The organism is Mycolicibacillus trivialis (assembly GCF_002102395.1).
GTDB lineage: Bacteria > Actinomycetota > Actinomycetes > Mycobacteriales > Mycobacteriaceae > Mycobacterium > Mycobacterium triviale.
The window spans coordinates 110,380-334,039 of record NZ_LQPZ01000008.1 but is presented as its reverse complement, the minus strand read 5'-3'; the positions used below and the strand labels follow the sequence as shown (position 1 = coordinate 334,039).

Below are 223,660 nucleotides of genomic sequence, written 5' to 3'. Positions count from 1 at the left end.
CGGCCAAAGGCATGGCAAAAAACAACAACAAACAAAAACCACCAAACACACTATTGAGTTCTCAAACAACACACCCGTTCCGGCCGCGCCACCGACCCGCGGTGATTAACCGCGGTTCGCGTAGTACGGACGGTGAGGAACCCACCGTAGTGGAGTCTCCTCTGGGACGCCGTCGCGTGAGGCGGGAAGTCCCGCGTCGCAACGACGCTTCATAAGTTACGTCAGAGACGGCTGGGAGTCAAATAGCCTGTTAAACGGCCTGTTTCGCGCGCTCAGACCCGCTCGACACCGGCGATGTTCCGCTTGCCGCGCCGCAGCACCAGCCACCGCCCGTGCAGGAAGTCAGCCGGTCGCGGACTCCAGTCCTCCCGGTCGACGCGCACGTTGTTCACCGAAACCCCGCCCTCGCCGATCGTGCGCCGCGCCGCGCCCTTGCTGGCCGACAATCCGGTGGACACCAGCAGGTCGACGATGCCGTCGGGGGCGCCGGCCCCCAGCTCGGCCACGGTGGTCTCGCGCAGCGCCGCGGTCAGGGTGGCCTCGTCGAGCCGGTCCAGCTCGCCGCGGCCGAACAGCGCCCGACTGGCGTCCTCGACCGCCCCGGTCGCCGCCGCACCGTGCACCAGGGTGGTCAGCTCGCGGGCCAGGGCCCGCTGGGCGGCCCGCTCGTGCGGACGCGCGGCGGTGGCCTCCTCGAGTTCGGCGAGCTCGCCGGCGGACAGGAAGGTGAACCAGCGCAGGTAGCGCAGCACGTCGGCGTCGGCGGTGTTGACGAAGTACTGGTACCAGGCGTACGGGGTCGTCATCTGCGGATCCAGCCACAGATTGCCGCCGCCGGTCGACTTACCGAACTTGGTCCCGTCGGCGGCGGTGACCAGCGGCACCGTCAGCGCGTGCACGGTCGCGCCGAGCTTCTGGCGCACCAGGCGCACCCCGGCGACGATGTTGCCCCACTGGTCGGAGCCGCCGACCTGCAGGGCGCACCCGTGCCTGCGGTGCAACTCCACATAATCGTTGGCCTGCAGCAGCATGTAGCTGAACTCGGTGTAGGAGATGCCGTCGCCGTCGAGGCGGCGCCGGATGGTGTCCCGGTCGAGCATCGTGTTGACCGAGAAGTGTTTACCGAGGTCGCGCAGGAAGTCCACCGCGCTCATCGACGCGGTCCAGTCCAGGTTGTTCTCGATGATGGCCGCGGTGGGACCGTCGCCGAAGTCGACGAACCGCTCCAACTGCCCGCCGATCCGCCCGGCCCATTCGGCGATGGTCTCCCCGGCGTGCATGCTGCGCTCCCCCGACTCGCGCGGGTCGCCGATCATCCCGGTCGCGCCGCCGGCCAGCACGATCGGCCGGTGCCCCGCCTGCTGGAAGCGGCGCAGCGTCAGCAGCGGCACCAGATGGCCGGCGTGCAGGCTCGGCGCGGTCGGGTCGAAACCGGCGTAGACCGTCATCGGGCCGGCGGCGGTCGCCGCGGCCAATGCGTCGAGGTCGGTGGACTGCGCGATCAGCCCGCGCCAGCCCAGTTCGTCAAGGATCCCGGAAGCCTCGCCCATGGGTCGAGTTTCGCAGAGCCGGGTTCAGTCGCTGTCCCCCGGTGCCGGCGCCCGGGCGCTGCGCTTATAGGCCGACACGGCCGGGTGGCCGGCCAGCCACAGTCGCCAGGGCCGGTCGGCGGCGCCGCTGACCCCCACCCGGGGCCCGGACTCGACGGCCGTGGCGGCCACCGGCTCGCGCAGCGTCAGGGTCACCGGCCCGGCGGGGTCGAACAGGTCCAGCCCGTTGTCGGCCAAGGTGATCCCCAGCGCCGAGCACAGATTGCCCGGGCCGCGGGCCAGCGCCGCGTCGGCGTGTTGGGCGCCGCGCCGCGCGCGCGCCGCCTCCAGCCCGTCCTCGACCGCGGCGGCGCGCAACAATACCGCCGAGGCGGTCCCGGCCGGGCCGGAGGCGACGTTGGCGCAGACGTGGATGCCGTAGCTGCGGTAGGTGTAGAGATGTCCGGGCGGACCGAACATCACCCGGTTACGGCCGGTCGGCCCCCGGTAGGAGTGCGCCGCCGCGTCCGGCCACGGACCGTCGGGGACCCCGCCGTAGGCCTCCACCTCGACGATCATGGCGCGCACCCCGGGTCCGGACAGGGTGGCGCCGAGCACTCGGTGCGCGGCGCTCAGCGGGTCGGTCTGCAGGTGGTCAGGGCCCATCGGTCCGATTCTGCCCAACCACCCCCGCGCGCCGACGCTATTGACACGACGGCGCCCGTACGGAATATTCACCACATGATGAATTCATCCTTCGGTGAATTGAGTGCGGTCGACGTGGCCGGGCTGCGGGTGGTGCGCGGGTCGCGCACCGTGCTGCACGACGTGTCGCTGCGCGTGCCGCAGGGGGCGATCACCGGCCTGCTCGGTCCGTCCGGTTGCGGTAAGACGACCTTGATGCGCTGCATCGTCGGGACTCAGATCGTCGCCGACGGGACGGTCACGGTGCTTGGTGAACCGGCCGGCTCGGCCCGGCTGCGCCGGCGCGTCGGCTACGTCACCCAGGAGCCCACCATCTATCCCGACCTGCGGGTGATCGACAACGTCCGGTACTTCGCCGCGCTCTACGGTGTGTCAACGGCCGCCGCCGAGGATGCCGTCGGCGCGGTGGGGCTGGACCGGGAGCGCACCGATTACGCGGCCAACCTCTCCGGCGGCCAGCGCATCCGGGTCTCCCTGGCGTGCGCCCTGGTGTGCGCCCCGGAGGTGCTGGTCCTCGACGAACCCACCGTCGGCCTGGATCCGGTGTTGCGAGCCGAACTGTGGGAGCGGTTCACGGCACTGGCCCGCGCCGGCACCACCCTGGTGGTCTCCAGTCACGTGATGGACGAGGCCGACCACTGTGACGGCTTGCTGCTGCTGCGCGACGGTCGACTGCTGGCCCACACGTCACCCACCCGACTGCGAAAGGAGACCGGATGCGCCTCGCTGGAGGAAGCCTTCCTCTTCGTGATCCGGCACGGCACCGCCGCCGCGGCCGGCTGAGCCCGGGACCGTACCTGGCCAGCACGACGCGGATCCTGCGTCAACTGGGCACCGACCGGCGCACGGTGGCGATGATCGTGGTGGTCCCCGCCGCCATCATCACGCTGATGTACTTCATGTTCGACAACGTCCCGCACCCCCCGGGCGGGCCGGCGCCGTTCAACACCGCCTGCCTGATCCTGCTGGGGCTCTTCCCGCTGTTCTTGATGTTCATCATCACCTCCATCACCATGCAGCGGGAACGGGCCTCGGGCACCCTGGAGCGGATTCTCACCACACCGCTGCGCCGGTTCGACCTGCTCGCCGCATACGGCACCGCGTTCTCGCTGGCCGCCGCGGCCCAGGCCAGCCTGGCCTGCCTGGTGTCGTTCTGGTTCCTCGGCTTCGACACCGCGGGCAGCCCGGCCTGGGTGTTCGTCATCGCGATCGTCAACGCGGTGCTCGGCGTCGGATTGGGGCTGCTGTGCAGCGCGTTCGCCCGCACCGAGTTCCAGGCGGTGCAGTTCATCCCGGTGGTGATGGTCCCGCAGTTGCTGCTGGCCGGCATCATCGTGCCCCGCGGGCTGATGGCCGAGTGGCTGCAATGGGTCAGTGACCTGATGCCCGCCAGCTACGCGTTGGAGGCCCTGCAGGAGGTCGGGGCACATCCCGGGCTGACGGCGACCGCCGCCCGCGACATCGTCGTGGTGTTCGGTTTCGCGGTCGCGTCGATGGCGCTGGCCGCGGCCACCCTGCGGCGGCGGACACCGTAGCGGTGAGCACCGACCGCAAGCGACCCGGCCGGCCATCGAGGCCCAGCGACAGCCGGGAGCGCATCCTGTCGTGCGCCCGGGACCTGTTCGCCCGTAACGGCTTCGCCGCCACCTCGGTCCGGTCCATCGCCGCCGCCGCCGGGGTCGACTCCGCGCTGGTGCACCATTACTTCGGCACCAAGCAACAACTCTTCGCTGCGGCCATCGAGGTCCCAGTCGATCCGATGGCGATCCTCGGTCCGCTGCGTGCGGCCCCGGTGGCCGAACTCGGCCGGCTGTTACCGACGCTGCTGCTGCCGCTGTGGGATTCGGTACCCGGCGCCGGGCTGGTGGCCCGGCTGCGGACCATGCTCAGCGGCGGTGCGGGTGAGGTCGATCTCGCGCGGGTCTTCTTCGCCGACATCGTGGTATCCGAGTTGGCCGCCCGTGCCGACGATCCGCCGGGCAGTGGGGCGGTGCGGGCGAACTTCGTGGTCAGCCAACTGATGGGGGTGGTGATGGCGCGCTACCTGGTCAAACTGGAGCCGCTGGCCTCCCTGGAGGCCGGGGCCGTCACCGACGTCATCGCCCCGACCCTGCAGCGCTACCTCACCGGGGATCTGCCGCCGCGATGAGACGGTCGTGCTCGGCGTCGCCGACGTCGCGGGCCTCGTTGACCAGCAGCACCGGAATCCCGTCGTCGATGCGGTAGGCGCGGTGCAATCGCGGGTTGTAGAGCAACTCGTCCCCGACCAACAGCAGCGGGCCCCGATCGGCGGGACACACCAGTAACGGCAGCAACTCCGGCAGCGACAGGGGCGGTGCGGGGTGGGGCGAAGACACGATCGCAGCCTAACTGCCGATCAGTCCGCACCGACCAGCGCCGACCGCACCGCCGCGGTGAGCCGCTTGTACTGGCCGGTCTCGGCGTCGTAGCACCAGGCGTTGCGCCCCGGCTTGGGGATGCCGCGGTCGCGCAGTGCCGCGTCGGCCACCGGTCGGTAGGTCGCGCTCAGCGCGAACTCGGGCACCACGTGCACGATGTCGGGTCCGACACCCACCGGCAGCCGGCGCATCATCTCGGACAGGCCCGCCGGGGTGACGGTGGCCCCCGGTTGCACGGTGATCGCCGCGACCGCCAGCGTCGCCTCGCCCTCCCCGACCGCGTAGGTCACCGCCATGTCGACGCCGTTGACCAGGCCGAGCGCGTCGGTGATCGGCACCGGGTAGGCGATGCCCCGGGCGGTGTGGATCAGCGACCCGCGGCCACCGACCAGCCAGTAGTCGCCGTCGCCGTCCCGGCGGAACAGGTATTCGGTGGACACCCAGGTGTCGGCCGGGGCGAACACGCCGCGCTTGACCGCGGCCGACGGGTCGATCGGGCCGCGGGGCCGCGCCAGCAGCACCCCGACCTCGTCGGTCTCGGCGACCTGCACGAAGCCCTCGGCGGTCTCCAGGATCAGGTCCTGGTCGGGGTCGTAGGCGGCCAGCGCGACCTGCCCGGCACCGGGTAGCGGGCGGCCCTTGCTGCCGACTTTGGTGCTCGCCACGTTGGCCAGCACCGCCTGCCCGTCGGTGGTGGCGAAGAACTCCACGACGTGCGCCGGATCGAAGGCCTCGGTCACCCGCCGCCACAACCCGGTCGGCATGCCGGAGCCGATGAACAGCCGCACCGGGTGATTGCCGTGCAGCGCGAAGTCGGGGTCGTCGATGACGTCGCGCAGCATCGCCCAGGTGTAGGAAACGACCGTGACGCCGTAACGGCGCACCTCCTCGACGAAGGTGTCCGGCTGCAGGCCACGCGACAGCGCGATCCGGGTACCGCCGACCACTGCGCCGCCCAGGCTGACCAGCAGACCCGACTCGTGGTGTAGCGGGGTGAGGCAGTACACCGTGTCGCGCTGGTTCAGTGCGGCCGCCGAGGCGGTGCCGAACGCCGACAACGCCCAGCGGAAGTTGGTGATCTGCTTGGCGACCAGCTCGCCGCCGACCCGGCTGAACGCGATGAACGCCAGGTCGCGGGCGAAGCCTGGGTTGGGCCGGTACCAGCCGGGCAGGGCCACCGCGTCGGGGTCGATCTTCTCCATGTCGATGACGTCGGCGTCCTCGGGCAGGTCCAGATCGCGGGTCTCCCCGCCACCGAGCACCAGCACCTGACAGCTCAGGTCGCGGGCCGCCGCGAGGTTGGTCGGGTCGGTGATGACCTCGGCGACCCCACCGATCTGGGCGGCGGCGGCCAGATCGCCGCCGGGGGGCATCAGCACCGACACCGCGCCGAGTCGGGACAGCGCGGCGATGGCGACCAGGGCACTCGGCCGGGTCTCCATCAGCACCCCGACGTGGTCGCCCTGCCGGATCCCGACCTCGATCAGGCCGCGGACGACGTTGTCGATGCGGCGGTTGACCGCCTCGTAGGTGTGCACCCGGCCGTCGAACAGCAGGAATTCCCCGCGGGGGGCTTCGTCGGCCTGCTCGCTGATGATGCGGCCCAACGAGATCCGGGTGTGGTCGTTGATCTGGCCAAGCCGGGCCAGCCTCGGCAGGGTGCGGACCGTCTCGACGGCCATGGTGCGAACCGACTTCTGCGCGGCCGCGACGGCGTCGGCGGCACCGCGCGCGAGCGTCAGGGCGACCTCGGAGGCCTCCCCCAGGCCGTGCGCGAGCCGGGAGGTGATCGGCACACCGCCGTCGGCGCGCGGTTCGGCGGGCTGGTCGGCCATCGGCACGATCCCGGCCGGCTCGGGCCCCTGCTCGGTGACCCACAGCACCCAGTCGGCGACCGTCGGCCAGGTCAGTTCGGTGGCCTTGGAGCCGACGACCAGCCCGAAATGCCCGGCCCGAAGCAGGTATTCGTAGACCTCGGCGTTCGGTGCGGCCCGACGGATTCCGCGTACCGCGGGCGGCTGGCCGAGGTCGTCGACCTCGCCGACGAACGCCAGGATCGGGCAGGAGATGTCGGTCAACGTCACCAGTTGACCGTGGATCGCGAAACCGCCGGTCATCATCCTGTTGTGCGCGATGAACTGCTTGAGCAGTTCCGAGATCGCCGGTCCGGACCAGGCGATCCACCCCTCCGAGTCGAGGAACCGGCGCTGCTGTTCACGCGGCAGCAGCGCGTCACGGTCGTGAAGCTGACGGACGAAGTCCAGCCGCGCTTTCGCGGTCTTGAGCGGGTCCATCATCTGGAAGCCGGTACGCGCCAACCAACTCGGAATGTCCAGGCGGGTGAACACGTGATCGGCCATGAAATTGGCTGTGGTGCTGGCCAGATCGTTGGGGATGCCCATCGGCAGGGTGGCCAACGAGTCCACCGGGGAACCGAACGCCACGATGCTGGCGACCGATTTGGAGCGCCGGTAGGCGACGGCCTGGTAGCAGAACATGCCGCCCTGCGAGTACCCGGCAAGGTGGACGTCCTGCCCGGTGGCCTCGCGGACGGTGTCGATGGCCTCGCTCAGCGCCACGATGTGGTCGGCGAGGTCGCGGCGCATGCCGCCCTCCACCTGGTCGGGGGAACCGAAGTCGATCACCCAGGTGTCCAGCCCGGCGGCGTGCAGAATGCCCACGGCACCCTCTTCGCGGGTGACGTCCCACATGTCCGCCGCCATCATCATCGGGTGCACCATCAGCACCGGCGGCCCGGTCTTCTCGCCGTCGGAGTCCGGGGGAAAGTAGCGCCGCAGGTTGTACATCGGCACGCTCTCGACGATCTGGAACGGCGACGGCGTGCTGCCGGTCTCCAGACCGCCCAGCCGCAACACCTCGAGACCGTTCTGGGCGGTGGCCATCAACCTGTTGATGGGACGGGTGACCGCCGACAGGTTCAACTCCAACGCTTGCTCCTCCCACGGGCGATACCGGTGATCGCCGCTGCATTCATCTCCGGCGGTACGCAAAGCATAAGGTGTCCCGGCGCTCGACCGGCCGGGGTTGACCGGACCACCCGGAAGCGGCCTGCCGACCAAGCGGTCGATAGGGTGGGACGGCGATGACCGCAACCGAGGACGCCGATGCCGTGAATACCGGTGCCGGCCGGCACAGCTGGGTGGCCGAGTTGCTGCGCTTCGACCGGGACGGCGACACCTTCACCGTCACCAACGCCGAACGCGGCCCGGCGCCGCGGCTGTTCGGCGGCCTGGTCGCCGCCCAGGCGCTCTACGCCGCCGGGTGCACCGTCGACGCCGGCAAGCTGCCGCAATCGCTGCACCTGTACTTCGTCCGCGGCGGACGCTACGACGTGGAAACCGAACTGTGCGTGCAGCGCATCCGCACCGGCCGGTCCTTCGACACCCGCCAGGTCAGCGTGCGACAGGACGGCGAGGTCATCCTGGAACTGATCGCCTCCTTCCACCGACCCGAGCCGGGCGCGGACTGGCACCCCCCCGCCCCCGCGTCGCTGGAACTCGATGACGCCGTGCCCAAACACCCCGCACTGGGGTTCGCCGACCGCTTCGACATCCGCGCGGCCCCCGCCGACGCCAGCGCGTTCGCGGTTCCGCCGTACTGGATCCGCACCCGGGAGCCGATCGAAGACGACCCGCTGCTGCGGGCCTGCACCCTGACCTTCATCTCCGACATAGGCCCGCTCCCGGTCATCCGTCCGCCCGGCACCCGACTGGCCTTCGACGTCGGTTTCGCCACCAGCCTGGACCACTCGATCTGGTTCCACCGCCCGTTTCACCCGAGGCGGTGGCACCGCTACGAGGTCAGCTCGGTCAACAACAGCGATGCCCGCGGCCTGGCCCGCGGTGCGCTCTACGACGCCTCGGGCGCCCTGATCGCCAGCACCGCCCAGGAAGGGCTGTGGCGGCTGTGACACCCCAGCGGAGGCGGTAACCCGGTGGCCCACCTGCTCGGCGCCGAGGCACTGCACCTGCAATACCCCACCGGCGTGGTCCTCGACGGGGTCAGCCTCGGGGTCGATGACGGCGACCGCATCGGCATCGTCGGCCGCAACGGCGACGGAAAATCCAGCCTGCTGGGCCTGCTCACCGGGCGCATCGACCCGGACCGCGGACGGGTCACCCGACGCAGCGGGCTGCGGGTCGGCGCGCTGGCGCAGGCCGACACCCTCATCGCCGAGCAGACCGTCGGCCACACCCTGGTCGGCGACGCCGCCGACCACGAATGGGCCTCCGACCCGCGGATCCGCGACGTGGTCGACGGCCTGGTGGCCGACCTGGACTGGAAAGCGGCCATCGGCACCCTCTCCGGCGGACAACGCCGGCGGGTGCAACTGGCGGCGCTGCTGATCGGCGACTGGGACGTCATCGCCCTCGATGAGCCCACCAACAACCTGGATCTGCAGGGCATCACCTGGCTGGCGGACCACCTCACCACCCGGTGGGCCCGCAACACCGGCGGCCTGCTGGTGATCACCCACGACCGCTGGTTCCTCGACGAGGTCGCCGCCACCACCTGGGAGGTGCACGACCGCACCGTCGAACCGTTCGACGGCGGCTACGCCGCCTACGTGCTGGCCCGGGTGGAACGCGACCGGCAGGCGGCGGTGGCCGAGGCCAAGCGGCAAAACCTGCTCCGCAAGGAACTGGCCTGGCTGCGCCGCGGCGCCCCGGCCCGCACTGCCAAACCGAAGTTCCGGATCGAGGCGGCCAACGCGCTGATCGCCGACGTGCCGCCGCTGCGCAACAGCGTGGAGTTGGCCAAGCTCGCCACCGCCCGGCTGGGCAAGACCGTCGTCGACTTGCTCGACGTGTCGGTCTCCTACGACGGGCGACCGGTGCTGAGCAACGTCGAATGGCGGATCGGCCCCGGCGAACGCACCGGGATCGTCGGCGCGAACGGTGCGGGCAAATCCACCCTGCTGGGCCTGATCGCGGGCACCGTCGCCCCCGACACCGGGCGGGTCAAGCGCGGCAAAACCGTCCAGTTGGGCGTCCTCGACCAGCAGTCCGGTGAACTGGCCGGCCTGGCCGGTGACCGGGTGGCCGACGTGCTCGCCGGGTTGCGCAACGACTACCGGGTGGGCGGACGCGAACTCACCCCGGCCCAGCTGCTGGAGCGGCTCGGCTTCGACCGGGCGCAGCTGTCGGCCCGGGTCGGCGACCTCTCCGGGGGCCAGCGGCGCCGGCTGCAGTTCCTGCTGGTCCTGCTCGCCGAACCGAACGTGCTCATCCTCGACGAGCCGACCAACGACGTCGACACCGAAATGCTCACCGCGATCGAGGACCTGCTGGACTCCTGGCCGAGCACGCTGATCGTGGTCTCCCACGACCGTTACCTGCTGGAACGGGTCACCGACCAGCAGTACGGCATCCTGGCCGGCCGGCTGCGGCACCTACCCGGCGGCGTCGAGGAATATCTGCGGCTGGCCGCCTCGACCGCCACCCCGCCACCGGCGCCCGCGACGCCCGCCGCCAAACCGGGCGCGGCGGCGCACGCCGCCCGCAAGGAGATGGCCGCCGTGGAGCGCCGGCTGACCAAGCTGGCCGACCAGATCGAGGGCAAGCACCGTGAACTCGCCGCCCACGACCAGGCCGACCACGTCGGCATCACCGCGCTGACCCGCGAGCTCGACGCCCTCCGCCAGCAGGTCGCCGAGCTGGAGGACCGCTGGCTGACGCTGTCCGACGATCTCGAGTGAACCGGCCGGTCACCGCACCGGCGTCAGCTGGCACACCTTCCAACCGTCCTCACGCACCAGATCCAGCTCGATCGTTCGCCGGCCCAGCAACTCGTTGCGTGCGTCCAGGGTGGCGGTGGCCGCGTCGCCGCGCACGTCGACCGCGGTGACCGTGGTGTCGGTGAGCCCCTGGGCCGCGCGCGTCTCCTTCAGCCGCTCCATGGCCGCGCCGGTCAGCAGCTCGCGGGCGGCGGCGCACGTCAGATCCAGATAGCGGTCCCAGTCCTCGGTGTTGTAGGCGTTCTGATACGCCGTCAGGGTCTGGCGGACCAGGTCGTCCTCCGACGCCGGTGCCGCACTGCTGGACGTCGCGGGACTCGGCGCGGCGGTGGCCGGCGCCGGATCCGGCGGCGCAGCGGTCTTCGACCCGCAGGCCGCCGCAGGCACTGCCACGAGCGCCGCGGCGGCCGCGGCCACCAGCATCCTTCGCGCGGTCGACACGATCAGGCCTCCTCGGGGCACGCGTCATCACTGACGGGGAACTTTCGCCGCGGTGGCGTTGACCAGCGCGCCGACGTCGACGGTGCCGGGCGGCCCGCAGCGACGGATGTCGATCATGACATTGCCCTGGATCTGAATCCCGTGCCGGCACACCGCCGCACCGCCGTCCAGGGTCGCCTCCAGCGTGTAGACACCCGCGGTGTTGACCGGCCGCCCGAACCGCCAGGTCTGCGCGGGGTTGCCGGGCAGGGTGATCACGACCGTGCGGTCCGCGCAGCCCTCCCACGCGGAGCGCTGGAGTTGGAGGGAGAGGCCGGCGTCGCCGGCCGAGGGGAACGCCGCCACCGACTGGATCAGGCTGTTCTGCCACGGCTGCCGGTAGAGGGCACGCAGTTCCTGCACGACCACACCGACCGGCGTCACCGTCTTGTACGCCCCCCGTTGCGCCGGGGCCCACGCCCCGGCGCACGACGGGTTGTCGAGGTCCGCCGAGTCGTCGGAGAGCTCGGCCCGCTGGTGTTCGAGCACCACCGCGTCCTCGCCGTCGTTGCCCGGAATTTCGGTGCCGGTCAACAGGATCGATTCCAGCGCCGATGCCGGGACGTCGGTGGCCGGCGGCCCCTGCGCGACCGCAGGCGGAGCCGTACCCGTCGGCGACCCGTCCGCCGCCGCCGGATCGCCGTGCGACCGCAACGCCACCGCCGACACCACCGCCGCGACGAGCACCGCAACGCCGGTGATCGCCCCGACAAGCACCGCCGGCCGACGGCGGCGCGGCGGCGCGGTGGCCGACATGGTGGGAGCCGACGGCGCCAGCCCCGGGTACCTGCTGACCTGCGCTGTCGGCACCGGCGCCAGTCCCGGGTACCTGCTGACCTGCGCTGTCGGCACCGGCGCCAGCAGCGTCCGGTCCCGGCCGCCCGGGTCGCGCAGCGCCGCGGCCGCCGCCTCCGCCAGATCGCTCGCCGAACGGAACCGTCGCGCCGGGTCCTTGGCCATCGCGACGGCGATCACGTCGTCCAGCGCGGCGGGCAGTGACGGGACCGCGTCGGTGACCCGGGGCGGTGCGGCCTGCAGATGCGCCATCATCTGTGCTGCCGGGCCGTTGGTGGTGGCGAACGGCGGTTTACCGGTCAGCAGCCGGAACAGCGTGCACCCCAGTGAGTAGATGTCGGCCCGGCCGTCGATCGGGGAACCGGCCAGCACCTCCGGCGCCGCGTAGGCGATCGTCGCCATCACCGACCCGGTCGCGGTGAGGCCGACGTCGTCGAGGGCGCGGGCGATCCCGAAATCGCCGAGCAGGACCCGCTCCTGGTCGCCAGCCGGCCCGGACAGCAGGAAGTTCGCCGGTTTGATGTCGCGGTGGATCACGTTGTTGGCGTGCGCGAAGTCGAGCCCCTTGGCCACCTCACGCACGATGTGCACCGCCCGTAGCGGGGTCATGGTGCCGGCCCGCAGTGCGGCGTCGGCGTCGGTGCCGTCGACGAACTGCATCGCGATCCACAGCTGGCCGTCGTCGGTCTGGCCGCGGTTGTGCACCGCCACGATCTGCGGGTGGCTCAGTGCAGCGGCCACATCGGCCTCGCGGATGAACCGGGCCCGGAAGTCGGCGTCGCGGGACAGTTCGGCGGAGAGCACCTTCAGCGCGTCGTAGCGCGGCAGTGTCGGGTGGGCCGCCAGATACACCGACCCCATTCCGCCCGAGCCCAGGATGCGTTCGATCCGGTATCCGGCGACTACCGTCCCCGGCGTCAACACGCCGGGATTATTTCACATCGGCGTGGCCGGACCCGGCGATCGCGGATCGCGCGGCCGTGTCCATCTCAGCCGCGCAGCCAGCGCCGCTGCCGGTCGACCTGGCCGTAGACCAGGTTGAGCTGCTCGGCGACCCGGGCCGGTGCGGTGCCGCCGCGGGCGTCGCGGGAGGACACCGAACCCTCGACGGTGAGCACGCTGCGCACCTGCGGGGTGAGCTGCGGGCTGATCGCGGCCAGCTCGTCGTCGGTGAGCTCGTCGAGCCCGACACCGCGGGCCTCGGCGGCGCGCACCGCCGCGCCGGCGGCCTCGTGCGCCACTCGAAACGGAACCCCTTGGCGCACCAACCATTCGGCGATATCGGTGGCGAGGGTGTAGCCGGCCGGCGCCAACGCCGCCATCCGGTCGAGGTCGAACCGCAACGTGGTCACCAGGCCGGCCATCGCAGGCAAAAGCAGCTCCAGCTGCGCCACCGAGTCGAAGACCGGTTCCTTGTCCTCCTGCAGATCGCGGTTGTAGGCCAGCGGCTGGGCCTTCAACGTGGCCAGCAGCCCGGTGAGGTTGCCGATCAGCCGGCCCGATTTGCCGCGCGCCAGCTCGGCGATGTCCGGGTTCTTCTTCTGCGGCATGATCGAGCTGCCGGTGGACCACGCGTCGTGCAACGTCACGTAGCCGAATTCGGTGGAGCTCCACACGATGATGTCCTCGGCCAGCCGGGACAGGTCGACCGCGATCATCGCCAGCACGAACGCCGCCTCCGCCGCGAAGTCGCGGGCCGCGGTCGCATCGATGGAGTTGTCGGCCGCGGTGGCGAAACCCAGCTCCGCGGCGATCGCGTCCGGGTTCAGCCCCAGCGACGATCCGGCTAGCGCGCCGGATCCGTACGGCGACACCGCGGTACGCGCATCGAAGTCGGCGATCCGGTCGACGTCGCGCAGCAGCGGATGGGCGTGGGCCAGCAGATGGTGGGCCAGCAGCACCGGCTGCGCCGACTGCAGATGGGTCTTGCCCGGCATCACCGCGCCGGGATGCGCGGCGGCCTGACCGGCCAGCGCGTCGACCACCTCGAGCACCCCGGCCGCCACCCGGCGCACCGCGTCGCGCAGCCACATCCGGAACAACGTCGCCACCTGGTCGTTGCGGGACCGCCCGGCCCGCAGCCGCCCGCCCAGCTCCGGGCCGACCCGCTCGATCAGACCCCGCTCCAGTGCCCCGTGCACGTCCTCGTCACCGGGTGCCGGCGCGAAGCTGCCGTCTTCGACCGCCGCGGCCAGCTCGTCGAGGCCGGCCAGCAGCCCGTCGCGCTGCTCGGCGGTGAGCAGGCCCGCGGCGAACAGCACCGCGGCGTGCGCCTTGGAGGCGACGACGTCATAGGGCGCCAGCGCCCAGTCGAAGTGGGTCGATTTGCTCAGCGCCGCAAGCGCATCGGCGGGCCCGTCGGCGAACCGGCCGCCCCACAGGGCCCCCTGGTTGGTGCTCACCCGGTGGCCTCGCGGTCGCGGCGGGCGGCGATCTGGGCGGACAGCCCGTGCAGGTGCACGAAGCCCTTGGCCGCCGACTGGTCGAAGTTGTCGCCGGCGTCGTAGGTGGCCAGGTTGAAGTCGTACAGCGAGCTCTCGCTGCGCCGGCCGTTGACCGCGATGTGCCCGCCGTGCAGCACCAGCCGCACCTCCCCGGAGACGTGCTGCTGGGTGTGGGCGACGAAGGCGTCCAGCGCCGACTTCAGCGGGGAGAACCACAGCCCGTCGTAGACCAGTTCGGTCCAGCGCTGGTCGGTGCGCCGCTTGTAGCGGCCCAACTCGCGCTCCAGGGTGACGTGCTCGAGTTCGGTGTGCGCGGTGATCAGCACCATCGCCCCGGGCGCCTCGTAGATCTCCCGGCTCTTGATGCCGACCAGCCGGTCCTCGACCACGTCGAGGCGGCCCACACCCTGCGCACCGCCGCGCCGGTTGAGTTCCTCGATGGCCTCCAGCACGCTCACCGCGCGCCCGTCGATCGAGACCGGCACGCCCGCCTCGAACCCGACGATCACCTCGTCGGGGGTCGACCAGTGCACGGTCGGGTCCTCGGTGTAGTCGTAGACGTCCTTGGTCGGCGCGTTCCACAGGTGTTCCAGGAACCCGGTCTCCACCGCCCGGCCCCACACGTTCTGGTCGATGGAGAACGGGGAGCGTTTGGTGACGTTGATCGGGATGTCGTTCTTCTCGGCGAACGCGATCGCCTTCTCCCGGGTCCAGGCGTAGTCGCGGACCGGTGCCAGCACCTGCAGATCCGGTGCCAGCGCGGCGAACCCGACCTCGAACCGGACCTGGTCGTTGCCCTTGCCGGTGCACCCGTGCGCGACGGTTCCGCCGCCATGCTCGCGGGCGGCGGCGACCAGGTGCTTGACGATCAGCGGGCGGCTGATCGCCGACACCAGCGGGTAGCGGTCCATGTACAGGGCGTTGGACTGGATGGTGGGCAGGCAGTACTGCTCGGCGAACTCGTCGCGGGCGTCGACCACCACCGACTCGACCGCGCCGCAGTCCAGGGCCCGCTGCCGCACGACCTCCATGTCCTCGCCGCCCTGGCCGAGGTCGATGGCCACCGCGACGACCTCGCGGCCGGTCTCCTTGCCGATCCAGCTGATCGCCACCGAGGTGTCCAGACCACCGGAGTAGGCCAGGATGACACGGTCGGACATAACAACTCTCCTTATCTGAGGTTCACCAGCGTCGTAGCGAGCTCGGCGCCGGTCATCGGCTCGCGGGCCAACACGAAGATGGTGTCATCCCCGGCGATGGTGCCCACCACGTAGGGCAGGGCGGCCCGGTCGATCGCGCTGGCCAGGTAGTCCGCGGCGCCCGGCGGGGTGCGCAGCACCGCGGTGTTGGCGCTGGCGTCGGCGCCGACCAGCAGCTCGCCGAGCAGCCGGCACAGCCGCTCGGTGCCGCCGGTGACCCCGCGCACCGGGCTGCCGTCCTCGGGCACCACGTAGCGGCCCACCCCGCCGTCGGCGCCGCGCAACTTCACCGCACCCAGCTCCTCGAGGTCACGCGACAGGGTCGCCTGGGTGACCTCGATGCCGTCGGCGGCCAGCAGCGCGGCCAGCTCCCCCTGACTGTGCACCGGCCCGGCCGCCAGCAGCGCCACGATCCGGGCCTGCCTGCCGGCGCGGGTCGGGGTGGCCGGGGTGGGCGCGGCGTTCACCGGGAGCGCTCCAGCAGCCAGACCAGCAGCGCCTTCTGGGCGTGCAGCCGGTTCTCCGCCTCGTCCCAGACGGCGCTGGCCGGCCCGTCGATCACCGCGTCGGTGATCTCCTCACCGCGGTGCGCGGGCAGGCAGTGCAGCACCACGGCCGCCGGGGCGGCCAGCCCGAGCAGGGCGTCGTTGATCTGATACGGCCGGAACGGGCCCACCCGGTCGCGGCCGTCGCCCTCCTGGCCCATCGAGGTCCAGGTGTCGGTGACCAGGACGTCGGCGCCGGTGGCCGCGGCCGTCGGGTCGGTGGTCACGGTCACCGAGCCGCCGGTGTCGGCGGCCCGGCGCCGCGCGGCGGTCACGAACTGCTCGGCCGGGGTGAACCCGTCCGGTGCGGCGACGGTGACGTGCAGCCCGGCGGTGGCCCCGCCGAGCATCAGCGAGTGGGCCATGTTGTTGGCGCCGTCGCCGAGGTAGGTCAGCTTCAGCCCGGCGAGCCGTCCGGTGCGTTCGGCGATCGTCTGCAGGTCGGCCAGCACCTGGCACGGGTGGAAGTCGTCGGAGAGCGCGTTGACCACCGGCACCGTCGCGGTGGCCGCCATCGCGGTCAACCGGTCCTGCCCGAACGTGCGCCACACGATCGCGTCCACGTAGCGCGACAGCACCCGCCCGGTGTCCTCGAGGGTCTCGTCGCGGCCGAGCTGGGTGGCGCGGCCGTCGACGACCACGGCGTGCCCGCCGAGCTGGGTCACCCCGAGCTCGAAGGAGAACCGGGTGCGGGTGGAGTTCTTGTCGAAGATCACCGCCACCCCGCGCGGCCCGTCCAGCGGTCTGCGCCCGAACGGGTTGCGCTTGAGCTCGGCGGCCAGCGCCAGCACCTCGGCCTGCTCGGCGGGGCTCAGGTCGTCGTCGCGCAGGAAGTGCCGGATCATGACCGGTCCCCCGCGGCGTCGAGGATCGCCGGCAGCGCGGCCACGAACCCGTCGAGCTGGTCCTCGGTGACGATCAGCGGCGGGGCCAGCCGCACCACGTCGGGGGCGGCGGCGTTGACCAGGAAGCCGGCCGTTCGGGCGGCGGTCTCCACCGCCTTGGCGTGCGCGGCGGTCAGCACGACGCCGAGCAGCAGCCCGCGCCCCCGCACCCCGGCGACCAGGGGGTGGCCCAGCGCCTCGATCCGCTCGGCCAGCCACGGCCCCAGCCGGGCGGCGCGCTCCACGAGCCGCTCCTCGGCGAGCACGTCGAGCACCGCCAGCGCGGCGGCCGCGCAGACCGGGTTCCCGCCGAAGGTGCTGCCGTGCATGCCGGGGGCGAACAGCTTCGCGGCCGGCCCGACCGCCAGGCAGGCGCCGATCGGCAGGCCGCCGCCGAGCCCCTTGGCCAGCGTCACCACGTCGGGGACGATGCCGTCGTGCTGGTGGGCGTAGAACGTGCCGGTGCGCCCGACCCCGGTCTGCACCTCGTCGAGGATCAGCAGCGCACCGTGTTCGGCGGTGATCCGGCGGGCCTCGGCCAGATAGTCCGGCGGCGGCAAGACGACGCCGCTCTCCCCCATGATCGGCTCCAGGACCACCGCGGCGGTGTCGGGGCCGACGGCGGCCGCCAGTGCCGCGGCGTCCCCGAACGGCACGTGCTCCACCGGGCCGGGCAGCGGCGCGAACGGCGCCTGCTTGGCCGGCTGGCCGGTGAGGGCCAGCGATCCCATCGTGCGGCCGTGGAACGCCTCGCGGGCGGCGACGATCGTGCCGCGACCGGTCAGCCGGGTCAGCTTGAGCGCGGCCTCGTTGGCCTCGGCGCCGGAGTTGCAGAAGAACACCCGGGCCTCCGGCCCGACGTCCCAGCGGGCGACCAGCCGCTCGGCCAGCGCCACCCCCGGCTCGGTGGCGTAGAGGTTGGAGGTGTGACCCAGCGTGCCCAGCTGCGCGGTCACCGCCGCGACCACCGCCGGGTGGGCGTGGCCGAGCAGGTTGACCGCGATCCCGCCGAGCAGGTCGAGGTAGGAGCGGCCGTCGACGTCGGTGACGATCGCGCCGGCGCCGCGGGCCAGCGCCAGCGGCGGGGTGCCGTAGTTGTCCATCATCACCGCCGACCAGCGCTGCTGCAGCGCCTCGGTCCGGGTCATGGCGGTCTCGGTCATGGGCTCACCACCTTGGTTCCGGTGCCGGCATCGGTGAACAGTTCCACCAGCACACAGTGTTCGACGCGGCCGTCGATGATGTGGGCGCTGGGCACCCCGCCGGCGACCGCCCGCAGGCAGGCCTCGACCTTGGGCACCATCCCCGACTCCAGGCCCGGCAGCAGCTCGGCCAGCGCCACCGAGTCGATCTCACTGACCAGCGAGTCGCGGTCCGGCCAGCGGGCGTACAGCCCGTCGACGTCGGTGAGCATCAGCAGTTTCTCCGCGCCCAGAGCGGCGGCCAGCGCGGCGGCGGCGGTGTCGGCGTTGACGTTGTGCACCACCCCGTCGACGTCGGGCGCCAGCGTCGAGACCACCGGGATGCGCCCGGCGGTGATCAGGTCGCGGATCGCGTCGGTGTCGACCCGGTCGACGTCGCCGACCAGCCCGATGTCGGTGGCGACCCCGTCGACGGTGACGTTGCGGCGCACGGCGGTGAACAGCGCGGCGTCCTCGCCGGTGATGCCGACCGCATACGGGCCGTGGGCGTTGATCAGGTTCACCAGCTCCCGGCCGACCTGGCCGAACAGCACCATCCGGGCCACTTCGAGCACCTCGGGGGTGGTGACCCGGAACCCGCCCTTGAAGTCACCGGCGATGCCCAGCCGCTGCAGCATCGCCGAGATCTGCGGACCGCCGCCGTGCACCACGACCGGGTGGATGCCGCAGTTGCGCAGGAAGGCCATGTCGGCGGCGAACGCGTGTTTGAGGGTGTCGTCGGTCATCGCGTTGCCGCCGTATTTGACCACGATGATCCGGCCGTGCAGCTGTTTGAGCCAGGGCAGCGCCTCGGCCAGCACCCGCGCCTTGACCGCGGTGGTCGGTTCGTCCGCGGTCATGAGCTGTACGCCGAGTTCTCGTCGACGTAGCCGTGCGACAGGTCGGTGGTGCGGATCGCCGCGGTGCCGGTGCCCCGGGCGAGGTCGACGCGGACCTCGACGTCGGCGCCGGACAGGTCCACGCTGCGGGCGCCGGGATCCGGCAGGCCGGCGGCGAACACGGTGGATCCGTTGAACGACACCGTGACCCGGTCCGGGTCGATCGGGAACGGGGCCATGCCGACCGCGGCGAGCACCCGGCCCCAGTTCGGGTCGGAGCCGAACAGCGCGGTCTTGACCAGGTTGTCACGGGCGATCAGCCGGGCGGTGAACAGCGCCTCGGCGTCGGAATCGGCGCCGGTCACCGCGACCGTCACCCGCTTGGTCACGCCCTCGGCGTCGGCCTGCAGCTGGGCGCAGAGGTCGTCGCAGACCGCCAGCACCGCCGCGTCGAGCTCGTCCTGGTCGGGCGCGATCTCGCTGGCCCCGGAGGCCAGCAGCAGCACGGTGTCGTTGGTCGAGCAGCAGCCGTCGACGTCGAGCCGGTCGAAGGTCGCCGCGGCGGCGGCGGTCAGGGCCCGGTGCAGCGCGGCGGCGTCGGCCACCGCATCGGTGGTGATCACGCAGAGCATGGTGGCCAGCGACGGCGCCAGCATGCCCGCGCCCTTGGCCATCGCGCCGACCGTCCAATTCCGTCCGGATTCCGGACTGTGGTGCAGCGCAACCTGTTTGGGCACGGTGTCGGTGGTCATGATGGCGCGGGCGGCATCCTCGCCGCCGACCAGCCCGCCGGCCATCTCCTGCACCAGGTGGGTCACCCCGGCCAGCACCTGCGGCATCGGCAGCCGGTCGCCGATCAGGCCGGTGGAGCACACCGCGACCTCCACCGCACCGGTCTCGGTGCCCCACTGCGAGAGCGCGTCGGCCACCGCCTCGGCGGTGGCGTGGGCGTCGGCGAAGCCGGGCGGCCCGGTGCAGGCGTTGGCGCCGCCGGAGTTGAGGACCACCGCACGCAGCCGCCCGGTGGTGAGCACCTGCTGGGTCCACAGCACCGGCGCGGCCTTGACCTGGTTGCGGGTGACCACACCGGCCGCGGTCAGGTCGGGGCCCTCGTTGAACACCAGCGCCATGTCCGCCGCACCGGAGGCCTTGATGCCCGCGGCCACGCCGACGGCGCGGAACCCGCCCGGTGCGGTCACCCCCTGGTCGCGCACCAGCCGTGCTCCGCTCACGGCGCGACCCCGACCAGCGGCAGACCCTCGATCTCCGGCCAACCCAGAACCAGGTTCATCGACTGCACCGCCGCCCCGCCGGTGCCCTTGACCAGGTTGTCGATCGCGGTGATCACCACGAACGTCTCGGCGTCGGCGTCGACGGCCAGCGAGATCTGGGCCATGTTGCTGCCGATGACCGATCCGGTGCGCGGCAGCTGCCCGTCGTCGAGCAGGTGGACGAACGGTTCGTCGGCGTATGCGGCCCGGTAGGCCGCCTGCAACTCGGCCAGCGGGGCGCGGGTCGGCGCGGTACAGGTGGCCAGGATGCCGCGGGCGGCCGGGATGAGCACCGGGGTGAACGACACCCGCACGTCGCGGCCGCTGGCCGTGCGCAACTCCTGGGCGATCTCCGGGTTGTGCCGGTGCGCACCGGCGATGTTGTAGGCCCGCGCCGAGCCGAGCACCTCCGAGCCGAGCAGATCGGTGCGGGCGGCCCGGCCGGCGCCGGAGGTGCCGCTGACCGCGACGACGGTCACGGTCGGGTCGATGAGGTCGGCGCTGATCGCAGGCAGCAGCGCCAGCAGCGCCGCGGTCGGGTAGCAGCCGGGCACCGCGATCCGGCGGGCCCCGCGCAGCCGGTCCCGGGCGCCGGGCAGCTCGGGCAGCCCGTAGGGCCAGTTGCCGGCGTGCGGCGACCCGTAGAACCGCTCCCAGATCGCCGGGTCGGTGAGCCGGAAGTCGGCGCCGCAGTCGATGATCAGCGTGTCCGGGCCCAGTTCCTCGGCCAGCCGGGCCGAATGGCCGTGCGGCAGCGCCAGGAACACCACGTCGTGGCCGGCCAGCACATCGAGTTCGGTGGGCTCGAGCACCCGGTCGGCCAGCGGCATCAGATGTGGCGCGTGCTCGGCGAGGCGGTCACCGGCGCTCGACGCCGCGGTGAGCGCCCCGATGGTGAGCCGTCCGTCTGCGTAAGCGGGGTGTCCCAGCAGCAGCCGCAGGATCTCGCCCCCGGCATAGCCGCTGGCACCGGCCACCGCCACCCGAATCGTCCCGGTCATGTCCGCCATTCTGCATGAATATGCATACGTATGCAAATTAATTCGATACTGGTTCAGCCCCGCAGCACCGCGCCGACCCGCTCGCCGGCCCGGTCCACCGCGCCCTGCCGCGCCGCGCTGGCCTCGTCCTCGGTGAGCGTGCGGTCGGGGGCGCGGAACCGCAGCGCGAACGCCAGCGACTTGTAGCCCTCGCCGACCTGCGGACCGGTGTAGACGTCGAACAGCGTGACGTCCTCGAGCAACTCCCCCGCCCCGGCGCGCACCGCGTCGGCCACCGCCTGCGCCGGGGTGTCGGCGGGCACCACCAGCGCGACGTCCTGGAACACCGCCGGGAACGGCGACACCCGCGGCGCAGGCAACGACTCCGCCACCGGGATCGCGTCCAGGCTCAGCTCGACCGCACAGGTGCCCGCGGGCAACCCGGCCCGCTCGATCACCGCCGGGTGCAGCTGACCGGCGTGGCCGACCACCCGGCCGTCGACCAGCACCTCGGCGCAGCGGCCGGGATGCCACGGCAGCAACTCACCGGAGCGCAGCTCCACTGCCACGCCGCAGGTCCGGGCGATGACGCGGACCGCGTCGAAGGCGTCGCCGGCCGCCACCGGGCGGCCGGGCCCCCACGGCCCGCGCGGCTCGCGCAGTCCGCACAACACCGCGCCGACGTGCAGCGGCTGGCGGGGCAGCGACTCGTCCAGCGCGGCCAGCTGGTCGGCGGTCGGCCGCCGGTCCACCGGCAGCGGGTCGATGCCGCGGGTGCGGTCGGTGGGTTGCACCACCTGCGCCAGCGCGTACAGCGCGACGTCGGTGACACCGCGGGCGACGTTGCGCGCCAGCGGCTCCAGCAGCCCGGGCAGCAGGGTGGTGGCCAGCTGCGGCCGGTCGGCCTCCAGCGGGTTGAGCACCGCGGTGGTGTGGCGCCGGGGATCGTCGGTGGCCAGCCCCCAGGTGTCGAAGACCCCGGCGGGCAGGAACGGGGTCGGCAGCACCTCGACGTAGCCGGACAGCGCCAGCGCCTTGCCGACCGCGCGCCGGCGCCGCTGCACCGGGCTCAGACCGCGCCCGGCCGGCGCGGTCGGCAACCGCGACGGGATCCGGTCGTAGCCCTCCAGGCGTAGGACCTCCTCGACCAGGTCCATCGGCTGGCCCAGGTCCGGTCGCCAGCTCGGCGGCGTCACGGTCAGCCCGCCGTCCGATGCGCTGACCGCGGCGCCGATCTGTTCCAGCCGCCGCCGGGTGGTGCCGGGGGCGTAGTCCAGTCCGGCGGTGCGGTCTGGCAGGTCGGCCGCGATCGTGATCGGCGGCTGCGACCAGTCGGTGCGCGGTGGGTCCCCGGTCCAGTCGGTGAGCGCCGGATCGACGGCGCCGCCGGCGATGTCGGCCAGCAGCCCGGCGGCCCGGTCGAGGGCGGCCACCGAGATCGCCGGGTCGACGCCGCGCTCGTAGCGACGGCTCGCCTCGCTGGTCAGATGCAGCCGCCGCTGGGTGCGGGAGACGGCCGCCGGATCCCACACCGCCGCCTCCAGCAGCACCTCGGTCGAATCCTCGGTCATCTCGGTCGCGCCCGCGCCCATCACCCCGCCGATGGCGGCGGTGGCGGCCTCGTCGACGATCAGCACATCGGCGGGGTCGAGGCGACGCTCGACGTCGTCGAGGGTCGTGACGGTCTCGCCGGGCCGGGCGAACCGGACCGCCAGCGGGCCGTCGACCCGGGCCCGGTCGTGGGCGTGCATCGGGTGGCCCAGCTCGAGCATCACGTAGTTGGTGATGTCCACCGCCGGGGACAGCGCGCGGATCCCGCACAGCAACAGCCGGCGCTGCAGCCACCACGGCGACACCGCGTCCGGGTCGATGCCGGTCACCGAGCGCAGCGCGAACCGGCGCACCCCGGTGCCGGGCTGCACACTCAGCGGCCAGCCGCTGCCGTCGGCGGGTAGTGGTTCGACCGCGGCCGGGTCGGCGAACTCCAGGTCGAAGGCGCAGGCGATCTCGCGGGCCAGGCCGCGCACCGACAGGCCGTAGCCGCGGTCCGGGGTGATCGCCAGGTCGAACACCACGTCGTCGAGGCCGAGCACCTCGGCGGCGTCGGCGCCCGGCTCGGCGGTTCCGGCCGGCAGCACCAGGATGCCGCCCGCGTCGGCGCCCAGGCCGAGCTCGGCGGTGGAGCAGATCATCCCGTCGGAGACCCGCCCGTAGGTCTTGCGGCTGGCGATGGTGAACCCGCCGGGCAGCGTGGTGCCGGGCAGGGCCGCGACCACCAGGTCGCCGACCGCGAAGTTCGTTGCGCCGCAGATGATGTCGCGGGGCTCGGGTTCGCCGACGTCGACGCGGCAGGCCCGGATCGGTTTCTTGAACTCGGTGAGCTCCTCGACCGCGGTGACCCGCCCGATCGTCAGCGGGCCGGTCACCGGACCGAGCCGGATCACGTCCTCGACCTCGTGGCCGATCCGGATGAGCGCGGCCTCCAGGTCGGCGGCGCCGACGTCCCAGCCCGGCGCGCCCGCCGCGACCGCCTCCCGCAGCCAGCTGTAGGGGACCCGCATCAGAGCCCCACCCCGAACGGCAGCGAGAACCGGACGTCGCCCTCGACCATGTCGCGCATGTCGGCGATCCCGTTGCGGAACTGCAGGGTGCGCTCCAGGCCCATCCCGAACGCGAAACCGGTGTACTCGCCGGGATCGATGCCCGCGGCGCGCAGCACGTTGGGGTGCACCATGCCGCAGCCGCCCCACTCGACCCAGCCCGCGCCGCCCTTGCGGTTGGCGAACCAGATGTCGACCTCGCCGGACGGCTCGGTGAACGGGAAGAAGTGCGGCCGGAACCGGGTGCGGGCGTCCGGGCCGAACTCGGCGCGCGCCAGCGCGTCGAGGGTGCCGCGCAGATGCGCCATCGTCAGCCCGCGGTCCACGGCCAGCCCCTCCACCTGGTGGAAGACCGGGGTGTGGGTGGCGTCGAGTTCGTCGGTGCGGAACGCCCGCCCCAGCGACAGCACATAGACCGGCAGGTCGCGGCCGAGCAGGGCCCGCATCTGCACCGGCGAGGTGTGGGTGCGCAGCACCTGCCGGGAGTTCTCCGGGGCGATGTGGAAGGTGTCCTGCATGCTGCGGGCCGGATGGTCGGTGAGGAAGTTCAGCGCGTCGAAGTTGAAGTGCTCGGCCTCGACCTCCGGGCCGTCGGCCAGTTCCCAGCCCATCGCGATGAAGGTGTCGGCGATGCGCTCGGACAGGATCGTGATCGGGTGCCGCGCCCCCACCGGCTGGCGGGTCGACGGCAGCGTGACATCGATGCGCTCGGCCACCAGCACCGCCGCGTCCCGTTCGGCGCGCAGCGCCGCCAGCCGCTCGTCGTAGTCCCGCTGCGCGGCGCCGCGGGCCTCGTTGACCCGACGGCCGGCGTCGGCGCGGTCGGCCTTGGGCAGCCCGGCCAGGGCGCGCCGGGCCAGCGCCAGCGGGGCTTGGTCGCCGAGGTGGCCGGTCTTGGCCCGGGCCAGCGCCTCCAGGTCGGTCGCCGCGGCGAAGGCGCGCCGCGCCGCCTCGACCGCTTCGGTCAGCGACCCGGGCGTCAGCAGCGCCGGATCGGCGGATTGGTCACCCACGCGGTCGGATTCTCCTTGCAGCAGCGGCCGGTACGCCGCACCTCGGCACGGTGTGACGCAAGTGCCGATCATAAGTGATCGGGTTTCGGCCGGGTCAGCCGCGCAGCGGCGGGCTCGCGGCGCGCGGGCGGCCGACCCGGCTGCCCAGCATCGCGCCGACCGTGCCCAGGCCCGCCGCGGCGGCCACCGTCGTCGCGGAGTGGGCCAGCACGACGAACGCGAACACCGCCGCCACCGCCAGCAGTGCCAGCCGGGTCGTCGTCCACCGGTCCGGGCGGGGCAGCCGGATGCCCATCAGCATCCCCAGGATCACCGCGGTGGCGTGCCCGACGTCGGTGAACTCACCGCCCAGCAGCGCGGCCACCGCCACCACCGGCAGCCACCAGCCGAGCCAGGCCGGCCGCCAGCGTGGCGCGACGGCGGGGGCGAGCGCCCCGAACACCGCCATCGCCCCGTAGCTCATCCCGACGTCGCTGGCCCGGGTCACCGACATCGGCAGCCAGCCGCGGTGGACCGCCACCGCCAGCCCGGCCGCCACGAGCAACGTCGCGACGACGTGCCCGGTGATGAAGGTGAGGATCAGCCGGCCGCCGTGCCAGCACAGTTCGGCCAGCGCCAGCAGGCAGACCAGCCCGGGCAGCCACACCGCGATCGGGGCGGCGTCGGTGATGAACGCGCTGTCGAACAAGGTGCCCAGCCGGCCGGCGCCCAGGTTGTGCAGGTTGGTGCTCGCGTCGTGGACGATGCGGTGACGGGTGTGCGGATCCAGGGCGACCAGGGCGGCCGCCACCGTGACCAGCGCCGCGGTGTAGCCCAGCGTGACCCGGATCCGGGACAGCCGGGACAGCAGCGCGGCGAACATCAGGTCCCACTATCCCCCGGCTCGGCGGCCTCCTCGCGGTCGTCGGCTGACGGTTTCCTGCGAGTCTGCAGCCGGTACATCGCCAGGTCGGGGGGCACGCCGGCGGTTTTGGCGCCGAACACCTGCCGACGCGCCCGCTTCGCGGTCACCCCGAGCCGCTCCAGTTCGACGGTCTCGATCTGGTCCAGGGTGGTGCCGGAGACGATGACGCCCCCGCGGGTGGCGCGTTCCATCACCCGGGCCGCGATGTTGACGTCGACGCCGAGCCAGTCGGAGGCCAGCCGCTGGGGCCGGCCGGTGTGGATGCCCACCCGCATGCGCGGGGTGTAGCCGTCGACGTCCACCGCGGTCAGCGCGGTCTGCGCGGCGAGCACCGCACGCACCGCCACCAGCGGCTGGCGGAACACCGCCATGGTGCCGTCGCCCATCCGTTTGACGATCCGGCCGCCGGCGTCGAGCAGCGGCGGCTCGATGGCCCGGGCCACCCGGCGCAGCAGGGTCAGGGTGGCGTCGTCGCCGGCCTCCAGCGACCAGGACGAGAAACCGACGAGGTCGGTGAAGACCAGGGTGACCTCGGCGTCGCGGGGGCGCCGGGACACCATCTCGGTGACCGCCTGCCAGACCTGCAGCGCTCCGAGTCCGACCTCGCGGGTCGCCGCGTCGCGGTCCCGCAGCAGTCGGTCGGCGGCACGGGCGGCCGCGCGCGGACCGCCGTCGCCGGCCGTGGACAGCGGATCGCCGAACTCCGGATCACCGGGCAGCGCGCGGCGGGCCCGGCGGATCAGCGCGATCACCTCGGGGCGGTGGTTGGTTCGGCGCAGCCAGCCCCCGGATCCGGACACCGGCGGCCGGTCCGCCGATTCAGCGGCCTCGAGTTCGCCGGACCCCTGGTCTGAGCGCTCGTGGTCCACCTGAGTCAGCGTAGGCGGGGCCGTCGGCGGCCGCCAAGGACCACAGCCGACGCCGGGAGTGGTGTCGGACACGCCGCCCCAACAATAGACAACGCGCATTGTCAGAAGTTACGGTGACAACGACCACAGCGTGTGAGGAGTCAGCGATGAACGCACCCATGACCACCACCAGCACCGGCGCCGGCGTGCAGCCCCTCGGCCCGGACTCCCTGACCTGGAAATACTTCGGTGACGTGCGCAGCGGCCTGATGGGCATGTGGATCGGCACCATCGAGAACATGTACCCGGGCCTGGGCGCCGGGGTCGAAGACCACTCCAGCCTGTGGCGCGAGCCGCTGCAGCGGGTGTTCCGCTCGGTGTACCCGATCATGGGCGTGGTCTACGACGGCGAACGGTCCCGGCAGACCGGCGAGGCGATCAAGAACTGGCACCGCGACATCAAGGGCGTCGACGGGCAGGGCCGGCGCTACCACGCGCTGGACCCCGAGACCTTTTACTGGGCGCACGCCACCTTCTTCATGATGGTGATCAAGCTCGCCGAGTACTTCGAGGGCGGGCTCACCGAGGCCGAGAAGCACCAGCTCTTCGACGAGCACGTGCAGTGGTACCGGATGTACGGGATGAGCATGCGGCCGGTGCCGGAGTCCTGGGAGGATTTCTGCCGCTACTGGGACCGGATCTGCCGGGAGGAACTGGAGCTGACCCCGGCGGCGGCCGGCATCCTGGACATGCGGATCCCCAAGCCGCGGTTCGTGTTGCTGCCCGACGCGGTCTGGGACCAGCTGTTCAAGCCGATGCTGGCCGGTCAGCGCTGGCTGACCGCGGGCCTCTTCGAACCCGAGGTGCGCGAGAAGGCCGGACTGCGCTGGAACGCCGGCGACGAGATCCTGCTGCGGTTGATCGGCAAGTTCCTGCAGATCTCGTTCCTGTTCGTCCCCGACGAGATCCGCCTGCACCCGCGGGCGCTGGCCGGCTACCGCCGCGCGCAGGGGCGCATCCCGGCCGACGCGCCCCTGGTCGAGGCGCCGTGGTTCACCGCTCCCCCGGCCGATCGCCGCGACACCGGCATGCACTACCTGCCGTCGCGCCGGCCCTGGCCGGCCCGGGTACTTATGGACAAGGCCGGATCGCTGGTGCACCACACGTTTTCGCTGGCCGGTGGGCTGGCCGGGACGCTCACCAGCGGTCCGGTTACGGAGCCTGCCCGGCCCGCGGTGGCCTGACCCGCGCGGCCCGCGCGCTGGCGTACAGGCAGATCGCCGCCGCGGCGGCGACGTTGAGGCTCTCCGCGTCACCCGCCATCGGGATCCGGACGCGGTGATCGGCCGCGGCGGCCACCTCCGGCGGCAGCCCGTGCGCCTCCGGACCGAACAGCCAGCCGGTCGGCCCGTCGAGCAGCGCCCCGGCGTCATCGAGGGAGGTCTCCCCGTCCAGCGTGGTGGCCAGCAGCCGCATCCCCCGCGCGCGCAGCGCCGACAGCGCCGCGGCGGTGTCCGGCTCGCTGATCACCGGCACCGCGAAGATGCTGCCCGCGGAGGCGCGCAGGCACTTCCCGTTGTAGGGGTCCACGGCGTGGCCGGCCAGGATCACCGCGTCGGCGCCCATCGCGTCGGCGAGCCGGATCAGGGTGCCGGCGTTGCCGGGTTCCGCCACGCCGACCGCGACCACCGCCAGCGCGGGCGCCGGGGGCAGGGCGGGCTGCGGCATCGCGCAGACCGCGACCAGTCCGGCCGGGGTCACCGTGTCCGACAGGCTCGCGGCCGCGCGGTCGGTGACCGGCTGGACCGCGACCCGCTGGTCCGTCAGCAGGTCGGCGTGCCGTTCGGCGGCCGCTGCGGTGGCGTACAGCTCACGGATCAGTCCGCGCCGTCCGGCCGCCTCGATGAGGTTGGGTCCTTCGGCGAGGAACCGGCCGCTGCGGGCCCGGGCGGCCGCGCGGTGCAGCTTGGCCGCCGCGACCACCCGGGTCGCGCGGTGACCGAGCAGCTGGCTCAGGCGGCCTCGCCGGACGGCGCGTTGACGTCGGCGGGCAGCGCGGCCCGGGCGACGTCGACCAGCGCGGTGAACGCCTGCGGGTCGCTGACCGCGATCTCCGCCAGGTTCTTCCGGTCGACCTCGACCCCGGCGGCCTTGAGGCCCTGGATGAGCCGGTTGTAGGTGATGTCGTTGGCCCGGGCGGCGGCGTTGATCCGGGAGATCCACAGCTTGCGGAATTCGCCCTTGCGGGCGCGCCGGTCACGGAAGGCGTAGTTCAGCGAGTGCAGCTGCTGTTCCTTGGCCTTGCGGTACAGCCGGGACCGCTGGCCGCGGTAGCCCTTCGAGGCCTTGAGGACGCTGCGGCGCTTCTTGTGGGCGTTGACCGCCCGCTTCACGCGTGCCATGAGTGTGTTCCTGTTCGTGTCGGTACGGGGTGGTGTCGGCGTGGACCGGTGGTCAGCCGTTCAGCATCTTGTTGACGCGGGCGGTGTCGGCGTCCGACACCGTGGTGCGGCCGTCGAGCCGGCGGGTGCGCTTGGAGGGTTTGTGCTCCAGCAGGTGGCGCCGGTTGGCCTTCTGGCGCACGATCTTGCCGGTTCCGGTGCGGCGGAAGCGCTTCGATGCGCCGCTGTGGGATTTCGCCTTGGGCATGGTTCCTCAGTTCTGCGGTCGGTTGGTCGGTGCGGTCATGACGGGGTGTCGTCGTCGGCGGGCGGACGCGCGGGTGCGCCGGCCTGCTCCGCGGCCCGGGCGCGGGTCTTCGCGCCGCGGTGCGGTGCCAGCACCATCGTCATGTTGCGGCCGTCCTGCTTCGCGGCCGTCTCGACGAAGCCGAAGTCGGCGACGTCGGCGCCGAGCCGCTGCAACAGGCGGTAGCCCAGTTCCGGGCGGGACTGCTCGCGCCCACGGAACATGATGGTCACCTTGACCTTCGACCCGGCCTCGAGGAAGCGGACCACGTGACCCTTCTTGGTCTCGTAGTCGTGCGGGTCGATCTTGGGGCGCAGCTTCTGCTCTTTGACGACGGTCTGCTGCTGGTTCTTGCGAGACTCGCGAGCCTTCTGCGCCGTCTCGTATTTGAACTTGCCGTAGTCCATGATCTTGCAGACCGGGGGTCTGGCGTTGGGGGCAACCTCAACGAGATCGAGATCGGCTTCCGCGGCGACACGCAGGGCGTCTTCGATGCGCACGATGCCCACCTGCTCCCCGCCGGGTCCGATCAGTCGGACTTCAGGAACGCGGATGCGCTCGTTGACGCGAGTCTCAGTGCTAATGGGCCCTCCCTTGGTAGTTGTCGGCTGGCGACCCAGCCGGCGAAATACCATCCCATCAGCAGAAAAGCCCTGCACGAAGCAGGGCCCAAAGCCGACCGATCGCGGCCCGAGGCCGCCTGCGCGCGCTGCGCAGCACCGGAACGATTGCCGGTGACCGGACCGTTGTGCCGCATGCGGCCAACGGTGGGAGTGGGACTCCACTTGCTGTCCCCGGCGTTCGCCGGGACGGTCGCACGTGTCAGTCTAGCAGGCATGGACGATGCCTTGCCCGACGCGAGCGGACCGGTCCGCGAACTCGCCGAGATCCCCGCGATCGAAGTGATCACCCGGGCGGCGGTGATGCTGATGAGCGCCGCCGCGGAGAAACTCGGCCTCGCGGCCGAGGATCCCGACGAAGCCCCGCAGCGCGACCTCGACGAGGCGCGCCGGCTGATCACCGCGCTGGCCGGGCTGGTCACCTCCAGCGCCGAATACCTCGGCGTGCACGCCGGGCCGCTGCGCGAGGGACTGCGCAGCCTGCAGCACGCGTTCCGGGAGGCCAGCGCCTACCCCGACGACCCGGGCCGCGGCCCCGGCGAGAACTACACCGGCTCGGTCGGCTGATCCGGTCGCGTCGGTGAGGATTCTGCCAGCTTGAGCGCCTATCCTGACCGGCTATGACGGTCACCGCGCCGCGCCGGCTGCACCAACCCGCCGGCCGTTTCGCGCGGGTCCCGACGGTGGCCGGTTGGGTCATCGGCGTCATCGCGACGCTGTCGCTGCTGGCCAGCGTCTCCCCGCTGGTGCGTTGGGTCATCGAGGTTCCCCGCGCCTTCGTCAACGACTTCCTGTTCAACTTCCCCGACACCAGCTTCGCCTGGTCGTTCGTGCTGGCGTTGCTGGCCGGCGCGCTGGCCGCCCGGAAACGCATCGCCTGGTGGGTGCTGACGCTGTACCTGGTCTGCGCGACCGTCTGGAACGTCCACGATCTGATCTGGCGCGACACCACCTGGCCCCGCTATCTCGGCGACGGGCTGGGCGTGGCCGTCCACCTGGCGGCGCTCGCGGTGCTGGTGGCGGCCTACGGCCAGTTCTGGGCCAAGGTCCGGCGCGGCGCCCTGCTCAAGGCCGCCGCGGTGGTGGTGGCGGGCCTGGCCATCGGCACCGCGGTGACCTGGGGGTTGCTGGAGCTGTACCCGGACACGCTGGTCCCCGAACACCGGCTGCTCTACGCGCTCAACCGGGTCAGCGGATTCTCGGTGGCGCCGGCCCACGTCTTCACCGGGCATCCGCACGTGGTGCTCAACGCCGCCGCCGGCCTCTTCGGCGCGCTGGCGTTGATCGCCGCCGCGATCGTGCTGTTCCAGTCCCAGCGCGCCGGCAACGCGCTCACCGCCGACGACGAGACCGCCATCCGCGGGCTGCTGGAGCGGTACGGCAAGAACGACTCGCTGGGCTACTTCGCCACCCGCCGGGACAAGGCGGTGGTGTTCGCCCCGAGCGGGCGCGCCGCGATCACCTACCGGGTGGAGGTCGGGGTCTGCCTGGCCAGTGGCGACCCGGTCGGCGATCCGCGGGCCTGGCCGCAGGCGATCGCGGCCTGGCTGCAGCTGTGCCGCGCCTACGGGTGGGCGCCGGGGGTGATGGGCGCGGGAGCCGCGGGCGCCCACGCCTACCGCGACGCCGGGCTCAGCGCCCTGGAACTCGGCGACGAAGCGATCCTGCACACCGCGGACTTCCGGCTCTCCGGCGCCGACATGCGCGGGGTGCGCCAGGCGGTCACCCGGGCCCGCCGCGGCGGACTCAGCGTGCGCATCCGCCGTCACCACGAACTGGCCCCCGCGGAGATGGCCGATGTGATCGCCCGGGCGGACCGGTGGCGCGACACCGACACCGAACGCGGCTTCTCGATGGCGCTGGGCCGGCTTGGCGACCCCGCCGACGGTGACTGCCTGCTGGTGGAGGCCGTCAACCGGGACGGCACGGTGGCCGCGCTGCTGTCGCTGGTGCCGTGGGGCACCACCGGGGTCTCCCTGGATGTGATGCGGCGGTCGCCGCACTCCCCCAACGGCACCATCGAGCTGATGGTCAGCGAGCTCGCGTTGCGCGGCGGCGAGATCGGCGTCGCCCGGATCTCGCTGAACTTCGCCATGTTCCGCGCCGCGTTCGAGCAGGGCGCCCAGCTCGGCGCCGGACCGGTCGCGCGGCTGTGGCGCGGCCTGCTGCGGTTCTTCTCTCGGTGGTGGCAGCTGGAGACGCTGTACCGCTCCAACATGAAATACCTGCCGCAGTGGGTGCCGCGCTACGCCTGCTATGCCGACGCCCGGATGATCCCGCGGGTCGGGGTGGCCTCGGTGATCGCCGAAGGCTTTCTCGTCCTGCCGTTCTCCCGGCGCAACCGGCACACCGGTCAGCACACCTCGGCGCCGGCGCAGACCGTGGCCGCCGGCCGGGACGAGCCGCCCGGCGGCGACGAACAGATCGACGCCCCGAACCGGCTGCCCGAGCAGGTGCGGGTGCGGCTGGCCAAGCTCGCCGCGCTGCGAACCGCGCAGATCGACCCGTACCCGGTGGGTAGCCCGCCGAGCACCACCGTCGCCGCCGCCCTGGCCGACGACGACGGCCGAACCGTCACGGTCTCCGGGCGGGTGCTGCGGATGCGCGACCACGGCGGCGTGCTCTTCGCACAGCTGCGGGACTGGTCCGGGGAGATCCAGCTGCTGCTGGCGGCCGACCGGCTCTCCCGCGACCGGATCGCCGAGTTCTCCACCACCGTCGACCTCGGCGACCTCATCGAGGTCAGCGGCGCACCGGGGTTCAGCCGCAACGGCACCCGCTCGCTGCTGACCACCGGCTGGCGGCTGCTCGGTAAATGCCTGCACCCGCTGCCGGACAAATGGCAGGGACTGACCGACCCGGAGGCCCGGGTGCGGCAGCGCTACCTCGACCTGGCGACCAACACCGACTCCCGGGCGCTGATCACCGCCCGCAGCCAGGTGCTGCGCGCGATCCGCGACACCCTGTACGCCAAGGGATTCCTCGAGGTGGAGACCCCGATCCTGCAGCAGGTGCACGGCGGCGCCAACGCCCGCCCCTTCGTCACCCACATCAACGCCTACAACCTGGATCTCTACCTGCGCATCGCCCCGGAGCTCTACCTCAAACGGCTCTGCGTCGGCGGGGTGGAGCGGGTGTTCGAGCTGGGCCGCGCCTTCCGCAACGAGGGGGTCGACTTCAGCCACAATCCGGAGTTCACTCTGTTGGAGGCCTACCAGGCGCACGCCGACTACCGAACCTGGATCGACGGTGCCCGCGAGCTCATCCAGAACGCCGCGCGCGCCACCCACGGCGAGTGTGTGGTGCTGCGGGCCGGGCCGGGCGGGCCGGAACCGGTCGACATCGGCGGGGACTGGCCGGTGCGCACCGTGCACGACGCGGTGTCGGCGGCGCTCGGCGAGGCGATCGACCCGGAGACGCCGCTGGCCGTCCTGCGCCGGCTCTGCGACGCGGCCGGGATCGGCTACCAGCGGCACTGGGACGCCGGCGCGGTGGTGCTCGAACTCTACGAGCACCTGGTCGAGGCCCGCACCGAGGCGCCCACCTTCTACACCGACTTCCCCACCTCGGTCTCGCCGCTGACCCGCCCGCACCGGTCCCGCCCCGGCGTCGCCGAGCGCTGGGACCTGGTCGCCTGGGGAGTGGAGCTGGGCACCGCCTACAGCGAGCTGACCGACCCGGTCGAACAGCGGCGCCGGCTGCAGCGGCAGTCGCTGCTGGCCGCCGGCGGTGACCCGGAGGCGATGGAACTCGACGAGGACTTCCTGCAGGCGATGGAGTACGCGATGCCGCCCACCGGCGGGCTGGGTATGGGCGTCGACCGGGTCGTCATGCTGATCACCGGCCGCAGCATCCGCGAGACGCTGCCGTTCCCGCTGGCCAAGCCGCGTTGATCGGCAGCGGGCACACCTCGCTGATGCACGGCTGGCTGCCGCTGACCGTGCAGGCGGTCGCAGCGACCGCGCTGCTGGCCGGGACCGGGTGGCGGACCCGGCGCTGGCGGTGGCGCCGGCTGCCGGCGGCCGCGCTGGCCGGTGCGCTCGCCGCCGCCGGGGTCTGGGGCTACCTGAGGGTGGCCGGGCTGGCCGAGGACCCGGCGCCGGCCGGGCTGTGGGTCTGGATCGCGCTGACCGTCGTGGCCGCCACCGTGGCGGTGGCCGGCTGGCCCGCTACCGCCTGGTGGCGGCGCGCGGCGGCGTTGCTCGCGATCCCGCTGTGCCTGCTCGCCGCGTTGCTGGCGCTGAACCGGTGGGTGGGCTACTTCCCCACCGTGCAGACGGCCTGGAACCAGTTGACCGCGGGGCCGCTGCCCGGCCAGACCGACCGGGCCACCGCGGAGGCGATGGCCGCCGCGGGCACCGTCCCGGCCGCCGGGGTGGTGGTGCCGGTGACGATCCCGGCCGACGCCTCGGGCTTCAAGCACCGCGGCGAACTGGTCTACCTGCCGCCGGCCTGGTTCAGCGCGCCGCGGCCCGCGCTGCCGGTGGTGATGATGATCGGCGGCGAGTTCAACACCCCGGCCGACTGGCTGCGCGCCGGCGACGCGATCGCCACCGTCGACGCGTTCGCCGCCGGGCACGACGGCAACGCCCCGGTGCTGGTGTTCGTCGACTCCGGCGGCTCGTTCAACACCGACACCGAGTGCGTCAACGGCCCGCGCGGCAACGCCGCCGACCACCTCACCGACGACGTGGTCCCGTTCCTGATCGACGAGTTCGCGGTGAGCGCCGACCGGGCGAACTGGGGCGTGGCCGGCTGGTCGATGGGCGGGACCTGCGCGCTGAACCTCACCGTGATGCACCCCGACCGGTTCCGCGCCTTCGTCGACATCGCCGGGGACCGCGGCCCCAACACCGGCACCCGCGAGCAGACCATCGACCGGCTGTTCGGCGGTGATGCCGAGGCGTGGGCGGCGTTCGACCCGGCCACCGTGATCACCCGGCACGGCCGCTACCGCGACGTGGCCGGCTGGTTCACCGTGCCCGGCGGCACCGCCGAGCAGACCCGGGCCGCCGAACAACTGTGCACCCTCGGCCGCGACCACGGCATCGACTGTGCGGTGGTGGTCCAACCCGGCCACCACGACTGGCCCTACGCGGCGCAGGCGTTCCGCACCGCGCTGCCCTGGTTGGCCGGAGTACTGGGCACCCCGGCCGTGCCCCGGATACCGTTGCCCGCATGGCCGCCGCGATGAACCGGATCGCCGTGCTGCGCCGGGCGGTGTTCGCCCGGCACGCCAACCCGTGGAGCGCCTGGAGCAGGTGGGCCACCACGCCGTTGATCGCGCTGCCGGTCTGGACCCGCAGCCGCCGTCACGCCGCGGCGGTCGCGGTGTGGTTCGCCGTCAACCCGGTGCTCTTCCCGCCGCCCGCCGACACCCGCGCCTGGTCGACGCGGGCGATGCTCGGTGAGGAGCGGTGGATCACCGAGCGGCCGCGCGACGGTGCGCTGCTCGTGTCGATGGCCGCCAGCGCGGCCACCGTGCTGGGGCTGGTCGCCGCACGGCGTCGCCGGCCGGTGGCGACCGCGGCCGCGCTGGCCGTGGCGATGGGGCTGACCATGGGCTACTGGCAGCTGATGGTGCGCTACCGGGACCGCGCGCTCAGGCGCTGACCTTGCGCCGCCGGGCCGGCCGCTTGGCCGCCGGCGCCGGCAGCACCTCGGTGAGGAAGCTCCCGGTGTAGCTCTGCGGGACCGCCGCGACCTGTTCCGGGGTGCCCTCGGCGACCACGGTGCCGCCCCCGGCACCGCCCTCCGGACCCATGTCGATGATCCAGTCCGCGGTCTTGATCACGTCCATGTTGTGTTCGATGACGATCACCGTGTTGCCCTTGTCGACCAGGCCGTTGATCACGCTCAGCAGTTTGCGGATGTCGTCGAAGTGCAGCCCGGTGGTGGGCTCGTCGAGGATGTACACGGTGCGCCCGGTGGACCGCTTCTGCAACTCGCTGGCCAGCTTCACCCGCTGCGCCTCCCCGCCGGACAGGGTCGGCGCGGGCTGGCCGAGGCGGACGTAGCCCAACCCCACCTCCACCAGCGTCTTCAGGTAGCGGTGGATGCTGGCGATCGGTTCGAAGAACCCGGCGGCCTCCTCGATCGACATGTCGAGCACCTCGGCGATCGTCTTGCCCTTGTAGTGCACCTCCAGGGTCTCCCGGTTGTAGCGGGCGCCCTGGCAGACCTCGCACGGCACGTACACGTCGGGCAGGAAGTTCATCTCGATCTTGAGGGTGCCGTCGCCGGTGCAGGCCTCGCAGCGCCCACCCTTGACGTTGAACGAGAACCGGCCCGGCTGGTAGCCGCGCACCTTGGCCTCGGTGGTGGCGGCGAACAGGGTGCGGATCTTGTCGAACACCCCGGTATAGGTGGCCGGGTTGGATCGCGGGGTCCGCCCGATCGGCGACTGGTCGACCCGCACCAGCTTGTCGACCTGGTCCAGGCCGGTGACCCGGGTGTGCCGGCCCGGCACCTGGCGGGCGGCGTTGAGCCGGTTGGCCAGCACCGCCGCCAGGATGTCGTTGACCAGCGTGGACTTGCCGGAGCCGGAGACCCCGGTGACCGCGGTGAGCACCCCGAGCGGGAACGCGACGTCGATGCCGCGCAGGTTGTGCTCCCGGGCGCCGACCACGGTGAGCCGGCGCCGCGGGTCGGTGGGCCGCCGCGTGGCGGGCACCTCGATGCGCTGAGCGCCGCTGAGGTAAGCGCCGGTGATCGAGGCGGTGTTGGCCAGCAGGTCCGGGTAGGTGCCGGAGTGCACGATCCGCCCGCCGTGCTCCCCGGCCGCCGGCCCGATGTCGACGATCCAGTCCGCCTGCGCGATCGTGTCCAGGTCGTGTTCGACGACGATCAGGGTGTTGCCCAGGTCGCGCAGCCGCACCAGGGTGTCGATGAGGCGGCGGTTGTCGCGCTGGTGCAACCCGATCGACGGCTCGTCGAGCACGTAGAGCACCCCGACCAGCCCGGAGCCGATCTGGGTGGCCAACCGGATGCGTTGCGCCTCGCCGCCGGACAGCGTCGCCGCCGCCCGCGACAGCGACAGGTACTCCAACCCGACGTCGAGCAGGAACCCCAGCCGGAACTGCACCTCGCGCAGCACCTGCCCGGCGATGGCCTGCTCGCGGCTGCCCAGCGTCAACGCGTTCAGGAACTCCGAGCAGTCGGCGATGGACAGCTCGGAGACCTCGGCGATGGACTTGGCGCCCAACTCCCCCGCGGTCAGCGTGACCGCCAGGATCTCGGGCTTGAGGCGGCTGCCGTCGCAGACCGGGCACGGGACGTCCCGCATGAAGCCCTCGTAGCGCTCCTTCATCAGCTCCGACTCGGTCTGGTCGATCTTGCGCTGCAGGAACGCCAGCACCCCCTCGAAGTCGGTGTAGTAGGAGCGGGTCCGCCCGTAGCGGTTGCGGTAGCGCACGTGGACCTGCTCGTCGCAGCCCTCCAGGATCGCCTTGCGTGCCTTGGCGGGCAGTTTGCGCCACGGGGTGTCCACGTCGAAGCCCATCGCCTCGCCCAGGCTGGCCATCATCCGGGTGAAGTACTTCGCGGTGTGCCCCATGGACCACGGGGCCACCGCCCCCTCGGCCAGCGTGCGGTCCGGGTCGGGCACCACGAGTTCGGGGTCCACCTCCTTGCGGATCCCCAGCCCGGCGCAGTCCGGACAGGCGCCGTAGGGCGAGTTGAACGAGAACGACCGGGGCTCGAGGTCGTCGACGGCCAGCGGGTGCCCGTTCGGGCAGGCCAGCTTCTCGGAGAACCGCTCCTCGCGGTGCGGGTCGTCCTCGTCGCGGTCGACGAAGTCGAGCACCACGATCCCGTCGGCCAGACCCAGCGCGGTCTCCACCGACTCGGTGAGCCGCTGCTTGGAGCTGGCCTTCACCGTGAGCCGGTCCACGACCACCTCGATGTCGTGTTTCTCCTGCTTCTTCAGCGTCGGCGGATCGGTCAGCGGGTGTACCACCCCGTCCACCCGGACCCGGCTGTAACCCTGGGTGTTGAGCTTCTCGAACAGGTCGACGAACTCGCCCTTGCGGGTGCGCACCACCGGCGCCAGCACCTGGAACCGCGCGCCCTCGGGCATGGCCAGCACCTGGTCGACGATCTGCTGGGGCGTCTGCCGGGCGATCCGCTCACCGCAGGTCGGGCAGTGCGGGGTGCCGGCGCGGGCGTAGAGCAGCCGCAGGTAGTCGTAGACCTCGGTGATCGTGCCCACCGTGGAGCGCGGGTTGCGGTTGGTGGACTTCTGATCGATGGACACCGCCGGGGACAGCCCCTCGATGAAGTCCACGTCCGGCTTGTCCATCTGGCCGAGGAACTGGCGCGCGTACGCCGACAGCGACTCCACGTAGCGGCGCTGCCCCTCGGCGAAGATGGTGTCGAACGCCAGCGACGATTTCCCGGACCCGGACAGGCCGGTGAACACGATCAACGCATCCCGCGGTAAGTCCAGGTCGACGCCGCGCAGGTTGTGCTCGCGGGCGCCCTTGATGATCAGCCGATCAGCCATTGGACCCATGTTATGCGGCATCTCCGACATCGCTGTTCGCGGCCAGTACGGTGGCAGACATGACTGCCTTGACCGACACCTACACCGGCCATGTCGAGCCCGGCACCGCCGCGCGCCGCACCCTGCCCGGCGCCACGATCATCAAGGCCTCGGTCGGGCCGATGGACAACAACGCCTACCTGGTGACCTGCACGGCCACCGGCAAGACCCTGCTCATCGACGCGGCCAACGACGCGGACCTGCTCACCGCCGTGGTCGGTGCGCACGCCCCGGACGTGGTGCTGATCGTCACCACCCACCAGCACTTCGACCACTGGCAGGCGCTGGAGGCGGTGGCCGCGGCGACCGGCGCCCCCACCGCCGCGCACCAGATCGACGCCGAGCCGCTGCCGCTGCGCCCGGACCGGTTCCTGGCCGACGGTGACACCATCACCATCGGTGAGCTGGTGTTCGACGTCATCCACCTGCGCGGCCACACGCCCGGATCGGTCGCGCTGGCGCTGAGCGGCGACCCGGTCGGCGGGGTGACCCAGCTGTTCACCGGGGACTGCCTGTTCCCCGGCGGGGTCGGCAAGACCTGGGAGCCGGGCGCCTTCGAGCAGCTGCTCGGCGACGTGCAGACCCACCTGTTCGACGTCTACCCGGACTCCACCGTGGTCTACCCCGGCCACGGCGACGACACCACGCTGGGCGCCGAGCGTCCGCACCTGGCGGAGTGGCGCGAACGCGGCTGGTGACTCAGCTGGTGGTGTGCACGATGAGTACGTCGAGCTTGGCCCGCCGCGCCACGTTGGCGGGCACCGAGCCCAGCAGCCGGCCCGCGATCGTGCTCAGGCCCACGTCACCGACCACCAGCAGGTCGGCTTTGACCTCGGCGGCCAGATCGACCAGCGCGTCCACCGGGGCGCCCTCCACCGAGCGTTGCTCGATGTTGGTGGCGCCGGCGTTGCGGGCCCGGGTCTCGGCTTCCCGCAGGATGTCGTAGACCGGGGCGTTGCCGGAGACCTTGTAGCCCTCCTCGCCGAGCACGTCGGCGGCCCGGGCGTCACCGGATGTCGGGAAGTAGGCGGTCGCCACGATCAGCCGCGACTCCGGGCCGGACGCGAGCATCCCGGCGCGCTCGACCGCACGCAGCGACGAATCGGAGCCGTCGGTGCCGACCACCACGGTCTTGTAACCGCTCATCCATACCCTCCAGTTGTCCAAAGCAGGTCAGAAGCAAGCCACCGCGACATTAGCGCCTCCGGGCGGCCGCGGGGGTGCGATTGGCGACACAGCTACCGCCGTGCCGCCCGGCCCGGCCCCTCCCAGCGGCGCAAATACCGCGACGTGAGGTTGCCGACAGTGATCGCCGCCACGGCGGTCAGCGCGCGGCCCTAGCCGCCCGCACCGACGCCAGTCCGCCGGCCGCCGCCAGCGCGGCGAACATCGCGAACAGCCAGCGCGCCGCCGCGGCGTCGCCGCCCGCATTGTTGACCACCACCCCGGCCAGCCCGGCCCCGAACGCCCCGGCGATCAGCTGCACGGTGTTGATCGCCGCGGCCGCGGTGCTGCCTTCGGCGGGGTCGTCGACGCAGCTCATCGCCCACGCCGACAGGTGCGGCCAGGCCGCGCCGATCCCGGTCCCGGCGACCAGCAGCGCCGCCGCCCACACCGTCACCAGTCGAGCCGGGCCGCCCTCGACCCGGGTGAACGCAGCGACCGCCAGCGCGACGCCCACCACCGGCGGTGCCGCCGCCACCACCGCCGCCACGACCCGGCCGCTGCGCAACGACGCGCTGACCACCTCGCTGACCGTCCACCCGATCGCCAGCGACGCACCCAGGAAGCCGGCGGCCACCGGGGTCAGCTGCCCCAGTCGCTGCCCGAACAGCGGCACGTACATCTCGACCATCACCGCGCTCATCAGCACCGCCATGGTCAGGTACACCCAGCGCAGCGGACCGGTCCCGAACGTGCTCGGCGGCAGCACCGCGGCGGGCAGCCGCCGGTCGACCAGCACGAAGAGCCCGATCAGGGCGGCGCCGGCGACCAGCAGCGCGGCGGTGACCGCGCCGTGGCGCGGGAGTTCGGCCACGCTGATCACCAGGGCCGCCACTCCGAGCAGCAGCAGTGACCACACCGGGATCCGGGCCGGCGCGGCCGCGGTGGCCGCCCGCCCGGCGGGCAGCACCAGCGGGACCAGCACCGCCATCGCCGCGGTCGCGGCCACCATCGTCACGAACGCCCACCGCCACAGCCCGAACTGGGCGAACAGTCCGCCGGCGGCCGGGCCGGCCACGGTCGCGACCCCCCACATCGCCGACACCAACGCCGACGCCCGGGTCCACAGCGTGCGCGGCAGCGCCACGCTGATCAGTGCATAACCCAGCCCGGCCAGCAGGCCGCCGGCCGCGCCCTGCACCGTGCGGCCGGCCAGCAGCACCGGCATGGTCGGCGCCACCGCGCACACCAGGCTGCCCGCGCCGAACACCGCCAGCCCGGACAGGAAGGCCGACCGGGCCCCGAACCGGCGCAGCAGCGCCGACACCGTCGTCGCCGCCGCCACCGACCCGACCAGGTACAGCGTGGTCACCCAGGCGTAGAGCCGGTGCCCGCCGATCTCGGCGATCGTGCTCGGCAGCAGGCTGATCGTGAGGAACTCGTTGGTGGCGCACAGCGCCACCCCGCCGGCCAGCAGAACGGCGGTGCCCAGGTGGCGGGGGCCCAGCAGCGCACGCCAGCTGCCGGTCTTGAGGTCGGTCCGGGTCACTTCAGGCCGGCGGCGTCCATTCCGCGCAGCTCTTTCTTCAGGTCGGCGATCTCGTCGCGGAACCGGGCGGCCAGCTCGAACTGCAGGTCGCGGGCGGCGGTCATCATCTGCTCGGTGAGGTCCTTGATCAGGTCGGCCAGCTCGGCGCGCGGCATGCTGGCGGTGTCGCGGCCCTCGATCACCCCGGCGCTGACCGCCCGGCCCGGCTCGCCCTGCGCCCGCCGCCCCCGGGACGCGTTGCGGCCCGACCCGCCGACCTCGACGGTCTCGGCGGCTTCGGTGTCGTCGGCCTCCCGGTAGACCTGGTCGAGGATGTCGGCGATCTTCTTGCGCAGCGGCTGCGGGTCGATGCCGCGCTCGGTGTTGTAGGCGATCTGCTTGGCCCGGCGCCGCTCGGTCTCGTCGATGGCCTCCCGCATCGAATCGGTGATGGTGTCGGCGTACATGTGCACCTCGCCGGAGACGTTGCGGGCGGCGCGGCCGATGGTCTGGATGAGGCTGCGCGACGACCGCAGGAACCCCTCCTTGTCGGCGTCGAGGATCGCCACCAGCGACACCTCGGGCAGGTCCAGCCCCTCCCGCAGCAGGTTGATGCCGATCAGCACGTCGTACTCGCCGAGCCGCAACTGCCGCAGCAACTCCACCCGGCGCAGCGTGTCGACCTCGGAGTGCAGGTAGCGCACCCGGATGCCCAGTTCGAGCAGGTAGTCGGTGAGGTCCTCGGCCATCTTCTTGGTCAGCGTGGTCACCAGCACCCGCTCGTCGGCGTCCGCGCGCTGCCGGATCTCGCCGATCAGGTCGTCGATCTGCCCGGTGGTCGGTTTGACCACCACCTTCGGGTCGACCAGCCCGGTCGGGCGGATCACCTGCTCGACGAACTCGCCGCCGGTCTGGGCCAGCTCGTAGGGCCCCGGGGTGGCCGACAGGTACACCGTCTGCCCCACCCGTGTGGAGAACTCCTCCCAGGTCAGCGGCCGGTTGTCGCAGGCCGACGGCAGCCGGAAGCCGTGCTCGACGAGGTTGCGCTTGCGTGACATGTCGCCCTCGTACATGCCGCCGATCTGCGGCACCGTCACGTGCGACTCGTCGATGACCAGCAGGAAGTCCTCGGGGAAGTAATCCAGCAGGGTCGCCGGCGGGCTGCCGGGGCCGCGGCCGTCGATGTGCCGCGAGTAGTTCTCGATGCCGGAGCAGAAGCCGACCTGGCGCATCATCTCCAGGTCGTAGCCGGTGCGCATCCGCAGCCGCTGCGCCTCCAGCAGCTGCCCGCGGTTCTCCAGGTCGGCCAGCCGCCCGGCCAGCTCCGCCTCGATCCCGCCGATGGCCTGCGCCATCCGCTCCGGGCCGGCCACGTAGTGGGTGGCCGGGAAGATGCGCAACGCGTCGACCTTGCGGATCACGTCCCCGGTGAGCGGGTGCAGGTAGTAGAGCTCCTCGATCTCGTCGCCGAAGTACTCGATGCGGACCGCGAGCTCCTCGTAGGACGGGATGATCTCGACGGTGTCGCCGCGCACCCGGAAGGTGCCGCGGGTGAACGCCACGTCGTTGCGGGTGTACTGCACGTCGACCAGCAGCCGCAGCAGGGCGTCGCGGGGCACCTCGGTGCCCACCTCCAGGCCCACCGACCGGTCCAGGTAGGACTGCGGGGTGCCCAGACCGTAGATGCACGACACCGACGCGACCACCACCACGTCGCGGCGGGACAGCAGGCTCGAGGTGGCCGAGTGGCGCAGCCGCTCGACGTCGTCGTTGATCGAGCTGTCCTTCTCGATGTAGGTGTCGGTGGCCGCGATGTAGGCCTCCGGCTGGTAGTAGTCGTAGTACGAGACGAAGTACTCGACTGCGTTGTGCGGCAACATCTCCCGCAGTTCGTTGGCCAGCTGGGCGGCGAGGGTCTTGTTCGGTGCCATCACCAGGGTGGGCCGCTGCAGCCGCTCGATCAGCCACGCCGTGGTCGCCGACTTCCCGGTGCCGGTGGCGCCGAGCAGCACCACCTCCTTCTCCCCCGCCCGGACCCGTCGCTCCAGTTCATCGATCGCGGCCGGCTGGTCCCCGGCCGGCTGGTAGGGGCTGACCACCTCGAAGCGGCCACCGGTACGCACCAGGGCGGCGACGTCCTCGGCCGCCGGGCGGTACTCCGAGTGCGCCACCACCGGGTGCTCGGTTGCGAAAGCCATGGCCACCAGGGTAAACGTCGGCGCCGACAGGCCCGGTTTCCCCAGGTCGCCGCGGGCCGCGGGATAGGCTGCCCACATCCACCCGCCGAAACGCGAGACCTTCGACCTGACCGCACACACCAACACCGACCCCAAGGGTGTCGTGCGGGCGGTCGACGTCTACACGCTGCGCCCGTGGGGGCTCTACCTGGCGCGCCCCACCCCCGGCCGCGCCGAGTTCCACTACCTGCAGTCCTGGCTGCTGCCGGAGCTGGGACTGCGGGCCACGGTCTTCCACTTCAACCCCGGCCACCACCGGGACCAGGACTTCTACCTCGACATCGGCGAGTACCTGCCCGGCCCGGCGGTGTGGCGCTCGGTCGACCACTACCTCGACCTGGTGGTGCGCACCGGCCGGGATGTGCGGCTCACCGACGCCGACGAGCTGATGGCCGCCGTGCGGGACGGGCTGCTGGGCCCCGAGGACGCCGACCGGGCGGTGCGCCGCGCCGTCACCGCGGTCGACGGACTGGCGGCCAACGGCTACGACCTGCACCGTTGGCTGTCCGGATGCGGAATGGAGCTGGACTGGCCGGGCTTGTAGGGTCGGCTCTGTGAACGCCACCACCCGTATCGGGCTGGGCTGTGCGGCCGGGCTGCTCGCCGTGGTGACCGCGCCGGCCGCCCTCGCCGACCCGACCGAAACCGAGACGCCGGCCGAGACCGAGTTGCACAACGTCACCTACACCGCCCGCATCGACGGGGTGGCCCCCGGTGGGATGGCCACCTTCCGCACCGCCGACGGGCAGACCAACGAAGCCCCGTTGAGCGCGCTGCCGGGCCGGGAGTTCGAGGCGCAGACCGTGCTGGCCGACCCGGCCGACGCCGCGCTGCAGGTCCGGTTGCAGTGGCCGTACTCGGCGAACGTGTTCTGCCAGATCACCGTCGACGACGTGGTCGCGGTGCAGCGCACCGAGTTCGTCACCACCCAAGCCGGCGCCGACGACCCGGACGCCGGGACGCTGTCCTGCGGCGCCGCGCCCCAGCAGCCCGACGCTCAGCAGTCCCAGCCGGACCCGTCGGCCCAGGACCACGCCCGCCGGTAGGTCTGCGGGTCGCCGTCGAGGTCCGCCCCGTCCCGCTCGTCGGGGACGGCGGTCAGCCAGTCCACCGCCAGCAGCGCGAACTGCTGGTTGGGCCAGCCGTCCACCCGCAGATGCACCCGGGCGGGCCGTCCCGGGTCGGCCGAAGCGTGTAACCGCTTGCGCCACAGCGCACTGTCCTTGCCGGTGTCGCCGGCCCGGTCGAGCGCGGCGACCGTGCTGCGCGCGCCGGGCAGAGCCGGGTCGCTGTCCACCTCCGCCACCGCCGGATAGCCGGCGGCCAGCAGGGCGCCGGCGAGTTCGTCGGCCACGTCCAGCGACCGCACCGTCACCTGCACGTCGATGACGTCGGGAGCGGCGCGGCCGACGGCGGTCGGACCGACGTGATCGATCCGCACGGCGTGGTGGCCGCACGCGGTGTTCAGCCGGGCCACGATCCGGTTCGCCTGGTCGGCCCAGGTCGGGTCGGCGGCGACCGGCGTGTCCGGCTCCGGCGGCGTCGTGCCCGCGGCCAGGTGGTGCGCGAACGGCAGGATCCGGTCGTGCCACAGTCCGCGGGCCCGTTCGGCCAGCTCCCGCGGCGTGCCGGAGTTGTCCAGCCACACGTCGGCGACCGCGCGCCGCTGCTCGTCGTCGGCCTGTGCGGCGATCCGGGCCCGGGCGTCCTGCTCGGACATCTCCCGGTGTTCGGCCAGCCGGGCCACCCTGGTCTCGACGTCGGTGTGCACCACGATCACCAGCGGGAACAGCGGCGCCATGCCGGATTCCACCAGCAGCGGGATGTCCTCGATGATCACCGCGTCGGCGTCGGCGGCCTCGATCAGCTCGGCCCGCCGCCGGGCGACCAGCGGGTGGACGATCTGGTTGAGCCGGGCCCGTTTGGCGTCGTCGGCGAACGCGACCTTCGCCAGCGCGGGCCGGTTCAGGGCGCCGCCGGGCAGCAGGATCTGCTCCCCGAACTCCTCGACGAGTGCCGCCAGGCCCTCGGTGCCCGGCTCGACCACCTCGCGGGCCAGGACGTCACCGTCGACGATGATGCCGCCGCAGTCCCGGAAGGTGTTCGACACCGTGGATTTCCCGGCGCCGATGCCGCCGGTCAGGCCGATGCGCAACATGCCGGGCTAGGCGTTGCCGGCCAGCTTCTCCCGCAGCGCAGCGAGTTGCTCGTCGCTGGCCAGCGACCCGCCCGCCGACTCACCGCTGGAGGCGGAGGCGTGGTGCTCGGTGTCGAGGTGCTCGGCGTTGGCGAACTTCTCCATCTGCTCGGCGTGCATCTTGTGGCGACGCTCGGCCTCGGCGTAGCGGGCCTCCCACTCGGCGCGCTGGGTGTCGAAGCCTTCCATCCACTCGTTGGTCTCCGGGTCGAAGCCCTCCGGGAAGATGTAGTTGCCCTGCTCGTCGTAGCTGTCGGCCATGCCGTACTTCGAGGGGTCGAACTCCTCGGTGTAGTCCTCGTTGGCCTGCTTGAGGCTCAGCGAGATCCGGCGCCGGTCCAGGTCGATGTCGATGACCTTCACCATGGCGTCGTCGCCGACCGAGACCACCTGGTCGGGCACCTCGACGTGCTGCTCGGAGAGCTCGGAGATGTGCACCAGGCCCTCGATGCCCTCCTCGACGCGGACGAACGCGCCGAACGGCACCAGCTTGGTGACCTTGCCGGGCACGATCTGGCCGATCGCGTGGGTGCGGGCGAAGTGCCGCCACGGGTCTTCCTGGGTGGCCTTGAGCGACAACGAGACCCGCTCGCGGTCCATGTCCACGTCGAGCACCTCGACGGTGACCTCGTCGCCGACGGTCACGACCTCCGACGGGTGGTCGATGTGCTTCCAGGACAGCTCGGAGACGTGCACCAAGCCGTCCACCCCGCCCAGGTCGACGAACGCGCCGAAGTTGACGATCGAGGACACCACACCCTTGCGGATGGCGCCCTTCTGCAGGTGGTTGAGGAACTCGCTGCGCACCTCGGACTGGGTCTGCTCCAGCCAGGCGCGGCGCGAGAGCACCACGTTGTTGCGGTTCTTGTCCAGCTCGATGATCTTGGCCTCGAGCTCCCGGCCGATGTAGGGCTGCAGGTCGCGCACCCGGCGCATCTCCACCAGCGAGGCGGGCAGGAAGCCGCGCAGGCCGATGTCGAGGATCAGGCCGCCCTTGACCACCTCGATGACGGTGCCCTTGACGGCCTCGTCCTTCTCCTTGAGCTCCTCGATCGTGCCCCAGGCGCGCTCGTACTGGGCGCGCTTCTTGGACAGGATCAGCCGGCCTTCCTTGTCCTCCTTGGTGAGGACCAAGGCTTCGACCTCGTCGCCGACGGACACCACCTCGTGGGGGTCGACGTCGTGCTTGATCGACAGTTCGCGGGACGGGATGACACCTTCGGTCTTGTAACCGATGTCGAGCAGGACTTCGTCGCGGTCAACCTTGACGATGGTCCCTTCCACGATGTCGCCATCGTTGAAGTACTTGATCGTTTTGTCGATGGCGGCAAGAAAATCCTCGGCCGAGCCGATGTCGTTGACGGCTACTTGCGGCGAGGTGACGGAGGGACTTGGCATGTGTTGGGTTGCTCCGGACAGGTCGAATCGTAGGGACGGGTGGGTGATGCAGCCCGCGAACCAGCGCACACGGGCATCTGTTGAGGCTACTTGACCGGCGGGACGCCGGACAAACCGGCCGTCAGTGCGCCGCGGCGTCCCAGCTGCGGCCGTAGCCCACCGACACCTCCAGCGGTACGTCGAGCGGGTAGGCGCCGCCCATCTGCTCGCGTACCAGCGCCTCCACCTGCTCGCGTTCGCCGTCGGCGACCTCGAACACCAACTCGTCGTGCACCTGCAGCAGCATCCGCGACGACAGCCCGGCCTCGGCGAGTGCGGCGTCGACGTTGATCATCGCCACCTTGATGATGTCGGCCGCGCTGCCCTGGATCGGGGCGTTGAGCGCGGCCCGCTCGGCGGCCTCCCGGACCTGCCGGTTGGAGCTGTCCAGCTCGGGCAGGTAGCGGCGCCGACCCAGCACGGTGGAGGTGAAGCCGTCCTTGCGGGCCTGCTCGACGACGGCGTACAGGTAGTCGCGCACCCCGCCGAACCGGGTGAAGTAGCTCTCCATCTGGGCCCTGGCGTCCTCGGTGGAGATCTTGAGCTGCTGGGACAGCCCGTAGGCGCTCAGCCCGTAGGCCAACCCGTAGGACATCGCCTTGACCCGCCGGCGCAGGTCGGCGGTGACGTCGTCGGGGTCCACGTCGAAGGCCCGGGCGGCCACGAAGGTGTGCAGGTCCTCCCCGGAGTTGAACGCCTCGATCAGCCCGGCGTCGCCGGACAGGTGCGCCATGATCCGCATCTCGATCTGGCTGTAGTCGGCGGTCATCAGCTCGGCGTAGCCGTCCCCGACCACGAACGCGTCCCGGATGGTGCGGCCGTGCTCGGTGCGGATCGGGATGTTCTGCAGGTTGGGTTCGGTCGACGACAGCCGGCCGGTCGCGGCGATCGTCTGGTTGAACGTGGTGTGGATGCGGCCGTCGGCGGCGACCGCCTTGAGCAGCCCGTCGACGGTGACCTTCAGCTTGGTGACGTCGCGGTGGCGCAGCAGGTGCTCGAGGAACGGGTGGCCGGTCTTCTCGAACAGCGACGCCAGCGCGTCGGCGTCGGTGGTGTAGCCGGTCTTGGTGCGTTTGGTCTTGGGCATCTCCAACTCGTCGAAGAGCACCACCTGCAGCTGCTTGGGCGAGCCCAAGTTGATCTGCTTGCCGATCACCGCGTAGGCGGCCTCGGCGGCGTCGCGGATCTGGTCGCCGAACCGGCTCTGCAGCGCGCTGAGCTGCTCGGTGTCCACGGCGATGCCGACGGTCTCCATCCCGGCGAGCACCCGCTGGACCGGCAGCTCCATGTCGGCGAGCAGGTCGGCCACCTCGATGCGGGCCAGTTCGGCGTCCAGCGCGTCGGCGAGGTCGGTGACCGCCCGGGCCCGCAGGATCAGGGTCTGCACCGCCTGCTGGTCGGCGCCGTCGGGGTCGTCGAGCAACGAGAGCTGCTGGTCCTCGGCGGTCTCGGCGCGCAGTTCGCGCTGCAGGTAGCGCACCGACAGGTCGTCGAGGGTGAAGCTGCGCTGGCCGGGCCGCACCAGATAGGCGGCGAGCGCGGTGTCGCAGGCCACCCCGGCCAGCGTCCAGCCCCGCCCGGCCAGGTTGTGCATGGCCAGCTTGGCCTCGTGCAGCGCCTTGGGTTTGGCCGGGTCGGCGAGCCAGCCCGCCAGCGCGGCCTCGTCGTCCGGGGTGAGCGTGGCGGTGTCCAGGTAGGCGCCCTCCCCGTCGGCGGTGGCGACCGCCAGCGCGGTGGCGTCCCCGTCGTAGGTGCGGTCGGTGCCGACCACCGCCAGCCCGCAGCGCCGGCCGTCGCCGGCGTGTTCGGCAAGCCAACCGGCCACGTCGCCGGCCGCCAGCGCCTGCCCGCGGACCTCGAAGCCCTCATCGACTTCGGGGGCCGGGGTGGCCAGCGTCTCGAACAGCCGGTCGCGCAGCACCCGGAACTCCAGGTCGTCGAAGAGTCGGTGGATCTGGTCGCGGTCCCAGGGGCGCAGTTCCAGGGTGTCGGGGGTGTGCGCCAGCGGCACGTCGCGCACCAGGTCGGTCAGTTCGCGGTTGAGCACCACCGTGGACAGGTTGGCGCGCAGCGCGTCGCCGACCTTGCCGCGCACCTCGTCGGCGTGGTCGACCAGGCTTTGCAGTGAGCCGTACTGGGCGATCCACTTCGACGCGGTCTTCTCCCCCACCCCCGGGATGCCGGGCAGGTTGTCGCTGGGGTCGCCGCGCAGCGCCGCGTAGTCGGGGTACTGGGTCGGGGTCAGGCCGTACTTGTCGACGACGGCGTCGGGGGTGAAGCGGGTCAGTTCGCTGACACCCTTGCGCGGGTAGAGCACCGTGATGTCGTCGTTGACCAGTTGCAGCGCGTCGCGGTCGCCGGTGACCACCAGCACCCGGTAGCCCTCCCGCTCGGCGTGGGTGGCCAGGGTGGCGATCAGGTCGTCGGCTTCGTAGCCGGCCTCGGCGAGCACGGTGATGCCCAGTGCCCCGAGCACCTCCTTGGTGATGTCGATCTGGCCGCGGAACTCGTCGGGGGTGCTCGACCGGTTGGCCTTGTACTCCGGGTAGCGCTCGGAGCGGAACGTCTGGCGCGACACGTCGAACGCGGCCGCCAGGTGGCTCGGGTTCTCGTCGCGCAGCAGGTTGATCAACATCGCGGTGAAGCCGTACACCGCGTTGGTGGTCAGTCCGCCGTGGGTTTTGAAGTTCTCCGCCGGCAGCGCGTAGAAGGCCCGGTAGGCAAGCGAATTACCGTCGAGCAGCATCAGGGTCGGTTTGTCTGACACGGGACTCACCGTCCTTACTCTAGGCATAGCCACCGACACCGCGGCAGAACTGGAACGCGTTTCAATTCCGGACGCCTTGTCGGTACGCTGAGCGGGTGTCAGCAGCAGCCACGCAACCAGCGATCGACGGGTGGTTCGCCACCGATGACTCCGGCGCCGCCCATCTGATCGGCGCCAAGTGCCCGCAGTGCGGAACCTATGTCTTCCCGCCCCGTGCCAACAACTGCCCGAACCCGGCCTGCACCAGCGACGTGCTGGAACCGGTCGAGCTGTCCCGGCGCGGCACGGTGTGGAGCTACACCGAGAACCGCTACCCCCCGCCGGCCCCGTACCCGGCGCCGGACCCGTTCGAGCCGTTCGCGATCGCTGCGGTCGAACTGGCCGCCGAGGGCCTGATCGTGCTTGCGAAGGTGGCCGAGGGCACGCTGGCCGCGGACCTGAAGGTCGGGATGGAACTGGAGCTCGCCCTGGAACCGCTCTACACCGACGACGACGGTGTGCAGCGGCTGACCTATGTCTGGAAGAAGGTGACCGCATGAGCCCCGAACCGCTCTACATCCTGGGTGCCGGGATGCACCCGTGGGGCAAGTGGGGCCGCGACTTCACCGAGTACGGCGTAGTCGCCGCGCGCGCCGCGTTGGCCGAAGCCGACCTGGACTCCCGGCAGATCCAGTTCATCGCCGGCGCCGACACCATCCGCAACGGCTACCCGGGCTTCATCGCCGGGTCCACGTTCGCCCAGAAGCTGGGCTGGAACGGGGTGCCGGTGTCGTCGTCCTATGCCGCCTGCGCCTCCGGTTCGCAGGCCCTGCAGAGCGCCCGCGCCCAGATCCTGGCCGGCTTCTGTGACGTGGCGCTGGTGATCGGCGCCGACACCACCCCCAAGGGTGCCTTCGCTCCGGTCGGCGGGGAACGCAAGAACGACCCGGACTGGCAGCGGTTCCACCTGATCGGCGCGATGAACCCGGTGTACTTCGCGCTGCTGGCGCGCCGCCGGATGGACCTCTACGGCGCCACCGTCGAGGACTTCGCGCAGGTCAAGGTCAAGAACTCGCGGCACGGTCTGCACAACCCGTACGCGCGCTACCGCAAGGAGTCCGCGGTCGACGACGTGCTGGCCAGCCCGGTGGTCGCCGACCCGCTGCATCAGCTCGACATCTGCGCCACCTCGGACGGCGCGGCGGCCCTGATCGTGGCCAGCGCGGAGTTCGCGAAAAAGCACCTGGGGTCGTTGGAGGGTGTGCCGTCGGTGCGTGCGGTGTCCACCGTCACCCCGCGCTACCCGCAGCACCTGCCCGAGTTGCCGGACATCGCAACGGATTCCACCGCCGTGGTGCCCGGTCCGGAGCGGGTGTTCAAAGACCAGATCCTCGACGCCGCGTACGCCGAGGCGGGGATCGGCCCGGAGGACGTCAGCCTGGCCGAGGTCTACGACTTGTCGACCGCGCTGGAGATCGACTGGTACGAGCACCTGGGGCTGTGCGCGAAGGGTGAGGGTGAGCAGCTGCTGCGCAGCGGCGCGACCGCGCTGGGCGGCAAGGTGCCGGTGAACCCGTCCGGCGGGCTGGCCTGCTTCGGCGAGGCCATCCCGGCCCAGGCGATCGCGCAGGTCTGCGAGCTCAACTGGCAGCTGCGCGGGCAGGCCGAGGGCCGTCAGGTGGAGGGCGCCACCGTCGGCGTCACCGCCAACCAGGGCCTGTTCGGGCACGGCTCGTCGGTGATCGTCGCGCGCTGAGCCGCGCCGCCCGGCCTCAAGGTCCCAGCCTCTGCCGCGAGAATGAAACTACGCAGACAAAAGTCGAGAGCAGCCCTGCATGGCTTCAATCTCGCGGCGGGAGCGGCGGGAGCGGCGGGAGCGGCCCGGACGGGCGGCGGGTCGGGGGCGCGGTGAGCGAGATCGTCGTGGTGCGGGTCAAGCCCGGCAGCCGAAAGGGTCCGCTGGTGGAAACCGGCGCCGACGGCGGGCTCACCGTGTACGTGCGGGAGCCGGCGGTCGACGGCAAGGCCAACCGTGCCGTACAGACTCTGCTCGCAACGCATTTCGGGGTGCCGCGCAGTCATGTGGAGCTGGTGTCCGGCCCCACCGCCCGGCTGAAACGGTTCCGGATCACCCCGCGGACCGGTCGCTGAGCGACTCCACCACCACCTCGGCGACCCGCTTCATGGTGGTGCGCTGGTCCATCGCCGCCCGCTGGATCCAGGAAAAGGCCTCCGGCTCGCTCATCTGATGGGCGGCCTGTAGCAGCCCCTTGGCCCGCTCGACGAGTTTGCGGGTCTCCAGCCGCTCCGAGAGCGACGCCACGTCCCGCTCCAGGGCGGCGATCTCGCTGAACCGGCTCACCGCCAGCTCGATGGCCGGGATCAAGTCGGTGGCGGTGAACGGTTTGACCAGGTAGGCCATCGCGCCGGCGTCGCGCGCCCGCTCGACCAGGTCGCGCTGGCTGAACGCGGTGAGCATGACGATCGGGGCGATGCGGTTGCGGGCGATCTCCGAGGCGGCGTCGATCCCGTCCCGCCGCGGCATCTTGATGTCCATGATCACCAGGTCGGGCCGGAGCTTCTCGGCCAGCTCCACCGCGACCTGGCCGTCGCCGGCCTCGCCGACGACGTCGTAGCCCTCTTCGCGCAGCATCTCGGTCAGGTCCAGCCGGATCAGCGGTTCGTCCTCGGCGATCAGGACCCGGTGCGGAGCCGGGTGCGCAGACGGCTGGGGTGGGGTGGGCTCACTCATCCCCTCATTGTCTCGCGACGGTGCCGCCCGCCGGAAGCGCACCCGCATGTGATGTTCGACCGTCCGTGCCGATCCACTATTCTGGGATGCTGCGGCGAACCCGCGACGACGGCCCTCGTATCCCAACTGGCAGAGGAAACGGATTCAAAACCCGTACAGTGTGAGTTCGAATCTCACCGAGGGCACCACAAACCGCAGGTCAATCCGGGTCGATCAAGGTCCGCAGCGCGGGACCGATCACCCGCAGGATCTCGTCGGTGTCGATGTCGCTCAGGTCGGGCATGCGCAGCAGGTAGCGCTGGCTGGCCACCCCCATCAGCATCGCGCCGAGCAGCGCGGCCCGGAGCCGCGCGTCGGGGGCGTCGATCAGCCCGGCCAGCGCGGTGGTGACCTCCTCGGTGATGTGTGAGCGCAGCCGGTCGGCGGCGTCCTCGCTGGTCATGCTGGCGCGCAGCAGCACCGTCATCGGCGAGTTCGGGTCGGCCGCCCACGCCGCGAACATGCCGCGGGCCAGCTTCTCCGTGGTCTCCTCCGCGCTGTCGGACAGCACCTCGTCGAGCGGGATGGTCCAGTGCACCGCTTCGCGGAACAACTCCTGTTTGCTGCCGAAATACTGGATGACCGAGGACTTGTCCACGTCGGCCGCCTCCGCGATCCCGCGGATCGTGGCACGCTCGTAGCCGACATCGGCGAAGACGCCGCGTGCCGCCGCGAGGATGCGGCGACGGGTCCGCTGGCCCTTGCTCTCGCCGGCCTCACCGGATGTCACGGCCCTCCTGTCGGGTTGTTCGGACGCGCCCTGATCATACGAATACCAGGAAATATAGACAATCGTTGAGATACGTGGATAATCGGTGCTGGTGTTGCCCGCCCGAGGCAGGAGAGCCCATGGCCGAACCTCAGCAACCGCGCTTCTCCGGTAAACGGATCCTGGTGACCGGCGGCGGTCGCGGCATCGGCGCGGCGATCGCCCGCCGCCTGACCGCCGAGACCACCGACCCGATGCGGGTGCTCCCGTTGATGTATCAGCTGCCGATGATGGCCGGAAAGGGCCGGCTGCAGAACCCGGAGAACCATCGCTACCCCGACATCCCGCGGCAATCCCTCACCGCGGTGCTGAAGCAACAGGAAGGCTGAAACCATGGAGAAGGACCGGGTCCTGGCGTTCAACGAACGCAACATCGCCGAATTCCGGAGTCGCGGCGGGAAACTCGGCAGCCCGTTCGAGGGCGCGCCGGTGCTGCTGCTGACCACCACCGGCGCCAAGTCCGGCCGGCAGCGCACCAGCCCGATGATGTACCTGCCGGACGGCGACCGCATCATCGTCTTCGCCTCCAACGAGGGCAAGGACACCCACCCGTCCTGGTATCACAACCTGCGGGCCCACCCGTCCGCGGTCGTGGAGGTAGGCACCGAGACCTACCCGGTCGATGCCACCGAGATCACCGGTGCCGAGCACGACCGGCTCTACGCCATTCAAGCCGAACGCTATCCGGGCTTCGCCGCCTACCGGGAGCGGACCGACCGGGTCATCCCGGTCATCGCGCTGACCCGCGCCGAAGGTTAGGGCTACCGGGGTGGCCGAAGCGCCCGCATCACCAACCGCATGACCGGCTCGGGAACCCGATCCTGGGCCGCCAGAGCCGCCTCCGCGACCCGGCCGCGCAACGGCGCGCCCCGGCCGAACAGCCGGTTCAGCGGACCACCGCTGGGCTCGATCTCCACATGCAGCGGCGGCGTGCCTTCGGCAGCACCCAGTGCCTGCGAGACGACGATCCGCTGGATCTCGCTGGTGCCCTCGAAGATGGTGTACAGCTTGGCATCCCGGTACCACTTCTCCACCGGATGATCGGTGATGTAGCCCCAGCCGCCGAGGGTCTGGATCGCTCGCTCGGTGGCCCGCACGGCGACTTCGCTGGCCGCCATCTTCGACATCGACCCCTCCCCGCGGGTGAACGCGATGCCGTTGGCCGCCATCCAGGAGGCGCGCCACGTCAACAGCCTTGCCGCGTCGATCTGGGTGGCCAACTCCGCGAGCGGGAACGCGATACCCTGGTTGTCGATGATCGGCCCGCCGAAAGCCTCACGGCTGGTGGCGTATTCGGTGGCATACTCCAGCGCCGCACGCGCGATGCCGATCGCCTGGGCGGCGACCATCGGCCGGGTCTGCTCGAAGGTGCCCAGCGTCGCCGAACCGGACCGCTTGCCCAACGCCAGCCGCTCCCGGGCCCGCGCCAGTTTGTGGTCGAGCTTGTCCTGACCGCCGAGCAGGTTCTCCGCAGGCACCCGAACCCGATCGAACCGCAGCTCGGCGGTGTGCGAGGCGCGACAGCCCAGCTTGTCCAGCTTGCGGACCAGCTCCAGGCCGGGTGTGCCGCCCGGGACGACGAACAGCGCCTGCCCGCGGTGGCCCAGTTCCTCGTCGACGACGGCGTTGACGACGTGCACATCGGCGATGCCGCCGTTCCCGATCCACATCTTGTGGCCGTCGATCACCCAGTCCTCGCCGTCGCGCCGCGCCGTGGTGCGCAGATTGCGCACATCGCTGCCGCCCTCGGGCTCGGAGATGGCCAGCGCGGCAAGCTTGAGATCGCCGGGGGTGCCGAAGCATTCCGGCGCCCACCGCAGCATCTGTTCAGGTGTGGCCGCCTGACCGATGGCGGACAGCGCCAGCGCCGGCATCACGATCGCCAGGCCGATTCCCGCACAGCCCCAGAACAGTTCCTCCATGAACATCGGCAACGAGACCCCACTGGAGTCCCCGATCAGGTCCCGATAGAACAGCGGACTGTAGAACCCGCGCTCGGCCGCCTCCTCCAGAACCGGCCACGGAAACTCTTGGCGCTGGTCGTATTCCAGCGCCACTGGACGGATCACCGACTCGGACAACTCGTGGGTGCGCCGGGCCAGGTCGTGCTGCGCTGCGGTCGGCGTGAGGTCGAAGGCCATGAGCACGGGTTACCGTTATCGACCATGACCAAACGTGGTGCGATCCGGGCCATGGCCACCGCCGAGCGCCTGGAGTTCGCCGCGCTGCTGGAGAGCCTCTCCCCCGCCCAGTGGGCGGGGACAGCCTGTGCGCGGGCTGGACGGTGCGCGACGTGGCCGCTCACACCCTGGCCTACCTCGATCAGAGCCTCCCACGCCTGACCGTCGCGATGCTGCGGGCCCGCGGCGACGTCGACGGGCTCAACCGCACGGCGCTCGAGGCCGGTGCCCGCCTGGCGCCGGCGGAGTTGGCCACCCGGATGCGACACGGCAGCCGCCCGGCGGGTGCAGGCGCCCTCTACGGCGGTCGGGTGGCGCTCATCGAATGCCTCGTCCACCAGCAGGACATCCGCCGGCCACTGGGGCTGCGGCGGCAGATCCCCGAGCCGCGGTTGGTCGCGGCGATGAACTATGCGCGCGCCAGCCCGGTGATCGGCGCGGCCCGGCGCACCCGGGGCGTGCGGCTGATCGCCACCGACATCGACTGGTCGGCGGGCTCCGGTGAGCCGGTGCACGGGCGTGCCGAGGCGCTGCTGCTGGCGATGACCGGCCGGGTCAGCGCCGTCGCCCCCGAACTGGCCGGTGCAGGCGTTACGCTGCTGCCGTGGTGAGCAGGTGAAAGCTCGCGGCCGCCGGTCACGCGGTCGCGATGCATCGCCGCGTTCAGTGCTCCTCGGCCGCGGGGCAACGCTCCGTCGAACGCGCTTCCCAGCAACTACGGGTGCTGATCCTCACGGCGCGCATCGGTGCGGTCATCACCGGCGGCTTCGGTGTCCTGCAGCTGCTCGTGGGAGCCACCCAGTCCTGGACCGGGCTGATCAACGTGGGCAGTGCGGCCGTTTTCCTCATCACACCCAAACTCGCCCGGTTCGGGAAACTGGTTGCGCCCCTGGCGTTCGTCGCCGCCGCTTACCTCTCGCTCTCCCTGCTCATCTGGGCTGTGGGCACCGGCTCGGGACTGCAGTTCTATTTCCTGGCGGCGGCGGCCATCGCGGTGCTGATCCTCGGTGTCGAGCATGTGGTGCTCGCCGCGGTGGTGGCTGCCGTGGGAGCCGGTCTGGTGATCGGGCTGGAGTTCCTGGTTCCCGAGGACGCGGGCATCCAGCCGCATTGGCTGACGACCGTCGGGTTCATCACGACGGTGATCTCGGTGGCCTTCATCAGTGTCGCGGCGGTCTGGGTTGCGCTACGGGAGATGGCCCGCGCGGAGGCGGCGTTGGAGGCCGAATTCCAACGATCCGAGGCGCTGCTGACCAACATCCTGCCGGTCGAGGTCGCCGACCGGCTCAAACAGCCCGACCACGACGTCATCGCCGACCGCTACGATGACGCCTCGGTGCTCTTCGCCGATATCGTCGGCTTCACCGCATTCACCGCTGGCACCAGCCCCGACGGGTTGGTCCGGTATCTGGACCGGCTCTACACCGCCTTCGATGAGTTGGTGGACAAATACGGCCTGGAGAAGATCAAGACCACCGGCGACTCCTACATGGTGGTCAGCGGCGTGCCCGAGCCGCGGGCCGACCACCTGGCGGCTCTGGCCGACTTCGCACTGGACATGGCCGAGGCCGTGACACGCACCGACACCCCGTCCGGGCGCCCGCTGCGTATCCGGATCGGGCTTGCCGACGGGCCCGTCGTCGCCGGCGTGATCGGCTCCCGCCGCTTCTTCTACAACGTGTGGGGCGACGCGGTGAACGTGGCGGCCCGGATGGAGTCCACCGGCGCCGCCGGGCGGATCCAGGTGCCGCACAACGTCTACGACCGGTTGCGCGACGAGTTCATCTTCGAGCCGCGCGGTGAGGTCGAGGTCAAGGGCAAGGGCCCGATGCGGACCTGGTACCTACAGGGCCGGTCAGCTCCGGATGCGGTCCTGGCGGGTCAGGCTGCGGGCGTAACCGGCGCCCATCCCCAGCAGGACCAGCCCGGCGACCAGGAACACCGCGACCCGGAACATGCCGTCGAGGGTGCCGAGGTCGAACAGGAACAGCTTGGCCATGGCCGTGCCGGTCAGCGCTAATCCCGCCCCGACCGCGGTGTCGCGGGCCTGACGGTCGGGCGCCCGCAGCGCGTAACCGAACAGGCCCGCCGCGATCGCGACCCAGCACAGGGTGGCGGCCACGTGCCCGCCTAGGAACCCGCCGCCGGTGCCGAACGCGAGCACGCCCGCGGTGACGGTGAACACGGTGACGGCGTAGATGGCCAGCGCCCCGGCGCAGACCCCCGCGGCGCGCGCACCGTCGCCGGCCGGCCGGGCGGCCCACCGGAACGCCCAGCCCAACGCCGCTGTCCACCCGATCAGCAGCACGCTGGAGACCAGCACCGAGACCGCCTCGGCGACCGGCAGGCGGGTCGGGACGGTGACCACCGACGGCGGCGCCAGGGCCAGCAGCCCCAGCGTCCCGGCGACCCCGAATCCGGCAGCCGCCCACCGCGCCGACACGTCCCGGTGACCGCCGAGCGCCACCACCACACCGAGCCCGAGCAGGACCGGCACCGCGACCGGGCCGTCGAACCCGACGGTGACCGCGATCAGGGCGGCCACCGCCGACAGCGCGGCGAAGACCTGCCGGGCCACCGCGGGCAACTGCGCGCCGAGCAACACCACCGCGAGCATCGCTGCAGCCAGCCCCGCCGCCATCAGCGCGGCCGCCACCGGCCCGACCGCGACCCCGGCCGCCAGCACCGGCACGGTGCCCGCCACGCTCAGCGCCGCCAGCACAGCGGGCTTGGCGGAACCGGGCAGCAGCACCAGCCCGCTGCCGATCGCCAGCACCGCGGCGAGGCCGCAGCACGCCGCGAGCGGCCAGGTGGCCGGGCCGGCACCGGAGCCGGCGAGCAACGCGAACAGCAGCGGCACGGTGGCCGCCGCGATCCGGGCGGCGTGCATGCCGACCCAGTCCCGGTCCAGCTGCACCGGCAGCACCGCGGCGGACAGGGTCAGCATGAACCCGACCAGCAACAGGTCGATCCCGTCGGTGAGGACCGGGGCCAGGCCGATCAGCGGCACCACGACCAGCAGCGCGAGTTGCTCGGAGTCCCACCGCCGGGCCAGCACCAGGCCACCGGCGGCGACCACGGCGGCCAACACCAGCCCGACGGCCGCGGGCGCCCACTCGTAGACGGCGGTCACCGCCAGCACATCCAGATAGCCGGCCGCGATACCGGTGGCGGCCAGGGCGATCGCGCCGATGCGTCCGCCGGGGCGGGACTGCCACCAGATCGCCGCGCCCACCAGAGCGGAAGCCAACGCCGCGCCACCGAGCACCCGGATCTCCGGGCGCAGCAGCCCGGCCTGGGCGGCCAGCACCAGCAGCAGCACGACACCAATCAGGGTGACGGCCACCCCGGCGACGGCCAGCAGTTTGCCGATCCAGCTCGAATCCCGTGGCGCGCGAGGCCGCGGCGCCGGTGGGACCGGCGGGGCCGGGAGTGCCGGCGCCGTAGGGGCCGGGGATGCCGCCGGCGGAGCAGGCGTCGGTGCCGCGACGGACGGTTCCGGCCCCTGTTCGAGTTCGGCGAGCTGCCCCCGGATCTGCGACAACCGATAGGTCATCACGTCGAGTTCGGCGACGACTCCGGCGAGCACACGGCGAGACGATGCGGTCATGGGCATCACTCTGGCACGCCCGACGGCACCCGATTCTAGGTAAATCTACCCGGCTCGATCAGCGATCCAGGCCGTGCTCGATCGCGTAGCGGGTCAATTCGACGCGGTTGGCCACCTGCAGTTTCCGGAACGTCGCCTGCACATGGTTTTCCACGGTGCGGTGGCTGAGCGTGAGCTTCGCGGCGATCTGTTTGGCGGACAGGCCCTTCGCGACGTACCGCAGTACCTCGGTCTCACGCTCGGTCAGCCGGGGGCCGGCCGGATCACCATCGGGGCGCCGCGCGATGCGCCGGTACTCCCCCAGGACCAGCCCGGCAAGGCTCGGCGTGAACACCGCCCGGCCCGCCGCCGTCGCCCGAACCGCCTCCGCCAGTTCGGCTCTCGAAGCGCTCTTGACCAGATAGCCACTGGCGCCGGCCTTGACCGCCTCCAATACGTCGTCGCGTTCGTCGGAGGCCGACAACACCAGGATCCGCGAGGACGGCGACACCGCCAGCACCTCGGCGCTGGCCTGCGCACCGTCACCGTCGGTCAGCCGCATGTCCATCAGCACCACGTCGGGTTTGACGACCCCGGCACGCCGTTTCGCCGACGCCACCCCGTCGGCGGTGGCCACCACCGAGAAGCCCTCGTCGGCCAGATCGCGGGCCACCGCGTCCCGCCAGATCGGGTGGTCGTCGACGACCATCACGGTCGGGGTCTCCGGTGCACTCATCTCGGCTCCTCGTCGCGCGGCACGGTCAGTTCCCACTCGGTGCCCTCGCCGGCCCCGGTGTGCAGCTCAGCGGTGCCGCCCAGGGCGGCCAGTCGGCCCACGATGGACTTCGACACCCCCACCCGGCCCTGGGCGACCGCTTCCGCCAGGCGTCCGGGGGCGATCCCGACACCGTCGTCGCGAACGCTGACCGCGACCTCCTCGCCGAGGTCCTCGGCCAGCACGAACGCCCGCGCGCCCGGCCCGGCGTGCAGACCCACATTGTCCAGGGCGTTGCCGACCGCGGCGTCCAATTCGGCGGCCACCCGCGCGGGCAACGGCACCGCGGTGCCCGGCACGCTCACCACCACCCGGTCGCTCTCCCGCCGGGCCAGCAGGCCGCGCAGGTCGACGGTGCCGCCGTGGTCGACGCCGGTGTCGCTGGCCGTGACCAGCCGCCGCAACGCCCGCTCCTGCTCGCTGGCCAGAGCGGCCAGATCGGCGGTGGGCCCGCCGATCTCACGACCGCGTTTGGCCACCAGGGCCAGCACCTGGATCACCCCGTCGTGCACGTGCCGGGACAGCCGCTCCCGTTCCTCGAGTGCGGCCGACAACCTCGCGGCCCGCTGCAACTCGGTGTGGGCGCGCCGGGCGGTCTGGGCGGCCATCCCCACCGCGAGGCCGACCGACAACTCGATCACGATGGTGGCGTTGCGGCCCAGGTTGACGTCGACGCCACCCTTGAGCGCCGCCCCGGCCGCGATCACCGCCACCCCGGTGACCATGCCGGCCACCGGCCCCCGCAGGATCGCCGCGGAGATCGTCGCGTTGGTGGCCCACAGCGTGGTCGGCCAGGACTGGTTGTCCAGCAGCCACTGCGGGCCCGCCACCAGCGCGGTGGACAGCACCAGCGCGACCGCCACCGCGATCTCGGCGAGCACCCAGCCGAGCCGGCGGGCGAATCCCTGCAGGTAGCCGGCGGCCAACAGCGCACTCCAGCCCACCAGCACCGCGAACAGCAGCCACGCCAGCGTCGGCCGGGTCAGGTCGTGGTTTACCGCGATCTGGAAGCCCAGTGCATAGCCGCAGCTGAGCAGCCGGAACACCTGAGCCGCCCGCCACAGTGGTGCGGCCGGATCCGGTGCCGACGCCGTTGCCACTGCGCAAGCATAGGTTTCCGCGCCCGCCGGGGATGGTTTAGTAGACGGCTATGAAGCAGATTGTCGCCGTGCTCGGGTCGTTGGCCGGGCTGGCCACCACCGTGAATGGATACCGCCCGTGGAGCAGACGTGGGTATGTCTCCCTGTTCGCGTTCGCCTACGGCGTGTTCGCCACCGAGTTACCGCGGACGCTGATCGCCGGGCATGCGACGCTGCTGGCGGCGGTGTCGGCGTGGCTGTCGCCGCGAGTACGACGATTCGCCTGGCTGGTGTCGGTGCTGTCCTGGCTGGGTCTGCTGGGGCTGGACCGGATCGGCCGGCGCGCCGACGAACCGCTGACCGCGGCGCTGGACGCCGAACTGGGCACCGATCGGCGCACCTCGGGGGCCGACGTCTGGACCCGGCCGGCTTCCGCCCCGGCGTTGGGCAAAGCCCCCAATGCGTGGCGCATGCTGCAGATCTACCGTCAGTACGCCCGTGACGCCGACATCCCCTACAGCGAGTTCGGCATCCGCAACCAGCTCGACATCTGGCGGCGGCCCGATCTCGACCCCGCCGGCCGGGCCCCGGTGCTGCTGCAGGTACACGGCGGCGCGTGGATGGTGGGCAGCAAGCGGGGGCAGGCGCACCCGCTGATGAGCCACCTGGTCGAGCGGGGCTGGGTCTGCGTGTCGATCAACTACCGGCTCAGTCCGCGCTCGACCTGGCCGGATCACATCATCGACGTCAAGCGCGCGATCGCCTGGACCAAGGAGCACATCGCCGAGTACGGCGGCGACCCGCAGTGGATGGCGATCACCGGCGGTTCGGCCGGCGGTCACCTCTCGGCGCTGGCAGCGGTGACCCCCAACCTGCCCGAGTTCCAGCCCGGGTTCGAAGACGCCGACACCCGGGTTCAGGCCGCGGTGCCGTTCTACGGCGTCTACGACATGGGCCGCACCGACAGCGCCATGCACCCACTGCTGGTGCCCGCCCTGCAGTCCTACGTGTTCAAGCAGAGCCGCAGGCAGTTCCCCGACGTGTACCGCTCGAGTTCGCCGATCAGCTATGTCTCCGAGGACGCGCCGCCATTCTTCCTACTGCACGGCACCAACGACACCCTGGTCCCGGTGCAACAGGGCCGCGACTTCGCCGCCCGGCTGCGGGAGGTGAGCCGCAACCCGGTGGTCTATGCGGAATTGCCGTTCGCCCAGCACGCATTCGAGATCTTCTCCTCGCCGCGGGCGACGCACACCGCGGTAGCCGTCGAGCAGTTCCTCGCCGAGGTGTACGCCCCGCTGGGTGTCGCACGCGAATCCACCTCCGCGGCAGCGGGTTAGCGCAACCGGGACAGGAACGCCCGGGTGCGGTCGTGCGCCGGGTGGTCCAATACGTCGGCAGGCGGGCCGGATTCCACGATCACCCCGTCGGCCATGAACGCCACGGTGTCGGCGACCTCACGGGCGAAGGCCATCTCGTGGGTCACCACCACCATGGTCATGCCGTCCTCGGCCAGGTTTCTCATGACCGCGAGCACCTCCCCGACCAGTTCGGGGTCGAGCGCCGATGTCGGCTCGTCGAACAGCATCAGGGTGGGCTCCATCGCCAACGCCCGCGCGATCGCGACCCGCTGCTGCTGCCCACCGGACAGCTGCGCAGGATAGGCGTCGGCCTTCTGCGCCAGTCCGACCCGGTCCAGCAACTCTCGGCCGCGTTCGCGGGCCAGCGCGGGCCGGACCCGATTGACGTGGATCGGCGCCTCGACGACGTTCTCCAGCGCGGTGCGGTGCGGGAACAGGTTGAACTGCTGGAACACCATCCCGATCCCGCGCCGTTGCCGCGCGACCTCGCGCGGCCGCAGTTCGTAGAGCCTGCCGTGCGCCTGCCGGTAGCCGATCAGCTCACCGTCGACATACAGCCGGCCTGCGCCGATCGACTCCAGATGGTTGATGCACCGTAGGAACGTCGACTTGCCCGACCCGGACGGCCCGACCAGGCACAGCACCTCGCCGCGTTGCACCTCCAGCGACACCCCGCGCAGCACCGCCGCGCCGCCGTACTCCTTGCGAACCTGCTCGGCACGCACCATCGGAGTCACCGGGTCACCCCTTTGGCGAAGCGTCGTTCCAGGTAGTGCTGGCCGACCATGAGCACGCTGGTGATCGCCAGATACCAGGTGGCCGCCACCAGCAGCAGCGGGATCGGTTCGAAGATCACCCCGGCGATGTCGCGGGACCGCCCGTACAGCTCGAGGCTGTAGGGCACCGCGGTCACCAGGGAGGTGGTCTTGAGCATGCTGATCACCTCGTTGCCGCTGGGCGGGATGATCACCCGCATCGCCTGTGGCAGCACGGTGCGTCGCATCGTCAGCGACCAGGACATGCCCAGCGCGGTCGACGCCTCCACCTGCCCGGCGGGCACCGACGCGATCCCGGCCCGGATGATCTCGGCCATGTAGGCGGCCTCGTTGAGGCCCAAACCGATCACCGCCAGCAGGAAACCGAGGGACAGCTCGGTCAGGTTCAACTGCAGCAGCGACGGCCCGAACGGCACGCCGAGCCGGATCGTGCCGTAGAGGGTGGGCAGCAGACCCCAGAAGATCAACTGCACGTAGACCGGGGTGCCACGGAACACCCACAGGTAGAGCCAGGCCACCACCCGCAGCACCGGGTTGGGTGATCCGCGCATGACCGCGAGCAGCACCCCGAGGATCAGCGCCAGCAGCATCGCAAGAACGGTCAACTGCACGGTCGTCCACGCCGCTCGCGATATCCGTTGGTCGAACAGGTATTTCGCGTACACCGACCAGCCGTAGGCCGGGTTGGTCGCGGCGCCGTAGACGAACAGTGCCGCCAGCACGACCAGGACGCCTGCGGCCAGCCAGCGCCACGGGTGGCGCAGGGGGACGGCGTCGAGTTCAGCCATCAGGTGAGCGCACCGTTGATCACCGGGACGCGGATCATCCCGGACTCGAGGTTCCATGCCTCGGCGATCGTCCGGTAGTCACCGGTGGCGATCAGATGGGTCAGCGCCAGCCGCAACGACTCCGCCAGTGCCGAACCCTTGGCCACCGGCCAGCCGTAGGGGGTGAGTCCGGCCGACTCCCCCGCCGCCACCAGCCTGCCGTCGGTCTGGTCGATGGCCCAGCGGGCAACCGGATGGTCGGCGGACATGGCGTCCACCCGGCCCAGCAGCAGCGCGTTCGTGGCGACGTCCTGGCGTTCGAACTTCACCTTCTCGATGGGCGGGCGGTCGTCGAGCACACAGGCGGCGCTCTTGGCCGGGATCTCGTGGGTGTCGGCCATGGTCGCGGTCTGCACGGCGACCCGCAGGCCGCAGGCGTCGTCCGGGTCGATCGGCGGGCCGGGCCGCTGGGTCCACAGCGTGCCCGTGGCGAAATAGGTCACGAAGTCCACCACCCGCTCCCGTTCGGCGGTGTCGGTGAACGACGCGATGCCGAGGTCGTAGCTGCCGCCGCGCACCGCCGGGATGATCTTCTCGAAGTCGGCCTGCTGGTAACTGGTGGTCAGGCCGAGCACCGTTGCGACGGCGTCCATCAAGTCGATGTCAAACCCGACGATACGTCCCCGCGCATCGTGAAACTGGTTGGGCGGCTGAGGCAGATTGACACCGATGACCAGCCGGCCGGCGGTGGCGATCGGCGCGGGGACGGTCGCCGCGATCGCGTCGACCCGGGTCGCGGTGACGGTCACCGTGGGCAACCCGTCGGTCTCGTCGGCGTTCTGGACGCAGCCGGGTGCCACGGCGCACACCGTCACCGCTGCGGCGAGTGCGCGCCGCCACCGTGTATGTGCCGGGCTCACCGTCACATCTTCCTCCGGGCGGGCGCTGCACCCGGTGCGGACACGCCGCACAAGCCCACGGCCGCAGCAAATGTGAGAGACTCCAGCCATGCAGACGAACTCGGTTCCCAGCCTGTTGCCGCACCTGTGGAAGTCCACGCTGGTCTCCGGCCTGCTCGCGCTGGTCCTCGGTGTGCTGGTGCTGGTGCTGCCCGGTGAGAGCATTGTGGCGGCAGCGATCCTGTTCGGCGCCTACCTGCTGGTCACCGGTATCGCGCAGGTGATCTTCGCGTTCAGTCTGCCGATCACCGCGGGTGGACGGGTGCTGTCGTTCATCAGCGGTGCCGCATCGGTGATCCTGGCGGTCCTGGCCTTCCGCCACTTCGGCGACGACCCCAGTGTCGCGATCTGGCTGCTGGCCATCTGGGTCGGGATCGGGTTCATCCTGCGGGGCACCGCGGCCACCGTCTCGGCGATCAGCGACCCGGAACTGCCCGGCCGCGGCTGGACGATCTTCCTCGGGGTGGTCAGCCTGCTGGCCGGTGTGGTCATGCTGGCGTCGCCGTTCGCCTCGCTGGTCATCCTGACCCTGGTCACCGGCAGCTGGCTGATCGTGATCGGCATCTTCGAGATCATCTCCGCGGTCAGCATGCGCGGCGCCGCCAAGCGCGTCGACCGGGTGCTCGCCCCGCGCTGAAAATTTTGAGCTGCGCGACCCCTCGTATCGGCGGCCCATGTCTACTACACTCTGTAGGACTAGATAGGGGTTAGCGGCGAGAGGTGGGCCGATGGACGCACTCGAACTTTCTCGGTGGCAGTTCGGAATCACCACGGTCTACCACTTCATCTTCGTGCCGCTGACGATCGGCTTGGCCCCGATCATCGCGGTCATGCAGACCCTGTGGGTGGTCACCGACAACGTCGCCTGGTACCGGCTGACCCGGTTCTTCGGCAAGCTGTTCCTGATCAACTTCGCGATCGGGGTGGCCACCGGCATCGTGCAGGAGTTCCAGTTCGGGATGAACTGGAGCGAGTACTCCCGCTTCGTCGGCGACGTCTTCGGCGCGCCACTCGCCCTCGAGGGGCTGGCCGCCTTCTTCGTCGAGTCCACCTTCATCGGGCTGTGGATCTTCGGCTGGAGCCGGCTGCCCAAGCTGGTGCACCTGGCCTGCATCTGGATGGTGGCGATCGCGGTGAACCTCTCGGCGTTCTTCATCATCGCGGCGAACTCGTTCATGCAGCACCCGGTCGGCGCGCACTACAACCCGGAGACCGGCCGCGCCGAACTGCACAGCATCATGGCGCTGTTCACCAACAACACCGCGCAGGCCGCGGTATCGCACACCGTTGCCGGTGCCTTCTTGACCGCGGGCACGTTCGTCGCGGCGGTCTGCGCGTGGTGGATGGTCAAGGACCCGGCCGCCGACGACGCCCGCCGCATGTACCGGCCGGCCACCATCCTGGGGTGCTGGGTGGCGCTGGCCTCGGCGCTCGGCCTGTTCGCCACCGGCGACATCCAGGGCAAGCTGATGTTCGAGCAGCAGCCGATGAAGATGGCGTCGGCGGAGTCGCTGTGTGACACCCAGACCGACCCGGACTTCTCCATTCTGACCGTGGGCAGGCAGAACAACTGCGACCACCTCACCCGGGTGATCGAGGTGCCCTACGTGCTGCCGTTCCTGGCCGAGGGCAAGGTCTCCGGCGTGACGCTGCAGGGCATCCGCGACCTGCAGGCCGACTACGAGCAGCGATTCGGCCCCAACGACTACCGGCCCAACCTGTTCGTCACCTACTGGTCGTTCCGGGCGATGATCGGCCTGCTGGCCGTCCCGGGGTTGTTCGCGCTCGCCGCGCTGTGGCTGACCCGTCGAGGCCGGGTGCCCGACCGGCGCTGGTTCGCCCGCTTCGCGGTGTGGACCATTCCGGCGCCGTTCCTGGCCAACAGCGCCGGCTGGATCTTCACCGAAATGGGCCGTCAGCCGTGGGTGGTGGTGCCCAACCCGACCGGCGACCAGATGGTGCGGCTGACCGTCGCCGACGGCGTGTCGGGGCACTCGCCCGCCATGGTGGCGACCTCGCTGGTGTCGTTCACGCTGATCTATGCGGTGTTGGCGGTCATCTGGTTCTGGCTGCTCAAACGTTATGTGGTCGAGGGCCCGCTGGAACACGACGCCGAGCCGGCTCCCCCGTCGGCACCCGACGACCACGACGTCGCTCCGCTGTCGTTCGCGTACTGAGCGGGGCGGGCACCGGAGAGTGAGGAGATGCGGTGGGACTCCAAGAATTGTGGTTCGTGCTGGTGGCGGCGCTGTTTCTCGGGTTTTTCATCCTGGAGGGGTTCGACTTCGGGGTGGGCATGTTGATGGCGCCGTTCGGGCGGGCCGCGGCCGGCGGCGACACCGACGCTGAGGCGCACCGCCGCGCCGCGCTGAACACCATCGGCCCGGTCTGGGATGGCAACGAGGTGTGGTTGATCACCGCCGGGGGCGCCATGTTCGCCGCGTTCCCCGGCTGGTACGCCACGGTGTTCTCCGGGCTGTATCTGCCGCTGCTGGCGATCCTGCTGGGCATGATCGTGCGGGTGGTGGCCATCGAATGGCGCGGCAAGGTCGACGACCCGCGGTGGCGGTCCTGGGCCGACGTCGGGATCGCGGCCGGCTCGTGGCTGCCTGCGGTGCTGTGGGGGGCGGCGTTCGCGATGCTGGTGCGCGGCCTGCCGGTCGACGCCGACCACCAGGTGCACCTGTCGCTCGGTGACGTGTTCAACGCCTACACGCTGCTCGGCGGGGCGACCACCGGGGCGCTGTTCCTGTTCTACGGCGCGGTGTTCGTGTCGCTGAAGACGGCCGGCGCCATCCGCGACGACGCGCACCGCTTCGCCGCCGCCCTGGCGTTGCCGGTGACGGTGCTGGTCGCCGCATTCGGGCTGTGGACCCAGCTGGCCCACGGCAAGGACTGGACCTGGCCGGTGCTGGGGGTGGCCGTGGCCGCCCAGCTGGCGGCGGTGCTGCTGGTGTGGCGGCGCCGCTCCGATGGCTGGGCGTTCTTCGCGACCCTGGTGGTGGTCGCGGCCGCGGTCGTGCTGCTGTTCGGGTCGCTGTACCCGAACGTGGTGCCCTCCACGCTGGACCCGGACTGGAGCATGACGATCTACAACGCCTCCTCGACCCCCTACACGCTGAAGATCATGTCGTGGGCGGCGTTGATCTTCACCCCGCTGGTGATGGTCTATCAGGGTTGGACCTATTGGGTGTTCCGCCAACGGATCTCCGCCGAGCGGATCCCCGCTTCCGTCGGCCTGTCGAGGCGTCCATCCTGACCTCCGACCGTGCGCCGCTGGACCCGCGGCTGTGGCGCGCCTCCCCGGCGGTGCGCCGCTATCTGATCGGCACCGTCGGCTGCGGTGTGGTGATCGCCGGTTGCGCCGTCGGGTCGGCGATCCTGTTGGCGCGCATCGTCGCCGGGGTGATCACCGACCCCACCACCGGCGGCCTGGCTCGGTGGGCGCCGATGCTGGCGGCGCTGGCGGCGGTGTGGGCGATGCGCAGTGTGGCGCGCTGGTGGCAGGCCCGGCTGGGGCAACACGGCGCCAGCGCGGTGATCGCCGATCTGGCCGGTCAGGTGTTGACCGCGGTGACCGCACGCTCCCCGCGGCGGGTCGCCGAGCAGCGTGACGACGCCACCGCCGTCGTCACCCGCGGGCTCGACGGGTTGCGCCCATATTTCACCGGCTATCTGCCGGCGCTACTGCTCGCGGCGATCCTCACCCCGGCCACCGTCGCGGTAATCACGTGCTACGACATGCGCTCCGCGGCGATCGTGGCGATCACCCTGCCGCTGATCCCGCTGTTCATGGTGCTGATCGGGCTGGTGACCGCGGACCGCTCGGCGGCGGCGCTGGCGGCGATGACCACCCTGCAGGCCCGGTTGCTCGATCTGGTCGCCGGGTTGCCCACCTTGCGCGCGCTGGGCCGGGCCGCCGGCCCCGAACACCGGATCGCCGAACTGACCGCCGCGCACCGCCGCTCCACGATGGCCACCCTGCGCATCGCCTTCCTCTCCGCACTGGTGCTGGAGTTGCTGGCCATGCTGTGCGTGGCGCTCATCGCGGTCAGCATCGGTCTGCGCCTGGTCTTCGGCGAGATCACGTTGACCTCCGGGTTGACCGTGCTGCTGCTGGCCCCCGACGTATACCTTCCACTGCGCCGGATCGGGGTGGAGTTCCACGCCGCCCAGGACGGGAAGGCGGCTGTGAACAAAGCCTTTGAGCTGATCCGCGCCGACGGTGCGCCGACGCCGGGCCGGCGCCCGGTGGACGCCCGTGACGCGCTGATCCGGGTGGCCGAGCTCAGCGTGGCCGGCCGGGACGGGTTCGCGCCGCACCGGCTCACCGCGCTGATCGAACCGGCTCAGGTCACCGTGTTGACCGGCGATAACGGCGCTGGCAAAAGCACCGCATTGCAGGTCATCGCCGGGCTGGCCACACCGGATGCCGGGCGGGTCACCGTCGACGGCGTCGACGTCATCGACCTGGAGGCGGCGTGCTGGTGGCGGCAGCTGTCGTGGCTGCCGCAACGTCCGGTTCTGGTGCCGGGCACCGTCGCCGCGAACCTGACCTTGTTCGGCGAGCTCGCCGATCTCGACGCGGCATGCGCGGCGGCCGGTTTCGACGCGGTGCTCGCCGAGCTACCCGATGGTCTGCACACGGTGCTGGGGCGCAGCGGTGTCGGGCTGTCCCTGGGCCAGCGCCAGCGTCTCGGTCTGGCGCGTGCGCTCGGCTCCCCCGCCCCGGTGCTGTTGCTCGACGAGCCGACGGCCCACCTCGACGCCGCCACCGAGCAGCGGGTGCTGGACGCCATCGTCGACCGTGCCCGGACCGGCACCACCGTGGTCGTCGTCGGCCACCGGGAACCGGTGGTCGCGATCGGCGACCGGGTGATCACCGTTGGAGCGCAACGTCATGCCCACACCTGATCCACTGCGCGGCGCGTTCGCACTCTTGCGCCCCCGTCTACCCCGACTGGTGCTGGCGGGCGTGCTGGGCGTGCTGTCGCTGGGCAGCGCCCTGGCGTTGGCCGGCGTCTCGGCCTGGCTGATCACCCGTGCCTGGCAGATGCCGCCGATCCTGGATCTGGCGGTGGCGGTCGTCGCGGTGCGCGCGTTCGCGATCGCTCGTGGCGTGTTGCACTACTGCGAGCGGCTGGCCGGCCACGACACCGCGCTGCGGGCCGCGGGCACCGCCCGCGAACAGATCTACCGCCGGTTGGCGCACGGTCCGGCCGACACCGCCACCCTGCTGCACAGCGGCGAGTTGGTGTCGGGGCTGGGCGCCGATGTCGACGAGGTCGCTGACGTACTGGTGCGGGCGATCCTGCCGGTCAGCGTGGCCGCGGTGTTGGCGGTGGCCGCGACCGGCGTCATCGCGGTCATCTCGATACCCGCCGCGGTCGTACTGGCGGTCAGCCTGCTGGTCGCCGGTGTCGCGGCCCCCGCTCTCGCGGCCCGCGGTGCCGTCGCCGCCGAACACGTGGCCCGCCGCCACCACGGCGACCGCGACGTGGCCGCGGTGACGGCCTTGGAGCACGCAGCCGAGCTGCGCCTGGCCGGCCGGCTGCCGGACGTCGTCGCCGAGGCGCAACGCCGGCAGCGCGATTGGGGTGCCGCCGCCGATGCGGCCGCGGTTCCCGCAGCCTGGGCGCAGGCCATACCGACCGCTGCCACCGCGGTCAGCGTGCTGGGCGCGGTGGTCGCCGGTATGGCGATCGCCCCGGTGGTCGCACCCACCACCCTGGCGGTGCTGATGTTGTTGCCGCTGTCGGCGTTCGAGGCGACCACGGCGCTGCCGGATGCGGCCGTCCAGCTGACCCGGTCCCGCATCGCCGCGCGACGGCTGCTGGCATTGGCGCCCGCCGAACCCGAACCGCCGCCGGTGCCGTCGGCCGAGCCAGGCCGCGGACAGACCGGGCGGCTTCGGGCCACGGATGTCCGTACCGGCCACCGGCGCGACGTCTCGACCCGGGTGCGGGTGGAACTGGCACCCGGAACCCGGTTGGCGGTGACCGGACCCAGCGGCGCGGGTAAGACGACCCTGTTGATGACCCTGGCCGGATTGATCCCCCCGCTGGCGGGCCGGGTCGATCTGGACGGAACCCCGCTGGATCGGATCGCCGAACCGGCGGTACGGGCTGCCGTCGCGTTTTTCGCCGAGGACGCCCACATCTTCGCCACCACCGTGCGTGACAACCTGTTGGTGGCCCGCGGTGACAGCACCGACGACCGGTTGGTCGCCGTCGTCGATCGGGTCGGGCTGAGCGGTTGGCTCGCCGGGCTGCCTGACGGCTTGGCGACCGTGTTGACCGGTGGCGCCCAGTCTCTTTCGGCGGGGCAGCGCCGACGGCTGCTGTTGGCGCGGGCCGTCTTGTCCCCGGCGCGGATCGTGCTACTCGACGAACCCACCGAACATCTCGATGCCGCCGACTCCGACCGAATGCTGCACGGGTTGCTCGACCCCGACGGCGGGCTGTTCGGTGCCGACCGGGCCGTGGTGGTGGCCACCCATCATCTGCCCGACACGCTGGTGTGCGAGCGGCTCAGCGTCGGCCCGGTCGACCCCGTCCGCGTCGGGTAGTCGGGACCGCTACCGGGTTCGACTGGGGAAATAGCGCACGACGCCCTCCTGGACCACGGTGGCCACCAGTTGGCCGGCGCGGTCGAAGAAGTGCCCGGTGCCCAGCCCGCGCAGGTCGGTGGCGACCGGCGAGGTGGTGGAGTACAGCAGCCAGTCGCCGAAGTCGACCGGCCGGTGGAACCAGATCGAGTGGTTGGCGCTGGCGGCGAAGATCCGGTCGAAGCCCCAGGACAGGCCGTGGGTGGTGATGATCGAGTCCAGCACCGTGGTGTCCGAGGAATACACCATCGCGGCGGCGTGCAGCACCGGGTCGTCGGGAAGAGTGCCGCCGGCTTTGACCCAGACCCGGTTGTAGGTGAGCCGTTCGCCCTTGTCGCGCATCACCCAGGACGGGTCGTTGGTGTAGCGCCACTCGATCGGCTGCAGCGCGTCGACGAACAGCGGCACCGTCTTCTCGTAGCCCTGCAGCAACTCGGTGATCGTCGGCAGCGCATCGGGGCCCGGCACGTCGGGCGGGGCGATGCCGTGCTCCAGGCCCTCGCCGCCGGCCAGGTAGCAGACCATCGTCGAGGCCAGCAGGGTGCCGTCCTGGAAGGCGTCGACGCGCCGGTTGGCGAATCGGCGCTCGTCGCGCAGCCGGACGACGCGGTACTCGATGTCCTTGTCGATGTCGCCGCCGTTGATGAAATGCACGGTCAACGCGCTGGGCGGCAGATCCCGTTCGAGCGTGCGGCTGGCCGCGACGAATGACTGCGCCATCAGCTGGCCGCCGAAGGTTCGGGGCGGGTTCTTGCTCGGGTGGGTCCCGGTGAACGTGTCCTGACCGGCCGGTCGCAGGTCAAGAAGGGTCAGCAGCTCCTGGAAGTCCTTGCTGCGCACTAGACATCGTCCTCACCGATTCGGTGCACGTGAATCATGTTGGTCGAGCCCACGGTTCCGGGCGGCGCGCCGGCGACGATGACGATGAGATCGCCGCGGCTGTATCGGCTCAGCTCCAGCATCGACTTGTCGACCTCGCGGATCATGTCATCGGTGGACTGCTGGAAGGGAACGATGAATGTCTCGGTGCCCCAGGTCATCGCCAGCTGGCTGCGGATCTGCGGCAGTGTGGTGAACGCCAGCAGCGGCAGCTTGCTGTGCAGCCGTGCGAGGCGGCGCACGGTGTCGCCGGACTGGGTGAAGGCGACCAATGCCTTGGCGCCCAGTCGTTCCCCGATGTCGCGGGCGGCGTAGGAGATGACGCCGCGTTTGGTGCGTGGGATGTGGCTCAGCGGCGGGGCGCTGATGGAGTCCTCGGCGACGGCCGCGAGGATGCTGCTCATCGTGCGCACCGCGGCCAACGGGTGCTTCCCGACGGCCGTCTCACCGGAGAGCATGACCGCGTCGGTGCCGTCGATCACCGCGTTGGCGACGTCGGAGGCCTCGGCGCGGGTCGGGCGGACGTTCTCGATCATCGACTCCAGCATCTGAGTCGCGACGATCACCGGCCGCGCGTTCTCGCGGGCCACCTGAATCGCCCGCTTCTGCACCATCGGGACCACTTCGAGCGGCATCTCGACGCCGAGGTCGCCGCGGGCCACCATCACCGCGTCGAAGGCCAGGACGATGGCCTCCAGGTTGGCGATCGCCTCCGGCTTCTCCAGTTTGGCGATCACCGGTACCCGCCGGCCGACCCGGTCCATCACCTCATGGACCAGCTCGACGTCGTTGGGTGAGCGGACGAACGACAACGCCACCATGTCGACGCCGAGTTTGAGGGCGAATTCGAGGTCATCGACGTCCTTATCGGACAGGGCGGGCGCGGAGACGTTCACGCCGGGCAACGAGATGCCCTTGTTGTCGCTGACCGGGCCGCCGACGGTGACCGTGCAGACCACGTCGTCGCCGTCGATCCGGTCCACGACCAGCGCCACGTTGCCGTCGTCGACGAGGAGGCGGTCACCGGGGACGGCGTCCTCGGCCAGTTGCTTGTAGGTGGTCGAGACCCGGTCGTGGTCGCCGGGGCAGTCGCCGACGGTGATCCGGATGCACTCGCCGTCGGCCCAGTGCACCGGCCCGTCGGCGAACCGGCCCAGCCGGATCTTGGGTCCCTGCAGGTCGGCGAGGACGCCGACCGCTCGGCCGGTGGCGTCGGAGGCGTTGCGCACCCGGCGGTAGGCCGCCTTGTGGTCGGCGTGTTCGCCGTGGCTGAAGTTCAACCGTGCGACGTCCATCCCGGCCTCGACCAGTGCCGTCACCATCTCGTCGCTGTTGGTGGCTGGACCGAGCGTGCAAACAATCTTTCCGCGTCGCGTCACGGCCTCAGCATAGTCGCGGGGTGCCGGCTTTGCTGACCGGCAACAGCCCGGGCGTTGCGGATTACGGGGTGGGCGCGATGCCCGCTGCCCGGCGGGTCACTCCCTGCCCGGTTTGGGGTCCCGAAAATCGGTCAGGCGCTTGAGATCCGTACAGCTCCAAGACGTTTACGAAGTAAGCTTGGGCTGCTCAGGGCGAGCCCTCGGCCTGCTGTGGGCGGGCCGAAGCGTGAGGTCAGGACCGTTTGCCGCCCCGACCCCATCGGCGCCGCTTCTCCGGCTTGCCGGTCGGGGCCGATTCGGCGGCCTCATCCTCGGCCGTGGGCTCGGCGTCGGGAGCGTCTTCGGTGTCGCTCCCGTCAGGTTCCGCGTCGGTGGGTTCGGCGTCGTCGGCATCGTCGGGTTCGGTTTCGGCTGCGGCCGGTTCATCCGCGGCGTCCGCGCCGGTGTCTTCGGGCTCCTCGTCGGTGGCCTCAACTTCGACCGTTGCCTCGTCGACGGCGGTGTCTCCGGCGTCGCTACCCTCAGGTTCCGCGTCGGTGGGTTCGGCTTCCTCGGCTTCACCGGGTTCGGGGTCGGCGACGTCTGGTTCATCCGGGGTGTCAGTGAGCTCGTCGGCGGGAACGTCCGGCCCGCTCGATTCGTCCACTTCTTCTACAGGCTCGCTTTCGGCCACGGCCGGGTCATCAGCGGCATCCGCGTCGTCGGTGTCTTCGCCGTCCTCATCGGTGACCTCAGCTTCGGCCGCTGCCTCGTCGACGGGGGCGTTCGAGTCGGCGGGTTCGTCCTCGTCGGCAGCCTTGGCCTCATCGCCGTCGTCGGCCTCGCTTTCGGCTGCGGCCGGCTCGCCGGGTCCGCTCTCCTCGGTGTCGCCGGCGTGTGTTTCGGCCGCCACCGGTTCATCCGCTGCGTCCGCGTCGGTGTCTTCACCGTCCTCGTCCGCAGCCTCGTCTTCAGCCGCGGGCGCGGTGTCGGCCGGCTCGATCTCGGCAGCGGCCTCGCTCTCGGCCTCATCGACGTCGGCGAGTTCCGCTGCCACGGCGACGGTTTCCGGAGCGCCGTCCTCATCGCCCGCCGGCTCGGACCAGGCGTCGTCGGTGGCCGGCTCACTCGGCTCCGCCACCGGTTCCGTGCCCTGTGCACCCGCCTCGGGCTCGCCGGTGCCCAGCAACGCCGGATTCTCGCGCCCCTTCGGGGCGAGGATCATGTAGACCACCGCGCCGATGAACACCAGCGCGGAGGTGAACGAGTTCACCCGGATGTCGGCGATCGGCATCGACGCGGGGTCCGAACGCATCAACTCGATCGCGAACCGGCCGACGCAGTACCCGGCGACGTACAACGCGAACAACCGGCCGTGACCCATCCGGAAGCGACGGTCGACGTAGAGCAACAGCGCGAAAACCAGCAGGTTCCACACCAACTCGTAGAGGAAGGTGGGGTGCACGATGGCACAGACCTCGCCGGTGGACACCCCGTCGAACGGCTGCGCACCCAGGCAACCATTGGGTCCGCGGTTGAAGATCTCCAGCCCCCACGGTTGCGTGGTCTCGCGACCGTAGAGTTCCTGGTTGAAGTAGTTGCCCAGCCGCCCGATCGCCTGGGCCAGGATGATCCCCGGGGCGATCGCGTCGCCGAATGCGGGCAGTGGGATGCCGCGGCGCCGGCACCCGATCCACGCGCCGACGGCACCGAGGGCAACCGCGCCCCAGATTCCGAGACCACCGTCCCAGATTCGCCACGCTCCGGCGGGTCCGACCTCGCCGCCGGGCATGTACTTCTGCCAGTCGGTGATCAGGTGGTAGACGCGGCCGCCGACCAATCCGAACGGCACGGCCCACAGCGCGATGTCGTAAACCACCCCACGGTCACCGCCCCGTGCCACCCAGCGACGGTCCCCGAGCCACAGCGCGGCGAGGATGCCCGCCACGATGCACAGCGCGTAAGCCCGGATCGGGATGGGCCCCAGATACCAGACACCACGCGGCGGGCTGGGTAGATAGGTCAGAAGTTCGGTCATCATGTTTGGCGAGTCCTCAGGATCGGGCAGTCTCCTGCCGTACACCGGCAACCAGCTCTGTCGTCAAATCCCCCAGCGCGGACAGGGAATCGCTGAGGGCCGAGACCAGCGCGGACCCGACGATCACCCCGTCGGCGTAGCTGCCGATCTCGGCGGCCTGCTCCCGCGACCGCACACCCAGGCCGACGCCGACCGGGATATCGGAGACCGCCCGGACACGTCGCACCAACTCCGGCGCGGCGTCCGACACCGCGTCGCGGGCGCCGGTCACCCCCATCGTGGAGGCGGCGTAGACGAAACCGCGGGTGGCTTTGACGGTTTCGGCCAACCGCTGCGCGGTCGACGACGGAGCCACCAGGAAGATCCGGTCGAGGCCGTGGGCGTCGGAGGCGGCCAGCCACTCATCGGCCTCGTCGACGATGAGATCCGGGGTGATCAGACCGTCGGCCCCGGCGGCGGCGAGATCCCGCGCGAAGGCGTCGACGCCGTAGCGCAATACGGGATTCCAGTACGTCATGACCACGGCGCGACCACCGGCGTCACTGATCGCCTCGACGGCCGTCAACGTGTCGCGGACCCGCACCCCGCCCTGAAGCGCCGTCGCGGCTGCCGCCGCGATCGTCGGCCCGTCCATCCCCGGATCGGAGTAGGGCACCCCGACTTCGACGATGTCGCAACCGTTTTCCACCAGGGTTGTCATTGCCGCGATGGAGGTCGGCACGTCGGGGTACCCGGTAGGCAGATATCCGATGAGAGACGAACGGTTTTCGGCGCGGCAGGTCTGGAACAGCCCGTGCAGCCGGCTCTCCTGGCCCGCCGTCATTGCTGGTCCCGCTTCTCGTCGAGCAGGCCGAACCATTTCGCGGCGGTCTCAACATCCTTGTCGCCGCGGCCGGAGAGGTTCACCACGATGATCGCGCCGGAACCCAGTTCGGTACCCAGCTTGAGGGCCCCGGCGACAGCGTGCGCCGACTCGATCGCCGGGATGATGCCCTCGCTGCGGCACAGTAGCGCGAAGGCGTCCATCGCCTCGTGGTCGGTGATCGGCCGGTACTCCGCGCGCCCGGTGTCGCGCAGCCAGGCGTGTTCCGGGCCGACGCCCGGGTAGTCCAGACCCGCGGAGATCGAGTGCGATTCGATGGTCTGGCCGTCGTCGTCCTGCAGCAGATAGGAGAACGATCCGTGGAAGGCGCCCGGCGATCCGCCGGTGAAGGTCGCGGCGTGCCTGCCGGTGTCGACGCCGTCGCCCGCGGCCTCAAAGCCGACCAGGCGAACAGCCGGGTCATCGATGAAGGCGTGGAAGATGCCGATGGCGTTGGAGCCGCCCCCGATGCAGGCGGTCACCGCGTCGGGCAACCGCCCGGCCTGGGCCTGGATCTGAGCTCGGGTCTCCATGCCGATGATGCGCTGGAAGTCGCGCACCATGGCCGGGAACGGGTGCGGGCCCGCGGCCGTCCCGAAGCAGTAGTAGGTGGTGTCGGCGTTGGTCACCCAGTCGCGGAACGCCTCGTTGATGGCGTCCTTGAGGGTGCGCGACCCGGCTTCGACCGAGACCACCCGTGCGCCGAGCAACTCCATCCGCGCCACGTTCAGCGCCTGGCGGGCGGTGTCCACCGCGCCCATGTAGACGACGCAGTCCAGTCCCAGCAGCGCGCAGGCGGTGGCCGTGGCGACGCCGTGTTGACCGGCGCCGGTTTCGGCGATCACCCGGGATTTACCCATGTGTTTGGCCAGCAGTGCCTGGCCCAGCACGTTGTTGATCTTGTGCGAGCCGGTGTGGTTGAGGTCCTCGCGCTTGAGGAACAGTCGCGCTCCCCCGGCGTGCTCACTGAGGCGGGTCGCCTCGTACAGCGGCGAGGGCCGGCCAGTGTAGTGGGTCTGCAACCGGTCGAGGGTGTCGAGGAACTCCTGGTCGGCGCGGACCTTGTCGTAGGCGGCGGTGACCTCTTCGATGACGGCCATCAGGGCCTCGGCGACGAACCTGCCACCGTAGACACCGAAGTGCCCGCGCGAATCGGGTTCGTGCGCCGTGGGTTCGGCGACCGCTGCGCTGGGGCGGGGCAGGTCCGGACCCGACAAACCGGCCATCAAACGGGTTAGCGGGTCGGCTTCGGGCAGGACGGGTGGGTGCCGGCGGTGACCAGGTCGGCGACGGCCACGCGCGGGTCGCCGCTGGTGACCAGCCCTTCGCCGACCAGGACCGCGTCGGCGCCGGCGCCGGCGTAAGCCAGTAGATCGGCGGGGCCGCGCACTCCGGACTCCGCAACGCGAATGATGTTGCTGGGCAGACCGGGAGCGATCCGCGCGAAGCAGTCGCGGTCCACCTCAAGCGTTTTCAGGTTGCGGGCATTCACACCGATGACCTTGGCCTCGGCTTGCAGCGCCCGGTCGGCTTCCTCTTCGGTGTGCACCTCGACCAGCGCCGTCATGCCCAGCGATTCGGTGCGTTCCAGCAGCGACACCAGCGCCGGTTGCTCCAGGGCCGCGACGATGAGCAGCAGCATGTCCGCGCCGTGGGCGCGCGCCTCGTGGATCTGGTACGGGCGGACGATGAAGTCTTTGCGAAGCACCGGGATGGACACCGCGGCGCGGACCGCGTCCAGGTCGTCGAGGGAGCCGCCGAACCGGCGTTCCTCGGTGAGGACGCTGACCACCCGGGCGCCGCCGGCCTCGTAGGCACGTGCCAGTTCGGCCGGATCCGGGATGTCGGAGAGTTGACCCTTCGACGGGCTGGAGCGCTTCACCTCCGCGATCACCCCGATGCCGGGTTCGCGCAGCGCGGCCATCACGTCGAGCGGAGCGGGAACCGATTCGGCGGTGGCCTTGATCTCAGCGAGGCTGATCCGCGCCTCGCGAGCGGCAACGTCGGCGCGGACTCCCTCGATGATGGAGTCGAGCACTGTCGCCGAACTCATGGCTCTCGGTTCCTTCCCACGCGTTGATGCACCTCGAAGGGTAGCCGTCGGCGCCGCATCGTCGCTCACCGCCCCTCGGTGTCCGTCGGGTCGCGACCCTCGTCCAGCGCGTCCCAGATCAGCCGCTCCGACATCGGTCCCGATTCGGTGTCGTCGTCCCGGGCGCTCTCCCGGCGAACGGCCGGGGTGCTGTACTTCGCGGCGCCTTCGCGACCGGTCGCCGCCCGCAGCAGCAACACCGCGGCGACCAGCGCACATGCCGCGGCTGCCATCGTGATCCCGGCGCCGAGCAGGTGCCGTTCGGTGCCCGCGGTCAGCGACTGGACCGGGATCTGGGCCAGGTGTGCGGCGCGCGCCGCGACGTCGCTGGCCGCCCACTGCCCGATCGCGAGATACCCCATCGCCAGACTCAGCGCCGCGACCAGCAGCGCCAGCACCCGTAGCGGCCACCCGCGCACCGCGAGGGCGGCAACCACCGCGGCCAGCAACACCAACGCGGCAGGCAACAACACCGTCGACCACTCCGCGCCGGAGAGGGTCGTCGTCGTGGGCGGGCTCAGTTCGTCGAACGACCGGATGCTCACCCACGGCAGCCGCGACGCGATCCACAGCGCGGCGGCGGCGGCGACCAGCAGGACCTGGGCGGTCACCAGCGTGCGACGCGAACCCGGCTCAGCCATCGCGGTCTCCGGCCGGCGCGGCGAGGGTCTGGGCGGCGGCGATGGCGGCCAGCACCGCGCGTGCCTTGTTGCGGGCCTCGGTGTACTCGTAGGGGCCGTTGGAGTCGGCCACCACGCCGCCGCCGGCCTGCACGTAGGCGGTGCCGTCGCGCATCAGGGCGGTCCGGATCGCGATGGCGAAGTCGGCGTTGCCGGCGAAGTCGAGGTAGCCCACAACGCCGCCGTAGAGCCCGCGCCGGGTCTTCTCCACCTGCTCGATCAGCTCCATCGCGCGCACCTTGGGCGCCCCGGAGAGGGTGCCGGCCGGGAAGCAGGCCGTCACCGCGTCCAGCGCGGAACGGCCCTCGGCCAGCAGTCCGGTCACCGTCGACACCAGGTGCATGACGTGGCTGTAGCGCTCGATGTGGCTGTAGTCCTCGACCCGCACCGTGCCCGGCAGGCAGACCCTTCCCAGGTCGTTGCGGCCCAGGTCGACCAGCATCAGGTGTTCGGCGCGCTCCTTCTCATCGGCCAGCAGGTCCTTCTCCAGCAGCTGGTCCTCCTCCTCGGTCGCGCCGCGCCAGCGGGTGCCCGCGATCGGGTGGGTGGTCGCCCGGCCGTCCTGCACCGTCACCAGCGCCTCCGGGCTGGATCCGACGATGGAGAACGCCAGGGACCCGTCCTCGGCGGGGACGTGCATCAGGTACATGTACGGGCTCGGGTTGGAGACCCGCAGCATGCGGTAGACGTCGATCGGGGCGACCGGCGTGTCCATCTCGAAGCGCTGCGAGGGGACCACTTGGAAGGCTTCGCCGGCTTCGATCTCGCCGACCAGCCGGTCCACGATCGCCCCGTACTCCGCTTCGGTGCGCTGCGATCGATACTGCGGTTCGGGCCGGGTGAAGGTGGCCACCGTCGATTGCAGGGGCTGTTCGAGGGCGGCGGCCATGACGTCGAGACGGGCGACGGCGTCATCGTAGGCCTCGTCGACCCGCTCGGCGGTGCCGTCCCAGTTCACCGCGTTGGCGATCAGGGTGATGGTGCCCTCGTGGTGGTCGAGGGCCGCGATGTCGGTGGCCAGCAGCATCAGCATGTCCGGCAGTTCCAGGTCGTCGACCGCCAACTCCGGCAACCGCTCCAGCCGGCGCACCAGGTCGTAGCTGAAGAACCCGACCAGGCCGCTGGACAGCGGCGGCAGCCCCGGCGGGGTGGCGGTCGCCAGCAGCCGCAGGGTGGCGTCGAGCACCTCCAGCGGATCGCCGCCGGTCGGGGCGCCCTGCGGTGGCGTGCCCAGCCAGGAGGCTGCGCCGTCGCGCACGGTGAGCGCGGTGGGCGCGCCCGCACCGATGAACGACCACCGCGACCAGGACCGGCCGTTCTCGGCCGACTCCAGCAGGAAGGTGCCCGGCCGGTCGGCGCCGAGCTTGCGGTACGCCGACAGCGGTGTCTCGGCGTCCGCGAGGACCTTGCGGGTCACCGCGACGACGCGATGGTCGGCGGCCAGCGCGCGGAAATCCTCCCGGGACAGCGTGGCGGCGTTGTCGGTCTGCACGGGACTCATCCTCCCAGACCGGCAGTTGCGGCCCGGCGTAGCGTGGCGGGCATGAAACCTGGTGACACGGTGGCCGACTTCGAACTGCCCGACCAGACCGGAACGCCGCGCCGCCTCAGCGCCCTGCTGGCCGACGGCCCGGTGGTGCTGTTCTTCTACCCGGCGGCGCTGACCCCCGGTTGCACCAAGGAGGCCTGCCACTTCCGCGACCTCACCGCGGAGTTCGCGGCGGCCGGTGCGACCCGGGTCGGGATCAGCGCCGACCCGGTGGCCAAGCAGGCGAAGTTCGCCGAGAAGTACAGCTTCGACTACCCGCTGCTGTCCGATCCGGACGGCACGGTCGCGACCCAGTTCGGGGTGAAGCGCGGGCTGCTGGGCCGGTTGCTGCCGGTGAAACGGACGACGTTCGTCATCGGCACCGACCGTCGGGTGCTCGAGGTGATCGCCAGTGAATTCAGCATGGAGACCCATGCCGACAAAGCGTTGGAGACGTTGCGGGCGGGCGGCGCCGCCTAGAACGGCGGCGGATGGAACTTGTCGAGCAGCTCCTGTTTGCGTCGCCGCCGATGGGCGATACGGCGCTCGCGGGCCAGCCGTTCTTCGTTGATGCGGCGCTCGGCGGCGAACCGGCGTTCCCGATCCTGGGCCCGGGTGCAGCGCCGGCGCGGCATCATCAGGCCGCGAACGCTGTCCGGCAGCCGGTCCCCGGTCTTGATCGTGAGTTCGCCGGTGGGCGAGCCGAGTACCGGGAAGAAGACCGCGCCGTCGGGGTGCGTGGTGTAGACCTGACCGCTCGGTGACGTCCAGATCACCGTTCCGTCGGCCAACTGTCGGTCGGACCATCCCCGCGCCCCGGTGTAGAACGTTTTCAGAAGGTGATGCTAGTGATTGTCGGAACGACACTCACAGATGGGAGCCCACCATGTCCACCACCACCCAGCCCGTTGACTCCACATTTCACTACGGGGACAAACGTCTCATCGAGGGTGAATGGACCACCATCGGCGTCGAGGCGAGCGTGGAGCGGCATCCGAGCGGCAAGCAAACCCCATTCGTAACCCTGAGCCAGCGCGGCGAGCTGGGGTTCACCGACATCGGACCGCTGTCGTGCGGTGAGGCGCTGGAGTTGGCCCGCGTGCTGGTCGCCGCCGTGGATGAGGCACAGCGGCAGGCCGAGGAGGGCCAGCGATGAGCGGGAATCCGTGGCGGATGCGGCACCGCCTGGATCAGTTGATGGGCGTGATTAAGCCGGCCGACCTGGACACCGACGAACTGGCCGCCCTGGTGGCGGTCTTCGAGGACGTGGCGCAGCGGATTGAGTCGGCCAAGGTGACCCGGCTGCGGCTGGTCTGATCACGCGGCATGGGAGCGGCCCCCGGCATTGCGTCGGGGGCCGCTGTCGTGTGCGGTCACTATGACCGTGCGCTGAGTTGCGGTCACTATGACCGTAACTGCCACAGTCACCTTCGCGGCCCTGCCCCGAGGTGACCTTCAACATGAAGGCCAGTCGCAACTGCCGTCATGGTGACGGTGGTCGCCCATTCGGCCTTCCAGTCGCAACGGTCGCCGTTGTAGCTGCCCCCGCAGTGACGCCACCACCCCGGCGCGTTCCTCGCATGGTGGCCGCGGACGGCCCAGAATGGCAGGCATGGACGATTGCTCGGAGTGCGGCGCCCCGGCCGTTCCGCTCGATGCTCGGCTGGTGACGATTGCCCACCGGGCCGACTGCGCGGCCTACTGCGACGTGGTGCGGCGACGTTGGGCGGACCCTGGCGACCGGCTCCCCGAGACGCCGGCACCGCAGCCGTTCCACGCCCGGCGGGCGACCCACGCCGAGCAGCGCATCCACCGAACTGCTGCGCGGATGCGACGACGCGGACAGCACGTGCCGAGCTGGTGACCGCAGGCGGCATCGCCAGGCGGGCAAGCTAGGCCAGCGTTATCCGGTCATCCGGCCAGACGGTCACGGCGTCCCCGCCGGGATGATGCGCCCACCGAGGCAGCAACCAGGCCGGGATGGTGACGGGCTGGTCGGCCTGTAGAGCGGCCAGCAGATGCCGCGGATACCGGTAGACCGCGCCGTCAATCTCACGGTCCAACCGGGCAGCCTTGCCCTGCTCCCGGTCCAGCAGCCAGGCGTAGACGCCGGCGTTGCGGTCACGGTCAGCAGCAGGACGGCGGGCCATCAGTTCGCCCTATCCCAACGGCGGCGGGCGGCCCGAACGTGGCGCGCAGACTTGGCCGGCCCCACCCCAATGGACAGCCGAGCCAACAAATCGGTGACCAGACGGTCCAACAGACGCATCTCCGCCGACAAGCGCACCAGGTGCCCCGACCGTGCCTTACCGGCCTGCTCGGCGGCGAACACCGCCCGCAGCTCCTCCACGCGGTCAGCGGTCGCAGCGGCCCGACCGATGGCGTCCAGCTCGCGTTCGTCCCATTCGAGGGTGGTGCCAATCTCCTTGCCGGCCGCAGCCAGGGCGGCATCGAGGTCACGGCGCAGCCGGTTCCCAGCGGTCAATTTCGGGGTCATTTCGGAACCTCCAAATTCCGGTTACAGCAGGTAGACGGGCTGTCGAGGGCCAAAACTGAAGTTTGCGGTTGCATTGCACGCACCCCTAGCGGCAAGGCCATCCGCGTGACGAGGGCGATGGGGAGGGGACCGGCGGGTCGGTCGGCTCGGGCGTGTGGTCATCGTGCGAGCCCTGGGTGTGGTTCGGGTTGGCGCTTCCAGCGGCTTCGGGCAGCTTGGGCTTCGCGCTGCGTCTTGACCTTGTGGCATGGGGCGCAGAGCCCTTGGATGTTGTCGATGTCGTTAGCCTTGCCGCGCGGGACGCCGAGCGTCTTGACGTTGATGATGTGGTCGAACTCGTCGATGTCCCCGGTGCAGACGGCGAAGCTGATGGTGGCGCACTGGTTGCCCTGTCGGGTGCGGATGCGGCGTTTGGTCGCTGTAGGGATTCGGTTGGTCGGCGCGTTGTTCGTCCATGCCATTGGTTGTCGCCCCTGTCTGCCGGGTTGCGGGGTGGGCTGTTGGGGGTGCGGGACCGGCCCGACCCGAGGAGGTTGGTCGGACCGGTCCCGCGTGCGGTGGCGCGACGGAGAAAGGTGACGCCGCTGCCTGCCGCACCGTGCGCTGACCTGTTGGGCCATCCAAGTAAGACCCAGGGCCGGCGCGGTCTCGTGGGTTAGCTGCCGCTGCTCACACCGGCGACGGTGAAGGTGCCGAGCCGGTCGGGGCGCACGACGGCCTGCCCGATGCGCCATTGGGCGACGAGGCCGACATCGCGGTACTCGAAATACCGATGTTCGGAGGTCTCAACTTCGACCGGACCGACTGCGCTGACGACGGCGCGTGAGTCGAGCACCAGGCCCTGCCCGGCGGGCATCGCGGGGGTGACGACCAGCGGGATACCGAGGAGCATCGGCACGGCGTCGTTGGTTCCGGCGCCGACCAAGCTGACGTTGCTGTCGCTGGCGGTCTTGAACTGGCGCAGTGCAGCCCATCCGAGCGGGTCGAGCACGATGTGGCTCGGCTGGGCACCGTTGGCCTGCACCTCGGCGACGATGTCGATGAGCTCATCGAGGTCACCGGAGACGGTGCCACCACCAACGAGGTTGCTGGCGTTGAGGACGCCGGCTGCCGGGTTGGTCGCAGGGCTGACCGGTGCGGCCTGGGCCAGGAACGCCTTATCGGCTTTCTTCACCAGGGCGCGACCGACCGACTGCGCCAGCTGTTCAGCGGTCCCCGCCTGGTAGTACTGCGACCGCGACACCCGGATGAGCTGGGACACGGCGCCGGTGAACACCTGCACCTCGTTGAGGCTCGGCTCGGCCTCGGGGATCTCGGAGCCTTCGGCGACGAACACGGCTTCGTCGTCGTCGATGTAGGCCACGCGCAGGCTGGGGGCATCCCCGTCGATGACACCGGAGACCGTGGAGCACTGCAGAATCAGCGCTTCGGGGATGATGTCGGCGGCGTGGAACGTCGAAACGTCAGGGCGCCACGGGAAGGCACTGTTGGTGGTTTTGGCGGTGAAAGCCATGAGGGTTGCTCAATTCTGCGGCACAGCAGGCCGCGACGAAACGGGTGGGGAATGTTTCGCGGCGGGCCGTACAGCCGGTGCCGAGATGCCCTCTACGGGGCGGACGGTGCCCGGTGGCCGCGCCCTACAGCGGGTCAACCGAGCACCGTCCATTCTACCGTTGTCAGCCGACAACACCGTGCCTCTTCGGGGCGAACGCCTTAGCGAACTGCTCGGCGGCGTTGGATGGCGCGACGGTCGGGCGTACACCGGCGCCGGGGACGGGTGCACCGCCGCGTCCGACCGGGGTCACCCCGAGCTCGTCGCGGGCCCGCTCGATGGCCGCGGTAACCGCCTCGGCGTCCACGGTGCCCTCGTCGGTGACCAGCTCGGCCAGCTCCACTCCGGTGGCCCAGACGGCGGTCGGTTTGATGCCCGCCGCGGTCACCTGGGCGTCAATCTGCTGGCGCTGTAGCGCTTCCACCTGCTCGCGCAGGGCGTCGCGTTCGGCCTCGGCGGCCTGGGCGCGTTTCCGCAGTTTCGCGGCCTGCCGGTCATCGCCGGAGCCGTCGTTGTGGCTGTCCGGTTCGTCCTGGGCGGCCCGTTCATCCGGTTCAGCAGGTGTTGTGTCCTCGGCGGGCTCGGTGCCGTCCTGGGCGGTTTGGGGTGTGTCGGTGGTGGTCATTTCGTGGTTCCTCCCATGTTGTCGATGAGTTCCTGTACTTGCCGCTCGGACAGGAGCATCAGGGCGGCCAGGTCGTGGTGCAGCGCCGTGGTCTGTTCGCGGCCCAGCAGCACCCGCAGGTTGCCGATGACACCGGGCAGGGTCATCTGCAGGCCGATGGCGAGCTGGGTGCCGTCATCGCTGGGACTGAGGGTCACCGCAAGGTGTTCGGCGGTAGTGGTCACCATGTCGTCGGGTGCTGGGGTTTGTTCGACGTTGGCGCGGTAGGTGGTCACGGGTGTTCTCCTGTCACTTCGGGGTGGGTGAGTTGTCTGACTGCTGTGATGTGCGGGCAGGCCGGGGTGCCGCAGTCGCACGTCCAGCCGTTGCGGGGCCGCCACCGCACGACGTTGTGGCCGGCGTGTGCGACGACGAACGGATGACGGGCGTGGACGCTGGCGACACGCAGGAACTGGACTCTCATCGCGTCTCCCGATTGCGGCGCTCCCAATACCGGCGGCGTGCACGGATGCGATTGCAGGCGCGGCACTGGCGGTGCTGGCCACCGTCGCGGTCGACCCATCGAAATGTGTTCAGCTCATCGAATGGGTGCCCGCGCAGGCAGCGGACGGCGCGTGCGTGATGCCATGCGATTCCGCGGGGCTTACCGCGGGTCACCGGATGCCGCCTCGGGTGCGTTCGATGCGGGCAGCGATACATGCGGGACACCGCCAGGTGTGCGACGCGCCGAGGGGTTGCCGGCAGTCACGGCAGCGCCGTGGGGTCGCGGTCGCGGGGGTCACTGGTCCACCGCCTGCCCGGTCAGCAACGCCACCAGGTCGGCCAGTGTCATTGACACCCACTGCTGCATGGGGTCACCGACTCCACGGCGCTTATGGACGACCACGCCGACGAGCGCGTCATCGTTCCCGGCCTCTAGTTGCGCTTCTCGCGTCCATTCAGGCAGTCGCAGGGTTGCGGTGTCCTTGCACTCGATGACGACGCGCTGGCCGTGAACACGGACGCCGCTGATGTCGCCCCTGTCCTTGCTGCCGTTGCGGGCTCGGCGCTCGATGCGGTCATCGTCAAGGGCCAGGCGTAGGGCGGCGGCGATGAGTCCCTCGAAGCGGGTGCCGGCGGTTTTCGCGCTGCGTCTGTTGCGGGTCACCGGGGTGTCTCCTGGTCGTCGGTTTGGTCTTTGTTCTCTCCACCGGTTCCCACCGGTTCCCATCGGTTCCCGCCCGATTCCGGAACCGGTTCCCGGTTCCCGGTTCCCTTAAGAGGGGGAACCGGGGAACCGGTACCGGATGGACCGGAGTCGGTTCCCGGCGTGGGAACCGCAACCAAGTACGTAATTCGGCCTTCTCGAATTTGATCCCCATTCAAGGCCAAACACCGCGCCCGTGACCGTGTCCCCCCTATAAGGGGGGGGACACGGGGACACGGACACGCTTTGAGAGTGTTTTCGTGTCCTGGGACACGGGGGACACGCTTAGGGACACGCAGGTCAGAGGGGACACGGCTAGGGACACGGCACCCTGAGTAGGCGTGTCCCAAACGCGGGGACACGGTCACTTCTCGCCACCCCTCTCGGAGAAGGGCTTTAAGAGCTGATGCGGCGTCTTGCTTGTGACATATCCCCCGGCAATCAGATGGGACAAGGCGAGCCGAATAGTGACCGCTTTCCCCTTCACAACATCGCAGAGAACACGCTGGGATAGGCCGGCTGAGTGCCTCCCTAATTCATCAGCGACTCGACGCATCATGTGCGTCGGTGGCGCTTCGGTGCCTGAATGTTCCTCTGGCGCGCGAACTAGCGCCTCGGTGTGTCCCTCGGCCATCGTCGCGTCGAGGACGAGGTCGGCAAACCAGAACATCCCGCCTCCCCCCGGAAGGGCATGGCGACGCAGCTGCCCGGGGCGGTCCTTGGCGATCCGCACCGTCGATACGCCTTCGACACCAATCCCGAACGGACGCCGATTGTCGAGCACATATGCCGCGCCGTCGAGCCCGTTCAGTTTGTGAACCGCGCCGATGGAGTAGCGGCCCCGCGACTCGGTCGACTTGGTTACATGGTCGAGGCTGACTGTCGCCGCACCGGATTGTGCGAGGCGTCGAGGGACCATGCGCCCGAACGTTGCGGCGTCGGCGTTGTCGGACGGGTTCAGCCCGTGCAACACCATTGCCTCGGTAACCCCGTCTAGAACGGCCAGGGACGGCCCGTAGCGGGCCAGGGTGGCATCGAGGTCGATGGTGTTGGCCGGGGTGTTGAGTGGCGATTCTGGCCGGACATAGTGGAAGTACTCGCGGATGCGGTCCGGGTTGGTCCCCAAGGCGAGTAGCCGCCCCACTACGGGGCCGCGGTCGTCTTCGAAGTCGAGGTAGACGACGTGTCGGTCCCGGCTGAGTTCGTCGCGCGCGGCGGTCAGCACGAACCAGGTTTTGCCGGCTTCTGATTCGCTCGCAACGGTGTGTTGTTTGCCTGGGTAGAACAGTCCGACCCCGTCATCGCGCCGGCCAACGGTGGGCTCGGCGGGTTTCCAGGTGCCGTCGAGAACGTCGGTCAGATCAGCAGGAAGCCAGGTGCGAAACTGCGTCACGCCGTGACACAGTTGGTCTTCCGGCTCGGGAAGCGGCGCGTCCGCCCATTGAGCCTCGAAGTCTTCCAAGGAGGTCATTTCGCAACCCCCTGCCGCTCGATGCGCGCACCGCTTCTTCGGGCGTCGGTGCGCTGCCGAATCTCTCGGGCAACCTGCGACCAGTCCACCGAGGCGCTAACGGCGTGACTCGCCTCGGCGCGGGCCTCCTGCGCGGTCTCAACCCGCAGAATGTGGTGCTGGGCGGCGTCAAGCACCGCGGCCCACTTCGCAGGGTCGGTGTCCGCAAGTAGCTGCCATGCGACGGTGCCGGCCATTGGGAACTCGCGGCCGGCTATCCACCGCTCGGCCCATTCGTGGACGGCCCAGAAACTCACCTGACGCGATTCGAGGGCGCTCATGCGTTCACCCCCGCCCGCCGGCGGCACGTCGGGCCGCGGTGGTGAGCAACCGACACCGGATCCGCCAGCCAGCGTTTGCAGTCCAGGCACCGGCACGCGAGGCGGTACCCGCGGTCAGCAGCCAGGGCCAGCAGCTCGGCGTCGGCGCGGTCCGCGGCGGTCGGGGCGGTGTGACCGTCCTGACGGCGACCTCGGCTAGACTGGGTAATAGGGTGAGCGGCGGTCCCGGTGGCGACATCGGGGCCGCCGACTTTTTTCGGGGGGCCTCCCCGCGGCGGTGCGGTCATCAGGCACCACCCCGCATCACGCGATTGACAGCAGTCTCACCGGTCGGGTCGGCATAAGCGATGACCCGGGCGAGCTCCGGGTGACCAACGACCGACCGACGCTGCGCCGGAGTCAGATTCGCCTCGTTCGTCAGGAACTCATGGAATGTCATCCCGTGCTGGTCCGCAGCCCTGCCGAACCGGCGAACGATACGAGCGACCTTCGACGGTCCGATTTCCACGTCGGCGTCGGCCAACGCTTTATGCGCCGCCGTGACCATCAGGTTGAGATTCTGGCCGGTGAGGTTCGTTCCACCGGCGGAGCGGGTTGCGACTAACTGCACGGCGCACCACCTCGCACCGGGCGCAGCAGCTCGGCAAGGCGGGTCCGCTGCTCATCGGTCAGCGGGGGACGCTGGGCCAGCACCCGCTCGATGTAGTCGGCGGTCTTCGCTTCGAGCAAGCCGCGGCGGGCTTCGACGGTTTGGGGTGCGTCGGGTCCGTGAGTGCGGGATTGGACAGCGACATTGGAGCGGGCTTTGGCGACCTGGGGGGCCGGTCTCGCGGCCATTGGTACCTCCGGAAGGGCAGCAGAATATGCCCCTCCCTTAGGAGGTTCGAGTCAGTGACTCAGTACGCAGAGTACCAACTATGAACGACAAGTGGTAGGTGCAACGGGCCGCCGCATGTCAGCGCAGACGGTTTGCCCACTGCCGCAACACGACCTGACCCCATCCGACCGCATGGGCTTGGTCTAGCGTCCGCTCGATGTCATCCCAGCGGCGCGGAAGATTGAACCCGCACTGCTCACAGGTGAACGTGTCGTTTGCGCGGCGAGCGTCAGCATCGAACGGGGGCGCCGGATTATCGTCGGCATCGAGCCAGTCCCGGCGTGCGTGCCGCGGCCCGTTCTCGCCCGCAGCACTGTAGATGGGTGCCCATGTGCGGGTGCCGTCCACGTCGACGAGTCGCCGATAGTTCTGAATCACTTGCGGCCGGTGCCGGGTGGCCGCACCGTCGTCTCCGGTGCCGTCGCAGTAGACACCGACGATTACCCAACCGGTCGCATCTTTGTCAATCATCGCCACTCCACCTTCACCCGCTCGGGCTTGAACTCTTTGCCGCCCTTGCCTACCGGGCTCACGACGACGTGCATCAGCACGTCCATGACAGCGCGCAGCCGGTCGGGTGAGAGCTCATTCACGGCGGCAGCAACATCAGGTGTCCCCAACGGCAGGCCATCGAACACACGCAGCCGCTCGGCGTCGTGCTGGCGGCGCTCGATAGCGGCAAGTTTGTCCGTGATGCGGTCGGTGGCGCGTCGGGCCTGGGCGCCGGTCAGCAGGCCATCGGCGCGCTCATCGGCAATCTCATCGAGGCGGGCCAGCAGTGTCGATTTCTCGATACGCAGTGCCTCGGCCTCGGCGGTATCGTGCTGCTCGGCGCGCAGCAGGTCGGCGGCGTCGGGGGCCTCCAGGGTGCCGGCAATCAGCCGGTAGACCATCGGCTCGATGTGTTTGGCGCGCACCGAATTGCCGCGACAGCCTTTGCACGCATAGGTGATTTCGTGGGAGACCTGCCCCGGGTGTGACTCTTTCGCCTGTCCAGCTTTCGGGCGTCCAGGCTTGCCGCCGGTCGGTTGCATCACCCACTGCCCGGAAAGGTGATGCCCGCATTTGCCGCAGGTCAACATGCCGGTGAGCAGGTGCTTGCGGACGGACTTCTTTCCCGGCTTGCGCCCCGGCGCGGTCAGCACGGCTTGCGCTGCCCGCCAGGTGTCCTCGTCGACCAGCGGGGGCCAGGTGCCGGCGCCGATGATTTCCCCGCCGTAGGTCCGCAACGCGGCGTTGCGGGGAGCCCGCAGAAACAGGCTCACCGTCGAGGCGGTCCACGGTTTCCCGGTCAGCCCGTAGGCGCCGGCGTCATTGAACAGCCGTGCGACCTCGTTCAGCGATGAGCCAGCCAGAATGGCCGCATATGCCTGCTTCACCAACGGCGCCGTAACCGGGTCGGGCTGATGGGTGTCACTGAAGTACCCGAACGCCCGCTTCCACTCCGGCAGGCCACGCTCGGCGCGCTGCCGGCCAGCGGCAACCATCCGCACCCTCATCTGCTCGATTTCATGCGCCGCCACGTTGCCCTTCAACCGGGCTATCAGCCGGCCTTGCGGGTTGGACAGGTCAACATCTCCGGACACCGTTGCCAGGGCCAGGCGGTGCTCATCGGCCAGGGCCATGAACTTCTCTAGCTCGATGGGGCGGCGGTGCAGGCGGTCCAGATCCCATGCCACCACCGCGCCGATACTGCCGTCGCGGATGGCGGCCAGCATCTTCTCGTAGGCCGGTCGCGGCTTGCCGCTGGCGGCGCTCACGTCGTTGTCGCAGAACTCGACCGGGGTCCAGCCTTTCTCGGCGCACAACTTCTCGCAGTCGGCGCGCTGGCGGGCCACGCCGAGCTTCTGGCCTGCGCGGTCGGCAGAAATTCGGAGATACATGGCCGCGGTCACCATCATGGGTGTAGTGTACGTCAGACAATCGCTAATGGGAAACGCAGAGCAGCTTCAGGTTTGACGGATGCGTCGGGCCGAGCGGCCAGGGCACGGTGTGGTCGATCTGGCATACCGCCGCCGGCTGGTCGCAATCCGGGAACCGGCAGGTGAGGTCGCGGCACCGGATGAACTCAGCCAGCGCTGTCGACGGCCGATAACCGCGTTCGGGGCACGCCGGCGGCAGCAGCAAGGGTTTGGTCTTGGCGGTCTGGGCCAGTTGGCGCAGCATCGCCGGTGGCACCGGGCCGAACCCGGGAAGATAGCCCGGCGCATCCGCCTCGCCGCTGACGGCGGCCTGTTCCGCCAGCACATGGATGACGATCTCGGTGCCGTGACTACGGCGGGCTGCAGCACAGTCCGGTGAGCCGCAGAGGCAGCGCATCGCGTCGAGGCCTGCGACCAGCGCCCCCAACGCGTCGGCGCGGCGCTGCTTTTTGGTACGCGGGTCGTCGGGACAGACGGTGCCGGCCAGCGCGTCCAGGCGGCTGTCGAGGGCGACCCCGTCGGCCCCGTGCAGCTGCGCCCAGACACCGGCCAGGCCGGAGCCGATCGGCTCGATGGACACGTAGCGGTCCTCGTTCCGCTCGCCCGGCACGCGGGTGCCGGCCGGGTCGAACCGGGCCACCCACATGTCGATGCGTTCGGCCAGCTTGGGCGCGGAGAGGCGCATCCACCGGCCGGCGTGCGCCGCGATCGCCTTGTCCAATTTGGCGACCACGGCCGGGTCGTAGACCAGCTCGGTGCGGTTCACCACGGCGGCCATCACCCGAAAATCGACATCCCCGCGGGCGAAAACCTCGGCGAAACGCGGCAGCCGCTCCCGCAGGGCGATCGCATACTGCAGCCGCCGGTGGGCGCGACCCCGGCTGATCCGCAGCGCAGCGGAGAGTTCCGCGACCAGTTCCGCGTGACCGTCGAGAGCCCACAGCTCCTTGTCGGTCTGGCTCTCGGGGGCGCGGCGGGCGTACAGCTCGCCCATGGCGGCCATCTCCCGGGCGCACATGACGTTCTGCTGGCGTGCCGCCGCGCTCATGATGTCGACCACCGCGGCGTCATCGCGACCGGTGAAACCGGCCGTGGTCTGCGACGACGCTGATGTATCGAACATGTGTTCGATTATAGCGCGCTCCACCGACACGGGGTGGGCCCGATCGCCCTGTTTACAGCGGGCCGCCCAGCGGGTTGAGTGGATCGTAGCTGCGTCGCACGCGATGCCGGGCAGTGCGAAGTCGGCGCCACCGGCGTCTGAGCGTTGAAGGGTCCGCGCCGATGGACATCGCCACACTGGAGACACACCGCCGCCGCGCTGCGACCGATTCCGGAACGATCAGCTATCTGGATGTGGGCCAGGGCCGACCAGCGGTGTTCATCCACGGGATCCTCACCAACAGCCTGCTGTGGCGACACGTGCTGAGCGGAACCGCCGGCGACCGGCGGCGCTGCATCGCGTTAGACCTCCCCGGCCATGGGCACTCGCCTGCCGCTGCCCCGGATTCGGACGTGTCCCTGACCGGGCTGGCCCGCCGCGTCGTCGAACTCTGCGACCATCTTGGCCTGGATCGATTCGATCTCGTGGCCAACGACACCGGTGGCGCCGTCGCGCAGATCGTCGCCGCCACCGCCAGCGAAAGGTTGTCAACCTTCACGTTGACCAATGGCGACACCGAGGGCAACACCCCACCATTGCTGTTCACACCGGTCGCGCTCGCCGCCCGACTGGGTTTGCTAACAAGGCTGGGGCCGCGCATCACCGATAGTCGCCGGCTCATGCTGGCCGGTCTGACGGCGGGTTACCCGCACCCGGGCCGGCTACCCAAAGAGGTGGTCGACGCCTACTATTGCCCGGTTTTCGGGACGACGGAAGCCGCGCGGTCTTTTTCGCGCCTGGTGTCGGCCCTCTCCAACGACGACCTCGTGGCGGTGCGACCGCAGTTGGCCCGCCTGACCGTGCCCACCCTGCTCGTCTGGGGCACCGGCGACATCTTCTTCCCGGTCAAGTGGGCCCGACGCCTGCAGCGCCTGATCCCCGGTGTCACGGGAGTCGCCACGCTGGACGGTGCGCGGATGCACTTCCCGGACTACCGTGCCGATGAGTTTCTGCCGCTGCTCCTTCGCCACTGGACCGAACACACCGAGTGAGGGGCGCCGGCCGGTTGCGGCGCCTCGCCCGTCGCCCTCCCCTACTCCGGGCCCAGCAACTCATCCGCGTCGAAGCAGCTGTGATCCCCGGTGTGGCACGCCCCGCCCACCTGGTCGACCACCAGCAACACCGCGTCGCCGTCGCAGTCCAGCCGCACCGAGTGCACGTGCTGGGTGTGTCCGGAGGTGGCGCCCTTGACCCACTGCTCGCCACGCGAGCGGGAGAAATAGGTCGCCTCCCGGGTCGCCAGCGTGCGGGCCAGCGCGGCATCGTCCATCCAGGCCACCATCAGCACGTCGCCGGTGCCGCGCTCGGTCACCACCGCGGTGAACAGCCCGTCGGCGTTGCGTTTGAGCCGGGCGGCGATACCCGGATCCAGCTCGGTCATCGCACCAGGATCCCGTCGGCGGCCATCGCGGCCTTCACCTGCGGGATGGTCAGCTCCCCGAAGTGGAAGACACTGGCGGCCAGCACCGCGTCCGCACCGGCGCGCACCGCGGGAGCGAAGTGCTCCACGGCGCCCGCGCCGCCGCTGGCGATCACCGGAACCCGCACCGACGCGCGGACCGCGGCCAGCATCGGCAGGTCGAAGCCCGCCTTGGTGCCGTCGGCGTCCATCGAGTTCAGCAGGATCTCCCCCACCCCGAGTTCCGCACCGCGCACCGCCCACTCGATCGCGTCGATGCCGGTGCCGCGCCGCCCGCCGTGGGTGGTGACCTCCCAGCCCGACGCGGTCGGCTCGCCGCCCTCGGGCACGGTGCGCGCATCGACCGACAACATGATGCACTGCGACCCGAACTGCCGGGACAGTTCCGCCAGCAGTTCGGGGCGGGCGATGGCAGCGGTGTTCACCGAGACCTTGTCCGCCCCGGCCCGCAGCAGCGCGTCCACGTCGGCGACGCTGCGCACCCCGCCGCCGACGGTCAGCGGGATGAACACCTGCTCGGCGGTGTGGCGGACCACGTCGAGCATGGTGGCCCGCCCGGAGGACGACGCGGTGACGTCCAGGAAGGTCAGCTCGTCGGCGCCCTCCGCGTCGTAACGCGCGGCGAGTTCGACCGGGTCGCCGGCGTCGCGCAGGTTGGCGAAGTTGACGCCCTTGACCACCCGGCCGTCGTCGACGTCCAGGCACGGGATCACCCGAACGGCGACGTCGTTGGCGGTACTCATCTCAGTAGTCCTCCGGTGTTCCGGTGCGGTGCAGGATGTCCAGGATCTGTTCGTGCACACCGGGTGCGGCGGCCAGCGCCGAGCGCGACGTGGCGGTCCACGACGCTCCGGCCAGGTCGGTGACGACGCCGCCGGCGGCGCGCACCAGCGCGACCCCGGCCGCGTGGTCCCAGATGTGATCGCCGAAACTGATCGCCCCGCCGAGGATCCCGTCGGCCACGTAGGCGAGGTCGATACCGGTGGCGCCGTGCATGCGGGGCCGAGAGGTGACCCGGCTGAGGTTCTCCAGGATGGCCAGCCGGTAGCGGCCCGGGAACCGGCCGCGCCAGTCGACGTTGAAGGTGCCGATCCCGACGATCGCGTCGGACAGTGCGCCGTTGGTCAGCGCCGGACGTTCAACGCCGTTGTCGCGCAGCGGCCCACCGGTCACCGCGGTGTAGCGCTGACCGGTGAACGGCAGCCAGGTCAGTCCGGCCACCGGTTCACCGTCGTGCAGCAGCCCGAGCAGGATGCCCGCCATCGGCGAGCCCGCGGCGTAGTTGAAGGTCCCGTCGATCGGGTCGAGCACCCACACCAGCGGCGCATCGATGGGCGTGCCGCCGAATTCCTCGCCGTGCACCCCGATTCCGGTCGCCGCGGTGAGCGCGTCGGTCACCTGGCGTTCGATGGCCAGGTCCACCTCGGTGGCGAAGTCGTTGCCGTTCTTGCGGATCGCGGAGTCCGCGCGGTGCCCGGCCAGGAACGGTTCGCTCGCGTCGTCGAGGATGCGCGACGCCTCGGTCACCAGGGCGTTGAGTTGGGCGGTGTCGGGCGCCACCGGGGTCTACTCCCGCACCGCTAACAGGGCTTGCGGCAGGGTGAACCGGCCCGCGTAGAGCGCCTTGCCGACGATCGCGCCCTCCACCCCGGATTCCGTGAGTTCGGCGATCGCCCGCAGGTCGTCGAGGCTGGACACCCCGCCGGAGGCGATCACCGGCGCGTCGGTGCATTCGGCGACGTTGCGCAGCAGATCCAGGTTCGGTCCCTCCAGGGTGCCGTCCTTGGTGACGTCGGTGACCACGAAACGCGAACAGCCCTCGCTGTCCAGGCGTTCGAGCACCGGCCACAGCTCCCCGCCGTCGCTCTCCCAGCCGCGGCCGCGCAGCCGGTGCTCACCGTCCGGATTGCCGCGGTCGATCTGCACGTCGAGCCCGACCGCGATCCGGTCGCCGTGCTCGGCCAGCACCCGCGAGCACCACTGCGGGTTCTCCAGCGCGGCGGTTCCCAGATTGATCCGGGCACAGCCGGTGGCCAGCGCCGCGGCCAGCGAGTCGTCGTCGCGGATGCCGCCGGAGAGCTCGACCTTGACGTCGAGGCGGCCGACGACCTCGGCCAGCAGCTCGCGGTTGGAGCCGCGCCCGAACGCGGCGTCCAGGTCGACCAGGTGGATCCACTCGGCGCCATCGCGTTGCCAGCCCAGCGCGGCCTCCAGCGCCGAACCGTATTCGGTCTCGCTGCCGGCCTTGCCCTGCACCAGCCGCACGGCACGGCCGTCGACCACATCGACCGCGGGAAGAAGAATGAGCGCCACGGGAACCGACCCTAACTCACAGCCCGCCGACCCAGTTGCGCAGCAGCCGCGCACCGGCGTCGCCGCTCTTCTCCGGGTGGAACTGGGTGGCGGCCAACGGCCCGTCCTCCACCGCGGCCACGAACCGGGTGTGGTGGGTGGTCCAGCTCACCCGTGCGTCGGGCGCGCCGGTCCAGGTCTGGGCGGCGTAGGAGTGCACGAAGTAGAACCGGGTGCCCGCCGCGATGCCGTGCAGCAGTGTGCTGCCGGCGGCGGCGTCGACGGTGTTCCAGCCCATGTGCGGGATGACCGGTGCGTCCAGCCGAGTCACCGAGCCGGGCCAGCGGCCGCAGCCGGCGGTCTCGACGCCGAACTCCACCCCGCGGGCGAACAGGATCTGCATGCCCACACAGACGCCCAGCACCGGGCGCCCGGCCGCGAGCCGGTCGGCGATGATCCGGTCCCCGCCGATGTCCAGCAGCCCGGCCATGCAGGCCGCGAACGCCCCGACGCCGGGCACCACCAGCCCGTCGGCGGCGCCGGCCGCCGCGGCGTCGGCGGTGACGCTGACCCGGGCACCGGCCCGTTCCAGGGCGCGTTGCGCCGAACGCAGGTTGCCCGACCCGTAGTCGAGCACCACCACCGACGGTCCGGTCGGACCGGTCACAGGGCGCCTTTGGTGGACGGCACGCCGCTGACCCGCGGGTCGGGCTCCACCGCCTGGCGCAGCGCCCGCGCCACCGCCTTGTACTGCGCCTCGGTGATGTGGTGCGGGTCGCGGCCGTAGAGCACCCGCACGTGCAGCGCGATGCGGGCGTTGTTGGCCAGCGTCTCGAACACGTGCCGGTTGATCACGGTGTGGTACGGCACCGCGCTGCCCGCGATCGTGGTGTGCAGCAGGTGTTCCGGCTCCCCGGTGTGCACGCAGTAGGGCCGGCCGGAGACGTCGACGACGGCGTGCGCCAGCGTCTCGTCCATCGGGATGAACGCGTCGCCGAACCGGCGGATCCCCCGCTTGTCCCCCAGCGCTTGTCCCAGCGCCTGGCCGAGCACGATCGCGGTGTCCTCGACGGTGTGGTGCGCCTCGATGTCGACGTCGCCGGTGGCGCGCACGGTCAGGTCGAAGCTGGCGTGGCTGCCCAGCGCGGTGAGCATGTGGTCGAAGAACGGGACCCCGGTGTCGACGTGCACGTCGCCGGTGCCGTCGAGGTCCAGTTCCACGGCGATCTCGGATTCGCGGGTGGCGCGTTCCACCCGGGCCCGACGGCGGTCGGTCGCGGCTGACTCGGTCACGAGGGCTCCTTCACGGTTGCGGCTGAGGTCAGGTCGGTGGCGGCCAGCTGACCGCTGGCGTCGAGCAGGGCGTCGTTCTCGGCGGCCAGCCCGATGGTGGCCCGCAGGTAGCCCGGAATCCCGACGTCGCGGATGAGGATGCCGGCGTCGAGGTAGCGCTGCCAGCTGGCCGGGGCGTCGCCGAAGGCGCCGAACAGCACGAAGTTGGCGTCGCTGGGGATCACCCGGAACCCCAACGCGGTCAGCGCGGCGCTCACCCGCTCCCGTTCGGCGATCAGGGTGGCCACGCTGCCCAGGGTGTCGTCGGCGTGCCGCAGCGCCGCGCGGGCGGCGGCCTGGGTCAGCGCCGAGAGGTGATAGGGCAGCCGCACCAGCAGCATCGCGTCGATCACGGCCGGGTCGGCCACCAGGTAGCCCAACCGCCCGCCGGCGAAGGCGAACGCCTTGCTCATGGTGCGGGTCACGATGAGCTTGGCCGGGTGGCGCTCGATGAGCGCGACCGCGCTGGGTGCGGCGGAGAACTCGCCGTAGGCCTCGTCGACGATGACGACCCCCGGTGCGGCGTCGAGCAGCCGGCCCAGCTCGGCGGCGGTCAGGCTCTGCCCGGACGGGTTGTTCGGGCTGGCGAGGAAGACCACGTCGGGGCGGCGTTGCTCGATCGCGGCGACGGCGACGTCGATGTCGATGCCGAAGTCGTCGGCCCGGCGCGCCTCCAGCCACTCGGTCTGGGTCGCGTCGGCGATGATCGGGTGCATCGAATACGACGGCACGAAACCGATCGCGCTGCGGCCCGGCCCGCCGAACGCCTGCAGCAACTGCTGCAGGATCTCGTTGGAGCCGTTGGCCGCCCAGATGTTCGCCGCCGTCAGTGCGACGCCGGTCTGCCCGGCCAGATACGCCGCCAGGTCGGTGCGCAGCGCCACCGCGTCGCGGTCCGGGTAGCGGTGCAGGTCGGCGGCCGCGGAGCGTACCGAGGCGGCGACGTCGTCGACCAGTGCCCGGCTCGGCGGGTGCGGGTTCTCGTTGGTGTTCAGCCGCACCGGAACGTCGAGTTGCGGTGCGCCGTACGGGGTTTTGCCCCGCAGGTCGTCGCGCAGCGGCAGATCGTCGAGCCCGACGCGCTGGCCGGTCATGGCTGGAACCTCCGTCGCACCGCCTCGCCGTGGGCGGGCAGGTCCTCGGCGGCGGCGAGGGCCAGCACCGCGCCACTGACCTCTTTGAGGGCGGCCTCGTCGTAGTCCACCACGTGGATGCCGCGCAGAAAGGTCTGTACCGACAGGCCGCTGGCGTAGCGGGCCGAACCGGCGGTGGGCAGCACATGGTTGGAGCCCGCGCAGTAGTCGCCCAACGAGACCGGGGCGTAGGGGCCGACGAAAATCGCTCCGGCCGAACGGATCCGGGCCGCGACGGCCGCGGCGTCGGCGGTCTGGATCTCCAGGTGCTCGGCGGCGTAGGCGTTGACCACCTCGACGCCTGCGTCCAGGTCGTCGACCAGCACGATCGCGGACTGGGGCCCGGTCAGCGCGGCGCTGACCCGCGCCGCGTGCACGGTCGTGCGCAGCTGCGCGTACATCTCGGCGTCCACCGCGTCGGCCAGCGCGGTGCTCGCGGTGACCAGCACCCCGGCGGCCATCTCGTCGTGCTCGCCCTGGCTGATCAGGTCGGCGGCCAGCAGCGCCGGGTCGGCGGTGGCGTCGGCCAGGATCGCGATCTCGGTGGGTCCGGCCTCGGCGTCGATGCCGACCCGCGAGCGGCACAGCCGCTTGGCGGCGGTGACGTAGATGTTGCCCGGGCCGGTGATCATGTCGACCGGCGCGAGTTCGGTGTCGTCGGTGTCGGTGCCGCCGTAGGCCAGCAGCGCCACCGCCTGCGCGCCGCCGACCGCCCACACCTCGGTCACCCCGAGCAGGGCGGCCGCGGCCAGCACCGTCGGGTGTGGCAGGCCGTCGAAGTCGGCCTGCGGCGGGCTGGCCACCACCAGGGATTCGACGCCGGCGAGCTGGGCGGGCACCACGTTCATCAGCACGCTGGACGGGTAGACCGCGGTCCCGCCGGGCACGTACAGGCCCACCCGCTGCACCGGCACCCAGCGTTCGGTGACGGTGGCGCCCGGCCCGAGCGTGGTGGTGACGTCGGGGCGGCGCTGGTCGGCGTGCACGGCGCGGGCCCGCTCGATCGCCAGCTCCAGCGCCGCGCGCACCGGCGGGTCGAGCCGGTCGAGCGCCTCGGTCAGAGCGGCGGCGGGCACCCGCACCGCAGCCGGGCGCACGCCGTCGAAGTCCGCCCCGAAGTCCAAGGCGGCGGCGGCCCCACGCTCGGCGACCGCCTCGACGATGGGCCGCACCCGGGGCAGCACCGCGTCGACGTCGACGCCGCCGCGGGGCAGCACGCCGCGCAGCCGGGCCTGCGACAGGCGCTGCCCGCGCAGGTCGACGCGGGCCATCTGGACGGGCGGCGGCGGGGATTCGGTCACGTCGACCATTGTCCCAGAGCAGCTCAATCGAGTTTTCGGCGCGGGGCGTGCGACCGGGCCCGGGGGTAGGGTGGGGCCACCGCCCGATCGTGAACGGAGTCGCCGTGGCCGCGAAGAACCTCCCGCAGAGCACCCCCGGAGTGCCGGTGCTGTTCCCGCCCTGGCTGGACCGGCTGCAGATGAAGTACATGAACCCGCTGGTGCGGCCGGTGGCGCGCTACCTGCCCGGCACCGCGGTCATCAAGCATCGTGGCCGCAAGTCCGGCAAGCCCTACGAGACGGTGGTCACCACCTACCGCAAGGGCGACCTGATGGCGATCGTCCTGGGCCATGGCAAGGCCGACTGGGTCAAGAACGTGCTGGCCGCCGGTGAGGCCGACGTCCAGCTGTTCCGCCGGGAACTGCACCTGACCAGCCCGCGGATCATCCCGGCCGGCGCCGCCGGTGAAGGGCTGCCGTGGGCGGTGCGGCTGCAGGGCCGCCGCGCGGCGGTGCTGGTCGCCGACATCGCCGGCTGAGCGGGCCCGTCCGCTTCACATGTCCAGGCCGATGTCGAGCACCCGCACCGAGTGGGTGAGCGCCCCCACGGCCAGGTAGTCGACGCCGGTCGCCGCGTATTCGGCGGCGGTGTCCAGCTCCAGCCCGCCGGAGGACTCCAGCAGCACCCCCGGTGCCCTGGTGTCGCGGCGCTGCACCGCGACCTGGGTCTGCCAGACCGGGAAATTGTCCAGCAGCACCAACTCGACCTCCTCGGCGAGCACCTCGTCGAGTTGTTCGAGGGAGTCCACCTCCACCTCGCAGGGCACGGTGGGGGCGGTCTCGCGGACGGCGCGCAGCGCGGCCACCACCGAACCGGCGGCCGCGACGTGGTTGTCCTTGATCAGCGCGGCGTCGCCGAGCCCCATCCGGTGGTTGACGCCGCCGCCGACCCGCACCGCGTACTTCTGCAGGGCGCGCAGCCCGGGCAGGGTCTTGCGGGTGTCGCGGATGCGGGCCTTGGTGCCGCTCACCGCGTCCACCCAGGCGGCGGTGGCGGTGGCCACCCCGGACAGGTGGCACACCAGGTTCAGCAGGGTGCGTTCGGCGGTGAGCAGCCCCAGGGTCAGCGCCTCCACGGTCAGCAGCGGCGCCCCGGCGTCCACCCGGGCGCCGTCCTCGATCCGGTCGACGATGCGGAAGCCCTCCGGGCCGAGCACCTCGTGCAGCACCACCAGCGCCAGATCCACCCCGGCGATCACCCCGGGGGCGCGGGTGACCAGCGAGGCCGTGGCCATCGCCCCCTCCTCCACGGTGGCCAGCGTGGTGATGTCCGGGCCGTAGCGCAGGTCCTCGTCGAGGGCGCGGCCGATGACGGCGCGGGCCTCGGCGAACTCGAGTTCGGTCAGCGCCATCACGCCACCGCCACCGTCGCCGCGGCGCCGACGGCCAGGCCGTGGGCCCGGATGTCGATGCTCACCGCCTGTGCGGGGTCCGGGTCGGGGTGGTCGCGGCGGTGGTGGCAGCCGCGGCTCTCGGTGCGCGCGGACGCCGCGGCCAGCACCGCGCGGGCGGCCAGGGTCAGCGCACTGTCCTCGACGTCGGCGCGGCTGCGCACCGGCCGGGTCTCGGCGGCGCCCAGCACGGCGGCGAGCCGGTCCAGGCCGGCGGCGTCGCGCACCACCGAGGCGTCCCGGGCCATCGCCTGCTGCAGTTCGGCGCGGGGCAGCACCGCGCGGTGCGGCGGCTCCAGCCAGACCGCGTGCGCCCCACCGGCGCCCCGGGCGTGCGCGGCGGCGGCGCGGCCGGCGCGCTCCCCGACCACCAGGCCCTCGAGCAGGCTGTTGGAGGCCAGCCGGTTGGCGCCGTGCATCCCGGTGCGGGCCACCTCGCCGGCGGCGAACAGGCCCGGCAGCGCCGTGCGCCCGGCCACGTCGGTGCGCACCCCGCCGCAGCTGTAGTGCGCCCCGGGCACCACCGGGATCGGCTGGCGGGCCGGGTCGACGCCGATGGCGCGGCAGGCGGCGGTCACGGTCGGGAACCGCTCGGCCACAGCGGGCAGGTGGCGGGCGTCGAGGTAGACGCACGGGGCGCCGGTGGCCGCCATCCGGGCGTCGATCGCGGCGGCCACCACGTCGCGCGGGGCCAGATCGCCCATCGGGTGCACGCCCGCGGTGACCGGGTCGCCGTGCGCGTCGACCAGCCGGGCGCCCTCGCCGCGGATCGCCTCGGTGACCAGCGGCCGGCGCGCACCGCCCGGCCCGCCGAACAGCATGGTGGGGTGGAACTGGATGAACTCCACATCGGAGACCGGCACCCCGGCGGTCAGCGCCAGGGCCAGGCCGTCGGCGGTGGCCACCGCCGGGTTGGTGGTGGCCCGGTAGAGCTGGCCGAGCCCGCCGGTGGCCAGGATGACCGACGGCGCCTCGATCACCCCGACGCCGTCGGCGGTGAGCACCTGCACGCCGGTGACGGCGGCGTCGTGCAGCACCTCCACCACCAGGTGCCCGGTGCGGATCTCCAGCCCGGCCGCCGCGGAATCCAGGGCGCGCTGCACCTCGGCGCCGGTGGCGTCACCGCCGGCGTGCACGATGCGGCGCCGGGAGTGCCCGCCCTCCCGGGTGAGCGACCAGCGGCCGGTGCCCGCGGTGTCGAAGCGGGCGCCGTCGGCGACCAGCGCGGCCACCGCGCGGTAGCCGTCGGCGACGATGGACCCCACCGCGTCGGGGTCGCACAGCCCGCCGCCGGCGGCCAGCGTGTCGGCGACGTGCGCGGCCACCGAGTCGTCGGTGTCGGGCACCACCACCGCGATGCCCCCCTGCGCGTAGCGGGTCGCGGTGGCCTCCCGGCCGGTGCCGGCCTTGGTCAGCACCACCACCCGGGCGCCGGCCCGGTGCGCGGCCAGTCCGGCCGCGAGCCCGGCCACCCCGGTGCCGACGACCGCGACGTCGACCCGCTGGCGCCAGGCCGGGCGCAGCGTCATTCGCCGCCGCCGGGCCGGCCGATCGCCACCATGCGCTGCACCGAGCCCAGGGCGGCCTCCCGGGTGACCGGGTCGACGTCGACCTCGTCGGCGCCCTCGAGCAGGCAGCGCAGCAGCGCCGCCGGGGTGATCATCTTCATGAACTTGCAGGACGCCTTCTCGTTGACCGCCCGGAAGTCCACGTCGGGGGCGGCGTTGCGCAGCTGGTAGAGCATGCCGACCTCGGTGGCCACCAGGACCTGTTTGGCGCCGGTGGACCGGGCGGCGTCCAGCATGCCGCCGGTGGACAGGATCTTCACCCGCTCCTCGGGCACCGCGCCCTCCCCGGCCAGGTACAGCGCCGAGGTGGCGCAGCCGCACTCGGGGTGCACGAACAGCTCGGCGTCGGGGTTGTTGCGGGTCTGCTCGGTCAGCTCGTCACCGTTGATGCCGGCGTGCACGTGGCATTCGCCGGCCCACACGTGCATGTTCTCCCGGTTGGTGAGCCGGCGCACGTGCGCGCCGAGGAACTGGTCGGGGCAGAACAGCACCTCGCGGTCGGGGTCGATGGAGTTGACCACCTCCACCGCGTTGGACGAGGTGCAGCAGTAGTCGGTGAGGGCTTTGACCGCCGCGGTGGTGTTGACGTAGGAGACCACCACCGCCCCGGGGTGTTCGGCCTTCCATTCGGCCAGGTCCTCGGCGGTGATGGAGTCGGCCAGCGAGCAGCCCGCCCGCTGGTCGGGGATGAGCACGGTCTTGTCCGGGCTGAGGATCTTGGCGGTCTCGGCCATGAAGTGCACCCCGCAGAACACGATGGTGTCCTCGTCGGCGGCCGCCGCCGCGCGGGCCAGGGCCAGCGAGTCCCCCACGTGGTCGGCGATGTCCTGGATGGCCGGCAGCTGGTAGTTGTGCGCCAGGATCGTGGCGTTGCGGGCCTTCGCCAGCGCGCGGATCGCCTCGGCCCACTGTTGGTCGGGTTCGACGCCGCCGTAGCCGGTCGGGGTGTCGACGATCTGGGCCGCGAGGCGCTCGGCCGCGGTGACCGTCTCGGTGCGATTGAGGATCGTCATCGCCGTTCCTTCCGCTGGAGCGGTTTTCGACTTACAATCGAAAACATGGTTTATGGTAACACTCGCCACGAGGTGCTCGCCGTCGTGTTCCAGGTTCGCGACCTGGAGACGACGAATCCCCAGCTCAGCGTGCTGCTGTGGCAGCGAGCCCGCGAACCGGCCCGCGGCGCGTGGTCGCTGCCCGGCGGGCGGCTGCGCGACGACGAGGACCTGACCAGCTCGGTCTCACGCCAACTGGCCGAGAAGGTCGACCTGCAACAATTGGCCCACCTGGAGCAACTCGCGGTGTTCTCCGACCCGGCCCGGATGCCCGGGCCGCGCACCGTGGCCGCCACCTTCCTGGGGCTGGTCCCCTCCCCCGCCACGCCCGAGCTGCCGTCGGACACCCGCTGGCACCCGGTGGCCGACCTGCCGCGGATGGCCTTCGACCACGGGCCGATGGTCGCCCACGCTCGCGCCCGACTGGTCGCCAAGATGTCCTACACCAACATCGCGTTCGCTTTGGCGCCAACGGAATTCGCGGTCTCCACGCTGCGTGACGTCTACGAGGCGGCGCTGGGCTACCAGGTCGACGCGACCAACCTGCAGCGGGTGCTGAGCCGGCGCAAGGTGATCAGCCGCACCGGCACCACCGCCCAGTCCGGGCGGTCCGGCGGGCGCCCGGCCGCGCTGTACCGGTTCAGCGACGCCGAGCTGCGCATCACCGACGAGTTCGCCGCGTTCCGCCCGCCCGGCGAGGCCCGACTGGATTCTTAACGTCCTCTTAAGTCAGAATGTCTGCGGGCCGACACCGGCCCGCGAAGGGAGACAGCTGATGGAGTTGGGCAGCGCCGCGACGGCCGGGAAACCGGAATGGATCGGCCAACCGCCGCACGAGGAGCTGCCCAGCCCGCGCAGCAAGGACGCACCGCCGCTGCCCACCGACGACCCGTTCTATCTGCCGCCGGCCGGCTACGAGCACTCCCGGCCCGGCACGGTGTTGCGCAGCCGCGACGTCCAACCGGCCTTCCTGGGACGAATCCCGGTGCGCGCCACCGCGATCCAGCTGCTCTACCGGACCCAGGACATGAACGGTGAGCCGGAGGCCTCGGTCACCACCGTGCTGGTGCCCGCCGACCGGGCGCCCGGGGCGACCCACCCGCTGCTGTCCTACCAGTGCGCGATCGACGCGCTCACCTCCCGCTGCTTCCCGTCCTACGCGCTGCGCCGCGGCGCCAAGGCGCTCGGCTCGCTGGCCCAGTTGGAGTTCCTGCTCATCGGTGCCGCGCTCGCCGAGGGCTGGACCGTGTCGGTCCCCGACCACGAGGGCCTCAGCGGCTTGTGGGGCTCACCCTACGAACCCGGCTACCGGGTACTCGACGGGCTGCGCGCCGCGCTCTCGTGTGAGCGTCTCGCGCTGCCCGCCGACGCCCCGATCGGGCTGTGGGGCTACTCCGGCGGCGGGCTGGCCAGCGCCTGGGCCGCCGAACTGTGCGGTCAGTACGCCCCCGAACTCGAGATCGCCGGGGCGGTGCTCGGCTCCCCGGTCGGCGACCTCGGCCACACCTTCCGCCGGCTCAACGGCACCCTGTTCGCCGCGCTGCCCGCGCTGGTGATCGCCGCGCTGAGCCACCGCTACCCCGGCCTGCGCGAGGTGATCGACGAGCACGCCACCGAGGACGGTCACCGGCTGCTGCGCTCGCTGGAGTCGATGACCACGATCGGGGCGCTGCTGCGGCTGCACGGCACCGACATGGACGACTACATCGACTGGCCGCTGGAGCAGGTGCTGAGCCTGCCCGCGGTGCAGCACGTGTTCCACCACACCCGCCTCGGCGTGCAGACCCCGGCCCCGCCGGTGCTGCTGGTGCAGGCGGTGCACGACCCGATCATCGGCGTCGACGACATCGACACCCTCGCCGACACCTACCGGGCCGGCGGCGCGCACGTCACCTACCACCGCGACGCGTTCTGCGAGCACCTGCTGCTGCATCCACTGTCGGCGCCGATGTCGCTGCGCTGGCTGACCGACCGGTTCGCCGGCCGGCCGCACGACGAACGCCGGGAGCGCACCCGGTGGCCGGCGCTGTTCAACCCGGCCACCTACCAGGGCATGGCCCGGCTGGCGGTGGTCAGCGCGCAGCTGCTGACCGGGCGGGCGGTCCGCCGGCGCCCGCTGTGAGCGGCTCGGGCGGGTAGGCGCCCAGGTCGTCGCGCACCGCGGCGACCACCCCGACCGCGTACGCCAGCGCCCCGGCCGCCGCGGGCAGCACCACGGTGGTCGCCAGCTGCAGCGGCAGCGGCCCGAAGAAGGCGCCCGGCGCCTGGGTGAAGTACCAGATCCGGTCATCGGGGGTGACCGGGGCGGCGGCGACGTCGACGGTGCCGTAGCGCGCCGCGACCAGCAGCTCACCGACGACGGTGGCCAGCACCCCGGCGCCGACCGTGCCCGCCGAGAACGCCACCACCATGGCCGGGCCGCGGTGCGCGCGCCACTGCCACACCGCGGCGGCCGCCACCACCGCGACCGCCACCAGCATGCCCAGCATCAGGAACGCGGCGTCGAAGAAGTGGTCGTGCTCGTTGCCCAGGTAGGCGTGGATGCGCTCGCCGCTGCGGGCCAGCGCCACCACCCCGTGCACCGGCGGGGCCAGCCAGGCCCACAGGCCGCCGACCGCGACCCCCGCCGCCGCCAACCCGCCGATCACGATGCTCAGCGCGCGGGCGCGCGGGACGCGCGGCGGCGCGGTCACCGGCGCGGGTCCAGCTCGGCGGAGTCGACCTCGCCGTGCCGGGCGCAGCGGGCCCGCCAGCCGTCCGGACGCACCTGCACGACCATCCGCCTGCCGCACCCGGCGCAGTACCGCGGCGGTTCGAGACCGAGCTGGGCGGCGGTGGGCAGGCTGGACCCCGCCGGCCCGCCGGTGTAGACGTTGTAGACCCCGGCGCCCACCGGGGCGGGCAGCTCAGCGAGCATCACGGTGCATCACAGGCTGGCGTTGAACGCCTTGAGCGGCATCTGCAGCTCGTCGAGCATTTCCAGGTCGTCGTCGATGGAGCGGCCCAGCGTGGTCAGGTAGTTGCCGACGATCACCGCGTTGATGCCGCCGAGCAGGCCGCGCTTGGCGCCCAGGTCGCCCAGGGTGATCTCCCGCCCGCCGCTGAACCGCAGCATGGTGCGCGGCAGCGCCAGCCGGAACGCGGCGATGGCGGTCAGCGCCTCGGCCACCGGCACCAGCTCGGCGTCGGCCAGCGGGGTGCCCGGGCGCGGGTTGAGGAAGTTCAGCGGCACCTCGTCGGGGTTCAGCTCGGCGAGCTCGACGGCGAACTCGGCGCGCTGCTCGAGGGTCTCGCCCATGCCGAGGATCCCGCCGCAGCACATCTCGATGCCGGCGTCGCGCACCATCGTCAGGGTCTCCCAGCGCTCCTCCCAGGTGTGGGTGGTGACCACGTTGGGGAAGTGCGAGCGGGCGGTCTCCAGGTTGTGGTTGTAGCGGTGCACGCCCATCTCGGCCAGCCGGTTCACCTGGTCCTGGGTGAGCATGCCCAGCGACGCGGCGATCTGGATGTCGACCTCGCTGCGGATGGCCTCGATGCCCGCGGCCAGCTGGGACATCAGCCGCTCGTCGGGCCCGCGGACCGCGGCCACGATGCAGAACTCGGTGGCGCCGCTCTTGGCGGTCTGCTTGGCCGACTCCACCAGGTTGTCGATGTCGAGCCAGGCGCTGCGCACCGGCGAGGCGAACAGCCCGGACTGCGAGCAGAAGTGGCAGTCCTCGGGGCAGCCGCCGGTCTTGAGGCTGATGATGCCCTCGACGTCGACCTCCGGGCCGTTCCAGCGCATCCGCACCTCGTGGGCCAGTTCCAGCAGCTCGTCGAGCCGGTCCTCGGGCAGTTCCAGCACCGCGAGCACCTGGTCCTTGTTCAGGCCCTCGCCGCGTTCGAGGACCTGTTCGCGGGCCACCGCCAGGATGTCGGAGTTGTCGATTGCCGCCTGCGTCACCCGTGCTCCCTTGATCGTGCTCGACTTGAACGGTGTTCAGGTTAGGGTAGCGGTGTGCAGGTGCACAAACGTGACCCCCGGTCCGAGATCGTCGCCGCGGCCGCCGGGCTGCTGGACCGCTACGGCATCGCCGACCTGACCATGCGCCGGCTGGCCCGCGATCTCGCGCTGACCCCCGGCGCCCTGTACTGGCATTTCGCCAGCAAGCAGCAGCTGCTCGGCGCGGTCGCCGACCGGCTGCTGGCCCCGGTTGCCGACACCGCCGACCCGGCCGGGTGGCGGGACCGGATCGAGGTGCTGTGCCTGCGGCTGCGTGACGCGCTGCTGTCGCACACCGACGGCGCCGAACTGGTGGCCGCCAGCCACGCCGCCGGGCAGTCCGTCGCGGTCACCGAGCTGGTGGACCGGCTGGCCGTCGCGGCCGCCGACGCCGGCTTCTCCCCCGCCCACGCCGAACTGGCCGCCCGCACCGTCCTGTACTACGTGCTCGGCTTCACCGTCGACGAACAGTCCCGCCGCCAGTGGGACGCCGCCGGCTCGGCGCTGCCGCCGCAGGCCGCCCCGGCCGCCGACCCCGACCGGCAGTTCGCGTTCGGGCTCAACCTGGTGATCGACGGGCTGGCCGCCCACCGCCGGGTGCCGGTCAGCTAGGCACCGGGAACTCGACGCGGCGGTCGCCGTCCCAGCGGCGCAGCCCGGTGAAGGTCGCGGCCAGCTCCGCGGGCCGGGCGGCGATCGGCAGCGCCGCGGCCAGCCGGTCGGGCCGGACCCGGCGGGCCAGCGTGGTGTGCGCCGTCCAGCGCCCCGGCACCGCGGTGGGCATCGGGGCCGGGCGCAGGTACGGCCGGGCCAGCCGGTCGGTGGCCGCGTGCACCTCGAGCAGTTCGGCGGTCGGGACGATCAGCCGCACCAGCACCAGCCGGGACCGGCCGAACAGCAGCGGCGCCCCGATCCGGGCGGGCAGTGGCAGCCGCGCCGCCACCTCGCCGAGCGCCGCGTCGACGCCCGGGTCGAGGTGCTCGGCGACGGTGAGCGTGACGTGCGGGCGCGCCGTCTGCGGCGGGGCGGCCAGCCCGGCCTCGGTCAGCGCCGCCCACAGTTCCCGGATCCGCGCCTCGGTCGCCGGGTCGAAGAGCAACTCCACCGAGTGCGCCATCGGGTCAGCCTGCCAGCCCGCCCACCCAGCCGGGCGCGAACGCGTCGGCGCTGAGCGCGGCGAACGCGGCCGGCGCCAGCAGGCCGGCTCCGGCGGGCAGCACCGCGCGCAGCGGCGCGTAGCCGGCCAGCACCTCCCGGTTGGACATCGCGGCGGGGCCCGGGTCGGCCGGCCAGCTGCCCAGCACCAACCCGGCGCAGGAGACGCGTTGTGCGGCAAGGGCTTCCAGGGTGAGCGCGGTGTGGTTGAGGGTGCCCAGTTCGGCGCCGGTCACCACCAGCACCGGCGCGCCGAGGTCGGCAGCGAGATCGCGCACGGTGGCGCCGTCGGCGGTGAGTTCGACCAGCAGCCCGCCGGCACCCTCGACCAGGGTCAGCCGGCCCGGCCGGTCGAGCCCGGCGAGGAATCCGCGCAGCCCGGCCCGGCTCGGCAGCTCGTCGCCGGCCAGCGCGGCCGCGGCGGCCGGGGCCAGCGGCCGCGGGTAGCGGGCCAACCCGGCCAGCGCGGTGACCCCGGCCAGCCGGGCGACCTCGGCCAAGTCGTCGTCGCCGGCGTCGGTGCCGGTCTGCACCGGTTTGGCCACCGCCACGTCCAGCCCGGCCAGCCGGGCGTGGCAGGCCAGCGCCGCGGTCGCCACCGTCTTGCCCACGCCGGTGTTGGTGCCGGTGACGAACAGCAGGCTCACCGGCGGGCCCCGGCCAGCACGCCGCGCAGGACCCGGCGGGCCACCTCCAGGTCGGTCTCGTCGAGCGAGGCGCGGGCGGTCAGCCGCAGCCGGGAGGTGCCGGCCGGCACGGTGGGCGGCCGGAAGCAGCCCACCCGCACCCCGGCGTCGTGGCAGGCCGCCGCGGCGGCCACCGCCACCTCCGGCTCACCGAGGATCACCGAGACCACTGCTGAGTCCGGCGGGTCGGGCACCCCGCAGTAGCCGGCCAGCAGCCCGGCGTTGCGCAGCACCGCGGCGGGCAGCTCGGGCCGGGCGATCAGCTGCGCCAGTGCCGCGTCGGCGGCGCCGACCGCGGCCGGGGCCAGCGCGGTGTCGAAGATGAAGCTGCGAGCGGCGTCGATGAGGTGCTCGCGCACCGCGACCGGGCCCAGCACGGCCCCGCCCTGGCTGCCCAGCGCCTTGGACAGGGTGGCGGTCATCACCACGTCGGGGGCGTCGGCCAGGCCCACCTCGGCGAGCAGGCCGCGCCCGCCCGGGCCGCGCACCCCGAGCCCGTGGGCCTCGTCGACCAGCAGCAGCGCGCCGTACCGGCGGCACACCGCGTGCAGGTCGCGCAGCGGGGCCAGCGCCCCGTCGGCGGAGAACACCGACTCGGTGATCACCACCGCGCGGTCCTCGGTGCGGCCGGCCAGCGCGGCGGCCACCGCGTCGACGTCGCGGTGGGCGGTCACCGTCACCCGGGCCCGGGACAGCCGGCAGGCGTCCACCAGCGAGGCGTGGCTGGCGGCGTCGGAGACCAGCAGCGCGCCCGGGCCGGTCAGGGCCACCACCGCGCCCAGGTTGGCGGCGTAGCCGGAGGAGAACACCAAAGCGGCGGGGGCGCCGACGAATTCGGCGAGCCGGCGTTCGAAATCCTCGTGCAGTTCGGTGGTGCCGGTGACCAGCCGCGAGCCGCCCGCCCCGGCCCCCCAGGTCCGCAGCGCGGCCACCCCGGCGTCGATGACCGCCGGGTGGGTGGCCAGGCCCAGGTAGTCGTTGGAGGCCAGGTCCAGCTCGGCGGTGACCGGCGGGCGGGCGCGCAGGGTGCGGCGCAGCCCGGCGGCGCGGCGCTGCTGGGCCACGTCGGCCAGCCAGGCCAGCGGGGACACCCCCGTACTCCTCACCCGATGCTCCTCCGCCGGTGCCGCTTGAACACCGTTCAGGCTAGTGCACCGGCGGCGGCGACCATGGCCGCACCGATCGCGGCGATCTCGTCGCGGCTGCAGATGTAGGGCGGCATCGCGTAGATCAGGTTGCGGAACGGGCGCAGCCAGACCCCGGCGTCGAGGGCCGCGGCGGTGGCGGTGGGCAGGTCCACCGGCTCGCGGGTCTCGATCACCCCGATGCCGCCGAGCACCCGCACGTCGGTGACGGCGGGCAGCGCCGAGGCCGGGGCCAGCGCGGCGCGCAGCCCGGTGCCGATGGCGGCCACCTCGGCGCGCCAGTCGCGTTCGAGCAGCAGTTCCACACTGGCCACCGACACCGCGCAGGCCAGCGGGTTGGCCATGAACGTCGGCCCGTGCATCAGCGCGCCTGCCTCCCCGGCGCTGATCGTGGCCGCGATCTCGGCGCTGCACAGGGTGGCGGCCATGCTCAGGTAGCCGCCGGTCAGGGCCTTGCCCACGCACATGATGTCCGGGCTGACCCCGGCGTGGTCGGCGGCGAACAGTTCCCCGGTGCGGCCGAACCCGGTGGCGATCTCGTCGAAGACCAGCAGCACGCCGTGCCGGTCGCAGATCGCGCGCAGGTCGGCCAGGTAGCGCGGGTCGTGGAAGCGCATGCCGCCGGCACCCTGCACCACCGGTTCGACGACCACCGCGGCCAGTTCGTCGGCGTGGCCGGCGAGCTGGGCCTCGAACGCGGCGCTGTAGTCCGGGTCGTAGCCGGCCGGCACCGCGGGGGCGAAGAGCTGGCGGGCCAGGATGTCGGTCCACAGCGAGTGCATGCCGCCGTCGGGGTCGCAGATGCTCATCGGGGTGAAGGTGTCGCCGTGGTAGCCGCCGCGCCAGGTCATCAGCCGGTGTTTGGCCGGCCGGCCACGGGCCCGCTGGTACTGCAGCGCCATCTTCACCGCGACCTCCACCGACACCGAGCCGGAGTCGGAGAAGAACACGGTGTCCAGCCCGGCCGGGGTGATCTCGACCAGCAGCTGCGCCAGCCGGGCGGCGGGCTCGTGGGTGAGCCCGCCGAACATGACGTGGTTCATCACCCCGAGCTGGCGGGTGAGGGCGGCGTCGAGCACCGGGTGGCCGTGGCCGTGCACCGCGGTCCACCACGAGCTCATGCCGTCGAGCACGCGCACCGGTTCGTCGTCGCGGATCAGGGTCAGCCAGGGACCGCGGGCCGCCACCGCCACCAGCGGGGCGGCCGACCCTGCGACGCCGATGGTGCTGTAGGGGTGCCACAGGTGCGCCGCGTCCAGGGCGCTGATCTGTGCCGGGCTGAGGGAGGAAGGCGGCGCGGGCACGAGCACCGAGGGTAGTGCAGGCCGTCCGGGCCCGGGCGGGTCACCGTCGGGTCACGGTACGACGAATTCTGCTGCACAAAGCGTCCGCGCACTGGCAGACTCCCCCGCCCGTGTTGTAGAAGTGACGGTAGTGACCTGTGTTATTTGAGAGAACGGATCGACCGATGAAACGCCTCACCGCCCTCCTGATCGGCCTGATGCTGGCGGTGGCCACGCCCGGAGTGGCCTCGGCGCTGCCGGGGGCCACCGCGCCGGGCAACGGCTCGATGATCGACTACGTCATCGCCCGCGGGCTGTCCCAGCGCGGCGTGCCGTTCTCCTACGGCGGCGGCGGTGTCGGCGGGCCCACCCACGGCACCGGCCGCTACCTCCACGTGGTCGGCTTCGACGCCTCCGGGCTGACCCAGTACGCGTTCGCCGGCGCCGGCATCAAGCTGCCCCGCTCCTCGGCCACCCAGTACCAGGTGGGCCGCAAGGTGCTGCCCGCCCAGGCCCAGCGCGGCGACCTCATCTTCTACGGACCCAACGGCACCCAGAGCGTCGCGCTCTACCTGGGCAACCAGCAGATGCTGGAGGTCTCCTCGGCGGTCACCGTCGCCCCGGTGCGCTCCGCGGAGATGGCGCCGTATCTGGTGCGCATCCTGGATTCCTGACCGCCGGGGGCGCCCGGCGCGCCGCCCGCGTGCGCGCGATGCGGCAGGTTCGCCATGATTCGGTAGATTGTCTGATCGATCATGTTGACCCTGTCCCGGCCGATCCCCGCTGCCTCGCCCCCGATCACCGCTGCTCGCGGTGCCGCGCGCGCACCGGAGATGGGCAGCCGCACCTCCGGGTTCTACCGGCACGACCTCGACGGGCTGCGCGGCATCGCGATCGCGCTGGTGGCGATGTTCCACGTCTGGTTCGGCCGGGTCTCCGGCGGCGTCGACGTGTTCCTGGCGCTGTCCGGCTTCTTCTTCGGCGGGAAACTGCTGCGCGCCGCGCTCAACCCGGCCGCCCCGCTGGCGCTGTGGCCACAGATCACCCGGCTGGTGCGCCGGCTGCTTCCGGCGCTGGTGGTGGTGCTCGCCGCGGGTGCGGTGCTGACCATCCTGGTCCAGCCGCAGACCCGCTGGGAGGCGTTCGCCAACCAGAGCCTGGCCAGCCTGGGCTACTACCAGAACTGGGAGCTGGCCAACACCGCCGCGGACTACCTGCGCGCCGGTGAGGCTGTCAGCCCGCTGCAGCACATCTGGTCGATGTCGGTGCAGGGCCAGTTCTACCTGTCGTTTCTGCTGCTGATCTTCGGGCTGGCCTTCCTGGGGCGCCGCCGGCTCGGGCCGGCGCTGCGGCCGGTGTTCGTGGTGCTGCTGACCGGGCTGACCATCGCCTCGTTCGTCTACGCGATCATCGTCCACCAGGACAACCCGGCGCTGGCCTACTACAACAGCTTCGCGCGCGGCTGGGAACTGCTGATCGGGGCGCTGGCCGGCGCCCTGGTCGGCTACATCCGCTGGCCGATGTGGCTGCGCACGCTGGTGGCCACCGCCGCGCTGGCGGCGATCCTGTCCTGCGGCGCGCTCATCGACGGGGTCAACGAGTTCCCCGGTCCGTGGGCGCTGGTCCCGGTCGGGGCGACGGTGCTGTTCATCCTGGCCGGCGCGAACCTGTCGGCCACCCCCAGCGGCCGGATGCCGTGGCCGAACCGGATGCTGTCGATCAAACCGCTGTTCACCCTGGGCTCGATGGCCTACTCGCTGTACCTGTGGCACTGGCCGCTGCTGATCTTCTGGCTGGCCTACACCGGCCACCGGCACGCCACCTTCCTGGAGGGCACCGCGGTGCTGCTGGTCTCCGGGGTGCTGGCCTACCTGACCATGCGCTTCGTCGAGGAGCCGCTGCGGGTGCGCAAGAACGCGCCCGCCCCGGCGGTGCACACCGTGCCGTGGCGCACCCGGATGCGCAGGCCGACGATCGTGCTGGGCTCGGCGGTCGCGCTGCTGGGGGTCACCCTCACCGCGACCTCGTTCACCTGGCGCGAGCACGTCACCGTGCAGCGCTCCAGCGGCAAGGAGCTGGCCGGGCTGAGCGCGCGGGACTACCCCGGCGCCCGCGCCCTGCTCAACCACGTCCGGGTGCCCAAGCTGCGGATGCGCCCCACCGTGCTGGAGGCCAAGAAGGACCTGCCCGCCTCGACCGTCGACGGCTGCATCAGCAACTTCAAGAACCCGGCCATCATCAACTGCAGCTACGGCGACCAGGACGCCGAGCGCACGATCGCGCTGGCCGGCGGCTCACACGCCGAGCACTGGCTGACCGCGCTGGACATCCTCGGCCGCCAGCACGGGTTCAAGGTGGTCACCTACCTGAAGATGGGCTGCCCGCTGTCCACCGAGCGGATGCCGCGCATCATGGGCTCCAACGCCACCTACCCGGAGTGCCACGACTGGGTGCAGCGCACCATGGCCAAACTCGTCGCCGACCGGCCCGACTACGTGTTCACCACCTCCACCCGGCCGTGGAACATCAAACCCGGCGACGTGATGCCGGGCACCTACGTCGGCATCTGGCAGACCTTCCAGGACAACGACATCCCGGTGCTGGCCATGCGCGACACCCCGTGGCTGGTGTCCGACGGCAAAGCGGTGGTGCCCGCCGACTGCCTGGCCAAGGGCGGCACCGCGGTCTCCTGCGGCGGGGACCGTTCCGAACTGCTCGCCGACACCAACCCCACGCTGGAGTTCGTGGACCGCTTCCCGGTCCTCAAACCGCTGGACATGACCAACGCGGTCTGCCGGGCCGACACCTGCCGCGCGGTGGAGGGCAACGTGATGGTCTACCACGACTCCCACCACCTGTCCGCCACCTACATGCGCACCATGGCCGGTGAGCTGGGCCGACAACTCGCCGCCGCCACCGGCTGGTGGTGAGCGGCGGCGCGATCGGCGCCGGCACCGATAGGCTCGATTGATGACCGCAGCCGCACCGCCGCATCAGACCGCCGTGTGGCCGGGGGCCCGCTACCCGCTCGGGGCCACCTACGACGGCGCGGGCACCAACTTCGCGCTGTTCTCCGAGATCGCCGAGCGGGTGGAGCTGTGCCTGATCGCCCGCGACGGCACCGAGACCCGGATCAACCTCGACGAGGTCGACGGCTACGTCTGGCACGCCTACCTGCCGACGGTCGGCCCCGGCCAGCGCTACGGCTACCGGGTGCACGGCGAGTTCGACCCGGCCGCAGGCCACCGCTGCGACCCCAGCAAGCTGCTGCTGGACCCCTACGGCAAGGCCTTCCACGGCGACTTCACCTTCGGGCCCGCGCTGTTCTCCTACGACATGGCGGCCGCCGCCGACGACCCCGGCGACGCCGGCACGCCGCCGATGATCGACTCACTGGGCCACACCATGACCAGCGTGGTGATCAACCCGTTCTTCGACTGGGCCGCCGACCGCGCCCCGCGCACCCCCTACCACGAGACCGTCATCTACGAGGCCCACGTCAAGGGCATGACCCAGACCCATCCGGGCATCCCGGAGGAGCTGCGCGGCACCTACGCCGGGCTGGCCCACCCGGCGATCATCGAGCACCTGCAGGAGCTGAGCGTCACCGCGATCGAACTGATGCCGGTGCACCAGTTCATGCACGACAGCCGGCTGCTGGACATGGGACTGCGGAACTACTGGGGCTACAACACATTCGGGTTCTTCGCCCCGCACCAGGGCTACGCCGCCAACACCAGCGCGGGCGGCGCGGTCGCGGAGTTCAAGGCGATGGTCCGCGCCTTCCACGAGGCCGGGATCGAGGTGATCCTCGACGTGGTCTACAACCACACCGCCGAAGGCAACCACCTGGGCCCGACGATCAACTTCCGCGGCATCGACAACGCCGCCTACTACCGCCTCGACGAGGACCCGCGCTACTACACCGACTACACCGGAACCGGCAACAGCCTCAACGCCCGCAACCCGCACACCCTGCAACTGATCATGGACTCGCTGCGCTACTGGGTGACCGAGATGCACGTCGACGGCTTCCGCTTCGATCTGGCCTCCACCCTGGCCCGGGAACTGCACGACGTGGACCGACTGTCCGCCTTCTTCGACCTGGTGCAGCAGGACCCGGTGGTCAGCCAGGTCAAGCTGATCGCCGAGCCGTGGGACGTCGGCGAGGGCGGCTACCAGGTCGGCAACTTCCCCGGCCTGTGGACGGAATGGAACGGCAAGTACCGCGACACCGTGCGCGACTACTGGCGCGGCGAACCGGAGACCCTCGGCGAGTTCGCCTCCCGGCTCACCGGCTCCTCGGACCTGTACGAGGCGACCGGCCGGCGGCCCAGCGCCAGCATCAACTTCGTCACCTGCCACGACGGGTTCACCCTGACCGACCTGGTGTCCTACAACGACAAGCACAACGACGCCAACGGCGAGGACAACCAGGACGGCGAGAGCTACAACCGGTCCTGGAACTGCGGGGTGGAGGGCCCCACCGATGACCCGGAGATCGTCGAACTGCGCGGCAGGCAGCGCCGCAACATCCTGGCCACCCTGATGGTCTCCCAGGGCACCCCGATGATCGCCCACGGCGACGAGATCGGCCGCACCCAGTCGGGCAACAACAACGTCTACTGCCAGGACAACGAGCTGTCCTGGATGGACTGGACCCTGGTCGAACGCAACGCCGACCTGCTGGCGTTCACCCGCCGGGTCACCGCGCTGCGCCGCGACCACCCGGTGCTGCGGCGGCGGCGCTTCTTCCAGGGCCGGCCCATCCGCAGCGGCGCCCAGACCCGCGACATCGCCTGGCTGACCCCGGCCGGCCAGGAGATGACCCAGCAGGACTGGGACACCGACTTCGGCAAGTGCGTGATGGTCTTCCTCAACGGCGAGGCGATCCCCGAGCCGGACGCCCGCGGCCAACGCGTGGTGGACGACTCGTTCCTGCTCTGTTTCAACGCCCACGACCAGGCGGTGGACTTCGTGCCCCCCGACGGCGACTACGCCGCCGAATGGGCCGCCGCGATCGACACCACCGACCCCACCGGCGCCACCGACCTGGTGCTGACCGCCGGTCAGCCGCACTCGGTGCCGGGCCGGTCGGTGCTGATCCTGCGCAAGGCCCGGTGAGCCGTGCCCGGCCCGGTGCTCGCCACCTACCGGTTGCAGCTGCGCGGGCCGGCCAGCGGCGCGTCGTTCACCTTCGCCGACGCCGAGCGCCTGCTCGACTACCTCGATGAGCTCGGCGTCTCCCACCTGTACCTGTCCCCCGTCCTGACCGCGGTGCACGGCTCCAGCCACGGCTACGACGTCACCGACCCGACCACGGTCTCCGCCGAACTCGGCGGCGCTGCGGGCCTGGCCCGGCTGTCGGCGGCCGCCGCCGAACGCGGCATGGGCCTGATCGTCGACATCGTCCCCAACCACGTCGGGGTGGCCCGCCCGGAGCAGAACCGGTGGTGGTGGGACGTGCTGCGGCACGGCCGGGCCTCCCGCTACGCGCACTTCTTCGACATCGACTGGGATCCCGACGACCGGGTGGTGCTGCCGGTGCTCGGCGCCGACGAGGACGTCGCCGACCTCACCGTGGCCGGTGACCGGTTGCGGCTCGGCGACCTGGCCTGGCCGATCGCACCGGGCACCGGCGACGGCGCGGCGACCGCGGTCCACGACCGCCAGCACTACCGGCTGCGGGGCTGGCGGTCCGGCGCGTGCGGCTACCGGCGGTTCTTCGCGATCACCGAACTGGCGGCGCTGCGCCAGGAGGACCCCGACGTGTTCACCGCCTCCCACCCCGAGATCGCCCGCTGGTTCGCCGAGGGCCTGGTCGACGGGCTGCGCATCGACCACCCCGACGGGCTGGCCGACCCGGCCGGCTACCTGCACCGGCTGCGCACCCTGACCGGCCCCGACGCCTGGATCGTGATCGAGAAGATCCTGGCCGCCGACGAGGCGCTGGAACCGACCCTGCCGGTCGCCGGCACCACCGGCTACGACGCGCTGCGCCTGCTCGGCGGGGTGTTCGTCGACCCGGCCGGCGCCGCCGCACTTCCCGGCCGCGCCGGGCCCGGCGACGGGGAGGCCGCGCTGAAGACCGCCGCGGTCACCGACACCCTGGGCGCCGACCTGGGCCGGCTGTGCAGGCAGGTCGCCGCGGCCGCGGGCGGTGACCATGCGCTGCTGCCCGACGCGCTGGCCGCGCTGGTCGGCGCCATCGGGGTCTACCGCTGCGACTACCCGGCGCTGGCGGCGCTGCTGCCCACCGCGCTGGCCGCGGTCGAGGCCGACCGCCCGGAGCTGGCGGTCCCGCTGCAGCTGGTGGCCACCGCCCTGGCCGTCGACGCGGGCGCCGCCGCCCGGCTGCAGCAGCTCTGCGGTGCGGCCACCGCCAAGGCCGTCGAGGACCGGCTGTTCTACCGGGACGCCCGGCTGGTCAGCCTCAACGAGGTGGGTGGCGACCCGGGCCGGTTCGGGGTCGGTGCCGCGGAGTTCCACCACGCCAACACCGTCCGTGCCCGGGACTGGCCGCAGGCGATGACCGCGCTGAGCACCCACGACACCAAGCGCGGCGAGGACGTGCGGGCCCGCATCGGGGTGCTCTCCCAGCTCGGTGAACGCTGGGCGCGCACCGTCGCCGACTGGCAGCACCGCCTGCCCTGCCCGGACGCCGCAACCGGGATGTTCTTGTGGCAGAACATCATCGGGGTTTGGCCGGTCGACGGTCCCCCGGATGCCGCCCTCGCCGCGCGACTGCACGCCTACACCGAGAAGGCGCTGCGCGAGGCCGGCAGCCGCACCGGCTGGGCGCAACCCGACGAGCCCTTCGAAACCGCCGTGCACGACTGGCTGGACCGGGTGCTCGACGGGCCGCTGACCGGCGAGCTGACCGAACTGGTCGGCGAGATCGACCCGCACGCCCGCGCCGACGCGCTGGGCCAGAAACTGCTCGCGCTCACCGTGCCCGGTGTCCCCGACGTCTACCAGGGCACCGAACTGTGGGAGGACAGCCTCGTCGACCCGGACAACCGCCGCCCGGTCGACTACGCGCTACGCCGTGCCGAGTTGGCCCGCGGCGCCCACCCCAAGCTGCGGGTGGTCACCGCGGCGCTGCGGCTGCGCCGCGCGCGCCCCGACTCCTTCCTGACCGGCTGCTACACCCCGATGCCGGCCGCCGGCGCCGCCGCCGGGCACCTGCTGGCCTTCGGCCGCGGCACCGACGTGCTGGTGGCGGTCACCCGCCACACCGTGGCGCTGGCCGAAACCGGCTGGGGCGACACCACTCTGAGCCTGCCCGCGGGCAGGTGGACCGACGTGCTCACCGGCGCCGAACACGCCGGGGTGACTGCGGCGGGGGCGTTGCTCGGCGAACTCGGGGTGGCGCTGCTGGAGCGCGGCGATGACTGAGTTCGGCGTCTGGGCGCCGCTGCCCGCCACGGTGGCCCTCGACGTCGAGGGCCGGCGGCACCCGATGTCCCGCGGCGAGGACGGCTGGTGGCGCACCCGGCTGGACACCGCCCCCGACGCGCGCTACGGCTTCCTGCTCGACGACGACCCGCAGGTGCTGCCCGACCCGCGCTCCGCGCGCCAGCCCGACGGGGTGCACGCCCGCTCCCAGCTGTGGGACCCGGCCGCGGCGGACTGGACCGACACCGGGTGGGCGGCCCGGCCGCTGCGCGGCGCGGTCGTCTACGAACTGCACGTGGGCGCCTTCACCGCGGCCGGCACCTTCGACGCCGCGATCGACCGGCTGGGCCACCTGGTGGACCTCGGCGTCGACTTCGTCGAACTGATGCCGGTGAACGCGTTCGCCGGGGACCGGGGCTGGGGCTACGACGGGGTGGGCTGGTACGCCGTGCACGAACCCTACGGCGGCCCCGACGGGCTGGTCCGCTTCGTCGACGCCTGCCACGCCCGCGGGCTGGGCGTGCTCATCGACGCCGTCTACAACCACCTGGGCCCGTCCGGCAACTACCTGCCCCGGTTCGGCCCCTACTTCTCGGCCGCCGAAAGCCCCTGGGGCGCAGGGATGAACATCGCCGGACCGGACTCCGATGAGGTGCGCCGCCACATCATCGACAGCGCGCTGCGCTGGATGCGCGACTTCCACGCCGACGGACTGCGGCTCGACGCCGTGCACGCCCTGGTCGACACCACCGCGGTGGACCTGCTCGAGGAACTGGCCTGCCACACCGACCGGCTCGCCGAACAACTCGGCCGGCCGCTGGCACTGGTCGCCGAGAGCGACCAGAACAATCCCCGGCTGATCACCCCCCGGGCCGCCCACGGCTACGGGCTGACCGCGCAGTGGGACGACGACATCCACCACGCGATCCACGCCGCGGTCTCCGGGGAGCGGCAGGGCTACTACGCCGACTTCGGGTCGCTGGCCACGCTGGCCCAGACGCTGCGGCACGGCTTCCACCACGCCGGGACCTACTCGTCGTTCCGGCGGCGCCGCCACGGCAGGCCGCTGGACACCGAGACCATCCCGGCCACCGCGCTGCTGGCCTACACCTGCACCCACGACCAGGTCGGCAACCGCGCCGTCGGCGACCGGCCGTCGGCCTACCTGACCGCCGGGCAGCTGGCGGTCAAGGCCGCGCTGGTGCTGCTGTCGCCCTACACCGCGATGCTGTTCATGGGCGAGGAGTGGGGCGCGAGCACCCCGTTCCAGTTCTTCAGCTCCCATCCGGAGCCGGAGCTGGCCCGCGCGACCGTCGAGGGCCGCCGCCGCGAATTCGCCGACCACGGCTGGCCCGCCGAGCAGATCCCCGACCCGCAGGACCCGGCCACCTTCACCCGCTCGAAACTGGACTGGGCGGAGGTCGGCCGCGGCGAACACGCCCGGCTGCACCGGTTCTACCGGGACCTGGTCGGGCTGCGGCGCACCGAACCGGACCTGGCCGACCCGTGGCTGCCGGCGCTGCGCATCGACCACGACGAGCAGCGACGCTGGCTGGTGGTGCACCGCGGCGCACTCGCGGTGGCGGTCAACCTCGGCGCCGAGCCGGCGACGGTGCCGGTGACCGGGACGACCGTGCTGGGCTGGGAACCGCCGGTGGCCGCCGCGGGCGGCACCGTGGTGCCCGGCCACTCGGTCGCGGTGCTGCGCCGCGATCAGGTCAGGTAGCGGTAGGCCGGTGACCCCGGCTCCAGGCGTTCGACGTGCAGCTGGGAGGCCCGCATCCGGGCCAGCAGCCCGTCGAGGCCGGCGGCGGACCCGAGTTCCACCCCGACCAGCGCCGCCCCGGTCTCCCGGTTGTTGCGCTTGACGTACTCGAACAGGGTGATGTCGTCGTCGGGTCCGAGCACCTCGTCGAGGAACCGGCGCAGCGCGCCGGGCTCCTGCGGGAAGTCCACCAGGAAATAGTGTTTGAGGCCCAGGTGCACCAGCGAGCGTTCCAGGATCTCCCCGTACCGGGACACGTCGTTGTTGCCGCCGGAGATCAGCGCGACCACCGTCGAGCCGGGCTCGAGGTCGGCTTCGAGCAGCCCGGCCACCGACAGCGCCCCGGCCGGCTCGGCGACGATGCCCTCGTTCTGGTACAGGTCGAGCATCGCGGTACACACCGCGCCCTCGTCCACCGTGGTCAGCGACACCATGTCACCGGCGGCGGCCAGCGCGGCATAGGTCAGCGTGCCGGCCCGGTTGACCGCGGCGCCGTCGACGAACTGGTCGACCCGGTCCAGGGTGACCGGGCCGCCGGCGGCCAGCGCCGCCATCATCGAGGCCGCCCCGCCCGGCTCGACGCCGAGCACCGCGGTGTTCTCGGTCCGCTCGGCCAGGTAGGTGGTGATCCCGGCGATGCAGCCACCCCCGCCGACCGGCACCGCCACCAGGTCGGGTTCGGTGTCGAGCTGGGTGAGCAGTTCGGCGGCGATGGTGCCCTGCCCGGCCATCGTCCGCGGGTCGTCGTACGGCGGCACCAGGGTGGCGCCGGTGCGCTCCACGTCGGCGCGCGCGGCATCGGCGGCCTGGTCGTAGGTGGCGCCGCCGACGATCAGCTCGATGCAGTCCCCGCCGTGGTAGCGGATCCGGTCCCGCTTCTGCTTCGGCGTCTTGCCCGGCACGTAGATGCGGCCGCGGATGCCCAGCGCCCGGCAGGCGTAGGCGAAGCCCTGCGCGTGGTTGCCCGCCGAGGAGCACACCACCCCGGCCGCGGTCTCCGCCGCGGTGAGCTGGACCAGCAGGTTGTAGGCGCCGCGCAGCTTGTAGGAGCGCACCGACTGCAGATCCTCCCGCTTGAGGTAGACCTCGGCGCCGGTGGCCGCGGACAGCCGGTCACTGTGTTGCAGCGGGGTGCGCAGGACGACGTCGTTGAGCCGCGCCGCGGCCGCGTCGACGTCGGCCGCCGACAGCGGGGCGGCCGGCGGGGGCGGCGAGGTCGGTGCGGCGGACACCGGTCAATGGTGCCACTGAGCGGTTCGGTCAGCGCACCGGGGTGAGCACAAAAACCGGGATCTGCCGGTCGGTTTTGGCTTGGTAGTCGGCGTAGGCGGGCCAGGCCGCCACGGCCCGCTCCCACCACAGCGCCTTCTCCTCGCCGAACACCTCCCGGGCGTCGTAGTCGCCGACGACGGTGCCGTCCTGCAGCTCCACCCGGGGGTTCGCGGTGACGTTGTGGTACCAGACCGGGTGTTTGGGGGCCCCGCCCAGCGAGGCGACGACGGCGTATTCGCCGTCGTGCTCGACCCGCATCAGCGGGGTCTTGCGCAGCTTGCCGGTCTTGGCGCCGACGCTGGTCAGCAGCACCACCGGGCGGCCCTTGAGCTCGGTGCCCTCGGTGCCGCCGGAGGCCATGATCTTCTCGGCGTTCTCCCGGGACCAGTCCAAGGTGCCGGGTGCGTACTCTCCGGATAGCGGCATGCCGACCAGCCTAGCCGCGCCGAAGGTTTCGGCTGGCCGAAATTCCGGTTACGAGTTATCGTTGACCCATGACCACCGTGACCGAGGCCCGCGCCCGACTGGGCGAGCACGTCTCGATCGCGGGGGTGCCGTGGCCGGTGTACAAACTGGCCGCGCTGGCCGCCGGCCTGCTCATCCTGCTGGTGTTCGTCGCCGCCGGCGCGACCCCGGCCACCGCGGTGCTCTCCGGGGCCGCGGCGGCCACCGCGATCTGGCTGACCGGCGCCGCACTCGGCGCCGACCGGCGCTAGGACGGTTCGGCGACCGCGTCGTAGACCAGCGCGTCGTCGACCACCCGCGCCTCCGCGGTCGGCCGGTGCTCGCGCAGTTTCCCGTCGTGCATCAGGTGCCGTACCGACAGCCCGCGCACCAGCGTCAGATAGTCCGCGACCAGCTTGCGGTGACACCGCCACCACACCGTCTCCCCGCACATGATCGCGGTGCGCCCCTCGGCCGCGCCGGCCAGCAGCTCCTCGATCGCGGCCCGGAACTCCGGGGTGCGCATGTGGGCGGCGTAGGCCCGAAACGACCGGTTGCGCAGCTCGGTGTCCACCGCGTCCTGCGCGTCGCGGCGCCACCCGCCCAGCCGCGGCTCCCAGCGGTAGCCGATCCCGGCGGCGGGCAGCCAGTCGGCCATCGCCTCACGCATGGTGTCGGGGTTGTGCCTGCTCCCCGGCGCGGTGCGCACGTCGACCAGCCGGGACACCTGCGCGCCGCGCAGCAGGGCGGTGATCTCGTCGGCGTCGGCGGTGCCGTGCCCGAACGTGACCACCTCGGGGGTCATGACCGCTTCCTCACCCGGGCCAGGTAGTCGGCCGCCGCGCGGCGGGACTCCGGATCGTGCACCGCGGTGACCAGGGTGTCGGCGTCGCTCCAGGACCGGGCCGTGCCGACCATCTGCGCGGTCACCGCGTTGGTGTGCCGCTTGGTGGCGGTCAGCGTCAACGCCGACTTGGTGACCAGCGCGGCCACCATCTCCTCGACCGCGGCGTCCAGCTCGGCTTCGGGCACCACCCGGTTGAGCAGTCCCAGGCTCAGCGCCTCGGCGGCGTCGAACGGCCGGCAGGTCAGCACCAGCTCCTTGGTCCGGGCCGCGCCGATCTCGCGCACCAGCCGCGGGATGCCGCCCCAGGCCAGCGGGATGCCCAGGTCCACCTCCGGGATGGAGAACCGGGTGGACTCCGCGGCGATCCGCAGGTCGCACGCCGCGGCGAGCACCAGTCCCCCGCCGACGCAGTGCCCGTGCAGCCGGGCCACGGTGACCGCGTTCATCGCCTCGACCGCGTCGGCCATCCGCCGGCCGGCGTCGGCGGCGACCCGCAACGCCCCGGCGTCGGTGCCCGGATCGGCGAGGTCGGCCAGGTCGGCGCCGGCGGAGAACGCCCGCCCCGCACCGGCGATGGTCACCACCTTCACCGCCGGGTGACCGTCGAACCAGCGCGCCGCCTCGACCAGCTCGCCCAGGGTGCGGGTGCTCAGCGGGTTGAGCTTGTCCGGCCGGTTCAGGGTGATGGTGCCGCGCGGGCCGGCGGCGGTCACCTCCAAGGTGGTGGCGCTGAACCTCTTCATACCTCCGACGGTAGCGGCCGCGGCCGCCTAGCGTGGATTGATGACCGCCATCCTGATCACCGGCGCCGCGGTGTGGGACGGGCTCACCGACACCGCGGTGCGCCGTGATGTGCTGGTCACCGGCGAGCGCATCGGCGCGGTCGGGGACCCGGCGCCCGCGCCGCCGGGGGCGACCGTGGTGGACCTGACCGGGCACACCCTGTGCCCCGGTTTCATCGACTGCCACACCCACGTCGCGGTCCGTCCGCCGCTGAGTGCCGCGCTGGCCGCCGAGTCGCCCACCGCCAAAGCCCTCGCGGCACTGCCGGTGCTGCGCACGCTGCTGCACAACGGCTTCACCACCATCCGCGACCTGGGCTGCGGCGACCTGGGGTACCCCACCGTGGACCTGCGCGACGCCGTCGCCGCCGGCCTGATCGAGGGACCCCGGATGATGGTGGCGCCGCACCTGCTGTCCGCGCGCGGCGGGCACGGCGACTTCAGCGGGCTGCTCGCCGACCAGTACCAGGACCCGGCGCGGCCGCTGGAGCTGGCCGCCGCGGACGGCGCTGCGGAGATCCAGCGGCGGGTGCGCAGCGAGATCCGGGCCGGGGCGGACTGGATCAAGTTCGCCGCCACCGGCGGGTTCGCCTCCCCCACCGACGATCCCGGCCACGCCACCTACAGCCAGGAGGAGATGACGGCGCTGGTGGCCACCGCCGCCGACCTGGGGGTGCCCGCCACCCCGCACAGCTACGGCGACGAGGGCATCCGTCGTGCGGTGCGGGCCGGGGTGCGCAGCATCGAGCACGGCAACCTGGCCTCGTCGGCGACCCTGCGGATGATCGAGGACGCCGGGGTGTTCCTGGTGCCCACCCAGTACGCGATCCTCACCGGCGCCCGGCGCGAGCCCGACGACCCGTTCTTCGCCGACGTGCCCGAGCACGCGCTGCGCAAGATGCGCCGCTACCGCGGGCCGCTGCTGGAAGCCGCGGAACGGCTGGCCGACAGCGACGTGCGGATCGCCTTCGGCACCGACGCCGGCATGTTCGACCACGCCGAGAACTGGCGGGAGTTCCCGACGATGGTCTCCACCGGGATCAGCCCGCTGCGGGCGCTGCGCGCCGCCACCAGCACCGCCGCCGACCTGCTGGGCCGCGACGACCTCGGGGTGATCGCGGCGGGCAAGACCGCCGACCTGGTGGCCATGCCCGGCGACCCGCTCACCGACATCACGGTGACCGGCCGGGTGGACTTCGTGATGAAGGCCGGCACCATTCACCGGCGCCCCGCGTAACGAATCCGCGCCGCGACGCGACTTTGGTTACGGATACGGGCTGCCCTTACCATGCCTTACGACCTGACGAAGGAGTCGATTGTGAAGTTTCGTGCCGGGAAAACACTCGGAGTGGCCGCCGCGGTGGCCGCGCTCGCGGTCTCGCTGCCGCTGGCCGTGACCGCGGGCGCCGACCCGCAGACCGAGCCCACCACGCCGGTCGCGCGGATCCCCGACCCGCAGGGCCCCGGCTGCGACGACTTCAAGAAGGCGGTGCCGGACTGGAAGAGCCTCAACAGCGGCACCGTCGGCCCGGCGCTGGCCGCCATCCCGGAGATCTCCACGTTCAACTCGCTGATCGCCGGCGGGGTCAACCCGGGCGCCAACATCATCCCGGTGCTGGAAAACGGGCTGTATGTGGTGTTCGCCCCGTCCAACGAGGCGTTCGCGGCGATGCCGCCGGCCAAGCTGCAGGCGCTGAAGGAATCCAGTGTCGAGGAGCTGACCCGGTTCGGCTACTACCACGTGTTCCTCGGCCTGCTCGGCCCCGACGACGTGCACGGGCAGCGGCCCACCCAGGACGGCGCGCTGATCAAGATCACCGGCAAGGGCGGCGACATCGAGGTCAACGACACCGCCAAGGTGGTCTGCGGCGGCATCCAGGCCCGCAACGCCCAGATCTACATCATCGACGAGGTGCTCGACCCGGACCGGGCGCCGGGTGCCCCGGCCGCGACAACGGCTGAGCCCACCGAGGCCACCGAGCCCACCGAGGCCACCGACGCGCCGGAGACCACCGAGGTGTCAGCGACCGCGGAGGCCGAACCGCAGGACGGCTGAGCCCGGGCGGTTCAGCCGCTCAAACAGCCCGGCCCGAGCAGTGCCTTGAGGTCGCCCATCAGCGCCGAGGACGGGGTGACCCGCCACGAGGAGTCCAGCTCCAGCACCGTCACCCGGTCGCCGTTGACCAGCCGCAGCTGCACCTGAGCGGTGCCCGGGTGGCGGGTCAGCACCTGCTTGAGCGCGCTGACCTTGTCGATGGTGCACTGCCGGGTCGGCAGGCTCACCGCCAGCGGCCGGTCGGCCGCCCCGGCGGAGAAGTCCGGCACCACCAGCTCGTTGGCGATCAGCGCGATCCGGTCGTCCTGGATGCGCACCTTGCCGCTGACCAGCACCACCGCGTCGTCGGCGATCTCGGCGCCGTAGGCGGAATAGGTGTGCGGGAAGAACATCACCTCGATGCCGCCGGTGAGGTCCTCCACCTGCGCCGACGCCCACGGCATGCCGTTGCGGTTGACCCGCCGGTTCACCGACGCCAGGATGCCGCCGACCCGCACCTGCGAGTCGTTGGCCACCGCGCCCTCCAGGATCGCCGGGATCTGGGTGTCGACCTGGGCGGCCAGCAGGTGCGCCACCCCGGTCAGCGGATGCCCGGAGACGTACAGGCCGAGCATCTCGCGTTCCAGCGCCAGCTTGTGCTTGTCGTCCCACTCCTCGTCGGGCACCCGGATGGTGAACACCGCGTCGCCGCCGGCCGCGTCGCCGCCGCCGAACAGGTCGAACTGGCCCATCGCGGCGGCCTTCTTGGTGCCCAGCACCGACTCCACCGCGTCGGCGTGCACCAGGAACAGGCCCTTGCGCGGATGGTCGAGCGAGTCGAACGCGCCGGCCTTGATCAGCGACTCGGTGACCTTCTTGTTGCAGGCGGCGATGTCGATCTTGTTCAGGTAGTCGGAGAAGTCGGTGAACTTGCCCTTCTCGGTGCGGCTGGCGATCAGCGCGTTGACCACGTTGGTGCCGACGTTGCGCACCGCGCCGAGCCCGTAGCGGATGTCGGAGCCCACCGAGGCGAAGTTCATCCCGGACTCGTTGACGTCGGGCGGCATCACGGTGATGCCCAGCCGTCGGCAGTCGGCCAGGTAGACCGCCGCCTTGTCCTTGTCGTCGCCGACCGAGGTCAGCAGCCCGGCCATGTATTCCGCCGGGTAGTTGGCCTTCAGGTAGGCGGTCCAGTAGGAGACCAGGCCGTAGCCGGCGGCGTGCGACTTGTTGAACGCGTACCCGGCGAACGGCAGCACGGTGTCCCACAGCGCCTTGATCGCCGCGGTGGAGAACCCGTTGGCCGTCATCCCCTCGGAGAAGCCGGAGAACTCCGCCTCGAGCACCTCGGCCTTCTTCTTGCCCATCGCCTTGCGCAGGATGTCGGCGCGGGCCAGTGAGTAGCCGGCCACCTTCTGCGCGATCCGCATGATCTGTTCCTGGTAGACGATCAGCCCGTAGGTCTCGGCCAGGATCTCCGCGAGCGGCTCGGCCAGCTCCGGGTGGATGGGTTTGACCGCTTGGCGGCCGTTCTTGCGGTCGGCGTAGTCGTTGTGCGCGTTCTGGCCCATCGGGCCGGGCCGGTACAGCGCGAGCACCGCGACGATGTCGTCGAACCCGGTGGGCTGCATGCGCCGCAGCAGGTCGCGCATCGGACCGCCGTCGAGCTGGAACACCCCGAGCGTGTCGCCGCGGCCCAGCAGTTCATAGGTGGCCGGGTCGTCCATCGGCACCGACTCCAGGTCCAGGTCGATGCCCCGGTTGGCTTTGATGTTGTCGATGGCGTCGCCGATGATGGTCAGGTTGCGCAGCCCGAGGAAGTCCATCTTCAGCAGGCCGATCGCCTCGCACGACGGGTAGTCCCAGCCGGTGATGATCGCGCCGTCCTGCGGGCGCTTCCACAGCGGGATCGCGTCGATGAGCGGCTCGGAGCTCATGATCACCGCGCAGGCGTGCACCCCGGCGTTGCGGACCAGCCCCTCCAGGCTCAGCGCGGTCTGGTAGATCGTGCGCACGTCGGGGTCGGTGTCGATCAGGCCGCGGACCTCGGCGGCCTCCTTGTACCGCTCGTGGGTCGGATCGGTGATCCCCGACAGTGGGATGTCCTTGGCCATGATCGGCGGCGGCAGCGCCTTGGAAATCCGGTCGGCGATCGCGAAACCCGGCTGCCCGTAGTGCACCCGCGCCGAATCCTTCAGCGCCGCTTTCGTTTTGATGGTGCCGAAGGTGATGACCTGGGCCACCCGGTCGCTGCCCCACTTGTCGGCGGCGTAGCGCACCATCTCACCGCGGCGCCGGTCGTCGAAGTCGATGTCGATGTCGGGCATCGAGGTGCGTTCCGGATTGAGGAACCGCTCGAACAGCAGACCGTGCGGGATCGGGTCGATGTCGGTGATGCGCAGCGCGTAGGCCACCAGCGACCCGGCGGCCGAGCCGCGGCCGGGCCCCACCCGGATGCCCACCGACCGGGCGTAGTTGATCAGGTCGGCGACGATGAGGAAGTAGGACGGGAACCCGGCGTTGCAGATCACCTCGATCTCGTAGCCGGCCCGCTCGGCGTAGCCGTCGGGCACCCCGGCCGGGAACCGGGCGGCCAGCCCGGCGTCGACCTCGTGGCGCAGCCAGGACGCCGGGTCGTGGCCGTCGGGCACAGGGAAGACCGGCATCCGGTTGCGCGGGGTCCACACCTCGGCGTAGGACTCCACCCGCTCGGCGATCAGCAGGGTCGAGTCGCAGGCGCCGGGCACCTGCTGGTCCCACAGCGCCCGCATCTCGGCGGCCGACTTCAGGTAGTAGCCGTCGCCGTCGAACTTGAACCGGGTCGGGTCCGACAGGGTCTTGCCGGTCTGAATGCACAGCAGCGCCTCGTGGCCCTGGGCGGCGTCGCGGGTCACGTAGTGGCAGTCGTTGGTGGCCAGCGGCGCGATGTTGAGTGTCCGCCCGATCTCCAGCAGGCCGTCGCGCACCCGTTGCTCGATCTGCAGGCCGTGGTCCATCAACTCCAGGAAGTAGTTGTCCGGCCCGAAGATCTCCCGCCACATGGCGGCCGACTCCACCGCCTCCCGGAACTGCCCGAGCCGCAGCCGGGTCTGCACCTCCCCGGACGGGCAGCCGGTGGTGGCGATGATGCCCGCGGAGTGCTCGGCGAGGATCTCGGCGTCCATCCGCGACCACTTGCCCAGCTGGCCCTCGAACGAGGCCAGCGAGGACAGCTTGAACAGGTTGCGCAGGCCGGTGGCGTTCTCGGCGACCATGGTCAGGTGGGTGTAGGCGCCGCTGCCGGAGACGTCGTCGCTCTTCTGGCTCGGGTCGCCCCAGCGCACCCGTTTGGTGTCGAACCGGGAGCCGGGCGCGACGTAGGCCTCCACCCCGATGATCGGTTTGATCCCGGCGTCGGTGGCCGCGTTGTAGAAGTCGCTGGCGCCGAACATGTTTCCGTGGTCGGTCATGCCGACCGCGGGCATGCCGAGGCGCTGCGCCTCGGCCAGCATCGGGCCGATCTTCGCGGCACCGTCGAGCATCGAGAACTCGGTGTGGTTGTGCAGATGCACGAAGGAACGGTCCATAGGCAGCCCAGTCTAGGCTCGGCCTCCGACGCGGTCGGGCGTGTCGGCCCCGTGTGTCGGGCCGGCCCCGGCCCACCCCGGGCGCGCCGCGACGGAATCCGGGGTTGCCCGGACAGCACCGCCCCACCTGTTCTAGCTTGAGGGTTCGCGGAAGCTTGAGGAGGCAGCGAATGAGCGTGTACAAGGTCACCGAGCTGATCGGGACCAGCCCGGTGTCGTGGGAGGACGCGGCGGCCGAGGCGGTGCGTCGGGCCCAGCACACCATCCACGACGTCCGGGTCGCCGAGGTCGTCGAACAGGACATGGCCCTCGACGAAGCCGGCAAGATCACCTACCGCACCAAGCTGCGGATCTCGTTCAAGATCAGGCCGCCGCAGAACTCCGCGCAGTGAGCCGCCGGCTGGTCGCGCTGGCCGCGGCGCTGGCCCTCGGGCTGGCGACCGGGTGCGACGCCGGTGACCGGTCGGGTTCGGAGAGCAGCACGGCGCCCACCGCCAGCCCGGCGGTGGGCTCGGTGTGGGTGGCCGACGACGGCGCCGACAGCCTCACCGTCATCGACGCGGCGAGCAGCACCGTCACCGTCACCCTCACCGGGCTGGTCAACCCGCACAACGTGCAGGTCAGCCCGGACGGGATGACGGTCTACGCGGTGCAGGCCGACGACACCGTGGTGGCGCTGGACCCGGTCACCTACTCGGTCACCGGGATCGCCCGCACCGGCGCGCACCCGGCGCACGTGGTGGAGACCGCGGGCAAGGTCTACGTGACGGCCGCCGACGACGGGGCCGTCTGGGTCTACCAGGCGCCCGGGCTGCAGCCGCTGGGCCGCATCGAGGTGCACGGCAGCCCGCACGGGCTGCGGCCCGCGCCCGACGGTTCGGTGCTGGTGGTCGCCAACACCGGCAGCGGGGCGCTGGATCTGATCGACCCGGCCACCGACACGGTCACCGGCTCGGTCCCGGTGGGGCCGGGAACGGTACAGGTGGCGGTGAGCCCGGACGGCAGGCACGGCTACGCCGGGGTCGCCGACCCGCCGTCGGTGGTCAAGGTGGACCTGCAGACCCGCGAGGTGGTCGGATCGGTCGGGGTCCCGGCCGTCCCGGTGCAGCTGGCGCTCACCCCGGACGGGGCCACCGTGCTCTCGGCCAACGAGGGCACCCCCGACAAGCCCGGCACCACGGTGTCGCTGATCGACACCGCCGCGATGACCGTGCGCCAATCGGTGGCCACCGGCACCGGGCCGCACGGGGTGACCGTCGACGAGGCGGGCAGCCACGCCTGGGTCACCAACAGCGCCGACGACACCGTCTCGGTGGTCGCCCTGGACCCGCCCGCCGAGGACACCACCGTCCCGGTCGGCGCGCACCCGGCCGGGATCAGCTACTCGCCGTTCCCGCCGAGCTCGGCCAGCGTGGACGTGCTGCCGCTGGACGTGCCCCCGCCGGCCTAACCGCGGGCGCGCAGCACCGCCAGCGCGTGTTCCAGGTCGGCCGGGTACTCGCTGGTGATCTCCATCCGGCGGCCGTCGCCGGGATGGGTGAACGCCAGCGAGACCGCGTGCAGCCATTGCCGTTCCAGGCCCAGCGTGCCGGCCAGCACCGGGTCGGCGCCGTAGGTCAGGTCCCCGCAGCACGGGTGGTGCAGGGCGGCGAAGTGCACCCGGATCTGGTGGGTGCGGCCGGTCTCCAGGTGCACGTCGAGCAGGCTGGCGGCGACGAACGCCTCCAGGGTGTCGTAGTGGGTGCGGCTGTCGCGGCCGCGCTCGGTGACCGCGAACTTCCAGTCGTGGCCGCGGTGCCGCCCGATCGGTGCGTCGATGGTGCCGCTGGACGGGTCCGGGTGGCCCTGCACCAGGGCGTGGTAGCGCTTCTCGACGGTGCGGGCCTTGAACGCCCGCTTCAGCGCGGTGTAGGCCCGTTCGGACAGCGCCACCACCATCACCCCGGAGGTGCCCACGTCCAGCCGCTGCACGATGCCTTGGCGCTCCGGCACCCCGGAGGTGGTGATCCGGTAGCCGGCGGCGGCCAGCCCGCCGAGCACCGTCGGGCCGGTCCAGCCGACCGAGGCGTGCGCGGCCACCCCGGGCGGTTTGTCCACCGCGACGATGTCCTCGTCGGAGTAGAGAACCGTCATGCCCTCCACCTCGACCGGGGTGTTCTGCGGCGGCGCGGCCGGCTCGGGCAGCCGCACCTGCAGCCACGCCCCAGCGGTGAGCCGGTCGGATTTGCCCACCGGCGAGCCGTCGAGTTCGACTCCCCCGGTCTCGGCGATGGTGGCCACCGCGGTGCGCGACAGGCCCAGCAGCCGGGCCAGCCCGGCGTCCACCCGCATGCCCGCCAGGCCTTCGGGCACCGGCATCGCCCGGTCGGTCATTTCGGGGTGTCGGCCTGCTGCCGTCCCACGGTGTCGAAGTCGAAGCCGAGCAGTGACAGCGCCACCAGCAGGATGGCGCCGCCGACCACGGCCGGGTCGGCGACGTTGAACACCGGCCACCAGCCGATCGACAGGAAGTCCACCACGTGGCCCTGCAGCGGGCCCGGGGAGCGGAAGAACCGGTCGACCAGGTTGCCCATCGCGCCGCCCAGGATCATGCCCAGCCCGATCGCCCACCACGGCGACACCAGCCGACGGCCCATCCACACGATGCCGACCACCACGCCGGTTGCGATCAGGGTGAGCAGCCAGGTGTAGCCGGTCGCCATCGAGAACGCCGCCCCGGAGTTGCGCACCAGCGTCCAGGTGACGGTGTCGCCGATGATCGACACCGGCTGGCCGGGGGTGAGCAGGCGCACCGCCAGCACCTTGGTGACGATGTCGACCGCGAGCACGACCGCGGCCACCGACAGCAGCAGCCGCAGCCGGCGCGGTGGTTTGGTCGCGGCGTCGTCGCTGGTCGCAGCGCTCGCGGTCTCCGCGGAGTCCGTTGATTCGTCGGCCACGGTTCCCATCATCCCCCAACCGGGTTCGCCGCCGACGCCGTGGGGGATGATCGGGCCATGTCCACCCTGACCGTCATCACCACCGGAGGAACGATCGCCACCAGCGACGATGGGCACGGCGTGCTGCGCCCCACCCGCTCCGGCGCGGAGCTGGTCGCCGGGCTAGCCGGCGACCGGCCGGTGCGGGTGGTCGACCTGCTGGCCGCCGACAGCGCGGCGCTGACCCCGGTGGACTGGCAGCGGATCGGTGCGGCGGTGACCGCCGCGGCCGGGGACGGCGGGGTGGTGGTCACCCACGGCACCGACAGCATCGAGGAGACCGCGCTGTGGCTGGAGCTGACCTACGCCGGCGCGGCGCCGGTGGTGGTCACCGGGGCGCAGCGCAGCGGCGACGCCCCCGACGCCGACGGGCCGGGCAACCTGCGTGACGCGCTGGCGGTGGCCACCAGCCCCGACGCCGCCGGGCGCGGCGTGCTGGTGTGCTTCGCCGGGCGGGTGTTGGCCCCGCTCGGGGTGGTCAAGACCACCACCACCGAACTGGTCGGGTTCGCCGGCCCGGTGCTCGGGGCGGTGGTCGACGGCGCGGTCGAGTTCACCGCGGCCAAGGAGCGCCCGCAGCTGGCCGGGGCGGCCGATCCGCCGCGGGTGGACATCGTCGCGGTCTACCCCGGCGCCGACGGCACGGCGCTGGACGCCGGGGTGGCCGCCGGGGCGCGCGGGCTGGTGCTCGAGGCGCTGGGCACCGGCAACGCCGGGCCGCCGGTCATCGAGGCGGTGGCCCGGCACTGTGCGGCCGGGGTGACGGTGGCGGTCTCGACCCGGGTGGCAGGCGGGCAGGTCCGCCCCGCCTACGGCCCGGGCCGCGCGCTGCTGGACGCCGGGGCGGTGCTGGTGCCGCGGCTGCGCCCGTCGCAGGCCCGGGTGCTGATGATGGCGGCGCTGGCCGCCGGGGTGCCGGTGGCCGAGGCGATCGAGCGGTGGGGGTAGCGGTGGGCGGCAGGCACTACCGGAAGAAGACACTGCGGGAGCAGCTGTCGTTCTACAACTGGGGCGCCGGCATGCTGGAGTACCTGATCTATCAGATTTCGGCGCTGGCGTTCTGCGCCGGCCTGCTGGTCGGCACGGTGCTGATGGTCGCCATCGACCGCTGGATCATCTGACCGCGGCGGCGTCGACCGAATCGGTCGGGCAGGCACGCGATTCGGTATCGGCGGTCAGGTCGTTGTTGATGAGATACAGGACGACCGCCACGATCAGCCCCGCCACGAAGCCGATGATGACGTCGATCCAGAAACCGCCGAACATATGCATGGGGCGCGTGATTCGCTCAGCCGGGCGCCTGGGTGCACAGCATGCCGCGCGCGGCGCCCACCACCGCCGGGCTGGTGGCCGCCTCGGCCGCGGCCACGCCCTGCCCGGTGTAGAGCAGCCGGCAGGCCAGATAGCCCTGGGACAGCAGCGTGTCGTCGTCGCCGGTCGCGCCCGCGCCGCGGGCGTTGTCGATGTACTGCTGCATCTCCGGGGTGACGGTGGTCGGCCAGGCATCGGCGACACCGGCGCTCGACACCGCCACCGCTCCGGCCGCCAACGCCACCACACCGAGTCGGATCACGTTCGTGAACATGGCCTCACGCTAACACCGCCGGACGAGGGTGCCGGACACGGAATTTCGGTCGCGGCCGTCACGGTCCGGCGGTGAACTGCGCCGGCCAGTCCAGGCTGGCCACCGGGTCGGCCGGAGCCAGGTCGGGATCGTCGACGGCCAGGGTGCGCGCCGGTCCCGGCCCGGTGGTCCGGGTCTCGAAGCGCACCGTCACCCGGCCGTGCCCGGCGCCCTGCACCCAGCCGTGCCCGAACAATGGGTGGGTCACGTCGTCGCCGATGCGCCAACCGGTTTCGGTCTCGACCGGGGCGGCCAGGGCGGGGGTCACGGCCGGCGCCGCCGGGACGTCCAGGGCCTCCAGGCCCGGGAACAGCGACTCCTGCCGCACCTCGGTCAGCCCGGAGAACCCCACCCCCAGCAGCCGGATCGGGCCGACCTGCTGCGGGTCGAGCAGCAGCCGCCGCGCCGCCCCGAGCAGGGTGGCGACCTCGGTGGTGGCGTACGGCAGGGTCGCCGAGCGGGACAGGATGTCCATGTCGGATTTGCGCAGCTTCACCGTCACGGTGCGGGCGCCGCGGCCGTCGCGGCACAGCCGGCGGTGGGCGTGTTCGGCGATCCGGCCGATCACCTCGTGCAACTGCTCGAGGGTGGTCAGGTCGGCGGCGAAGGTGGATTCGGCGCTGATCTGTTTGGCCTCGGCGCGTTCGGCCACCGGCCGCTCGTCGATGCCGCGGGCCAGCCGGTGCAGCGCCGGGCCGGTGGTGGCGCCCAGGATGTCGGCGACCTCGGCGTCCGACAGCGCCGCCAGCGCGCCGATGGTGTCCACGCCGAGCCGGTGCAGCTTCTCCTCGGCCACCGGGCCGATCCCCCACAGCCGGCGTACCGGCAGCGAATGCAGCAGCGCCAGTTCCTCGGCCGGGTCCACCACGGTCAGCCCGTCGGGTTTGGCCAGATCCGAGGCGATCTTGGCGACCTGCTTGCCCGACCCGGCACCCACCGAGGCCACCAGGCCGGTCTCGGCGCGTACCCGGGCCCGCAGTTCGGTGCAGAAGGCGCGCACCGTGGCGACGTCGGCGCCGGCCAGCTCGGCCGGTTCCCCGAAGCCCTCGTCGAAGGAGAGCTGTTCGACGACCGGGATCAGCCCGCGCACCACGGCGAACACCCGGGCGCTGGCCACCCGGTAGACGGTGCCGCGCGGCGGCAGCACCACCGCGGCCGCACCGACGAGCCGGCGGGCCTGATGCATCGGCATCGCCGAGCGCGCCCCGAACACCCGGGACTCGTAGCTGGCGCCGGCCACCACGCCGCGCCCGCCGAGCCCGCCGACCAGTACCGGGCGGCCGCGCAGGGTCGGGCGGGCCAACTGCTCCACGGAGGCGAAGAACGCGTCCATGTCCAGGTGCAGAACCCAGCGGCCGGCCACACCGGTCATGCTAGGGCGGTCACGCCTTACGGATCGTGACCCGCACGCCGTCACCGATCTCGACCGCGTCGGGCCCGGGGTCGGCGAACTCGAAACCGGTGGCCAGGATCTCCCCGGCGATCAGGTCGCGGTGATCGGCCGCCCACCGGCTGCGGGCCTCGGGGACGGCCATCATCACCGTGATGCGGTCGGAGACCTCCAGCCCGGACGACTTGCGCAGCTCCTGCAACTCCCGGATGCGGTCCTTGGCCCAGCCCTCGGCTTCCAGTTCGGGGGTGACGGTGGCGTCGAGCACCACCAGCCCGGCGCCGCCGGGCAGCGCGGCGGTGAACTCGGGGTCGGCGGCCTCCAGCCGGGAGTCGTACTCCCCCGGCTGCAGCAGCACCGGCCCGGCGCGCAGCGTGCCGTCCTCGTTGACGGTGCCCTCGCCGGCCTTGACCGCCCTGATCGCGGCCTGCACGTCGCGGCCCAGCCGGGGCCCGGCGACCCGCGCGTTGACGGTGAGCACGAACCGGCCGTACCCGGCGATGTCGTCGGTGAGCTCGACGGCCTTGACGTTGAGTTCGTCGGCGATCAGCCCGGTGAACGGCGCCAGCTGCTGCGGATCGTCCACCGCCACGGTCAGTTTCGGCAGCGGCAGCCGCACCCGCAGCTGCTTGGCCTTACGCAGCGACGAGCCGGCCGAGCAGACGTCGCGCACCAGGTCCATCGCCGTGACCAGGTCCGGGTCGGCCGGCAGCGCGTCGGGCTCGGGCCAGTCGGTCAGGTGCACCGAGCGCGCCCCGGTCAGCCCGCGCCAGACGGTCTCGGTGGTCAGCGGCAGCAGTGGGGCGGCCAGCCGCGCGGTCACCTCCAGCACGGTGTGCAGGGTGTCGACGGCGTCGCTGTCCTCGGTCCAGAACCGGGACCGGGAGCGCCGCACGTACCAGTTGGTCAGCGCGTCGGTGAACTGCCGCAACTCGTCGCAGGCCACCGAGATGTCGGCCCGGTCCAGTGCGGCGGTCAGGTCGTCGCGCAGCACCGCGAGTTTGGCCAGGATGTAGCGGTCCAGCACGTGCGGTGAATCGGTGTGCCACACACCGGGTTTCGGCGCGTAGAGGGCCAGGAAGCTGTAGGCGTTCCACAGCGGCAGCATCACCTGCCGCACCCCTTCGCGGATGCCCGCCTCGGTGACGACGAGGTTGCCGCCGCGCAGGATCGGTGAGGCCATCAGGAACCAGCGCATGGCATCGGAGCCGTCCCGGTCGAACACCTCCGACACGTCGGGGTAGTTGCGCAGCGACTTGCTCATCTTCTGCCCGTCGGAGCCCAGCACGATGCCGTGTGCGACACAGGTTTTGAACGCCGGGCGGTCGAACAGAGCGGTGGCCAGCACATGCAGGGTGTAGAACCAGCCGCGGGTCTGGCCGATGTACTCGACGATGAAGTCGCCGGGGAAATGCGGTTCGGTGCCGTCTCCCCCGTCGAACCACTCGGCGTCGTCGAACGGGTAGTGCACCTGGGCGAACGGCATCGACCCGGAGTCGAACCACACGTCGAGCACGTCGGGGATGCGCCGCATCGTCGACGCGCCGGTCGGATCGTCGGGGTTGGGCCGGGTCAGCTCGTCGATGTAGGGCCGGTGCAGGTTGTCCGGGCGCACCCCGAAGTCGCGTTCGAGTTCGTCGAGGCTGCCGTACACGTCCACCCGCGGGTAGGCCGGGTCGTCGGAGACCCACACCGGGATCGGGGTGCCCCAGTAGCGGTTCCGGGAGATCGACCAGTCCCGCGCGCCGGCCAGCCATTTGCCGAACTGGCCGTGTTTGACGTGCTCGGGGTGCCAGGTGATCTGCTCGTTGAGTTCGACCATGCGGTCCCGGAATTCGCTGACCTTGATGAACCAGCTGGACACCGCCTTGTAGATCAGCGGATTGCGGCAGCGCCAGCAGTGCGGGTAGGAGTGCTCGTAGGTCTCGTGGCGCAGCAGCACCGGGCCGCCGACCACGGCGGGTCCGGTGCCGTCCTTCAGGTCGCGGATGATCGCCCGGTTGGCGTCGAAGACGTGCTGGCCGGCGTAGTCGGGCACGGTGGTGTCGAAGCGGCCCTTGGCGTCCACCGGGGTGACCGGGGTGATCCCGGCCGGGTCGGTGGTGGCCTTGTCGTCCTCGCCGTAGGCCGGCGCCAGGTGCACGATGCCGGTGCCGTCCTCGGTGGAGACGAAGTCGGCGGCCAGCACCCGGAACGCGTTGGGCGCGTCGGCGAAGTACGGGAACGGCGGCAGGTAGTTCAGCCCGACCAGGTCCGCACCGGGGTAACTGCCCAGGATTTCGGGTTCCTCACCGAGTTCGCGGGCGTACCCGGCCAGCCGGGCCTCGGCCAGCAGGTAGCGGCGCCCCCCGGCCGCGACGTGCAGGTAGGTGACGTCGGGGCCGACCGCGACCGCCAGGTTCGACGGCAGGGTCCACGGGGTGGTGGTCCACACCAGCAGGTGGGCGCCGGCGAGCTCGCCTGCCACCTCGCCTGCGCCGTCGGCGACCCGGAACCCGACGGTCAGGGCGGGGTCCTGGCGGCTCTGGTAGACGTCGTCGTCCATCCGCAGTTCGTGGTTGGACAGCGGGGTCTCGTCGCGCCAGCAGTACGGCAGCACCCGGTAGCCCTGGTAGGCCAGCCCCTTGTCGTAGAGCTGTTTGAACGCCCAGATCACCGACTCCATGAAGGTCGGGTCCAGGGTCTTGTAGTCGTTGTCGAAGTCGACCCAGCGGGCCTGGCGGGTCACGTAGGCGCGCCATTCGTCGGTGTAGCGCAGCACCGAGTCGCGGCAGGCGGCGTTGAACTCGGCGATGCCCATGTCATCGATCTGGGACTTGTCGGTGATGCCCAGTTGGCGTTCGGCCTCGAGTTCGGCGGGCAGTCCGTGGGTGTCCCAGCCGAACCGGCGCTCCACCCGGTAGCCGCGCATGGTGCGGTACCGCGGCACGATGTCCTTGACGTAGCCGGTGAGCAGGTGCCCGTAGTGCGGCAGCCCGTTGGCGAACGGCGGCCCGTCGTAGAAGACGTACTCCTCGGCGTCGGCGCGGCGGGCGATGCTGGCGCGGAAGGTGTCGTCGGCGGCCCAGTAGGCCAGCACGTCGTTCTCCAACCCCGGGAAGTCCGGGGTGCCCGCCGCCACCCTGGGGTAGCTGTGTTCTGTCACGCTCTGCCGTCTCCTGCGCCTGTCCTGGCGCGGGGACGACGACGCGCCGGTGCGCGAGCGCCGCGGTACCACCCCGCTTGCCGCGCCGGTCCGGTGCGGCCGCTTCACTTCGGGCTGTGACGGGCCCACCCGTTCGGTTCTACTGGGCCGGTTCGGCCGTTCTTCCGAAGGCTCCCCGGTGATGGCCGGATCGACGCCGCTGGGCCGATTCTACGGCGTGGCGCCGCGCACCGCGGCGACCCCCTGCACCAGCAGGTCGGACAGCAGCGCCGGGTCGGCGGCGCCGAGCACCATGACCGCGGTCCGCTCGTCGAGTGGCGCGAGGAAGGCGATCCGGTCCAGCGTCTGGGTGTGCTCCCCCAGCGTCACGTCGAGGTGGCTGCGCAGGCCGGCGGTGGTGACGCCGTCGATGTCGGGGCTGGGGATCCGGTCGATGGTGCCCTCCGCCAGGCCGGGCGAGCGGATCGTCACGTGGTCGCAGCCCGTGCGCAGCGCGGCGTCCGCGCCGGCATCGGCCGACTCGGCGGCCATGACGGTGATCTCCTGGGGCCCCTCGGCGAGCACGCCCTGCGTGCGGCCGCCGGCCACCACGTGCGGGCTCTTGAGCATGCCGTTGCACTCCGGCGGGTCGAAGGTCAGCGACGAGAGGGTGTCGCTGATGCCGCCGAGTCCGGCGGCCTGCTCCTCGGTGAGGGTGGTCAGCGGGATCTCGGTGACGGCGAACCCGGGCGGGAAAGCGTCGGCCACCGTGCCGATGCGGGTGATGTCGTAGCTGGTGTCGCTGGTGTCGCCGGTGTCGGCCGGGCCGGGGGTGGCGTCGTGCCCGCCGGATCCGCAGCCGGCGGTGGCCGCCGCGGTCAGCGCGACGGTGATGACAACGGTGGCACCCCGCGGCATCGCGAACTCCCCTCGTCGGGTGACCGCCCAACGATACCGTGGAGGCCATCGGCAGAAAGGGTGATGATGACCGAGAACAACACCTACCGCGTCATCGAGATCGTGGGCAGCTCCCCCGACGGTGTCGACGCGGCGATCCGCAACGGCCTGGCCCGGGCGTCGGAGACGATGCGCGGGCTGAATTGGTTTGAGGTTGAGTCGATTCGCGGCCACCTCACCGACGGCGAGGTCGGCCACTTCCAGGTGACGATGAAGGTCGGCTTCCGGCTGGAGGACGCCCCGGGCTGATCGCCGCTCAGCCCAGAACGGCGTCGAGGCGCTCGACGGCGTCGATGAACTCCTCGACCATCGCCAGCACCACCGCCCGGGCCGGCCGGACGGTGTCCAGCGCGCCGACGACCTGCCCGACGAAGTAGGTGGCCAGTTCGCCGGCCTTGGCGCCGTGCTGCGCCGCGGCCCGGTTGATCCGCCGCTGCGCGTCGCCGACCAGCGCGTTCTGCAGGGGCATCCCCAACGGGGCGGGGGCGTCGGCGCTGTCCCACTCGTCGGTCCAGGCGGTGCGCAACATCCGGGCCGGTTTGCCGGTCAGCGAACGCGACCGCACGGTGTCGGCGGCCTCGGCGGCCAGGAACTTCTCTTTGACCACCGCCGGGGTCTCGGCCTCCTCGGTGGTCAGCCAGACCGAGCCGCACCACACGCCCTCGGCGCCCAGCGCCAGCGCCGCCGCCATCTGCCTGCCCCCGGCGATGCCGCCGGCGGCCAGCACCGGCACCGGGGCCACCGCGTCGACGACCTCCGGGACCAGCACCATGGTGGCGATCTCGCCGGTGTGCCCGCCGGCCTCGGTGCCCTGCGCCACGATGAGGTCGACACCGGCCTCGGCGTGCCTGCGGGCGTGGCCGGTGGTGCCGGCCAGCGCGGCGACCACCACGCCCGCGTCGTGAGCGCGACTCACCAGGCCCGGCGGCGGTGGGCCCAGTGCGCTGGCGATCAGCGAGATGTCGTGGGAGAACGCCACATCCAGCAGCGGCTGGTAGCCCTTGGGTGACACGTTGAGACCGTTGAGACCGCCGCGCGCCGCCGCCGCCGACTCCCCGGGCGCACCCGGCGGCAGGTCGTAGCGGGCGAGCAGGTCGTCGACGAAGGCGCGGTGCTCATCGGGCAGCAGCTGGGCGACCCGGCCGGCGTCGATGCCGCCCTCCTCGGCGCCGACGTATTTCGGCGGCAGCAGCAGGTCCACCCCGAACGGGCGACCGGCGGTCTGCTGCTCGATCCAGCTCAGTTCGGTCTCAAGGCGTTCGGGGCTGTGGGCGACCGCGCCGAGCACCCCGAACCCGCCCGCGTTGGTGACCGCGGCCACCACGTCACGACAGTGGCTGAAGGCACAGATCGGATACTCCACGCCGAGCAACTCGGCCACCCGGGTCCGCATCGCTCGAGGTTACCGCCTCAGCCGGCCGCCTGCTGGCAGACCCAACCCTCCGGTGTGGTGCCGGTTTCGATGAACTTCATCAACTTGGTCGCGGCCTGCGGGGGCATGTCGGCGTCGGCATGCGGGTAGATGACCGGCTCCTCCTTGGAGTTGTGCCGTTCGAGCAGGGCCAGCAGTTCGCGGCAGGTGGGCGCCAGTGTGGCCGGGTCCGCACCCTCGGCGAGCCGGGCGCTCAGCGCGTCCATCAGCTGCCACATCTCGCCGTGCTCGCGGATCATCACCATGATCGGCATCATCAGCCCGCCGACCCGCAGCGGCGGGAACAGCAGCACCTCCTCGAGGTAGATGTGCCTGCGCAGCGCGTCGAGCGCGGTGGTCAGCGCCGCCGGGTCGGCGTCGGCGACGAAAGCCTCGATGCCGGCGTCGATCTCGTGGTGTTCACGCTCCAGGATCGCCGACAGGGACGACTCGGTCATGGGTGCTCCTCGGTCGGGTCAGGCCAGGCTGGCGTCGACGGTGATCTTCGCGCCGGCGAACAGTCGGGAGACCGGGCACAGTGCGGCGGCGTCGTCGACGACGGCGGCGAAGGCGTCCTGGTCGAGCCCGGACACCTCGGCGCGGACCTGCAGTGCCGAGGTGGTGATGGTGGGGGCGCCGTCGACCTCCTCGAGGGTGACGGTGGCGGTGACGTCCAGACGCTGCGGCGGGGTCTTGTTCTCCCCCAGTTTGAGGGCGAGCGCCATCGAGAAGCACGACGAATGGGCGGCGGCGGCCAACTCCTCGGGGCTGGTCAGGCCGCCGGGCGCCTCGGTGCGGGCGGCCCAGGTGACCTGCTTGCCGTCCAGTGCGCCGCTGCTGCTGGTGGCGAAGGTGCCGGTGCCCGAGGCGAGCGGCCCCTCCCAGGTGGTCTGTGTGCTGCGTTCGGCGATGCTCACGGGTCTCCTCCGCACTGGGTCCAGCGGGACGCGCCCGCATTGTTACAAACCAGACTTGGGTAAACCCTAGACCATGGGCGGGCGGCTAGCCAGCGGCCTCCGCAGGCCGGGCGAACGGCGCCCCGAAATCGCTGACCGGGGTGACCGCGCGGCGCCGCAGTCGGGCCGCCGCGCGCCGGATCACGTTGCCCAGCGCCACGAACCCGGTCTGATCGGCCGCGATGAAGGGGGTGAGCAGCCGGTTGTGGACCAGCCCGAAGGACAGCCCGCTGCCCGGGTCGGCCCAGCCCACCGAGCCGCCCAGGCCGACGTGCCCGAAGCCGGGCAGCGCGTAGGGCACCCCGTGGTAGCCCAGGTGGAACGGCAGCGGCACCATGAGGTTGCCGTCCGGGCGCAGCGAGGGCTTGCCGGTCAGTTGGTCCACCAGCCGCTCGGAGAGGAACTGCACGCCGTCGAGGCGGCCGCGGTTGGCGATCGCGCCGTACATCCGGGCCAGCCCGCGGGCGGTGGCGACCCCGTTGAGCGCCGGCGCCTCGGTGTCGAGCACCGGGACCTCGCCCTGTACCGAGCCGATCACCCCCTGGAAGTAGATCGCGCCCAGCGCCCGCGAGCCCGGTGAGGTCGCCAGCCGGGCCAGCGCGCGGCCGACCAGCGGGACGGTCAGGTCGCGTTGCGGCATGACGATCTCGGCCGGCCAGGTGGGGGCTTCGGCGGGCGGGCGGCCCAGGTGCAGCCCGTCGGTGTTCAGCGGTTCGGCCAACTCGGTGCGGATCAACTCCCGCATGCCGGTGCCGGTGACCGCGCGGGCCAGCCCGGACAGCAGCCAGCCGAACGTCAACGCGTGGTAGGAGGGTTTGCCCAGCTGGCGGTCGGGGGCGGCGGCGGCAACGCGCTCCTCCATCCGCTCGTGGTCGAGCAGGTCGGCCATGGTGATCCCGTGCAGATGTGCCAGCCCGGCCCGGTGCCCCAGCACCTCCCGCACGGTCATCATGGCTTTGCCGTTGGCGCCGAACGCCGGCCAGTATTCGGCGACCGGTGCGTCGTAGTCGATGAGGCCGCGGTCGGCGAGCCGGTGGATGACGGTGGCGGCCATGCCCTTGGTCACCGAGTACACCATCGTCGCGGTCTGTGCCGCCCAGGGCCGTTCACCGGCGCGGTCGGCGTAGCCGGTCCATACGTCCACGACCGGCCGACCGTCGAGATAGACCGACAGCGCACCGCCGCCGAGCTTGCGGGCCGGGAACATCGCCTTGAGTGTGCGCACCGCGCAGGCGAATTCGGGAGCCGCCGCACCATGCATCCCGCGGGGCAGCACAAACTGGTCGCCATCAAGGCCGCGTTGCCTCATGGGCGTGAATCTACCCCGTCGTCCAGCAAACGTAACCGAAGTTATCCAACCGTTAGCCGGACGCGATCTGCAGGATCCGCTCCGCGGCCAGTGCCGGGGTCAGGGTGCCGTCGACGACCTGCTGTTCCACCTCGGTGCGGGCCCGGCGGACCGCCGGGTTGGACAGCACCCGGTCGAGCACGGTGTCGCGCACCATCTGCCAGGTCCAGTTGACCTGTTGCGCACGGCGGCGCGACTCGAACTGCCCGGCGTCGCTGAGCACCCGGTGATGACGTTCCACGGTCTCCCACAGTTCGGCGACACCGGTTCCCTCGATCGCGCTCATCGTCAACACCGGTGGCCGCCACAAAGTTTCGCGTGGATAGATCAGCCGGAGCGCGCCGGAGAGCTCGCGTGCCGCCGACCGCGCCTCCACCAGGTGGTCGCCGTCGGCCTTGTTGACCACCACGATGTCGGCGAGCTCCAGCACCCCCTTCTTGATGCCCTGCAACTGATCGCCGGTGCGGGCCAGGGTGAGGAACACGAACGTGTCGACCATGTCGGCGACGGTCACCTCGGACTGGCCGACGCCGACCGTCTCGACGAGCACCACGTCGAAACCGGCCGCCTCCAGCAGCACGATCGTCTCCCGGGTGGCCTTGGCGACCCCGCCCAGGGTGCCCGACGTCGGCGACGGCCGGATGTAGGCGTCCGGGTGCACCGCCAGCCGCTGCATGCGGGTCTTGTCGCCGAGGATCGAACCGCCGGTCCGGGTCGAGGACGGGTCGACGGCCAGCACCGCCACCCGGTGACCCTGCTCGATCAGGTGCATGCCCAGCGCCTCGATCGTGGTGGACTTGCCCACCCCGGGCACCCCGGTGATCCCGATGTGCCGGGCCCGGCCCGCCTCGTCGGCCAGCTCCAGCAGCAGCTGCTGGGCGCGGTCACGGTGATCGGCCCGGGTCGACTCGACCAGCGTGATGGCGCGCGGCAGCGCGGCCCGGTCGCCGGCGCGGATCGCCGCCGCGAGGTCTTCGACGGTGTCGTTGATCGCTGCCACCTACTTCAGGTCGTACCCGAGCTGCTCGGCCAGCTTGCGCACCAGATCGGTTGCCGCGTCGGCGATCACGGTGCCGGGCGGGAAGATCGCGGTCGCCCCGGCTTCGTAGAGCTCGTCGAAGTCGCCGGGCGGGATCACGCCGCCGACCACGATCATGATGTCCGGGCGGCCCACCTCGGCCAATGCTTCGCGCAACGCGGGCACCAGGGTCAGATGCCCGGCGGCCAGCGACGACACCCCGACCACGTGGACGTCGTTGTCGGCGGCCTGCCGCGCCACCTCGTCGGGCGTGGAGAACAGCGCGCCGACGTCGACGTCGAAGCCGATGTCGGCGAACGCGGTGGCGATCACCTTCTGACCGCGGTCGTGGCCGTCCTGGCCCATCTTGGCGACCAGGATGCGGGGGCGGCGGCCGTCGACCTCGGCGAACTTCTCCACCGTCTGGGTGGCCGCGGAGAGCGGGTTGATGGTGCTGCCTCCTCCTGCGTCGGTGCCGCCCACCTCGTCGCGGTAGACCCCGGCGATGGTGCGGATCTCGGCCTGGTGGCGGCCGTAGACCTTCTCCATCGCGTCGGAGATCTCCCCGAGGGTGGCCTTGGCCCGGGCGGCGTCGATGGCCAGCGCCATCAGGTTGTTGCCCAGCCCGTCCGCGTCTTCCACGCGCCCGCGCGGATCCGCCGCCGCGGCGCGGGACAGTTCGGCCAGCGCCGCCTGGCAGGCCTGCTCGTCGCGGTCGGCGCGCAACTGCTCCAGCTTGGCCAGCTGTTCGGCGCGCACCCGGCTGTTCTCGACCTTGAGCACCTCGACCTCTTGGTCCTCGGTGACCTGGTACTTGTTCACCCCGATCAGCGGCTGGCGGCCCGAGTCGATGCGGGCCTGGGTGCGGGCCGCGGCCTCCTCGATGCGCAGCTTGGGGATGCCGTCGCTGATCGCCTGGGCCATCCCGCCGCGCTCGGCCACCTCGGCGATGTGGGCCCGGGCCCGCTGGGCCAACTCGTGGGTGAGCCACTCCACGTAGTAGGAGCCGCCCCACGGGTCGATCGGGCGGGTGGTGCCGGACTCCTGCTGCAGCAGCAGCTGGGTGTTGCGCGCGATCCGCGCGGAGAAGTCCGTCGGCAGCGCCAGCGCCTCGTCGAGGGCGTTGGTGTGCAGCGACTGGGTGTGCCCCTGGGTCGCGGCCATCGCCTCGATGCAGGTGCGGGCCACGTTGTTGTAGACGTCCTGCGCGGTCAGCGACCACCCGGAGGTTTGCGAATGGGTGCGCAGCGACAGCGATTTGGGGTTCTTCGGGTTGAACTCGGCGACCAGTTCACTCCACAGCAGCCGGCCGGCGCGCAGCTTGGCGACCTCCATGAAGAAGTTCATCCCGATGCCCCAGAAGAACGACAGCCGCGGGGCGAACGCGTCGATGTCCAGCCCGGCGTCCAGCCCGGCCTTGATGTAGTCCACCCCGTCGGCCAGCGTGTACGCCAACTCCAGATCGGCTGTGGCCCCGGCCTCTTGGATGTGGTAGCCGGAGATCGAGATCGAGTTGAACTTCGGCATCTTCGCGCTCGTGTAGGCGAAGATGTCGGAGATGATCCGCATCGACGGCTTCGGCGGGTAGATGTAGGTGTTGCGGACCATGAACTCTTTGAGGATGTCGTTCTGGATGGTGCCGGCCAGTTTCTCCGGCGGCACCCCCTGCTCCTCGGCGGCCACCACGTACAGCGCCAGGATGGGCAGCACCGCGCCGTTCATCGTCATCGACACGCTGACCGCGGACAGGTCGATGCCGTCGAAGAGCTGCCGCATGTCCAGGATCGAGTCGATCGCCACCCCGGCCATCCCGACGTCGCCCTGCACCCGCGGGTGATCCGAGTCGTAGCCGCGGTGGGTGGCCAGGTCGAACGCCACCGACAGGCCCTTCTGCCCGGCGGCCAGGTTGCGGCGGTAGAACGCGTTGGAGTCCGCTGCCGTGGAGAACCCGGCGTACTGGCGGATCGTCCACGGCTGGTTGACGTACATCGTGGGGTACGGCCCGCGCAGATACGGCGGTGTGCCCGGCAAGGTGTCCAGCGGGTAGCCGTCGGCGGCCAGCGCGGAGCGGTCGGCCGCGGTGTAGACCGGTTTGACGACGATGTTCTCCGGGGTCTGCCAGTCCAGCTGCTCGGCGGTGTAGCCGTGCGCCTCGGCGGCGGCGGCGACGTGGGCGGCGACGGCCTCCTCGGTGACCGGTGCGCCGGTCGCCTCCCCGTGCAGCGGGACGTCGGCGAAGTTGGGGATCCCGGTGGTGGTGCTGGTCATCTCGGTCAGGCCCCCAATCGGGTGAGCAGGCTCGACAGGGTGTCGACCGCGTCGATCTTCGCGGTCAGGTAGTCGTCGGGGCGCGGGTCGCTGCCTTCGACCGCCTGCGGCGGCCCGGCCAGCAGGATCTGCTGCACTCCGGCGCCGCGGGCGGCGGCCACCACCGCGGCGGCCTCGTCGCCGTAGCGCTTGTCGGTGCCGCACAGCACCGCGACGGCGGGGGTGCCCGCCTCGGCGATCGCCGCGGCCGCGGTCTCGGCGTCGACGGTGCCCGGGTTGACCGCCTCGATCCCGCCCGACGCCAGCAGGTTGGTGGCGAACGTGGCCCGGATGTTGTGCTCGGCCAGCGGGCCCAGCGGCAGCAGCAGCACGCTGGGGCGGGCGCCGGCGCTGGCCAGGTGGGCGTCGGAGCGGTCCCGCAGCTGCTCGAACCCGGCGGCGTAGCGGCGCACCTGCGGGTCGGCGTCGGTGGCGGCCAGCGGCTCCTCGGCCAGGTTCGGGAACTCGTTGACGCCGGTGATCGCGGTGCGCCGGTGGGCGATGTCGGCGGTGCGCCGGTCGGCCACCGCGTCGATCTGCTCGACAAGGTGGTCGCGCGCCGCGGTGAATCCGCCGCGCTCCTCCAGCTGCTGGAAGGCCCGCCAGGCGGTCTCGGCGAGCTGCTCGGTGAGGTCCTCGACGAACCAGGAACCGCCGGCCGGGTCGAGCACCTGCCCGAGGTGGGACTCCTCGAGCAGCAGCAGCTGGGTGTTGCGGGCGATGCGGCGGGAGAACCCGGGTGAGTTCTTGGGCAGCCCGCCGGGGATCGCACTGTCGAACGGCCACACCAGCACGGTGTCGGCGCCGCCGACCCCGGCGCCGAAGGCGGCCAGGGTGGTGCGCAGCATGTTCACCCACGGGTCGCGCTGGGTCATCATCGGCCGTGAGGTCTCGGCGTGCAGCACGGCCGCACCGGCCTGCGCTGCGCCGGCCACCTCGCCGACCCGCGCCCACAGCAGCCGGGCGGCACGCATCTTGGCGATCGTCATGAACTGGTCGTCGTCGGCGGCGAGCCGGAAAGCGATCTGGCCCAGCGCATCCCGCGCCTCAACGCCGGCGTCGGCGAGCAGCCGCAGGTAGGCGACCGCGGCGGCCAACGCGCCGGCAAGCTCCCAGGTGGCGTTGGCGCCGCGGTTGTGCAGCGCGGGGCCGTCGACGGTGATGGCCCGGACGCCGTGCGAGCCGGCCAGCCGGCCGGCGACCGCGAGCACCTCCTCGACCGTGGGTGCCGGGCGGCCGCTGAGCGGGGCGGTGAGCGGGTCGCCGCCCAGGTCGACCGAGAGAGCGGTGTCCTCGGCGCGGTTCAGGCCGTCCACCAGTTCCAGCATCGCGGCGGCCGCCGCGCCGAAATCGGCGCCGGCATCGAGGATCACCGGCATCAGTTCCAGGTAGACGCCGTCGAGCAGCCGGTCGAGCGCGCCGGGGGCCACCCCGCCGGCGCCGGCCCGGACCGCCATGGCGCTGACCCCTTCGGTCAGCGCGGCCAGCACCTCACCGTTGCCCAGTGCCGCGTCGGTGCCCCCGGCGGCCGGGAACACCTCGGCCACCTTCCAGCCGGTCTTGACGTCGCGGCGCGGGTCGGCGCCGCGCACGAACGGCCATTGGCCGGGCAGCGGATGTTCGGGCAGCCCGTCCAGCGCGGTGTAGAGCGGCCGGATCGCGAAGCCCTCGTAGGTGTCGGTGTCGAGGTGACGTTCCGGCTCGTCGCCGAAGTCGGCCGGGTCGCGGCGGCTGCTCTTGGCCAGCACCGCGGCCACATCGCGGCGCCACCGCGCCCGGGCTTGTTCCAGGTCGGCGTGCCCTGCAGGTACCTCGACTGACACCGGCGACTCCTGTTGTGACTGCTGCTGCGGGTTCGGCCCGGGTGCCCGGCGGCCGGCCCGAGTGTCAACCAGGCTAATTGATGGCCGGTCCGGTGCGCGGCGGCGGCTATCGTGGTCCGGTGCGGACCACCCAGTTGCGGGCGCTGCGCTCCACCCTGCTCGCCACCGTCCGGGCGCTGCCCCGCGGCCGGGTCGCGGTGCTGCTGGCCGGGATCGCGCTGCTGGTTGCGGCGGCCTGGTGGTTGCTGCCGGTGCCGACCGCGGTGCAGTTGCGCGACTGGGTCGCCGCGGCCGGGCCGTGGGTGCCGGCGGTGTTCCTGGTGACCCACACCCTGGTCACCGTGGCGCCGTTCCCGCGCACGGTGTTCACCCTGGCGGCCGGGCTGCTCTTCGGCGCCTGGCTCGGGGTGGCGCTGGCGGTCACGGCCAGCACCCTCAGCGCGCTGTTGACGCTGCTGCTGGTGCGGGCCACCGGCTGGCGGATGGACCGGCTGGTGAGCCATCCGCGGCTGACCGCAGTCGACGCGCGGCTGCGGGAGCGCGGTTGGACGGCGGTGCTGGCGTTGCGGCTGATCCCGGCCGTGCCGTTCTCGGTGATCAACTACGCGGCGGGCGCCTCCGCGATCCGGGTACGGCCGTACACGGTGGCCACGGTGGCCGGGCTGGCGCCGGGTACCGCGGCGCTGGTGTTGTTCGGCGACGCCTTCACCGGCCGGATCAACCCGGCATTGGCGCTGACCTCCGCCGCGATCGCGGCGGTCGGGGTGGGGCTGCTGGTCGTGGAGGCCACCCGGCACCGGTGGGAGCGGGTCGGTTGAGCCGGCTGGCCGGTGTCGGGGCCGCGCTGCTGCGCTCGCGGCGGTTCACCCGCGCGCCGATCTGGCTGTACCGGCTGCGGCTGGGCGCCCTGCTCGGGCCGCGGCTGCTGCTGCTGGAACACCGCGGGCGCAGCTCCGGGCTGGCCCGCCACGTCGTGCTAGAGGTCATCGGTCACCCGTCACCGCGGCGCTACGTGGTCGCCTCCGGCTTCGGTGAGCGCGCCCAGTGGTTCCGCAACGTCCGTGCCGACCCGCGGGTGCGGGTGACGATCGGCAGCCACGCGCCGGCGCCGGCCACGGCCCGGGTACTCGACCAGCGCGAGGCCGACCGCGCCCTGGGCGACTACATCGCCGCCCACCCGGGCACCTGGGACCGGTTCAAGAGCGTGCTCGAGCAGACCCTGGGCGCCGAGGTCACCGAGGTCGACACGCCGCTCCCGATGGTCGAACTGGCTCTCGACGACCCCGCGACGCGGTCATGACCGCAGCAGGCCGGCGGCCTGACCGACCAGCGCGGCGACGATCTCACCGGCCGGGACGGTCGGGCCGACCAGCCCGGCGCCCTGCCCGGCGGTGACGTTGGCGGTGCGGTAGTCGGCGTCGGCCACCGCGCGGCGGTACTGCGCGACGGCACCGTCCCCGGCGGCTTCCAGGTCGGGTTCGGCGCCGTGCCAACGGTCGGTGAAGTCGTTGCGCAGCACGCTCATGGTGTGCCCGGGTGGCCAGCGGTAACCACGCACGATGTCGTAGACGGTGGTGCGGCAGCTGTCGTCGCCGGTGGCGGCTTCCAGCACGGCGCGCGCCCGCGGTGTGGTCAGCGCCTCCACGGCGTTGCAGAACCGGGTGCCGCACAGCACGCCGGCGGCGCCGAGCATCAGCGCCGCCGCCAGTCCCCGCCCGTCGGCGACACCGCCGGCGGCCAGCACCGGGGTCCTCAGGCCCCGCGCGGCGACCACATCGACGATCTCGGGGACCAGGGTGAAGGTGGACCGCGGTCCGTAGCCGTGCCCGCCCGCCTCGGTGCCCTGCGCCACCAGGATGTCGGCGCCGCAATGCAGCGCGTGTTCGGCGTGCCCGCGGTTCTGCACCTGACAGATCAGCACCGCGCCGGCCGCCTTGATCGTCGCCGCGAACGGGCCCGGATCGCCGAACGAGAGCAGCACCGCGACGGGCCGGTGGCTCAGCGCCTCGTCGAGCAGGTCGGACCGGTCGGCCAGCGCCCAGGTGATGAACCCGCATCCGATCCGTGCGCCCGCGGCCTCGTCGAACTCCCTGCGCAGCCACGCCCGGTCGCCGTAGCCACCGCCGATCAGGCCCAGTCCCCCGCCCGCGCTGACCGCGGCGGCCAGCCGGCCGCCGGCGACACCGGCCATCGGTGCGCACACCACCGGGTGCTCGATGCCCAGCAGCGTCGTGGCCGACGTCGGGGCGATCACCGCGACCCCGTCCCGGGGCGGGCGGGGTCGATCAGCACCCCGGGGTTGAGCACGCCGGCCGGGTCGAGTGCCTGCTTGGCGGCCCGCAGCGCGGTGGCGAACACCTCGGGGCGTTGCCGGTCATACCAGCGGCGGTGATCGCGCCCCACCGCGTGGTGGTGGGTGATGGTGGCGCCGTGGTCGTGGATCGCCTGGGACACCGCGGCTTTGATCTCGTCCCACTGTTCGACCATCCGGCCCCACCGGCCGGTGCCGTATACCCCGAAGTAAGGCGCCGGGCCGTCGGGATAGACGTGGGTGAACCGGCAGGTCAGCACGCCGCGCACGCCCGCGCCGGCCATCGCGGCGCCGGCCGCGTCGGTGACCGCCGCCAGCAGGGCCTCGAAATCCGCCCAGGTGCAAGCGGTTTCGAATGTCTCGGCGATCATCGAATGGGCGGCCAGCACGTCCCGCTGGTAGGGCATCCGGATGAACGCCGAACGCCAGGCGCCCACCGCCCCGGGCGCCGGGTTGCCCGCGCTGTCGCTGTGTCGCACCCCGTCGGGAAGGTGCCCGCCATGGTCGCGGACGATCTCCACCGCTCGGGCCATCGACGCGTGCAACGGATGGTCGGCGGACTCGAAACCGAGCAGCAGCAGCCCGCCCGGCGTCGAGGTGCCCGCGTTGAGCAGCGCCTCCACCGGGTCCAGCAACCGGCAGTTGGTCGGATACAGCCCGGACTGCGCCAGCGCCCGGGTCGCCGCGACCGCCCGGGGGTAGTCGGCGAAGACCACCGACGCCGACGCCCGCCAGCGCGGCCTGCGCTGCAACCGCAGCCACGCCTCGGTGATCACCCCCAGGGTGCCCTCCGAGCCCAGGAACAGGGCATCCGGAGACGGCCCGGCCCCGGAACCGGGCAACCGGCGGGACTCGCCGACACCGGCCGGGGTGACCACCCGCAGCGACTCGGTGAGGTCGTCGATGTGGGTGTAGACGGTGGCGAAGTGCCCGCCGGAGCGGGTCGCCAGCCACCCGCCGACGGTGGAGAACTCGAAGGACTGCGGGAAGTGCCGCAGCGAGAACCCGTCGCCGCGCAGCCGGTCCTCCAGCGCCGGACCGAAGACACCGGCCTGGACGCGGGCCGCGCGGCTGACCGGGTCGACCTCGAGCACCTTGTCCATGGCGGTGAGGTCCAGCGCGACGACCCCGGGATGGTCGGCGTAGCAGCGCGGTTCGACGCCGCCGACCACCGAACTGCCCCCGCCGAACGGGATCACCGCAATCCGTTCGCGGCTGCACCAGTCCAGCACGTCGACCACCTGCGCCTCGTCGGCCGGCCGCACCACCAGGTCCACCACCTGGTCGATGCGGCCCTCGAGGCAGCGCACCACGTCGCGGAACGCCTGGCCGTGGCTGTGCCGCAGCCGGTCTCGCAGGTCGGCGGAGGCCAGCGTGGCCAGCGCCGCAGGCGGCGCGATCCGGGGTTCGGGGACCGGCAGCGACTCCGGCTCCGGCGGGGGGTGCGCGGTGAGGTCGGCCTCGGGCAGCAGGGCGGCGACCCGGCGCAGCAGCCGGTCCCGTTCGGCGGGCCCGACCGCGTCCTCGACGTGGCCCCAGCCCCACCAGGATCGGGTTTTGCTGGCCATATGTCCCTCGTCCGGCGCTGAGCGCTCGATGCAACGGATAGTCTAATCGTGATGCGGAAACGGTACTGGTCGAGGGAAGCGCCCCGTCGACCTGCCGCTTTCCTCCGCCGGGCCCGGGTGTTCGGGCGCCTGGGGGCGATGATCAGCCGCACCCCCTGGGTGGTGATCGGCGCCTGGGTGATCCTGGCCGCGGCGCTGTCGGCCGGCTTCCCGTCGCTGTCGCAGCTGTCCCAGAAGGACCCCGCCGCGCTACTGCCCGACGACGCGCCCAGCGTGGTCAGCGCGGCGGAGATGAACGCGGCGTTCGACGAGTCCCGCAGCGGGAACACGCTGGTGCTGGTGCTGTCGCGGCCCGACGGACTCGACGACGAGGCGCTGTACCGTAGGCTGGCCGACCGGCTCGCCGCCAACACCACCGACGTGGTCGGCATCCGGGACTTCCTCGACTCCCCCGCACTACGACCGGCGCTGACCAGCGACGACGGCCGGGCGTGGCTGCTGCCGGTGGAGGTGGCCGGCACGCTGGGCTCCCCGCCCGCCTACGCGGCCACCAACCGGGTCATCGACATCGCCCGCGACACCGTCGCCGGCTCCGGCGTGCAACTCGACATCGCCGGACCGGCCGCCACCGCCCTCGACGTCGGCACCGCCAGCGAACACGACCAGCACCGCATCGAGATCGCGATGGCGGTCATGCTGCTGCTCATCCTGCTGGTGATCTACCGCAACCCGGTCACGATCCTGGTGCCGTTGCTGACCATCGGGGTGTCGCTGCTGGCCGCGCACGGCGTGGTGGCCGCGTTCGGCATGCAGGGCCTGGGCATCACCGCCCACACGGTCGCGCTGGTCACCGCGCTGGTGGCCGGCGCGGGCACCGACTACGCGGTGTTCCTCATCAGCCGGTTCCACGACTTCGGCCGCGACGGCCAGCCCACCGACACCGCGATGCGCCTGGCCCTGGGCGGGATCGGCAAGGTGATCGCCGCGTCGGCGGCGACGGTGGCGCTCACCTTCGCGGCGATGGGTTTCACCACGCTGGCCGTGGTCTCCGACACCGGGGTGGCGCTGGCGCTCACCGTCACCGTCTGCTTCCTGGCCGCGGTGACGTTCCTGCCCGCCCTGCTGGTGGTGCTGGGCCGGCGCGGCTGGATCCCGCCCCGCCCGGCGCTGACCCGCGGCCTGTGGCGCCGATCGGGGGCCCGGATCGTGCGCCGCCCCGGCCGCTACCTGGCGGGCAGCATCGTCGTGCTGGTCGCGCTGGCCGGCTGCGCCGGCCTGGTGAGCTTCGACTACGACAACCGCACCGCGTTGCCCGATTCGGCGGCCAGCATCCGCGGCTTCGACGTGATGCAACGGCACTTCCCGGCCGGCAACATCGTGCCGGAGTTCATCGTGGTCTCCTCGCCGCGCGACCTGCGCAGCCCGCGGGCGCTGTCCGATCTCGAACAGCTGGCCCGCCGGGTCGGCCAGCTGCCCGACATCGAGGCGGTGCGCGGCATCACCCGTCCCAACGGCACCGCGCTGGAGCAGGCCCGGCTGTCCTATCAGGCCGGCGCCGTCGGCAGCAGCCTGTACGACGCCGCCAGCGGCATCAACGACCACGTCGACGACCTCGACGAGCTGGCCACCGCCGCCGGGCTGATCGCCGACGCGCTGACCATGCTGCACGAGCAGGCCGACGAGACCATCCCGGCGGTGCAGGAACTGGTCGCCGCCCTGGACTACCTGCGCGGCGGCTGGGACACCGCCCGCGACGGCCTGGACACCGGGCTCAACCACACCGGGGCGGTCACCGACCACGCCGCCGACCAGTCCGAGGACGTCGCGATGCTGCTGACGTTGATGCGGGCGGCGACCGAGACGGTCGAGCAGAACGTCGACCGTGACCCGCGGGACTTCACCTGGATGGACTCGGTGCTCGACGGCTTGAACACCTCGACCACCTGTGCGGACGCGGCGGGCTGCGCCCGGGTACGCGACTGGCTGCAGCAACTGGTCACCGCCCGCGACGAGGGCCGGCTGGACCCGGCCGCCGACGCCGCCCGGCGGTTGCGCGACACCGATGACGGCCAGCGGCTGAAGTCCGCCGCCGACAACCTGCGCGATGCGCTCGACGACACCGGCGACGCACTGCAGTCGGTGGGCGGGGCCACCGACGAGGACACCACCGGCGAACTCGACGCCATCCGCGCCAACACCGAGTTGCTGGCCGCGGCGAGCCGTCAGGTGGCCGCCGGGGTGCGCGCCCTGGTCGACCGGGTCACCGCGATGGGGATGGACCTCTCGGAGGTCTCGGATTTCCTGCTGACCATGAAGAGCGAGGCCTCCGCGCCGTCGATGTCGGGGTTCTACATCCCGCCGCAGTACCTCGACGACGACGACTTCCGGGAGGCCGCGCGGTTCTACGTCTCCGAGGACGGCCACACGGTGCGCTATCTGGTGCAGACCCGGCTGAACCCGTTCAGCACCGGCGCGATGGATCAGGTCGACGCCATCCTGGCCACCGCGAACGACGCCCGGCCCAACACCGCGCTGGCCGACGCCGAGGTCTCGATGAACGGCGGTTCGGTCACCTTGCGCGACATCCGCGACTACTACACCCACGACCTGCGGTTCATCGTGCTGGTGACGATCGCGGTGGTGTTCGTGATCCTGAGCCTGCTGTTGCGCGCGATCGTGGCCCCGCTGTACCTGGTCGCCTCGGTGGTGCTGTCTTACCTGGCGGCCCTCGGGATCGGCGTGCTGGTCTTCCAGTACCTGCTGGGCCAGGAGCTGTACTGGGCGCTGCCCGGGCTGGCGTTCATCATCCTGGTGGCGGTGGGCGCGGACTACAACCTGCTGCTGGTCTCCCGGCTGCGGGAGGAGTCCGGGGCCGGAGTGCGCACCGGGGTGATCCGCACCGTGGGCGCCACCGGCGGGGTGATCACCGCGGCCGGGGTCATCTTCGCGGCGTCGATGTTCGGGATGCTGGCCGCCAGCCTCAGCACCCTGGTGCAGACCGGCTTCGTCATCGGGGTGGGGCTGCTGCTGGACACCTTCGTGGTGCGGACGCTGACCGTGCCTGCGATCGCGGCGACCCTGGGGACGGCGAGCTGGTGGCCGTCGAAACCGGCTGGTCGGACGGCGGTGGGATACGATGACCACTGAATTGACGCACGCGATGAATCAGGGAGGGGCGCAGGACATGCGGGAGTCGGCACCGCGTCGGTGGCTGGCCAACGCCGTGGCACTGGTCGCTGCCGTCGTGCTCACGGTGGCGCTCACCGGCACCCTCACCGACTCCGGGGTCGGCGGTCTGGCCGGTTCGGCCGGCGACGGCGTCACGGCCCGCCCCACCGAACCGGCCGTCGCGCTGTCCGCCAACACCGACCTGCTGGACCGCTGGCGCGACGTGGTGGCCGAGCCCGGCGCCCGTACCGGGATCGGTCTGGTCACCGCGCTGCCCGGGTCGAAGATCGTGCCGCACGGCTCCACCGACGGGCTGCACAGCCTGACCAAGATCATCGTGCCGCAGGTGCTCCCGGCCGACCTGGGCGATCACAGCCGCTACCTGATCAGCTGGGCCATCGACCTGATGTTCAGCCCGCTGAGCAACCTGGTCGCCGACGGCCGCTGGGGCGCCTACCTCAGCCCGCTGGTGGCGCTGGGCAGCACCGCGGTCGGTCTCGTCGGCGACCTCGCCGGGGAGAACCCCGACCCGGTCGCCGCGACCTGGCGCCTCGCCCACCTACCCACCGACCTCTACGGCGCCTTCCGCTACGGCGCCGACCTCAACCTGGCGCCGCTGGCCCGGATGTTCGGCGATGCCGGCATGCTGCCCGCCGACTTCGACGCCAGTGCGCTGCACGTCGGGCTCGGCGGCCACAGCACCCACACCCCCAAACTGCGCGACCACTTCCCGAAGCTGGGCTCGCTGAGCCGGCTCGTGCTCGGACTGCCGAGGTAGTGGCCGACTTCGACGTCCTGACCGAGGAGCGGCTGCGCGCCCGCAACACGGTCAAGTGGAACCGCTACCCCGCCGACGTCCTGCCGCTGTGGGTGGCCGAGATGGACTTCCCGACCGCCCCGCCGGTGCTCGCCGCGGTCCGCGCCTGGGCCGAGCGGGAGGAGTTCGGCTACCCGCGGTTCGGCCACGACGCGCTGCCGGCGGCCACCGCCGGGTGGTGTGAGCGCCGCTACGGCTGGCCGGTGACGCCCGACCAGGTGCGGGTGGTGCCCGACGTGCTGGTCGGGGTGAAACTGGCCATCGAATTCCTCACCCGCGCGCAGAGCCCGGTGGTGCTGCCGGTGCCCGCCTACATGCCGTTCTTCGACGTGCTGCAGATCGCCGGCCGCCAGCGGGTGGAGGTGCCGATGCTGCGCCAGCCCAGCGGGCGCTACATCCTCGACCTGGCGGCGATCGAGGCGGCGTTCGCCGCCGGCGCGGGGTCGTTGATCCTGTGCAACCCGTACAACCCGCTGGGCACGGCGTTCTCGGCCGACGAACTGCGCGCGGTGGTCGGCCTGGCCGCCGCGCACGGGGCGCGCATCATCGCCGACGAGGTCCACGCCCCGCTGGTCTACCGGGGCCGCCATGTACCGGCCGCATCGGTGTCGCAAGACGCGGCGGCCACCGTGGTGACGGTGATGTCGGCGTCCAAGGGTTGGAATCTGCCCGGGCTGAAGTGCGCCCAGGTCATCCTGTCCAACCCGGCCGACGCGAGCGAGTGGGACGCGATGAACTGGCTGAACTGGATGGGGGCCTCGACCGCCGGGATCGCGGCCAACCTCGCCGCCTACCGCGACGGGGAGGACTGGCTGGACGCGGTGCTGGTGCAGCTGCAGCACAACCGGGACCGGGTGGCCGACGTCCTGCCCGAGCGGGTGCCGGGGCTGATGGTCACCCGCCCGGAGGGCACCTACCTGGCCTGGCTGGACTGCACCGCCCTGGACCTGCCCGAGGAGCCGGCCGACTACCTGCTGGCCCGTGCCCGGGTGGCACTGAACCCGGGGATCCCGTTCGGCTCCGGGACCGGCTGTGCCCGACTGAATTTCGCCACGACCCGGCCGATCCTGGACCGGGCGCTCGAGGCGATCGCGGCCGCGCTGTAGCCGCACCCCACCGGCGTCCGACACGTCGCGGCTACCGACGCTGCGCCGGGCCCCGCACGGTCATGGTCGCGAACGTCACCAGGAACGTCGCCGCGGGCAGCGTGTTGATCACGCGGTCTTTGACCCGCACGTGGGCGGCGACCGCCAGCACGAAGTACAGCGTCAGCGCGGCGGTGGTCAGCCGGGCCAGCGTCGGGAACCGGGTCGCCGACAGCAGCCCGACCGCCGAGGCGATCTTCACCACCGGCAGGATCGGCCGCACCTCCGCGGGTACCTCCAGCGTGTCGAGGGCCTGGGCGATGTAGGGCACCGGGATCGCGCAGGCCACCGCGTCCACGGCTTGGAAAGCGGCAAGTCCGGCATAGGTTTTCGGCGAGGTGAGGGAAGTCATGACGCAATCCTATTCCTCGCCGCGCGCCAATTGCTGCGGCGTGGGAAGGCTGCCCTCGACCGGGGTGCGGGCGTCGGCCTCGGCCTTGGCCACCGCCTGCGCCAGCGCCGGGTCGGTGCGGGTGTGGAACCAGTCCGCCACCTCCTCGGAGTCGTCCTCCGGCTTGGGCAGGTCGTCCTCCACCGGCGACGGCTGGTAGCGGAACACCCCGTCCTCCCCCGGCGCGCCGAGCAGTTTGGTGAAGCCCTGCAGCGCGGTGCCGAAATCGCTGGGGATCACCCACACCTTGTTGGCCTCGCCCTTGGCCATCTCCGGCAGCACCTGCAGGTACTGGTAGGCGAGCAGCTCCGGGGTGGGCCGGCCGGCCTTGATCGCGGCGAACGTCTTCTCGATCGCCTTGGCCTCGCCCTGGGCCTGCAGGTAGGCGGCGGCCCGCTCACCCTGCGCCCGCAACATCCGGGACTGCCGGTCGGCTTCGGCGGACAGGATCGCGGCCTGCTTGGCACCCTCGGCCTGCAGGATCTGCGACTGCTTCTGACCTTCGGCCTGTTTGATCGCCGACTCCCGCTGCCCCTCGGCGGTCAGGATCATCGCCCGCTTCTCCCGGTCGGCCTTCATCTGCTTCTCCATCGAGGCCTGGATGGAGGCCGGCGGGTCGATGCTGCGCAGCTCCACCCGCGCCACCCGCAGCCCCCAGCGGCCGGTGGCCTCGTCGAGCACGCCGCGCAGCTGGCTGTTGATCACCTCGCGGGAGGTGAAGGTCTCCTCCAGCGTCATCCCGCCGACCACGTTGCGCAGTGTGGTCGTGGTGAGCTGCTCCACCCCGACGATGTAGTTGCTGATCTCATACACCGCGGCCTGCGGGTTGGTGACCTGGAAGTACACCACCGTGTCGATGGCCAGGGTGAGGTTGTCCTCGGTGATCACCGGCTGCGGCGGGAAGGACACCACCCGCTCCCGCAGGTCCACCCGGGCCCGGATGCGGTCGATGAACGGCATCAGCAGGGTCAGCTGGCCGGAGACCGTCCGGCTGTAGCGGCCCAGCCGCTCGATCACCGCCGCCTCGGCTTGCGGGATCAGCGCCACCGACTTGGCCACCACGACGATCGCGAAGCCGACCAGGATCAGCAGCACGATCAAGCCCGCTGCAGCACCGTCCATTGTTGTCTCCCTCTATTCCGAACCGGATTCCCACACCACCGCGGTGGCGCCGTCGATCTCGACCACCGTGACCCGGCTGCCCGGCTCGTAGACGTCGCCGTCGTTGAGCGCGCGGGCCGTCCAGACCTCGCCGCCGAGCAACACGGTGCCGCCCCGGTCGGTGACCCGCTCCCGGACCTGGGCGTGTTTGCCCTCCAACGCCTGGATGCCGGTGGGCGGGGCGGTGTCGGTGCGCATCCGGTGCCGCACCGCCGGGCGCACCAGGACCAGCAGCAGCACCGACACGACGAGGAAGACCACACCGTCGGCCCAGATCGGCCACGGCAGCAGCGCCGAGGACCCCGCGGCGGCCAGCGCCCCGCCGGCGAGCATCAGCAGCACCATGTCGCCGGTCAGGGTTTCCGCGCCGGCCAACCCGAGCGCGGCGATCAACCAGATCAGGGCGGCGGGCATGGCCCCAGACTATCGCGCAGCCGAGTCCGGCGAGGAGCGCCAACTACACTGCCAGGATCATGTGGTGTCCCTCGGTGTCGCTGTCGGTGTGGGCCAATGCCTGGCTCGCCGGGGCGGCCGCACCCGACGACGTGCTCGACGCGGTGGCCGCCTGGGCGCCGGTGCAGGCCATCGCCGCCCACGACCCGGTGGCCGCCGGCCGCGCCGGCCTGCCCTACCCGGCCGCCGAGCACGGCGGTGCCATGTCGGTGCTGCAGACGTTGCGGACCGCGGCCGGGCGGCCGGACCGGCACGGCACCCCGGTCGAGGTGGTGCTGCCGGTGCCCGGCGATGTGCGCGGCCTGCCGCCGGGCAGCGCGTTCGCCCGCGACGCCCTCGACGTCGGGGAGGCGCTGATCCTCACCGGGGGCGCCGACGGCGAGGCCCTCGGGCTGGTGCCCGACTACCCCGACCAGGACCCCACCGAGCCGGTGACGCTGTGCTGGACGGCCTACTCGTTGCCCGAGCCACCGCCGGTGCCGCCGGCCGACCTGGGCGCCGCCGAATTCGAGCTGCGCAGCGCGGTGCGCGCCGCGGCGGAGACCCTGGGCGCGCTGGACATGGCGGCCGGCGCCGACGCCGACCCGCGCGCGCTGGTGGAGCAGTTCCTGGACGCCACGGCCGGGCACCGGGTGCCCGACCACGCCCCGGCCCGGGCGCTGCGGGTGCTCGAGCAGGCCGCCCACGTGGAGGCCATCCTGGCGGTCAGCGCCGAGTTGGCGCCGCTGGCGATGCACTCGTTCTCCCAGAACCGGATATCGGAGGAGACGCTGCGCCCGCTGACCGGCGTCGTGCGCGCCGCGCGGCTGGCCGCACTCGATGCCATCCTGCGGTCGGCCTGGCCGGGCTAACGCTCGCAGTCCGGGGTGCAGGGCACCCCGTTGCGGCTCTGCCCGTACAGCGGCACCGGGTCCGGGTCGGCGACCCGGGCCGGTTCCCGGCCGTCGCGCAGCTCGGCGATGAGTTCGGCGGCCAGCCGGGCGAAGCGCGGGTCGGCGCCCGGGGTGCCCGCCCGGGCGAACGCCACCCCGGCGGCGTCGGCCTGTTCGGCCACCTCGTGGTCGAGGTCCCAGACCACTTCGATGTGGTCGGCGACGAACCCGATCGGGCAGACGATCACCGCGCGGGTGCCGGCCGCCGCCAGCGCAGCCAGGTGGTCGCCGACGTCGGGTTCCAGCCACGGCACCTGCGGTGGCCCGGACCGGGACTGCCACACCAGGTCGTGGTCGGGTCGCCCGGCGGCGGCGGCCACCAGCCGCGCCGCATGCGCGACCTGGCGGGCGTAAAGCCGTTCCCCGCACCAGGATTCGGCTGCGATCGGGATGGAATGCGCGGTGAACACCAGCCGGGCCTGCTCCCGCAGGTCGGCGGGCAGGGTGGCCGCGGCCGCACCGACCGCCTCGGCGAACAGTGCCACGAACAGTGGATGGTCGAAGTACTGGCGCAGCTTGACCAGTTCCGGCGCGCCGTCGCCGGCGGCGCGGCGGGCGCGGGCCAGGTCGTCGACGTACTGGCGGCAGCTGGAGTAGCCGCCCCACGCCGAGGTGGTGAACACCGCGGCCCGGCGCACCCCGTCGGCGCCCATCGCCGCCACCGTGTTCTCCAGGTAGGGCGCCCAGTTGCGGTTGCCGAAGTAGACCGGCAGCCCGGTGTGGGTGCGCAACTGCTCGACCAGGGCCCGGTTGATCGCGTTGATCGGCGACACCCCGCCGAAGTGCAGGTAGTGCTCGGCGACGTCGTCGAGACGCTCCGGCGGCACGTTGCGCCCGCGGGTGACGTTCTCCAGGAACGGCCGCACCTGCTCGGGGCCCTCCGGCCCGCCGAAGGACTGCAGCAGGACGGCGTCGAAGTCCATGACCGCTAGAGCAACTGGGTGTGCGCGCCGCCGTCGGCGTAGACCACGGTGCCGGTGGTGGCGGGCAGCCAGTCGGACAGCAGCGCGCAGACCGTCTTGGCGACCGGGGTGGGGTCCTTCATGTCCCAGCCGACCGGGGCGCGCTGGTCCCAGCCCTCCTCCAGCAGCTTCATCTGCTCACCGGCCTCGTCGCCGAGGGCGCCGCCGACGATGGCGCTCATCGCCAGGGTGCGGATGGGGCCGGCCGCCACCAGGTTCGAGCGCACCCCGTGGGCGCCGACCTCGCGGGCGACGAACCGGTTCACCGACTCCAGCGCGCTCTTGGCGACCGTCATCCAGTTGTAGGCCGGCATCGCCCGGGTCGGGTCGAAGTCCATGCCCACGATCGAACCGCCCGGGTTCATCACCGGCAGTACCGCCTTGGCCAGCGACGCATACGAGTAGGCCGAGATGTGGATGCCCTTGGCGACGTCCTCGTAGGGGGCGTCGAAGAACGGGTTGACCCCCATGCCGCTCTGCGGCATGAAGCCGATCGAGTGCACCACGCCGTCGAGCTTGGTGTCCGCGCCGATCACCTCGGTGATCCGGTCGGCCAGGGAGTCGAGGTGCTCGTCGTTCTGCACGTCGAGTTCCAGCAGCGGCGCCGGGTTGGGCAGCCGGTCGACGATGCGCTGGATCAGCCGCAGCCGGTCGAAGCCGGTGCACACGATCTCCGCGCCCGCCTCCTGGGCGACCCGCGCGATGTGGAACGCGATCGAGGAGTCGGTGATGATCCCGGTGACCAGGATGCGTTTGCCGTCGAGAATGCCTGCCATATCAGTCCTTAATCTCCTAGTGGCCCATGCCCATGCCGCCGTCGACCGGGATCACCGCGCCCGCGATGTACCCGGCGTCCTCGGAGGCCAGGAAGCTGACCGCGCCGGCGACGTCCTCGGCGGTGCCGACCCGTTTGGCCGGGATGAACTCCAGCGCGCCCTCCTGGATCCGCTCGTCGAGGGCGCGGGTCATCTCGGTGTCGATGTAGCCCGGCGCGACCACGTTGGCGGTCACCCCGGCCTTGGACAGCTCGCGGGAGATGGAGCGGGCCATGCCGATCAGCCCGGCCTTGGCGGCGGCGTAGTTGGCCTGGTTGCCGATCCCCCACATGCCCGACACCGAGCCGATGTAGATGATCCGGCCGAACCGCTTGCGCTGCATGCTGCGCGAGGCGCGCTGGGTGACCCGGAACGCGCCGGTCAGGTTGGCGTTGATGACCTCGGTGAACCGTTCCTCGGTCATCCGCATCAGGAAGGCGTCCTTGGAGATGCCGGCGTTGGACACCAGTACCTCGACCGGGCCCTGGTGCTCCTCGACCTCTTTGAACGCGCGGTCGACGGCGTCGTTGTCGGTGACGTCGCAGACCACCCCGAACAGCCCGTCGGGCGCTCCGGAACCGCGGTGGGTGACCGCCACCTTGTGGCCGTCGGCGGCCAGCCGCTGCGCGATGGCCAGGCCGATACCCCGGTTGCCACCGGTGACGAGGACGGATCGGGACACGAAGGGCGGTCTGCCGTGGTTCTGCGCGGCACTCTGGGTGTCAGTCACCGGTTCAACTTATCGCCTCGGCCGGCGGGCGCCGAAACCGGCCGCGCCGCTAGCTGGGCAGCCGGCGGTTGATCAGCAGCGCGGCCAGCGCCGCCAGCGCCAGGATCAGCGAACCCAGCCGCAGCCAGGCCGCGCTGGCGTCGCCCTGGATGGTCTCGTAGCCGATCTGGTCCTGCAGGCTGTCGTAGACCTCGTTGAGCTGCTCGAGGCTGGAGGCGGTGTAGAAGCTGCCCTCGGAGAGGTCGGCGATCTTGTGCAGCGAATCGTCGTCGACCGGGACCGGCTGGCGCTGGTCGTTGATCTCGACGTAGCCGTAGCGGGTGCCGAACGAGATCGTCGAGACCGGCACCCCCTGGTCGCGGGCGGCGCGGGCCGCGGTGAACCCGCCGCGCGGGTTGTCCGGGTTGGGCGGCACCGTCTCCTTGCCGTCGGAGAGCAGCACGATGCGGGCCGGGGGCGGGCCCTCGCCGCCGCCGATCACCGCGCCGACGGTGGCGATCGCCTGCAGCGCGGTGAAGATGGCCTCGCCGGTGGCGGTGCGCTCCTCGAGCTGCAACCGGTCGATGGCCAGCTTCGTCGGTTCCCGCTCGGTGGTCGGCGAGACCAGCACCGAGGCGGTGCCGGCGTAGGCGACCAGCCCCAGGTTGATGCCCGGGGTCAGTTCGTCGACGAACTGCTTGGCGGCCTCCTGCGCGGCGGCCAGCCGGGTGGGTTCGACGTCGGAGGCGCGCATCGACAGCGACACGTCGATCACCAGCATCACCACCGCCCGGTTGCGCGGGATCTTGACGTCGTGGGTGGGCCCGGCCATCGCGACGGTGAACAGCAGCATCGAGATCACCAGCAGGATCGCCGACAGGTGCCGCCAGCGCGACGGCCGCTGCGGGGCGACGCTCTCCAGCAGTTCCATGTTGGCGAACCGCAGCATCCGGCGCTGCCGGGCCTGCTGGGCCAGCACGTACAGGATGCAGATGCCGGCCACCACCAGCAGGAACAGCAGGAACCACGGGTGGGCGAGGCCGGAGAAGGAGATCGTTCCGAGCAGCGGCAAGGTCATGGTGAGTCGGTCCTGTCAGTCACTGGCGGCCGGCCAGCGCGCCACGCCGCCGCGAGGCGACGAAACGCACGATGTCGGCGATCCAGTCCCGGTCGGTGCGCAGCGACAACAGCGGGGCGCCGCACCGGCGCAGGGTGCGGGCCACCTCGGCGCGGTGGGCGGCCGCGGCGGTGGCGAAGTCGTCGCGCAGTTTCTCGTCGATGGTGAATTCACGGGTGACGCCGGACTCGGCGTCCTGCAGCACGACGTCGCCGACGTCGGGCAGTTCCACGTCGCGCGGGTCGAGCACCTCCACGGCGAGCACCTCGTGGCGGGCGGCGATGGCGCGCAGCGGGCGCATCCAGTCCACCGGGCCGAGGAAGTCGCTGATGATCACCGCCATGCCGCGCCGGCGCTGCGGGCGGCGCAACGCGTCGATGAGCCCGCCCAGGTCGCCGCGCACCCCGACCGGTGCGCGCGGGACGGTCGCGATCGCACGCAGCAGGCTCTGTTCGTGCTGGCGGCCGGAGCGGGCCGGCACCCGCACGGTGGTGTCGCCGTTGGAGACCAGCGCGCCCAGCCGGTTGCCGCCGCCACTGTTGAGGAACACGATCGCGGCGGCCGCCGCCACCGCCAGGTCCCGCTTCTCGCAGCCGGTGGTGCCGAAATCCAGGCTGGCGGAGGCGTCGACGACCAGCCAGGTCTCCAGTTCCCGGTCGGCGATCATCTGCCGCACGTGCGGGTGGGTGGTGCGGGCGGTGACCGCCCAGTCCATCCGGCGCACGTCGTCGCCGGGCTGGTAGAGCCGGGACTCCCCCGGCTCGGAGCCCGGGCCGGGGATCAACCCGAGGTGGTCGCCGTGCAGGACCCCGTCGAGCTTGCGTTTGACGGTCAGTTCCAGGGTGCGCAGCGCGGCGGAGAGTTTGGGGTCCTCGATGGCCCCGCGCATCATCGACGGCGGGTGGTGGCCCCCCGCCTGCCGCGGGTCGTCGCCCGGCCGGCTCACCGACTACTGGCCGGGGCCGCGGCGGACGGTGCCGGAGCCGCCGACTGGCCCTGCTGCGGGACGGCGTTGACCTGCGGCAGGGCGACGGTCTGCAGCACCCGGTTGATGATCATCTCCGGGGTGATCTCGTCGGCGAGCGCGTCGTAGGTCAGCACCAGCCGGTGGCGCAGCACGTCGGGGATGACCTCGATGACGTCCTGCGGGATCACGTAGTCGCGGCCGCGGACCAGGGCCAGCGCGCGGGCCGCGGCGATGATGCCCAGCGAGGCGCGCGGCGAGGCGCCGAAGGCGACCCAGGCCTTGACGTCGTGCATACCGAACTGGTCCGGGCGGCGGGTGGCCTCCACGATCCGCACCACGTAGTCGACCAGCGCGTGGTGGACGAAGTTGTTGGCCGCCGCGTCCTGCAGGCGCAGCAGCTCGCCGGTGTCGAGCACCTGCTTGGGCTGCGGCGGGGTCACCCCCATCCGGTAGATGATCTCCCGCTCCTCCTCGGCCGACGGGTAGTCGACGTTGATCTTGAACAGGAACCGGTCGCGCTGGGCCTCCGGCAGCGGGTAGACGCCCTCGTTCTCGATCGGGTTCTGGGTGGCCATCACCAGGAACGGGTTGGGCAGCGGGAAGGTCTGTCCGCCGATGGAGACCTTGCGTTCGGCCATCACCTCCAGCAGCGCGGACTGCACCTTGGCCGGGGCGCGGTTGATCTCGTCGGCGAGCAGGAAGTTGGCCACCACCGGGCCCAGTTCGGTGTCGAACTCCTCACGGCCCTGCCGGTAGATGCGGGTGCCGATGATGTCGGTGGGCACCAGGTCGGGGGTGAACTGGATGCGGGCGAAGGTGCCGCCGACCACCCGGGCGAAGGTCTCCACCGCCAGGGTCTTGGCCACCCCGGGCACCCCCTCGAGCAGCACGTGGCCCTTGGCCAGCAGCCCGACCAGGATCCGCTCGACGAGCTGGTCCTGCCCGACGATGATGCGTTTGACCTCGAAGATCGCCCGCTCCAGGGCCTGCGCCTCGGTGCCCGGCCCGTTACCGGTGGTCGGTGACGCCGCGGTCCCGCCTGGTGATGTCATCCACGTCCCTTTCGCAGCTTGGGGGTAACTCCCACCGCTTCGACCGTATACGCGCGGCGGCACGCCCTCGGTCAACTATTCCAGGCCGGTCGTCATCCGTCGACGTGCGGGGGCGCGCACCGCTCAGTACTCGATGATGCGGGCCAGGTACTCGGTCATCCCGGCGGTGCGCACCGGGCTGACGGTCACCTTCCCCGCGCTGCCCGAGGCCTCCAGCATCTGGCCCTGGCCCAGATAGATCGCCACGTGCTGGCTGCCGCCGGGCCCGTAGAAGATCAGGTCGCCGCGTTTGGCCTGCGAACGCGGCACCTGCCGGCCGGTCTTGTACTGGTCACCGGAGTACTTCGGGATCAGCACGCCGACCCCGGCGAACGCGAACCGGGTGAACCCGGAGCAGTCGTAGCCGATCTTGCCCGCGTCGTAGTCCACCCCGGCGCTGGGGCCGTTGGGCTTGCCGCCGCCCCAGGAGTAGGGCACCCCGAGTTGGGACATGCCGCGCCGGATCACGTACTCCACCGCCTGGCGGCCGTAGACCCGCGGGATCGCGTTCGGGGAGGTGTTGACCGCGGCCGGGTTGTCCCCGCCGACGTTGAGGCCGAGACCGCCGAGGAATTTGCGGCCCAGATCCATCGTGGTCTGGGTGGCCTGCGCGGTGGCCTGCAGGGAGGCGTTGGCGATCGCGACCGGGTCGCCGGGGGCGCCGGCGCTGACCACCGCAGGCAGGGTGGGGTCCCAGGCGCCGTCGGGGGCGGCCGAGGCCGGTGCGGCCAGCCCGAGCAGCAGCGCGGTGGCCGTCCCGGCGATGATCACCAGCGCGCGCAGCCGTGTCGTGCCCGGCGCCCTCGAAATCCGTCGCGCCATCAGTACTCGATGTAGCGCACCACGTAGGGCGTCATCCCGCTGGTGCGCACCGGCGAGATCTTGACGTTGGACCCGGTGTAGGGGGCTTCGAGCATCTGCCCTTGGCCGAGGTAGATCGTGACGTGCTGGCTGCCGCCGGGGCCGTAGAAGATGACGTCGCCGCGGCGCATCTGCGAGGACGGGATCTTGCGGCCCATCTCGTACTGCGATCCGGAGTAGTGCGGCAGTTTGATGCCGACCCCGGCGAACGCGTAGAGCACCAGCCCCGAGCAGTCGAAGCCGACGGTGTTGGCGCCGGAGTCGATGCCGCGGCTGGGCCCGGCGGCGTTGCCGCCACCCCAGGAGTAGGGCACCCCCATCTGGGACATGCCGCGTCGGATCACGTACTCCGACGCCTGGCGGCCGTAGACGACCGGGATGGCGCCGTTGTTGGTGTAGCCGGTCGGGGTGGGCGCCAGCCCGAGCTTCTGCAGGAACTTGCGGCCCATGTCCTGGGTGACCTGCGCGGAGGTCTGCGAGATCCCCAGCACCGTGTTGATGATCGCGACCGGGTCACCGCTGACGAACGCGCTGGGCACCGCGGGCAGGGTGGGGTCCCACGGTCCGTCCCACTTCGCCGGGGCCTGGGCGGCGGGCCGCGGCCCGGCCCGGTCCCAGTCGTCGTTGCCGACGGCGACGGTGGCCGGCGGGCGGGCCGCGTCGAGCCGGGCCTGCGCGGCGTCCCGGTCGGCGACCAGTCGGTCGATCTGTTTCTGCTGTTCGCCGAAGGTGCGCTGGGCGTCGGTCAGCGCGGTCACCGCGGCGTCCTGGCTGGCCTGCGCGTCCGCGACGGCGCGGTCGGCGTCGGCCTTGGCCTGCCGGGCGGCGGATTCCTTGTTGACCTGCTCGGTGCGCGCGGCGACCAGCCGGTTCATCACCGTCTCCGAGGCGGAGTGCACCATGTCGTCGGTGCCCGCGGCGGCGACCATCTCATCGGGGTTGGCGGCGGTCAGGTAGCCGCTGGTGGGCCCGCCCATGTAGGAGGCGGCGGCGAAGGTGTCGAACTTCTTCTGGGCTTCGGCGATGGCGGCGTCGGCGCCGGCGACCGCGCGGCGGCTGGTCTCGACGTCGCGCTGGGCGGTCTCGGCCGCGTCACGAGCGTCCTGCACCGCGACGATGGCCTTGTTGACGCTCTCCTGTTCGGTTTGGATCCGGGCACCCAGGTCCTGGAGGCGCTGGTTGGCCTGCGCGACGTCGGCGATGAGCCCGGCCACGTTGTCCGGGGCCGGCGCCGGGTCGGCCTGCGCCACCCCGGGGGTGGTCAGCACCAGGGCCGCGGCCAGCGCGGCCGGGGCGACGGACCGGAGGAGGGCGGCCGGCCTGCCGGCGGCCAGACGGATCGAGCCGTGGCGAGGGCGTCTCATGCGACTTGGTACTCCTATGGCTCAGCACGAACGGATGGTGCCGACGCCTCAACAGCCGCAAAAAACAACTTCAACGTGGGCACCAATTGCACCGTACGTCACATTTGCCACGGAAAACCCGTAGGTCACAGACTACATGTTTGTAATTGAAATGATTGTGACCGAACGGTGACCCGGCGAATTCGCCGGCACCGCGCGACCGATTTCGGCTCAGCTATTCGCCGCGGCCGGATCGGCGCGCTCACCGGTGTCGGTCGCCTGCGCATCCCGGCGCGCCCTGAGCTGCAGGATTCGGGTCCCGACCGCGGCCGCGAGCACCACCGCCAGCACCACCGCGGTGAATGCGGTCCAGGGGAACGCCGGCTTATTCAACTCGTCCAGGAAATTCTGTGCCGAGACCACCGGGTTACCGGTCTTGGCCACGTCCTCCCCCGCCTCCAGCACCACCCGATCGAAGTGCGGGCTGTAGGTGCCGGCGTAGGACGGGCTGATCGCCAGCACGGTGGCGTCGGTGTAGTCCCTGCCGACCAGGGTGGCGATGTCGCGCAGCGGGGTGTCGATCGGCGGGTTGTTCTCGATCACCACGATCTTCAGCTCGATGCCGTCCTCGTGGGCCTCGTGCACCACCTCGAGCAACCCCGGCCGCACCGGCGCGGGCGCGCTGACCCCGTCGGCCGCGACCGCCTCGCGGACGGCGTCGATGTCGACGTCGATCGGGATGTAGGCGGGCAGCGTCGGGTGCAGCGCCACCGTGGTCTGCGGCGGCGCCGGAACGATCACGACTGGTCCGCTCATCGGCACCCTTCCTGCGCGGAATCTGCAAGCACCGTACGCGACCGGCCGGCGATCGGCACCGACCCGCGCCGGTCGAGCCCATCACCGGGTTGCAGTACGTCCGTACTGTTAGGGTGGGGCCGAACCGCCGGCACAGCCCGCCCGCGGTGCAAACCCGATCCCGGAGTAGATATGCCGAGCACAGAATCGCTGAACTCGTTCCAGGCCCGCACCACCCTCGAGGTGGGCGACGACCGCTATGACATCTACCGCCTCGACGCGGTGCCGGGGCTGGCCAAGCTGCCCTACAGCCTCAAGGTTCTCGCCGAGAACCTGCTGCGCAACGAGGACGGCGCCAACATCACCACCGACCACATCGAGGCGCTGGCGAACTGGGACCCCAACGCCCACCCGGACACCGAGATCCAGTACACCCCGGCCCGGGTGGTCATGCAGGACTTCACCGGGGTGCCGTGCATCGTGGACCTGGCCACCATGCGGGAGGCGATCGCCACCCTCGGCGGCGACCCCGCCAAGGTGAACCCGCTGGCCCCGGCGGACCTGGTCATCGACCACTCGGTCATCGCCGACCTGTTCGGCCGACCGGACGCATTCGAACGCAACGTCGAGATCGAATACCAGCGCAACGGCGAGCGCTACCAGTTCCTGCGCTGGGGTCAGGGCGCGTTCCGCGACTTCAAGGTGGTGCCGCCGGGCACCGGGATCGTCCACCAGGTCAACATCGAGTACCTGGCCCACGTGGTGATGGCCCGCGACGGCCTGGCCTACCCCGACACCTGTGTGGGCACCGACTCACACACCACGATGGTCAACGGGCTCGGCGTGCTGGGCTGGGGCGTCGGCGGCATCGAGGCCGAGGCCGCCATGCTGGGCCAGCCGGTGTCGATGCTGATCCCCCGCGTCGTCGGGTTCAAACTCACCGGGGAGATCCAGGCCGGCGTGACCGCCACCGATGTGGTGCTCACCGTCACCGAGATGCTGCGCCGCCACGGCGTGGTCGGCAAGTTCGTCGAGTTCTACGGCAAGGGCGTCGCCCAGGTGCCGCTGGCCAACCGCGCCACGCTGGGCAACATGAGCCCGGAGTTCGGCTCCACCGCCGCGATCTTCCCGGTCGACGCCGAGACCATCGACTACCTGCGCTTCACCGGGCGCGACGAGAAGCAGCTGGCGCTGGTGGAGGCCTACGCCAAGGCGCAGGGCATGTGGCACGACCCGGACAACGAACCGGCCTTCTCCGAGTACCTGGAGCTGGACCTGGCCGACGTGGTCCCCTCGATCGCCGGGCCGAAACGCCCGCAGGACCGCATCGCGCTCACCGACGCCAAGACCGCGTTCCGCAAGGACATCCACAACTATGTGAACGAGGAGGGGGAAACCCCGCAGACCCACCTCGACGACGAGATCGAGAGCACCTTCCCGGCCAGCGACCCGGCCACCCTGTCCTTCGCCGACGACGGCGCCGTCGACGCCGCCCCCCGGGTCGCGTCGGCCGCCGACGGCTCGGAGGGGCGCCCCACCAAGCCGGTGACGGTGCGCTCCGAGCGTGGCGAGTTCGTCATCGACCACGGCGCGGTGGCGATCGCGGCGGTGACCTCCTGCACCAACACCTCCAACCCGGAGGTGATGCTGGGCGCGGCGCTGTTGGCCCGCAACGCGGTGGAGAAGGGCCTGAGCGTCAAGCCGTGGGTGAAGACCACGATGGCGCCGGGCTCGCAGGTGGTCAGCGACTACTACGAGAAGGCCGGCCTGTGGCCCTACCTGGAGAAGCTGGGCTTCTACCTGGTCGGCTACGGCTGCACCACCTGCATCGGCAACTCCGGGCCGCTGACCACCGAGATCTCGGCGGCGGTCAACGACAACGACCTGTCGATGACCGCGGTGCTCTCCGGCAACCGCAACTTCGAGGGCCGGATCAACCCGGACGTGAAGATGAACTACCTGGCCTCCCCGCCACTGGTGATCGCCTACGCGCTGGCCGGGACCATGGACTTCGACTTCGACGCCCAGCCGCTCGGGCAGGACGGCGACGGCAACGACGTGTTCCTGCGCGACATCTGGCCGTCGCAGAAGGACGTCTCGGACACCATCGCCTCGTCGATCAACTCCGAGATGTTCACCCGCAACTACGGCGACGTGTTCAAGGGCGACGAGCGGTGGCGGAACCTGCCGACCCCCAGCGGGGACACCTTCGAGTGGGACCCGGAGTCGACCTACGTGCGCAAGCCCCCGTACTTCGAGGGCATGCCGGCCGAGCCGGAGCCGGTCGGCGACATCGCCGGCGCGCGGGTGCTGGCGCTGCTCGGCGACTCGGTGACCACCGACCACATCTCCCCCGCGGGCAGCATCCAGCCGGGCACCCCGGCGGCGCAGTACCTCGAGTCCCACGGTGTGCAGCGCAAGGACTTCAACTCCTTCGGCTCGCGCCGCGGCAACCACGAGGTGATGATCCGCGGCACCTTCGCCAACATCCGGCTGCGCAACCTGCTGCTCGATGACGTCTCCGGCGGCTACACCCGCGACTTCACCGTCGAGGGCGGCCCGCAGGCGTTCATCTATGACGCGGCGCAGAACTACGCCGCGGCGGGCACGCCGCTGGTGGTGCTCGGCGGCAAGGAGTACGGGTCCGGGTCGTCGCGGGACTGGGCGGCCAAGGGCACGCTGCTGCTGGGTGTCCGGGCGGTGATCGCGGAGTCCTTCGAACGCATCCACCGGTCGAACCTGATCGGCATGGGGGTGATCCCGCTGCAGTTCCCCGAGGGCGAGTCGGCGGCGTCGCTCAAGCTCGACGGCACCGAGGTGTACGACATCACCGGCATCGACGCGCTCAACGACGGGTCGACGCCGCGCACCGTGCACGTCACCGCCACCAAGTCCGACGGTGGCAGTGTCGAGTTCGACGCGGTGGTGCGCATCGACACCCCCGGTGAGGCCGACTACTACCGCAACGGCGGCATCCTGCAGTACGTGCTGCGCACCATGCTGTCCTCCGCGTAGGCGGTGCGGCGGTGCCCAGGCTCAGCCCGGCGCAGCTCGCCGCGCGCCGTCGACGGATCCTCGACGGTGCGCGGCGGTGCTTCGCCGAGTTCGGCTACGAGGGCGCCACGGTGCGCCGGCTGGAGCAGGCCATCGGGATGTCGCGCGGGGCGATCTTCCACCACTTCCGCGACAAGGACACCCTGTTCTTCGAGCTGGCCCGCGAGGACGCCGACCGGATGGCCGAGATCGCGGCGCGCGAGGGGCTGATCCAGGTGATGCGCAACCTGCTGGCCGACCCGGACGAGTTCGACTGGCTGTCCACCCGGCTGGAGATCGCCCGCAAACTGCGCAACGACCCGGAGTTCCACCGCGGCTGGGCCGAGCGCTGCGCCGAGCTGGACGCGGCGACCACCGAGCGGCTGCGCCGCCAGAAGCAGGCCGGGCGGGTGCGCGACGACGTGCCCGGTGAGGTGCTGCACTGCTATCTGGACCTGGTGCTCGACGGGCTGGTGGCCCGGGTGGCCTCCGGGGAGGACCCCGCCCGGCTGGCCGCGGTGCTCGACCTGGTCGAGGACTCGGTGCGCACCCACTGACCGGTGCGGTCAGGCCAGCTCGATGAGGTCGGCGTACTCCGCCGACCAGTGGTCCTCGGTTCCGTCGGGCAGCAGCACCACCCGCTGCGGGTCGAGCGCCTCCGCGGCGCCGGGATCGTGGGTGACCAGCACGACCGCGCCGAGGTAGCTGCGCAGCGCGTCGAGCACCTGCTCGCGGGAGGCGGGGTCGAGGTTGTTGGTGGGCTCGTCGAGCAACAGCACGTTGGCCGCCGAGGCCACCAGTCCGGCCAGCGCCAGCCGGGTCTTCTCCCCGCCGGACAGGGTGCCGGCGGGCTGGTCGAGCTGGGCGCCGCTGAACATGAACGCGCCCAGCAGCCCGCGCAGCTCCTGCTCGGGGCTGTCCGGCGCGGCGTGGCGGATGTTCTGCCACACCGTGGCGGTGTCGTCGAGGGTGTCGTGCTCCTGGGCGAAGTAGCCCACCTTGAAGCCGTGGCCGGGCTCCAGCGCGCCCGCGTCGGGGCGCTCCACCCCGGCCAGGATCCGCAGCAGCGTGGTCTTGCCCGCCCCGTTGAGGCCCAGCACCACCACCCGCGAGCCGCGGTCGATGGCCAGGTCCACCCCGGCGAACACCTCCAGCGAGCCGTACTGCTTGGTCAGCCCGCGCGCCACCAGCGGGGTGCGCCCGCAGCGCGCCGGCGACGGGAACTTGATCCGGGCCACCTTGTCGGCGACCCGCTCCTCGTCGAGGGCGGCCATCATCCGGTCGGCGCGGCGCAGCATGTTCTGCGCGGCGACCGCCTTGGTGGCCTTGGCGCCCAGCTTGGCGGCCTGGGTGCGCAGCGCCGCGGCCTTGCGTTCGGCGTTGGTGCGTTCCCGGCGCCGGCGGGCCTCGTCGGTGGCGCGGGCGTCGAGGTATTTCTGCCAGCCCATGTTGTAGACGTCGACCTCGCCTCGCACGGCGTCGAGGAACCACACCCGGTTGACCACGTCGGCCAGCAGATCCACGTTGTGGCTGATCACCACCAGACCGCCGGTGTGAGCGCGCAGGAAGTCACGCAGCCAGCCCACCGAGTCCGCGTCGAGGTGGTTGGTGGGTTCGTCGAGCAGCAGGGTGGTGGCCGCTCCCCCGACCCCGGTGTCGGCCGCCGCGAACAGGATGCGGGCCAGCTCCACCCGTCGGCGCTGGCCGCCGGAGAGGGTGCGCAGCGGCTGGGCCAGCACCCGGTCGGGCAGCCCGAGGCTGGCGCAGATGCGGCCCGCCTCGCTTTCTGCGCCATAGCCGCCGAGCGCGGCGAACCGCTCCTCGAGTCGGCCGTAGCGCCGGATCGCCTTGTCGCGCACCGCGTCGTCGGCGGCCTCGGCCATCACCGCCTGCTGCTTCTCCATGTCGGCGAGCAGGGTGTCCAGCCCGCGCGCGGACAGCACCCGGTCGCGCGCCAGCACCTCCAGATCGCCCTGCTTGGGGTCCTGCGGCAGGTAGCCGAGTTCACCGGCGCGGGTGACCGTACCGGCATACGGTTCACTCTCCCCGGCCAGGATCCGCAGCGTGGTGGTCTTGCCCGCGCCGTTGCGCCCGACCAGCCCGATCCGGTCGCCGGGCTGGATGCGCAGCGCCGGGCCCTCGGCGGCCAGCAGGGTGCGGGCCCCGGCGCGGACCTCCAGGTCCGTTGCGGTGATCACGCGGGTCGCTCCTGCCTGCCCGTGGGCTATTTGTCGTCGGTGAAGTGCGGGGCACGTCGCTCGGCGCGGGCGGCGACGGCTTCCTCGAAGTTGGTGGTGAGCAGCCGCACGTAGAGCTGCCCGAGCCCCTCGGCCTGCATGTGCCCCTCCAGGCTAGCGGCGTCCAGTCCGCTCCACAGGGTGCGTTTGGTCAGCTCCACCCCGGGCCGGGAGAACCCGGCGATCCGGCCGGCCAGCTCGTAGCAGGTGTCGAGCAGCTCGGTGTCGGGCACCCGCCGGGACACCAGCCCGATCCGTTCGGCCTCCTCGGCATGGACGTCGCGGCCGGTGAGCATCAGCTCGAAGGCCCGCGACGTGCCGATCGCGCGCGGCAGCAGGTAGCTCAGGCCCAGTTCGCTGGCGGTGAGGCCGTTGTTGATGCCGGCGGCGCGGAAGTAGGCGCCGTGCCCGGCGACCCGGATGTCGCAGGCCAGTGCCAGGCACAGCCCGCCGCCGATCGCGGCGCCGTTGACCGCGGCGATCACCGGCTGGTGCAGCCGCCGCAGCGCCAGGATCACCTCGTCGAGCACCTCCATCGAGCGCAGCGCGTAGCTGGGCCGGGTCAGCCCGGCCACGTGCGGCACGCTGCCCGCCGATTTGTGGTCGGCGCCCGAGGAGAAGCCGCGCCCGGCGCCGGTGAGCACCACCGCGCGCACCGCGTTGTCGTGGTGGACCTCGGCGAGGATCTCGCGCAGCGGGACCATGACGTCGAACGCCATCGAGTTCATCCGCTCGGGGCGGTTGAGGGTGATCAGCGCGACGTCGGGCCGTGGGTGTTCGAGCAGGACCAGGGCGGGGTTCACGGTCTGCACGCTATCGCGTGCGGGCGGTGCGGCCCGGTCAGCCCTGCTCGGCGCCGCCCTGGTCGGCGTTGCGCTGTTCGGCCAGCGCCGCCTCCACGTCGAGGTCCTTGAGCTGCTGCACCAGGTCCTCCAGCGCGGGCGGCGGCAGCGCCCCGGCCTGGTTGAACACCAGGGTGCCGTTCTTGAACGCCATCAGGGTCGGGATGGAGCGGATGTTGGCGGCGGCGGCCAGCTGCTGCTCCGCCTCGGTGTCGACCTTGGCGTGCACGATGTCGGGGTGCTTCTCCGCCGACGCGGTGAAGGTGGGCGCGAAGGCGCGGCACGGGCCGCACCAGGACGCCCAGAAGTCGACCAGGACCATGTCGTTGTCCTTGACGAGGTTGTCGAATTCGGCGGCGGTGATGTCTTGGGTAGCCATGCCCCGCCCAACGTGCAGGCTCCCGGTGATGTTCCCGGGCCGCCCGCCCGAACCACCCCGGATACCCTGAATACCCCGAGGGGTATTATTGGGTGGACCCGGTCGTCGCAGCGAAGGAGCCGTCATGTGCCAGCCCGTCCGATGCCGGCAGTGCGGCAAGACCACCTGGACCGGCTGCGGCCGGCACATCGACGCGGTGCGCGCCACGGTGCCGGCCGACCGGTGGTGCGACGGCCACGACCGGGTGCGGCCGGAGCCGCTGTTCGCCCGGCTGCGGCGCAGGCTGCGCGGCCGCTAGACGGTGAAGCCGAGGGCCCGCAACTGCTCGCGGCCGTCGTCGGTGATCTTGTCCGGCCCCCAGGCCGGGATCCACACCCAGTTCAGCTTCAGGTCGTTGACCAGGCCGCTGCCGATCAGCGCGGTGTGGATCTGGTCGGTGATCATGTCCTGCAGCGGGCACTCCGCCGAGGTCAGCGTCATGTCGATGAGGACGGTGGTGTCGTCCCCCTCACGCTGCAGCTTCATGTCGTAGACCAGCCCGAGATCGACCACGTTGATGCCGATCTCCGGGTCGATGACGTCGTGCATCGCCTCATCGACCTCGGCGAACAACTCGTCGTCGGTGGTGATGGTGTCGGTCATTTCTCTCCCTCCACTGAGTGTGCAGCGGCGGCCCGGGCCGCCGCCGAGTCTGTCGTGCCCGCTTCCGCGAGCGCCGCGATGAACGCCGTCCAGGCCAGCAGCGCGCATTTGACCCGTGCCGGATATTTTGCCACTCCGGCGAAGGCGATGCCGTCGCCGATGACGTCCTCGTCCCCCTCCACCGTGCCACGGGAGGACACCATCTCGGTGAACGCGGACACGATCGTCATCGCCTCGGCCACACTGTGCCCGATCAGCTGCTCGGCGAGCACCGAGGTGGCGGCCTGGCTGATCGAGCAGCCCTGCCCGTCGTAGGAGATGTCGGCGACGGTGTCGCCGCCGTCGGACAACGCCACCCGCAGGGTCAGCTCGTCCCCGCAGACCGGGTTGACGTGGTGCACCTCGGCGTCGTACGGCTCGCGCAGCCCGCGGTGGTGCGGATGCTTGTAGTGGTCCAGGATCACTTCCTGGTAGATCTGCTGCAGGCGCACCGGTCACGCCCTCCCGAAGAAGTCCACGGCCCGGCGCACCCCGGCGACCAGCCGGTCCACCTCCTCGACGGTGTTGTACACCGCGAACGAGGCCCGCGCGGTCGCGGCGATACCGAACCGCCGGTGCAGCGGCATCGCGCAGTGGTGCCCGACCCGCACCGCCACGCCCTCGTCGTCGAGGACCTGGCTGACGTCGTGGGCGTGCACCCCGTCGACCACGAACGACACCGGCGAGCCGCGCCCCGCCAGTCCGGCCGGCCCGATGATCCGCACCCCGTCGATGCCGGACAGGCCGTCCAGCGCCGCGGCGACCAATCCGGCCTCGTGGGCCTCCACCGCGGCCATCCCGATCGCGTCGAGGTAGCGGGCGGCCGCGGCCAGCCCGACGACCTGCGAGGTCATCGGGGTGCCCGCCTCGTACCGCTGCGGGGCCGGCGCGTAGGTCACCTCGGTCATGCTGACCGTCTCGATCATCGACCCGCCGGTGAGGAACGGCGGCGCCCCGGCCAGCAGGTCGCGGCGGCCGTAAAGCACCCCGATCCCGGTGGGCCCCAACATCTTGTGCCCGGAGAAGGCGGCGAAGTCCACCCCGAGACCGTGCAGGTCGACCGGCTGGTGCGGCACCGACTGGCAGGCGTCGAGGACGGTGAGCGCCCCGACCGCCCGGGCCCGGGCCACCAGCTCGCCGACCGGGGCGATGGCACCGGTGACGTTGGAATGGTGGCTGAACGCCACGACCTTGACCCGCTCGTCGAGGGTCAGCGAGTCCAGGTCGATGCGGCCGTCGTCGGTGACGCCGTACCAGCGCAGCGTCGCCCCGGTGCGGCGGGCCAGCTCGTGCCAGGGCACCAGGTTGGCGTGGTGCTCGAGCTCGGTGGTGACGATGACGTCGCCGGGGCCGACGGCCGCGTCGAACCGGTCGTCGCCGAGCAGGTAAGCCACCAGGTTCAGCGACTCGGTGGCGTTCTTGGTGAACACCAGCTCGTCGGGGTCGGCGCCGACGAACCCGGCGATGGTGGCCCGGCTGTCCTCGTAGGCGTCGGTGGCCTCCTCCATCAGCTGGTGGGCGCCGCGGTGCACCGCCCCGTTGGAGGTGGACAGGAAGTCCCGTTCGGCGTCGAGGACCTGCCGGGGCCGTTGCGAGGTCGCCCCGGAGTCCAGGTAGGCCAGCGTGTTACCGCCGCGCATCACCCGGCTCAGGATCGGGAAGTCGGCCCGGATCGCGGATGTGTCCAGCACCGGGCTGCCGCTGACCGAGACCGACACCTCACGCCCCCGCGGAAGCCGCGTGGGTGAAGCGCTCGTAGCCGCTCTCCTCGAGTTCGTCGGCGAGTTCCGGCCCCCCGGACTCGGCGATGCGGCCGTCGACGAAGACGTGCACGTGCTGCGGGCGGATGTAGCGCAGGATCCGGGTGTAGTGGGTGATCAGCAGGATGCCGCCGTTCTCGCTCTCGGCGTACCGGTTCACCCCGTCGCTGACCACCCGCAGGGCGTCCACGTCGAGCCCGGAGTCGGTTTCGTCGAGCACCGCGATCTTCGGCTTGAGCAGGCCCAGCTGCAGGATCTCGTGGCGCTTCTTCTCCCCGCCGGAGAAGCCCTCGTTGACGCTGCGCTCCCCGAACGACGCGTCGATCTCCAGCTCGCTCATCGCGGTGCGGACCTCCTTGACCCAGTGCCGCAGCTTGGGCGCCTCACCGCGGACCGCGGTGACCGCGGTGCGCAGGAAGTTCGACATCGACACCCCGGGCACCTCCACCGGGTACTGCATGGCCAGGAACAGCCCGGCGCGGGCCCGCTCGTCGACGCTCATCGCCAGCACGTCCTGCCCGTCGAGGGTGATCGAGCCGCTGGTCACCGTGTACTTCGGGTGACCGGCCACCGCGTAGGACAGGGTGGACTTGCCGGACCCGTTGGGCCCCATCAGCGCGTGCACCTCCCCGGAGCGCACGGTGAGGTTCACCCCCTTGAGGATGGGGATGTCGTCCTCGGCCTCGCCGCGGTGCACGCTGACGTGCAGATCCTTGATGTCCAGGGTCGTCATGAGGGGGTGTCTTCCTTTTCGGTCAGGGCCAGTTCGGTCTCGATCGCCTCGGTGAGGCGTTCCTGCACGGCGGGCACGCCGATCCGTGCGATCACCTCGCCGAAGAAGCCGCGCACGATCAGCCGGCGGGCCTGCTTCTCCGGGATGCCCCGGGACAGCAGGTAGAACAGTTGCTCGTCGTCGAAGCGCCCGGTGGCGCTGGCGTGTCCGGCGCCGGCGATCTCGCCGGACTCGATCTCCAGGTTGGGCACCGAGTCGGCGCGGGCGCCGTCGGTGAGCACCAGGTTGCGGTTGAGCTCGTAGGTGTCGGTGCCGGAGGCGTCCGCGCGGATCAGCACGTCGCCCACCCACACCGTGCGGGCGTCGGGCAGCCCGGAGTCCGGGTCGCCCTGCAGCGCGCCCTTGTACAGCACCCGGGACCGGCAGTCCGGCGGGTTGTGGTCGATCAGCAGCCGCGATTCCAGGTGCTGGCCGTCGTCGGCGAAGTACAGGCCGAGCAGTTCGGCGTCCCCGCCCGGGCCGGTGTAGGACACCCGGCCGGTCAGCCGCACGATCTCACCGCCGAGTTGCACCGCGCTGTGCCGCAGCACCGCGTCCTTGCCCAGGCTCATGTGGTGCATGCTGACGTGCACGGTGTCGGCGGCCCAGTCGGCCAGCCACACCACGGTCAACCGCGCCGCGTCGCCGACGACGAACTCGACGTTGTCGGCGTAGCTGCCGCTGCCGCGGTGGTCGATCACCACGGTCGCCTCGGCCAGCTCCTCGACCCGCACCTGCAGGTGCCCGTAGCCGGTGTTGCCCTCCCCCGGCCCGGTCACGACGATCTCGATCGGGTCGGCCGGGGCGGCCTCCCGGCCCACGGTGACCAGGGCGGCGGTGTCGAACGACGAGAACGCCTGGGCGGCGACCCGGTCGGCGGGCACCCCGGCCGCGCCGAGCCGTTCGTCGTCGCGGCCGACCCGCTCGACGCGCACCCCGTCCTGTTCGGTGACGGTGATCTCGGCGGTGCCGGTGGCCGGCGCCGACCCGTCGTGCAGGCCGCGCAGCCGGCGCAGCGGGGTGAACCGCCAGGCCTCGTCGCGGCGGCTGGGCACCTCGAAGGCGTCGACGTCGAAGGAGGTGAACGCCTCGCCCTTGTTGGCGATGATCCCCGCGGTCCCCTCGACCGCTTCGGTCAGGTTGGTCACTAGCCCACCGACCCTTCCATCTGCAGCTCGATGAGCCGGTTGAGCTCCAGGGCGTACTCCATCGGCAGTTCCTTGGCGATCGGCTCGACGAACCCGCGCACGATGGTGGCGGTGGCCTCCTCCTCGGTCAGGCCGCGGCTCATCAGGTAGAACAGCTGGTTCTCGTTCACCTTGGAGACGGTGGCCTCGTGCCCGATGGTGACGTCGTCCTCGCGGATGTCGACGTAGGGATAGGTGTCGCTGCGGCTGATGGTGTCGACCAGCAGCGCGTCGCATTCGACGTTGGACTTCGACCCGTAGGCGCCCTTGTGCACCTCGACCAGGCCGCGGTAGGAGGACCGGCCGCCGCCGCGGGCCACCGACTTGGAGACGATGTTGGACGACGTGTGCGGCGCCAGGTGCAGCATCTTGGCGCCGGTGTCCTGGTGCTGGCCCTCCCCGGCGAACGCCAGCGAGAGCACCTCGCCGCGGGCGTGCTCACCGGTCATCCACACCGCCGGGTACTTCATCGTGACCTTGGAGCCGATGTTGCCGTCGATCCACTCCATGGTGGCGCCCTCTTCGGCGCGGGCCCGCTTGGTCACCAGGTTGTAGACGTTGCCCGACCAGTTCTGGATCGTGGTGTAGCGGCAGCGGCCGCCCTTCCTGACGATGATCTCGACCACCGCGGAGTGCAGCGAGTCACTCGAGTACACCGGCGCGGTGCAGCCCTCGACGTAGTGCACGTAGGCGTCCTCGTCGACGATGATCAGGGTCCGCTCGAACTGGCCCATGTTCTCGGTGTTGATCCGGAAGTAGGCCTGCAGCGGGATGTCGACGTGCACGCCCGGCGGGACGTAGACGAACGACCCGCCCGACCAGGTGGCGGTGTTGAGCGCGGAGAACTTGTTGTCGCCGGCCGGGATCACCGTGCCGAAGTACTCCTTCATCATGTCTTCGTGCTCGCGCAGCGCGGTGTCGGTGTCGACGAAGACGACGCCCTTCTCCTCCAGGTCCTCGCGGATCTTGTGGTAGACGACCTCCGACTCGTACTGGGCGGCCACCCCGGAGACGTACCGCTGCTTCTCGGCTTCCGGGATGCCCAGCTTGTCGTAGGTGTTGCGGATGTCCTCGGGCAGGTCCTCCCAGGTCTGGGCCTGCCGCTCGGTGGAGCGCACGAAGTACTTGATGTTGTCGAAGTCGATGTCGCCCAGGTCGGCCGCCCAGGTCGGCATCGGCTTCTTGTCGAAGATGCCCAGCGCCTTGAGCCGGGTCTGCAGCATCCAGTCCGGCTCGTCCTTCTTCGCCGAGATGTCGCGCACGACCGCCTCGGACAGGCCGCGCTGGGCGGCGGCGCCCGCCGCGTCGGAGTCGGCCCAGCCGTACTCGTAGCGTCCCAGCGAGGCGATCGCCTCGTCCTGGGTGAGTTCGGGTTCCGCGCGCCCGGTGGCGGCTTCTGGTGTGATGGTCATGTCGTCGCTCCTTCACTGCTCGTGGTGGCTCCGGCGCGCGGGCTGTGCGCCGGAGTCCGGACGGTGTCGCTAATGGCTTGCACCCGGTAACGGGATGTGGGTCGTGCAGGCGTGGTCGCCGTTGGCGATGGTCGCCAGCCGTTGGACGTGGGTGCCCAGCACCGCCGCCATGGCTTCGCGTTCAGCCTCGCACAGCTCCGGGAACTCCTCGGCGACGTGGGAGACCGGGCAGTGATGCTGGCAGATCTGCATGCCCTGCATCGGTCCGTCGACCCGGGCGGTGCTGGCCACGTAGCCGGCCCGGGTGAACGCCCCGGCGACCCGGTCGGCGGCGGCCGCCACCGCACCGTCGTCACCGCCCGCGGCGGGGGCCACCTCGGCGAGGATGCCGTCGATACGGCGACGCGCGAAGGTGCGGATCGCCTCCTTGCCGCCGATCTCGCGCAGCTGGCGCAGCGCCGCGACGGCGAGGTCGTCGTAGCTGTGGTCGAGCTTGGCGCGGCCCGCCGCGGTCAGCCGGAACCGCTTGGCCGGCCGGCCCCGCCCGGCGTGCTGCCAGGCCGCCGGCGCGCACGCCTCGGCGTCCCCGGCGGCGATCAGCGCGTCGAGGTGGCGGCGCACCCCGGCCGCCGACACCCCGAGCTGCTCGCCGATCTGGCCGGCGGTGATGGTGCCGGACTCGGCCAGCAGGCGCACCACCGCGCCGCGGGTGCCGCCGTCCTGGGCGCCCACCGTGGTGGGGCCCGCGCACTCCGCAGCCGACTGGAATTTCACAACATCAGTGTGACGCAATTCCGGCGTCGGGTCCAGCCCGACCCTCCCGACCTGGCGTGACACCGCCCACAACACACCGCGGCCGCGGCCCCGAAGCGGCCGGTTACGCTGCTGCAATGTCCGCGCGCCGGTCCTCGTTGAGCACGACGATCGCCCGCTGGCACGCCGACGAACGGCCGGTCGGCTCCCCGCTGAACCCCGCCGAGCTGGTGTCGTTGCGCCACACCCGGCTGTTCGGCGCGACCGGGACGGTGCTGATGGGGATCGGCGCGCTCGGCGCGGGCGCCCGACCGGTCATCCAGGACCCCACCTTCGGGGTGCGCCTGCTCAACCTGCCGTCCCGAATCCAGACGGTGTCGCTGACCATGACCACCACCGGCGCGGTGATGATGGCGCTGGCCTGGCTGTTGCTGGGCCGGTTCACCCAGGGCACCCGCCGGATGTCGCGCAGCCAACTGGACCGCACGCTGCTGCTGTGGATCGTGCCGCTGCTGCTGGCCCCGCCGATGTACAGCAAGGACGTCTACTCCTACCTGGCGCAGAGCCAGATCTCGCTGCTGGGCAAGGACCCGTACCGGGTCGGCCCGGCCCCCGGCCTCGGCCTCGACCACGTGTTCACCCTCTCGGTGCCCAGCCTGTGGCGGGAGACCCCGGCCCCCTACGGCCCGCTGTTCCTGTGGCTGGGTCGCGGCATCTCCCGGCTGACCGGGGAGAACATCGTGGCCGCGGTGCTGTTCCACCGGCTGGTGGTGCTCATCGGAGTCGGGCTGATCGTGTGGGCGGTGCCGCGGCTGGCCCGCCGCTGCGGCGTGGCCGAGGTCTCCGCGCTGTGGCTGGGCGCCGCCAACCCGCTGCTGCTGATGCACCTGGTGGCCGGCATCCACAACGAGGCCCTGATGTTGGGGCTGATGCTCACCGGCACCGAGTTCGCGCTGCGCGGCATCGCCGCCACCGCGCCGCTGCTGCCCGACCGGCCGCTGCGGTGGCCGCCGGGGCGCGCGGCGTGGCGGGCCTGGACTCCGCTGGGGCTGCTGGTCGGCGGCTCGGTGCTGATCGTGCTGTCCGCGCTGGTGAAGTTGCCGTCGCTGCTGGCGCTGGGGTTCGTGGCGATGGCGCTGGCCCGCCGCTGGGGCGCGGGCCCGCGGGCGTTCCTGCTGGCCAGTGCCGGGCTGGGGGCGCTGGCGGTGGCGGTGATCGCGGCGGTCGGGCTGGCCAGCGGCCTGGGCTTCGGCTGGGTCAACACGCTGGGCACCGCCAACGTGGTGCGCAGCTGGATGTCGCCGCCGACGCTGGTGGCGCTGGGCACCGGGCAGGTCGGCATCCTGCTCGGCCTCGGCGACCACACCACCGCGGTGCTGTCGCTGACCCGCGGGATCGGCGTGCTGATCATCGCGGTGATGGTGACCTGGCTGCTGCTGGCGGTGCTGCGCGGCCGGCTGTCCCCGGTGGGCGGGCTCGGGGTGGCGCTGGGCATCACCGTGCTGCTGTTCCCGGTGGTCCAGCCCTGGTACCTGCTGTGGGCGATCATCCCGCTGGCCGCCTGGGCGACCCGGCCCGGGTTCCGGATCGCGGTGATCGCGGTGACCCTGATCGTCGGGGTGTTCGGGCCCACCGCCAACGGGGACCGGTTCGCGCTGTTCCAGATCGTCGACGCCACCGTGGCCAGCACCCTGATCGTGGCGGCGGTGATCGCGCTGACCCACCGGCAGCTGCCGTGGCGGCGGCTGCCCGAGCCCCCGCAGCGGACCGCCCCCGGCGGCGCGGCCGGGGCCGACGCCTACGCTGAGTCCTCGTGAGCTCGTCCACCCCCGCCGCGGTGCCGGTCCGGCTGCGCGGTGTCACCAAGCGGTTCCGCTCCGGCGCGACCACCGTCACCGCCGTCGACGGCCTGGACCTGGAGGTCCAGCGCGCCGAGGTGTTCGCGCTGCTCGGCCCCAACGGGGCGGGCAAGACCACCACCGTCGAGATGTGCGAGGGCTTCGGCCGGCCCGACGAGGGCAGCATCGAGGTGCTCGGGCTGGACCCGATCGCCGACAACGCCGCGCTGCGCGAACGGATCGGGGTGATGCTGCAGGGCGGTGGCGGCTACCCCGCGGCCCGGGCCGGCGAGATGCTCAACCTGGTCGCCTCCTACTCCGCCGACCCGCTGGACCCGCAGTGGCTGCTGAGCACGCTGGGGCTCACGGACGCGGCGCGCACCACCTACCGGCGGCTCTCCGGCGGGCAGCAGCAGCGGCTGGCGCTGGCGTGCGCCCTGGTGGGCCGCCCCGAACTGGTGTTCCTCGACGAGCCGACCGCCGGGATGGACGCCCACGCCCGGGTGCTGGTGTGGGAGCTGATCGACGCGCTGCGCCGCGACGGGGTGACCGTGGTGCTCACCACCCACCACCTCAAGGAGGCCGAGGAGCTCGCCGACCGGCTGGTGATCATCGACCGCGGCCGGCTGGTCGCCGCGGGCACCCCCGCCGAACTGACCCGTCGCGGCGCCACCGGCGAGCTGCGGTTCACCGCGCCGCACCGGCTGGACCTCGCGCCGCTGGGCGCCCGGCTGCCGGGCGGCTACCGCACCGCGGAGACCACCCCCGGCGAGTACCTGGTCGAAGGCCCGATCGACCCGCACGTGCTGGCCGCGGTCACCGCCTGGTGCGCCGAGATCGACGTGCTGGTCACCGCCATCCGGGTCGAACAGCGCAGCCTGGAGGACGTGTTCCTGGAACTCACCGGCCGGGAGGTGCGGGCATGACCGACGCGACACCCGCGACACCCGAGGCCTCCTCGCCGTTCCCGCCGGGGACCTTCGCCCCCGACCCGCGCCCCGCCGCGGTGCCGCGGATGCTGGCCGCCCAGTTCGGCCTGGAACTCAAACTGCTGCTGCGCAACGGCGAGCAACTGCTGTTGACGATGTTCATCCCGATCACGCTGCTGGTCGGGATGACGCTGCTGCCGCTGGGCTCGTTCGGCGACGGTCCGGGCGCCCGCGCCGCGGTGTTCACCCCGGCGATCATGGCGCTGGCGGTGATCTCCACCGCGTTCACCGGTCAGGCCATCGCGGTGGCCTTCGACCGGCGCTACGGCGCGCTCAAACGGCTCGGCGCGACCGCGCTGCCGGTGTGGGGCGTCATCGTCGGCAAATCGCTGGCGGTGGTGTCGGTGGTGTTCCTGCAGGCGCTGCTGCTCGGCTCGGTCGGGTTCGCGCTGGGCTGGCGGCCGGAGCCGGCCGGGCTGGCGCTGGGCGGGGCGATGATCGCGTTGGGCACCGCGACGTTCGCCGCGATGGGGCTGCTGCTCGGCGGCACCTTGAAGGCCGAGATCGTGCTGGCCGCGGGCAACCTGCTGTGGTTCGTCTTCGCCGGGCTCGGTGCACTGGCCATCGACTCCGAGACGGTGCCGGAGGCGGCCCGCTGGGCGGCCCGGCTCACCCCGTCGGGGGCACTCACCGAAGCGCTCATCCAGGCGATGGCGCTGTCGGTGGACTGGTTCGGGCTGGTCGTGCTCGCCTGCTGGGGTGCGGTGTCGGCGCTCGGTGCGCTGCGCTGGTTCCGGTTCACCTGAGCCGGGCGCCGCGCCTGCTACTACCTGAGGTAGTTTCACGGTCGTGGGTGTGGGACGGGCGTTGTTGCGGGTGGTGGACCTGCTGCCGGAGCCGAGCCTGCGTGTGCAGCGCCTGCTGGCCGCCGCCGTCGTCCTGACCCAGGGCCTGATCTCGGTCACCGGATCCGTCGTGCGGGTCACCGCCTCGGGGCTGGGCTGCCCGACCTGGCCGCAGTGCTTCCCGGGCAGTTTCACCCCGGTCGCGGTGGCCGAGGTGCCCCACATCCATCAGGCCATCGAGTTCGGCAACCGGCTGGTCACGTTCGCGGTGGTGATCACCGCCGCGCTGGCGGTGCTGGCCGTCATCCGCGCCCGCCGCCGCGCCGAGGTGCAGGTCTACGCCTGGCTGATGCCGGCGTCCACGGTGGCGCAGGCCGTGCTCGGCGGCATCACCGTGCGCACCGGGCTGCTGTGGTGGACGGTGGCGCTGCACCTGCTGGTGTCGATGGCGATGGTGTGGCTGGCGGTGCTGCTGTTCGTCAAGGTCGGCGAGCCCGACGACGGCGTCGTCACCCCGCGGGTGCCCGCACCGCTGCGCTGGCAGACCGCCCTGACCGGGGTGGTGCTGGGCGCCATCCTGATCGCAGGCACCCTGGTCACCGGCGCCGGGCCGCACGCCGGGGACAAGAACATCGACAACCCGGTGCCCCGGCTGCAGGTCGAGATCACCACGCTGGTGCACGCGCACTCCTCGCTGACCGTGGCGTACCTGACCCTGCTGGTCGGCCTCGGTTTCGGGTTGGCCGCGGTGCGCGCGCCACGGATCGTGGTCACCCGGCTGGCGGTGCTGGGCGCGCTGGTCTGCGCGCAGGCGATCGTCGGGATCGTCCAGTTCTACGCCGGGATCCCGGAGGCCCTGGTGATCATCCACGTGGCGTTCGCGGTGCTGTGCACCGGCGCGACCGCCGCGCTATGGACGGCGATGCGACAGCGGGCCCAGCCCGCGCCGCTGCAGCACTGACTCCACCGCCAGAGCGAACTCCCGCAGCCGCCCGGCGCGGGCCTGCGCGTCCAGCGCCAGCCAGCCCAACCGCGGCCCGATCAGGTTCAGCCGCAGCAGCCGCGCCGCCCCCGGGCCACCGGTCACCTCGGCGCGGGCCGCCAGGAACCCGGCGGCCGTGGTGTCCAGCCGGGCCGCGGCGGCGTCCAGCGCGGCCGCACCGAGGTCCCACAGGCTGAAATCGGCGTCGACCGCCCCCTCGGCGGTGAACGCGTGCGAGGCCCGCCCGGCCAGGAAGACCAGCGCGGTGCGCGACTCGGTGAGGTAGGGCTGCACCAGCGCGACCCGGCCGTCGCGGTGCAACCGGCCGATGTGCTCGGCGGCGGCGCCGCGCTCGGTGCAGCGGCGCGTCCCGGTCCCGACCGCGGGGCCGACCACCACCGGCGCGGCGGGCTCCTCGGCGAGGCGCCCGCCCGGGGCGAGCACCGTGGTGGGCACCGTCGGCACGCCGCGGTCGGCCAGCTCGAGCAGGTAGCGCCGGTCGGAGTTCCAGTCCAGCGTCGCGGTGTCGAGCAGCACGTTCGGCGCGGCGATCACGGCGCGGAACTCCGCGAGGCGCTCGGCGTAGCCGGCCACGCAGCGCGGGATCACCAGGTCGGCGGCGCCGAGGGCGGGGTCGTCCCAGGACAGCCAGCGGGCGTGTAGGCCGCGGGCCGCCAGCGCGGGCACCAGCGCGTCGTCGTCGCTCTGCCCGCCCGGCAGTACCGGGCAGCCGGCCAGCACGAGCCGCGGATGGAACACGTCGGGGCGGGCCAGCTTCATCACGGCGATGATACGGGCGGATTGGCCGGACCCGGCGGTGTCGGCGTTAGATGGCGGTATGGATGCCATCGAAGTCGCCGAGGTCGGCGGTCCGGAAGTCCTGCGCCCGGTGCAGCGGCCGCGCCCCTCCCCCGCCGGCGGCGATGTCCTCATCGAGAACGCCGCGGTCGGGGTCAACTTCATCGACACCTATTTCCGCTCCGGGCAGTACCCGCGGGAGTTGCCGTTCGTGGTGGGCACCGAGGCGGCGGGCACGGTCGCCGAGGTCGGTGCCGGGGTGCGCGGGCTGCGGGTCGGCGACCGGGTGGTCACCGCCAGCGCCGACGGCGCCTACGCGCAGTTCTGCACCGCGCCGGCCGACCTGACCGCGAAGCTGCCCGACGGGGTGGCCCCCGACCTGGTCGCCTCCGCGCTGCTGAAGGGGATGACCGCGCACTATCTGATCCACTCGGTCTACCCGGTGCGCCGCGGCGACACCTTGCTGGTGCACGCCGGAGCCGGCGGGGTGGGCCTGCTGTTGACCCAGTGGGCGACCCGGCTGGGTGCGCGGGTGCTGACCACCGCCTCGACACCGGCGAAGGCCGAGCTGTCCCGCCGGGCCGGCGCCGTGCAGGTGCTCGACTACCCGGGGGCGGACCCGGCGGAGTTCGCCGACCGGGTCCGCGACCTCACCGGCGGGGACGGGGTGGCCGCGGTCTACGACGGGGTCGGGGCCGCCACCTTCGAGGCGAGCCTGGCCAGCCTGGCGGTGCGCGGCATGCTGGTGTTGTTCGGGGCGGCCAGCGGGCCGGTGCCGCCGTTCGACCCGCAGCGCCTCAACCCGGCCGGGTCGCTGGTGCTGACCCGGCCCTCGCTGGCCCACTTCATCCGCACCGCGGACGAATTCTCGTGGCGCGCAAGCGCGTTCCTCGACGCGGTTGCCGCAGGCGAACTGACGGTCACGGTCAGCGAACGCTACCCGCTGGCCCGCGCCGAGCAGGCACACCGGGACCTGGCCGCCCGGGCCACGGTCGGCTCGGTGATCCTGGTGCCCTGAACGGTTCCGACCTAGCCTGGGGCCATGCTCCCCGACCACATGCCCGCCACCGGACCGACCACGGTGGCCGCGATCCAGCAGGAGGCCCGGCTCGCCGACGTCGCGGCCAACCTGGCGATGTGCGAGCGGCTGGTCACCGCCGCCGCGGCCGACGGCGCCGAGATCATCGTGCTGCCGGAGTTCTTCACCACCGGGATGGGCTTCGTGGCCGAGTTGGCCGACTGTGCCCTGCCGCCCGACGGCGCGGCCACCGCACTGCTGACCACCCTGGCCCGCAGGCACCGGGTGCTGGTGGGCGGCTCGTTCCTGTGCCGCGACGCCGACGGCGAGGTCTACAACCGGTTCCTGCTCGCCACCCCCGACGGCGTCGCCGGCGGCCACGACAAAGACCTGCCGACCATGTGGGAGAACTGCTTCTACATCGGCGGCGACGACGACGGGGCGCTGCCCGACATCGGGTTCACCCCCGGCGCCGCGGTGTGCTGGGAGTTCATGCGCACCCAGACGGTGCGCCGGATGCGCGGCCGGGTCGACGTGGTGCTCGGCGGCTCCTGCTGGTGGAGTGTGCCACCCTGGTGGCCGCGCCGGGTCACCGCCGGCTGGCAGACCCGCAACGCCGCGACCGCGGCCGCGGCGGCGCCGGCGTTCGCCCGGCTGGTGGGCGCGCCGGTGGTGCACGCCGCGCACTGCGGCACGCTGACCTGCCGGCTGCCCGGCACCCCGCTGACCTACCGCGGCCACCTGGAGGGCGGCGCGGTGATCACCGCCGCGGACGGCACCGTGCTGGCCCGACGGGACCGCACCGAGGGGCCCGGGTACGTCCTGGCCGACGTCACGATCGGCCGGCAGCAGCCCGCCGACCCGGTGCCGTCGGGGTTCTGGCTGCATCCGCGCGGGCCGCTACCCGCGCTGGCGTGGGCCTACCAGAATCCGTTGGGCCGGCGCTGGTACGCCCGTCACCAGCCCATCAGGGCCGACACCGACGGCAGCGCGAACGCCGAGTCGATCGCCAGCACGCAGAACACCGCCGCCAGGTAGTTGTTGGACTGCAGGAACAGCCGCAGCGGCTGCACCGGGCGGCCGCGGCGCACCCCGGCGAACAACTGGTGGGCCAGCACCAGGAACCACCCGCCGGCCAGCACCGCGGCGACCGCGTACAGCCAGCCGGTGGCCGGGATCAGCGCCAGCGTCGCCAGCACCATCAGCCAGCTGTAGATCAGGATCTGCCGGGTCACCTGCCGCTCGGTGGCCACCACCGGCAGCATCGGCACCCCGGCCGCCTCGTAGTCGTCCTTGTAGCGCATGGCCAACGCCCAGGTGTGCGGCGGCGTCCAGAAGAAGATCACCGCGAACATCACCAGCGCGGGCCACTCGATGGTGCCGGTCACCGCCGACCAGCCGATCATCACCGGCATGCACCCGGCGGCCCCGCCCCACACCACGTTCTGCGCGGTGCGGCGCTTGAGGATCAGCGTGTAGATCACCACATAGAAGGCGATGGTGGCGACCGCCAGCAGCCCGGAGAGCAGGTTGGTGGTCACCGTCAGCCAGACGAACGACACCACCCCGAGCACCAGCCCGAAGACCAGCGCCTGGCGCTGGGTGACGGTGTCGCGGGCCAGCGGCCGGCGCGCGGTGCGCTTCATCACCTTGTCGATGTCGGCGTCGGCCACGCAGTTCAGGGTGTTGGCGCTGGCCGCCGCAAGCATCCCGCCGACCAGGGTGACCCCGATCAGCAGCGGGTCGACCACACCGCGGCGGGCGAGCAGCATCGCCGGGATCGTGGTCACCAGCAGCAGCTCGATGATGCGCGGCTTCGTCAACGCCAGATACGCGAGCAGCCGGTCACGCACCCTCGGTGCGGACGGCGCGACGCGCTCGCGAATGCTCACGCACCAACTCCTCGGATCGCCTCAGCCCGCTGGCCCTCTACTACACCCGATGGTAGACCGCCGGGCCGCCGGGACCGAAATGCAGGGTCGATCCGGTCGGCGGCGGCGACCGGGCGGCGGCCGCTGCGGTCACTCGGCCCCGGGACTAGGGTTTGAGGGGAACCACCGGATCAGCCCCGAGGAATAACCCACGTGACCACTGTCGAAGAGATCTCCGCCCTCACCGAGCCGCACCTGCCCGACGACTGGCATCCGGTCGACTCGCTCGCGGTGGACACCGCCCGGGTGCTGGCCGCCGACGCGGTACAGCACTGCGGCAGCGGCCACCCCGGCACGGCGATGAGCCTGGCGCCGCTGGCCTATTCGCTGTTCCAGCGGGTGATGCGGCACGACCCGGCCGACCCGGACTGGCTGGGCCGGGACCGCTTCGTGCTGTCCTGCGGGCACTCCAGCCTCACCCTGTACATCCAGCTGTACCTGGGCGGCTTCGGTCTCGAACTCGATGACATCAAGGCGCTGCGCACCTGGGACTCCAAGACCCCCGGCCACCCCGAATTCCGGCACACCAAGGGCGTGGAGATCACCACCGGACCGCTCGGCCAGGGGCTGGCCTCGGCGGTGGGCATGGCGATGGCGGCCCGCTTCGAGCGCGGCCTGTTCGACCCCGACGCCGCACCGGGCACCAGCCCGTTCGACCACCACATCTACGTCATCGCCTCCGACGGCGACATCGAGGAGGGGGTGACCAGCGAGGCGTCGTCGCTGGCCGCGGTGCAGCAGCTGGGCAACCTCATCGTCTTCTACGACCACAACGAGATCTCGATCGAGGACGACACCGACATCGCGCTGTGCGAGGACACCGCCGCCCGCTACGCGGCCTACGGCTGGCACGTGCAGACCGTGCAGGGCGGGGAGAACGTGGTGGGCATCGAGGAGGCCATCGCCAACGCCAAGGCGGTGACCGACCGGCCGTCGTTCATCGCGCTGCGCACGATCATCGGCTATCCGGCGCCGACGAAGATGAACACCGGCGCCGCGCACGGCGCCGCGCTCGGCGAGGACGAGGTGGCCGGGGTCAAACGCGCCGTCGGCTTCGACCCGGAGCAGAACTTCGCGGTGCCCGAGGACGTCATCACCCACACCCGCGGGCTGGTCGGACGCGGCAAGGCCGCCCACGACGCCTGGCGCACCGAGTTCGAGGCGTGGGCGGCGCGGGAGCCGGAGCGCAAGGCGCTGCTGGACCGGCTGCTCGACCACCGGCTGCCCGACGGCTGGGACGCCGACCTGCCGTCCTGGGAGCCGGGCGCCAAGGCGATCGCCACCCGGGCCGCGTCCGGGGAGGTGCTGGCCGCGGTCGGGCCGAAACTCCCCGAGTTGTGGGGAGGCTCGGCGGATCTGGCCGGATCGAACAACACCACGATCAAGGGCGCGGACTCGTTCGGCCCGCCGTCGATCTCCACCCGGGAGTTCACCGCGCACTGGTACGGCCGCACCCTGCACTTCGGGGTGCGCGAGCACGCGATGGGCGCGATCCTGTCCGGGATCGTGCTGCACGGCCCGACCCGCGCCTACGGCGGGACGTTCCTGCAGTTCTCCGACTACATGCGCCCGGCGGTGCGGCTGGCTGCGCTGATGGACATCGACACCATCTACGTGTGGACCCACGACTCGATCGGTCTGGGTGAGGACGGCCCCACCCACCAGCCGGTCGAGCACCTCGCCGCGCTGCGCGCGATCCCGAACCTGTCGGTGGTGCGCCCGGCCGACGCCAACGAGACCGCGCACGCCTGGCGCACCGTGCTCGAACGCGGTGCGGCTTCCGGCCCGGTGGGTCTGGCGCTGACCCGCCAGGGGGTGCCGGTGCTCGAGGGCACCAGCGCCGAGGGCGTCGCCCGCGGCGGCTACATCCTCGGCGGCGACGACGGCGCCCAACCCGACGTGCTGCTGATCGCCACCGGCTCCGAGGTTCAGCTGGCCGTGGCCGCCCGGGACCTGTTGGCCGACAAGGACATCACCGCCCGAGTGGTGTCGATGCCGTGTCTGGAGTGGTTCGCCGCGCAGCCGGCCGACTACCGCGACGCCGTGCTGCCGCCCGCGGTGCGGGCCCGGGTGGCGGTGGAGGCCGGTATCGCGCTGAGTTGGTACCCGCTGGTCGGCGAGACCGGCGAGATCGTCTCACTCGAGCACTACGGGGCGTCGGCGGACTACAAGACGTTGTTCCGCAAATACGGGTTCACCGCCGAGGCCGTCGCCGCGGCCGCCGAGCGAAGCCTGACCAACCAGCGAGAGGGGTAACCGTCATGAGCACACCAACCCAGAACCCGAACCTGGCGGCGCTGAGCGCCGCGGGCGTCTCGGTGTGGCTGGACGACCTGTCCCGCGACCGGCTCACCACCGGCAACCTGGCCGAGCTGATCGCCACCCGCAGCGTGGTGGGGATCACCACCAACCCGACGATCTTCCAGAAGGCGCTCGCCGAGGGCGACTCCTACGAGGCTCAGCTCACCGAGTTGGCCGGCCGCGGCGCCGACGTCGACGCCGCGATCCGCACCGCGACCACCGACGACGTGCGGCAGGCCTGCGACGTGCTGCGCCCGCAGTGGGAGGCCTCCGGCGGGGTCGACGGCCGGGTCTCGATCGAGGTGGACCCGCGGCTGGCGCACGAGACCGACAAGACCGTCGCCCAGGCCGTCGAGTTGTGGAAGATCGTCGACCGGCCCAACCTGTTCATCAAGATTCCGGCCACCGAGGCCGGACTGCCCGCCATCACCGCCACCCTGGCCGAGGGCATCTCGGTCAACGTCACGCTGATCTTCTCGGTGGAGCGCTACCGCGGGGTGGCCGAGGCGTTCCTGGCCGGCATGGAGGCGGCCCGCGCGGCCGGCCACGACCTGGGCTCCCTGGAGTCGGTGGCCTCGTTCTTCGTCTCCCGGGTCGACACCGAGATCGACGCCCGGCTGGAGAAGATCGGCACGCCGGAAGCGCTGGAGTTGCGCGGCAAGGCCGGTGTCGCCAACGCGCGGCTGGCCTACGCCGCCTACCGGGAGGTCTTCGAGTCCGGCGAGCGGTTCGCCGCGCTGGCCAAGGCCGGAGCGCGGGTGCAGCGCCCGCTGTGGGCCTCCACCGGGGTGAAGAACCCGGACTACCCGGACACCCTGTACGTGACCGAGCTGGTCGCGCCGCAGACCGTGAACACCATGCCGGAGAAGACGATCGAGGCGGTCGCCGACCACGGCACCGTCACCGGGGACACCGTCACCGGCACCGAGAAGGCCGCCGCGGCGGTCTTCGACGAACTCGCCGAGGTCGGGATCGACGTCGCCGACGTGTTCGCGGTGCTGGAGCGCGAAGGCGTGCAGAAGTTCGAGGCGTCCTGGTCCGAGCTGGCCGACGAGGTCGCTGCCCATCTGGATGCGGCACGCCGCGACGCGTGACCGCGACCGCCGGCGGGCCGTGGCGTAACCCGCTGCGGGACAAGCGCGACAAGCGCATGCCCCGCATCGCGGGACCGTGCGCGGTGGTCATCTTCGGGGTGACCGGGGACCTGTCGCGCAAGAAGCTGATGCCGGCCATCTACGACCTGGCCAACCGCGGGCTGCTGCCGCCCAACTTCGCGCTGGTCGGGTTCGCCCGGCGCGACTGGGCCGACGAGGACTTCGGCCAGGTGGTCTACGAGGCGGTCCGCGAGCACGCCCGCACACCGTTCCGTCAGGCGGTGTGGGACCGGCTGGCCGAGGGGTTCCGGTTCGTGCCGGGCAGTTTCGACGACGACGCCGCCTTCACCGAGCTGGCCGGGACCCTCGACCGGTTGGACGCCGAGCGCGGCACCGGCGGCAACCACGCCTTCTACCTGTCGGTGCCGCCGAAACTGTTCCCGACCGTCTGCGAGCAGCTGCACCGCACCGGGCTGGCCGAGACCCGCGGCGGGCGGTGGAGCCGGGTGGTCATCGAGAAGCCGTTCGGCCACGACCTGGCCAGCGCCCGCGAACTCAACGCGGTGGTCAACGCCGTCTTCCCCGAGGAGTCGGTGTTCCGCATCGACCACTACCTGGGCAAGGAGACGGTGCAGAACGTGCTGGCGCTGCGCTTCGCCAACCAGTTGTTCGACCCGATCTGGAACGCCCACTACGTCGACCACGTGCAGATCACGATGGCCGAGGACATCGGGCTGGGCGGGCGGGCCGGCTACTACGACGGCATCGGCGCCGCCCGCGACGTCATCCAGAACCACCTGCTGCAGCTGCTGGCGCTGACCGCGATGGAGGAACCGGTCAGCTTCGGCCCGGCCGAGCTGCAGGTGGAGAAGATCAAGGTGCTCTCCGCGACCCGGCTGGCCCAGCCGCTGGACCGCACCACCGCCCGCGGCCAGTACACCCGCGGCTGGCAGGGCGGCCAGCCGGTGGTCGGTCTGCTCGAGGAGGAGGGGTTCGCCCCGGACTCGACCACCGAGACGTTCGCCGCGATCACCCTGGAGGTCGACACCCGCCGCTGGGCCGGGGTGCCGTTCTATCTGCGCACCGGCAAGCGGCTCGGCCGGCGGGTGACCGAGATCGCGCTGGTGTTCAAACGCGCCCCGCATCTGCCGTTCGACTCCACGATGACCGACGAGCTCGGCAAGAACGCGCTGGTGATCCGGGTCCAGCCGGACGAGGGCATCACGTTGCGGTTCGGGTCGAAGGTGCCCGGGCACCTGATGGAGGTCCGCGACGTCACGATGGACTTCTCCTACGGCTCGGCGTTCGCCGAGGACTCCCCCGAGGCCTACGAGCGGCTCATCCTCGACGTGCTGCTCGGCGAGCCGTCGCTGTTCCCGGTGAACGCCGAGGTGGAGTTGTCCTGGCAGATCCTGGATCCGGTGCTGGCGAACTGGGCGCCGCACGGGGCGCCGGAACCCTATCCGGCGGGCGGCTGGGGCCCGGAGTCGGCGGCGCGGATGCTGGCCGGCACCGGCCGGGAATGGCGGCGGCCGTGATCATCGAGTTGCCCGACACCAGCACCACAGCGGTCAACAAGCGTCTCGACCGGGTCCGCGAGGAGGTCGGCGCGGTCACCACGGGTCGGGTGTTGACCCTGATCATCGCGGTCAGCGGCGAGGCGCTGCTCGAGGAGTCGATCGCCGCCGCCAACGCGGCCAGCCATGAGCATCCCTGCCGGGTGATCGTGGTGGCCCCGGGCGGCACCGGCGCCGACCGGGAGCCCCGACTGGACGCGCAGCTGCGGGTCGCCGGGGACGCCGGCGCCGGGGAGGTGGTGGTGTTGCGGCTGTGCGGCCCGCTGGCCGGGCACGCCGACAGCGTGGTGCTGCCGTTTCTGCTGCCGGACATCCCGGTGGTGGCGTGGTGGCCCGACGACGCGCCGGCCACCCCGGCGCAGGACCCGCTGGGCCGGCTGGCGATCCGGCGGCTGACCGACGCGACCAACGACCGCGATCCGCTGGCCGCGATCCGGCGGCGGCTGCCCGGTTACACCGCCGGCGACACCGACCTGGCCTGGAGCCGGATCACCTACTGGCGGGCACTGCTGGCCTCGGCGCTGGATCAGCCGCCGCACGAGCCGGTCACCGCCGTGCGGGTCTCGGGGCTGAAATCCGAACCGGCGCTGGACGTTCTGGCCGGCTGGCTGGCCAGCCGGCTCGATGCGCCGGTGCGCAGGGAGTTCGGTGAGCTTAGGATCGAGTTGATCCGTGATTCCGAGACGATCACGCTGAGCCGCCCGCAGGAAGGGGTTGTCGCCACCTTGAGCCGCACCGCCCGCCCCGACACGCTGATCTCGCTGCCGCGCCGCGACGTGGCCGAGTGCCTGGCCGAGGATCTGCGCCGCCTCGACGGCGACGAGATCTATCGCGCCGCCCTCGACGGCATCAACCGGGTGCGGTACCCGTGACCGCCACCGTGCAGGTCTACCCGGACACCGCGACGCTGGTGGCCGCCGCAGGCGACCGGCTGATCGGGGCGATCGACGCGGCGCTGACCGCGCGCGGCCGGGCGGCGATCGTGCTGACCGGCGGCGGCACCGGCATCGGCCTGCTGCGCCACATCGGCGACCACCGGCCCGCCCTGGACTGGTCGAAGGTGCAGGTGTTCTTCGGCGACGACCGGTTCGTGCCCGCCGACGACGGTGAGCGCAACGCCAAACAGGCCCGCGAGGCGCTGCTGGACCGGATCGCCATCCCGGCGGGCAACGTGCACGCGATGGCCGCCAGCGACGGCGAGTTCGGCGACGACCTCGACGCCGCGGCCCGCGGCTACGAGCAGGTGGTGGCCGGCGTCGACGCGTTCGACGTGCACCTGCTGGGCATGGGCGGCGAAGGCCACGTCAACTCGCTGTTCCCGCACACCGCCGCGATCGCCGAAACCGACCGGCTGGTGGTTGGGGTGGCCGACTCCCCCAAGCCGCCGCCGCGGCGGGTGACGCTGACGCTGCCGGCGATCCGGCGGGCCCGGCAGGTGTGGCTGGTGGTCGGCGGGGCGGCCAAGGCCGACGCGGTGGCCGCCGCGGTCGGCGGCGCCGATCCGGCCGACATCCCGGCCGCCGGGGCGGTGGGCAGCGAACACACCGTGTGGCTCCTTGACCGGGAAGCCGCCGCGAAGCTGCCGCAGCGGCCATAATGGCAGCCATGGCAGACCGCTCGGAGCGCACCCCGGCCCGCGAACGCATCAAGACCCTGGCGCAGGCGGCGATGAACGCCGACCTCACCGTCGGACAGCTCGACGAGGTGCTCGGCGGGCTGTCCGGCACCATCGACGGCCTGGACGACTCGATGGTGTCGCTGAACAGCACGCTCGACCACCTCGACACCACACTCGGCCGCCTCGACGAGGTGACCACCGCGCTCGGTCGGGTCGTCGACCGGCTGGAGGCGATCGCCGAGCGCGTCGAGTACATGCTCGGTCTCAAGGACATCCGCGGCGCGGTGGCCACCCCGCTGGCGACCGCCGAAGCCGCGATGCGCGGCGCGGTGAACACGCTGTTCGGCTGGACCCGGCGCTAGCCCTCGACACGACGTCAACCGCTGTTGCGCAGCGCGCTGGCCAGCCCGCTCATCGTCAGCAGGATGCCGCGCTGCACCGCCGGGTCGTCGTCGCCGGCCCGGTAGCGGCGCAGCAGCTCCACCTGCAGGTGGTTGAGCGGCTCCAGGTACGGGAACCGGTTGAACACCGAGCGGGCCAGCCCGGGGTTGTCGGCGAGCAGGTTGTCGTCGCCGGTGATGCGCCGGTGCGCGGCCAGGGTGCGGCGGTGCTCGTCGCAGATGCTGCCGAACACCCGGGCGCGCAGCGTCTCGTCGGGCACCAGTTCGGCGTAGCGGGCGGCCAGGCCCAGATCGGTTTTGGCCAGCACCTGGGCCATGTTGGACAGCACGGTGGTGAAAAACGGCCACCGGCGGTAGAGGTCCTGCAGCACCGCGAGTCGGTCGGCTTCCGGCTCGGGTCCGGCGGTCAGCCAGGATTCGACGGCGCTGCCCACCCCGTACCAGCCGGGCAGCATCACCCGGCACTGGCTCCAGGACAGCACCCACGGGATGGCGCGCAGGTCCTCGATCGCGGCGGTGGGTTTGCGGCTGGTGGGCCGGCTGCCGATGTTGAGCTCCCCGATCTCGGTGACCGGGGTGGACGCGGTGAAATAGTCGACGAAGCCGGGGGTGTCGTGCACCAGGGCGGCGTAGGCGCGCTCGGCGCGCTCGGCCAGGTCGTCGAGCACCGTGTAGGCGGTCTCGGCGTCGGCGCCGAGGCCCTCGACGTCGAGCAGGGTCGACTCCAAGGTGGCGGCCAGCAGCGCCTCGAGGTTGCGGTGCGCGGCGCGCGGCTCGGCGTATTTCGCGGCGATCACCTCGCCCTGCTCGGTCAGCCGCAACGCGCCGGCCACCGCGCCGGGCGGCTGGGCCAGGATCGCCTCGTAGCTGGGGCCGCCGCCACGCCCGACGGTGCCGCCGCGCCCGTGGAACAGCCGCAGCCGGATCCCGCCGGCCCGCGCAGCGTCGACCAGTGCCTGCTCGGCGCGGTAGAGCGCCCAGTTCGCCGCGAGGTACCCGCCGTCCTTGTTGGAGTCGGAATATCCGAGCATGACCTCCTGGGTGTCGGCGCGCGCGGCGACCAGCGCCCGGTAGCCGGGCAGCGCGAGGGCGTCGGTGAGAATCCGGGCGCCGCGCTGCAGGTCGTCGATGGTTTCGAACAGCGGTACCACCCCGACCGGGCTGATCACCTCGGGTCCGGCCGCGTCGAGCAGGCCCACCTCCTTGAGCAGGACCGCCGCCTCCAGCATGTCCGAGACCGACCGGCACATCGAGATCACGTAGTTGGGCACCGCCTGCTCCCCGAACGCCGCGACCGCGCGGGCGGCCTCGGTGAGCACCCCGAGTTCGCGGGTGGCGACCTCGGAGAGCTCCGCCCCGGGCCGCAGCAGCGGGCGGCGGGTGGCCAGCTCGCCGGCCAAGAGCGCCACCCGCTCGTCCTCGCCGAGGCCGGCGTAGTCCGGGTGCACCCCCGCCCAGGCCAGGAGTTCGGCGATCACCTCCTCGTGCACGTCGGAGTTCTGCCGCAGGTCCAGGCCGCTGAGATGGAAGCCGAACACGTGCACCGCCTCGCGCAGCCGCGCCAGCCGGTCGTCGGCGAGCACACTGCTGCCGTGCCCGCGCAGCGACGTGTCGACGGTGTCGAGGTCGGCGCGCAGTTCCGCGGCGGTGCGGTAGGCCGGCACGTCCAGGGTCAGCAGTTCCGGCGGGTCGCGGTCGAGCAGGGCGGTCGCGGTCGCCGAGAGCCGCGCCCGGATCAGGTCGATCACCTGCCGGTACGGTTCGTCGTCGCTGGAGTCCGACCCCACCGCGCCGGCCAGCGCGCTCAGCGCCGGGCTGACGGTGACCAGCCGCCCCGACAGCGACAGCTCCCGGCCCAGCTCCCGCAGTTCACCGAGGTAGTGGGTGAACAGGGTGTAGGCCGCGCTGCCGGTGGCGTAGCGGACCACCTCGGCGGTGACGTTCGGGTTGCCGTCGCGGTCCCCGCCGATCCAGGAGCCCATCCGCAGGATCGGTTCGGCCAGTAGTGCGGGATCGGGCCAGCGCTGCCGCAGCGCGGCGCGCAGCTCCGCGTTGAGCCGCGGCACCACGTCGAAGAACGCCGCCGGGTAGTAGCGCAGCCCCATCTTGATCTCGTCGGTGAGCTGTGGGCGGGTCAGCCGGGTCAGCGCGGTCTGCCACAGCAGCAGGATCGCTTGGCGTAGCTGCAGGTCGATGTCGCGGCCGTCATCGGTGGTGGTGTGCCCGGCGGCGCGCCGCCGCATCAGCGCGGTGATGCGGTGCTGGGTGGTGAACACGCTGCGGCGGCGGGTCTCGGTGGGATGGGCGGTGATGACCGGCCCGACCAGGGCGCCGGCCAGCGCCGCGGTGACCGCGGGGGTCTCCAACTGTCCGGCGGTGCGCAACCGGTCCAGCTTGGCGTAGGTGGCGGCCAGGCTGGAGTCCGGTGGTGGTTCACCGGCGGCGACGTGCACGGCCCGGCGACGTTCCCGGTGGATGTCCTCGGCCACGTTGGCCAAGAGCGCAAAATGGCTGAACGCCCGGATCACCGGGATCGCCGCGGCGGTGTCCAGCCCGGCGAACATCGCCGCCAGGTCCGCGCGGTCGATCTCGGAGCGGCGCACCCGGAACGACTCCACCCGGGCCCGCTCGACCAGGTCGAACACCTCGTCACCGTGCTGTTCGCGGATGGTGTCGCCGAGGATGGCGCCGAGCAGACGGATATCGGCGCGCAGCGGTTCGGTGGCCTCCCGGCCGATGTGGGTGCGGTGGACCGCCCCGATCGGGGCCAGGGCGGAGTCCGTGCCGGGGTCGGTGTCGGGGGAAGAGCTCATCCCCCCAGTATCACGGTGCGGGTCAACCGCCGTACTTGATCAGCAGACCGATGCCGACGATCGACACGATCCAGATGCCGGAGACGAACAGCGTCAGACGGTCGAGGTTCTTCTCCACCACGGTCGACCCGGACAGGCTGGACTGGACGCCGCCACCGAACAGGGTGGACAGCCCGCCGCCCTTGGCCCGGTGCAGCAGCACCAGCAGCATCACCAGGATGCTGGTGACCACCAGGAGGATCTGCAGGGTCAAAACCATGGGCGTTACCCTACCGCACCGGTCCCGGCCGGCTATTCGGCGGCGAGGTCGGCGGTGTCGGCGAAGACCAGTCCACCGTCGTCGAGGAGCACCGCGTAGCGGCGGGCGGGGTCGGCGATGTGGTTGCCGCCGACCTCGACGGCGAATCCGGCGGCCTCACCGAAGTCGTCGACGACCACCCCGGTGGCCTCCGCGTCGGTGCCGGCGAACACCCGCACCCGACTGTCGGTGGTCACGTCCTTGCCGTCCTGCACCGTCATGTCCGTCCCCCAGCCATCCGTCGCTTCGTGGTACTCATTGTCAAGTACAGCACACCGGTCGCCACGGCGGTCGCAGTTACGGCAGCGGGCCGCCCGCGGCGATCGCGGACAGCGTGGCGAACTGCTCGCCGTCCAGCGACGCCCCGCCCACCAGCGCGCCGTCGACGTCATCGCTGGCGATGAGCTCGCCGATGTTCTTGGCGTTGACCGAACCGCCGTAGAGCACCCGCACGGCGTCGGCGACCGCCGGGGAGGCCAGTTCGGCCAGCACCCCACGGATCTCCTTGCACACCTCCTGGGCGTCGGCGGGACCGGCCACCCGGCCGGTGCCGATCGCCCAGACCGGTTCGTAGGCGATGACGCAGGCAGCGATCTGCTCCGCGGACAGCCCGGCCAGCGAACCGCGCACCTGCTCGGTGCAGTGCTCGACGTGGCCGCCGGCCTCCCGGACCTCCAGGCCCTCCCCCACGCAGACGATCGGGGTGATCTCGTGTTTGAGGGCGGCGGCCGCCTTGGCGGCCACCAGCGCGTCGTCCTCGCCGTGGTAGCTGCGCCGTTCGGAGTGCCCGACCACCACGAAACTGCAGCCCAGCTTGGCCAGGAAGGCACCGCTGATCTCGCCGGTGTAGGCGCCGGAGTCGTGCTGGGAGAGGTCCTGGGCGCCGTAGGTCAGCCGCAGCTTGTCGCCGTCGACCAGGCTCTGCACGCTGCGCAGGTCGGTGAACGGCGGCAGCACCGTGACGTCGACCTTATCGAAGTACTTGTCCGGCAACGAAAACGCGATCTTCTGCACCAGGGCGATCGCCTCGAAGTGGTTGAGGTTCATCTTCCAGTTGCCGGCGATCAGCGGCTTGCGGCTCATGGCTGTCCTTCGATGCGGGGGTCGGGTGCGGGGGTCAGTTGTTCAGTACGTCCAGGCCGGGCAGGGTCTTGCCCTCGAGGTACTCCAGGGAGGCGCCGCCCCCGGTGGAGATGTGCGAGAAGCCGTCGTCGGGCAGACCCAGGGTGCGCACGGCGGCCGCCGAGTCACCGCCGCCGACGACGGAGAACGCGCCGCGACCGGTGGCGGTGGCGATCGCCTCGGCGACACCCTTGGTGCCCGCGGCGAACGCCGGGAACTCGAAGACCCCCATCGGCCCGTTCCAGAACACGGTGCGGGCGTTGGTCAGCAGGGCGGTGAACCGCTCCACCGAGCCCGGCCCGATGTCCAGGCCCATCCGGTCGTCGGGGATCCGGTCGGCGGGGACCACCTCGGCGGGCGCGTCGGCGTCGAACTCCGGGGCGACGACGACGTCGACGGGCAGCCGGATCACGTCGTGGTAGGTCTCCAGCAGCCGTTTGCAGGTGTCGACCATCTCCGGCTGCACCAGCGAGGTGCCCACCGGCAGGCCCTGGGCGGCCAGGAAGGTGAAGCACATGCCGCCGCCGATCACCAGGCTGTCGGCCTTGCCGGCCAACGACTCGATGACCGCGAGCTTGTCGGAGACCTTCGAACCGCCCAGCACCACCGCGTACGGCCGTTCGGTGGAGGTGGTCAACTGCTCGAGCACCGCGACCTCGGCGGCGACCAGGGTGCCCGCGTAGTGCGGCAGCAAGCCCGCCACGTCGTAGACCGAGGCCTGCTTGCGGTGCACCACCCCGAACCCGTCGGAGACGAAGGCCCCGGGGCTGCCGTCGGGGGCGGCCACCAGTTCGGCGAGCTGTTCGGCCAGCGCGCGCCGCTCCGCGTCGTCCTTGCTGGTCTCCCGCGGGTCGAACCGGACGTTCTCCAGCAGCAGCACGTCCCCGTCGGTCAGGCCCTCGGCGCGGGCCAGCGCGTCGGTGCCCACCACATCGCCGGCCAGTTGGACGTGCCGGCCCAGCCGTTGCCCGAGGGCCGCGGCGACCGGCGCCAGGGACAGCTTCGGGTCGGGCTCGCCCTTGGGCCTGCCCAGGTGCGCGGCGACCACCACCTTGGCGCCGGCGTCCACCAAGGCCTGCAGGGTGGGCGCCGACGCGTCGATGCGGCCCGGGTCGGTGATGGCACCGTCGGCGTCCAGCGGAACGTTGAGGTCGCTGCGGACCAGCACCCCGCGGCCCGAGACCCCTTCGGCCAGCAGGTCGTCGAGGTTGGGGATGCTCACAGCGATGTGCCGACCAGGGCGACCAGGTCGACCAGCCGGTTGGAGTAACCCCACTCGTTGTCGTACCAGGACACCACCTTCGCCTGGTCGTCGATGACCTTGGTCAGACCGGCGTCGTAGAGCGAGGAGTGCGGGTCGGTGACGATGTCGGCGGAGACGATCGGCACGTCGTAGTACTTCAGCACGCCCTTGAGCGGGCCGTCGGCAGCGGATTTGAACGCGGCGTTGATGTCCTCGACCGTGGCCGACTTGGCCAGGTGCGCGGTCAGGTCGGTCACCGAACCGGTGGGGATCGGCACCCGCAGCGCGTAGCCGTCGAGCTTGCCCCTCAGTTCGGGCATCACCAGCCCGATCGCCTTGGCCGCGCCGGTGGAGGTCGGCACGATGTTGACCGCGGCGGCGCGGGCGCGACGCAGGTCGGAGTGCGGGCCGTCCTGCAGGTTCTGGTCCTGGGTGTAGGCGTGGATGGTGGTCATCAGGCCCTTGACGATGCCGAACTCGTCGTGCAGCACCTTGGCCAGCGGGGCCAGGCAGTTGGTGGTGCAGGAGGCGTTGGAGATGATCTTCTGGCTGCCGTCGTAGTCGCCGTCGTTGACGCCCAGGCAGACGGTGATGTCCGGGTCGGTGGCCGGCGCGGAGATGATGACCTTCTTGGCGCCGGCGTCGAGGTGGCCCTGCGCCTTGTCCCGCTTGGTGAAGATGCCGGTGGACTCCACGACGACGTCCACGCCCAGGTCGCCCCAGGGCAGGGCGGCCGGGCCCTCCTTGACCTCCAGCGCCTTGATCTTGGTGGAGCCGACGACGATGGTGTCCTCACCCTCCAGGCTGACCTCGTGCGGCAGCCGGCCCAGGATGGAGTCGAACTTGAGCAGGTGGGCCAGGGTGGCGTTGTCGGTGAGGTCGTTGACCGCCACGATCTCGACGTCCGGGCCGTTGCCCTGCGCCTGCTGGGCGTCCAACGCCCGGAAGAAGTTGCGCCCGATTCGACCGAAGCCGTTGATACCTACCCGGACCGTCACTGGTCTCTCCTCATTTCTGCCGAAGGTGCTTGCGGAAGTCTGCGGTGTGCTCCGCCGACCAGCCTAATGGGCGCGGGCACGGCGCGGACGTGCAGCCCTGCCGCTCCCGGTCCGGTGGCGACTCAGGCGTCCTCGAGCAGGTCGGGGGTGACCGCCGACTCGGTGTCGGGCACCCCGTCCTGCTTGGCTTTGCGGTCGGCCATCGACAGCAGCCGGCGGATCCGCCCGGCCACCGCGTCCTTGGTCATCGGCGGGTCGGCCAGCCGGCCCAGTTCCTCCAGCGACGCCTGCCGGTGCTCGACGCGCAGCTTCCCGGCCTCGGCCAGGTGGGCGGGCACGGTGTCGCCGAGGATCTCCAGGGCGCGTTCCACCCGGGCCGCGGCGGCGACCGCGGCCCGCGCCGAGCGGCGCAGGTTGGCGTCGTCGAAGTTGGCCAGCCGGTTGGCGGTGGCCCGCACCTCGCGGCGCATCCGGCGTTCCTCCCAGATCACCCGGGTGTCCTGGGCGCCCATCCGGGTCAGCAGCGCCCCGATGGCCTCGCCGTCCCGCACCACCACCCGGTCGACACCGCGGACCTCGCGCGCCTTGGCGGCCACCCCCAGCCGCCGGGCCGCACCCACCAGCGCCAGCGCCGCCTCCGGTCCGGGGCAGTTGACCTCCAACGCCGAGGACCGGCCCGGCTCGGTGAGCGAGCCGTGCGCCAGAAACGCGCCGCGCCAGGCGGCTTCGGAATCGATGACGCTGCCGCCGACGACCTGGGCGGGCAGTCCGCGCACCGGCCGGCCGCGCAGGTCCAGCAGCCCGGTCTGGCGGGCCAGCGCCTCCCCGTCGGCGGCGACCTGCAGCACATACCGGGTGCTCTTGCGGATCCCGGTGGCCGGCAACACCCGCACGTTGGCGGTGTAGCCGTACAGGTCGAAGATGTCCTTGCGCAGCCGCCGGGCGATGCCGTCGAGGTCCAGTTCGGCCTCCACGACCACCCGGCCGTTGACGATGTGCAGGCCACCGGCGAAGCGCAGCAGCGAGGCCACCTCGGCGCGCCGGGCGCTGACCGCGGTCACCGGCAGCCGACTCAGCTCCTCTTTGACCTGGGCCGTCATCGCCACCCGTCGTCACCTCCCGGACCCTCCGCACCGGCACGCTGCCGTGAGTGCTCGACCCGCACCGGGGCGGTGGCTGCCGCCGAGCCGGCACCGCGCATCCGCACCGCGTCCAACGCGGCGGCCAGCTTGCCCGGGTCATGTAAAGGTGTACCAGGTCGGGCCACGTCGGCAAACTGGACGGCGGCGTCCAGCAGGGTTGCGGCCCGCCGCAACTGGTCGCGTTCGCGTTCCCCGGCCACCCCGGCCGCGTCGACGATGACGTCGTGGACGGTGAATCCGGGCGCATGCTGGGCCAGCACGTGCAGGTGCCGTTCGGTGGAGAAGCCGGCGGTCTCCCCCGGCTCGGCGACCAGGTTGAGCACCAGGGCGCGCCGCGCCGCGGTCTCGCGCAGCGCGACGGCCAGCTCCGGCACCAGCACGTGCGGGATCACGCTGGTGAACCAGGAGCCCGGCCCGAGCACCACCAGGTCGGCGGCCATGATCGCGTCGACGGCCTGCCGGGTGGCCGGCGGGTTGCCCGGCTGCAGCCGCACCCGGCGCACCTTGCCCGGGGTGGTCGCGACCGCGACCTGGCCGCGGATCACCCGGAACATCCGCGGGTCGGTCTCCAGGCCGGCGACGTCGGCCTCGATCTGCAGCGCGATCGGGCACATCGGCAGCACCCGGCCCTTGACCCCGAGCACCCGGCCCAGCTCGTCGAGGGCGGCGACCGGGTCGTTGAGGACCTCGCTGAGCCCGGCGAGCATCAGGTTGCCGATCGGGTGGCCGGCCAACGCGCCGCTGCCGCCGAACCGGTGCTGGATGATGGTGGCCCACAGCCGACCCTGCGGGCTGTCGGAGGCCAGCGCCGCCAACGCCATCCGCAGGTCGCCGGGCGGGACGATGTCGATCTCGCTGCGCAGCCGGCCGGAGGATCCGCCGTCGTCGGCGACGGTGACCACCGCGGTGACCCGCGGGGTGAGCCGGCGGGCCGCCGACAGCGTCGCGTACAGGCCGTGGCCGCCGCCGAGGGCGACGATGCTCAGGTCGTTGCCCTGCCTCATCGGCGCGGCCTCATTCGCGGCCCAGGTCCCGGTGCAGCACCCGCACCGACAGCCCGTCGTCGGGTTCGAGGCGACGCGCCAGTTCCTCGGCGATGGCCACACTGCGGTGTTTTCCGCCGGTGCAACCGATCGCAACCGTCATGTAGCGCTTCCCCTCCCGGCGGTAGCCGTCGACAACCAGCGACAGCAGTCGATGGTACGTATCCAGGAATGCCGTCGCACCCGGTTGGCGCAGGACGTAGTCGCTGACCGCCGGGTCCTGCCCGGTGCGCGGCCGCAGTTCGTCGACCCAGTGCGGGTTGGGCAGGAACCGCACGTCCATCACCATGTCGGCATCCATCGGCAGCCCGTATTTGAAGCCGAAGGACTCCAGGGTGACCGAGGTCTGGGCCGCCGCCTCGTTGCCGAACGCGTCCTCGATCGTCTCGCGCAGTTCGCGCACCGACATGGTCGAGGTGTCGATGACCAGATCTGCGGCGGCGCGGACCGGTTCCAGCAGCCGCCGTTCGGCGGCGATGCCCTCGGTGAGGGTCTGTTGGCCCTGCAGTGGGTGGCTGCGCCGGTTGTGTTCGTAGCGGCGCACCAGCATGTCGTCGGAGGCGTCGAGGAACAGCACCCGCGGAATGATGCCGCGGGTGGCCAGGTCGGTGCGCACCCAGTCCAGGTCCCCGGTGAAGCCGCGGGAGCGTACGTCCATCACCACGGCGAGTTCGGTGATCCGTGAGCCGGCCGCCAGCCCCAGATCCACCATGCGGGTGATCAATTCGGGCGGCAGGTTGTCGGCGACATACCAGCCGAGGTCTTCGAGCACCTTGGCCGCGGTGCCGCGCCCGGCGCCGGAGAGGCCGGTCACCAGCACCACGTCGATGCCGGCTCCGATTGCGTCGGCGGGGTTGTCGGCCGGGGTCATCGCTGTGTCGGCTCCTCGCTGAGTGCGGCGAGCACCGCCGCGGCGGTCACCGCGCCGATCCCGGGCACGGTGCTGATCTCCTCCACGGTGGCGCTGCGGATGGCCGCCACCGAACCGAAATGACTGACCAGGGCACGGCGGCGAGTCTCCCCCAGCCCGCGGACCGAGTCCAGCGCCGAGGCGGTCATCCGTTTGGAGCGTTTGCTGCGGTGGTAGGCGATGGCGAAGCGGTGCGCCTCGTCACGGACGCGCTGCAGCAGGTAGAGCCCGTCGCTGCGCCGCGGCAGGATCACCGGGTCCGGTTCGGCGGGCACCCACACCTCCTCGAGGCGTTTGGCCAGCCCGATCACCGCCACGTCGCGGATGCCGAGGTCGTCCAGCGCCGCGGCGGCCGCGTTGACCTGCGGGGCGCCGCCGTCGACCACGAACAGGTTCGGCGGGTAGGCGAAGCGCCGTGACTTGCCTTCCGGGGCAAGGGCTTGCTGCTCTTCCAGGTGGCGGGCGAAGCGGCGGCGGGTGACCTCGGCGATGGAGGCGACGTCGTCGGAGCGTCCGTCACCCGCGGCGCCGCGGATCTCGAACCGCCGGTAGTCCGAGCGGCGCGGCAGCCCGTCTTCGAACACCACCAGCGATGCGACGACGTCGGTGCCCTGCACGTGGCTGACGTCGACGCATTCGATGCGCAGTGGCGCCTCGGCCAGCCCGAGTGCGTCCTGGATGCTTTGCAGCGCCGCCGAGCGGGCGGTGAAATCCCCTGCCCGGCGCAGTTTGTGCTGCTGCAGCGCCTCGACGGCATTGCGGTGCACCGTGTCCGCCAGCGATTTCTTGTCCCCGCGCTGCGGGACCCGCAGCACCACCCGCGATCCGCGCAGCCCGGACAGCCACTGGCCGACCTGCTCGGCACCGGACGGCAGGCACGGCACCAGCACTTCGCGCGGCACCGGGTTGGCGGCTTCGTCGACCGCGCCCCCGCCGCCGTCGGCCGCGCCGTCCAGCGCGGCCTGGTCGCCGTAGAACTGGGTGAGGAACTGCTCGACCAACCGCTCGGAGCCGGAATCGTCGGGGTCGCCGGACTTTTCGACGATCCAGCCGCGTTGCCCCCGGACCCGGCCACCGCGCACGTGGAAGACCTGGACGGCGGCCTCCAACTCGTCCTCGGCGAAGGCCATGACGTCGGCGTCGGTGCCGTCGCCGAGCACCACGGCCTGCTTCTCCATGGCGCGGCGCAGTGCGGCCAGGTCGTCGCGAAGCCGGGCGGCCCGCTCGAAGTCGAGATCTTCTGCGGCGGCGGCCATCTGCTGTTCCAGGTTCCGCGCGAACCGGTCGGTCTTGCCGGACAGGAAGTCGCAGAAGTCCTCGACGATCTTGCGGTGTTCCTCGGCGCTGACCCGGTCCACGCACGGCGCGGCGCACTTGTCGATGTAGCCGAGCAGGCAGGGCCGGCCGATCTGCTGGTGGCGCCGGAACACCCCGGCCGAGCAGGTGCGTGCCGGGAACACCCGGGTGAGCAGATCGAGGGTCTCCCGGATCGCCCAGGCATGGGAGTACGGGCCGAAGTAGCGCACCCCTTTGCGTCGCGGGCCGCGGTAGACCATCAGCCGCGGGTATTGCTCGTTGAGGGTGACCGCGAGCACCGGGTAGGTCTTGTCGTCGCGGTAGCGGACGTTGAACCGCGGGTCGAACTCCTTGATCCAGTTGTATTCCAGCTGGAGCGCCTCGACTTCGGTGCTGACCACTGTCCACTCGACATTGGCCGCGGTGGTCACCATCTGTCGGGTGCGCGGGTGCAGCCCGGCGATGTCGGCGAAGTAGGACGTCAGCCGGCTGCGCAGGTTTTTCGCCTTGCCCACGTAGATGACCCGGCCGTGGATGTCGAGGAAGCGGTAGACGCCCGGTTCCACCGGGATGGAGCCGGGCGCCGGCCGGTAGGTCGCGGGGTCGGGCACGCCTCCAAGGCTAGCGTTCGGCGGTCAGGCGGCGGCCGCGTCCGGCCGGTAGCGGGCCAGCAGTTCACGCACCGTGTCCATGGCCGCGACGGCGCGGTCGCCGTCGATGGCCTGGATCGCCATCAGCGGGATGTATTCGTCGTCGGGCAGGTCCACCCGGGCCCAGCGGGCATGGGCGGGGAAGGTGACGCCGGTGACCGCGCTCCACGGCACCAGTTTGTCGCCGAAGACGTTGCGCACCGACAGCCCGGCGGCGCCCACCCGCAGCCGCGGCCGGCCGAACAGCAGCACGAACCCGGCGATGATCAGCCCGATCGTGGCGACCGCGAACTGGTCGTAGGTGCGGAACAGCACGCCGGTGGAGCCGATGGTCAGCAGCAGGCTCACCGCGATGTGCACCCCGGCGATGAGGATCGCCGCGGTGTAGACGAACAGCTTCACCCGGTGCGGCCGGATCTCGGCGTCCCAGTCGCCGTCGGCGGCGGTCACGGCGCGGCGCGCAACGCGCGCAAGGTCAGGGCGGTGCTCAGGGCGGCCGCGGCGGCCTGAGCACCCTTGTCCTCGGCGGAGTCGGGCAGCCCGGCGCGGTCCAGCGCCTGCCGTTCGGTCTCGGTGGTGAGCACCCCGTTGGCCACCGGGACCGCGGCGTCCAGCGACACCCGGGTCAGGCCCTGGGTGACCGCGTCGCAGACGTAGTCGAAGTGCGGGGTTTCGCCGCGGATGACCACCCCGAGGGCGACGACCGCGTCGTGGGAGCGGGCCAGTTCCTGGGCGACCACCGGGATCTCGATGGCCCCGAGCACCCGGGTGACGGACGGTTCGGCGATGCCGGCGTCGGCGGCGACGGTGCGCGCGCCGGCCAGCAGGGCGTCGCAGATGCGGGCGTGCCAGGTGCTGGCCACGATCGCCAGCCGCAGCCCGGCGGCGTCGAGTGCGGGCAGGTCGGGCACCCCGGCGCCACCGCTCACCGGGCGTCCCCCAGTTCGCCGGGCAGCCGCGGCTCGTCGTCGAGGCCGGTGAGCTCGTGGCCCATGCGGTCCCGTTTGGTACGCAGGTACCGAATGTTTTCGGCGTTGGCGCGCACCGGCAGCGGCACCCGTTCGAGGATGTGCAGCCCGTAGCCGTCCAGGCCGACCCGCTTGGCGGGGTTGTTGGTCAGCAGCCGCATCGAGCGGACCCCGAGGTCGACGAGGATCTGGGCGCCGGTGCCGTAGTCCCGGGCGTCGGCGGGCAGGCCGAGCTTGAGGTTGGCGTCGACGGTGTCGTCACCGGCGTCCTGCAGCTGGTAGGCCTGCAGTTTGTGCATGAGGCCGATGCCGCGGCCCTCGTGGCCGCGCATGTAGAGCACCACGCCGCGGCCCTCCCGGGCCACCATCGCCAGCGCCGCGTCCAGTTGCGGGCCGCAGTCGCAGCGCTGGGAGCCGAACACGTCGCCGGTCAGGCATTCCGAGTGCACCCGCACCAGCACGTCACTGCCGTCGTTGTGCGGCCCGGCGATCTCGCCGCGCACCAGCGCCACGTGCTCGATGTCCTCGTAGATGCTGGCGTAGCCCACCGCGCGGAACTCCCCGTAGCGGGTGGGGATGCGGGCCTCGGCGACCCGTTCGACGTGCTTCTCGTGCTTGCGGCGCCACTCGATGAGGTCGGCGATGGTGATCAGGGCCAGCTGGTGCTCGTCGGCGAAGATCCGCAGCTCGTCGGTCTGGGCCATCGCGCCCTCGTCCTTCTGGCTGACGATCTCGCAGATCGCGCCGGCCGGGTGCAGCCCCGCCATCCGGGCCAGGTCCACCGCGGCCTCGGTGTGGCCCGGGCGGCGCAGCACGCCGCCGTCCTTGGCGCGCAGCGGCACCACGTGGCCGGGCCGGGTGAAGTCGTCGGCGACGCTGGCCGGGTCGCCCAGCAGCCGCATCGTGGTGGCCCGGTCCGACGCGGAGATGCCGGTGCCGATGTTGTGCTTGGCGTCGACGGTCACGGTGTAGGCGGTGCCGTGTTTGTCCTGGTTGACCGCGTACATCGGGAGCAGCCCGAGCCGATCGCAGATGGCGCCGTCCAGCGGCACGCACAGGTAGCCGGAGGTGTAGCGCACCATGAACGCCACCAGTTCGGGGGTGGCCTTCTCGGCGGCGAAGATCAGGTCGCCTTCGTTCTCCCGGTCCTCGTCGTCGATGACCACGACAGGTTTTCCGGCGGCGATATCGGCAACCGCCCGTTCGACGGAGTCGAACCTCGTCATTGTCGCCTCGTCCCGTCCCGATCGAAGGTTACCGGCCGGTAGCTGCCGGTGATGGTCTGTTCAGTATGGACCACCGGCGGGCGGCGGCTACGGTGCGGGACGTCCCAGCAGCCGCTCCACGTATTTGGCCACCACGTCGACCTCCAGGTTGACGGTGGTGCCCACCGCCGCGGCGCCCAGGGTGGTCGCCGCCCTGGTGGTGGGGATCAGCGACACCTCGAACCAGTCCGCGCCGGTGTCGGCGCCCACCGCCGAGACGGTCAGCGAGATCCCGTCGACGGTGATCGAGCCCTTCTCCACCACGTAGCGGGCCAGCGCGGCGGGCAGCGCGATGCGCACCACCTCCCAGTGCGGTGTCGGGGTGCGGACCAGGATCTGCCCGGTGCCGTCGACGTGGCCCTGCACGATGTGTCCGCCCAGCCGCCCGCCGACCGCGACCGCGCGCTCCAGGTTGACCCGGCTGCCCGGCCGCAGCGCGCCCAGGCTGGACCGGCGCAGCGTCTCGGCCATCACATCGGCGGTGAACCGGCCGGCGGCGCCGATCTCGGCGACGGTGAGGCACACCCCGTTGACCGCGATCGAGTCGCCGTGGCCGGTGTCGGCGGTGACCCGCGGGCCGTGGATGGTCAGTCGGGCGGAGTCGGCCAGCTCTTCGCAGCCGAGCACCTCCCCGAGTTCCTCGACGATTCCGGTGAACATCGTCCCAGGCTAGCCGCGTGCCGGGCCCGGCAGCGGCGGCCGGGCGGCGGTGTTGGTGGCGCGCGGGTCCGCAGGCACCCTCTACCATTGCCCCCATGCTGAAACGCCTTCGCCGTACCGCCGGCCGTCCGACCGGTCTTCCCACCGTTCTGCTGGCCACCGCCGCCCTGACCGCCGGGCTGGTCGCCGGGTGCTCCTCCTCGAAGGACTCCGGCACCGCCACCGCCGACCTGCCCGACGCGACCACCCTGCTCGACCAGGCCCACACCACCACCGCCGCGCTGACCAGCGTGCACCTGGAGCTGTCGGTGAACGGGGAGATCGAGGCCCTGCCGATCAAGACCCTCAGCGGGGATCTGACCGCCAAGCCGCAGACCGCGGCCAAGGGCAAGGCCACGATCGTCGCCTTCGGGCAGGAGGTCGACGCCGACTTCGTGGTCCTCGACGGGACCCTCTACGCGTCCATGTCCGGGAAGCGCTGGTCGGACTGGGGCTCGGCCGCCGACATCTACGACCCGTCGATGATCTTGAACCCCGACACCGGCCTGGCCAACGTGCTGGCCAACTTCACCGACGCCAAGTCCGAGAAGCACGAGACCATCAACGGGGTCGACACCGTGCAGGTCACCGGTGAGGTCAGCGCCGACGCGGTGAACAAGCTGGCCCCGCAGCTGGACGCGACCGCCCCGATGCCGGCGACCGCCTGGATCCAGGCCGACGACCCGCACCAGCTGGTGCAGGCCCAGCTGGAGCCGAGCAGCGGCAACACCGTGCAGATGACGCTGTCGGACTGGGACGCGCCGGTCACCGTTGAGAAACCGGCGGTGTGATGCGCGCTAACCGTGGGATAGCGATCGGCGCTGGCAGCCTCGCCGTCCTGCTCGGTGCCCTCGACACCTATGTCGTGGTCACCATCATGCGCGACATCATGGCCCCGCCCCCGGCGGGCGTGGGCATCCCGATCAACAAGATCCAGCAGGTCACCCCGATCATCACCGGGTACCTGCTCGGCTACGTCGCGGCGATGCCGCTGCTGGGCCGGGCCTCCGACCGGTTCGGTCGCAAACGGCTGTTGCAGACCAGCCTGGCCGCGTTCGCGATCGGCTCGGTGATCACCGCGCTCTCCACCGACCTGGCCACCCTGGTGGCCGGCCGGACCATCCAGGGCGTGGCCTCCGGTGCGCTACTGCCGGTCACCCTGGCGCTCGGCGCCGACCTGTGGGCCGAACGCAACCGGGCCGGGGTGCTCGGAGTGATCAGCGCCGGGCAGGAGCTGGGCAGCGTGCTCGGCCCGCTGTACGGGATCTTCATCGTGTGGCTGCTGCGCGACTGGCGCGACGTGTTCTGGATCAACCTGCCGCTCACCGCGGTGGCGATGATCATGATCCATTTCAGCCTGCCGTCGAAGAACCCCCAGGAGGGTCCGCCGGAGCGGGTCGACGTGGTCGGCGGACTGCTGCTCGCGGTGGCGCTGGGCCTGACGGTGATCGGGTTGTACAACCCGGAGCCCGACGGCACCCAGGCGCTGCCGGACTGGGGACCGCCGGTGCTGCTCGGCGCGCTGGTCGCCGGGGTGGCGTTCTTCGGCTGGGAGTACTTCGCCCGCACCCGGCTGATCGACCCCGCCGGGGTGCGGTTCGGCCCGTTCCTGGCCGCGCTGGGCGCCTCGCTGTGCGCCGGTGCTGCGCTGATGGTGACGCTGGTCGACGTGGAACTGTTCGGTCAGGGTGTGTTGTCGATGAGCCAGAACGAGGCCGCCGGCCTGCTGCTGCGCTTCCTGATCGCGTTGCCGATCGGGGCGTTGGCCGGTGGGTTCATCGCCACGCGGGTCGGCGACCGCGCCGTCACCTTCGTCGGGCTGCTGATCGCCGCAGGCGGCTACTGGCTGATCTCGAAGTGGCCGGTGGACCTGCTGTCCTACCAGCACGACCTGGGCGTGGTGCGGCTGCCGGCACTCGACACCGACCTGAGCCTGGCCGGGCTGGGGCTGGGGCTGGTGATCGGTCCGCTGACCTCGGCCACTCTGCGGGTGGTGCCCTCGGCGCAGCACGGGATCGCCTCGGCAGGGGTGGTGGTGGCCCGGATGACCGGGATGCTGATCGGGATGGCCGCGCTGTCGGCGTGGGGCATGTACCGGTTCAACCAGATCCTGGGCGGCCTGCCTGCCGCCGAGGGCGACACCCTGGCCCAGAAGCTCGCCGCCGAGGCGGACAACTACCGGCTGGCGTTCGCGCTGCAGTACGGCGAGATGTTCGGGATCACCGCGTTGATCTGCGTGGCCGGTGCCGTGCTCGGGCTGTTCATCGCCGGACGGTCGGCGTCGACCGAGCCGGTGTCGGCCCAGCCCGGCCAGGAGGATCTGGTGCGCGAAGGGTCCTCGACAGCGGGTTAGGGTTCATCGCACCCGGTCGGATTCGGGGCGGGTGCGGTCAGCGCGCCCCGGCCCCGCACAGCGAAGGGAGCGGTGTTGGGTCCCGAACCGCCGCCGTACCCGCCGGCCGCGCCGCCGCACCCGCAGCGACGGCGGATCCTGGCCGTCCTCGTCACGGCGACGCTGCTGCTCGCCGCCGCGCTCGCGGTGATCGCCTACCAGCGGCGCACCTCGGACAACGCCGTGAGCGGTGCGCACCCGGCCGCGGCGCCGCACCTCATCACCGTCGGTGCCGCCCCGACCGCGGTGGCCGTCGACGCCGCTAACAAAGTCGCGTACGTCGCCAACAGCGACGACGACACGGTCTCGGTCATCGACACCACCACCGGCACCGTCACCGCCACCATCGCCGTCGGCGACCGGCCCTTCGCCGTGGACGTCAATCCCGCCGCCGGGACCGTCTACGTCGCCAACAGCGACGACGGCACCGTGTCGGTCATCGACACCGCCACCAACACCGTCCGGACCACCATCGACGTCGGCGCAACCCCGAGCACGGTCGTCGTCGACCGGCCGGACACCGTCTACGTCGCCAACCTCGACGACGGCACCGTCTCGGTTATCAGCGCCGGCACCGACACCGTCACCGCCACCTGGCGGACCGACCGCGGGCCGCTGGGCGCGGTGACCGTCGACGTCGCCGCCGCCACCGCCTACGCCACCAACTTCGTCGAGCAATCCGTGTCGGTCCTCGACACCGCGACCGGCGCGACCACCGCCACCGTTCCGGTGGGCATGAACCCGGGGCCGCTGGACTTCGACCCGCGTACCGGCGCCGTCTACGTCGCCAACTTCGGCGACGGCACCGTCTCGGTCATCGACACCGCCAGCACGGCCGTCACCGCGACCGTCACCGTCGGCGGCATGCCCCGCGCGGTGGCCGCCGATCCGGAGAGCGACACCGTCTACGTCGCCAACGGCGAGGACGGCACCGTCTCGGTCATCGACACCACCACCTACACCGTGACCGCCACCCTTCCCGCCGGCGGACGGCCGTGGAGCGTGGCCGTCGATCCGGCCACCGACACCCTCTACGTCGCCAACAACGCCGACGGGACGGTGTCGGTGCTGCCCCGGTGACTCATCCGTTTGCGGGTGGGTCCGCGGGCACCAGGCTCGCCAGCAGATCGGACCCGATCGTCTGCACCTCGTCGTAGCGCCAGCGCAGCGCCCGCCCGATCGTGGGCACCCCGACGTCGTCGACGGCCACGATCGGCCCGCCGAGCAGCGCCGGCGCCAGGTAGGCCAGGATGCGGTCGACCAGGCCGGCGCGCAGGAACGCCCCGGCCAGCGTGGGCCCGCCCTCCAGCAGCACATCGGTGCGGTCGGCCAGCGCCTGCAGCACCTCGGCCGGATCGCGGGTGCGGATCAGCATGGTGCGGGAGTCGTCGTTGAGCACCCGGGCGTCGCTGGACACCTCCCGCCGGCCGACCACCACCCGCAGCGGCTGATGCTCGGCCAGGGTGCCGTCCGGGCGCCGGGCGGTCAGGGCCGGGTCGTCGGCGAAGACGGTGCCGGTGCCGGCCACGATGGCGTCGGCCGCGGCGCGGCGCCGGTGCACGTCGGCGCGGGCCTCCTCGCCGGTGATCCATCGGCTGGTGCCGTCGGCGGCGGCGCTGCGCCCGTCGATGCTGGCGGCGAACTTCCAGGTCACGTGCGGGCGCCCGGTGCGCTGCCGGTGCAGCCATTCGCGCAGTGGTCCGGCCGCGACCGCCTCGGCCAGCACCCCGCCGGTGACGTCGACGCCGGCGGCCGCGAGGTGCTTCGCACCGTCCGCGGCGATCGGGTTGGGGTCGGACACCGCGTAGACCACGGCGGCTATCCCCGCCTCCATCAAGGCGTCCGCGCACGGCGGGGTGCGGCCGTGGTGGTTGCAGGGCTCGAGGGTGACCACCACGGTGCCGCCCGCGGCACGGGGACCGGCCTGCCGCAGGGCCACCACCTCGGCGTGGGCGCCGCCGACCGGTTCGGTCCGGCCCGTACCGGCCAACCGGCCGTCGCGGTCCAGGACCACCGCCCCGACCGGCGGGTTCGGGTAGGTGGCGCCCTTGGCCCGCTGCGATTCCTCGACGGCCAGTCGCATCGCCGCCTCGACGGTCAGCGGCACGGCGGCGCTCATCGATGCCGGTGCGGGGAGACCGCCGCGGCCTGCCGCCGCAGCGCCTCGACGGTGGCCGCCGGGTCGGCGGTGCCGTAGACCGCGGAGCCGGCGACGAAGCAGTCCACGCCCGCCTCGGCGGCGGCCTCGATGGTGTCGGCGTTGATGCCGCCGTCGATCTCGATGAGGATGGTCAGCTCACCGGAGTCGACGAGTTTGCGCATGGTGCGCACCTTGTCGAGCACCTCGGGGATGAAGGCCTGCCCGCCGAAGCCGGGCTCGACCGACATCACCAGCAGGGTGTCGAAGTCGCGCAGGATCTCCAAGTAGGGCTCCAGCGCGGTGCCGGGTTTGATGCCCAAACCGGCCTTCGCCCCGGCCGCCCGGATGTCGCGGGCCACCGCGACGGGGTCGTCGGTGGCCTCGGCGTGGAAGGTGACGTTGTGGGCGCCGGCCTCGGCGTACGGCGGCGCCCAGCGGCCCGGGTCCTCGATCATCAGGTGGCAGTCCATCGGGATGTCGGTGACCGCCAGCAGGCTCTCCACCACCGGCAGCCCGATGGTCAGGTTCGGCACGAAGTGGTTGTCCATCACGTCGACGTGCAGCCAGTCCGAGCCGGCCACGGCGGCGACCTCGTCGGCCAGCCGGGCGAAGTCGGCGGAGAGGATCGAGGGGGCGATCAGCGGTCGGCCCGCGGTGTCGGACATGGCGTTCAGACTACTTGCAGCGCTGCGGCGAACATGGCGTCGGTGCCGTGCCGGTGCGGCCACAGCTGCACGTACGGCCCGGGCCCGAGCCGGTCTGCGGGGGCGAACAGCGCCCGGGCGTCCAGGGCGCGCACCGGGTGGCGCCGCAGCGCGTCGGCGACCACCCCGGCGGTCTCGGCCAGGTGTGGTGAGCAGGTCGCGTAGAGCACCACCCCGCCCGGCCGGGTCAGCCCGATCGCGGCGGCCAGCAGTTCGCGTTGCAGCCCGGTGAGGGCGGGGATGTCGGCGGGGCTGCGTCGCCACCGCGCCTCCGGGCGGCGCCGCAGCGCGCCCAGGCCGGTGCAGGGCGCGTCGACGAGCACCCGGTCGAAGCCGGGCTCCAGACCGGAGTCGCGGCCGTCGACGGTGTGCACCCGCACCGGCAGCCCGGCGGTGTTCTCCTCGACCATCGCGGCGCGGCGCGGCACCGGTTCCACCGCGGTGACGTGGGCGCCGTCGGCGGCGCCCAACGCGGCCAGCAGGGCGGTCTTGCCGCCGGGGCCGGCGCACAGGTCCAGCCAGCGTCCGGTGTCGCCGGTGACCGGCGCACCGGCCAGCGCCCGGGCCACCAGTTGGCTGCCCTCGTCCTGCACCAGGGCGCGGTCCTCGCGCACCGCGGCCAGCCGGCCGGGGTCCCCGGCGGGCAGGTAGACCGCGTGCGGCGAGTACCGGCCGACCTCGCCGTCGACCTCGGCGGCGAGCTGTTCGGCGGTGAGCACGCCGGGGCGGGCGGCCAGGTGCACCCGCGGACGCTCATCGTCGGCGGCCAGCGCGGCGTCGAGTTCGCCTGCGTCGGCCCCGAGCGCGTCGGCGAACGCCTGGGCGATCCAGCGCGGGTGGGCCCGGACGAAGGCGGCGTGACCGATCGGGTCGCGGGCCGGATCCGGCGCCAGTTCGGCCACCCAGGACGCCTCGTCGCGGCCATCGATGCGACGGAGTACGGCGTTGACGAATCCGGCCCTCGCCGAGTCGAATTCGATGCCGGCCTGTTCGACGGTGGTGGAGACCGCTGCGTGGTTCTCCACCCGGGTGCGCAGCAGCTGGTAGGCGCCGAGGCGCAGCAGATCCAGCAGCACCGGGTCGATGGCTTCGGGTGCGCGGCCGGCGGCCGCACCGATGATCGCGTCCAGCAGGCCGCGGGTGCGGCAGGTGCCGTAGGTCAGCTCGGTGGCGAACGCGGCGTCACGGCCGGTGATGTCGCGTTGGCGCAGCAGTGCGGGCAGCGCCAGGTTCGCGTAGGCGTCCTGTTCGCTGACCGCGCGCAGCACGTCGAACGCGGCGCGCCGCGCGGGATCCAGCGGGGTGCGGCGGGGCCGGGGTCGGCGGGGCCGGGTCATGAGGCGCGCACCCGCGGGTCCGGGCGGGCGCCGCGCGCCCAGTCGGCGGCGTTCATGAATTTCTTTCCGGGCGGCTGGATCTCGTCGAGTAGCACCGGGTCGGTGCCGGTGCCGATCCACACGTCGCGCCGGCCCACGTGCAGCTGGCCGGGCTCCAGCGGCGCAGGCGGGTCGGTGTCGGGCCGGACCGGGCCCAGTTTGATCCGCTGTTCGCCGAGCATGGTCCAGGCGCCCGGGCTGGGAGTGACCGCGCGGATGTGGCGTTCGACCGACGCGGCGGGGTCGCTCCAGCGCACCCGGGCGGAGTCGACGGTGATCTTCGGGGCGTAGCTCACCCCGTCGGCCGGTTGCGGCACCGCGGTCAGGGTGCCGTCGGCGACCCCGTCGAGGGTGGCTTCCAGCAGCTGCGCTCCGGAGTCGGCGAGCCGCGCCAGCAGGTCGGCGGCGGTGTCGGCGGGCCGGATCGTCTCGGTGACCACCCCGTAGACCGGCCCGGAGTCCAGCGCCGGTTCGATGCGGAAGGTGGTGGCCCCGGTGATCGGGTCCCCGGCGGCCAGCGCGGCCTGTACCGGGGCGGCGCCGCGCCAGGCCGGCAGCAGGGAGAAGTGCAGGTTGATCCAGCCGCGGGCGGGGACCGCCAGCAGCGGCTCGCCCAGCAGTGCGCCGTAGGCGACCACCGGGCAGCAGTCCGGTTGCAGCGCGGCCAGTTCGGCGACGAACTCGGCGCTGTTGGGCCGCTCGGGGCGCAGCACCGGGATGCCGTGCTCGGCGGCCAGCCGGGCCACCGGTGAGGGGGCGGGACGGCCGCGCCGGCCGGCGGCCGCGTCGGGCCGGGTGAGCACCGCGATCACCTCGTGGCGCGGGGAGTCCAGCAGCCGGCGCAGCGCGGGCAGCGCGGGTTCGGGGGTGCCGGCGAAGACGAGACGCACCGCGTCAGTCTAGGGGGCGGCGGACCGGCTACCCGATGTGCAGCGGATCGATCTGCACCCGGGTGGGTTCGCCGCCCTGGTGGGCAGAGGCCACCGCAACCCCGCGGCGCAGCGCCGCGGCGACGGTCAGGCCCTGCTCGCGGGGCACCCGGACCAGCATCCGGATGACGGTCGCATCGGCGGGGGTGCCGGCCGGGCGCCGCGCCCCCGGCGGCAGGTCCACCGGTCCCAGCAGCTCGGCCTCGGTGGGCAGGTCGGTGCCGGCGAGCAACGCCGCGACCGCCTCGGCGCTGCCGTCCACGGCGGCCATGTGGGCGCTCGGCGGCAGGCCCACCTCGGCGCGGGCGGCCAGCTCGGCCTCGGCGTGCCCGACCGGGTCCCACCGGATCAGGGCCTGCACGGTGGGGATCGAGGATTCGGCGACCACCACCACGGCCCCGCCGCGGGCGTGCGGGCGCACCAGCGCCGCCGCCCCCAGCCAGCGGCGCAGCGCGTCCTCGGCAGCGCGCAGGTCCTGTCGGCCCAGCAGCGCCCAGGTGTCCAGCAGCAGGGCCGCGCCGTAGCCGTCCGGGGCCCGCGGTTCGGCGCCGGGGGTGGCGATGACCAGGGCGGGCCCGGCAGGGACGGTCGTGACGACGGTGTCGCCGGCGGAGGTGATCACGGTGGTCTCCGGGAAGGCGCGGCCCAATTCCTCGGCGGTGCGCCGGGCCCCGATGACGACGGCGCGCACCGCGTCGGAGCCGCAGCGGGCGCAGCGCAGCGCGGTGTCCGCGCGGCCGCACCAGCGGCAGACGGCGCCGGCGCCGCGGTCGGGCAGGGCCAGCGGGCCGGTGCAGTGCCTGCAGCGGGCGACGGTGCGGCAGCGGGCGCAGGCCAGGGCGGGCAGGTAGCCGCGCCGGGGCACCTGGACCAGCACGGGCGCGCCGGCCTGCAGGGCCGCGCGGGCGGCGTGCAGCGCCCGCAGCGGCAGCCGGGCGGTGCGGGCCGCCGGATCGCGGTCATCGGCGTGGCCACCGTCGTCGGAGGCCACCACCCGGGGGGTGTGTTCGCGCAGCACCGCGCGGGCGGCGACCAGGTCGTGCGCCCAGCCGCCGCTCACCAGGGCCTGGGCTTCGGCGGTGCGGGCGTACCCGCCGAGCACGGCGGCGCAGCGCACCTGGTGGGCGCGCAGCATCGCCACCTCCCGGGCGTGCGGGTAGGGGGCGCGCGGCTCGGCCAGGGAGTCGTCGCCGTCGTCCCAGACCAGCACCAGGCCCAGGTCGCGCACCGGGGCGAACACCGCACTGCGGGTGCCGATCACCAGCCGGGCACCGCCGCGCAGCACCGCCAGCCAGCGCCGGTAGCGGGCGGCGGGGCCCAGTCCCGCCGACAGCGCCACCATCGCCGAGTCGTCGAAGTGGGCGCCTGCGGCCGCCCACAGCGCGTCGATGTCGCGCTGATCGGGCACCACGGCGAGCACCGAGCGCCCGGCGCGCACGGTCTGGGCGGCGGCCTCGGCGAATCGGGCCGGCCAGTCCTCGCCGGGCAGCGCCTGCCAGACCGCGCGGGCGGCGCGGGCCTCCCCCAGCGCGCCGAGGAATCCCGAGCCACCCTCGTAGCGGGCCCAGCCGGCCGGGTCGACCGGGGCGATCAGCGGCAGCGCCAACTCGGCAGCCGGGTCCTTCTCCACGCGGGCGTGCCGCGGCGGCACGGCCAGCCGCAGCACGTCGGGGCGGGTGCCCGCGTAGCGGGCGGCGACCGCCTCGACCAGCCGGCGGACCTCGGCGGTGAGCACCGGTTCGGGTGAGACGACCCGTTCGAGGCGGGCGAGGCGGCCGGTGTGGTCGGTGTCGGTGCGACGCTCGAGCACGAACCCGTCGACCAGCCGGCCGTGGAAGCGGACCCGCACCCGTACCCCGGGTTGGGCGTCATCGGACTGCTCCGCGCCGACCAGGTAGTCGAACTCCCGGTCCAGATGCGGCACCGAGAGCATCGGCAGCACCCGGGCGATCGGCTCGTGCTCGGCGGCCCGGTGAACCTTGGCGCTCACCCCGTCGGTCTACCAGGCGGTGCCGACAGCGCCGGGCGGCCGAACAGCAGGCCGGCGGTGATCGCCAACTGCGCCGCCGCGTAGCACCACCAGACCGGCAGCGCGAGCGCCTCCGAACCCAGCAGGAACCGGTCGATGCCGATCATCGAGTCGGACACGGTGAACAGCACCGCGCCCGCGGCGGTCCAGAGCGTGGGCAACCCGGCCAGCACCGCAGCGATCGCCATCGCCGCCAGCACCGCCACATAGACGGTCACCGGGACGGTCAGCCCGTCGGCGCCCAGGTGCGGCCAGAACGCGATGAGCAGCGCCGTCGAGGCGGCCGCCAGCAGCGCCGCCGCGGCGAGCCGGGGCCGGCTCGGGGCGGCCAGCGGCACCAGCACCACCAGGTAGCACAGGTGACCGAGCAGGAACGCGCCGAGACCGCCGACGAACGACGGTGGCCACCACGGGATGGCGAGCAGCCCGTCGCCGGCGGCGCAGAACAGCAGCGCGGCGAGCAGCCAGCGCCGCTCCCGGGCCCGGGGGTGGGTGGCCGCGGCGGCGGCGAGCAGCAGCGCCATCGCTGCCTTGACCCAGGGCTGTCCGGGGAACTGCCCGGTCAACTCGGCGCCCGCGGGTAGCCGCAGCGCGGTTGCGACGAGGAACGCCCCGTAGCCGGCCGCGGCGAGCGCGGCACTCCCCCACAGCCGGATCCGCAGGCCTCCGTATGGTGTTGCCATGTCCGCACCGCGAGCCGATGTCGACGCCATCTTGCAGAAGGTACTGGACGCGGTGCCGTTCCGGTTGACCGCCGACGGTGGGGTGGCCGCCGCGCGGCAGCGGTTCCGTGACCTGCGCCGCCGCCCGGTGCATCCCGACCTGCGGGTGCAGGATCGGGTCATCGACGGTCCGGCCGGGCCGCTGCCGGTGCGCATCTACCGGCCGCCCGAGCAGCCCGGCGGGACGCCGCCGGTGGTGATGTTCTTCCACGGCGGCGGGTTCGCGATCGGGGATCTGGACACCCACGACGGGACCGCCCGCGAGCACGCGGTGGGTGCCGGCGCGGTGGTGGTGTCGGTGGACTACCGGCTGGCGCCCGAGCATCCGCACCCGGCGGCGGTGGAGGACGTCTGGGCGGCCACCGAATGGGCGGCCGCGCACGCCGGCGAGCTGGGCGCCGACCCGGGCCGGCTGGCGGTGGCCGGGGACTCGGCGGGCGGGACGCTGGCGGCGGTGGTGGCGCAGCGGGCCCGTGACGCCGGTGGCCCGCCGATCGCCTTCCAACTGTTGTGGTACCCCGGTACCACCTATGACACGTCGTTGCCGTCGTTCACCGAGAACGCCGACGCCCCGGTGATGGACCGGGCGGCGCTGGCGGCATTCACCCGCTGGTATGCCGGGCCCGACGTCGACCTGCGCAACCCGCCGGCCACGATGGCCCCGGCGCGCGCACCGAACCTGGCCGGTCTGCCGCCGGCCTACATCGCGGTGGCCGGGCACGACCCGCTGCGCGACGACGGGCTGCACTACGCGGAGCTGTTGGCGGCTGCCGGGGTGCCGGTGCAGACCGACAACGCCGCCACCCTGGTGCACGGCTATCTGGGCTACGCCGGGGTGGTCCCTGCGGCCACCGAGGCCACCGAGCGC

Annotated in this window: 214 protein-coding genes, 1 tRNA gene and 2 pseudogenes (1 of these 217 cut by a window edge); 73 read left to right on the top strand and 144 right to left on the bottom strand. The window is 72.0% G+C overall.

Annotated features, from left to right (window positions below; all coding sequences use genetic code 11):
• Positions 1-272: 272 nt before the first annotated feature.
• The gene (tyrS, locus tag AWC30_RS03095; RefSeq protein ID WP_085108581.1) at positions 273-1,550 is read right to left on the bottom strand and encodes a tyrosine--tRNA ligase; all 1,278 of its coding nucleotides are present in this window, start codon (positions 1,548-1,550) and stop codon (positions 273-275) included.
• A 24-nt stretch (positions 1,551-1,574) separates the two neighbouring features.
• The gene (locus AWC30_RS03090; RefSeq protein ID WP_085108579.1) at positions 1,575-2,195 is read right to left on the bottom strand and encodes a DNA-3-methyladenine glycosylase; all 621 of its coding nucleotides are present in this window, start codon (positions 2,193-2,195) and stop codon (positions 1,575-1,577) included.
• A 75-nt stretch (positions 2,196-2,270) separates the two neighbouring features.
• On the opposite strand from AWC30_RS03090, the gene AWC30_RS03085 reads away from it, so the two are divergent.
• From AWC30_RS03085 to AWC30_RS03075, 3 genes are read left to right on the top strand one after another with little or no spacing between them, the layout of a single operon-like run.
• Positions 2,271-3,017 (top strand): ABC transporter ATP-binding protein, encoded by a 747-nt coding sequence (locus tag AWC30_RS03085; protein WP_085108577.1) that lies wholly within the window; start codon positions 2,271-2,273, stop codon positions 3,015-3,017.
• Positions 2,951-3,769 carry an ABC transporter permease gene (locus AWC30_RS03080; RefSeq protein ID WP_085108575.1) on the top strand — a complete coding sequence of 273 codons (819 nt, stop codon included), beginning with the start codon at positions 2,951-2,953 and terminating at the stop codon, positions 3,767-3,769. The genes AWC30_RS03085 and AWC30_RS03080 overlap by 67 nt, the downstream gene beginning before the upstream one ends.
• Positions 3,770-3,771: 2 nt before the next feature.
• Positions 3,772-4,383 carry a TetR/AcrR family transcriptional regulator gene (locus AWC30_RS03075; protein WP_085108573.1) on the top strand — a complete coding sequence of 204 codons (612 nt, stop codon included), beginning with the start codon at positions 3,772-3,774 and terminating at the stop codon, positions 4,381-4,383.
• Here AWC30_RS03075 and AWC30_RS03070 read toward each other — a convergent pair.
• Entirely contained in the window at positions 4,358-4,564 is a 207-nt protein-coding gene (locus AWC30_RS03070; RefSeq protein ID WP_085108677.1) for a Trm112 family protein, read from the bottom strand. The genes AWC30_RS03075 and AWC30_RS03070 overlap by 26 nt on opposite strands.
• Positions 4,565-4,611: 47 nt before the next feature.
• Positions 4,612-7,581 carry an acyl-CoA synthetase gene (locus AWC30_RS03065; protein WP_085108571.1) on the bottom strand — a complete coding sequence of 990 codons (2,970 nt, stop codon included), beginning with the start codon at positions 7,579-7,581 and terminating at the stop codon, positions 4,612-4,614.
• Between the two features lie 155 nt (positions 7,582-7,736).
• Here AWC30_RS03065 and AWC30_RS03060 point away from each other — a divergent pair, with 155 nt between their 5' ends.
• A complete protein-coding gene (locus tag AWC30_RS03060; RefSeq protein ID WP_085108568.1) occupies positions 7,737-8,564 on the top strand; it encodes an acyl-CoA thioesterase in 828 nt (275 codons plus the stop codon).
• A gap of 24 nt (positions 8,565-8,588) precedes the next feature.
• Positions 8,589-10,352: an ABC-F family ATP-binding cassette domain-containing protein gene (locus AWC30_RS03055; RefSeq protein ID WP_085108565.1), complete on the top strand. Its 1,764-nt coding sequence runs from the start codon at positions 8,589-8,591 to the stop codon at positions 10,350-10,352.
• A 9-nt stretch (positions 10,353-10,361) separates the two neighbouring features.
• Here AWC30_RS03055 and AWC30_RS03050 read toward each other — a convergent pair whose 3' ends face one another.
• The 14 genes from AWC30_RS03050 to AWC30_RS02985 all read right to left on the bottom strand — a co-directional run bounded on the left by AWC30_RS03050 (position 10,362) and on the right by AWC30_RS02985 (position 26,494).
• The gene (locus tag AWC30_RS03050; RefSeq protein ID WP_133053642.1) at positions 10,362-10,832 is read right to left on the bottom strand and encodes an Rv0361 family membrane protein; all 471 of its coding nucleotides are present in this window, start codon (positions 10,830-10,832) and stop codon (positions 10,362-10,364) included.
• 27 nt (positions 10,833-10,859) lie between these two features.
• A complete protein-coding gene (locus AWC30_RS03045; protein WP_085108561.1) occupies positions 10,860-12,590 on the bottom strand; it encodes a serine/threonine-protein kinase PknH/PknJ in 1,731 nt (576 codons plus the stop codon).
• 65 nt (positions 12,591-12,655) lie between these two features.
• Positions 12,656-14,068 carry an argininosuccinate lyase gene (gene argH, locus AWC30_RS03040; protein WP_085108558.1) on the bottom strand — a complete coding sequence of 471 codons (1,413 nt, stop codon included), beginning with the start codon at positions 14,066-14,068 and terminating at the stop codon, positions 12,656-12,658.
• Entirely contained in the window at positions 14,065-15,270 is a 1,206-nt protein-coding gene (locus AWC30_RS03035; RefSeq protein WP_085108556.1) for an argininosuccinate synthase, read from the bottom strand. The genes argH and AWC30_RS03035 overlap by 4 nt, the downstream gene beginning before the upstream one ends.
• Before the next feature lie 11 nt (positions 15,271-15,281).
• Entirely contained in the window at positions 15,282-15,776 is a 495-nt protein-coding gene (locus AWC30_RS03030) for an arginine repressor (RefSeq protein WP_085108554.1), read from the bottom strand.
• A complete protein-coding gene (gene argF / locus AWC30_RS03025) occupies positions 15,773-16,699 on the bottom strand; it encodes an ornithine carbamoyltransferase (protein WP_085108552.1) in 927 nt (308 codons plus the stop codon). The genes AWC30_RS03030 and argF overlap by 4 nt, the downstream gene beginning before the upstream one ends.
• Positions 16,696-17,886 (bottom strand): acetylornithine transaminase, encoded by a 1,191-nt coding sequence (locus AWC30_RS03020; protein WP_085108675.1) that lies wholly within the window; start codon positions 17,884-17,886, stop codon positions 16,696-16,698. Before AWC30_RS03020 ends, argF begins: the two co-directional genes overlap by 4 nt.
• An 11-nt stretch (positions 17,887-17,897) precedes the next feature.
• Positions 17,898-18,779 carry an acetylglutamate kinase gene (argB, locus tag AWC30_RS03015; protein ID WP_085108550.1) on the bottom strand — a complete coding sequence of 294 codons (882 nt, stop codon included), beginning with the start codon at positions 18,777-18,779 and terminating at the stop codon, positions 17,898-17,900.
• Positions 18,776-19,990: a bifunctional glutamate N-acetyltransferase/amino-acid acetyltransferase ArgJ gene (argJ, locus tag AWC30_RS03010; protein WP_085108548.1), complete on the bottom strand. Its 1,215-nt coding sequence runs from the start codon at positions 19,988-19,990 to the stop codon at positions 18,776-18,778. The genes argB and argJ overlap by 4 nt, the downstream gene beginning before the upstream one ends.
• Positions 19,987-21,030, bottom strand: a complete 1,044-nt coding sequence (argC, locus tag AWC30_RS03005; protein WP_085108673.1) for an N-acetyl-gamma-glutamyl-phosphate reductase — start codon at positions 21,028-21,030, stop codon at positions 19,987-19,989. Before argC ends, argJ begins: the two co-directional genes overlap by 4 nt.
• 53 nt (positions 21,031-21,083) lie before the next feature.
• Complete coding sequence (gene pheT, locus AWC30_RS03000) at positions 21,084-23,570, bottom strand: phenylalanine--tRNA ligase subunit beta (RefSeq protein ID WP_085108546.1); 2,487 nt, start codon at positions 23,568-23,570, stop codon at positions 21,084-21,086.
• Entirely contained in the window at positions 23,570-24,622 is a 1,053-nt protein-coding gene (gene pheS / locus AWC30_RS02995; protein ID WP_207568386.1) for a phenylalanine--tRNA ligase subunit alpha, read from the bottom strand. Before pheS ends, pheT begins: the two co-directional genes overlap by 1 nt.
• A gap of 94 nt (positions 24,623-24,716) precedes the next feature.
• The gene (locus tag AWC30_RS02990) at positions 24,717-25,484 is read right to left on the bottom strand and encodes a rhomboid-like protein (protein ID WP_085108542.1); all 768 of its coding nucleotides are present in this window, start codon (positions 25,482-25,484) and stop codon (positions 24,717-24,719) included.
• On the bottom strand, positions 25,484-26,494 hold the full coding sequence (locus tag AWC30_RS02985) for an adenylate/guanylate cyclase domain-containing protein (RefSeq protein WP_085108541.1): 1,011 nt from the start codon (positions 26,492-26,494) through the stop codon (positions 25,484-25,486). Before AWC30_RS02985 ends, AWC30_RS02990 begins: the two co-directional genes overlap by 1 nt.
• A gap of 59 nt (positions 26,495-26,553) precedes the next feature.
• On the opposite strand from AWC30_RS02985, the gene AWC30_RS02980 reads away from it, so the two are divergent.
• On the top strand, positions 26,554-27,618 hold the full coding sequence (locus AWC30_RS02980; protein WP_207568388.1) for an oxygenase MpaB family protein: 1,065 nt from the start codon (positions 26,554-26,556) through the stop codon (positions 27,616-27,618).
• On the opposite strand, the gene AWC30_RS02975 is transcribed toward AWC30_RS02980, so the two are convergent.
• From AWC30_RS02975 to infC, 4 genes are read right to left on the bottom strand one after another with little or no spacing between them, the layout of a single operon-like run.
• On the bottom strand, positions 27,587-28,381 hold the full coding sequence (locus tag AWC30_RS02975; protein WP_085108671.1) for a TrmH family RNA methyltransferase: 795 nt from the start codon (positions 28,379-28,381) through the stop codon (positions 27,587-27,589). The genes AWC30_RS02980 and AWC30_RS02975 overlap by 32 nt on opposite strands.
• 5 nt (positions 28,382-28,386) lie before the next feature.
• Positions 28,387-28,776 carry a 50S ribosomal protein L20 gene (gene rplT / locus AWC30_RS02970; protein ID WP_085108537.1) on the bottom strand — a complete coding sequence of 130 codons (390 nt, stop codon included), beginning with the start codon at positions 28,774-28,776 and terminating at the stop codon, positions 28,387-28,389.
• A gap of 52 nt (positions 28,777-28,828) precedes the next feature.
• Positions 28,829-29,023 carry a 50S ribosomal protein L35 gene (gene rpmI / locus AWC30_RS02965; protein WP_085108535.1) on the bottom strand — a complete coding sequence of 65 codons (195 nt, stop codon included), beginning with the start codon at positions 29,021-29,023 and terminating at the stop codon, positions 28,829-28,831.
• 35 nt (positions 29,024-29,058) lie between these two features.
• Entirely contained in the window at positions 29,059-29,697 is a 639-nt protein-coding gene (gene infC, locus AWC30_RS02960; protein WP_085108533.1) for a translation initiation factor IF-3, read from the bottom strand.
• Between the two features lie 201 nt (positions 29,698-29,898).
• Here infC and AWC30_RS02955 point away from each other — a divergent pair, with 201 nt between their 5' ends.
• From AWC30_RS02955 to AWC30_RS17890, 4 genes are read left to right on the top strand one after another with little or no spacing between them, the layout of a single operon-like run.
• The gene (locus tag AWC30_RS02955) at positions 29,899-30,249 is read left to right on the top strand and encodes a DUF1844 domain-containing protein (protein ID WP_085108531.1); all 351 of its coding nucleotides are present in this window, start codon (positions 29,899-29,901) and stop codon (positions 30,247-30,249) included.
• Positions 30,250-30,302: 53 nt separating this feature from the next.
• Positions 30,303-33,575 (top strand): bifunctional lysylphosphatidylglycerol synthetase/lysine--tRNA ligase LysX, encoded by a 3,273-nt coding sequence (gene lysX / locus AWC30_RS02950; protein WP_085108529.1) that lies wholly within the window; start codon positions 30,303-30,305, stop codon positions 33,573-33,575.
• Between the two features lie 23 nt (positions 33,576-33,598).
• Positions 33,599-34,876: an alpha/beta hydrolase gene (locus AWC30_RS02945; RefSeq protein WP_085108667.1), complete on the top strand. Its 1,278-nt coding sequence runs from the start codon at positions 33,599-33,601 to the stop codon at positions 34,874-34,876.
• The gene (locus AWC30_RS17890; protein ID WP_337333762.1) at positions 34,861-35,295 is read left to right on the top strand and encodes a DUF6653 family protein; all 435 of its coding nucleotides are present in this window, start codon (positions 34,861-34,863) and stop codon (positions 35,293-35,295) included. The genes AWC30_RS02945 and AWC30_RS17890 overlap by 16 nt, the downstream gene beginning before the upstream one ends.
• Here AWC30_RS17890 and uvrA read toward each other — a convergent pair.
• A complete protein-coding gene (uvrA, locus tag AWC30_RS02935) occupies positions 35,285-38,185 on the bottom strand; it encodes an excinuclease ABC subunit UvrA (protein ID WP_085108527.1) in 2,901 nt (966 codons plus the stop codon). The genes AWC30_RS17890 and uvrA overlap by 11 nt on opposite strands.
• Before the next feature lie 59 nt (positions 38,186-38,244).
• Here uvrA and AWC30_RS02930 point away from each other — a divergent pair, with 59 nt between their 5' ends.
• On the top strand, positions 38,245-38,922 hold the full coding sequence (locus tag AWC30_RS02930) for an MBL fold metallo-hydrolase (RefSeq protein ID WP_085108525.1): 678 nt from the start codon (positions 38,245-38,247) through the stop codon (positions 38,920-38,922).
• Between the two features lies 1 nt (position 38,923).
• Here the strand turns inward: AWC30_RS02930 and AWC30_RS02925 are convergent, their stop codons facing one another.
• The 3 genes from AWC30_RS02925 to uvrB form a co-directional block, all read right to left on the bottom strand.
• A complete protein-coding gene (locus AWC30_RS02925; protein ID WP_085108523.1) occupies positions 38,924-39,370 on the bottom strand; it encodes a universal stress protein in 447 nt (148 codons plus the stop codon).
• Positions 39,371-39,548: 178 nt separating this feature from the next.
• Positions 39,549-40,937: an MFS transporter gene (locus AWC30_RS02920; protein ID WP_085108521.1), complete on the bottom strand. Its 1,389-nt coding sequence runs from the start codon at positions 40,935-40,937 to the stop codon at positions 39,549-39,551.
• A complete protein-coding gene (uvrB, locus tag AWC30_RS02915) occupies positions 40,934-43,114 on the bottom strand; it encodes an excinuclease ABC subunit UvrB (protein ID WP_085108665.1) in 2,181 nt (726 codons plus the stop codon). The genes AWC30_RS02920 and uvrB overlap by 4 nt, the downstream gene beginning before the upstream one ends.
• A gap of 76 nt (positions 43,115-43,190) precedes the next feature.
• Between uvrB and AWC30_RS02910 the strand changes: the two genes are divergently transcribed.
• Positions 43,191-43,697, top strand: a complete 507-nt coding sequence (locus AWC30_RS02910; protein ID WP_085108519.1) for a ribonuclease FAU-1 family protein — start codon at positions 43,191-43,193, stop codon at positions 43,695-43,697.
• Positions 43,698-43,707: 10 nt separating this feature from the next.
• Positions 43,708-44,199: a hypothetical protein gene (locus tag AWC30_RS02905; RefSeq protein ID WP_109561893.1), complete on the top strand. Its 492-nt coding sequence runs from the start codon at positions 43,708-43,710 to the stop codon at positions 44,197-44,199.
• Here the strand turns inward: AWC30_RS02905 and coaE are convergent.
• From coaE to polA, 3 genes are all read right to left on the bottom strand, one after another.
• The gene (gene coaE, locus AWC30_RS02900; protein WP_085108517.1) at positions 44,151-45,311 is read right to left on the bottom strand and encodes a dephospho-CoA kinase; all 1,161 of its coding nucleotides are present in this window, start codon (positions 45,309-45,311) and stop codon (positions 44,151-44,153) included. The two genes, AWC30_RS02905 and coaE, sit on opposite strands and share 49 nt — an antisense overlap.
• A gap of 6 nt (positions 45,312-45,317) precedes the next feature.
• Positions 45,318-46,748 carry a 30S ribosomal protein S1 gene (rpsA, locus tag AWC30_RS02895; RefSeq protein WP_085108515.1) on the bottom strand — a complete coding sequence of 477 codons (1,431 nt, stop codon included), beginning with the start codon at positions 46,746-46,748 and terminating at the stop codon, positions 45,318-45,320.
• A 121-nt stretch (positions 46,749-46,869) separates the two neighbouring features.
• Entirely contained in the window at positions 46,870-49,581 is a 2,712-nt protein-coding gene (polA, locus tag AWC30_RS02890) for a DNA polymerase I (RefSeq protein ID WP_085108514.1), read from the bottom strand.
• A 68-nt stretch (positions 49,582-49,649) separates the two neighbouring features.
• Between polA and AWC30_RS02885 the strand changes: the two genes are divergently transcribed.
• The 3 genes from AWC30_RS02885 (at position 49,650) to AWC30_RS02875 (ending at position 51,684) form a co-directional block, all read left to right on the top strand.
• Positions 49,650-50,093, top strand: a complete 444-nt coding sequence (locus AWC30_RS02885; RefSeq protein ID WP_085108512.1) for a Zn-ribbon domain-containing OB-fold protein — start codon at positions 49,650-49,652, stop codon at positions 50,091-50,093.
• Positions 50,090-51,289 (top strand): lipid-transfer protein, encoded by a 1,200-nt coding sequence (locus AWC30_RS02880; RefSeq protein ID WP_085108510.1) that lies wholly within the window; start codon positions 50,090-50,092, stop codon positions 51,287-51,289. Before AWC30_RS02885 ends, AWC30_RS02880 begins: the two co-directional genes overlap by 4 nt.
• A gap of 152 nt (positions 51,290-51,441) precedes the next feature.
• Entirely contained in the window at positions 51,442-51,684 is a 243-nt protein-coding gene (locus AWC30_RS02875; protein WP_085108508.1) for a DUF167 domain-containing protein, read from the top strand.
• On the opposite strand, the gene AWC30_RS02870 is transcribed toward AWC30_RS02875, so the two are convergent.
• The gene (locus AWC30_RS02870; RefSeq protein WP_085108507.1) at positions 51,662-52,285 is read right to left on the bottom strand and encodes a two-component system response regulator PdtaR; all 624 of its coding nucleotides are present in this window, start codon (positions 52,283-52,285) and stop codon (positions 51,662-51,664) included. The genes AWC30_RS02875 and AWC30_RS02870 overlap by 23 nt on opposite strands.
• A gap of 111 nt (positions 52,286-52,396) precedes the next feature.
• Here AWC30_RS02870 and AWC30_RS02865 point away from each other — a divergent pair.
• A tRNA-Leu gene (locus AWC30_RS02865) sits at positions 52,397-52,473 on the top strand.
• An 11-nt stretch (positions 52,474-52,484) separates the two neighbouring features.
• Here AWC30_RS02865 and AWC30_RS02860 read toward each other — a convergent pair.
• Positions 52,485-53,054 carry a TetR/AcrR family transcriptional regulator gene (locus AWC30_RS02860; RefSeq protein WP_109561892.1) on the bottom strand — a complete coding sequence of 190 codons (570 nt, stop codon included), beginning with the start codon at positions 53,052-53,054 and terminating at the stop codon, positions 52,485-52,487.
• Between the two features lie 119 nt (positions 53,055-53,173).
• Between AWC30_RS02860 and AWC30_RS17975 the strand changes: the two genes are divergently transcribed.
• Together AWC30_RS17975 and AWC30_RS02850 are read left to right on the top strand one after the other, a co-directional pair.
• Complete coding sequence (locus tag AWC30_RS17975; RefSeq protein WP_085108503.1) at positions 53,174-53,422, top strand: hypothetical protein; 249 nt, start codon at positions 53,174-53,176, stop codon at positions 53,420-53,422.
• 4 nt (positions 53,423-53,426) lie between these two features.
• Positions 53,427-53,852 carry a nitroreductase family deazaflavin-dependent oxidoreductase gene (locus tag AWC30_RS02850; RefSeq protein WP_085108501.1) on the top strand — a complete coding sequence of 142 codons (426 nt, stop codon included), beginning with the start codon at positions 53,427-53,429 and terminating at the stop codon, positions 53,850-53,852.
• A 2-nt stretch (positions 53,853-53,854) separates the two neighbouring features.
• Here AWC30_RS02850 and AWC30_RS02845 read toward each other — a convergent pair whose 3' ends face one another.
• Positions 53,855-55,234: an acyl-CoA dehydrogenase family protein gene (locus AWC30_RS02845; RefSeq protein ID WP_085108499.1), complete on the bottom strand. Its 1,380-nt coding sequence runs from the start codon at positions 55,232-55,234 to the stop codon at positions 53,855-53,857.
• A gap of 152 nt (positions 55,235-55,386) precedes the next feature.
• On the opposite strand from AWC30_RS02845, the gene AWC30_RS02840 reads away from it, so the two are divergent.
• Both AWC30_RS02840 and AWC30_RS18230 read left to right on the top strand, forming a co-directional pair.
• On the top strand, positions 55,387-55,884 hold the full coding sequence (locus tag AWC30_RS02840) for a maleylpyruvate isomerase mycothiol-dependent enzyme family protein (protein WP_207568385.1): 498 nt from the start codon (positions 55,387-55,389) through the stop codon (positions 55,882-55,884).
• A gap of 38 nt (positions 55,885-55,922) precedes the next feature.
• Positions 55,923-57,113 (top strand): annotated as a pseudogene (locus AWC30_RS18230) (adenylate/guanylate cyclase domain-containing protein); the annotation flags it as partial.
• A 15-nt stretch (positions 57,114-57,128) separates the two neighbouring features.
• Here AWC30_RS18230 and AWC30_RS02830 read toward each other — a convergent pair.
• The 3 genes from AWC30_RS02830 to macS are packed head-to-tail and all read right to left on the bottom strand — an operon-like array spanning position 57,129 to position 60,737.
• The gene (locus AWC30_RS02830; protein ID WP_085108497.1) at positions 57,129-58,883 is read right to left on the bottom strand and encodes a DUF2339 domain-containing protein; all 1,755 of its coding nucleotides are present in this window, start codon (positions 58,881-58,883) and stop codon (positions 57,129-57,131) included.
• A gap of 58 nt (positions 58,884-58,941) precedes the next feature.
• The gene (locus AWC30_RS02825; RefSeq protein ID WP_085108495.1) at positions 58,942-59,598 is read right to left on the bottom strand and encodes a response regulator; all 657 of its coding nucleotides are present in this window, start codon (positions 59,596-59,598) and stop codon (positions 58,942-58,944) included.
• Complete coding sequence (macS, locus tag AWC30_RS02820) at positions 59,595-60,737, bottom strand: MacS family sensor histidine kinase (protein ID WP_085108493.1); 1,143 nt, start codon at positions 60,735-60,737, stop codon at positions 59,595-59,597. Before macS ends, AWC30_RS02825 begins: the two co-directional genes overlap by 4 nt.
• 50 nt (positions 60,738-60,787) lie before the next feature.
• Here macS and AWC30_RS02815 point away from each other — a divergent pair, with 50 nt between their 5' ends.
• The gene (locus AWC30_RS02815; RefSeq protein ID WP_085108491.1) at positions 60,788-62,056 is read left to right on the top strand and encodes an alpha/beta hydrolase; all 1,269 of its coding nucleotides are present in this window, start codon (positions 60,788-60,790) and stop codon (positions 62,054-62,056) included.
• On the opposite strand, the gene AWC30_RS02810 is transcribed toward AWC30_RS02815, so the two are convergent.
• The 3 genes from AWC30_RS02810 to AWC30_RS02800 are packed head-to-tail and all read right to left on the bottom strand — an operon-like array spanning position 62,053 to position 64,480.
• A complete protein-coding gene (locus tag AWC30_RS02810; protein ID WP_085108489.1) occupies positions 62,053-62,805 on the bottom strand; it encodes an amino acid ABC transporter ATP-binding protein in 753 nt (250 codons plus the stop codon). The genes AWC30_RS02815 and AWC30_RS02810 overlap by 4 nt on opposite strands.
• Positions 62,806-62,810: 5 nt before the next feature.
• On the bottom strand, positions 62,811-63,641 hold the full coding sequence (locus AWC30_RS02805; protein ID WP_085108487.1) for an amino acid ABC transporter permease: 831 nt from the start codon (positions 63,639-63,641) through the stop codon (positions 62,811-62,813).
• Entirely contained in the window at positions 63,641-64,480 is an 840-nt protein-coding gene (locus tag AWC30_RS02800) for an ABC transporter substrate-binding protein (protein ID WP_234807911.1), read from the bottom strand. The genes AWC30_RS02805 and AWC30_RS02800 overlap by 1 nt, the downstream gene beginning before the upstream one ends.
• 148 nt (positions 64,481-64,628) lie before the next feature.
• Between AWC30_RS02800 and AWC30_RS02795 the strand changes: the two genes are divergently transcribed.
• The 5 genes from AWC30_RS02795 to cydC all read left to right on the top strand — a co-directional run bounded on the left by AWC30_RS02795 (position 64,629) and on the right by cydC (position 71,147).
• Positions 64,629-65,216 carry an HdeD family acid-resistance protein gene (locus tag AWC30_RS02795; RefSeq protein WP_109561891.1) on the top strand — a complete coding sequence of 196 codons (588 nt, stop codon included), beginning with the start codon at positions 64,629-64,631 and terminating at the stop codon, positions 65,214-65,216.
• A 91-nt stretch (positions 65,217-65,307) separates the two neighbouring features.
• The gene (locus tag AWC30_RS02790) at positions 65,308-66,756 is read left to right on the top strand and encodes a cytochrome ubiquinol oxidase subunit I (RefSeq protein WP_085108483.1); all 1,449 of its coding nucleotides are present in this window, start codon (positions 65,308-65,310) and stop codon (positions 66,754-66,756) included.
• 32 nt (positions 66,757-66,788) lie between these two features.
• Complete coding sequence (gene cydB, locus AWC30_RS02785; protein ID WP_085108481.1) at positions 66,789-67,838, top strand: cytochrome d ubiquinol oxidase subunit II; 1,050 nt, start codon at positions 66,789-66,791, stop codon at positions 67,836-67,838.
• Positions 67,839-67,888: 50 nt separating this feature from the next.
• Positions 67,889-69,493, top strand: a complete 1,605-nt coding sequence (gene cydD, locus AWC30_RS02780; RefSeq protein WP_085108479.1) for a thiol reductant ABC exporter subunit CydD — start codon at positions 67,889-67,891, stop codon at positions 69,491-69,493.
• Positions 69,480-71,147, top strand: coding sequence for a thiol reductant ABC exporter subunit CydC (gene cydC, locus AWC30_RS02775; protein WP_085108477.1), 1,668 nt, complete (start codon positions 69,480-69,482; stop codon positions 71,145-71,147). Before cydD ends, cydC begins: the two co-directional genes overlap by 14 nt.
• A gap of 9 nt (positions 71,148-71,156) precedes the next feature.
• Here cydC and AWC30_RS02770 read toward each other — a convergent pair whose 3' ends face one another.
• From AWC30_RS02770 to AWC30_RS02735, 8 genes are all read right to left on the bottom strand, one after another.
• Positions 71,157-72,026 (bottom strand): acyl-CoA thioesterase II, encoded by an 870-nt coding sequence (locus AWC30_RS02770; protein ID WP_085108475.1) that lies wholly within the window; start codon positions 72,024-72,026, stop codon positions 71,157-71,159.
• On the bottom strand, positions 72,026-73,444 hold the full coding sequence (pyk, locus tag AWC30_RS02765) for a pyruvate kinase (RefSeq protein WP_085108473.1): 1,419 nt from the start codon (positions 73,442-73,444) through the stop codon (positions 72,026-72,028). The genes AWC30_RS02770 and pyk overlap by 1 nt, the downstream gene beginning before the upstream one ends.
• Before the next feature lie 232 nt (positions 73,445-73,676).
• Positions 73,677-75,464 carry a prolipoprotein diacylglyceryl transferase gene (gene lgt, locus AWC30_RS02760; protein WP_234807910.1) on the bottom strand — a complete coding sequence of 596 codons (1,788 nt, stop codon included), beginning with the start codon at positions 75,462-75,464 and terminating at the stop codon, positions 73,677-73,679.
• A gap of 13 nt (positions 75,465-75,477) precedes the next feature.
• Positions 75,478-76,284: a tryptophan synthase subunit alpha gene (trpA, locus tag AWC30_RS02755; RefSeq protein WP_109561890.1), complete on the bottom strand. Its 807-nt coding sequence runs from the start codon at positions 76,282-76,284 to the stop codon at positions 75,478-75,480.
• Complete coding sequence (gene trpB, locus AWC30_RS02750; RefSeq protein ID WP_085108469.1) at positions 76,281-77,549, bottom strand: tryptophan synthase subunit beta; 1,269 nt, start codon at positions 77,547-77,549, stop codon at positions 76,281-76,283. Before trpB ends, trpA begins: the two co-directional genes overlap by 4 nt.
• Before the next feature lie 8 nt (positions 77,550-77,557).
• Positions 77,558-78,376, bottom strand: a complete 819-nt coding sequence (trpC, locus tag AWC30_RS02745) for an indole-3-glycerol phosphate synthase TrpC (RefSeq protein WP_085108467.1) — start codon at positions 78,374-78,376, stop codon at positions 77,558-77,560.
• A 65-nt stretch (positions 78,377-78,441) separates the two neighbouring features.
• Positions 78,442-79,056, bottom strand: a complete 615-nt coding sequence (locus AWC30_RS02740) for a TIGR02234 family membrane protein (RefSeq protein ID WP_085108465.1) — start codon at positions 79,054-79,056, stop codon at positions 78,442-78,444.
• Positions 79,049-80,596, bottom strand: coding sequence for an anthranilate synthase component I (locus AWC30_RS02735; protein ID WP_109561889.1), 1,548 nt, complete (start codon positions 80,594-80,596; stop codon positions 79,049-79,051). The genes AWC30_RS02740 and AWC30_RS02735 overlap by 8 nt, the downstream gene beginning before the upstream one ends.
• Positions 80,597-80,638: 42 nt before the next feature.
• Between AWC30_RS02735 and AWC30_RS02730 the strand changes: the two genes are divergently transcribed.
• Entirely contained in the window at positions 80,639-81,103 is a 465-nt protein-coding gene (locus AWC30_RS02730) for a peroxiredoxin (protein ID WP_085108461.1), read from the top strand.
• Here the strand turns inward: AWC30_RS02730 and AWC30_RS02725 are convergent.
• The gene (locus AWC30_RS02725; protein WP_085108459.1) at positions 81,100-81,414 is read right to left on the bottom strand and encodes a hypothetical protein; all 315 of its coding nucleotides are present in this window, start codon (positions 81,412-81,414) and stop codon (positions 81,100-81,102) included. The genes AWC30_RS02730 and AWC30_RS02725 overlap by 4 nt on opposite strands.
• A 95-nt stretch (positions 81,415-81,509) precedes the next feature.
• On the opposite strand from AWC30_RS02725, the gene AWC30_RS02720 reads away from it, so the two are divergent.
• Both AWC30_RS02720 and AWC30_RS17705 read left to right on the top strand, forming a co-directional pair.
• Positions 81,510-81,779: a hypothetical protein gene (locus AWC30_RS02720; protein ID WP_085108458.1), complete on the top strand. Its 270-nt coding sequence runs from the start codon at positions 81,510-81,512 to the stop codon at positions 81,777-81,779.
• On the top strand, positions 81,776-81,940 hold the full coding sequence (locus AWC30_RS17705; RefSeq protein ID WP_165756417.1) for a hypothetical protein: 165 nt from the start codon (positions 81,776-81,778) through the stop codon (positions 81,938-81,940). The genes AWC30_RS02720 and AWC30_RS17705 overlap by 4 nt, the downstream gene beginning before the upstream one ends.
• 575 nt (positions 81,941-82,515) lie before the next feature.
• Here the strand turns inward: AWC30_RS17705 and AWC30_RS02715 are convergent.
• The 14 genes from AWC30_RS02715 to AWC30_RS02655 form a co-directional block, all read right to left on the bottom strand.
• On the bottom strand, positions 82,516-82,773 hold the full coding sequence (locus tag AWC30_RS02715; protein ID WP_085108456.1) for a hypothetical protein: 258 nt from the start codon (positions 82,771-82,773) through the stop codon (positions 82,516-82,518).
• Positions 82,773-83,120, bottom strand: a complete 348-nt coding sequence (locus AWC30_RS02710; RefSeq protein WP_234807909.1) for a hypothetical protein — start codon at positions 83,118-83,120, stop codon at positions 82,773-82,775. Before AWC30_RS02710 ends, AWC30_RS02715 begins: the two co-directional genes overlap by 1 nt.
• A 158-nt stretch (positions 83,121-83,278) precedes the next feature.
• Complete coding sequence (locus AWC30_RS17700) at positions 83,279-83,581, bottom strand: HNH endonuclease (protein ID WP_165756416.1); 303 nt, start codon at positions 83,579-83,581, stop codon at positions 83,279-83,281.
• A 194-nt stretch (positions 83,582-83,775) separates the two neighbouring features.
• Positions 83,776-84,633, bottom strand: coding sequence for a phage major capsid protein (locus AWC30_RS02700; protein WP_085108454.1), 858 nt, complete (start codon positions 84,631-84,633; stop codon positions 83,776-83,778).
• Positions 84,634-84,796: 163 nt separating this feature from the next.
• Positions 84,797-85,297: a hypothetical protein gene (locus tag AWC30_RS02695; protein ID WP_085108451.1), complete on the bottom strand. Its 501-nt coding sequence runs from the start codon at positions 85,295-85,297 to the stop codon at positions 84,797-84,799.
• Positions 85,294-85,572 carry a hypothetical protein gene (locus AWC30_RS02690; protein ID WP_085108449.1) on the bottom strand — a complete coding sequence of 93 codons (279 nt, stop codon included), beginning with the start codon at positions 85,570-85,572 and terminating at the stop codon, positions 85,294-85,296. The genes AWC30_RS02695 and AWC30_RS02690 overlap by 4 nt, the downstream gene beginning before the upstream one ends.
• 503 nt (positions 85,573-86,075) lie before the next feature.
• Entirely contained in the window at positions 86,076-86,444 is a 369-nt protein-coding gene (locus AWC30_RS02685) for a hypothetical protein (RefSeq protein WP_085108447.1), read from the bottom strand.
• A gap of 403 nt (positions 86,445-86,847) precedes the next feature.
• Positions 86,848-87,954: an AAA family ATPase gene (locus AWC30_RS02680; RefSeq protein ID WP_085108445.1), complete on the bottom strand. Its 1,107-nt coding sequence runs from the start codon at positions 87,952-87,954 to the stop codon at positions 86,848-86,850.
• A complete protein-coding gene (locus AWC30_RS02675) occupies positions 87,951-88,274 on the bottom strand; it encodes a DUF2742 domain-containing protein (RefSeq protein ID WP_085108443.1) in 324 nt (107 codons plus the stop codon). Before AWC30_RS02675 ends, AWC30_RS02680 begins: the two co-directional genes overlap by 4 nt.
• 286 nt (positions 88,275-88,560) lie before the next feature.
• Positions 88,561-88,884 carry a hypothetical protein gene (locus AWC30_RS02670; protein ID WP_234807908.1) on the bottom strand — a complete coding sequence of 108 codons (324 nt, stop codon included), beginning with the start codon at positions 88,882-88,884 and terminating at the stop codon, positions 88,561-88,563.
• Positions 88,875-89,111: a hypothetical protein gene (locus tag AWC30_RS02665; protein WP_085108439.1), complete on the bottom strand. Its 237-nt coding sequence runs from the start codon at positions 89,109-89,111 to the stop codon at positions 88,875-88,877. The genes AWC30_RS02670 and AWC30_RS02665 overlap by 10 nt, the downstream gene beginning before the upstream one ends.
• 118 nt (positions 89,112-89,229) lie before the next feature.
• On the bottom strand, positions 89,230-89,622 hold the full coding sequence (locus tag AWC30_RS17505; RefSeq protein WP_133053641.1) for a hypothetical protein: 393 nt from the start codon (positions 89,620-89,622) through the stop codon (positions 89,230-89,232).
• Complete coding sequence (locus AWC30_RS02660; protein ID WP_085108438.1) at positions 89,619-91,052, bottom strand: recombinase family protein; 1,434 nt, start codon at positions 91,050-91,052, stop codon at positions 89,619-89,621. Before AWC30_RS02660 ends, AWC30_RS17505 begins: the two co-directional genes overlap by 4 nt.
• A 25-nt stretch (positions 91,053-91,077) precedes the next feature.
• Entirely contained in the window at positions 91,078-92,196 is a 1,119-nt protein-coding gene (locus tag AWC30_RS02655) for an HNH endonuclease signature motif containing protein (protein WP_085108436.1), read from the bottom strand.
• Between the two features lie 161 nt (positions 92,197-92,357).
• Here AWC30_RS02655 and AWC30_RS02650 point away from each other — a divergent pair, with 161 nt between their 5' ends.
• Positions 92,358-93,227 (top strand): alpha/beta fold hydrolase, encoded by an 870-nt coding sequence (locus AWC30_RS02650; protein WP_085108434.1) that lies wholly within the window; start codon positions 92,358-92,360, stop codon positions 93,225-93,227.
• Between the two features lie 41 nt (positions 93,228-93,268).
• Here AWC30_RS02650 and hisI read toward each other — a convergent pair whose 3' ends face one another.
• Genes hisI through hisD form a run of 8 tightly spaced genes read right to left on the bottom strand, consistent with a single transcriptional unit; the run spans position 93,269 to position 99,722 of the window.
• On the bottom strand, positions 93,269-93,616 hold the full coding sequence (hisI, locus tag AWC30_RS02645) for a phosphoribosyl-AMP cyclohydrolase (RefSeq protein WP_085108432.1): 348 nt from the start codon (positions 93,614-93,616) through the stop codon (positions 93,269-93,271).
• Entirely contained in the window at positions 93,613-94,398 is a 786-nt protein-coding gene (gene hisF, locus AWC30_RS02640) for an imidazole glycerol phosphate synthase subunit HisF (protein ID WP_085108430.1), read from the bottom strand. Before hisF ends, hisI begins: the two co-directional genes overlap by 4 nt.
• Position 94,399: 1 nt before the next feature.
• Complete coding sequence (locus AWC30_RS02635; RefSeq protein WP_085108428.1) at positions 94,400-95,215, bottom strand: inositol monophosphatase family protein; 816 nt, start codon at positions 95,213-95,215, stop codon at positions 94,400-94,402.
• A 6-nt stretch (positions 95,216-95,221) separates the two neighbouring features.
• On the bottom strand, positions 95,222-95,968 hold the full coding sequence (gene priA, locus AWC30_RS02630) for a bifunctional 1-(5-phosphoribosyl)-5-((5-phosphoribosylamino)methylideneamino)imidazole-4-carboxamide isomerase/phosphoribosylanthranilate isomerase PriA (RefSeq protein ID WP_085108426.1): 747 nt from the start codon (positions 95,966-95,968) through the stop codon (positions 95,222-95,224).
• A 16-nt stretch (positions 95,969-95,984) separates the two neighbouring features.
• Positions 95,985-96,614, bottom strand: a complete 630-nt coding sequence (hisH, locus tag AWC30_RS02625) for an imidazole glycerol phosphate synthase subunit HisH (protein ID WP_165756415.1) — start codon at positions 96,612-96,614, stop codon at positions 95,985-95,987.
• Positions 96,611-97,240: an imidazoleglycerol-phosphate dehydratase HisB gene (hisB, locus tag AWC30_RS02620; protein WP_085108424.1), complete on the bottom strand. Its 630-nt coding sequence runs from the start codon at positions 97,238-97,240 to the stop codon at positions 96,611-96,613. The genes hisH and hisB overlap by 4 nt, the downstream gene beginning before the upstream one ends.
• On the bottom strand, positions 97,237-98,373 hold the full coding sequence (locus tag AWC30_RS02615) for a histidinol-phosphate transaminase (RefSeq protein WP_085108422.1): 1,137 nt from the start codon (positions 98,371-98,373) through the stop codon (positions 97,237-97,239). Before AWC30_RS02615 ends, hisB begins: the two co-directional genes overlap by 4 nt.
• Positions 98,370-99,722: a histidinol dehydrogenase gene (gene hisD / locus AWC30_RS02610; protein ID WP_085108420.1), complete on the bottom strand. Its 1,353-nt coding sequence runs from the start codon at positions 99,720-99,722 to the stop codon at positions 98,370-98,372. The genes AWC30_RS02615 and hisD overlap by 4 nt, the downstream gene beginning before the upstream one ends.
• A gap of 95 nt (positions 99,723-99,817) precedes the next feature.
• Between hisD and AWC30_RS02605 the strand changes: the two genes are divergently transcribed.
• Positions 99,818-100,231 (top strand): nitroreductase family deazaflavin-dependent oxidoreductase, encoded by a 414-nt coding sequence (locus AWC30_RS02605; RefSeq protein WP_085108651.1) that lies wholly within the window; start codon positions 99,818-99,820, stop codon positions 100,229-100,231.
• Between the two features lie 15 nt (positions 100,232-100,246).
• Here AWC30_RS02605 and nadC read toward each other — a convergent pair whose 3' ends face one another.
• The 3 genes from nadC to nadA are packed head-to-tail and all read right to left on the bottom strand — an operon-like array spanning position 100,247 to position 103,724.
• Positions 100,247-101,104, bottom strand: coding sequence for a carboxylating nicotinate-nucleotide diphosphorylase (gene nadC / locus AWC30_RS02600; protein WP_085108418.1), 858 nt, complete (start codon positions 101,102-101,104; stop codon positions 100,247-100,249).
• Positions 101,104-102,672, bottom strand: a complete 1,569-nt coding sequence (locus AWC30_RS02595; protein WP_085108416.1) for an L-aspartate oxidase — start codon at positions 102,670-102,672, stop codon at positions 101,104-101,106. The genes nadC and AWC30_RS02595 overlap by 1 nt, the downstream gene beginning before the upstream one ends.
• Positions 102,669-103,724: a quinolinate synthase NadA gene (gene nadA / locus AWC30_RS02590; RefSeq protein ID WP_085108414.1), complete on the bottom strand. Its 1,056-nt coding sequence runs from the start codon at positions 103,722-103,724 to the stop codon at positions 102,669-102,671. The genes AWC30_RS02595 and nadA overlap by 4 nt, the downstream gene beginning before the upstream one ends.
• A gap of 45 nt (positions 103,725-103,769) precedes the next feature.
• On the opposite strand from nadA, the gene AWC30_RS02585 reads away from it, so the two are divergent.
• On the top strand, positions 103,770-104,480 hold the full coding sequence (locus AWC30_RS02585; RefSeq protein ID WP_085108413.1) for an NUDIX hydrolase: 711 nt from the start codon (positions 103,770-103,772) through the stop codon (positions 104,478-104,480).
• Positions 104,481-104,535: 55 nt separating this feature from the next.
• The gene (locus tag AWC30_RS02580; protein WP_085108411.1) at positions 104,536-105,885 is read left to right on the top strand and encodes a lipase family protein; all 1,350 of its coding nucleotides are present in this window, start codon (positions 104,536-104,538) and stop codon (positions 105,883-105,885) included.
• Here the strand turns inward: AWC30_RS02580 and AWC30_RS02575 are convergent.
• Genes AWC30_RS02575 through bioB form a run of 3 tightly spaced genes read right to left on the bottom strand, consistent with a single transcriptional unit; the run spans position 105,836 to position 107,721 of the window.
• A complete protein-coding gene (locus tag AWC30_RS02575) occupies positions 105,836-106,456 on the bottom strand; it encodes a DUF2567 domain-containing protein (RefSeq protein ID WP_207568384.1) in 621 nt (206 codons plus the stop codon). The genes AWC30_RS02580 and AWC30_RS02575 overlap by 50 nt on opposite strands.
• Positions 106,453-106,680, bottom strand: a complete 228-nt coding sequence (bsaP, locus tag AWC30_RS02570) for a biotin synthase auxiliary protein BsaP (protein WP_085108409.1) — start codon at positions 106,678-106,680, stop codon at positions 106,453-106,455. Before bsaP ends, AWC30_RS02575 begins: the two co-directional genes overlap by 4 nt.
• A gap of 9 nt (positions 106,681-106,689) precedes the next feature.
• Positions 106,690-107,721, bottom strand: a complete 1,032-nt coding sequence (gene bioB, locus AWC30_RS02565) for a biotin synthase BioB (protein WP_109561887.1) — start codon at positions 107,719-107,721, stop codon at positions 106,690-106,692.
• Between the two features lie 39 nt (positions 107,722-107,760).
• On the opposite strand from bioB, the gene AWC30_RS02560 reads away from it, so the two are divergent.
• Positions 107,761-108,357, top strand: a complete 597-nt coding sequence (locus AWC30_RS02560) for a TetR/AcrR family transcriptional regulator C-terminal domain-containing protein (RefSeq protein ID WP_085108405.1) — start codon at positions 107,761-107,763, stop codon at positions 108,355-108,357.
• Here the strand turns inward: AWC30_RS02560 and AWC30_RS02555 are convergent.
• From AWC30_RS02555 to AWC30_RS02540, 4 genes are read right to left on the bottom strand one after another with little or no spacing between them, the layout of a single operon-like run.
• Positions 108,350-108,862: a 2'-5' RNA ligase family protein gene (locus AWC30_RS02555; protein WP_085108404.1), complete on the bottom strand. Its 513-nt coding sequence runs from the start codon at positions 108,860-108,862 to the stop codon at positions 108,350-108,352. The two genes, AWC30_RS02560 and AWC30_RS02555, sit on opposite strands and share 8 nt — an antisense overlap.
• Before the next feature lie 4 nt (positions 108,863-108,866).
• Positions 108,867-109,547: a dethiobiotin synthase gene (bioD, locus tag AWC30_RS02550; protein ID WP_085108402.1), complete on the bottom strand. Its 681-nt coding sequence runs from the start codon at positions 109,545-109,547 to the stop codon at positions 108,867-108,869.
• Positions 109,544-110,692: an 8-amino-7-oxononanoate synthase gene (locus AWC30_RS02545; protein ID WP_109561886.1), complete on the bottom strand. Its 1,149-nt coding sequence runs from the start codon at positions 110,690-110,692 to the stop codon at positions 109,544-109,546. Before AWC30_RS02545 ends, bioD begins: the two co-directional genes overlap by 4 nt.
• A 35-nt stretch (positions 110,693-110,727) precedes the next feature.
• Positions 110,728-112,035 carry an adenosylmethionine--8-amino-7-oxononanoate transaminase gene (locus tag AWC30_RS02540; protein ID WP_085108400.1) on the bottom strand — a complete coding sequence of 436 codons (1,308 nt, stop codon included), beginning with the start codon at positions 112,033-112,035 and terminating at the stop codon, positions 110,728-110,730.
• 164 nt (positions 112,036-112,199) lie between these two features.
• Between AWC30_RS02540 and ripD the strand changes: the two are divergent.
• The 5 genes and pseudogenes from ripD to treZ form a co-directional block, all read left to right on the top strand.
• A pseudogene (gene ripD, locus AWC30_RS02535) lies at positions 112,200-112,679 on the top strand (NlpC/P60 family peptidoglycan-binding protein RipD); the annotation flags it as partial.
• A 90-nt stretch (positions 112,680-112,769) separates the two neighbouring features.
• The gene (locus AWC30_RS02530) at positions 112,770-114,944 is read left to right on the top strand and encodes an acetyltransferase SucT (RefSeq protein ID WP_085108396.1); all 2,175 of its coding nucleotides are present in this window, start codon (positions 112,770-112,772) and stop codon (positions 114,942-114,944) included.
• A 40-nt stretch (positions 114,945-114,984) separates the two neighbouring features.
• Positions 114,985-117,138 (top strand): glycogen debranching protein GlgX, encoded by a 2,154-nt coding sequence (gene glgX, locus AWC30_RS02525; RefSeq protein WP_085108394.1) that lies wholly within the window; start codon positions 114,985-114,987, stop codon positions 117,136-117,138.
• A gap of 3 nt (positions 117,139-117,141) precedes the next feature.
• Positions 117,142-119,412, top strand: a complete 2,271-nt coding sequence (gene treY / locus AWC30_RS02520) for a malto-oligosyltrehalose synthase (protein ID WP_085108392.1) — start codon at positions 117,142-117,144, stop codon at positions 119,410-119,412.
• The gene (gene treZ / locus AWC30_RS02515) at positions 119,405-121,138 is read left to right on the top strand and encodes a malto-oligosyltrehalose trehalohydrolase (RefSeq protein ID WP_085108390.1); all 1,734 of its coding nucleotides are present in this window, start codon (positions 119,405-119,407) and stop codon (positions 121,136-121,138) included. Before treY ends, treZ begins: the two co-directional genes overlap by 8 nt.
• Here the strand turns inward: treZ and ilvA are convergent.
• A complete protein-coding gene (gene ilvA / locus AWC30_RS02510) occupies positions 121,126-122,409 on the bottom strand; it encodes a threonine ammonia-lyase IlvA (RefSeq protein WP_085108388.1) in 1,284 nt (427 codons plus the stop codon). The genes treZ and ilvA overlap by 13 nt on opposite strands.
• A gap of 28 nt (positions 122,410-122,437) precedes the next feature.
• A complete protein-coding gene (locus tag AWC30_RS02505; protein ID WP_085108386.1) occupies positions 122,438-122,875 on the bottom strand; it encodes a nitroreductase family deazaflavin-dependent oxidoreductase in 438 nt (145 codons plus the stop codon).
• A 68-nt stretch (positions 122,876-122,943) separates the two neighbouring features.
• Here AWC30_RS02505 and AWC30_RS02500 point away from each other — a divergent pair, with 68 nt between their 5' ends.
• Entirely contained in the window at positions 122,944-123,165 is a 222-nt protein-coding gene (locus AWC30_RS02500; RefSeq protein ID WP_085108385.1) for a hypothetical protein, read from the top strand.
• Here AWC30_RS02500 and AWC30_RS02495 read toward each other — a convergent pair.
• The gene (locus AWC30_RS02495) at positions 123,162-123,698 is read right to left on the bottom strand and encodes a DUF488 domain-containing protein (protein WP_085108382.1); all 537 of its coding nucleotides are present in this window, start codon (positions 123,696-123,698) and stop codon (positions 123,162-123,164) included. The two genes, AWC30_RS02500 and AWC30_RS02495, sit on opposite strands and share 4 nt — an antisense overlap.
• Positions 123,695-124,483, bottom strand: coding sequence for an enoyl-CoA hydratase/isomerase family protein (locus AWC30_RS02490; RefSeq protein ID WP_085108379.1), 789 nt, complete (start codon positions 124,481-124,483; stop codon positions 123,695-123,697). The genes AWC30_RS02495 and AWC30_RS02490 overlap by 4 nt, the downstream gene beginning before the upstream one ends.
• A 40-nt stretch (positions 124,484-124,523) precedes the next feature.
• Here AWC30_RS02490 and AWC30_RS02485 point away from each other — a divergent pair, with 40 nt between their 5' ends.
• Complete coding sequence (locus tag AWC30_RS02485) at positions 124,524-125,759, top strand: metal-dependent hydrolase family protein (protein WP_085108377.1); 1,236 nt, start codon at positions 124,524-124,526, stop codon at positions 125,757-125,759.
• Between the two features lie 81 nt (positions 125,760-125,840).
• The gene (locus AWC30_RS02480; RefSeq protein ID WP_207568383.1) at positions 125,841-126,578 is read left to right on the top strand and encodes a fasciclin domain-containing protein; all 738 of its coding nucleotides are present in this window, start codon (positions 125,841-125,843) and stop codon (positions 126,576-126,578) included.
• Between the two features lie 11 nt (positions 126,579-126,589).
• Here the strand turns inward: AWC30_RS02480 and dnaE are convergent, their stop codons facing one another.
• Positions 126,590-130,123: a DNA polymerase III subunit alpha gene (dnaE, locus tag AWC30_RS02475; RefSeq protein ID WP_085108371.1), complete on the bottom strand. Its 3,534-nt coding sequence runs from the start codon at positions 130,121-130,123 to the stop codon at positions 126,590-126,592.
• 170 nt (positions 130,124-130,293) lie between these two features.
• Between dnaE and AWC30_RS02470 the strand changes: the two genes are divergently transcribed.
• The gene (locus tag AWC30_RS02470; protein ID WP_085108368.1) at positions 130,294-130,515 is read left to right on the top strand and encodes a dodecin family protein; all 222 of its coding nucleotides are present in this window, start codon (positions 130,294-130,296) and stop codon (positions 130,513-130,515) included.
• Entirely contained in the window at positions 130,512-131,573 is a 1,062-nt protein-coding gene (locus AWC30_RS02465; RefSeq protein ID WP_085108365.1) for a beta-propeller fold lactonase family protein, read from the top strand. Before AWC30_RS02470 ends, AWC30_RS02465 begins: the two co-directional genes overlap by 4 nt.
• On the opposite strand, the gene AWC30_RS02460 is transcribed toward AWC30_RS02465, so the two are convergent.
• Positions 131,570-132,496 (bottom strand): RluA family pseudouridine synthase, encoded by a 927-nt coding sequence (locus tag AWC30_RS02460; RefSeq protein ID WP_085108363.1) that lies wholly within the window; start codon positions 132,494-132,496, stop codon positions 131,570-131,572. The genes AWC30_RS02465 and AWC30_RS02460 overlap by 4 nt on opposite strands.
• A complete protein-coding gene (lspA, locus tag AWC30_RS02455) occupies positions 132,493-133,062 on the bottom strand; it encodes a signal peptidase II (protein WP_085108646.1) in 570 nt (189 codons plus the stop codon). Before lspA ends, AWC30_RS02460 begins: the two co-directional genes overlap by 4 nt.
• Positions 133,063-133,119: 57 nt before the next feature.
• Here lspA and AWC30_RS02450 point away from each other — a divergent pair, with 57 nt between their 5' ends.
• The gene (locus AWC30_RS02450) at positions 133,120-134,049 is read left to right on the top strand and encodes an asparaginase (RefSeq protein WP_085108360.1); all 930 of its coding nucleotides are present in this window, start codon (positions 133,120-133,122) and stop codon (positions 134,047-134,049) included.
• Positions 134,040-134,222, top strand: coding sequence for a hypothetical protein (locus AWC30_RS17500; RefSeq protein ID WP_133053640.1), 183 nt, complete (start codon positions 134,040-134,042; stop codon positions 134,220-134,222). Before AWC30_RS02450 ends, AWC30_RS17500 begins: the two co-directional genes overlap by 10 nt.
• Here AWC30_RS17500 and AWC30_RS17695 read toward each other — a convergent pair.
• The 5 genes from AWC30_RS17695 to AWC30_RS02430 all read right to left on the bottom strand — a co-directional run bounded on the left by AWC30_RS17695 (position 134,215) and on the right by AWC30_RS02430 (position 140,157).
• Positions 134,215-134,373: a hypothetical protein gene (locus AWC30_RS17695; RefSeq protein WP_165756414.1), complete on the bottom strand. Its 159-nt coding sequence runs from the start codon at positions 134,371-134,373 to the stop codon at positions 134,215-134,217. The genes AWC30_RS17500 and AWC30_RS17695 overlap by 8 nt on opposite strands.
• A gap of 16 nt (positions 134,374-134,389) precedes the next feature.
• Complete coding sequence (locus AWC30_RS02445; RefSeq protein ID WP_085108357.1) at positions 134,390-134,686, bottom strand: hypothetical protein; 297 nt, start codon at positions 134,684-134,686, stop codon at positions 134,390-134,392.
• Between the two features lie 58 nt (positions 134,687-134,744).
• Positions 134,745-136,088, bottom strand: coding sequence for a DNA polymerase IV (locus AWC30_RS02440; RefSeq protein WP_109561898.1), 1,344 nt, complete (start codon positions 136,086-136,088; stop codon positions 134,745-134,747).
• Between the two features lie 19 nt (positions 136,089-136,107).
• On the bottom strand, positions 136,108-139,260 hold the full coding sequence (gene ileS, locus AWC30_RS02435; protein ID WP_085108351.1) for an isoleucine--tRNA ligase: 3,153 nt from the start codon (positions 139,258-139,260) through the stop codon (positions 136,108-136,110).
• A gap of 210 nt (positions 139,261-139,470) precedes the next feature.
• Positions 139,471-140,157: a DUF5642 family protein gene (locus tag AWC30_RS02430; protein ID WP_085108347.1), complete on the bottom strand. Its 687-nt coding sequence runs from the start codon at positions 140,155-140,157 to the stop codon at positions 139,471-139,473.
• Between the two features lie 66 nt (positions 140,158-140,223).
• Here AWC30_RS02430 and AWC30_RS02425 point away from each other — a divergent pair, with 66 nt between their 5' ends.
• The gene (locus AWC30_RS02425; protein ID WP_085108644.1) at positions 140,224-140,445 is read left to right on the top strand and encodes a dodecin; all 222 of its coding nucleotides are present in this window, start codon (positions 140,224-140,226) and stop codon (positions 140,443-140,445) included.
• A 7-nt stretch (positions 140,446-140,452) separates the two neighbouring features.
• On the opposite strand, the gene AWC30_RS02420 is transcribed toward AWC30_RS02425, so the two are convergent.
• From AWC30_RS02420 to mutA, 7 genes are all read right to left on the bottom strand, one after another.
• Positions 140,453-141,589 (bottom strand): NAD(P)H-dependent flavin oxidoreductase, encoded by a 1,137-nt coding sequence (locus AWC30_RS02420; RefSeq protein WP_085108344.1) that lies wholly within the window; start codon positions 141,587-141,589, stop codon positions 140,453-140,455.
• Positions 141,590-141,606: 17 nt separating this feature from the next.
• Positions 141,607-142,065, bottom strand: coding sequence for a hemerythrin domain-containing protein (locus AWC30_RS02415; RefSeq protein WP_085108341.1), 459 nt, complete (start codon positions 142,063-142,065; stop codon positions 141,607-141,609).
• A gap of 18 nt (positions 142,066-142,083) precedes the next feature.
• Positions 142,084-142,524 (bottom strand): OsmC family peroxiredoxin, encoded by a 441-nt coding sequence (locus AWC30_RS02410; protein ID WP_085108339.1) that lies wholly within the window; start codon positions 142,522-142,524, stop codon positions 142,084-142,086.
• Between the two features lie 85 nt (positions 142,525-142,609).
• Positions 142,610-143,872 (bottom strand): esterase/beta-lactamase LipL, encoded by a 1,263-nt coding sequence (gene lipL / locus AWC30_RS02405; RefSeq protein ID WP_372507136.1) that lies wholly within the window; start codon positions 143,870-143,872, stop codon positions 142,610-142,612.
• Positions 143,873-143,924: 52 nt separating this feature from the next.
• Positions 143,925-144,902 carry a methylmalonyl Co-A mutase-associated GTPase MeaB gene (meaB, locus tag AWC30_RS02400; protein ID WP_085108642.1) on the bottom strand — a complete coding sequence of 326 codons (978 nt, stop codon included), beginning with the start codon at positions 144,900-144,902 and terminating at the stop codon, positions 143,925-143,927.
• A gap of 9 nt (positions 144,903-144,911) precedes the next feature.
• Positions 144,912-147,197 (bottom strand): methylmalonyl-CoA mutase, encoded by a 2,286-nt coding sequence (scpA, locus tag AWC30_RS02395; protein WP_085108333.1) that lies wholly within the window; start codon positions 147,195-147,197, stop codon positions 144,912-144,914.
• Positions 147,198-147,202: 5 nt separating this feature from the next.
• A complete protein-coding gene (mutA, locus tag AWC30_RS02390) occupies positions 147,203-149,059 on the bottom strand; it encodes a methylmalonyl-CoA mutase small subunit (protein ID WP_085108330.1) in 1,857 nt (618 codons plus the stop codon).
• Positions 149,060-149,139: 80 nt separating this feature from the next.
• On the opposite strand from mutA, the gene AWC30_RS02385 reads away from it, so the two are divergent.
• Positions 149,140-149,877, top strand: a complete 738-nt coding sequence (locus AWC30_RS02385) for a TVP38/TMEM64 family protein (RefSeq protein ID WP_085108327.1) — start codon at positions 149,140-149,142, stop codon at positions 149,875-149,877.
• Positions 149,859-150,359 (top strand): nitroreductase family deazaflavin-dependent oxidoreductase, encoded by a 501-nt coding sequence (locus tag AWC30_RS02380; protein ID WP_085108324.1) that lies wholly within the window; start codon positions 149,859-149,861, stop codon positions 150,357-150,359. Before AWC30_RS02385 ends, AWC30_RS02380 begins: the two co-directional genes overlap by 19 nt.
• Here AWC30_RS02380 and AWC30_RS02375 read toward each other — a convergent pair.
• A complete protein-coding gene (locus tag AWC30_RS02375) occupies positions 150,354-151,313 on the bottom strand; it encodes an NAD(P)H-dependent flavin oxidoreductase (protein ID WP_085108321.1) in 960 nt (319 codons plus the stop codon). The two genes, AWC30_RS02380 and AWC30_RS02375, sit on opposite strands and share 6 nt — an antisense overlap.
• Positions 151,310-152,938, bottom strand: coding sequence for an FAD-binding oxidoreductase (locus AWC30_RS02370; RefSeq protein WP_085108317.1), 1,629 nt, complete (start codon positions 152,936-152,938; stop codon positions 151,310-151,312). Before AWC30_RS02370 ends, AWC30_RS02375 begins: the two co-directional genes overlap by 4 nt.
• Before the next feature lie 138 nt (positions 152,939-153,076).
• Here AWC30_RS02370 and AWC30_RS02365 point away from each other — a divergent pair, with 138 nt between their 5' ends.
• From AWC30_RS02365 to AWC30_RS02355, 3 genes are read left to right on the top strand one after another with little or no spacing between them, the layout of a single operon-like run.
• The gene (locus tag AWC30_RS02365) at positions 153,077-156,085 is read left to right on the top strand and encodes an MMPL/RND family transporter (RefSeq protein WP_207568382.1); all 3,009 of its coding nucleotides are present in this window, start codon (positions 153,077-153,079) and stop codon (positions 156,083-156,085) included.
• Entirely contained in the window at positions 156,075-156,884 is an 810-nt protein-coding gene (locus AWC30_RS02360; protein ID WP_133053639.1) for a hypothetical protein, read from the top strand. The genes AWC30_RS02365 and AWC30_RS02360 overlap by 11 nt, the downstream gene beginning before the upstream one ends.
• Positions 156,884-158,029 (top strand): MalY/PatB family protein, encoded by a 1,146-nt coding sequence (locus tag AWC30_RS02355; RefSeq protein WP_085108311.1) that lies wholly within the window; start codon positions 156,884-156,886, stop codon positions 158,027-158,029. The genes AWC30_RS02360 and AWC30_RS02355 overlap by 1 nt, the downstream gene beginning before the upstream one ends.
• Before the next feature lie 31 nt (positions 158,030-158,060).
• On the opposite strand, the gene AWC30_RS02350 is transcribed toward AWC30_RS02355, so the two are convergent.
• From AWC30_RS02350 to AWC30_RS02340, 3 genes are read right to left on the bottom strand one after another with little or no spacing between them, the layout of a single operon-like run.
• On the bottom strand, positions 158,061-158,420 hold the full coding sequence (locus tag AWC30_RS02350) for a DoxX family protein (protein ID WP_085108309.1): 360 nt from the start codon (positions 158,418-158,420) through the stop codon (positions 158,061-158,063).
• A 9-nt stretch (positions 158,421-158,429) separates the two neighbouring features.
• Positions 158,430-159,581, bottom strand: a complete 1,152-nt coding sequence (locus AWC30_RS02345) for an SPFH domain-containing protein (protein ID WP_085108306.1) — start codon at positions 159,579-159,581, stop codon at positions 158,430-158,432.
• Between the two features lie 12 nt (positions 159,582-159,593).
• Positions 159,594-160,034 carry an NfeD family protein gene (locus tag AWC30_RS02340; RefSeq protein WP_085108304.1) on the bottom strand — a complete coding sequence of 147 codons (441 nt, stop codon included), beginning with the start codon at positions 160,032-160,034 and terminating at the stop codon, positions 159,594-159,596.
• A 59-nt stretch (positions 160,035-160,093) separates the two neighbouring features.
• Between AWC30_RS02340 and AWC30_RS02335 the strand changes: the two genes are divergently transcribed.
• Entirely contained in the window at positions 160,094-160,924 is an 831-nt protein-coding gene (locus AWC30_RS02335; RefSeq protein WP_085108301.1) for an Rv1486c family protein, read from the top strand.
• Here the strand turns inward: AWC30_RS02335 and AWC30_RS02330 are convergent.
• From AWC30_RS02330 to AWC30_RS02290, 9 genes are all read right to left on the bottom strand, one after another.
• Entirely contained in the window at positions 160,921-161,928 is a 1,008-nt protein-coding gene (locus AWC30_RS02330) for a ferrochelatase (RefSeq protein WP_085108298.1), read from the bottom strand. The two genes, AWC30_RS02335 and AWC30_RS02330, sit on opposite strands and share 4 nt — an antisense overlap.
• A gap of 5 nt (positions 161,929-161,933) precedes the next feature.
• Entirely contained in the window at positions 161,934-162,743 is an 810-nt protein-coding gene (gene inhA, locus AWC30_RS02325) for an NADH-dependent enoyl-ACP reductase InhA (protein WP_085108295.1), read from the bottom strand.
• 16 nt (positions 162,744-162,759) lie between these two features.
• A complete protein-coding gene (gene fabG1 / locus AWC30_RS02320; RefSeq protein WP_085108292.1) occupies positions 162,760-163,512 on the bottom strand; it encodes a 3-oxoacyl-ACP reductase FabG1 in 753 nt (250 codons plus the stop codon).
• 49 nt (positions 163,513-163,561) lie between these two features.
• Complete coding sequence (locus AWC30_RS02315; RefSeq protein WP_085108289.1) at positions 163,562-164,569, bottom strand: VWA domain-containing protein; 1,008 nt, start codon at positions 164,567-164,569, stop codon at positions 163,562-163,564.
• Between the two features lie 19 nt (positions 164,570-164,588).
• On the bottom strand, positions 164,589-165,500 hold the full coding sequence (locus AWC30_RS02310) for a DUF58 domain-containing protein (RefSeq protein WP_085108638.1): 912 nt from the start codon (positions 165,498-165,500) through the stop codon (positions 164,589-164,591).
• A gap of 50 nt (positions 165,501-165,550) precedes the next feature.
• On the bottom strand, positions 165,551-166,627 hold the full coding sequence (gene moxR1, locus AWC30_RS02305) for a chaperone MoxR1 (protein WP_085108286.1): 1,077 nt from the start codon (positions 166,625-166,627) through the stop codon (positions 165,551-165,553).
• A gap of 123 nt (positions 166,628-166,750) precedes the next feature.
• A complete protein-coding gene (gene ripB / locus AWC30_RS02300) occupies positions 166,751-167,488 on the bottom strand; it encodes an NlpC/P60 family peptidoglycan endopeptidase RipB (protein WP_085108283.1) in 738 nt (245 codons plus the stop codon).
• Entirely contained in the window at positions 167,488-168,891 is a 1,404-nt protein-coding gene (gene ripA / locus AWC30_RS02295; RefSeq protein ID WP_085108280.1) for an NlpC/P60 family peptidoglycan endopeptidase RipA, read from the bottom strand. Before ripA ends, ripB begins: the two co-directional genes overlap by 1 nt.
• A 210-nt stretch (positions 168,892-169,101) precedes the next feature.
• A complete protein-coding gene (locus AWC30_RS02290; protein WP_085108277.1) occupies positions 169,102-169,686 on the bottom strand; it encodes an Rv1476 family membrane protein in 585 nt (194 codons plus the stop codon).
• Between the two features lie 171 nt (positions 169,687-169,857).
• Between AWC30_RS02290 and AWC30_RS02285 the strand changes: the two genes are divergently transcribed.
• Positions 169,858-172,680 carry an aconitate hydratase gene (locus tag AWC30_RS02285; RefSeq protein ID WP_085108273.1) on the top strand — a complete coding sequence of 941 codons (2,823 nt, stop codon included), beginning with the start codon at positions 169,858-169,860 and terminating at the stop codon, positions 172,678-172,680.
• Between the two features lie 11 nt (positions 172,681-172,691).
• Positions 172,692-173,255, top strand: a complete 564-nt coding sequence (locus AWC30_RS02280) for a TetR/AcrR family transcriptional regulator (protein ID WP_085108270.1) — start codon at positions 172,692-172,694, stop codon at positions 173,253-173,255.
• 9 nt (positions 173,256-173,264) lie between these two features.
• Here AWC30_RS02280 and AWC30_RS02275 read toward each other — a convergent pair whose 3' ends face one another.
• The 3 genes from AWC30_RS02275 to trxA are packed head-to-tail and all read right to left on the bottom strand — an operon-like array spanning position 173,265 to position 176,156.
• A complete protein-coding gene (locus tag AWC30_RS02275) occupies positions 173,265-174,896 on the bottom strand; it encodes an ABC-F family ATP-binding cassette domain-containing protein (protein ID WP_085108267.1) in 1,632 nt (543 codons plus the stop codon).
• Positions 174,897-174,922: 26 nt separating this feature from the next.
• Positions 174,923-175,738 carry an enoyl-CoA hydratase gene (locus AWC30_RS02270; RefSeq protein ID WP_109561897.1) on the bottom strand — a complete coding sequence of 272 codons (816 nt, stop codon included), beginning with the start codon at positions 175,736-175,738 and terminating at the stop codon, positions 174,923-174,925.
• Between the two features lie 37 nt (positions 175,739-175,775).
• Positions 175,776-176,156: a thioredoxin gene (gene trxA, locus AWC30_RS02265; RefSeq protein ID WP_085108262.1), complete on the bottom strand. Its 381-nt coding sequence runs from the start codon at positions 176,154-176,156 to the stop codon at positions 175,776-175,778.
• Positions 176,157-176,280: 124 nt separating this feature from the next.
• Between trxA and AWC30_RS17690 the strand changes: the two genes are divergently transcribed.
• Positions 176,281-176,454 (top strand): DUF8730 family Cys-rich protein, encoded by a 174-nt coding sequence (locus AWC30_RS17690; RefSeq protein WP_165756413.1) that lies wholly within the window; start codon positions 176,281-176,283, stop codon positions 176,452-176,454.
• Here AWC30_RS17690 and AWC30_RS02260 read toward each other — a convergent pair.
• The 7 genes from AWC30_RS02260 to AWC30_RS02230 form a co-directional block, all read right to left on the bottom strand.
• A complete protein-coding gene (locus tag AWC30_RS02260; protein ID WP_085108259.1) occupies positions 176,451-176,798 on the bottom strand; it encodes a metal-sulfur cluster assembly factor in 348 nt (115 codons plus the stop codon). The two genes, AWC30_RS17690 and AWC30_RS02260, sit on opposite strands and share 4 nt — an antisense overlap.
• Entirely contained in the window at positions 176,795-177,289 is a 495-nt protein-coding gene (gene sufU / locus AWC30_RS02255) for a Fe-S cluster assembly sulfur transfer protein SufU (RefSeq protein ID WP_085108256.1), read from the bottom strand. Before sufU ends, AWC30_RS02260 begins: the two co-directional genes overlap by 4 nt.
• Before the next feature lie 3 nt (positions 177,290-177,292).
• On the bottom strand, positions 177,293-178,528 hold the full coding sequence (locus AWC30_RS02250) for a cysteine desulfurase (protein WP_372507276.1): 1,236 nt from the start codon (positions 178,526-178,528) through the stop codon (positions 177,293-177,295).
• A 28-nt stretch (positions 178,529-178,556) separates the two neighbouring features.
• Complete coding sequence (gene sufC / locus AWC30_RS02245) at positions 178,557-179,330, bottom strand: Fe-S cluster assembly ATPase SufC (protein ID WP_085108250.1); 774 nt, start codon at positions 179,328-179,330, stop codon at positions 178,557-178,559.
• Positions 179,327-180,517, bottom strand: coding sequence for a Fe-S cluster assembly protein SufD (sufD, locus tag AWC30_RS02240; RefSeq protein WP_085108247.1), 1,191 nt, complete (start codon positions 180,515-180,517; stop codon positions 179,327-179,329). The genes sufC and sufD overlap by 4 nt, the downstream gene beginning before the upstream one ends.
• Complete coding sequence (sufB, locus tag AWC30_RS02235; protein WP_085108245.1) at positions 180,517-181,968, bottom strand: Fe-S cluster assembly protein SufB; 1,452 nt, start codon at positions 181,966-181,968, stop codon at positions 180,517-180,519. Before sufB ends, sufD begins: the two co-directional genes overlap by 1 nt.
• Before the next feature lie 69 nt (positions 181,969-182,037).
• Positions 182,038-182,742 carry a helix-turn-helix transcriptional regulator gene (locus tag AWC30_RS02230; RefSeq protein ID WP_420093269.1) on the bottom strand — a complete coding sequence of 235 codons (705 nt, stop codon included), beginning with the start codon at positions 182,740-182,742 and terminating at the stop codon, positions 182,038-182,040.
• Positions 182,743-182,858: 116 nt separating this feature from the next.
• Between AWC30_RS02230 and mptB the strand changes: the two genes are divergently transcribed.
• Genes mptB through AWC30_RS02210 form a run of 4 tightly spaced genes read left to right on the top strand, consistent with a single transcriptional unit; the run spans position 182,859 to position 187,294 of the window.
• Positions 182,859-184,538 carry a polyprenol phosphomannose-dependent alpha 1,6 mannosyltransferase MptB gene (gene mptB / locus AWC30_RS02225; RefSeq protein ID WP_085108241.1) on the top strand — a complete coding sequence of 560 codons (1,680 nt, stop codon included), beginning with the start codon at positions 182,859-182,861 and terminating at the stop codon, positions 184,536-184,538.
• Positions 184,535-185,485, top strand: a complete 951-nt coding sequence (locus tag AWC30_RS02220; protein WP_085108238.1) for an ABC transporter ATP-binding protein — start codon at positions 184,535-184,537, stop codon at positions 185,483-185,485. Before mptB ends, AWC30_RS02220 begins: the two co-directional genes overlap by 4 nt.
• Positions 185,482-186,294 (top strand): ABC transporter permease, encoded by an 813-nt coding sequence (locus AWC30_RS02215; RefSeq protein WP_085108235.1) that lies wholly within the window; start codon positions 185,482-185,484, stop codon positions 186,292-186,294. Before AWC30_RS02220 ends, AWC30_RS02215 begins: the two co-directional genes overlap by 4 nt.
• A 43-nt stretch (positions 186,295-186,337) precedes the next feature.
• Positions 186,338-187,294, top strand: a complete 957-nt coding sequence (locus tag AWC30_RS02210) for a COX15/CtaA family protein (protein WP_085108233.1) — start codon at positions 186,338-186,340, stop codon at positions 187,292-187,294.
• Here AWC30_RS02210 and AWC30_RS02205 read toward each other — a convergent pair.
• Entirely contained in the window at positions 187,244-188,095 is an 852-nt protein-coding gene (locus AWC30_RS02205; protein ID WP_085108230.1) for a DcsG N-terminal domain-containing protein, read from the bottom strand. The two genes, AWC30_RS02210 and AWC30_RS02205, sit on opposite strands and share 51 nt — an antisense overlap.
• Positions 188,096-188,153: 58 nt before the next feature.
• On the opposite strand from AWC30_RS02205, the gene AWC30_RS02200 reads away from it, so the two are divergent.
• Positions 188,154-189,131, top strand: coding sequence for a quinone oxidoreductase family protein (locus AWC30_RS02200; protein WP_085108227.1), 978 nt, complete (start codon positions 188,154-188,156; stop codon positions 189,129-189,131).
• Positions 189,132-189,155: 24 nt separating this feature from the next.
• A complete protein-coding gene (locus tag AWC30_RS02195; protein WP_234807906.1) occupies positions 189,156-190,169 on the top strand; it encodes a carbon-nitrogen hydrolase family protein in 1,014 nt (337 codons plus the stop codon).
• On the opposite strand, the gene AWC30_RS02190 is transcribed toward AWC30_RS02195, so the two are convergent.
• The gene (locus tag AWC30_RS02190) at positions 190,088-191,023 is read right to left on the bottom strand and encodes a heme o synthase (RefSeq protein WP_085108224.1); all 936 of its coding nucleotides are present in this window, start codon (positions 191,021-191,023) and stop codon (positions 190,088-190,090) included. The genes AWC30_RS02195 and AWC30_RS02190 overlap by 82 nt on opposite strands.
• 192 nt (positions 191,024-191,215) lie before the next feature.
• Between AWC30_RS02190 and tkt the strand changes: the two genes are divergently transcribed.
• From tkt to AWC30_RS02160, 6 genes are read left to right on the top strand one after another with little or no spacing between them, the layout of a single operon-like run.
• A complete protein-coding gene (gene tkt / locus AWC30_RS02185) occupies positions 191,216-193,318 on the top strand; it encodes a transketolase (protein ID WP_085108221.1) in 2,103 nt (700 codons plus the stop codon).
• A 5-nt stretch (positions 193,319-193,323) separates the two neighbouring features.
• The gene (gene tal / locus AWC30_RS02180; protein WP_085108218.1) at positions 193,324-194,457 is read left to right on the top strand and encodes a transaldolase; all 1,134 of its coding nucleotides are present in this window, start codon (positions 193,324-193,326) and stop codon (positions 194,455-194,457) included.
• Positions 194,458-194,513: 56 nt separating this feature from the next.
• Entirely contained in the window at positions 194,514-195,995 is a 1,482-nt protein-coding gene (gene zwf / locus AWC30_RS02175) for a glucose-6-phosphate dehydrogenase (protein WP_085108630.1), read from the top strand.
• A complete protein-coding gene (opcA, locus tag AWC30_RS02170) occupies positions 195,992-196,906 on the top strand; it encodes a glucose-6-phosphate dehydrogenase assembly protein OpcA (RefSeq protein ID WP_085108632.1) in 915 nt (304 codons plus the stop codon). Before zwf ends, opcA begins: the two co-directional genes overlap by 4 nt.
• Positions 196,903-197,631, top strand: a complete 729-nt coding sequence (pgl, locus tag AWC30_RS02165; RefSeq protein ID WP_085108215.1) for a 6-phosphogluconolactonase — start codon at positions 196,903-196,905, stop codon at positions 197,629-197,631. Before opcA ends, pgl begins: the two co-directional genes overlap by 4 nt.
• 8 nt (positions 197,632-197,639) lie before the next feature.
• Positions 197,640-198,014: a hypothetical protein gene (locus AWC30_RS02160; RefSeq protein WP_085108211.1), complete on the top strand. Its 375-nt coding sequence runs from the start codon at positions 197,640-197,642 to the stop codon at positions 198,012-198,014.
• Between the two features lie 14 nt (positions 198,015-198,028).
• Here AWC30_RS02160 and ppc read toward each other — a convergent pair whose 3' ends face one another.
• The 14 genes from ppc to AWC30_RS02090 form a co-directional block, all read right to left on the bottom strand.
• A complete protein-coding gene (gene ppc / locus AWC30_RS02155; protein WP_085108208.1) occupies positions 198,029-200,866 on the bottom strand; it encodes a phosphoenolpyruvate carboxylase in 2,838 nt (945 codons plus the stop codon).
• Positions 200,867-200,888: 22 nt separating this feature from the next.
• Positions 200,889-201,125 carry a preprotein translocase subunit SecG gene (gene secG / locus AWC30_RS02150; RefSeq protein WP_085108205.1) on the bottom strand — a complete coding sequence of 79 codons (237 nt, stop codon included), beginning with the start codon at positions 201,123-201,125 and terminating at the stop codon, positions 200,889-200,891.
• 32 nt (positions 201,126-201,157) lie between these two features.
• Entirely contained in the window at positions 201,158-201,385 is a 228-nt protein-coding gene (locus AWC30_RS02145) for a hypothetical protein (RefSeq protein ID WP_085108202.1), read from the bottom strand.
• Positions 201,386-201,461: 76 nt separating this feature from the next.
• Positions 201,462-202,247: a triose-phosphate isomerase gene (gene tpiA, locus AWC30_RS02140; RefSeq protein WP_085108199.1), complete on the bottom strand. Its 786-nt coding sequence runs from the start codon at positions 202,245-202,247 to the stop codon at positions 201,462-201,464.
• A gap of 34 nt (positions 202,248-202,281) precedes the next feature.
• Positions 202,282-203,508 carry a phosphoglycerate kinase gene (locus AWC30_RS02135; RefSeq protein WP_085108196.1) on the bottom strand — a complete coding sequence of 409 codons (1,227 nt, stop codon included), beginning with the start codon at positions 203,506-203,508 and terminating at the stop codon, positions 202,282-202,284.
• Positions 203,505-204,527 (bottom strand): type I glyceraldehyde-3-phosphate dehydrogenase, encoded by a 1,023-nt coding sequence (gene gap, locus AWC30_RS02130; protein WP_085108193.1) that lies wholly within the window; start codon positions 204,525-204,527, stop codon positions 203,505-203,507. Before gap ends, AWC30_RS02135 begins: the two co-directional genes overlap by 4 nt.
• Before the next feature lie 122 nt (positions 204,528-204,649).
• Positions 204,650-205,627 carry a DNA-binding protein WhiA gene (gene whiA, locus AWC30_RS02125; protein WP_085108628.1) on the bottom strand — a complete coding sequence of 326 codons (978 nt, stop codon included), beginning with the start codon at positions 205,625-205,627 and terminating at the stop codon, positions 204,650-204,652.
• The gene (gene yvcK / locus AWC30_RS02120; RefSeq protein WP_085108189.1) at positions 205,624-206,673 is read right to left on the bottom strand and encodes a uridine diphosphate-N-acetylglucosamine-binding protein YvcK; all 1,050 of its coding nucleotides are present in this window, start codon (positions 206,671-206,673) and stop codon (positions 205,624-205,626) included. The genes whiA and yvcK overlap by 4 nt, the downstream gene beginning before the upstream one ends.
• Positions 206,674-206,683: 10 nt before the next feature.
• Positions 206,684-207,583 carry an RNase adapter RapZ gene (gene rapZ / locus AWC30_RS02115; RefSeq protein ID WP_085108186.1) on the bottom strand — a complete coding sequence of 300 codons (900 nt, stop codon included), beginning with the start codon at positions 207,581-207,583 and terminating at the stop codon, positions 206,684-206,686.
• Entirely contained in the window at positions 207,580-209,529 is a 1,950-nt protein-coding gene (gene uvrC, locus AWC30_RS02110; RefSeq protein ID WP_085108183.1) for an excinuclease ABC subunit UvrC, read from the bottom strand. Before uvrC ends, rapZ begins: the two co-directional genes overlap by 4 nt.
• A gap of 24 nt (positions 209,530-209,553) precedes the next feature.
• Complete coding sequence (locus AWC30_RS02105) at positions 209,554-210,018, bottom strand: PH domain-containing protein (RefSeq protein ID WP_085108180.1); 465 nt, start codon at positions 210,016-210,018, stop codon at positions 209,554-209,556.
• Entirely contained in the window at positions 210,015-210,497 is a 483-nt protein-coding gene (gene ribH, locus AWC30_RS02100; protein WP_085108177.1) for a 6,7-dimethyl-8-ribityllumazine synthase, read from the bottom strand. The genes AWC30_RS02105 and ribH overlap by 4 nt, the downstream gene beginning before the upstream one ends.
• Entirely contained in the window at positions 210,494-211,762 is a 1,269-nt protein-coding gene (locus tag AWC30_RS02095) for a bifunctional 3,4-dihydroxy-2-butanone-4-phosphate synthase/GTP cyclohydrolase II (RefSeq protein WP_085108174.1), read from the bottom strand. The genes ribH and AWC30_RS02095 overlap by 4 nt, the downstream gene beginning before the upstream one ends.
• 87 nt (positions 211,763-211,849) lie before the next feature.
• Complete coding sequence (locus tag AWC30_RS02090) at positions 211,850-212,461, bottom strand: riboflavin synthase (protein WP_085108171.1); 612 nt, start codon at positions 212,459-212,461, stop codon at positions 211,850-211,852.
• A gap of 95 nt (positions 212,462-212,556) precedes the next feature.
• Between AWC30_RS02090 and AWC30_RS02085 the strand changes: the two genes are divergently transcribed.
• From AWC30_RS02085 to AWC30_RS18155, 3 genes are all read left to right on the top strand, one after another.
• Complete coding sequence (locus AWC30_RS02085; protein WP_085108169.1) at positions 212,557-213,291, top strand: LppX_LprAFG lipoprotein; 735 nt, start codon at positions 212,557-212,559, stop codon at positions 213,289-213,291.
• Complete coding sequence (locus AWC30_RS02080) at positions 213,291-214,853, top strand: MFS transporter (RefSeq protein WP_085108166.1); 1,563 nt, start codon at positions 213,291-213,293, stop codon at positions 214,851-214,853. The genes AWC30_RS02085 and AWC30_RS02080 overlap by 1 nt, the downstream gene beginning before the upstream one ends.
• A gap of 75 nt (positions 214,854-214,928) precedes the next feature.
• Positions 214,929-215,972 carry a YVTN family beta-propeller repeat protein gene (locus tag AWC30_RS18155; RefSeq protein WP_165756411.1) on the top strand — a complete coding sequence of 348 codons (1,044 nt, stop codon included), beginning with the start codon at positions 214,929-214,931 and terminating at the stop codon, positions 215,970-215,972.
• Position 215,973: 1 nt separating this feature from the next.
• Here the strand turns inward: AWC30_RS18155 and ribD are convergent, their stop codons facing one another.
• From ribD to AWC30_RS02045, 6 genes are read right to left on the bottom strand one after another with little or no spacing between them, the layout of a single operon-like run.
• Entirely contained in the window at positions 215,974-217,011 is a 1,038-nt protein-coding gene (gene ribD, locus AWC30_RS02070; RefSeq protein ID WP_207568381.1) for a bifunctional diaminohydroxyphosphoribosylaminopyrimidine deaminase/5-amino-6-(5-phosphoribosylamino)uracil reductase RibD, read from the bottom strand.
• Positions 217,008-217,697 (bottom strand): ribulose-phosphate 3-epimerase, encoded by a 690-nt coding sequence (gene rpe, locus AWC30_RS02065; protein WP_085108160.1) that lies wholly within the window; start codon positions 217,695-217,697, stop codon positions 217,008-217,010. The genes ribD and rpe overlap by 4 nt, the downstream gene beginning before the upstream one ends.
• A 5-nt stretch (positions 217,698-217,702) precedes the next feature.
• Positions 217,703-219,073, bottom strand: coding sequence for an RsmB/NOP family class I SAM-dependent RNA methyltransferase (locus AWC30_RS02060; protein WP_085108157.1), 1,371 nt, complete (start codon positions 219,071-219,073; stop codon positions 217,703-217,705).
• Positions 219,070-220,002, bottom strand: a complete 933-nt coding sequence (gene fmt / locus AWC30_RS02055) for a methionyl-tRNA formyltransferase (protein ID WP_085108154.1) — start codon at positions 220,000-220,002, stop codon at positions 219,070-219,072. Before fmt ends, AWC30_RS02060 begins: the two co-directional genes overlap by 4 nt.
• A 28-nt stretch (positions 220,003-220,030) precedes the next feature.
• The gene (locus AWC30_RS02050) at positions 220,031-221,974 is read right to left on the bottom strand and encodes a primosomal protein N' (protein ID WP_085108624.1); all 1,944 of its coding nucleotides are present in this window, start codon (positions 221,972-221,974) and stop codon (positions 220,031-220,033) included.
• A gap of 53 nt (positions 221,975-222,027) precedes the next feature.
• Positions 222,028-222,753, bottom strand: coding sequence for a lysoplasmalogenase (locus AWC30_RS02045; RefSeq protein ID WP_109561885.1), 726 nt, complete (start codon positions 222,751-222,753; stop codon positions 222,028-222,030).
• Between AWC30_RS02045 and AWC30_RS02040 the strand changes: the two genes are divergently transcribed.
• Positions 222,752-223,660: the 5' portion of an esterase LipI gene (locus AWC30_RS02040; protein WP_085108147.1), read on the top strand. 33 nt of this gene lie beyond the right edge of the window; the window shows 909 of its 942 coding nt (coding positions 1-909); it begins with the start codon at positions 222,752-222,754; its stop codon lies off the right edge, out of view. The genes AWC30_RS02045 and AWC30_RS02040 overlap by 2 nt on opposite strands.

What these genes read in the sequence shown, in the direction of transcription:
- AWC30_RS02420 (WP_085108344.1), bottom strand. Translation starts at nt 141,589, where the DNA reads ATGCGGACCCGGGTGGCCGAGTTGCTCGGCGTGGAGTATCCGATCTGT.
- AWC30_RS02850 (WP_085108501.1), top strand. Translation starts at nt 53,427, where the DNA reads ATGGAGAAGGACCGGGTCCTGGCGTTCAACGAACGCAACATCGCCGAA.
- AWC30_RS02495 (WP_085108382.1), bottom strand. Translation starts at nt 123,698, where the DNA reads ATGACCCCCGAGGTGGTCACGTTCGGGCACGGCACCGCCGACGCCGAC.
- AWC30_RS02145 (WP_085108202.1), bottom strand. Translation starts at nt 201,385, where the DNA reads ATGACGGTGCAGGACGGCAAGGACGTGACCACCGACAGTCGGGTGCGG.
- AWC30_RS03020 (WP_085108675.1), bottom strand. Translation starts at nt 17,886, where the DNA reads ATGACCCGGACCGAGGCGCTGCAGCAGCGCTGGTCGGCGGTGATGATG.
- AWC30_RS02200 (WP_085108227.1), top strand. Translation starts at nt 188,154, where the DNA reads ATGGATGCCATCGAAGTCGCCGAGGTCGGCGGTCCGGAAGTCCTGCGC.
- sufB (WP_085108245.1), bottom strand. Translation starts at nt 181,968, where the DNA reads ATGACCATCACACCAGAAGCCGCCACCGGGCGCGCGGAACCCGAACTC.
- nadC (WP_085108418.1), bottom strand. Translation starts at nt 101,104, where the DNA reads ATGGCGCTGACCGAACTCGAGTTCGCCGAGGCCCGCGCCGTCATCGGC.
- argB (WP_085108550.1), bottom strand. Translation starts at nt 18,779, where the DNA reads ATGACCGCGGACGAACCGACCACCGCGGTCAAGGCGCGGGTGCTGGCC.
- ppc (WP_085108208.1), bottom strand. Translation starts at nt 200,866, where the DNA reads ATGAGCTCTTCCCCCGACACCGACCCCGGCACGGACTCCGCCCTGGCC.
- AWC30_RS02080 (WP_085108166.1), top strand. Translation starts at nt 213,291, where the DNA reads ATGCGCGCTAACCGTGGGATAGCGATCGGCGCTGGCAGCCTCGCCGTC.
- AWC30_RS02930 (WP_085108525.1), top strand. Translation starts at nt 38,245, where the DNA reads ATGACTGCCTTGACCGACACCTACACCGGCCATGTCGAGCCCGGCACC.
- AWC30_RS02870 (WP_085108507.1), bottom strand. Translation starts at nt 52,285, where the DNA reads ATGAGTGAGCCCACCCCACCCCAGCCGTCTGCGCACCCGGCTCCGCAC.
- AWC30_RS02710 (WP_234807909.1), bottom strand. Translation starts at nt 83,120, where the DNA reads ATGACCCCGAAATTGACCGCTGGGAACCGGCTGCGCCGTGACCTCGAT.
- AWC30_RS02665 (WP_085108439.1), bottom strand. Translation starts at nt 89,111, where the DNA reads ATGGCCGCGAGACCGGCCCCCCAGGTCGCCAAAGCCCGCTCCAATGTC.
- AWC30_RS02205 (WP_085108230.1), bottom strand. Translation starts at nt 188,095, where the DNA reads ATGAAGCTGGCCCGCCCCGACGTGTTCCATCCGCGGCTCGTGCTGGCC.
- AWC30_RS02655 (WP_085108436.1), bottom strand. Translation starts at nt 92,196, where the DNA reads ATGTTCGATACATCAGCGTCGTCGCAGACCACGGCCGGTTTCACCGGT.
- AWC30_RS02430 (WP_085108347.1), bottom strand. Translation starts at nt 140,157, where the DNA reads ATGCCGCGGGGTGCCACCGTTGTCATCACCGTCGCGCTGACCGCGGCG.
- tyrS (WP_085108581.1), bottom strand. Translation starts at nt 1,550, where the DNA reads ATGGGCGAGGCTTCCGGGATCCTTGACGAACTGGGCTGGCGCGGGCTG.
- rapZ (WP_085108186.1), bottom strand. Translation starts at nt 207,583, where the DNA reads ATGACCCCGGCCGACAACCCCGCCGACGCAATCGGAGCCGGCATCGAC.
- AWC30_RS02415 (WP_085108341.1), bottom strand. Translation starts at nt 142,065, where the DNA reads ATGACCGAGTCGTCCCTGTCGGCGATCCTGGAGCGTGAACACCACGAG.
- AWC30_RS02310 (WP_085108638.1), bottom strand. Translation starts at nt 165,500, where the DNA reads ATGATGCGCGGGGCCATCGAGGACCCCAAACTCTCCGCCGCGCTGCGC.
- AWC30_RS02845 (WP_085108499.1), bottom strand. Translation starts at nt 55,234, where the DNA reads ATGGCCTTCGACCTCACGCCGACCGCAGCGCAGCACGACCTGGCCCGG.
- AWC30_RS02695 (WP_085108451.1), bottom strand. Translation starts at nt 85,297, where the DNA reads ATGACCACCACCGACACACCCCAAACCGCCCAGGACGGCACCGAGCCC.
- AWC30_RS02365 (WP_207568382.1), top strand. Translation starts at nt 153,077, where the DNA reads ATGATCAGCCGCACCCCCTGGGTGGTGATCGGCGCCTGGGTGATCCTG.
- hisD (WP_085108420.1), bottom strand. Translation starts at nt 99,722, where the DNA reads ATGGTCGACGTGACCGAATCCCCGCCGCCGCCCGTCCAGATGGCCCGC.
- uvrB (WP_085108665.1), bottom strand. Translation starts at nt 43,114, where the DNA reads ATGGCTTTCGCAACCGAGCACCCGGTGGTGGCGCACTCGGAGTACCGC.
- AWC30_RS02285 (WP_085108273.1), top strand. Translation starts at nt 169,858, where the DNA reads ATGCCGAGCACAGAATCGCTGAACTCGTTCCAGGCCCGCACCACCCTC.
- AWC30_RS02505 (WP_085108386.1), bottom strand. Translation starts at nt 122,875, where the DNA reads ATGCCGCTATCCGGAGAGTACGCACCCGGCACCTTGGACTGGTCCCGG.
- cydC (WP_085108477.1), top strand. Translation starts at nt 69,480, where the DNA reads ATGCCCACACCTGATCCACTGCGCGGCGCGTTCGCACTCTTGCGCCCC.
- moxR1 (WP_085108286.1), bottom strand. Translation starts at nt 166,627, where the DNA reads ATGACATCACCAGGCGGGACCGCGGCGTCACCGACCACCGGTAACGGG.
- AWC30_RS02335 (WP_085108301.1), top strand. Translation starts at nt 160,094, where the DNA reads ATGTGGTGTCCCTCGGTGTCGCTGTCGGTGTGGGCCAATGCCTGGCTC.
- coaE (WP_085108517.1), bottom strand. Translation starts at nt 45,311, where the DNA reads ATGTTGCGCATCGGCCTGACCGGCGGCATCGGCGCCGGGAAATCCACG.
- tal (WP_085108218.1), top strand. Translation starts at nt 193,324, where the DNA reads ATGAGCACACCAACCCAGAACCCGAACCTGGCGGCGCTGAGCGCCGCG.
- AWC30_RS02945 (WP_085108667.1), top strand. Translation starts at nt 33,599, where the DNA reads ATGCACGGCTGGCTGCCGCTGACCGTGCAGGCGGTCGCAGCGACCGCG.
- AWC30_RS02290 (WP_085108277.1), bottom strand. Translation starts at nt 169,686, where the DNA reads ATGAGCGGACCAGTCGTGATCGTTCCGGCGCCGCCGCAGACCACGGTG.
- AWC30_RS17700 (WP_165756416.1), bottom strand. Translation starts at nt 83,581, where the DNA reads ATGGCATGGACGAACAACGCGCCGACCAACCGAATCCCTACAGCGACC.
- AWC30_RS02925 (WP_085108523.1), bottom strand. Translation starts at nt 39,370, where the DNA reads ATGAGCGGTTACAAGACCGTGGTGGTCGGCACCGACGGCTCCGATTCG.
- AWC30_RS02425 (WP_085108644.1), top strand. Translation starts at nt 140,224, where the DNA reads ATGACCGAGAACAACACCTACCGCGTCATCGAGATCGTGGGCAGCTCC.
- AWC30_RS02090 (WP_085108171.1), bottom strand. Translation starts at nt 212,461, where the DNA reads ATGTTCACCGGAATCGTCGAGGAACTCGGGGAGGTGCTCGGCTGCGAA.
- AWC30_RS02555 (WP_085108404.1), bottom strand. Translation starts at nt 108,862, where the DNA reads ATGGCGCACTCGGTGGAGTTGCTCTTCGACCCGGCGACCGAGGCGCGG.
- pheT (WP_085108546.1), bottom strand. Translation starts at nt 23,570, where the DNA reads ATGCGGGTCCCCTACAGCTGGCTGCGGGAGGCGGTCGCGGCGGGCGCG.
- secG (WP_085108205.1), bottom strand. Translation starts at nt 201,125, where the DNA reads ATGGTTTTGACCCTGCAGATCCTCCTGGTGGTCACCAGCATCCTGGTG.
- AWC30_RS02740 (WP_085108465.1), bottom strand. Translation starts at nt 79,056, where the DNA reads ATGGCTGAGCCGGGTTCGCGTCGCACGCTGGTGACCGCCCAGGTCCTG.
- hisI (WP_085108432.1), bottom strand. Translation starts at nt 93,616, where the DNA reads ATGACCGAGCTGGATCCGGGTATCGCCGCCCGGCTCAAACGCAACGCC.
- AWC30_RS02735 (WP_109561889.1), bottom strand. Translation starts at nt 80,596, where the DNA reads ATGAGTCCCGTGCAGACCGACAACGCCGCCACGCTGTCCCGGGAGGAT.
- AWC30_RS02050 (WP_085108624.1), bottom strand. Translation starts at nt 221,974, where the DNA reads ATGCTCTCGGTGCCGCATCTGGACCGGGAGTTCGACTACCTGGTCGGC.
- AWC30_RS02485 (WP_085108377.1), top strand. Translation starts at nt 124,524, where the DNA reads ATGACCGCCATCCTGATCACCGGCGCCGCGGTGTGGGACGGGCTCACC.
- AWC30_RS02990 (WP_085108542.1), bottom strand. Translation starts at nt 25,484, where the DNA reads ATGTTCGCCGCGCTGCTGTCCCGGCTGTCCCGGATCCGGGTCACGCTG.
- AWC30_RS02360 (WP_133053639.1), top strand. Translation starts at nt 156,075, where the DNA reads ATGACCACTGAATTGACGCACGCGATGAATCAGGGAGGGGCGCAGGAC.
- AWC30_RS02715 (WP_085108456.1), bottom strand. Translation starts at nt 82,773, where the DNA reads ATGGCCCGCCGTCCTGCTGCTGACCGTGACCGCAACGCCGGCGTCTAC.
- AWC30_RS02315 (WP_085108289.1), bottom strand. Translation starts at nt 164,569, where the DNA reads ATGACCTTGCCGCTGCTCGGAACGATCTCCTTCTCCGGCCTCGCCCAC.
- AWC30_RS17695 (WP_165756414.1), bottom strand. Translation starts at nt 134,373, where the DNA reads ATGCATATGTTCGGCGGTTTCTGGATCGACGTCATCATCGGCTTCGTG.
- hisF (WP_085108430.1), bottom strand. Translation starts at nt 94,398, where the DNA reads ATGAGTACCGCCAACGACGTCGCCGTTCGGGTGATCCCGTGCCTGGAC.
- AWC30_RS02880 (WP_085108510.1), top strand. Translation starts at nt 50,090, where the DNA reads ATGAGCCCCGAACCGCTCTACATCCTGGGTGCCGGGATGCACCCGTGG.
- AWC30_RS02450 (WP_085108360.1), top strand. Translation starts at nt 133,120, where the DNA reads ATGTCCACCCTGACCGTCATCACCACCGGAGGAACGATCGCCACCAGC.
- ribD (WP_207568381.1), bottom strand. Translation starts at nt 217,011, where the DNA reads ATGAGCGCCGCCGTGCCGCTGACCGTCGAGGCGGCGATGCGACTGGCC.
- argF (WP_085108552.1), bottom strand. Translation starts at nt 16,699, where the DNA reads ATGATCCGGCACTTCCTGCGCGACGACGACCTGAGCCCCGCCGAGCAG.
- AWC30_RS17890 (WP_337333762.1), top strand. Translation starts at nt 34,861, where the DNA reads ATGGCCGCCGCGATGAACCGGATCGCCGTGCTGCGCCGGGCGGTGTTC.
- AWC30_RS02215 (WP_085108235.1), top strand. Translation starts at nt 185,482, where the DNA reads ATGACCGACGCGACACCCGCGACACCCGAGGCCTCCTCGCCGTTCCCG.
- bsaP (WP_085108409.1), bottom strand. Translation starts at nt 106,680, where the DNA reads ATGCTCGCTGAGCTGCCCGCCCCGGTGGGCGCCGGGGTCTACAACGTC.
- AWC30_RS17705 (WP_165756417.1), top strand. Translation starts at nt 81,776, where the DNA reads ATGAGCGGGAATCCGTGGCGGATGCGGCACCGCCTGGATCAGTTGATG.
- AWC30_RS02680 (WP_085108445.1), bottom strand. Translation starts at nt 87,954, where the DNA reads ATGACCTCCTTGGAAGACTTCGAGGCTCAATGGGCGGACGCGCCGCTT.
- AWC30_RS02980 (WP_207568388.1), top strand. Translation starts at nt 26,554, where the DNA reads ATGACCACCACCAGCACCGGCGCCGGCGTGCAGCCCCTCGGCCCGGAC.
- AWC30_RS02805 (WP_085108487.1), bottom strand. Translation starts at nt 63,641, where the DNA reads ATGGCTGAACTCGACGCCGTCCCCCTGCGCCACCCGTGGCGCTGGCTG.
- yvcK (WP_085108189.1), bottom strand. Translation starts at nt 206,673, where the DNA reads ATGAGGCAGGGCAACGACCTGAGCATCGTCGCCCTCGGCGGCGGCCAC.
- AWC30_RS03090 (WP_085108579.1), bottom strand. Translation starts at nt 2,195, where the DNA reads ATGGGCCCTGACCACCTGCAGACCGACCCGCTGAGCGCCGCGCACCGA.
- inhA (WP_085108295.1), bottom strand. Translation starts at nt 162,743, where the DNA reads ATGGCAGGCATTCTCGACGGCAAACGCATCCTGGTCACCGGGATCATC.
- glgX (WP_085108394.1), top strand. Translation starts at nt 114,985, where the DNA reads ATGACCGCAGCCGCACCGCCGCATCAGACCGCCGTGTGGCCGGGGGCC.
- rpsA (WP_085108515.1), bottom strand. Translation starts at nt 46,748, where the DNA reads ATGCCAAGTCCCTCCGTCACCTCGCCGCAAGTAGCCGTCAACGACATC.
- AWC30_RS02085 (WP_085108169.1), top strand. Translation starts at nt 212,557, where the DNA reads ATGCTGAAACGCCTTCGCCGTACCGCCGGCCGTCCGACCGGTCTTCCC.
- AWC30_RS02830 (WP_085108497.1), bottom strand. Translation starts at nt 58,883, where the DNA reads ATGACCGCATCGTCTCGCCGTGTGCTCGCCGGAGTCGTCGCCGAACTC.
- AWC30_RS02615 (WP_085108422.1), bottom strand. Translation starts at nt 98,373, where the DNA reads ATGACCGGCCAGCGCGTCGGGCTCGACGATCTGCCGCTGCGCGACGAC.
- AWC30_RS02595 (WP_085108416.1), bottom strand. Translation starts at nt 102,672, where the DNA reads ATGACGCTGCGCCCGGCCTGGCGCCAGCGGGTCGACGTCGCGGTCGTC.
- whiA (WP_085108628.1), bottom strand. Translation starts at nt 205,627, where the DNA reads ATGACGGCCCAGGTCAAAGAGGAGCTGAGTCGGCTGCCGGTGACCGCG.
- AWC30_RS02790 (WP_085108483.1), top strand. Translation starts at nt 65,308, where the DNA reads ATGGACGCACTCGAACTTTCTCGGTGGCAGTTCGGAATCACCACGGTC.
- tpiA (WP_085108199.1), bottom strand. Translation starts at nt 202,247, where the DNA reads ATGAGCCGCAAGCCGCTGATCGCCGGCAACTGGAAGATGAACCTCAAC.
- AWC30_RS02260 (WP_085108259.1), bottom strand. Translation starts at nt 176,798, where the DNA reads ATGACCGACACCATCACCACCGACGACGAGTTGTTCGCCGAGGTCGAT.
- AWC30_RS02810 (WP_085108489.1), bottom strand. Translation starts at nt 62,805, where the DNA reads ATGGTGCGTGCCGAGCAGGTTCGCAAGGAGTACGGCGGCGCGGCGGTG.
- AWC30_RS02985 (WP_085108541.1), bottom strand. Translation starts at nt 26,494, where the DNA reads ATGCGCGTTGTCTATTGTTGGGGCGGCGTGTCCGACACCACTCCCGGC.
- rpmI (WP_085108535.1), bottom strand. Translation starts at nt 29,023, where the DNA reads ATGCCCAAGGCGAAATCCCACAGCGGCGCATCGAAGCGCTTCCGCCGC.
- AWC30_RS02460 (WP_085108363.1), bottom strand. Translation starts at nt 132,496, where the DNA reads ATGACCGACCGGGCGATGCCGGTGCCCGAAGGCCTGGCGGGCATGCGG.
- AWC30_RS02500 (WP_085108385.1), top strand. Translation starts at nt 122,944, where the DNA reads ATGACCACCGTGACCGAGGCCCGCGCCCGACTGGGCGAGCACGTCTCG.
- AWC30_RS17975 (WP_085108503.1), top strand. Translation starts at nt 53,174, where the DNA reads ATGGCCGAACCTCAGCAACCGCGCTTCTCCGGTAAACGGATCCTGGTG.
- AWC30_RS02700 (WP_085108454.1), bottom strand. Translation starts at nt 84,633, where the DNA reads ATGGCTTTCACCGCCAAAACCACCAACAGTGCCTTCCCGTGGCGCCCT.
- AWC30_RS17505 (WP_133053641.1), bottom strand. Translation starts at nt 89,622, where the DNA reads ATGATTGACAAAGATGCGACCGGTTGGGTAATCGTCGGTGTCTACTGC.
- sufC (WP_085108250.1), bottom strand. Translation starts at nt 179,330, where the DNA reads ATGACGACCCTGGACATCAAGGATCTGCACGTCAGCGTGCACCGCGGC.
- zwf (WP_085108630.1), top strand. Translation starts at nt 194,514, where the DNA reads ATGCCCCGCATCGCGGGACCGTGCGCGGTGGTCATCTTCGGGGTGACC.
- AWC30_RS17690 (WP_165756413.1), top strand. Translation starts at nt 176,281, where the DNA reads ATGTGCCAGCCCGTCCGATGCCGGCAGTGCGGCAAGACCACCTGGACC.
- ripA (WP_085108280.1), bottom strand. Translation starts at nt 168,891, where the DNA reads ATGAGACGCCCTCGCCACGGCTCGATCCGTCTGGCCGCCGGCAGGCCG.
- AWC30_RS02675 (WP_085108443.1), bottom strand. Translation starts at nt 88,274, where the DNA reads ATGAGCGCCCTCGAATCGCGTCAGGTGAGTTTCTGGGCCGTCCACGAA.
- AWC30_RS03080 (WP_085108575.1), top strand. Translation starts at nt 2,951, where the DNA reads ATGCGCCTCGCTGGAGGAAGCCTTCCTCTTCGTGATCCGGCACGGCAC.
- infC (WP_085108533.1), bottom strand. Translation starts at nt 29,697, where the DNA reads ATGGTATTTCGCCGGCTGGGTCGCCAGCCGACAACTACCAAGGGAGGG.
- scpA (WP_085108333.1), bottom strand. Translation starts at nt 147,197, where the DNA reads ATGACCAGCACCACCACCGGGATCCCCAACTTCGCCGACGTCCCGCTG.
- AWC30_RS02445 (WP_085108357.1), bottom strand. Translation starts at nt 134,686, where the DNA reads ATGTTCACGAACGTGATCCGACTCGGTGTGGTGGCGTTGGCGGCCGGA.
- AWC30_RS03035 (WP_085108556.1), bottom strand. Translation starts at nt 15,270, where the DNA reads ATGTCCGACCGTGTCATCCTGGCCTACTCCGGTGGTCTGGACACCTCG.
- trpB (WP_085108469.1), bottom strand. Translation starts at nt 77,549, where the DNA reads ATGGCCGGTTTGTCGGGTCCGGACCTGCCCCGCCCCAGCGCAGCGGTC.
- mptB (WP_085108241.1), top strand. Translation starts at nt 182,859, where the DNA reads ATGTCCGCGCGCCGGTCCTCGTTGAGCACGACGATCGCCCGCTGGCAC.
- AWC30_RS02815 (WP_085108491.1), top strand. Translation starts at nt 60,788, where the DNA reads ATGAAGCAGATTGTCGCCGTGCTCGGGTCGTTGGCCGGGCTGGCCACC.
- rpe (WP_085108160.1), bottom strand. Translation starts at nt 217,697, where the DNA reads ATGTCCGACACCGCGGGCCGACCGCTGATCGCCCCCTCGATCCTCTCC.
- AWC30_RS02370 (WP_085108317.1), bottom strand. Translation starts at nt 152,938, where the DNA reads ATGGCCAGCAAAACCCGATCCTGGTGGGGCTGGGGCCACGTCGAGGAC.
- AWC30_RS02585 (WP_085108413.1), top strand. Translation starts at nt 103,770, where the DNA reads ATGGTTTATGGTAACACTCGCCACGAGGTGCTCGCCGTCGTGTTCCAG.
- trpA (WP_109561890.1), bottom strand. Translation starts at nt 76,284, where the DNA reads ATGACGGCGGGCCAGGAGAGCCGGCTGCACGGGCTGTTCCAGACCTGC.
- lgt (WP_234807910.1), bottom strand. Translation starts at nt 75,464, where the DNA reads ATGATGACCGAACTTCTGACCTATCTACCCAGCCCGCCGCGTGGTGTC.
- AWC30_RS02045 (WP_109561885.1), bottom strand. Translation starts at nt 222,753, where the DNA reads ATGGCAACACCATACGGAGGCCTGCGGATCCGGCTGTGGGGGAGTGCC.
- AWC30_RS02345 (WP_085108306.1), bottom strand. Translation starts at nt 159,581, where the DNA reads ATGGACGGTGCTGCAGCGGGCTTGATCGTGCTGCTGATCCTGGTCGGC.
- rplT (WP_085108537.1), bottom strand. Translation starts at nt 28,776, where the DNA reads ATGGCACGCGTGAAGCGGGCGGTCAACGCCCACAAGAAGCGCCGCAGC.
- AWC30_RS02720 (WP_085108458.1), top strand. Translation starts at nt 81,510, where the DNA reads ATGTCCACCACCACCCAGCCCGTTGACTCCACATTTCACTACGGGGAC.
- AWC30_RS02330 (WP_085108298.1), bottom strand. Translation starts at nt 161,928, where the DNA reads ATGGACTTCGACGCCGTCCTGCTGCAGTCCTTCGGCGGGCCGGAGGGC.
- AWC30_RS02955 (WP_085108531.1), top strand. Translation starts at nt 29,899, where the DNA reads ATGGACGATGCCTTGCCCGACGCGAGCGGACCGGTCCGCGAACTCGCC.
- AWC30_RS02650 (WP_085108434.1), top strand. Translation starts at nt 92,358, where the DNA reads ATGGACATCGCCACACTGGAGACACACCGCCGCCGCGCTGCGACCGAT.
- nadA (WP_085108414.1), bottom strand. Translation starts at nt 103,724, where the DNA reads ATGACGATCCTCAATCGCACCGAGACGGTCACCGCGGCCGAGCGCCTC.
- AWC30_RS02730 (WP_085108461.1), top strand. Translation starts at nt 80,639, where the DNA reads ATGAAACCTGGTGACACGGTGGCCGACTTCGAACTGCCCGACCAGACC.
- argC (WP_085108673.1), bottom strand. Translation starts at nt 21,030, where the DNA reads ATGACCGGGACGATTCGGGTGGCGGTGGCCGGTGCCAGCGGCTATGCC.
- AWC30_RS02490 (WP_085108379.1), bottom strand. Translation starts at nt 124,483, where the DNA reads ATGAAGAGGTTCAGCGCCACCACCTTGGAGGTGACCGCCGCCGGCCCG.
- lipL (WP_372507136.1), bottom strand. Translation starts at nt 143,872, where the DNA reads ATGAGGCAACGCGGCCTTGATGGCGACCAGTTTGTGCTGCCCCGCGGG.
- ripB (WP_085108283.1), bottom strand. Translation starts at nt 167,488, where the DNA reads ATGGCGCGACGGATTTCGAGGGCGCCGGGCACGACACGGCTGCGCGCG.
- AWC30_RS02350 (WP_085108309.1), bottom strand. Translation starts at nt 158,420, where the DNA reads ATGACTTCCCTCACCTCGCCGAAAACCTATGCCGGACTTGCCGCTTTC.
- trxA (WP_085108262.1), bottom strand. Translation starts at nt 176,156, where the DNA reads ATGGCTACCCAAGACATCACCGCCGCCGAATTCGACAACCTCGTCAAG.
- AWC30_RS02095 (WP_085108174.1), bottom strand. Translation starts at nt 211,762, where the DNA reads ATGACGAGGTTCGACTCCGTCGAACGGGCGGTTGCCGATATCGCCGCC.
- uvrA (WP_085108527.1), bottom strand. Translation starts at nt 38,185, where the DNA reads ATGGCTGATCGGCTGATCATCAAGGGCGCCCGCGAGCACAACCTGCGC.
- AWC30_RS02060 (WP_085108157.1), bottom strand. Translation starts at nt 219,073, where the DNA reads ATGACCCGGCCCCGCCGACCCCGGCCCCGCCGCACCCCGCTGGATCCC.
- treZ (WP_085108390.1), top strand. Translation starts at nt 119,405, where the DNA reads ATGACTGAGTTCGGCGTCTGGGCGCCGCTGCCCGCCACGGTGGCCCTC.
- dnaE (WP_085108371.1), bottom strand. Translation starts at nt 130,123, where the DNA reads ATGGACCGTTCCTTCGTGCATCTGCACAACCACACCGAGTTCTCGATG.
- AWC30_RS02795 (WP_109561891.1), top strand. Translation starts at nt 64,629, where the DNA reads ATGCAGACGAACTCGGTTCCCAGCCTGTTGCCGCACCTGTGGAAGTCC.
- AWC30_RS02825 (WP_085108495.1), bottom strand. Translation starts at nt 59,598, where the DNA reads ATGAGTGCACCGGAGACCCCGACCGTGATGGTCGTCGACGACCACCCG.
- AWC30_RS03085 (WP_085108577.1), top strand. Translation starts at nt 2,271, where the DNA reads ATGATGAATTCATCCTTCGGTGAATTGAGTGCGGTCGACGTGGCCGGG.
- trpC (WP_085108467.1), bottom strand. Translation starts at nt 78,376, where the DNA reads ATGAGTTCGGCGACAGTGCTCGACTCCATCATCGAGGGAGTCCGCGCC.
- AWC30_RS02195 (WP_234807906.1), top strand. Translation starts at nt 189,156, where the DNA reads ATGCTCCCCGACCACATGCCCGCCACCGGACCGACCACGGTGGCCGCG.
- AWC30_RS02470 (WP_085108368.1), top strand. Translation starts at nt 130,294, where the DNA reads ATGAGCGTGTACAAGGTCACCGAGCTGATCGGGACCAGCCCGGTGTCG.
- AWC30_RS02385 (WP_085108327.1), top strand. Translation starts at nt 149,140, where the DNA reads ATGGCCGGTCCGGTGCGCGGCGGCGGCTATCGTGGTCCGGTGCGGACC.
- AWC30_RS03060 (WP_085108568.1), top strand. Translation starts at nt 7,737, where the DNA reads ATGACCGCAACCGAGGACGCCGATGCCGTGAATACCGGTGCCGGCCGG.
- AWC30_RS02660 (WP_085108438.1), bottom strand. Translation starts at nt 91,052, where the DNA reads ATGATGGTGACCGCGGCCATGTATCTCCGAATTTCTGCCGACCGCGCA.
- AWC30_RS02340 (WP_085108304.1), bottom strand. Translation starts at nt 160,034, where the DNA reads ATGCCCGCCGCCCTGATCTGGTTGATCGCCGCGCTCGGGTTGGCCGGC.
- AWC30_RS02160 (WP_085108211.1), top strand. Translation starts at nt 197,640, where the DNA reads ATGGCAGACCGCTCGGAGCGCACCCCGGCCCGCGAACGCATCAAGACC.
- lysX (WP_085108529.1), top strand. Translation starts at nt 30,303, where the DNA reads ATGACGGTCACCGCGCCGCGCCGGCTGCACCAACCCGCCGGCCGTTTC.
- polA (WP_085108514.1), bottom strand. Translation starts at nt 49,581, where the DNA reads ATGCCTAGAGTAAGGACGGTGAGTCCCGTGTCAGACAAACCGACCCTG.
- AWC30_RS02530 (WP_085108396.1), top strand. Translation starts at nt 112,770, where the DNA reads ATGTTGACCCTGTCCCGGCCGATCCCCGCTGCCTCGCCCCCGATCACC.